The following is a 228,681-nucleotide window of genomic DNA, read 5'->3' as shown; positions in this document are numbered from 1 at the left end:
TGGGTATTCCGGGTAAAATGAGCACGGATTCCGCATTTAAACTGACACCCCATTCCGCACCATATTGACCCCCTCATTCCGGGGCAAAGTGACCATTTTGATAGCCAGAACCACGTTTTTACCATCATCTTTCTCGAAAATCAGTTTGCGATTTCAGGCATTTTTAAGCCCTTAGGCTCGCCGATACAACCTAAGCTGAGCTCTGTATCAGGAGGCAGATTTGGGATAGCTTAAATCGTCTTATTTGAGGTCATCAGGTTAGAGTCCAGCAAAAAGCGTTTAAAGCGCCTGGTCCTGGTTCTAAAACTGGCCCTGGATAAAGCTGAAGGAAATTTGAAGGATTAAGAGAAGGTAGTTCGGCAGGTTGAAGGGAATTGGTTATATTAGTTAAAGAGGAAGTAACTTTTCATACCACCCCCGGCAACCGATTTATCGGTCACTTTGCCCCGGAATGAGGGGGTCAATATCATCGGAATACGCATATTAAGGAACAAGTTGATCTGGCTAGATCCGGACAGTTGAAAGCAGAAGCAGAGCAGGAAGTAAAACAGGAAAGTAAAATCAAGAAAGAGCAGGCAAAGCTTTGGGTTTATATTGGGATTACGGTTATTATAGTTGGATTTTATCTGGTGCGTTTATTTACGATAAAGTAAATCTTATAAGGAATGCAAAATAAATAAAGACACAAAAACACGCCAGAAAATCTTAACCTTATAATCATAGCTAATAATTTCCTTTAATGCTTTATTTTTCAACAGCTATCTTCTCATTTAATTAGGTTAAATATTAATCAGTTTTTATCAACTGCTTCGATGCAGCATATTCAGAAGGTGTCATGCCAAACTGTTTAAGAAAGGATCTTCCAAATTGCGCCTGAGAACTAAAGCCCGTCATGGAAGCGATCTTCAGAATTTTATGGTTGCCTTCGGCCAGCAGTTCGGCAGCCCGCTTAAGCCGGGTAATGTTGATGAGCTCGTGCGGTGAAAGATTGGAAATGGCCTTGATTTTCCGGTACAGTGTTGGCCTGCTCATGTGCATGACATCTGCCAGCTGGTCTACATCCAGCGATTTGTTGTCCAGGTTTTTATGTATGGCTTCATAAAGCGTTTCCAGAAAAGCCTCATCTGCTTTATTATAGGCCATACTCTTGATGTGTACCAGCGGAGAACTTGCAAAGTAGTTTTTAATTTTATCCCGGCCTTCCAGTAAATTTGAAACCTGGGTTAACAAATGATCCGGAGAGAATGGTTTTTCCAGGTAGGCATCGGCACCAACCTCCAGGCCTTCTATTTTAGACTGTAAAGTATTTTTTGCGGTGAGCAGGATGATCGGTATATGTGCATATTCCAGGTTCTCCTTCACTGCCCTGCACAATGCTATTCCATCTAAAACCGGCATCATGATATCGCTGATGATCAGATGGGCACTTTTTCCTTTTAAAATGTCCAGGGCTTCCTGTCCGTTTCGGGCTTGTAATACTACAAAATTTTTAGCCAGTTTATCTGCAATGAAGGTACGGATCTCTGTATTGTCTTCTACTACTAAAATGGTAGGGCAATTTACGGCATCTTTTTTTTGTGTGATGCTTTTTGCAATGGGGTTTGTTTCTGTTAAACTGACTTTGAATTCTTGTTCATGGCGTATGGGCAGGGTCAATACAAAGGTATTGTGTTTTTTGTCCTCATTTTTAAGTTGCAAGCTGCCCTCATGCAGTTCGGTAAGGGAGCGGGCCAGGGGAAGGCCAATTCCTGTTCCTCTTTCCGATCCTGCACTGGTCATCCTGAAGAAGGGTTCGAAGATCTTTTCCTGGAAATTTTCTGGAATAACTTTGCCGTCACTGGTTACGGTGATCACAAAGTTATGCTTAAAAGTGACCAGCTGTACCGAAATTTCGTTTCTGGAGTATTTTACCGCATTGTCGATCAGGTTGCTGAATATCTTATTTAGTGCTTCGGGGTCGGCATAGGCGTAGAGGGGTACCTCTGGTAAATCTACAGTTAATTCCAGTTTTTTATGTTCAATGGCTGTTTTGAACCTGGAACAGTTCTCTTTCAGGATGTCGTTGATGTTTACATTTACAAAACTGAGGTTAAAGCCTTTGATCTCCGTTTTTCTGAAGCCCAGGAGTTGATCGGTCAGTTCTATCAGGCGATTGGTATTTTTTTCCATGGTCGTCAGGTTCTCTTTGAGCTGGGGCATAGCTTCCGCATGGCGGATCACTTCCTCCAAAGGACCTTTGATCAGGGTTAGGGGTGTTTTGATTTCGTGGGTAACATAAGTGAAAAATTCGATTTTAGCCTGGTAAAGCTCCGTCTCCTTTTTAGATTCCCAGCGCTCGATCTTTCTTTTATTTCTATCGCTGATCCGCTGATGGTAATATTTTATCCCGTAATATATGGCACTTACCATAATGAGGAAGTAGAGCAGGTAGGCTATTGAACTTGCCCAGCAAGGAGGATTGATGACGATTTTAAGGCTGGCCACATAAGGATTCCAGATACCACTACTGTTGGTCGCTTTAACTTTAAATGTATACGTACCCGGAGCTAGATTGGTAAAATATACTTTTCTGTTGGTCTTAAGATAGGTCCAGCTTTTGTCCAGGCCTTCCATGGTGTACATGTATTCTGTCATATCCGGGGCTGTAAACCCTAAGGCAGCAAAATCAATGCTAAATGTGGATTGATGGTGTGCAAGGTTCAGCTGCCTGGTAAAATTGATGGATTGGGTTAAGGCTGAATTCTTTTGACCGATTTGCAGTTCTTTGTTGTACACCTGGAAGCCGGTAATGTAAATTGGCGGAACAAACTGGTTTTTCCTGAACTGATCTGGCAGAAAGCTGATCATCCCTTTTACACTTCCAAAATACATCCGCCCATTCTTATCCATAAACGCCGAACTGTAATTGAACTGATCGCTAAGCAAGCCATTAGACCTGGTATACAATGTTAGTTTTTCATCCGGACTAAAGTTGACAAGCCCACGTGAGGTACTGATCCATAAGTGCTGCTTTTGGTCTTCCAGGATCCTGTAGAAAACATTGGTTTGGAAGCCATTTTTGGTAGTATACCTGGCAAAACTTTTGTCTTTTTCATTAAAGCGGTTGAGACCATTTTCTGTTGCAACCCAGATGTTACCTTTGCTGTCCTGGAAAATGCTATTGATGGCATTGCTGCTCAGGCTTTTGGTATTATTTTCTTCGAACTTATAGGAAGTGGATCTTTTGTCGCCATCATTATAAACATACAGGCCATCCCTTAATGAGCCTGCCCAGATATTGCCGGAATTGTCTTCCATTAAATATTGGTAATGGACATTTCCCGGCACTTCATTTAGCAGGCTAAAGTCATCGCTATGTTTATTATATCTGTACAGTCCATAAGAACTGCCAAGCAGTATGTCTCCTGAACGGGTTTTTAATATGGATTCAATAAAATTGCTTTTTAACTGGTTGGGCTTACTTCCTATCTGGTAATGCCTGATCACTTTTAAGGTATTGATGTCTATAACGTCCAGTCCACGTTCAAAAGTTCCCACCCAAAGTTCATCATCTGTAGCCAGCAATCCGTGAATATTGGTATGGCTAATGCTGGTTTTGCCTCCACCTGGTTTAAAATGTTCAAATACCCCGGTTTTAGCATTTAGCCTATTTAAGCCGGCGTCTTCTGTGCCAATCCAGAGGTTCCCATATTTGTCACTGCATATTTCTTTAACCGCATAGCCGCTTAGACTATTGCCGGAAGCTTGTGGGAAAAATTTATCAAAGGAGGTAAATTCCTTTGCATAATAGTTTACGCCCCCGAAATATGTTCCTACAAAAATCCCGCCTTCTTTGTCTTTACACAAGGTATAGACTGCATTATCTGAAATAGAATACGGATCGTTGAATTTATTGCGCAGGTTTTTATATTTACCTGTCTTCATATCATAAATGAACAATCCTGATTCTGTCGCTATCCAGTAGCTATCATTTCCTATATCCATAAAATCCCTTACATAGATGGCAGTGTTGTCAGGATTAGAGGTTAACAGGTCCCGGTAGGACAACGTATGGATATCAAATACTTTTATTCCCTGATTTGAAGTCCCGACCAGTAGATATCCTTTATTGGTATGATATACTTTTTCTATCCACTGGGAGATGGCCGGTTTGGATTTGTCAAATACCTTATAACTAATAAATGAGTCGGTTGCCGGCTGGTATCTTTGGATGAAACCATCAGCTGATGACACCCAGATATCGTCTTTTTCACTGATGCTGATGGAGGTTGTACCGGTATGTGCTTTGTTCCTGTATGTGATGTTCTGCTTTGTTTTTTCATTATAGCGGGAAAGGAACAAGCCTGTTATATACCATATATTTCCGCGGCTGTCTGCACTTACATCTCTGATGTCATATCCTTTTGAAGCGGGAATCAGGCTAAAACTTTCTTTAAGTGGATCGTACTTATAGAGCCCGGTAAGTGTGCCAATCCAGATGGTCTGGTTTTTATCTTCATACAGGCTGTGGATAAAATTGTTGCCTATGCTTTTCGGATTATCGGGATCATTTCTAAATATTTTGAAAGTATAGCCGTCAAATCTGTTTAAGCCATCTTTTGTTCCAAACCACAAAAATCCTTTCTTGTCTTGTAAACTGCAGATCACGGAGTTGTAAGATAGCCCGTTTTCTACCTGGTAGTGCCTGAAGGAGTACGACTGGCTGTAACCAATGCTTACCACGCGGAACAGCAAAAAAAATACAAGGAATAGTTTGGCTGGTTTGGTGTACATATCCGGTTTGTTGTGGTTATCCTAAAGATAGTTCTAAAACTTTGATAAACGAATATAAAATGTATCAGTTGCTTGATTAGACCGATAATAGATGCATTTTTGATACAAATTGTACAACATTTGATCAGCAGGAGCAAATATTAATTCTTCTATTAGCACCATTAACAAATAGACAATCCTGTGCATCCGGACATCCGGAAGGTGGGGAGTATTAAAAGTGGCCAGGTAGACGTGCTGGTCCGCATTGGCTTTAATTGCATCTGGTATAAAGGTTGTCAGCATGGCCAATCCTGATGCATTAAAACTGGCGGATCATCCGTTTGCCTGTTTGCTATTACTGGAAAATTGGATTGATGGCCCCAATGTTAAAGCAAGCTTATTCCGTGGATACGAAAGGTCTGGATGATCAAAGGACGTGTAGTAGCGGATATTGAACTGTTATAATTAGAAAATAATAACCGAGAATAAATAACAATCACAAACAATGAAAGACTTAAAAACCTATCTATCGCTGCTGGTACTTGCCCTGATGTTTCAGTCCTGTACACAAAAGCAAACCGGACAAACCAACCAGAAACCCAGAGAAATATGGACAGTAGAAAAAGCTAATAAATGGTATGAGCAATGGGGCTGGCTGCGAGGTGCTGACTTTATTCCCAGCACTGCTATCAACCAGCTGGAAATGTGGCAAAAAGAAACTTTTGATGCGGCTACAATAGATCGGGAACTGGGATTTGCAGAAGGGATAGGAATGAATTCTATGCGGGTATATCTGCATCATGCTGCCTGGCAGCAAGACCGGAAAGGTTTTAAAGAAAGAGTAAAAGCCTATCTGGATATTGCCGATAAACACCACATTTCTACTCTGTTTGTACTTTTTGACGATTGCTGGAACCCAACCTATAAAACAGGGACACAGCCTGCGCCTAAGCCTGGTATCCACAATTCGGGATGGGTAAGGGATCCGGGAGATCTTTATCATCAGGATCCCAAACTGGTGGATACACTGGAAACCTATGTAAAAGACATGCTGACAACTTTTAAGGATGACAAGCGTATTGTGCTGTGGGACCTGTACAATGAACCTGGCAATTCAGGCTATGGCAATAAAAGCATGGACCTGCTTAAAAAGGTATTTGAATGGGGACGTACCGTTGATCCTAGCCAGCCACTATCTGTGGGGGTATGGAAGCGTGACCTGAAAGAGCTTTCTGATTACCAGATCCAGAATTCTGATGTCACTACCTATCACAATTATGGCGACACGAAAGACCACCAGTTTTGGATTGATACCCTCAGAAGTGTATCTAAACGACCACTGATCTGTACAGAATATATGGCCAGAACGAGGGGAAGTTTTTTCAGTAACATTATGCCATTGCTTAAAAAGGAAAATATTGGTGCATATAACTGGGGCCTGGTGGCGGGTAAAACCAATACCAAATATGCCTGGGACACCCCTATGCCTGATGGCAAGGAACCAATGGTCTGGTTCCATGATATCTTTAATCCCGATGGAACACCTTATAAGAAGGATGAGGTCGATCTGATCAAATCACTAACGGGAAAGTAAAATAGACCGCATCAGAAAAACTTAAACAATATGATGATGAGATGTAAACTGCTTCTGTTGCTGTTGTTGTGTTCCCCTTTACTTGTCTGGAGCTGTAGTAACAATAAAAAGGCTGGGAAAGAGAAAAAGGACAAGGGTATTGTTAACCCAATGCTGAATATGAATTTCCCTGATCCAACGGTGATCAAGGTGGGCGATAATTATTATGCCTATGCCACTAATACTTATTACAAAAACAAGAGCTATAACATTCCTGTAGCAGTATCTACAGATTTAAAGACCTGGAGGGTAGCGGGAGATGCATTACCGGGGAAGCCAGATTGGGCCACGAAGGATTTTTGGGCGCCACATGTACTTTTTGATGGCAAACTGAATAAATATGTCATGTTTTACTCTGGTGAATTCGGTCTCAATACGGGTAAATGTATTGGTGTTGCTTTTTCGAGCAAGCCGGAAGGCCCCTTTGTAGATTCTGGTGCGCCGATCATCAGTGGGCCAGGTTTTGCTATCATTGACCCATTTGTATTTGTTGATCCGAAAACAAATAAGAAATTAATGTACTGGGGTTCTGCAGAAAAGCCAATTAAAGTTCAGGAACTGAGTGACGATTGGAAATCTTTGCTGCCGGGCAGTGTGCCAAAGGATGTGATCCCAACTAGCAAGGAAGCAAAATATGACCGTTTGGTAGAAGGGGCATGGGTAGATTATCAGGATGGTAAGTATTATATGTATTACTCTGGTGACAATTGCTGTGGGGTAGGTGCCAGTTATGCGGTACTGGTTGCCCGTTCTGACGATGCTTTTGGACCCTTTGAACGATATGGGGAAGCCAATGGTACAGGTAGCAGTGTAATCCTTGAAAAAGATTCGAAATGGATGGCAACAGGGCACAATTCCATTTTCCGTGATGGGAATGGAACTGCATACATCGCTTATCATGCTTTGCCTGTTAACCAGACTACCGGAAAAGCAATTGGCGCAGACAGACTGATGCTGATCAATAAAATTGAATACGTTAATGGCTGGCCAAAAGTGATCAGGTAATTTATACTTTTTGTAAGCTTTATAAGCGTTCAGAGACTCCTGGGTTTCTGAACGCTTTTTTTATTATTTTTACCAGCCTATGGTATTGATACAACTGCGCATTACTGAAATGACATTTTGCCCTGGTGAAACACTGATTATTAGTTTTGAGCCTGTAGACGGGCCGAAACCAATATATCTTGCTGGCCAGTTTTTAACCCTGGTTTTTAAAGTAAATGGAAAGGAGCTGAGAAGGTCTTACTCGCTGTGCAGTTCTCCGGATGTGGACGAACCGCTTTCCATCGCTATAAAACGCGTGGAAAATGGGGAGATATCCAGGCTCTTGCACCATAAAACGGCGGTAGGAGATGTGCTAACTGCTGTTGAACCCAATGGGCGGTTTAGTTATATGCCTGAAAACCAGCTAAAAAGAACGGTATTCCTTTTTGCTGCGGGTGTGGGCATCACTCCTTTGTATGCCATCGTTAAAACTGCACTCATCCGGGAGCAATACAGCAAGGTTATCCTCATTTATAGCAACCGCTCAGCTGATCAGGCCTTGTTTTATAAGGAATTAAACAGCTGGCAGGAAAAATACCCGGAGCGTTTTAAAATCGTGTATGTGTTTAGCCAGTCGCAAAACCTGCTCATGGCCCGCTTAAACGGCCCCCTAATTGAACGCCTGGTTAAAGAAAATCTGGAGTTTGATCAAAAAGATACCTTGCTGTATACTTGCGGGCCGGTCGATTACATGGATGTTTGCCGCATTACCCTGCTCAATTTAGGGTTTGACCAAAGCCAGATCAAAAGGGAGACCTTTGTGTTGCCTGAAGATGAACTGGATGAAGATGATGCAACCGAAAAGAAAGTGAAACATACCCATACTTATTCGGTGATATTGAATTTTAAGAACAATATTTACCGCTTAAATGTTCCTTATAACCAAACCATTTTAGATGCTGCTTTGGCAGCGCACATTAAGCTGCCTTATAGCTGTCATGCGGGGATCTGTAGCACCTGCACAGCAAACTGTATTAAAGGAGGCGTGGAAATGGACTATAATGAGGTGCTGATGGATGATGAAATTGCGGCTGGAAGGGTACTGGTTTGTACCGGTCACCCTACAGAAGACGGGACTACGCTGGTTTGGTAGGCTTGATAACATGGTTAATGTAATTTTTAGTTTTGCGCCATTATTTTGATAAAATTTTTAGCAATTTTGTGCCGTAAAAAAATATGATCTTAAACGTATAGAATCCATATCATTTTTAAATAAATATGAGCAAAAATACTGTTGACCTTGGCGAGCAAAAAGATGTTGAAGTGTATGGGGCCAGGGTGCATAACCTTAAAAATATAGATGTTTCTTTTCCCCGGAATAAACTGGTAGTAATTACTGGTTTAAGCGGCAGCGGTAAATCTTCGCTGGCTTTCGATACCATTTATGCCGAGGGGCAGCGCAGGTATATGGAAACTTTTAGCGCTTATTCCAGGCAGTTTATGGGTGGGATGGAAAGACCCGATGTAGACAAAGTATCTGGTTTAAGCCCGGTTATTGCCATAGAACAAAAAACAACCAGTAAAAATCCCCGCTCTACGGTGGGTACCATTACCGAGATCTATGATTTCATGCGTTTGCTGTATGCACGTACGGCCGATGCTTTCTCGTATAACACCGGCGAGAAGATGGAGCGCATGAGCGAAAACCAGATTCTTGAAAATATATTCAATAAGTATGGCAACATGCCGGTAAATATCCTTGCTCCTGTGGTAAAAGGGCGTAAAGGACATTACAGGGAGTTGTTTGAGCAGATCCGTAAACAAGGTTATGTCAAAGTGCGTATTGACGGGGATATCCAGGACATTACGCCAAAAATGCAGGTAGACCGGTATAAGATCCATGACATTGAGATTGTGGTAGACCGTCTGATCATCGACCTGAAAGACGTAAAGCGTTTACAGGATTCCTTGCAAACAGCGATGCGACTGGGTAAAGGGATCATCAAGATCAGCGACAAGGATAATAATGTATCACATTTCAGCCGTTTCCTGATGTGCCCTACAACAGGTATTTCTTATGATGAGCCCCAGCCGAATAGTTTCTCTTTCAACTCTCCTTATGGGGCATGCGAAAACTGTGACGGCCTGGGTTATATCTTTGTGGTAGACAAGGAATCGGTAATGCCCAACCCTAAGCTGAGTATTATGAACGGCGGATTGGCCCCATTGGGTGAATACCGCGACATCTGGATGTTCCAGGTATTGAAAGCATTGGCCAAGAAATACAATTTTTCTTTGTCTACCCCGATTGAGAAATTGGGTGATGACATCATCAACATCATTTTAAATGGCTCTCATGAGCTGATTTCTGTAGCTGTTGAATACAACAAATGGAATGTGCAAAATTACCAGATCACTTTTGATGGCATTGTTAAGCTGTTAGAAGAACAGCAGGAGCGTAAAGGTGAAGGAGCGGTAGATGATATGGAGGCTTTCAGGAAACTTAAAACCTGTCCCGTATGTAACGGAGCACGCTTAAAGAAGGAAAGTCTGCATTTTAAAATTGACGGTAAGAACATCTTTGAACTGGCCGAGATGGACATCAGCAGCATCAAAGAATGGTATGTAGATCTGGAAAACAGGTTGACGGAAAGACAAAATACGATAGCTAAGGAAATCTTAAAAGAGATCAGGTCCAGGCTGGGCTTTCTGAGTGATGTTGGACTTAACTATTTGTCCTTAGATCGTACAGCACGCACCCTTTCGGGAGGTGAGGCACAGCGGATCAGGCTGGCAACACAGATCGGCTCGCAGCTGATGAACGTGATGTATATCCTCGATGAGCCGAGTATCGGTTTGCACCAGCGTGACAACGAGCGTTTAATAGGCGCGCTAAAAAACCTGCGGGATCTGGGTAATACAGTACTGGTGGTGGAGCATGATAAGGATATGATCCTGGAAGCCGACCATGTGATAGATGTTGGCCCGGCGGCGGGTGTGCATGGCGGACAGATTGTTGCACAAGGTACACCAGCCGAGATTTTAAAATCTGATACGCTTACAGCTGCCTATCTGAATGGTAAAAAAGGTATAGAAGTTCCAAAAAAACGCAGAAAGGGTACCGGACATAAGCTTTCCATCATCAAAGCAAGCGGACACAATCTGAAAGATGTTTCTGTTGATTTTCCTTTGGGTAAGTTCATAACGGTAACTGGTGTATCGGGTAGCGGTAAGTCGAGTTTAATTACGGAAACCTTATACCCCATTTTAAACCATCATTTTTTCAGGGCCAAGAAACATCCTTTGCCTTATGAAAAGATCAATGGTTTAAAAGAAATAGATAAAGTAATTGAGATAGACCAGGCACCTATTGGCCGTACACCAAGGTCAAACCCTTCTACGTATACCGGGGTGTTCTCAGACATCAGGAATTTATATGTTCAATTGCCCGAAGCTAAGATACGGGGTTATAAACCGGGCCGGTTTTCTTTTAATGTGAAGGGCGGACGCTGTGAAACCTGTCAGGGTGGCGGCATGAAGGTTATTGAAATGAATTTCCTGCCCGATGTTCAGGTGCCGTGTGAAGAATGTCAGGGTAAGCGGTACAACCGGGAAACACTGGAGGTACGCTACAGGGGTAAATCGATCAGTGATGTGCTGGACATGAGCATAGAAGAGGCTTGTGGATTTTTTGAAAACATGCCGGCTATTTACCGCAAGATCAAAACACTTCAGGATGTGGGGCTTGGGTACATTACCCTGGGGCAATCTTCTACTACTTTATCCGGAGGGGAAGCCCAAAGGGTTAAACTGGCAACCGAACTTTCCAAGAAAGATACGGGACGGACTTTTTATATTTTGGATGAGCCTACAACTGGCCTGCATTTTGAGGATATAAATGTATTGCTGGGTGTGCTGAATCAACTGGTAGAACGGGGAAACACCGTACTGGTTATTGAGCATAACCTGGATGTGGTAAAAGTGGCCGATTGGGTGATAGATCTGGGTGAAGAAGGTGGTGCCGGAGGTGGCAGGATCATCTTTGAAGGAACTCCTGAAGGCCTGATCCAGAATCCGATCAGCTTAACCGGCAAATTCCTGAAAAAGGAAATGGGCCTGTAAATAAAATATTATGGCAGTCTTTCTAAGTACTTTTCTGCCCGATTCTGATGCTTCAAGCAAATTGCAGGTTGTAGATGAAGGACTGGACAAGCTGGGGACGGAAGCCGAAAGTTCGCCTTATAAATTAATTGGCGATGCGGATATTAAAGCGATTCTGAAGCCAAGAAAAGCTTTTTCTCATAAGGGCACTTACGGACATGCATTGATTATTGCCGGAGAGACTAAAACGATGGGGGCTGCACTGCTCTGTGCAAGTGGTTGTTTGTATGCCGGTGCAGGCTTAACTACAGCGGCTGTCCCCGAAACCGGACTAACTGCATTGAATACTGTGCTCCCTGAAGTCATATACCTGGACAGGAAGCACCTGGTCAACATCAAATCCTTAAAAAAATACAATGCCATTGCGATTGGACCAGGTTTAGGTAAACTGCTTGAAGCGGTATGTCTTGTAGAAGAGCTGATGGTTTTAAAGCTGCCCGTCATTGCTGATGCAGATGCTTTAAATATCCTTTCGAAAAGAGAAGACCTGCTTTTTCACCTGGCTAAGGATTCCATCTTTACCCCTCATTTAAAGGAGTTTGACAACCTGTTTGGGAAGCATAAAAGTTGGTGGGAGCGACTGCAGACTGGCCGGATAATGGCAAAAAAGCTGGGTGCTGTTATTGTGCTAAAAAACCAATATACTTTTATCATTGATCAGCAAGGCGATGTGCTGATCAATCCTACCGGAAACCCGGCTATGGCACAGGGTGGAATGGGTGATGTGCTGACCGGCATGATTGCTGCTTACGTGGCCCAGGGCTATAGTGCAAAAGCAGCAGCCATATTGGGCTGTTATTTTCATGGTAAGGCCGGCGATGAACTTGCTGAAAATCATTGCAACATTACAGCTTCGCAATTGGCTGTGGAGATTCCGGTAACGGTTAAGCGTTTTTTAAATCCTGTTAAATAGGAACCCCGCCCATTACGATCATTTGATCCATAGTAGGTACTGCATTTCCACCACGTTTTTCGAGTGTTACCGCGAAAGCCTGGGCACCGGTGATTTCTTTCATTTTAAGCAGGATATGTGTACTGTCTGCTTTTACATCAAATACACCCAGGTCAACTGGTTTGCCATTTACTAAGGCCCAAAGCTGGTATTGGTGGGCCTGGTCATTTGCCGGAAGCGCCAGTTTAGAGTTGTCTACCATCACATGCTGACCACTTTTGTGCCAATAAACTATCATTTTGGCTTTAGGATCCATGGCTGTACCTGCAAGTTTTACTATTTTCCAGTCCGGATCGTTCGGCATGTCGGCAATTTTTTGAAGATCTGTATTGTGTTCTTCAAGGTGACTTACAGTAGCCGCAAATTTTTCTTTATCGAGGTTAAGTGCCAGGATTTCACTTTTGGCGGCACCCAGCTCTGTACGGGCAGAGAACAAAGCGACTACGCTGATTACCAACAGGGCAATACAGGCAACAAGGGCGATGCGTAAAGTCCGTATTTTTGATTCGTATGTGCTGGTGTGCAGGGGTACTACCATACTTTCTTTAGCAGGCTGCTGCGGTTGTATCTGATCCAGGATTTTCTCCTTCAGACCTGTACTTGGTTCAACCGCATGATTTAAGGCATATTGTTCCATAGCCATTTCGATAGCTTCAATTTCCTGTTTCACCTCAGGATATTTAGCTGCCATTGCTTCAACTTCCTGTTGTTCCTGAACAGTTAACTGTCCAAGAACATAAAGCTCAAGTATGCCGGATTCTATATATGCTTTTCCTTCTTCCACCTAATTAAAATTCTTTCTTAATTCCATAATAGCCATCCGGATCCGTGTTTTTACGGTGCCTAATGGCAAATTTAATTCTTCTGCCGCCTCTATATGCGTATATCCCTTAAAATACACCATGTTCAAAACCGCATTAAACTCTGGTTTTAATGCATTGACCATGTCTTTTACGCCCAAAGTATCTGCATTAAAAGTAACTTCTTTTTGTGCATCAATGAAATCTACGTTATTTTCTATATCCTGGTTTTTCCCTGCATTTTTAAAATCTTTTGATCTTAATTTATCGATGGATAAGTTCCGGGCAATGTTTAACATCCAGGTAAACAGACGCCCTTTCGCCGGGTCGTAACCGTCTGCAGAATTCCAGATCTTTATGAACGCTTCTTGTAACAGGTCTTCCGCTACTTCAGTTTGTATGACAATCCTGGAGATTACACCCAGCAATGCGCCTGAGTACATGTCGTACAGGGCTTGGATAGCGATCGTGTCGCGACTTTTCAGTGCGCTGACCAGCTCTTCTTCGGAGAGGGATATTTTCTTTGCTGTTGCCAATAGTTTACTAATATACAGAAAAACAACAAAGAAAAAGTTAAAGTGTTTTGGTTAAAAATCAAACAGATGTTTTTCTGCATGGTAAGAGGAACGGACAAGCGGGCCACTCTCTACATACCTTAATCCTTTAGCCAGTCCGATTTCTTTGTATTTGACAAATTGATCGGGATGGATCCAGTCTACTACAGGATGATGGTTGCGTGTAGGTTGCAGGTATTGTCCCAGGGTTAAAATGTGTACCCCATTGGCAACCAGGTCGTCCATTGCTTCCAGTACATCATCTTCCGTTTCGCCAAGCCCCAGCATGATACCAGTTTTGGTTCTGAGCCCAAATTCAGATATGCGTTTCAGCGCTTCTAAACTCCTATCGTATTTGGCCTGGATACGCACTTGTTTCGTTAAGCGCCTTACCGTCTCTACGTTGTGAGACATCACTTCCGGGCGTTCTTCTAAAACGCGGTACAGGTTGTCCCATTGGCCTTTAAAGTCAGGGATTAGCGTCTCTAATGTAGTTTCCGGGCTTTCTCTCCTGATGGCCTGCAAGGTTTCTGCCCAGATGATGGAGCCTCCGTCTTTCAGGTCGTCTCTGTCAACAGAGGTTATTACACAGTGTTTTACCTGCATCAGTTTCACGGAGTTGGCTACGCGATTGGGCTCGTCTGTGTCAACAGCCAATGGCCTGCCTGTAGCTACTGCGCAAAAAGAACAAGATCTGGTACAGATGTTACCAAGGATCATGAAGGTCGCTGTTCCCGCGCCCCAGCATTCGCCCATGTTGGGGCAATTGCCACTTTCACAGATGGTATGTAGCTTATGGGTATCCACAAGACTCCGCACCTGTGCATATTCTTTGCCAACGGGAAGCTTTACTCTAAGCCAGTCTGGTTTGCGTTGTACTTGATTTTCTGAAACAACCGGTAATGCGATCATGCCACAAAGTTACACAATAGGGTTTGAATTTTATAAATATGAAATGTTTACCGGATGTAAACTTGATAAACTACTTTTTTGTAAAGCGCATCAATGGAAGATCTCCCTCCAGCATGGTCAGGGTATTTTCTTTCACTTCATAAGCATTTACTTTTTTCAGCATATCTAAAAACACCTTTTCTCCTCCGCCTTCACAATACCTCATGGTCATTGGGCCAGGCTCAGAAATGGCCATTTTATTCCCTTCAATGGTTAGTTTGCAGCTAAAACCATTACAACTGGTATTGCCACTAACTTCTGTAGGGTTCTCTTTAAAGTTGATGGTTGGTTTTGCGTTAGGAAATAGGCCGTTAAAGGCGATTCTTGGACCTGTAATATAATTCAGTTCCCATGTTCCTGTTAATTTCTGGGCAGATTGGTTTTGTTTCATCGTATTACATGCCGTTAGTGCAGCCATGCTGATGAGCATAACAAAGATGATTTTTTTCATGGTATTTGCTTTAATTTATACTTAAAGTTAGCGATTTTGCTTAAAGTTTGTAAAATAATAATACTTAATTTTACCTCATGAGTACTTCAAAAATAACTTACAATGGTGGTTTAAGAACCACTTCCATACACCAGCGTTCTGGTAATGAAATTATCACCGATGCCCCTGTTGACAATAAGGGACAGGGAGCAGCCTTTTCGCCAACAGATCTGCTGGCTACGTCGTTAGGTAATTGTATGCTAACGATAGTTGGGATTGCAGCCAATGAGCATGGCTTTAATATTGATGGTACAACTTGCGAGATCACAAAGGTCATGGCGGAAAATCCGAGACGTGTGACCGAGATTGTGGTGGATTTCCAGTTTCCTGCAAATGGCTATTCAGATAAGGACAAAAAGATCATAGAAAGATCGGCCAATACCTGCCCGGTAATGTACAGCTTACATCCTGACATTAAAAAAACGGTTTCTTTTAACTACTAGCTTACATCAGCGATGATAATTGCCTCTCCGCTTTTTAAGGTAATTTTTTTGTTAATAACAGGCAAAAATGCCGGTTATTAACAAATTATCCCGGATAAAATTTGGAAAGTAAGAATAAATACTTTTATTTGTAATGTAAACGATTACAATTTTGTTTTTCGTTAGCTTAACCAAATATATGAGAACAGTCAGCAATAATGGGTGGTCCGTCCTATGGACAATAATCAGCATAACATTGATCAATAGATTGAATTCATTTGAACCTGTAACCATACCGATTAGAAAAGTAAGATTTCGAAAGTAGCTATATATACAATTTTTTTGCACATAAATGTAATCGATTACATTTTATGTTGGCCTTGAGAAATCATGGTAAATGATAATTTATTAAGGTAAACAGATCAGCTAAAGCAACCAAAAACCAAATATAAATCAGATGATGAGTAAGAAATTCCCACCTTAAGCGCATTACATCAATTTATACAGATTGATGGATAGTCAAGTGTCTCTTAACGCAAATGTTTTAAATGATTAAACGAAATAATATGCAACTTTTTATAAAAGCTATACGAAAACTCACTTTGATGATGGGTTTATTGATGACTGCAGCACAGTTGTTCGCTGCTGTACCTATTGAACGGGGTGTTATTAATGCAGCTGTTTTTTTTGCAGACATCAAAGTAAACGGCCGCGTTTCTGATGATAAGGGTCTGGGAATTCCTGGGGTAAGTGTAAAGCTTAAAGGTACGAATACCGGAACAATGACAGATGCAAATGGGAATTACAGTTTAACTGTGCCGGATAATGGTATTTTGGTGTTCAGTTTTACTGGTGCGGTAACTCAGGAGCTTCCGGTAAATAACCAGAAAACCATTAACGTTAAACTCAGCGAAGATGTAAAAACATTAAATGAAACTGTGGTCATAGGGTACGGAACCCAATCTAAAAAAGCAGTTACCGGTTCGGTAGCCTCCATTGGGTACGATAAATTTAAGGACCGCTCTTATACCAATGTCACCCAATCTCTCGCCGGACAAGTGGCGGGTGTAAACATCAGCCAGGGCCAGGGCGCGCCGGGTGTAGCGCCTATCATCCGGATCAGGGGCGTAAGTTCCATTACTGCTGGTACCAATCCACTTTTTGTGGTAGATGGCGTGCCGCTGGAAAATTTTAACCTCAACCTGATCAATTCCCAGGACATCGCTTCTGTAGAGGTACTAAAGGATGCTTCCTCTGCTGCTATTTATGGATCAAGGGGTGCCAGCGGGGTTATCCTTGTGACCACCAAAATGGGAAAATCGGGCAAGACAGATATCAACGTCAACCTGGAATACGGTAGCCAGAAGGTAGCGCGGATGATTGATATGATGGATGCCCAGCAATGGATCCAGTATTACATCCTGGCCAAAAACAACTCCTGGACAGATCTGGGGGGTGGCAGAAAGGCCTCTGATCCAAACAGCGTAAGGGGAAATGCTTCTACCTATAAAATCCCCGAAGAATTCATCAGTAACCCGGGGCAGTTCGGAGCGGGTACAGATTGGCAGGATGTGATGTTTAGGGTAGCTCCCATGAAAAGCGGGCAGTTATCCGTTTCGGGGGGGACAGATAAAACACAGTTCCTCTTCTCGGCTTCTTATTTAGACCAGGATGCGGTGCTCGACCAAAACTATTATAAGCGTTTATCCTTACGTTCAAATGTGAAACACAACGTGTCTGACAAATTTACCCTTGGTATGAACCTGAGCTTTACCGGGATTTACGACCGTACCGACGGCACCCAGGGAAAAAGTGATGTCATTGGCTTAGCCCTGCAAAGCGACCCGTTTTTCCCATTGTACAATGAAAATGGAAATCTTGGAATGGCTGATCCAAACTCCATCTGGAACCGCTATCTGCAGTTTAACCCTGTCAACTTATGGCATCCTTATGCCACCACCCGGTTTACGGACAAACAAAATAAAGCCTTCAATACGCTGGCGATCGGTTATGCGGAATATAAGATCCTCGACAACCTGAAATTCCGGACCAGTTTAAACGGAAACCTTGGCAACAATCGCTACAATTATTACCTGATCAAAAACCAGGGATATGGTTTCAATCAATCCTTGACGCCTTCTACAGGAACGGCATCCAGTGGCTACCTGCTAAACTGGTTAAATGAAAATACACTGAACTACGATCTGAAAGTTAAAGACCATACCTTCAACGTGCTGGCGGGATATACTGTTCAGAAACAACATGATGAATTCCAGTCGGCAACGGCAACTAATTTTCCCAACGACCTGGTTCATACCTTAAACGCGGGCACCGTAACTTCCGGAACTTCCACCATTTCTGAATGGTCAATGATCAGTTATCTGGCCCGTTTGAATTACAATTATAAGAACAGGTACTTTTTAACTTCTACGATTCGCCGTGATGGCAGTTCCCGCTTTGGTATCAATAATAAATGGGGTTACTTCCCTTCGGTATCTGGCGCATGGGTCGCATCTGATGAAAGTTTCTTTGCCAGCATAAAAGCGATTTCCTTATTAAAACTGAGGGCGAGTTATGGTGTGGCGGGGAACAACCAGATCCCGAATTATGGCTCGAGCAGTCTGCTTGGTCAGGGCAATTATGCGCAGGGGGATGCACTTTCCAGTGGGTTGATCACGCTCAATATCAACAATAAGGATTTGAAATGGGAAAAAACCAACCAGCTGAACCTTGGGCTTGACCTGGGTGTTTTCAACAACCGGCTAAACTTTTCGGCAGAATACTACAGCTCCATCACCAAAGACATGCTCCTGAACGTGCCTGTGCCTGATATTTCCGGATTCGGAACGCAGCTCACCAATATCGGTAAAATGAAAAACGCAGGGGTAGAACTGAATATCAATTCTAAAAACTTTACCGGAGACTTTAAATGGACTACCGACTTTAACTTCTCGCACAACAAAAACGAAGTACTTCAATTGGGGCCTAACAATGCACCGATCTATTTTACAGATAACGAAACGACCGTAAAAACAGAAGTCGGACAGCCCATATCTAATTTTTACGGCTACCAGTTTGATGGGGTGTATATCAACCAGGCGCAAATCAACAACAGCATCCATGAAGCCAGTACCGTTCCGGGCGATCCGATCATAAGGGATGTGAACGGCGATGGCAAAATAACAATCGACGACAGAACGGTCATCGGTAATTACCAGCCTAAGTTCACTGCCGGCATTGTCAATACCTTTTCTTATAAGGGAATAGAGTTGTCCTTCATGTTTCAGGGTTCTTATGGCGGAGAGATTGTGAACCAGAATTACAGGTTCCTGGGCTATTGGAACAGCGGCAGAAATCTTTACGCTAACGTAAATAATTATTATAAATCGGAGGCTGAACCCGGAGATGGCATCAATCCAAGGCCGACTATGGTTCGCAAAGCCTTTCAATCGGCATTCTCTACGTTATGGGTAGAAGATGCTTCTTACCTGAGGTTAAAGAACGTTAACGTTTCTTATGCCCTGCCTGAAAGACTGTTAAAAGGAACGTCTATCAAAACATTGCGGATTTATGCGAATGCAGACAATGTCTATTTATTCAGTAAATACACGGGGTATGATCCTGAGAATACTACCTTCAGTGCCACCTCTTATGCTTCAAATGGTACAGCTGCCAATTCGGGTACAGTTTCCTCGGCAACACCCCCGGGCGCGCTGATCGGACTGGATTACGGTTCCTATCCGGTTCCGCGTGTGATTACAGTTGGTTTAAGGGCCAGTTTCTAAATAAATGATTTTATCAATTGAAAATAAAATGAATGTCATGAATATCAAACATAAAATCCTGCTGCTGGCGCTGCTGGTATTATCCGCATCCGGCTGTAAAAAATCTTTCCTGGAATTGGCACCTGAATCCAATGCAAATGCCGAAACGTTTTACAAAACGAAGGCAGATATGGACCTTGCTGTAAATGCCGCTTATTCCACACTGTATAATGTGTATGATCCTGAAGGCCCGGTGTCCTATACCGCTGAAATGATGGGCGACAACACCACACTGTACATTATTGCCGGAAACCAAACTGATAAATTTGCATTTAAAGATTACAACCTGCAGACCAACAATACGCTGGTATACAGCTTCTGGAGAACCTATTATTCCTCCCTGTACAGCATTAACATCATTTTGAGTAAACTCGATGATGCTGAACTGACGGCGGCAGAAAAGGAAAGTGTAAAAGCACAAATGTCTTTCCTGAGGGGATTGTATTACTTCAATATGGTGCGCCTTTGGGGAGATGTTCCCATTGTAACGAAACCGCTTTCGGTGGAAGAAACCTATAAGGTGGCGCGTTCACCCAAAGCTGATGTATATCAATTGATCCTGGACGACCTGACTTTTGCTGCAGAGAAATTACCGCCTGCTGCAATTGGAAGAGCTACGCAAGGGGCAGCCTTAACTGCCAAAGGAGAAGTTTACCTGACTTTAAACGATAAAGGCAATGCTAAAGCGGCTTTAATGTCGGTATACAACAATCCTAACTATAAATTGCAGCCTACTTATGCAGCGGTCTTTGGTCCGACAGTAAAAAACACCAAAGAATCCATCTTCGAAATTCAATACCTTGGTGGCGCAAGCAGCATATCCACCGGTACCTATAGCAAATTTTACCGTACTTATTCTCCAAATGTAAATGTGTTTGGGTTTAGTGGGATTGGCATGAACCAGGTGACCGACGATCTGTACAATGAATATGAAACGGGTGATCCAAGACGCGATGTTAGTATAACACCGGGTTTTCAGAATGGGGCAGTGTTTCAGGAGCAGAAGTACCCGATCAAATGGATAGATCCAACTGCGGTTAAAACAGATAATAATGTGCTGGCCAACAACAATTTCATGGTTTACCGCTTTGCAGATGTCTTACTGATGCTTGCCGAAGCAACTGACGATCCGAAATACCTCAATGAAGTCAGGACAAGGGTAAACTTACCATTGTTTGGAACGCCAGGTTATCCTTCTGCAAAATATCCTACACTGGCCCTTGCCATTGAACACGAAAGAAGGGTAGAGCTCGCCATCGAGTTTCACCGATGGTTTGACTTGAAAAGAACTGGCCGTGCGGTAACTGTTTTGAGCGCAAAAGGGAAACCTGTTACCGAGAAAAAGCTTTTATTGCCCGTTCCGGAGACGGTTAGGCTGCAAAATAACATCATTACACAGAACGACGGGTACAATTAAACATCAATAAATCATGAAGTCACCTTCCCTTAAATTTATAATTGCCGCTTTTTTAATGCCCTGCAGTTTTGTACATGCACAGGATACGCTTAGATATACCGGTAAAACGATCGTCAATGTTGACTATCATCATGGACAGCTTCCCCCGGCAGTTGGGGTGCATAACATCCAGGTGTTCCGGGCAGACCGCTCCAATCCGGATAAAATTAATGGATTAGACTGGACTTACAGCCATCAGCCCATGCTGGCTTACTGGAACAACAGGTTTTATCTGCAGTACCTAAGTAATCCTGTTGGGGAACATGTTCCTCCCGGGCAAACCCTCCTGACCACTTCTGCTGAAGGGGAGATATGGGATTCGCCCAAAGTAATTTTTCCTCCCTATAAAATAGCTGATGGCACCAGGAAAGAAGGTATTGACGAGGTGGCAAAAAACCTGACTGCAGTGATGCACCAGCGGATGAGCTTCTTTGTTTCCGGAAAAAACCGTTTGCTGGCCCTGGGCTATTACGGGATTTCTTTTAACCCAAAGGATGGTCCGAATGATGGAAACGGAATCGGGAGAGTAGTGCGGGAAATTTTACCGGATGGAAAATTTGGTCCGATCTACTTCATCAACTATAACCATTTGTATAGTGAAAAAAACACAAATTATCCCAATTATAAGCGCAGCAAAGACAAAGGATTTATTGCGGCCTGTACTGAATTGCTGAACAATACTTTAATGGTTCAGCAATGGGCGGAAGAATCAGATAACAATGATCCACTGATTAAATTGAAAGGTGATTATAAGGCTTTTAGTTATTATCACCTGCCGGATAACAGGGTTGTCGGGCTTTGGAAAAATGGTTTGACCAGTATCAGTAAGGATGAAGGCAAAACCTGGGAATATAAACCTGTAAGGGCACCTAAAGTGGTGAACAGTAATGCCAAAATCTGGGGGCAACGCACATCGGATGGAAAATTTGTTACCGTATATAATCCTTCAGAATTCAGGTGGCCACTGGCTGTTTCTGTAAGTAACGACGGGTTGAATTATGAGGATTTGTTGCTGGTGCACGGAGAGATCACTGCTATGCGTTACGGTGGCTCGTATAAATCTTACGGCCCCCAATATGTAAGAGGAATTGAGGAAGGCAATGGCGTGCCGCCGGATAAAAAATTATGGGTTACTTATAGTGTCAATAAAGAAGATATCTGGGTATCCTCCATTCCTCTGCCTGTTAAGGCAAAGGCAGACCGGCAGGCTGATGAAGTATTCAATGCCATGCCGGATGGTAAGGAACTTGCAGATTGGAATACTTACAGCCCTTTGAGGGCACCTGTAAAAATGGGAAAAATGCCGGATGGAAATAAAGCACTTTCTTTAAATGACTTTGACCCTTTTGATTATGCAAAAGCGGAAAGAGTTATTCCGGCGGTCAAAAAACTGATTGCCGCTTTTTCGGTTGTCCCTCAGCAAAATGACAATGGATTGCTGAATGTTGAATTTCAGGATGCCAGGGGGTCTGCCGGTATCAGGCTTTCTTTTGATGATAAAAAGACGATAAAGCTTAAGGCGGGTTATAGAAATAAGAACCTGATGGAGTACGTTGCCGGACAGCGTTACGATATCGAAGTGAAGCTAGATGTTGACACCAGGCTGTATACCGTCAGCATAAACGGGCAACAGATGGGCAATAGCATTTTGTTCGCACCATTGGAAAGTGTTTCCCGTATTGTTTTCAAAACCGGAGATGTGGTCCGTTTTCCAAATGCAGATACACCTACCGATCAGGACTATGATCTTCCGGATGCTGACGGTAAAGTTAAACCTGCAGGTTTTTACCTTTCATCAGTTAAAACAAAAATATTCTAACCGTTTATGTCAGATACCTTTAACATTAAAATGCGTACACGTACAGGTTCTCTTGTCGAAATATTTTTTTTTAAAACAAAGCTCTGATTTTAGAAAAGTAAACGATTACATTTAGCATGTCTATAAAAAATATATTATGTCAAGTCTAAAAAATGTAGCTGATCTGGCAGGTGTTTCTGTTGCGACTGTATCCAGGGTTTTAAATGCTGATGAGGTGGTTAAATATGAGACTAAGGTGAAGGTGATGAATGCGATAAAGGCACTTAAGTACTCTCCCAATCGTGTTGCCCAGCGTTTGCGTACCACCAGGAAAAGCAGCAGGTTAATTGGTTTGCTGATCCCTGATATACAGAATCCTTTTTACGTGGACGTGATCAGAGGGATAGAGGTTTTTGCTTATGCAAATAATGCTGCTGTAGTGATTGGTAATTTTTCTCAGGATGAGAAGAAAGAAAAGCTGTATCTGGATATTTTAAAATCAGAATCGGTAGATGGTTTTATTGTGGCACCATCAAATGAAAAGGACATTTACATTAAAGAACTGGTAAAAGAGGGCTTCCCGGTCGTTTGCATTGACAGGGGGCTAAGCGATGTTGAGGTAGACCTGGTGAAGGTTGACAACCAGAAAGGAGCTTTCAATGCCATCGAGCATTTAATCAAATTACAACATAAGCGTATCGGGCACATTACAGGAAACCAACTGATCCCTACAACTATGGAACGTTTGGCAGGGTATGAACAGGCATTGAAGCAATACAACATTGCAATAGATCCGGAAATCATAGTGAGCAGGGAATCAGATTATGAAAGTGGTGCTGAGCTGGCTGCCCATTTGCTGGACCTGAAAAACCCACCAACCGCAATCTTTACGGGGAATAACCTGCTTACGCTGGGGGCTTTAGAAACCATTAACAAAAGAGGTTTGAAGATTCCCGAAGATATAGCCATTATCGGTTTTGATGATGTTTATTGGGCAAATTCATTAAACCCACCCCTTACAGCGGTAAGGCAACCCGGGTTTGAAATTGGCAAACGGGCTATGGAATTGTTGATCCAAAGGATCCTTTCTCCAGAGCGTGAGGTGGCCAGCATCATTTATAAAACAGAGCTCATGATCAGGAGATCTTGCGGCAGTAAAGAGAAATAGCCATAATATGAACAAGCAAAAATATAGGATATGCACAATACATCAGTAGTAACATTGTTAAATCCCAAAAGACTGGTTTTTGGAAATGATTGCTTTGATCAGTTTATCCAGGACTATCTGGAACTGGGTTTGAAGAGGCTATTTGTTTTGAGTTTCGCAGGTCTGGAAGGGCAGCTGGCAGAAAAAATGGAAAAATTGGGTTCAGCTGGGATAGTGATCAAACAAAATACTTCCATTGCCAAAGAACCCTCTTTTCAGGATTTTGAAGAAATCCTGGAAGAAGCAAGGGCTTTTAAAGCAGACAGTGTAGTGGGAATAGGGGGAGGAAGCATATTGGATGTAGCTAAATTGGTTGCTGCACAATTGTTAAATACACAAAGTACTACCGCAGTTATTGGAAAAGGGAATCTGGCAGAAAGGGCAACCTATTTAGCCTGTATCCCTACCACATCCGGTACAGGAAGTGAGGTTTCTCCGAATGGCATCTTTGTAGATGCAGATGGGAATAAAATTGGGGTGATCAGTCCGTATTTAGTACCGGATGCAGCTTATATTGATCCGGTACTAACTGTTTCTGTTCCGAAAGCGATTACGGCCTCAACCGGAATTGATGCCCTGACACATTGCCTGGAAGCCTATGCGAATAAGTTTTCGCATCCGGTAACCGATTTGATTGCGCTGGAAGGGATAAGCCTGGTGGCTAAATACCTGAAAAGGGCATGTGACGATGGGGCAGATCTTGAAGCCAGGTCGCAGGTTGCCCTGGGTAGTATGTATGGTGGAATGTGCCTGGGACCGGTCAATACTGCTGCCGTTCATGCGCTGGCTTATCCGCTTGGGGTAAAGTTTCATATTAACCACGGCTTATCTATAGCACTTTTACTGCCCGCAGTTATGGAGTTCACCTTGCCGGCTGCTCCGGAGCGCTATTCAGCCATTGCAGTTGCCCTTGGTGCAACGCAGCGCAGTACCGCATTGGATACGGCAAAAGAGGGGGTAGCACTACTTAAAAAACTGATCAGGGATTGTGGCTTGCCAAATTCACTGGCAGCGGTAAATGTACCGCTCAGCGCAATTGAGGCTATGGCAGTTGATGCCGTTAAAATAGAACGGCTGCTGAAAAATAACTTGAGGGAGGTTGCATTGGAAGATGCTAAAAAAATCTATGAATCGGCATTTTAAGGGATGATGAAGAAAAAATTTAATGGAGTGGTGGTGCCTATGGTCACCCCCTTTACACAGGAGTTTAAGGTGGATGTGGAAGCTGCCGCCAGAATAACGGAACATTTAACCAGTTATGGAACACATCCGTTCTTGTTGGGTACCACCGGTGAATCGGTTTCCATAGCCAAAGAAGAAAGGGCAAGGCTGGTTTCTGCAGTAGTAAAGGCAACTGCAGGAGAAAAAATGGTTTATGCAGGCATTTCGGGCAATTGTCTTTCAGAGGTCATTGCCGAGGCAAAGCTGTATGCAGACCTGGGTATTGACGCCCTGGTATCTACCATGCCTTCTTATTATCCGGTAGAAAGTGACCAGATGTTAAGGTATTTTGAAAATCTGGCCGATGCAGTGCCCCTGCCGCTAATTGTCTATAATATCCCTGCAACTACGCATTTGAGTATTCCGCTTGATGTGGCAGATCAATTGAGCCATCACCACAACATCTTAGGATTTAAAGATTCAGAGAAAGGTGAGGAACGGATGATTGATGCGATTTCAAGGTGGAAAGGCAGAGCTGATTTTTCTTATCTGCTGGGCTGGGCATTAAAATCGCAGCAAGCCTTGTTTTTGGGTGCAGATGGCATTGTCCCAAGTACCGGCAATTTGGCGCCAGGGCTCTACCAGTCCATCGTTGATGCGGCAGGATCAGGAAATGCCGCAATGGCAGCTGCAGCACAGGCCAAAGCAGATTACTTATCGGAAATTTATCAGAAAGACCGTGTGTTAAGCAAAGCACTGCCGGTACTGAAGATTATGATGTCAGCTTATTCGCTTTGCGGAACAGCCATGCTGCCCCCTTTATACCAGCTGTCTGCTGAAGACGAAAGATCGGTTGTTGCCAGGATGACAGCGGAATTTGAACACTTAATTAATGTAAACAATAACAATGGAGATGAATATTAAAAAACCTGTTTTAGGTATAACTATGGGAGATCCCGCAAGTATTGGTCCTGAAGTGGCTGTAAAAGCGCTGGCCAATGCTTGCATATATGAAATTTGTAATCCCCTGTTGGTCGGTGATGCAGAGATCTGCAGGGCTGCCATCGGGTTTTGCGGGCTGGATCTGACGGTAAACCCCATAAAGGATGTAAAGGATGCAAAATTTGAGTTTGGAAGTATTGATGTGTATGACCTCGGATATGCAAGTGCCGAAATCGTAACCGGACAAAATTCTGTTGCCGCCGGGGCTGCTGCTTTTGATACGGTAGTTAAAGTGATTGATCTGGCCATGAAGGGTTTGGTGGATGCTACAGTAACCGGACCGATCAATAAAGAATCCATTCATCTGGCCGGTCATAAATTTTCAGGGCATACAGAGATCTATGCGCATTATACAGACACGAAGAAATACGGCATGTTGCTGGTTGAAGATGACCTGAGGGTGATCCATGTATCTACACATGTTTCCTTAAGACAGGCATGCGATCTGGTCAAAAAACAGAGAATACTGGATACCATAGAGCTGATCGTTTCTGCCTGTCAGCAATTGGGGATCAGCCATCCAAAAATTGGGGTTGCAGGATTAAACCCGCACGCGAGTGATGGCGGCCTGTTTGGAGATGAAGAGCAGCTGGAAATTATCCCTGCGATTGAAGAAGCAAGGCGCAGAGGGTATACAGTGGAAGGGCCGGTGCCTGCCGATACTTTATTTCCCAAAGCCATTGGTGGGGTATATGACGGAATTGTAGCGATGTACCACGATCAGGGCCATATCCCTTTTAAAGTGGTAGGATTTAACTGGGATAAATCGGCTAAGCAAATGAAAAGTGTAAGAGGGGTAAACATTACTTTAGGACTGCCCATCATCAGAACTTCAGTAGATCATGGTACCGCAATGGAAATTGCAGGAAGAGGAATAGCCAGCGCCGACGCAATGAATTTAGCGATTGAGTATGCAGTTAATATGGTACGTACCAAATAAATAATAATTATGATAGCAGTTATTGCGGATGATTTCACGGGAGCGGCAGAAATTGGGGGGATTGCCTTAAGACAGGGTTGGAATGCTATTATAGATACACGCGTGCTGAAGGGTACCGAAACGGATATCCTGATTATTGCAACAAATACCAGGTCAAAACCCCCGCAGGAAGCAAGAAAAATTATCCGTGAGCTTACCTTGCAACTCCTCAGCCTTCAGCCGGAAATCATTTATAAAAAAATAGATTCTGTATTGCGGGGGAATGTTGGGGAAGAACTTTTAGAACAGATGGCCGTTACTCAAAAAAGCAGGGCCTTACTGATTCCGGCCAATCCTTCCTTAAAACGTGTCATTAAGGATGGGGTATATTATTACGAAGGACTTCCTTTAAAAGAATCGACTTTTGCCCGCAATGTGAAGCACCAGATCAGCTCTTCAAGGGTAATAGATCTGATGGGGGAACATTCCCGCAAAAATACGTTCGTTATTTCAAAAGGTGAACTTATGCCAGATAACGGGCTCATCATTGGCAATACTGCTGATGAGACTGATCTGGACCATTGGGCAGGCAGGGTGGATGAGGAAACGGTAATGGCCGGCGGATCCAGTTTTTTCAATGCCCTTTTGAGAAAAATTAAAGTACATGATACACCAGCGGAACATGTTGGCTTTGCATTTGGAAAGAAAGTAATTTATGTATGCGGAAGCGCTTTTCCAATGAGCAGAAGCGTTGTAGAAGATGCCCGTATGGATGGGCAATATGTGTCATATATGCCTTCAAAGATGTTCTGTACACCTGCAGACCAGACTTTGTATATGGCGCAGTGGGAAGAAGATATCCTTAAAGGCATTCAGGGATCCGGGACAGTAATTATTGCAGTAAACACTATTGAAGAGCCCAGGGTAGAAAATCTTTCGTCTGAGCTCGGCAAAACAATTGCGACGGTGGTAGACAATGTCATGCAGCGTGTTCAGCTGGAAGAACTCGTAATAGAAGGCGGTGCTACAGCCTCTGCAATTATCGATAAACTGGAATACAGAAAATTTCATCCTACACAAGAACTGGCCCCGGGCGTAATCCGGATGAAAGTTGAAGAAAATAAAAATTTACACTTAACTATGAAACCTGGCAGTTACACCTGGCCATCTTCCATATGGAAGTACCTATAAATGCGAATCAGTAAAACCTAATAACCATAACCAAGTATGAACTCATCACTGCATGTATTAGATTACATCATTATAATTGTATTTCTGATAGGAACACTCGTGTTCGGGCTGGTATTTGCCAGAGGACAGAAAACTACAAAAAATTACTTCCTTGCAAAAGGAAAAATCCCTTCCTGGGCAATAGGAATTTCGCTGCTTGCTACGCTGATCAGCAGTGTGACATTCCTGGCTTATCCGGGCACCGGCTACTCCTCTAACTGGATTTTACTGGTTCAGGGATTAATGGTGCCGGTAGTGCTGCTTGGTGTGATCTGGTTCATTGTTCCGCTTTACCGGAAAGTGATCAATTTGAGTACTTACGAATATTTTGAGCAGAGATTTGGTTCTTTTGCCCGTTATTACAGCTCGCTGGCCTTCGTATTGAGACAGTTTTCTGGTATGGGAACAGTTTTCTTTTTACTGGCAGTGGCATTAAATAGCATGATCCATGTCAATACTGCGGCGATTATTCTCATTGTGGGGGCAATTATTATCATTGTGAATTTACTGGGCGGAATTGAGGCGGTAATCTGGCTGGATGTATTTCAGGGTTTTATGCTTTTTGCCAGCGGGATCATTTGCATCAGTATATTGCTTTTTTCGATAGATGGCGGACCAGCAGAAGTTTGGAAAGTGGCAACGGCTAACGGACGAACCGGTTTTGGCCCCTATGAATGGGACCTGACCAAACTGACCTTTGTTGTAATGGTGATCAACGGGGCTTTTTATGCGGTGCAAAAATATGCAACAGACCAAACGGTGGTTCAGCGTTACCTGACAGCCAAAACAGATAAATCAGCTATTGGTGCATCACTGTTGGGGATTTTGCTTACCGTACCTGTATGGATCTTGTTTATGTTTATCGGAACGGCCTTGTTTGTATTTTATAAACAAAACCCAATTCCCGCTGACATAAGAGCCGATGCTGTTTTTCCCTATTTTATCATGACCAAATTGCCAACAGGTGTTATTGGTTTGATTCTTTCGGCTATGATCTCTGCTGCAATTTGTAGCCTGAGTGCTGATTTGAATTCCCTGGCAGCTGTCGGTGTAGAAGATTATTACAAGAAATTAAAACCAGGCAAAACAGACCGCTCTTATTTAAAAGCCTCTAAATATATTGTTGCCTTATCAGGTTTGATCTCTATAGGCATAGCCATGTTGTATTTAAATGCAGGAGAGGAAGGGATATTGGGTATCGTATTTACCTTATACGCTATATTTTCAGGGGGTATTGTAGGCATGTTCTTACTTGGCTTGTTTAGTGCCAGGGCAAATAATCAGGGAATTACCATCGCCATTATTGTCTGCATCATTTTCACAGCTTATGCATTTTTAACCTCTACAGAAATTGGGATAGGAACGAATAAATCACTGTTGCTGGATTTTGGTAAATATAACTTTACGCACCACAAGCTGATGCTGGGTGTATATAGTCACCTGATCGTGATTGTTGTAGGCTATGTGGCCAGTTTATTCTTTCCAAAACCAGTTCTGGATACCAACTTACTTTACAGCGGCTGGCTGGCAGTGAAAAGGGCAGAAAAAGCAAGGGCAGGAAAATCAGCAGAAATCAGCTGATTTATTTTTTTATAAATTAATTACCATTGATTACTTCCGCAACTTCTTCCGCAGAAATGTCGCTGTGGGAAGCATCTAATATGCAGTCGCCGTTTTTCACCACCAGGATTTGCGGCGACTCATGCTGCACCTGGAAGGTATCGGCGATTTGTGCGGAAATGTCCCGGTAACTGATCAGATCCAGAAAATAAAGTGCAGTATTTTCCGGAATGGCAGACCAATCCATTTCAAATCGTCTTTTAGCCATTAAACTTACGGAACAGCGGGTGCTGTGCTTAAAAATTAAACTGTATCCTTGCTGTTCTTTGATTTCACTGACCTGGTCAGCACTCGTAATATTTTTCCACTGCATCTGTATCCTTATTTAATAATTACCGGAGTTTACCCTCTTCTTCTTTTGCCTTCCGGATAGGAACTGTAAGCCGGACAGATCTTGTTAGAGCAAGCTTCCAGAACTGTTATTGCAAAAAACACGCCAAGCAATAGTATTGCAACTTTTTTCATCTGTTTATAATTTGTAATATCTCTACTAAGCTACAGTTTTTAACAAAAGAATCAAAGTTTGTTATACAGTAGCAGCAAGTTCCGCCATTTTTAATGCAGTAATGGCAGCTTCGTCACCTTTATTGCCGTGTTTCCCTCCGGCCCTGTCTATCGCCTGCTGTTGGTCATTCGTGGTCAATACTCCAAATATTACTGCCTTGCCATGCTTAATGCCAATATTGGTAATTCCATTTGCTACAGCGTCACATATAAAGTCAAAATGTTTAGTCTCACCCTGGATCACGCAGCCTAGGCAAATTACCGCATCCAGGTCTTTGTGTTTTTGTAAAAGAATTTCAGCTGTGGCTGTTAGCTCAAAGCTGCCTGGCACAGGTACAGAAATGATATTTTCTGCGGGTACGCCATGTTTAAGCAAGGTTGCCAGTGCCCCATTGTACAGGCTGCCGGTAATTTCTGCATTCCATTCTGCAACGGCAATAGCAAATTTGAAAGCGGCGCCATCGGGCACGGTCGTATGAGAAAAATCAGATAAGTTTTTTAGTTGTGTTGCCATAGCGCAAACTTAGGGAAAATTCATTTAAACTGGTGTCTCTTTGTAGATTTTGATGCCAGGCAATTGCTGTCTCGTGTGTATTAGAGCCGCTTTTTGTCGATTGTTGAATATAAATAGTTGATTATCCGATAATTGTATTTACATTTGAGCATAATTTATATACAATGCAACAAGGAACAGTAAAATTTTTCAATGAAACAAAAGGTTTTGGATTTATCGTACCAGCTAATGGTGATAGCGAAATCTTTGTACACTCTTCAGGTTTAATCGATAGCATTCGCGAGAATGATTCAGTAAGCTACGATGTAGAGCAAGGTAAAAAAGGCTTAAATGCCATCAATGTTAAGATCAGCTAATCAACTTATTTTATAATTGAAAAAAGCATCCATTTTATGGATGCTTTTTTGTTTTACTTTAAATTCATCAGTTCTGCTACCATTTGCGGTACGCCAATAGTAGCCGTCTGTGCTATTTTTTTAAAATTACCCCTCATCCGGGGGAGATTTGGGTCTACAGCATATTTCATTGCAGCCGGTGGAACATAATCAGTCAGGCCAGCGGCCGGATAAACAGCCAGGGAAGTTCCGATAACCGCGAAAATATCAGCCTTGCTACATATTTTTGCTGCCAGTTGCAGGTTGGGTACGTTTTCTCCGAACCATACGACATGCGGGCGTAAAGGCAGGCCGTATTCACATACATCAGTAGGTTTGATCTCCCATCCTTCAATAGGGTAGGTGACAGCAGCATCCACATCAGACTGAGAACGTGTAATGATCCCATGCAAATGGAGAACGTTTTTAACACCCCCTCTTTCATGTAAATCGTCAATGTTCTGGGTAATGATTTGAAGGTCATACTTTTCCTGTAGCCTTGCCAGGGCTTTGTGTGCAGCGTTAGGTTGCGCTGCAATGACTGACCTGCGCCTTTCATTGTAAAACTGCTGTACCAGCTCAGGGTTGCGCTTCCAGGCTTCCGGAGTGGCAACATCTGCTATATCATAGCCTTCCCATAGTCCATCGACATCTCTAAATGTTTGTAATCCGCTTTCAGCACTGATACCTGCGCCGGTAAGTATGACAATTTTTTTCATTATATAATAAAATAACCCTGCATATATGAAATATACAGGGTTATTTTATTTTTAACAATATTTTTTATTTTGCCTGGGCAGCAGCACGTGCGATGTATTCATCTATCATCGCTGCTTCCTGACTCTCGGGATATTGTGTTTTGATTTTGTTATAAGCTTCTTCAGCTGCTTTAAAATCTTTAGTGTTCTCGTAAACCAGTCCTAATTTTTTAAGGAACATAGGTGAGGTGAATTTATTGCTGGCTTTATCCGCTGCCTTTTTATAATAAGTTGCAGCTTGTTTGAAGTCTTTTAATTCACTGTAAGCATCCCCTAAAAGCCCCAGGGCCAATGGATCGGCAACTGTACTTCCGGTTTCCGAATATTTACCTAAAACTTCAGTGGCTTTTTTGTATTCGCCTTTACGCAGATAGATGCCGCCAAGATATAAGTTGGCGAGATTTGCAGATTTGGTATTGTCATACTCTTCCGCAATTTTCTCCAGGCCGGGATAACCACCTTCACCGTTTATGGCTTTGCTGGCTAAGGAATCAGGACCGCCAATGTATTGCTCTGCCTTATACATTTTTGCTGAAGCTTCTTCAGCCCTGTTTTTAAGGTATACATTTTGATACCAGAAGTAAATGGCTACTAATACTACAATTGCACCTGCAATGAATAAAAGGCTTTTCGAATTTTCTTCTAAAAAAGAGCCTTTTCTTACCGGCTGATTTATTTCTTTTTCTGCTACAGACATTTTATTTAAAAAAATTAAGGATTGCAAAAATACGTTTTTACATTAAAGTATCAACCCCTTTTTAAAGTATTTAACTAAAATTAATGAACTGAGTGTGAATTCAATAAAAACAATTCATCGGATTCACAAAGCTAAACGGTAACTTTGACTATTGATACTATGTGGTTAAAAAATATTACCCTTCTTAATTTTAAGAACTACACAGACGCAAATGTTAGTTTTTCAAAAACGGTAAATGCTTTTGTAGGAGATAATGGAGCCGGTAAAACCAATTTACTGGACGCCATTCATTACCTGTGCCTTTGCAAAGGATACTTTAATCCAATCGATACACAGCAGATCAAATCAGGTCATGATCTGTTTTTAATCCAGGGAGATTTTGACCGTCAGGAGAAGAATGAAAAAATTACCTGCGGGGTTAAAAGAAACCAGAAGAAGCAATTTAAAAGAAATAAAAAAGAATACGATAAGCTGGCTAACCACATTGGCCTTTTTCCCCTGGTGATGATCTCTCCTTATGATACCAATATTATTATGGAGGGGAGTGAGGAAAGACGCCGTTTTATGGACAATGTGATCTCACAGACGGATACGAATTACCTGGATGAACTGATCCTGTATAATCGTCACCTGCTTAACCGGAATGCATTGTTAAAGCAAATCGCCCTGACCAGAAGTTATGACCCTATGTTATTAGAGATTTATAATGATCAGCTGGTGGTTTCCGGGATAAAGATTTATGCCAAGCGCCAGCAGTTTATGACTGAATTTATTCCGCTGTTTGATAAATATTACGAGTATTTAACAGCGGATAAGGAACAGGTGAGCCTCCAGTACCAAAGCCAGTTGAATGATGCTGCTTTTGACTATTTGTTGCAGCAGTCGATAGAAAAGGATAAAATTTTGGAAAGGACCACTATGGGCATTCATAAAGACGAACTGGTATTTACCATTGCCGACATGGCTTTAAAGAAGTTTGGCTCGCAGGGACAGCAGAAATCCTTTTTAATTGCCTTAAAACTGGCCCAATATGCTTACCTTCAGAAATATAAAGGTTTTAAGCCATTATTGCTCCTGGATGATATTTTTGACAAACTGGATGATAAGCGGATGCATAAATTAATGGAGATGGTCTCACACCATGATTTTGGTCAGATCTTTATTACGGATACTGGAAAGGAAAGGGTACTTGCTGTATTTGATAAAATTAAAGTACCGGTAACTTTATTTGAAGTAAATGACGGGGCAGTAAATCATGCGTAAACCTAATGACATTACACTAAAAGAAGGCATTGGCAAATTGCTGAATGTATATAAGCTTAAAGGTAAATTTGATGAAACATCAGTAGTGGCCTTATGGCCGGAGCTTATGGGAATGGCCATTGCAAACCGTACCACACAGATTTATGTTTCGCATAAAAAGCTATTTGTCAGGATTGAATCTTCGGTCATCAAAAACGAGCTGTTAATGGTGAGATCCGGCATCATTCAGAAAATCAATGAACGTGCCGGATCGGAAGTGATTATAGATATTGTGTTTCTTTAACCTGGTTATCCGCCAAATATCCTGCTGATCAACCAGATAATCAATGCCAGCACCAGGACAACTACAATAACACCTGTCCATACACCTGCTTTAAAGATACCTTCTATCAGTTCGCAGCTCATCAGCGTTGTAGACAGAAAGGCAATAATTGCCAAGGGAAAATATTTTTTTGTCGTCATAGGTTTTGTTTTTTAATGATTAACAAAAAATGCCGGCAATGGTTTTATTCTCCTGGTTTTCCGTTTACTTTAAGCAATTCGATTTCAAAAATCAGGGTGCTGTAAGGAGGAATATCTTCTCCTGCACCACGTTCACCATAAGCCAGGTTATAAGGAACAAAAAACTTATATTTTGAACCTGTCTGCATCAATTGAACACCTTCTGTCCAGCCGGCAATCACACCGTTCAGCGGTAATGAAAGTGGTTCTTTTCTGTCATAAGAACTGTCAAATTGTTTTCCGTTCAGCAGCGTACCCCTATAATTCACCAATACCGTATCGGTAGCCTTGGGCCTGATGCCAGTACCCTTGTTGATGACCTGGTATTGAAGGCCACTTGCGGTAGCCTGAATGCCCGGTTGTTTCTTGTTGTTCTCCAGAAAAGCTTTGCCTTCAGCGATAGTTGGCGCATGCTTTTGCCTGCTTACACTAACAAACAGATTGTTTATGGCTGTCTGCGATTTTTCTTTAGGGATTAAAGGAGCGGCACCGCCAAAAGCATCTTTCAGTCCTCTGATCAGCAGATCGTAGTTCAGGCTGTTTAAGCCGTCATTTTTCATACTGCTGGCCATTGTATTGCCGAAAGCGTAGCTGGCAGAATCTAAGGTGGATTTAAATACAGTACCTGCAGCTGTATTTTTTACCGGGGCTTTGCCTGCTGTGGTTGTTTTTTTTGCAGTAGTTGTTTTTGCTTTTGTTTGTGCATTTATCGTAAGCGCACAAAGGGGAAGCATAAGTGTAATGATAATCTTCTTCATTCTGTTTATTTGTCTGGATGGAAAGGTACAAACTTTATAAAAAAATAAGCACCTTTTTGGGGGTGCTTATTTTAAAGGCGCTGTGCCTGTATTTGTTTGACGATTAAAAACGCTCTGCAGCTGTAAAGAAGAAATCGCCTTCAATTTGTGCATTTTCATCTGAGTCTGATCCATGTACTGCATTTGCATCAATTGATTTTGCATATTTCTGACGGATGGTGCCTTCTGCAGCTTCTGCAGGGTTGGTGGCCCCAATCAGTTTCCTGAAATCTTCGATGGCGTTGTCTTTTTCAAGTATTGCGGCAACAATAGGGCCTGATGACATAAAGCTTACCAGGTCAGCATAAAAAGGACGTTCTTTGTGAACTGCATAAAACTGGCCAGCAGTTTCAGGCGTTAATTTAGTGTACTTTAATGCAATGATTTTAAAACCAGCAGTAGTAATGTCATTGATTATAGCACCAATATGGCCATTAGCAACTGCATCAGGCTTAATCATGGTAAATGTTCTGTTTGTACTCATCTTTTATATTAATTTTTGCAAAATTACGTTTTATACTGCTAATATTAAAGCTGTAAGCTTAGATAATTGAATAGCGTTAAATATCAATTTTTGCTGATTAAATATTATAGGCTTCAATTATCATTAAATTACTAGCTTTGCACCGAAACTTATGCTATCTATTTCAGAATTAAAATCTTTGCTGGCCAGGCCCCAGAAAATTGTAATTACTACACATCACAAACCTGATGGTGATGCAATGGGCTCATCTTTGGGTTTATATGCTTACCTGATTCAAAAGGGACACCATGTTAAGTTGATTACGCCAACAGATTATCCGTACTTTTTGCATTGGTTGCCAAATAATTCCGATGTGATCATATATACAGAAGATCAGGAGCAATCTACAAAACTGGTAGCAGAGGCCTCACTTATTTTTTGTCTTGATTTTAATACACTTGCAAGGATCAATGAACTGGGTGAACTGGTGCGTGCATCCAGTGCTTATAAAATCATGATAGACCATCACCTGGAGCCTGAAGATTTTGATGATTACCGTCACTGGAGCATTAATGCCTGTGCTGCTGCCCAGCTGGTTTACGATTTTATTGTAAATGAACTGGAGGACGGGGTGATGATGAACAAGGATATTGCCACCTGTTTATATACCGGGATCATGACAGATTCCGGCTCTTTCAGGTTTGAATCGGCAAATGCAGCTGTATACCGCATTGCAGCCGATCTGATTGACCTTGGTGCGGAGCATTGGAGGATTCACCAGCTGGTATACGATAATGCAACAGAAAGCCGTTTACGCTTTTTAGGTTATTGTTTAAGCGAGAAACTGGAAGTGCTGCGCGAATTTAATACGGCTATTATTACTGTTACAAAAGAGGAATTAAACCAATATCAGATCGTAACAGGTGATACAGAAGGCATTGTAAATTATGCATTGTCAGTTAATGGTATTAAATTGGCTGCATTTATTATTGAAAGAACTGATAAAGTTAAATTATCTTTGCGCTCCACAGGGGATTTTCCTGCGAATGAGATTTGTAAGAAATACTTTAACGGTGGTGGTCACAGGAATGCCGCCGGGGGTTTTTCAGACAAAAATCTGGCGGATACGGTGCAGGAATTTAAAGCGCTTTTATCAGATTATAAAAACCAATTATTACAGTAAATAATCACAATTAAAAAGAAACATAAAAAATAATTTAAAAACCACATGAAGAAAGGTATAGTAATTCTTTTCGCAGCTGCACTTGGTTTAGCTGCTTGCAACAACTACAAAAAAGGTCCGGGTGGCCTTTCGTACATCATCCACAAAAATGGCGGTAACGCAAAAATTAAAGAGGGTGATATTGTGAAGTTAAACTTTATCCAGAAAAGTGAAAAAGATTCTGTGATGTTCAATACATGGGATATGGATCAGCCACAAGTATTCCCTGTAGCTAAAAAAGTTTATGCAGGTGATATGAACGATGTGTTAACTTTGTTTGGAGAAGGCGACAGCGCTACATTTAAACTTGATCTGGATACTATGGCTAAACATTCTGGCCAGCCAAAACCTCCGGGCACAAAAGATAAATTTATTGTGTTCACCATTAAAGTAGAAAAAGTATTAGCTAAAGCTGCTAACGAAGCTGATTCTACCTTCCAGCAAAAAGCAAGAGATTTCTTTGAAAAAGATTACAAGGCCAGCATAGAGAAAAAGAAAGGTGCAGAAGCTGGAAAGATCAAGAAATATATTGCTGACAACAACCTTAAAACTACAACTACAGCTTCAGGATTACAATATGTGATCAGCAAACCTGGTGATGCTGTAAAACCAGTTTTAGGAGATACCATGATGGTGAATTACACTGGTAAATTAACTACTAAAAAATCTGATGGTAAAGACAATGTCTTCGATACCAGCGATGAAAAAGTAGCAAAAGAATCCGGTAAACATAATGCAATGGCCCAGTATGGTCCCCGCCCTATTACTTTGGGCAGAGCAATCCCTGGATTTGACGAAGGTTTACAGTTGATTGGTAAAGGTGGAAAGATCACCTTAATCATCCCTTCAAACCTTGCTTATGGCGAGGGTGGTATGCCTCAGGGTGGTATCAGTCCTTTTTCTCCGCTTGTATTTGAAGTGGAATTATCCGACATTAAAAAACCTGTAGCAGCTCCGGCTGGAACTCCTGGAGCAACAATTTCTCCGGTTACCCCAGCTCCGGCTACAAAAAAATAATCCAGCTTTTCTGCCATTGGCAGACGATGGGAAAATGAAAACCCTGCCGAATTTACCGGCAGGGTTTTTTATTTGTTAAGCTCGGCTGGTTTTTATTAACTTCGCTGATGCTTTTAACTGACACCCACACACATCTGTATTACGAAACAGATGAGGAAAAACTGAACCAGCTGATGCAGCGCTGTTTTGACAACCAGGTCAAGCGCCTGTTTCTGCCAAATGTTGACATTGCTTCTATCGCCAAAATTGATAGCCTGGTGCAGCAATATCCTGAAAACTGTTTTGCAATGGCCGGTTTGCATCCCTGTGAGGTAAAAGAGGATTATGAAGAAGTGTTAGATGAGATCTGCCAGAGTATGGTCGACCGTAATATTTATGCCATAGGCGAGATAGGGATAGACTTGCATTGGGATAAAACTACGCTGGCGTTTCAGCAGGCAGCTTTCCGCGAACAGATCAAATGGGCCAAAGACCTGGAACTGCCCATTGTAATCCATTGCAGGGAAGCGTTTGATGAGATCTTCGAAATACTGGAGGAAGAAAAAGGAGCATTGCTGCGGGGGATTTTCCATTGTTTTACGGGAAACCTGGAGCAAGCCAACCAGGCCATAAATCTTGGTTTTTACCTGGGCATTGGCGGGGTGGTTACTTATAAAAAAGCAGGATTGGATGAGGTCTTAAAGCAGGTTCCATTGGCAAAACTGGTGTTGGAAACTGACTCCCCTTACCTGGCACCCGTACCCTACAGAGGTAAGCCAAATGAAAGCAGTTACCTGGTGCCTATTGCACAAAAGCTTGCAGAAATATACGAAACCAGCCTGGAAGAAATTGCGGCAGTAACTACAGCCAACTCCATCAGCATCTTTAACATTTAGCAATGACCAAAATACTCATCATATATACTGGCGGAACCATTGGTATGGTAAATGATACGGATACAGGCACCCTGATCCCTTTCAATTTTAAACAGATCCAGCAAAATGTGCCTGAGCTGGCCAGGTTAAACTATGACCTGGAGGTACATTCTTTTGATCCGATAATGGATTCTTCCAATATGCATCCGGATATCTGGGCAGAGATGGCGCAACTGATCTTTACCAGGTACAATGAATTTGATGGTTTTGTGATTCTGCATGGTTCTGATACCATGGCATTTACAGCCTCTGCCTTGAGTTTTATGCTGCAAAATTTAAGTAAACCTGTAATCCTTACCGGTTCACAGCTGCCCATCGGTGAGATCAGAACAGATGCCAAAGAAAACCTGATCACTGCCCTTGAGATTGCAGCAACCAAAGAAAATGGCAAGGCTAAAGTTCCTGAGGTCTGCATTTACTTTGATTCTCAACTGTTCCGTGGTAACCGGTCCATTAAATACAATTCTGAAAAATTTGAGGCCTTTCGCTCCCCAAATTATCCAATCCTGGCCGAAGCCGGCGTTCATCTTACATTTTTTAACAATTACATCTTGCCTCAGCCAGAAAAGGAATTGCAGGTATTGCTGGATTTTAATTCCAATATCGGTGTTTTGAAAATGTATCCTGGCATTTCACAGCAGGCAGTAATGGCCATTACCCATTCGGCTGTTGATGCCATAGTATTAGAAACCTTTGGTTCCGGAAATACCACTACTGCCGAATGGTTTATCAATTGCCTGCAGGAGGCCGTCAATAATGGTAAAATAATAGTAGATATTTCTCAATGCCAGCGTGGCTCGGTAGAACTGGGTAAATATGAAACCAGTAAGAAGCTGCAGGAAATGGGTGTGGTAAGTGGTTATGACATGACCTTTGAGGCTACAATTACCAAGCTGATGTACCTGATGGCGCAGGGCCATGGTAATGATGAGGTGATTAAACTCATGGAACAATCACTGCGCGGAGAACTGACCATAAGTTGAGGCGCTGTGCGTTTTCCATCGAAAAGCCATAATTGGCCGATGTGATTAGTTATACAGCAATTAAACTTAAATTTGTATATAACCAGGAAATGTTATGAATATAGAGCAAATTTATACAGGCTGTTTGGCAGAAGCTGCATATTATATTGAAAGTAACGGAGAAGCTGCAATCATAGACCCGCTACGTGAAGTAGCCCCTTATTTAAAAAAAGCGGCCAAGGATAATGCAAAGATCAGGTATATTTTTGAAACGCATTTTCATGCTGATTTCGTTTCAGGGCACATAGACCTGGCAGAGAAATCCGGGGCAACGATTGTATATGGCCCTACTGCTAAAACTTCCTTCAAATCACATGTTGCCAAAGACGGGGAACAATTTAAAATAGGTGAGCTGACCATTGTCGCTTTGCACACGCCCGGGCACACGCCAGAATCAACCACTTATTTACTGATCGATAAACATGGTAAGCCTTATTGTATTTTTACCGGGGATACTTTATTCATAGGCGATGTTGGCCGGCCGGATCTTGCCCAGCAGGGCGACCTGACCATGGAGGATATGGCGGCAACTTTATATGACTCTTTGCACCAAAAAATATTGACGCTGCCAGATGATATCCTGGTTTATCCGGCTCATGGAGCTGGTTCGGCATGTGGTAAGAGCATGAGTAAGGAAACCTTTGATACGCTGGGCCACCAGAAAGCGGTGAACTATGCGCTTAAGGCAGCGAGCAAGGCACAGTTTATAAAAGAAGTTACTGATGGCATTTTACCGCCGCCGCAATATTTCGCAAAAAATGCGGCGATGAATAAGCATGGTTACGAGTCTGTAGATGATGTTTATGAAAAAGGGCTGAAGCCTTTAACACCAGGGGAATTTGAGGCCATGGCCAACCTGACGGGTGCTTTGATCCTGGATACCAGAGATCCCCAGGTGTTCTCGAAGGCGTTTGTGCCATCTGCTATAAATATCGGGTTAAACGGGCAGTTTGCGCCTTGGGTTGGCGCTTTGATAACTGACCTTAAGCAGCCCTTGTTGCTGGTTTGCGAGCCTGAAAAAGAGGCTGAAACCATTACCCGGCTAGCCAGGGTAGGTTATGACAATACGATTGGTTATTTAGCGGGTGGAATTGCGGCCTGGCAAAAAGCAGGTAAGGAGACCGATGCTGTTCAATCGATATCCGCTATGGAATTCGAAGGTATAGCAAACGAAGATGCCACTGTTCAGGTACTTGATGTTAGAAAAGCCGGAGAATACGAGTCAGAGCACCTGGAAATGACGATGACACGGCCACTGGATGATATTAATGACTGGACCAATGGGCTTGACCATAAAGAAACCTATTACGTGCATTGTGCAGGTGGTTACCGGTCAATGATTGCGGCTTCGATACTGAAGGCAAGAGGTATTGATCATGTAGTAGACATTGCCGGAGGTTATGCTGCAATTAAAAATACAGCGCTGAAGCGCACAGATTTTGCTTGTCCTCCAAAAGCGATGAAAGGTTAGGATATTTTATTATGTTTGCACACCTAATTTTCGTAACCTGAATGCCAGGAATAAATCAGATAAAACTACCCATAGCTGCAGATATAGCTGCCTTTGAAGAGAAATTCAAGGCCTCCATGCATAGTGATGCACCTTTGCTTGACAGGATTACCCATTATATTGTAAAGCGGAAAGGGAAGCAGATCAGGCCGATGTTTGTTTTTTTTGCTGCAAAGCTATGTGGGGGAATCATCGAATCAACACATAGAGGGGCAGCACTGGTGGAGTTGTTGCATACAGCCACCCTTGTTCATGACGATGTAGTAGATAACGCTTATGAACGGAGGAGCTTCTTTTCTATCAATGCCCTATGGAAAAATAAGATTGCTGTTTTAGTAGGCGATTACCTGCTGGCCAAGGGCTTATTGCTTTCGGTGAACAATTCTGAGTTTCGTTTGCTGCAGATCGTTTCTGAAGCGGTAAAGCAGATGAGTGAGGGCGAATTGCTGCAGATAGAAAAAGTAAGAAGAATGGACATCAGTGAAGAATTGTATTTTGATGTCATCCGTCAAAAAACAGCCTCCTTAATTGCCTCCTGCTGTGCCTGTGGCGCAGCCTCTGCCGGTGCTGATGAGGAAACCATAGAGAAGATGCGTCTTTTTGGGGAGAAGGTGGGAATTGCATTTCAGATCAAAGACGATACCTTTGATTTCGGTACAGATGATGTGGGTAAGCCATTGGGTATTGACATCAAAGAGAAGAAGGTTACCTTACCATTGATCTATGCTTTAAACCGCGCTGAAAAGAAGGAGAAGAAAAGGGTCATTAACCTGGTAAAAAACCATCAGGATGATCCTGCAAAAATACAGGAGATCATAGATTTCGTAAATGCGCAGCAAGGTGTTCATTATGCCCGTGAAAAAATGATCCAGTACCAGCAGGAAGCCTTTGCTATCCTGCACAGTTTTGAGCCTGGTGATGCCAGGACAGGACTGGAGCAGCTGGTGCGTTATACTACCGAACGTAAGAAGTAGGAATCCTTAAATAATAGAAGCTATACTACATATTCTTCCGAAACCTCGTTTCCCGAACTTGTAGAGCCGGCAAAAGAATAGGGGGCCCTTTCTCAGTAGCCCCCTAGCTTAACAATTTTGGTATTAACATGCCAATTAGCCGTTGATACTTAAAAAGCAGTTAGTTACCGAACGATCTCGATCCGTAATTCCTCCTGCATTACTTTTTTAACATTACCAATTGTATACTCATACGATAATAAGAAGACATTGAATTTACGGCCAAAGGATTCTTCTATCCTGAATACATTTGGATACCTTGCATCACCGTTAATTTGCGTCACTTTCACATCTTTATATGGTTTAATGGTAACGCTTTTGTCAGCCGCTACTTCCAGTATGATGGAAGTTTTATTGATCATGGGTTCCGTACTTTCAAATGATTCCGTTCCGGCAATTACACGAACACTATTTGCCGACAGGGGGAACAGCTTCTTATTTCCTGCAGTTACCATTCCGTTTACCAGGCCAGTCATGCTGTAGAATGTATTTTGTGCCTGAGAAGCATAATCATTCTTTATGAGCACCTGGTAAAGAATCGTGGTTTTCTTTGAGTTGATTTCAACTCCAGGGCCAGCTGTCGCTTTTAATCCGATAAAATAAGTCGAATCCGGTGATAGGCCGTCTGGGCGCAGCTTAACCATGGTGCGTCCCGTACGTTCTCCGGCTTTGATCTGGATTTTAGTATCCATGATTTCATATTTGTTCCGGGGCAACAGTTTTGCATATAATTTAGTATCAAAATCAAAAAGAGACCGGTTGTAAAAATCCAACTGCGTAAGGTCGTCTTCTAATTGGATTACCAGGTCCTTTGTCGATGCATGTGTCCCACCTGCAGAAGCTGCGATGTAGCCTGTTACTTCATTACCTGTCAATGGAACGATTTCCTGAAAAGTATTGTAATAGCTGCTGCTGATCAAAGCAACATCATTTTTGTACATTTCCTTTTCGAACAATTCATTGTCTTTGCACGACGAAAGCACGGTAGCGAGTGCGAGCATCGTTATATACTTTTGTTTCATCTTTTTATATTTATAATTTAACCTAATAGCCCGGATTCTGATCTAAAGAAGGTAATCTTCTCATTTCCGAACGTGGTATGGGTACAAAAACTGCTTTTTTGTCTACTACACGTGTCATAAATGACGATGTTCCCGGTATAACGCGTTGATAATAGGCATCTTTGGTAGCGCCATCCGGATTCATACCGCGTATAGGTTCGCGTTCTGTTTCTTCATAAATGCCCCAACGACGTACATCATAATAGCGCCTGTTCTCCCACAACAGCTCTACCATGCGTTCACGTTCAATCTGTTTTTGAACCAGGGCGGCCGTACTGATTTGGGTGGCGCTTAATCCAGGCAGCCCGGCACGATAGCGAACGAGATTAAAAGCACCTTTTATCTCTTCCTGGTTTCTGGATAGGGTATATTCTTTATCCCCAAGCTTTACCGTGTGACTACCTGTCAAATTATTAAGCGCCTCGGCATAGGATAAGAGTATCTCCGCATAGCGGATGATGGAATAAGCTTTTTTGATGTGACGCGCACCTGTACCCGAAAAAGCATCCATGGGGTGATTGAATTTTTTGATCACGTAGCCCGTGATGGGATAATTGGGTGAAGTCGCGGTTACCCCACCACGACCATCAGGCGCCTGGTAGTAGTACTTGGCGGTATAGTTGTTGATGGTCGTACTGGACTGTGCCTGCCACACAGCCTCGTTAAATCCAATAGAGGCATAAAAACGCATTTCGCGGTTAGCATACATATTGTAAACTCCGGAATTGAGTGGATATCCTGAAAAATTTTTGGCCTGTGTGGTATAGCCTGTTTCTGAATAATACCCATTGCTAGTGGCTTCTTCTTTAGTACGACCGTCGGCCATCAGATAGGCATCAACCACTTTCTGTGTGACGCAGAAACGCCCCCATCCACCCAGAGAAGGCGGCATAGATCCCTGACTGATGGTTGTTACCATATAGCCTGTATTTCTGCCCCAGATGATCTCTTTATTAATTTCAGCAACAGCCTCACCATTAAAAATATCCGAATAGGATCTTAACGGATCTATTCCAGCTGCTCCACTTGGATAATCCTTGTAGAAATTTGGATCGGAATTAACTCCTGCAGGAAGCGCCGGGGTTTTGTCATCTTTCACTGCAGTATATAGCCGGTACTGACCAAGATCCATCACGCGTTTGGCTGCGGCTGCAGCTACTGCCCATCTTGCTTCATTGTACTGTTGTGACACGTAATTGACATTATCGGTTTTGCGTTTCCAGTTGCCAAAATAAGAACTGGCTACCGGCCCGCCATTAAACAGCGGACTTGCGTGGATCAGTCGGAGGCGGGCTATCAAAGCAAGTGCAGCTCCTTTACTAGGGCGGCCAAAGTCCAGTAGCGAAACTTCTGCAGGCATAATCATCGCTGCTTTTTCAAACTCATCACAGGTATAGTCCATCGTTTCATCGTAAGTCGCCCTGGGACGGTCATAATATTCAAGGGATTCGTTAGTGTTGATCACTTCATCACCCAGCAGGATCGCAGGGCCATAATCTATTAAAATATTGTAGTAAGCATAGGCACGGATAAAACGCGTGTATCCTTCAATCCGGAGCCGATCTAAATTGGTCATGCCCGCAGGGCGATCAAGGTTTTGCAGGATACTGTTACATTTACGGATAACCTTGTAGTATTTTGCCCATTGATTTAAGTTAGGGCTGCTGTCTCCAAAAAAGTCTGAAGTAATGCGTCCGGTGGCAAAGTCCATCCCATAATACACATTGCTTGAACCACCTCCGGTAAGCCCGTTCAAGGCTTCATCGGTAGCCATAGGACCCGGTGTATAACCCAGGCGAATGGTGTTAGATTCATCTGGAAACATGGCCGCTGCACCCCACATATAGGCCTCCATATTCCTGGGATTGGTAAAAGCTGAATCGATGTTAAATTCATCGTCAAAATATTCATCAATATTCAGGTACTTCTTGCAGGATGTTGTCATCGCAATCAACTGGATGATGAGGGTGGCGAATGCTAATCTTTTTATGATTGACGTTTTCATATAATTTCTTGTTTGTATTAAAAATTGACGTACACCTGAAAGGAATAGGTGGTTGGTATAGGGTATTTTCGTCCATTCCATGCGGCTTGTTCCGGATCATAGATCTTTACGTTATCCCATATATATAGATTATTACCCACAAATTGCAGGTCCATAGACTTAATCCCCAGGCGTTTCAGGATCGATGGATTAATGTTATAGCTCAATGTAATTTCCTCCAGACGTATATAGCGTGCATCTCCTTGCCAAAAGGATGACAGCTGGCTGTTGTTGCTGTTATTGCCGTATTGCAGGCGTGGATAGCGGGCATTTGGGTTCTCGGCCAATGCTGGGTCTATACCATTCGCAATGGCATAATCCCTCGGAATCCACCTGTTCCTAGGATCGGCTGCCAGGCTGAGGACATTGCCCAGGTCGCCTTCATAGAATGGCATATAGCCCATCCCGTTAGCTTTTGTTACATTGTTTACCGTTGTCAGCTGTCCAACATTGAAAAAGGATGTTTTTCCTGTTCCTTTAAACAATACACCTAGTGTCAGCTTTTTATAGCGAAACTCTCCGCCCATGCCAAACATCATCAAAGGATAGTTGCTGTGCGTTAAAGGAACCATGTCGAGTTTATCAATTGTGCCATCCCCGTTCACATCTTTATATTTGATGTCACCAGGCAGCACATCTCCAAACGTTTGTTTAGGGCTATATTTGATGTCGTCCTCGTCCTTAAAAAGTCCCATGGACTGATAGCCCCTTATAGCGTCATAAGGGAAACCATTGAACTCGAGGTAAGGATATTCCAAATAAGCTTGTTCCCAGTTTTGTACCATATTTTTGGAATAGGTAAAGTTACCTCTTAAGGTAAAGCCTATATCTTTGGAAAGGGTGCCGGTATAGCTAATGTTTCCATCTATTCCAGAACTTTTCATGCGGCCCACATTGGCGAAGGGATTGGAAATAACGCCCACGTAATCAGGAACCTGTACACGTTGTTGAAAAATACCGTTACGCTGATCTTTGAAAAAGTCTACCACAAAATCTACTTTGCTGTCAAAGAGCTTACCTTCAATACCTAAATTGGATTTAATCGCTTTTTCCCAGGCCAGGTTATCGGCCCCAATCCTGGTTTCATTAATTGTCTCGATATCGGGCACGCCCCATACCGTACCGTTGCCCTGGTTAGCCTTGGTCAGGTAAGGGAAACGGATGCTTGAAATACGGTCATTACCCACCGTGCCATAGGAAGCCCTGATCTTAAAATAATTAAGCCATGGTGCGGCTTCTTTTACAAATTTGTAGCCAGTAGGTACCCATCCCAAGGCAATTGACGGGAAAAAACCATATTGCCTGCCGGGCTGGAAGTTCTCGGAACCGGTATAGCCAAAATTGACATCTAAAAGGTAAGTGTCCCGGAATCCATAGGTCAGCCTGCTGGATACACCCTGATAACGTAAGGGGATAGCGTTCAGGTTACTGGTCGCATCGTCGGTATCTTTCGCATCACTCATGTAATAATAGATCAATGCAGATGTCCTGTGGTCACTATTGAATACTTTATCATAATTGATAACAGATTCAAAGTGATATTTACGGTACTGCCGAGTACCCCTGTAATAGCTCGCTTTTTGTTCTTGTACGGTTTGCAAAGTAATGAGTGAGCCATCGTAGGCTCGCCCTAAGGCATTATAAAGCGCTGGTTGTACACGCCTGCGCTCGCTAAAGTAACTGTATAAATCGTAAGCTCCCTGAACCCGGAATTTAAGTCCTTCCAATACAGTGGAAAGGTCTTGATTTAGGGCTAATGTGGTTTTGCCTTTATACACTTCATCTGATGCCTTACCTGTGCGGTTGATCATGACATAAGGCGATGACTGCTCTCCGCCCCCCAATCCTGGAAGCAGGCCATTGGAATATCGTGTAGGAATTGTAACGGGGGTAAGTGTAGATTGTGCACCCCATATGTAATCTGTATTTGCTAATCCCGGCTGATTCAGTTTAGATAGAAAGCCATCAGAACCCAGGAAAATTTTAGTGGTTTTAGTCAGGTTAACATCCAGGTTGATCCGGTAATTATAGGTGTTAAAACCCACATTAGAACTGTATTGGCTATTCTTGTCCACTTTATAGGCAGCACTTTCACTTTTGCCGCCAAGACTTAGAAAATAGCGTGCAACCTCAGATCCACCCCTGCCACTCATGTAATAGCTTTGGCGCCAGGACATCTTATTGAGAATTTCATCCTGCCAATCTACATCGGGATACATATCCGGATCCAGACCATCGCGGATAATACCTAACTCCGTTTGGTTGTATAAAGGGCTCTGTCCACGAACCACACTTGCCTCATTGGCCAATTGCGCATAATCATAAGCACGTAAATATTCCGGTAAGCGGTTGAGTTTGGATAAGGTGGTATTGGCACGTGCGGTGAGCTGCATGCGGTCCACCTGACCGCGCTTAGTCGTAACCAATACGACTCCATTGGCACCTCTTACTCCGTATACTGCAGTAGCTGATGCATCCTTAAGGATCGAAAAACTTTCCACATCCGCCGGATCAATGGTATTCAGGTCACCCTCTAAACCATCAATGAGCACCAAAGCACTGCTGTTTGCGCCAAATGTGCCGATACCACGTACCCAGAACTCAGAAATATTCTTTCCTGGTTCACCACTACCCAGCCTGGAGATTACGCCAGCGGCCCTTCCACCAAGTAGGTTTGCAATTGATGGGGCAGGAGATTGCAGGTCCTTGACATCTACCGTAGTGATGGCACCGACTGAACTTATCTTCCGTTGTACATTTCCCAGTCCAACTACCATTACTTCCTCCAGGGCCTCATTATTGTCTTTAAGGACTATGGTTAAATTCTTTTTTGTTTCGACAGCAACATGTTCTGCATTTTTAAAGCCGATATAGCTAAAGGCAACCTTGTCACCATACGCGACCTGAATGCTGAATTTTCCTTCATTATTGGTAGCGGTACCGGCTGAGGGCCGATCTTTAATGTAAACAGATACAGCTGGGATAGCTTCCCCCTTCTCATCGGTAACAATACCGGCAATGGTGAGTAACTGCTTGGTTTCCTGTGCTTGTAAAGTCGTCAGGGACAGACACAGCGACAGCAAACACAAAATTTTAAAAGTCTTTGTCATCTTATATGTTTATTATACTTTATATTTTCTAATGGGATAATTTAAGGCGCATTATTTCTTGCCTTTAAGCAAAGCTGATTTATATGATAAATGCTTATATTGATTATTCAATAACTAACTTGCGTATCCGGGCGTTGCTCCAGTCGGCAATGTAAATGTCACCTTGCTCATTGACGGCCACTCCCCAGGGTTGGTTAAACAACGATTCTACCGGTCCGCCATCTTTATAGCCTGATTTGCCTGGTTGGCCTGCAACCGTAGTTACGATATTATCAGCCGATATCATGCGGATACAATGGTTGCCATAGTCTGCAACAAACATGTTTCCATTGTTGTCAAACTTAATCTCTTTAGGATCGTTGAACAGCGCATCTGCCAATGGCCCATCGCGAAAGGCACTTCCTCCAGGAGCATTGAGTCGTTTAAAACCACCTGATCCATTAGGGTCACGAAGATCGAGTACCATAATACCTTGTCTGAAATTGGTAGGGTTGGCATTGGTGGTGAGGGTCATGTACAGCAGCCAGGGTTTCGTTGGATTAATGGCCTGACCATATTGCGACCCATAAGGTCCCTGGTGAACAATTTTTGCCTCAAATGTCTGAGGGTTTATTTTGGCAACCTTTCCATCTCTATATCTCGTGTAAAGATACCCATCATAAGGACAGAACGTTACAAAGTTTTTGTAGCGATCCGCTTCTACGATCGAGTTGTAATCTGCCGTGGAGTATTTAACGTTACGCTGGCGGGGATACCAGGCTTCCCGTGGATCAAAAGTGAAGATGACTTCCTTGGTAGACTCATGGGCTGCTGTCAACATACCTGTAACACGATCCACAGTGAGGCCATTGGCAAATAAGATCCGGCCGGTTGCGATGGATTCGATCAGTGGGGTTACTATATTTTGCTTTTCATTTATTCTGGCTACCCCAAACGTAGCCGGATCACCACCATCCCGCCAGGACATAAATATATTACCCTCGGCATCCAATTCCAGGTATTTACCATAAATTTCAGCTTCAGAGAGCGTTCCGGGTTTAAAGTTTTTTTGCCCGTTACCAGTAACAGTGCTTACCTGAGCCTGAATATGGTAAGTGAAATTGTCTTTATAAGCAACCGAGTCAGTACCCACGACAACAGAAATCCGAGGGTTATTGCCTGGAAGACGGGGTACGATGGCATAGATCCGGTTACCACTTGACGAGATAACTGAAGCTTTTGCATTGTTAAAATAGACTTTAATTTTACTGACATCAGTTCCAAAGTTTTCCCCGTCTAACAGTATTTTATCCCGGGCCCCACCCTCATTCGGAGAAAAAGAGGAGAGTACAACGGGCTTTGAAGAATCATGAGTTTTACTCGGGCCTTCCTTTTCATTTTTACAGGAAACAAAACAACAGGAACTGAAGCATAGCCATAGCAAGGTGACAAAACACCTATCCATACACTTTCGGTAGTTTTTCATTAAAAAAGGTTTGATTTGGTTAGTATTTAGTTAGTATTTGGTTTATTGAAATCGAATATATTAAATAAAAAACAATAAAACGAAATAAAAGAAAAGAAAAGAAAATTTTAGATGTCATAATTGGTAATTTGATGAGAAAAAGAATAATACAAAGTAAAGGCTTTGTAATTATCTTAATATTAACATAAAATCAACTTACAAATTGAAAATTGTGGTAGTGGTGCATAATGAAATTGTTGGCCAATATGGCAACTAGGTTATAATCAATACCATTGCAGACATTTTGCAGGTATTGTATAATGGACATGCTATGGCTATGCCAGTAAGTGACTGATACTTCGAATTTTTATAAGACAGGGGGCCAGGGCAGGCTATAATTACATTAAGCCATTTATATAATGGAAACTTTAATGCCCATGCTTTGCAGGCTCTTTCTGGTTTGTTCAGGAATGCCGCTGTCGGTAATGATGTGATCTACTTCTTCAATGCCGCATATTCTTCCGAAACCACGCTTTCCGAATTTGGTAGAATCGGCGAGTACGATTATTTTCTGAGAGGAATCTATCATCTGCCTGTTCAGGTGGGCTTCGTAGGCATTTGTCGTTGTTAATCCGAATTCCAGATCTATGCCGTCTACGCCTAAGTATAATTTACTGCAAAAGACATTCCCCAATACATTGTCCGAGTAAGGGCCTGCTACCGAAGACGAACTCTTTCTCAATAGGCCGCCAAGCTGAATAATTTCTATTTCACTATGATTAAGCAGCTCCATTGACACATTTAATGCTGATGTGATCACGGTTAAGCTTCCTCTTGGCTTAATGCAGCGTGCCATAGCCAGAACTGTTGTTCCGGAGGCAATGATGATGGAGTCGTTGTCCTCGATGAGATCGGCAGCGAGCGCACCAATCTTCATCTTTTCTGCTGATTGTAAATGCTCTTTCTCATTTACTGGCCTGTCAACAGTATAAGGGTTGTTTAGTGTAGCCCCTCCGTGTGTCCTGAACAGCAGATTTTTGTCTTCGAGTAGTTTCAGGTCCTTCCGGATTGTGACCGACGAAACTTTTAATTTTTTACAAAGTGACTGGACATCAATAGTACCGTCTGTTTGAATTTTGCTTAATATATATTGGTGTCGTTCAGCTATGTTAATCATTTATCGATATATATGACAGGGTTAAGATAAACATAATTTTTAAATTACGTATTCAACAAACTTAATGCTAAAAAATAAATTTCCCAATTTGTTTTTTATAATAAAATACTTTTTTTAGTTTCGTTTAGGTATATTTGAATTATAAACGAAAGTTTACGAAATATTGGTATTTTAAATTGAAAACAAACGAAATGGTGTTTAATCGCGAATCATTCATAAAACAGGTAGAAGAACAGTTTAATTGGGATGTCATTGTTATTGGTGGCGGAGCAACAGGACTGGGTACCGCTGTGGATGCCGCAAGCAGGGGTTACCGTACCTTGTTGTTAGAGCAATCAGATTTTGCAAAGGGAACATCCAGCAGAAGTACAAAATTGGTGCATGGTGGGGTAAGGTATCTGGCGCAAGGCGATGTGGCATTGGTTTATGAGGCATTGCATGAGCGTGGGCTGCTGCTGAAAAATGCACCGCACCTGGTTAAAGATCAGGAGTTTATTATTCCTGTATATTCCTGGTTGTCTAAGTATAAATACCTGATCGGCTTAAAACTTTACGATTTGCTGGCTGGGAAAAGTGGATTTAAAAAATCTTCTTTTTTGTCTGCTGATAAAGTATTGAAAGCCATCCCCGGATTAAAACCTGATGGGCTGACCGGTGGCGTGAGTTACAGTGACGGGCAGTTTGATGATGCACGCCTGGCGCTGAATTTGGCCCAGACTGCGGCGGAATATGGTGGGGTTTTGTTGAATTATGCAAAAGTTACGGGATTAACGAAAGAAAATGAAAACATAAGCGGGTTGAGCTTTGTGGATACGGAAACCAATAAAAGCTATACCCTCAAAGCGAAAGTGGTTGTCAATGCTACCGGAGTATTTGTAGATGAGATCCTGAAAATGGATGTGCCATCTGGCAGGGCTATTGTTCGCCCCAGCCAGGGTGCACATGTGGTGCTGGACCCTTCTTTTTTAAAGGGTGACAGCGCGTTGATGATTCCGAAAACTCCGGATGGCAGGGTATTGTTCGCTGTGCCATGGCATGGAAAAGTACTGGTTGGAACAACCGATACCCCCTTAAATGAACATAGTCTGGAGCCGAAGCCTTTGGATGAAGAGATTGAGTTTATATTGACTACGGCGGGCAAGTACCTGACCAAAGAACCTAAAAGAGATGATGTGCTTGCTGCGTTTGCAGGCCTGAGGCCTTTAGCGGCGCCTGGCAAAGATACCGATAGCACAAAAGAAATCTCCAGAAGCCATAAACTGATCATCAGCAATTCAGGATTGATCACCATCACCGGTGGTAAATGGACAACTTATCGTAAAATGGCAATGGATGTGGTGGACAAGGCTATTGAACTTGGAAAACTGACCGCAAAAAAATGTATTACACAGGATGTTAAAATACATGGTTATCTCGCTGAAATGCAAACTGGTGATTTGGGTTTATATGGTGCTGATGCCGAAGGCATCAGAGACTTAATCAAAACACAGCCGGAATTAAGCGCTCTTTTGCATCCGGATTATCAATACATGAAAGCTGAAGTGATCTGGATGGTTAGGAATGAAATGACACGTACGATAGAGGACGTGCTTTCGCGAAGGATGCGTCTTTTATTTTTGGATGCCAGGGGAGCTTTAATGCTTGCTCCGGCAGTTGCGGGTGTTATGGCCGATGAATTGGGCAAAGATGAGGCTTGGATTAACGGACAGGTTGAGGCATTTACAAAATTGGTAAAACAGTATTTATTGTATACACCAGGAAAGGAGAGCGAAAAAATTCAGCAGGTGAAAGTTACAGCCTAACTTAATGAATACTTAACATAGACTTAAAATTACAACCTTGATATTTGCAGCAAATTAAGGATTGATAATGAAACGAAATGCTGCGAAACAAAAAGAACCAGATATTAAAACCTAATGAAGGAGTATTCCTGCATATCATTTAATTCGATTCCGGGTAATCCATCCGGATGGCTGGTCCTTTCTGTGCATCAAACTATAAAAACAAATATTGCAAATTAAAGTAGGAAACCCAAAACTAAGATTATGAACGAAAAATCTACGCACTACATGCAATTCAAAAAACCATTTAAATACCTTGCTTATGCAATGGTGTTGGTTTTTATGCAATTGCCACAAATGCTTACCGCAGGGACAGGCCCTGTTGTAGGTGCTAACCTCTTTCTGCAGGAAACTGTTACTGTAAAGGGAACGGTTAAAGATGGAAAAGATGGAGAAGCGCTACCGGGTGTGACCATTTCCGACAATCAACGGAAAGTACTGGGGGTAACCGATGTAAATGGTGGTTTTACCGTAAGGGTGGTTAAAGGTACGGAGATCACTTTTAGCATGTTGGGTTACACACAAGCTAAAAGGATGATCAGCGCTGCTACCAATGCCTTGGCGGTGAACTTAGCCAGCTCCAGTTCTGAATTGAATGAGGTGGTAGTTACCGCATTGGGTATCAAACGGGAAGAGAAATCTTTAGGTTATGCTACTACAACGGTGACTAATGAGCAGCTTACCGATGCAGCTTCCAGTAACTGGACAGATGCCTTATCCGGAAAGGTAGCCGGTTTGAACCTGGTGAGATCTGGTTCAGGGCCGACAGCCTCCAATAAGATTATTCTGCGCGGTGAAAACAACCTCACAGGAGAGAACGAAGCCCTGATCGTATTGGACGGGGTGGTGATGAACAATAGTAGCGGTCGTCGCAGTTCAAATGCCGGGGAGTCTGTTTATGGAACCAGCAGTGACAATATGCCGGCAGATTATGGCGGTAGTATCAATGACATCAATCCAGAGGATATTGAGAGTGTGACGGTACTTAAAGGGCCTGGTGCCGCAGCCTTATATGGACAGCGCGGGGCAAACGGTGCGGTCATCATCACTACCAAATCTGGAAGTTCCAAGAAAAAAGGCTTAGGGGTTACCATCAATTCCAGAGCAGAAATGGAAAGCGTTAACCGCTGGCCAGAGTTGCAGTATGAATATGGACAAGGTCTGGATGGTACAGCCTATTATTCTTACGGCGCAAGTTTAGATGGGGCGAGCACCAGTGGCACGAGCTCTGCTTATGGGCCTAAATTTGACGGGCAATATTTTTTCCAGTATGATCCGAATCTGCAAGCTGTTGGCAAAGTGCGCACACCGTGGGTACCATATGAAAAAAGTGGTGCCAATCAGTACTTCGAAACCGGTCATACCTTTACCAATTCCGTGAGTATTGACGGTGGATCAGAAAAAAATACAGCCCGTTTCGCAGTTACCAACACCAAGAACAAATGGATCACACCGAACACTGGTTATGGAAGAAATAATATTTCCTTGTCGTTAAACTCTAAGGTAAGTGATAAGTTGTCGATCAATGCAAAAATTAATTACCAGAATAAATATAGCGACAACCTGCCTGCAGCGGGATACGGTAACCAGAGTATCATGTACTGGTACATTTTCTGGCAACCCAATGCCGATCTGGACTGGTTAAAAAACTATTGGGTAAACGGGGCAGAAGGTAAAACCATTAAATATCCTTTCAGTTCTTTTCCTGAAAATCCATATGCCGTAGCCTATCAGTTTATCAGCAGACAATCCCGTCATGCAGTTACTGGAATGATCCAGGCTAACTATAACATTACCAAAGATTTAAACCTCATGGTAAGGACCTCTATGGATATGGGCTATGACAGACGTGCCCAGGAACGTCCTTTTGATGCGGGTACCAAATTGCCAAAAGGTTCTTACCGGGAACAAGCTGAATATGCTCAGGAAATGAACGGTGACTTTTTGCTGAGGTACACCAAGAAGATCAATAAGGATTTTAACTTCTCGATAAGCGGGGGTGGTAGTATGCTGAAGAACTTCTTTAAAAAGGATGAGAACAGGGCGGATTCACTGAATGCTCCGGGCATCTATACTTTTGCAAATGCTGCAGGACCGATCATAGCTAGCCCTTATAAAAGTCAATATGCTTTGAATAGTTTTTATGGCTTGTTCTCTGCAGCTTATAAAGAGTACTTATATTTAGACCTGACCGGAAGGAATGACTGGAACAGTGTATTGGCTACGCCGCTGCGTACAGAGAATGCTGCTTTCTTTTACCCTTCAGCCAGTGTGAGTTTCCTGCTTTCGGAAGCTTTCAAACTGCCGAGCCAGATCAGCTTTGCTAAACTGAGGTTTTCTGCTTCACAAGTGGGTAGTGGCGGAACCTCACCCTACCTGACTTCTTACAACTTCTCTCCGGCAGGAAACGGACAATTTGGTGGCGGTTTGCAAAATCCGGGTTTACTGTCCAATCCAAATTTACTGCCATTAAAAACCACTACTTATGAAGTAGGCACGGATCTTCGTTTCTTCAAAAGCAGGCTGGGTCTTGATGTAGCTTATTATTTTGGGAAAACCAACAACCAGCACTTGCGACGTATTGTTGATCGTGCTACTGGTTTTAACCAGATCCTGATCAACGCCGGGGAAGTTCAGAATAAAGGTATAGAGATCGCATTAAACGGAAGTATATTAAAGAGTAAAAATGGTTTGAACTGGAATATGTTCGGTACGTTTGCTGCCAATAGCAATAAAATAACTGCACTGTTGGACAGTAACGTTGTTTTAAGAACAGGGCCGATAGCTGGTGGACAAATTGTAGCCCGGGTTGGTGGAAGCATGGGCGATATGTACGGCCGCGGTTACGTACGTGCCCCTGATGGGCAGATCGTATATGACGAAAGAACAGGATTTGCCAAGATTACGGATAATGTGGTATATATTGGTAATACCATTCCTAAGTTCAAAACCAGTTTGGGAACAGATTTCAGATACAAAGGATTTAAATTGAATGTTTTGTTTGATGCCCAGGTTGGCGGGGTAGCTCACTCTTTGCTGAACTATAAAATGGTAGAGCAAGGAAAGTTAAAAAGCACCCTTCCAGGCCGATACAATGGGATCATTGGAAAAGGGGTAATCCAGAATACAGACGGCACTTATCGTCCTAATGATGTGATCACATTTGACATCGATAATTATTACCGCTCACAAATGGGCGCTGATAACGCGGAAGGTAGCACTTTCAGTACAGATTTCATCAAATTCAGGGAAGCCAGGTTTGAGTATGGCATACCAGCTAAAGTAACAGCCAGATTGGGTTTACAAAAAGCTACTTTAGCCGTATATGGCAGGAATCTGTTCATCTGGTCGCCATGGCCGATGTTCGATCCTGAGTTTGGAACGCTTGCCGGGTCAGACATTGTTCAGGGTTTTGAAACAGGTCAGCTTCCTTCAACCCGTTCTTATGGTGTACAATTAGTTGTAGGTTTTTAATTCTATTAAAATGAAAAATATAACATATAAAATTATTGGTATCCTAATGGCATTCGTTATGGTACTCCCATCTTGTAAAGATAATTTTCAAGAGATCAATACCAATCCAAACGGGGCTCCGGATGCCTTGCCAAGCCAGTTGCTGGCACCAGCATTGGTGAGTCTGGTAGGTACAAATATGCTCCGCAACCGTAATTTTAACAATGAGCTGATGCAGGTTACGGTGAATCAGAGTGATGATGAGCAGGCAGTATTCCGATACGATTTCAGAAGAAACAACTCAGACAATACCTGGAACAACTGGTACATTCAATTGACCAATCTGAAAGACATCTATAAGAATGCGGATAAGATGTCTGCAAATGAAGCAAAAACTTATAAAGCCGTTTCTTTAATCCTGCAGAGCTGGACTTATTCCTTATTGACGGATACTTATGGAGATGTGCCTTATTTTGAATCCAATATGGCAAAGGATAGCTCCATTTACGAGCCTAAATTTGATACTCAGAAAGCCATTTACACAGACATTTTTTTGAAATTGGAAGAAGCCAATGAATTGTTAAAAACAGGTGCAGCGATAACTGCTGCCAGCGATCCCATTTATGGAGGAGTAGCAGCGGCCTGGCGCAGGTTTTCAAATTGCCTGTATTTGAGGTTATTGTTAAGGGTTTCGGGTAAAGCGGAAGTTTCTGCTGATGTAATTGCCAAAATAAAGGAAATGGTAGATACGAATTCCGGAAATTATCCCCGGATCACTAACAACTCCCAATCCGCTATACTGAAATGGAACGGGATGGGCCCTTATACCTCTCCCTTTATGCTCAGCGTAAGGGCACAGGATTTCAGGTCTCCTGCCATTGCCTCTTTCTTTATCGATCCTTTAAGAAACTGGTTCTCTCCATTGCTCAACCTGGGTACTTATGGCATCAACAGTACACCGAGGCTAGGCATCAACCCAAGTGCTAAAACTTTTACAGGTGTGCCAAGCGGCTTTATACCTGGTCAGGGCATTCCGACAAATGCTTATTTTTATTCTTATGACCAACTGAATGGTACGCTTCCGGTTACCTCTTTACAGAATGATGCGATGACCGGCATGATCATGAATTTTTCGGAAGTGCAATTTATCCTTGCAGAATGTGCCGCTAAAGGCTTCATTGCAGGTAGTGCAGAAAACTTCTGGAAAACTGGTATCTTAAATTACATCACGCTTTGGTTGCCAAACTGGCCTAATGCTACGGCCTTAAATTCACCTCCAAATCCGGCAATGACCATTACCTCCCAACCTTTTCTGGATTACCTGACTGGAGGAGATATCTTGTTTGGCAGTACCTTACCGGTACAGATGCAGTCTATCCACCAACAGAAATATTATTCCTTGTTTATGGTCGATTTTCAGCAATGGTTTGAATACCGCCGTACCGGCTATCCGGTACTACCTAAAGGCCCTGGTTTAAGAAACAACGGGATGATGCCTGCAAGGATGACCTACCCGGTATATGTAGAATCTGCGAATCCGACCAATTATAAAGCGGCGATTGCTGCCCAGGGTCCTGATCAGATCAATACCCAGGTATGGTGGCAGAAACCATAAGAAAAAGTTTAAAGAGTTTTATATTAAATGATATTAAAATGAAAAAGATATTTATTTACTCATTCTTTTTACTTGGTTTGGCCTTTGCCATTGCCGGATGTAAAAAGAGCAATTATCCAGGGGGTACCATCAGTGCTTTCATCCCGATGTACGATTTACGTAATTTATACAAGGGTGCTGACCTTACCCTGACACAAGACAATATGTTTGGCTCAGATCAGATATCAGGAGTGGTGATATCAGATCACACTGAGGGCAATTTACCTACAGGATACCTGATTCTGCAGGATAAGCGTCGCTTAAACGAACTGAGAGGAATTACCATACCCCTTGGGGATGCTGCTAAAAACTATGTGTCAGGAGATTCTATCCATGTGCATGTGGTAGGTGCAGTACTAAAGCGTGAAGATGGTATGCTGCAACTTACTGGGATTACTCCAGATAAGATCACCAAAATTACCAGCGGCATTGTAATCCCACCTAACAGGGTTCCTGCCAGTTTCATTTTGGCAAATCCAGATAAATATGAGAGTACGCTAGTGGCAATGGCCAAAGGCACATTTGATCCTCTTCCTTCAGCTGGAGATACCTTTTCGGGTCCAAAGATTGTCAATGACGGATTTGCGGATTTTATTTTAAATACACAACCTACCGCATCATTTGCCAACAATACCAATTTGCCAGTTGTAGGGAACTATTATGGAATAGTAATCAACAGGCCACTTTCAGACGGCAGACTGTATCCTCAAATCCGTATGCGTAAAGCCAGCGATGCGGTTGTGCTCAGCTCTACAATCGAGGTTGCTCCGGCGGTAATCTCCGGATGGATCAACGATCCTCAGGGAACAGATGCCAATAATGAGTACATACAGTTTCTTGCCACGCAGGATATCAACTTTGCCACTACCCCAATGTCTGTAGTGACCAGTAATAATGCAGGTACTGCTGAACCTACCGGCGCGCCTTTAAGTGGCTGGGCTGTTGGTGGTGTACGTACCTATAAATTTAACATTACTACCGGAACCGCAAAAAAAGGAACCTATTTCTATGTAGGTGGCACCGGACGTTTAATCAACAGCACAGGTTCTACCAGTATTGCTTCCGCAAATTTTGTGAAGACCAGAAATTATGGTACTACAGCTGGTGAAGGTTTTGGAAATACCACTACCAACCTGTTGGCGAACAGCGGAAATGCTTATGGTATCGCTTTATTTAAGGGCACTACAGTTACTGCAGCATCTGTACCAATTGATGTGGTTTGGGTGAATAATGGAGGAGCTTTGTACCAGGCATCACCAGCAGCAGGTTACCGGGTTGCTAACAATGACTTTTATGATACTGTGAATCCGCTTACCCTTGTTCCACAACCGTACTTTACCCAGGGTCTCAATACTTTGTGTTTCATTTATGCACCAACTTCAGATGCAGGATGGTTTTATAAGGCGAGTGGGGTATACAATCCTGCGCAAGGAAAATGGGTGAAAGCACGTGAACATTTTGTTTTCCAACTGGAAAAAACATCTACTATAGAAACGATTGAAGGGCCAACAGAACGGATCTGGTATGACAGGGCTACCAATGTGGAAGTCAGAAGAGATACCATTTACGCTACCAGTCTTAGACAACCAAAGCCTTAATACCGCTTTTATAGTAATCAGTAAAGAAATTAAGGAAGCCTGGAATTCAGGCTTCCTTAATTTTATCCCTCAAAATTGCGAACCAAAACCAAACCACTCCATGAAAAAAATGTTAGTATTCCTGCTGCTCGGCATGTCACAACTCGCCTTTGCCCAAAAAGGAAAACCCTATCCTGGTTTCCCTGAGAAATTTGAAACACCTTTGGCCGAAACGAAAAGTAAGTACGGTAAAGGAGAAGTAGTGTTTAAATCTGGAAACTGGACTTTAGAACAGGCATTGATTGGTGATGCCGCGGATAAAGATCGTTTTAAGGGCAAACAGGCGATAAGAATGCAACAGAACCTGGATGCCCCTTCGCTGTTACAAATGAATTTTGATCTGCCGAATGGGGCTTCTAAAGTGTCCTTTCAGTACGGTGCTTATGGCAAAGACCGCTCCTGTACATTTATCCTGGAGTACTCTTCAGATGAGGGCAAAACCTGGAGCCGGGCCGACCAGGTGATCACAGATGCCTCGGACGGGCTTTCTACCGCAACATTTAAGTTTGACATTAAAGGTAATGTGCGTTTCCGGATCAATAAGATTGGCTTAGGTTCTTCTGAAAAAGAAGCGTCTATTAAAAACGGTCGGTTGAACATTGACGATTTTACAGTTTATCAGAATTAGTACGTTGAAATATTTTAGTTAATGAATTAAAAAACTCAAATTTTAAACCCTAATAAATAAAATCATGAACCTGTTAAATTCAAAAACAAAAAAGTTAATCCCTTGCTTAATGTTGGGGATTGTAGTTTTCTTCTCTTCATTTACATCAGCTGAAGTGATTAAGATCACCGGGCAGCCGATAAAAATTTTGAAGAGTGCCAGATGGATGAATTATCCTTACGCAATCAATGGCCAGATTCCTATGTCTTTTTGCGGTGATGTAGTAAACGAATCTACGGTTGTGCCAGAAAGTTCACTGAGTGATCAGGATGAAGTCTGTGTTGGCTACAGTTATCATTTTTCATTGCCATTTACCTGTGCTGCTGTTACCTGGCATGTGTACAATGGATCGGTTACGTATTCATATTCAGATTATCATAAAATTATTCAATTTAACAACAACATTCATGTTGATGGTTATGCAAATGTTTGGGTAGACGTTATTGATCCGGTTTCAGGTGATCCTTACAGCTATGAATTTGCATTTTTCCCATCCAGTAGCTGTGACCAATAGGCTGGGCTTAAAGGAAGCTAATCTTAATCATCATGGCTGGATACCATCCAGCCCTAATCTTTAATTAAAAATCATACAATCGTGAACAGAAGATCCTTTTTACAAAGTGTCGGTTTTGTAACCGGCAGTGCATTCATCAGCCTCCAAACCAATGCTTTTGATCAGCTAAGTAGAGATAAAACCATAAAAGGAACGGTAAAAGATGGGCAGAGAGGAGTCGCCAATGTGGCCATTTCGGATGGTTATTCCGTTGTTTTAACAGATGCCGATGGAAGCTATAGCATTACCCCCGACCCAAAGGCAACAAATATATTCATGAGTACACCTGCCGGTTATGAATTTAAAACCGACTACCATGTGGCCAGACAATACGAAACATTGGGCAGCCGCAATGAATACGATTTTACACTTAAGGCACTGAAAAGAAACGACAGCAAACATAACTTCATCATCTGGGCAGACCCGCAGGTAAAAACCAGGAAGGATGTCAAAAAAATGATGGATACTTCGGTGCCTGATGTGCAGCAGCTGGTGAAATCAATGGGGCCGGATGCATTGATCCACGGTGTTGGCGTAGGCGACCTGGTATGGGACAACCATGAGCTGTTCCCGGATTATAACCGCGCCATTGCCTTGATGGGGATCCCTTTTTTCCAGGCCCTGGGTAACCACGATCAGGATTACAGAATGGGTGGGGATGATACCTCCGACAAGACTTTTAAAGAAATATATGGTCCTACGTACTATTCCTTCAATAGGGGGAAAGCACATTACGTAGTGCTTGACGATGTCCGTTACCTCGGCGTAGAACGAACCTACGATGGTTACATTCTGGAAAACCAATTGAGTTGGTTGGCCCAGGATCTGAAACATGTAGCCAAAGATCAGCTGCTGATCATCTGCCTGCATATTCCTGTCCACAATTCTGTTAAAAATAATGCCGCGCTTTACAGCCTATTGGAAGGCTATAAAAACGTGCACATCATGTCGGGCCATACGCACTATAACGTTAACAACATCAAAGACGGCATCTACGAGCATAACCATGGAACCGTTTGCGGCGCCTGGTGGACAGGACCGATCTGTGCGGATGGAACACCCAGGGGATACGGTGTATATGAGGTTGATGGGAACCAATTGAAATGGCATTACAAATCAACCGGGCAAAGCAGCGACCACCAGTTACGTGTTTCAGTAGAAACGCTGACCAATCAAAAAAGGGTGATTGCCAATGTTTGGAACTGGGATCCGGAATGGAAGGTAACGTATAGTCTGGATGGCAAAGAAATGGGCGATCTTGCACAGGAAAAAGGAGTAGACCCACTGGCTGTAAAACTGTTCAACACGCCGGCAGAACCTGGGGAAAGGAAGTTTAAAGAACCAAAAAAGAACAATCACTTATTTATGGCCCATTTTAAACCAGCTATTAAAGTCGTAGCTGTTACAGCAACAGACCGTTTTGGGAAAAAATATACGGTGATCGCCGAATCATAAAAAGACAAAGCAGTATGCTGCTGATCAGCAAAATCAAATCTAAACCAATGAACAAAATTTTAACCTTACTTTGTGTATTGTCCCTTTGGACAATATCCTGCTCTTCAAAGAAAGTAACACCAGCTCCGGACGAGCAAAAGCCAGCTGTTGATTATAAAAAAACTTACCTGATCATTACGGACCAGTCGCAAAACAGGATCGCACGGGTAGATCTCAAAACACAGTCGATTGTTTGGGAATGGAAGTCGGCTACAGGTATCCCGGCAAAAGATGTGGGCTGGTTTAGTAACATCAGTGAAGGAAAACTCGTATATAATGGAAAGTACATGCTCATTACAGCCTCTGGTGGCGGAGTGGCCTTAGTCAGGATCTCCGATAAAGCCACTGTATTTTATTGTTTTGTTGGGGGGAATACCCATTCAGCCGAAATCCTGCCGGATGGAAATATCGTTGCCGCATCCAGTACCGGAAAACTGCTTACCCTGATCAAAGTTAACCTGAATAGCTTTCCGGACAATGTGTATAAAAAAACAATGGTATTGGATGATGCCCATAACGTAGTCTGGGATAAACAGCGCCAGGTACTTTGGTCGGCAAACAAAGATAAACTCGTAGCCTATACCTATAACTTTAGCTGCAACGCGCCAGACCTGAGTGTAAAAGAAACCATTAATTTGCCGGCAAGTGGTTGCCATGATTTGTTCCCGGTATATGGTGAAGACGCCTTGTGGTTGTCTACCAGTGCCAAAGCCTGGAAAGTTGACCTGAAAACCCGGGTCATAAAAGAATCATCGGCCCTGCCACGCATTAAAAGTGTAGATTCCGGTCCGGAGGGCTATCCCGTGATCACGCTCCAGGGAATAGATACCGACCAGCAATGGTATAACGATAAAGTTCAGGACCTGAACGGTAAAACCATTTTCCAAATGGCCGGTTTAAAAATGTATAAAGCAAGATGGGAGCTTAACAATGACTTCAGCTACCCTGCAAACGATGACCTAAAAACCTGTAATTAAAAAGACCATGAATAAATCATCACAAATCTGTCTGATCTCCTTGGCCCTGTTCGGTCTGTCTGGATGTAAAACGATGCAAAACAAGCAATCAAACGCTAAGGTGGAATTTCCGGCTTTTAGTACAGAAGCCCATAGGGGTGGCAGGGGGCTGATGCCCGAGAATACCATTGTTGCCATGCGTCATGCCATTGACCTTGGTGTGACTACCCTGGAAATGGACACCCACATTACCAAAGACGGACAGGTGGTGGTTACACATGATGATTACCTGAGCCCTTCATTTATGCTTACTCCGGAGGGCAGGGAGATTCCTAAAACTGAGGCCAAAAAATATCCGGTTTATCAAATGGATTACAGCCTCCTGAAACAATTTGACCTGGGCACTAAATTTCTTCCCGCTTTCCCGGAACAGAAAAAAATAAAAACATACATTCCTTTACTTGCCGATCTGATCACAGATGTTCAGCTTTACAGTAAAGACAAGAAACAGCCATTTTACAACATCGAAACCAAGTGCAGTGCAAAAGGCGACGGCATTGTAAACCCCGGTCCGGAAACGTTTGTAAAGCTATTGATGGACGTGATACAGAAAAAAGGCATTACGCCTTATGTGGTGATCCAGTCCTTTGACAAGAGAACCTTGCAGATTTTACATAAAAAGTACCCGCAGGTCAGAACATCTTTCCTGGTAGACAATAAAAAAACAGTAAAGGAAAACCTCGAAGACCTGGGGTTTAACCCCTTTATTTTAAGCCCTGCTTTTAAAATGGTAAACCAGGACCTGGTTAAACAATGCCACGCCCTGAACATCAAAGTAATCCCATGGACACCCAATACCAAAGCGGATATTGACAATTTGAAGCAGCTGAAAGTAGATGGCATCATTTCCGACTATCCAAATCTGCTGGTCAATTAATGAACAGCTAATCCTTAACTACTAACCAAAATATAAGATACATGGGCTTTAACCTTTTCCCAGCACCCGCTGCACATAAACCTTTGCTGCCAGCAGACCGGATTGATCCGGAATACAAAGCACAGCGAATAAAAGTCTTTCTGGGCATCTTTCTAGGCTACGCCGGATACTACCTCGTAAGAAAAAATTTTTCGCTGGTCATGCCCGAACTCATCTCGCAGGGCTACAGCAAGGGAGAACTCGGAATCGCCCTGTCCAGTGTTTCCATCGCTTATGGCCTAAGTAAGTTTATTATGGGCAACTTCTCAGACAGGAGTAATGCGCGCATTTTTCTGGCCATTGGATTGGTACTGTCTGCCTTTACCATGATCTTTATGGGGCTGGTGCCTTTCGCAACATCATCCATCACTGTCATGTTTATTCTGCTGTTCCTGAACGGATGGTTTCAGGGCATGGGCTGGCCGCCATGTGGCCGGGTAGTAGTACACTGGTATTCGATTAAAGAACGGGGTACCATGATGTCTATCTGGAATGTAGCACATAATGTGGGTGGGGGCCTGGTAGGCCCGGTATCCATTCTGGCCATAGAGTTATTTGCCGATTGGCATGCCCAGCTTTACTTTCCGGGTTTACTGGCGTTGGTATTTGCATTAATCGCCTATGTATTTGTTCGCGATACGCCGCAATCCTGCGGCTTGCCCCCTATAGAGCAATATAAAAACGACTATCCAAAAAACTATTCATCAGACCAGGAAAAGGAATTCAGTGCCAAAGAGATTTTCTTCAAATATGTGTTCAACAACAGGATGCTTTGGTACATTGCTTTTGCAAACGCATTCGTATACCTGGTCAGATACGGGATCTTAGACTGGTCGCCCACCTTTTTAAAAGAAGCCAAAGGCTTTTCCTTAAATGAATCAAGCTGGTCTTACTTTGCCTACGAATGGGCTGGTATCCCCGGAACTTTGCTTTGCGGTTTAATCAGCGATAAAGTATTTAAAGGACGGAGGGCACCAGCAACTATCATTTATATGGTGCTGGTATTGGTAGCGGTATTGGTATACTGGAAAAACCCGCCAGGAAATGTATGGATAGACATTACGGCACTGATTGCCATCGGATTCTTAATCTACGGGCCGGTAATGCTGATTGGGGTGCAGGCCCTGGATCTTGTTCCTAAAAAAGCAGCAGGTACTGCTGCAGGCTTAACGGGCTTGTTCGGTTATATGGGAGGTGCCTTGTTCGCCAACATTGCGATCGGATTTGTGGTAGACGCCTGGGGCTGGGACGGAGGATTTGAAGTGATCCTGCTGGCCTGTCTGCTCTCCATCTTCTTTACCGCGTTAACCTGGAACAGGGAAAAAAGAAATTTAGCCGGAAGATAAAATGTGTATTTTAGTATCCTTATAAAAACCTACAAAATCAATGAACCATTCCATGCGTAAAATCATTGCAGGATTATGTTTAATCTTTGCATTTGCTTCAACAAACACAAGCGCCCAGCAGGTAACCTGGGACAGCACTGCCCGGCCGGGCTCATTTCTTAAAAAAATAGAAGAATTTAAAACCGAAGGCATCCAAAAAAAGGATTTTGTCTTTTTAGGCAACAGCATTACTGCCGGAACAAACTGGGCCAAATTACTCGATTTACCTAACGCCAAAAACAGGGGTATCTCCGGAGATATCACCTTTGGTGTGCTGGAGCGCCTGGAACAGGTGATCTCTGGTAAACCTGCTAAAGTGTTCGTATTAATTGGCATCAACGACATCTCAAAGAATATTCCTGATAGCCTTATCCTTAGAAATTACAAACGCATCATTAGCCGTATTAAAGCCGGTTCCAGGAAAACTAAGATCTATTTTTATACCCTGCTTCCGGTAAATGCATCCTTCAATAAGTTCAAAAACCATTATGGTAAAGATGAGCACATCCTATGGCTCAACTCGGAGATCAAAAAACTGGCGGATAAAAAGGTGACCATTATTGATCTGTATGCTCATTTCTTAGATGCTGAAAATCATTTAAAAGCAGAGCTGACGCATGATGGACTGCACCTGAAGCCAGAAGGCTACCAGGTTTGGGCCGAAATGCTCAAAAAAGGCGGGTATTTGAAATAACCACGATCATTTTTTTACAAAAGCAATTGCAGGCCTGTTCAGATATTGTTCAGGCCTGTTTATATATGGGGTTTCCAGGTAGGTTTCCCGGCCCAGTCTTTTAAGGGTTTTGTAATGGGATACCAGTGCGCTGCCGAAAGAAGAACTTTCTATATAATCCAGGTTAAATTCGGCTGCAGTCTGTTTAACTATGGCCCCAATTGCAGGATAATGGATGTGGCATATCTTGGGAAAAAGATGGTGTTCAACCTGCCTGTTTAAACCTCCACATAAAAAACCGGTCAGCTTACAGTTTACCCCAAAGTTTGCGGTAGTCTGCATCTGGTGTACTGCCCAGGCTTCTTCAATATTGCCTTCATCATTCGGAAAAGGAAAGCTGGTTCCTTCCACCACATGGGCCAGCTGAAATACCAGCCCCAATACCAGTCCCTGCGAAAACTGCATCACCAGAAACCCGATCACAAACTGCCACCAGGTAATGTTCATTACAATAAGCGGGAGCACGATGAATAAAAAATAATAAATCCCTTTATAAAAGAACAACCTGAAATACTCAATTTTTGGATGGATGGATACATGCTCACCGATTTTTTTCTGAAAGAATTTCTTATAATCTTTCCGGAATACCCAGGAAAGCATGGCAAAGCTATACAACAGGAAGGCATAATAGTGCTGATAAGACTGTACCTTATTCACGGTTTCAGCTTCTGAAAAACGGATCAGTCCGGGCGCAACATCGATGTCTTCATCATGCCCGGCAATATTGGTATAAGTATGATGAACAATATTGTGGCAAATGTTCCAGACGTATGGGCTCGCCCCAATTAAATTGAATACAAAACTAAATATTTTGTTTACCAGGGGGCTTGAGGAGTAAGCCTTATGGATCGCATCATGGCAAACATTAAAGCCTACAAAAGCGCCGAACATTCCTAAAAGCACACAAAGCAGCAGGGTAACCAAAGCATTAAAGCCACCCAGTAATATCATTAAATAAATGCTTAGCAAGCCAACCAGAAAGAATCCGGTTTTAAACCACATGGCCGGATTGGCATGTATGGAAATATTATTTTCAGTAAAATACGCATCTACCCTTTTCCTCACGGTCACATAAAATGTCGAATTATCGACATTTGTGAACTTAACCTTTTTTCTCATAAATTCTTTATCCCCATTGGATTGATGGTCTCATCCTTCTTTGTATTTGGCTAATGTAGCACAATAATATATATATCATGGTAATGTCATGTTATATTTAACGTTATCTCTATTATTATATCAATTACGAAAAGATGAAGCCTCTGGTTTTTAAAATAAAATGTCTATTTTTACAGCCCGATTATGGAACAGATAAAAACATCATTTGATTTTGAAAAGCCTATTGCTGAACTGGAACAGCAAATTGAGAAGGTTAAACAAGTTGCCGATAAAACCAAAGTAGATATGTCTGCTACCTTAACTGAACTGGAAGAAAAGCTGGATATAACTCAGCAAACACTATATAGCAACCTTACAGGTTGGCAGAAAGTTCAAATGTCGCGTCATCCTGAAAGACCGCAGACCCTGGATTACATCAGTATGATCTGTGATGATTTTATTGAGATGCACGGCGACAGGACTGTTAAAGATGATAAGGCTATCATTGGTGGTTTTGCAACTATAGAAGGCCAGACTGTAATGATCATCGGTCATCAGAAAGGTAAAAATACTAAAGAGCGCCAGTACCGTAATTTTGGTATGGCCAATCCGGAAGGTTATAGAAAGGCATTGCGCCTGATGCGTCTGGCTGAAAAATTCAATAAGCCTGTGATTTCTTTTATTGACACCATGGGTGCTTACCCTGGCCTGGAAGCGGAAGAGCGCGGGCAAGGGGAGGCCATTGCCCGCAACTTGCTGGAGATGTCGGTGCTAAAAGTACCGATATTGTGCTTTGTAGTTGGGGAAGGAGCTTCTGGTGGCGCCTTGGGTATTGGTATCGGTGATAAAGTATATATGCTGGAACATACCTGGTATTCGGTGATCTCGCCTGAATCCTGTTCGTCCATCCTCTGGAGAAGCTGGGATTATAAGGAAAGGGCTGCAGAGTGCTTAAAACTAACTTCTGATGATATGTTTAAGAATAAACTTATCGATGGGATTATTAAAGAGCCATTGGGCGGAGCACATCAGAATCCCGAGCTGATGGCCCAGACAGTAAAGCAACAGATCCTGGATGATCTTAAAGTATTGAAGAAAGAAAAAACAGAGAAGATGATCACTGCCAGGATTGATAAATTCTGTGCAATGGGGGTTGTCAATGAAGGTTAAACTCGCATTCTGTTCTCCGGCTGCAGGCTAAACTCCTATACTGTTCTCCGGCTGCATAATTTCAGTTTTTCCTTAACGGAAAAACTAAAAAGACGCGATGCCGGTTCACAGTATACTCGTTTAAATTTATCAAATAGCATGGGGGTTATAGCAAGGTTTACCAAATACCGTATAATTACCGAAAACCAGTCGCTACCTGATAATGGCGCGTAAAAATTAAGACAAATAAGGACAATAAAATAGCCCTGTAACATATGCTAATGTTACAGGGCCATTTCGTTTATATATGCGATGCCTTTTCTAAAACTGTCATGGAAAACCACTGCACTATGTTTTGAGCAGAAACGAGCTTGCTGTGAACCGGCATAGCGTCTTTCCCGATTCTTCATCGGGAATTATGCAGCCGGAGAACAGTCAAGCGAGTTTCCTTGCAGCCGGAGAACACCATGCGAGCTTTCCCCTTTATTGCCCAGGTGAAAAATACGGTGAGAACCTTGCTTCCAAACCTTGAAACTGGCTATTCAACTTCTCGCTTAATTTGGTCTGTTTATATTGGGTTGTAGTTCTGGCCATCTGGTTCAGGAAGGAAAGTCCCAGCTGGACATTCTGATTGCCTATAAACCTGCGTTTACTTTCTGAAACATCTGCCAGGTAGGTCAGTTCCTTCTGGATGTATGCTGCCGATTTTTCAATTAAAGCATTTGCCCTTGGTGCCTCGTTAAGCAGGTATAGGTTTTCGGCCATAAAATAGGTGCCCATCATAGAACGCATTCCGTAGAATCTTTCCGGCATTACTTCAAAGTAACGGTTTACCGCTTTTTTTGCATCTTCCGTTCTGCCCTCTTTAATCAGCCCCGAAATCGTATTGTTAAACACATTGGTAAAAATAGAAATGTCATCAGAAGATTGAGGATCAAGATATTTGGCATTTTTAATGTTACCCCATACAAATTTGTCCATTACATTTTTATACAAAACAGGGGTGTTGAGCAATTCCGATCTGTTTGCTGAAGTATCAGGTTTCAAAGGAAGCAGGCGTAGAGCCAGGCCTTCATTATACAAATAATTGTCCAGGCCGTTGTATTGATCCGAAGGCACTGTACTTGCAAAGTAAACAGGTCTCTTCCAGTCGTTGTGCACCAATATATCGATCAATGCGAGTGTGCCCTTGGTTACATAGTTTTTATTAAAGGTCCATTCCAGCGCAGGGGCAATTTTACTGGAATCAGCTGCACTTACCACTCCGTTTTTAAGTACATCAGCACGATTTACCGTAAGCTTAAAGTTTTTAGTAGGGATAAAGTTTTCTCTGCTGCCATCCTGCAGGGGTAATTTGTCTTCTGCATCATCTGATAAAAGAATGGCAAGAATATTACTTAATTCTACAGCACCTGCAACTTTATAATCCTGGTAATACATGACATCTCTTACTCCCTGCACATATTGTTCAGGCTTCATAGATAGGGGTAAAGGCTCAGATTCATTTCGTTTTTGCCTCATGCCGTTGATGTACCAGTCGGTATCAAACAGACTTAAGTTCACCAGGCGGATATCCGGGCGTATATTTTCTACTTCCTGGGCGTACCACAACGGGTAGGTATCGTTGTCTCCATAGGTGAAAAGAATGGCGTTCGGTGCACAGGATTGCAGGTAATCAACCGCAATATCATGAGCAACCATTTTGGTAGAACGGTCGTGGTCGTCCCAGCCCTGGGCAGCCATGAGCACAGGGGCGGCAAATAAACCCGCTACGGTAGCTGCAATAGCAGCGCTTGCAGGTGTCAGCTTTTTAAATAGCCATTCTTTGATGGCCAATACACCTAAACCTACCCAGATGGCGAAGGCATAGAAAGATCCTGCATAAGCATAATCCCTTTCCCTTGGCTCCATGGGCTTTTGATTCAGGTAAAGCACAATGGCCAGACCAGTAAAGAAAAACAGTAAGGCTACAATGCCTGCATCTTTCTGATTGCGTTTAAAATGCCAGATTGCACCCAGTAAGCCTAAGATCAATGGTAAAAAGAAGAAACGGTTATAGGCATTGCTATCTGTTATAGATGGAGGAAGGTTTTTCTGATCGCCCAGCATTAAAGCATCAATAGGTTTGATGCCGCTTAGCCATTGACCTTCATACAGACTTCCCTGTCCCTGGTCATCATTTTGTCTTCCAACAAAATTCCACATAAAGTAGCGCATGTACATTTGTCCTACCTGGTATTTGAAAAGGAAACCAATGTTGTCGAACAGGTTAGGGAAATGGTCATCACTAAAGCCCATGATGTCCTTATAATAGCCGATGTGTCGCTGGTCATCACTGTACATCCTTGGAAAAGGAGTAGTCCTGTCGTATTCATAATCGGTTTTTTTACCGGCATCTTCGTATTTTTCGGCACCTTTTCTATAGAGTGTTTTGCCTTGGGTAAGGTTAACTTTTTGAGAGTTGTAGTTTGGGCCAAACAGCAAAGGCCTGTCGCCATATTGCTCCCGGTTTAAGTAGCTTAGAAAGGAGAAAGCATTCTCTGGATCACTATTGTTCAGGTTTGGATCAGCTTTGGCCCTAATGATGATCATTGCGAAGGAACAGTAACCAAATATGATCAGCACAGTGGAGAGTAATGCAATATTCAATACCCTTTTCTGGTGCTTAATGGAGTAACGGATGCCCCATGTAAGGCCTCCGATCAGTAAAATGGCAAAGAAGATTACCCCGCTGCCAAAGCCCATGCCTAAAGTGTTTACAAAGAACAAATCGAAATAGGCACCAAACGAAACGATATACTGTATAATCCCATATTGGATAACAGCGAGAATAAGTACCCCTATAACGCCGGTTTTAATGATGCCGCTGGTACTTGTTTTTGCAGTCTTTTTAAAATAGTATACAAATGCAATTGCAGGGATGGTCAATAAGTTTAACAAGTGGATGCCGATGGACAAACCCATGATATAGGCAATGAACAACAACCATTTGTCAGCACCCGGCTCATTGGCATGTGATTCCCATTTTAAAATGGCCCAGAAAACTATTGCGGTAAATAAGGAGGATAAAGCGTATACTTCTGATTCCACTGCAGAGAACCAGAAACTGTCAGAAAAGGTATAAGCCAATGCACCTACAACACCTGCGCCCATGATAGAGATCATGGTGGATTTGCTGATCTCTTCATTTTCTTTAACCAGCAGTTTTTTCGCCAGGGCAGTGATGGTCCAGCATAAAAACAAGATGGTAGCTGCACTCGCTATAGCAGAACCTACATTCATGAAATAGGCTATCTTTTCAACATCACCCAATGCGAATAAGGAAAAGAACCGCTGGATCATTAAGAACAAAGGTGCGCCGGGTTGATGAACAACCTGCATTTTAAAGGCCGAAGCAATGAACTCACCACAATCCCAAAAACTAACGGAGGGTTCTAATGTTAAGATATAAGTTACAGCGGCTATAAGAAAGCAAAACCAGCCGGTAAGATTATTGATTTTTGAGTAATTCATTTCTTTTATTGAATAGTTAATGTCTTGTTGAGGCGATTTAAATGCAGCCGAAAATAAAGAATAAGATTGAGAATTGCACAATTAAAGCTCAGTTTAACATTTTGTCTATTTGATGATGAGGATACAGCGCATAGGGTTGCCTTTTTGCTTCAATCAAATTGCTCATTTTTAAGACTTTATTTTAGACAGGAATCGAAAGCTCAAAAATATTTTAATTTTTTTCTACTGGTACTTGCAAAAACGAAAAATCTGCGTAGATTTGCATTCCATTTCAAAGCAAGCCTTTTAAGTGGAAGATTGCCCGATAGTATAAAGGTAGTACAACGGTTTTTGGTACCGTTTGTCTAGGTTCGAATCCTGGTCGGGCAACTAGCAATATTCGGATTGTGGGTTTTATTCACAATCCGATTTTTTTTAACCAGCATTGATATACCTTTAATCATGCCATTGCAATTTAATCCAGTTAAGCTTTTTGCCGGAACCGGTACTAAAGATTTAGCCATAAAAATTGCCGAACATTACGGCAAACCACTTGGCGTTGTAACCTTGAATAAGTTTAGCGATGGTGAGTTTCAGCCTTCTTATGATGAAACTGTACGTGGATGCGATGTGTTTTTAATCAATTCTACTTATCAGCCTAACGACAATCTGATGGAGCTTTTGTTAATGATTGATGCCGCAAAACGTGCATCGGCGCATTACATTACCGCAGTTGTACCTTATTACGGCCTGGCAAGACAAGACAGAAAGGACAAACCAAGGGTTGCAATTGGAGCTAAGCTGGTGGCCAATCTATTGAAATCGGCGGGGATACACCGCATTATGACAATGGATCTTCATGCTGCCCAGATACAGGGATTTTTTGACATTCCTGTTGATCACCTGGATGGTTCCATCATATTTGTACCCTACATCAAAAGTTTAGGCCTGGAGAATTTAACGATTGCTTCGCCTGATATGGGCGGATCTTACCGGGCACGTACTTTTGCAAAGTTTTTCAATGCAGAGGTGGTCATTTGCGATAAAAGGCGTAAACGTGCCAATGAGATAGAATCCATGTCAATTATAGGTGATGTTGCCGGATTGGATGTGGTGCTGATTGATGACATTTGTGATACAGCTGGTACGCTGGCTAAGGCTGCAGCTTTAATTATGGAAAAAGGAGCTAATAGTGTACGCGCAGTTTGCACACATCCGGTATTGTCTGGTAAAGCATATGAAACAGTAGAAAATTCGATGCTGACCGAGCTGATTGTAACAGATACCATTCCTTTGAAACAGCAAAGCAGCAAAATAAGGGTTTTAAGTACAGCACCTTTGTTTGCAAAGGCGATTGCCAATGTAAATGAACACGGTTCTATCAGTGACCTTTTCAACGTTTAATATTAATTAATATATATAAATGAAGCAATAAAGCTTCGGACAAAAACAAATAAGATGAAAACAATCGCAATTAGCGGTTCTCCAAGAGAGAACGTAGGGAAACGCGATGCTAAAGAGCTTCGCTATGAAGGTAAAGTTCCCGCAGTATTGTATGGTGGTAAGGAGCAAGTTCACTTTGCTGTAGTTATCGCAGATTTAAGGGACGCTATTTACACTCCGGAAGCGAACTTTGTAGAAATTGAAGTAAATGGCAGCAAAATTAAAGCGATCATTAAAGAATTGCAATTTCACCCATTAACAGACGTATTGTTACACGTAGATTTTCTGCAGTTGTTTGACGACAAAGAGATCTTAATGGAAATCCCTGTTAAATTGACCGGTACTTCTCCAGGTGTGAAAATGGGTGGTAAACTGGTTCAGAAATTACGTAAACTTCGTGTTAAGGCATTCCCTAAAGATATGCCTCAGGCTGTTGAAGTAAGTATTGCTAAATTAGAAGTAGGTAACCTGTTCCGTGTACGTGATCTTGAAAAAGCTAAGTATACAGTAACCAACATAAGCGAAGATACTATTGTTTCTGTAGGTATGTCAAGGGCATTGAAACAAGCAGAACAAGAAGCGAACAAAAAATAATTCGTTTTAGCTAAAAAAAAGGCAGCATCTAACCGGTGCTGCTTTTTTTATGGATAATTTGCTGATGAGCCCTATTGTGCAAACTGTTATCTTTGCAGATAATGAACAGGGCTGATGATAACATAATTTAAAGATGAAGTACTTAATTGTAGGTTTAGGAAATATTGGCCCCGAGTATGCATATACCCGTCATAATATTGGTTTTATGATTGCCGATGAGCTGGTGAAGCAACAGGAAGGCACATTTAGCAATACACGGCTGGCTTATCATGCTGAAATAGGTTTCAAAGGTAGAAAACTGCATGTGATTAAGCCTACTACGTATATGAACCTGAGTGGTAAAGCTGTTAATTACTGGATGCAGGAACTGCACATACCGCTGGAAAATGTGCTGGTCATTGTGGATGACCTTGCTTTGCCATTGGGTAAGCTGCGTTTGAAATTACAAGGCAGCAGTGCCGGGCACAATGGCTTAAAAAGCATAGAAGGGCTATGTGGAGGGCAGGGATATCCACGTTTACGTTTTGGCATCAGCGACAATTTTCCTAAAGGCAGACAGGTAGATTATGTACTGGCGCCGTTTGATAAGGACGAACTGCCGGAATTACCCGCGCTGATCGATAAAAGTACAGAACTGATCAAAAGCTTTGTTACCATAGGGCCTGCCAAAACAATGACCGCCTTTAACCAATAGTATATTTCTGTATCTTTTTGTACAGTACTGCGGGTTCGAATGGTTTGCTGATTACATCGTTGGCGCCCGCAGCAATTGCGGTTTCTTTATCGGTGTCCAGTACCGCGGCTGAAAAAGTAATGATAGGAATGTTTTCTTTGCCTGTCGCATAGCCTTCCCTGATCAGTTTAATGGCTTCAAGCCCGTTCATCACCGGCATAAAGGTATCCATTAAAATGAGGTCATATTCTTTTTCCCTGAGCTTGTCTATGGCTTCCTGCCCGTTCTCTACCACATCCAGTTTTACCTCCCAGTTCTGCAGGATTTTAATGATCAGGAATCTATTAATGGGGTTATCTTCTGCAACCAGAATGTTCAGGTTTTTAAAGGGCATAAGCTGCTCGTCTGTTTGTTTTTCAGGTACATCGGCTTCTTTCAGCACTTCATACCAGTTGGTGAAACAAAAAGTACTGCCAACATGTTCTTCACTAAGTACTTCAAGTATACCTCCTTTTAATGCGGCCAGATTTTTAACTATGGACAAGCCCAGGCCTGTGCCGCCAAATTTAATGGTGGTCTGTTCATCGGCCTGTTCAAAGGTCTCGAAAATCTTATCGATATGCGCTTTCGCTATCCCTATGCCTGTGTCTGCTACAGAGAATTTAAGCTGCAGGTTATTCCCTTTTCTGTTCAGGATGTCAACCTGTAGGGTTACGCTGCCTTTGTGCGTAAATTTAATGGCATTTCCAATGAGGTTCATCAGGATCTGGTTCAGCCGGAGTGAATCCGCAAGGATCATCTTCGGCAGTTCCGGATCAAGTGCTAACTTCAGGTCAAGCTTTTTCTCGATGGCTGGGATCCGAAGCAGATCTACCACTGATTCGCATATTTTTATAATGTCTGTTGCGCTCCGGTTGATCTTGAATTTTCCGGATTCAATTTTTGACAGATCGAGGACATCATTGATCACGCCCAGTAAGGAGTTGGAAGAAATTTCCAGGAGGTTGACCATTTCCCTTTGTTCGTCTGTGAGTGCTGTTTTCTTTAACAGTTGTGCTATCCCAATAATACCATTGATCGGCGTACGGATCTCATGACTCATATTGGCCAGGAAATTATCCTTGATCCTTTTACCCTGTTCTGCAAGTTCTTTGGCTTTGATCAGGTCCTTCTGATAAGCTTCAAGTTCTTTGTTCTTCTTTTTTATGTCTCTTTGATTTCTGACAAACTGTATAAATGAATCTACTTTTGCAGAGGTCACAAATGGGTCAAGTGGCTTATACAGGTAGTCAACTGCACCAGTGTTTAATCCCTTAACAGCGTACTTGGTTTCTTTAGATATAGCGGTAACAAATATAATCAGAATGTCTTTCGTCCTGGGATTGCTTTTTAATATTTCTACCAGTTCAAAGCCATCCATTTCGGGCATCTGCACATCGATCATCGCAATGGCAATATCCATTTCCCAGGATAACCTTAGAGCCTCATTGGGATTGGTCGTGCTGATGATATTGATGTCATTTCTTTGCAGCAGTGCTTCGAGGGCAATAATATTTTCGGGTCGGTCATCAACAATTAATATGTTAATTTTTTCCATGTTTTTGTTCTTATATGAGTTTAGCCGCTAAGCTATTTTTTGATAAATGTTATTCTTTTTGTCTATTATTTTAAAGCGACCCAGTTCTGTACTTCGCAATGTTTCTTTTGAACCTAAACATAAAAAACCAAAATTAGCTAAACTATTGTAAAATAATTCTATCACTCTTTTTTGTAGCTCTACATTAAAATAAATCATCACATTGCGGCAGGAAATGAGCTGAAATTCATTAAAAACACCATCAGAAGCTAAATTGTGTACGGAGAAGAGGACATTGTTTTTTAGGGAATGGTTGATAGAGGCTGCATCGTATCTGGCCGTATAATAATTGGACAAGGTGTTTATTGCCCCAGCTTTCTGAAAGTTTTCGGAGTATTGCTTCATTTTCTGCAAATCATAAATTCCTGTTTTCGCATGTTCCAGTACATCCGCATTTATATCAGTGCCGTAAAGGAAGCAGCGTTCGTACAGGTTTTCTTCGGCAAGGAGTATGGCAAAGGAATAGAGCTCTTCACCAGTAGAACACCCTGCATTCCATATTTTAATGCGCTGATAGGATTTGAGATAGGGGAGAATATGATGACTTACCGACTTATAAAATGAAGGGTCCCGGAACATCTCGGTTACATTGACGGTAACTTCAATCAAAAAAGATTCGAAATAATCAGGATCATTGGTTAACAGGGTGCGGAGGTCAAAAAGTGTAAGACGCTGCAATTGCATGATCCTGCTGACCCTTCTTTTTAAGGATGCTGCAGAATAATCACCAAAATCAAAACCATGAATGTTTTTGATGAGGCTAACCAGGCTGCTGAGTTCCTCATAGGAGATGATGTCAGTTTCTTTATGCATATTAACTTAGCCATACCCTTAACATAGATAGCAATTTATCCATGTCTACGGGCTTTGAAATATAATCATTTGCGCCCGCTTCGATACATTTTTCCCGGTCGTTTTTCATTGCTTTCGCTGTTAAGGCAATAATTGGCAGTTTAGTAAACTCTTTTTTACTGCGAATGGCAATCATGGCTTCATAGCCATCCATTTCAGGCATCATGATGTCCATCAATACGAGGTCTATCTGGTTATTTTCTTCCAGCTTGCGGATGGCTTCCCTGCCATTGTTTGCAATCACAATTTTAAGATCGTAGGCCTGCAAGGCACTGGATAAAGCAAAAATATTGCGCATATCATCGTCTGTGATCAAAATGGTTTTGTCTTTCAGTACTTTTTCCATGGTAGAGGAAGCCTTGCTTTTATTCCGGTTACTGATGGAAGCGGCCTTTACCGGATGCTCTTGCTTCAGCTTGTTCATAAACAGGCTCACCTCATCGATCAGCCTGTCGTTCGATTTGTTGGATTTCAAGACCATTGCCTCTGTATATTGCATAATATGGGCTATCTTTTCCTGATCAAGCTCCATTGCAGTATTGATGATGACCGGCACATGTGCCAGTTTTTCCTGTGATTTGATCCTGTCCAATAAGTCGAATCCGGATAGGTCAGGTAGTTTGAGATCGAGAATGATGCAATCAAAGGTATGCTCATCCAACATGGCCAGAGCTTCTTTTCCGGTGAAGGCCTGTTGTACCTCAACCCCTTTAGCTGTCAGCTGTTCGGTAAGCAATTTGCTATGGAGTTCCTGATCTTCAATGAGCAAAACTTTGTTTAAGTCGTATTTTAAATGGGCGGCACTGAGCAGTTCAAAGGCTTCATCAAGTTGATCTTTTTCGATCGGCTTTTTTAAAAAACCGATCGCTCCTTCTTTTTTTGCTTTGGCTTCTTTTTCGTTTCCTGCCGACATCATGTGCACAGGTATGTGTTTGGTTCGGGGGTCAGCCTTCAATTTCTTAAGAATGGTCCAGCCATCCATAACAGGCAGCATAATATCCAGCACGATAGCATCCGGGAGCTCTGAGAAAGCCATTTCGAGGGCAATGTCTCCACTATGTGCAAGCATGGGTTTAAAGCCCTTTTCTATGGCGTAGTCATTGAGCACATCAGCAAAGACCAGATCATCTTCCACTATCAGTAGTTTTTGGGTTTCCCGATAGCGCTTTGCCGGCATTTCAATGGGATCTGAAATTAAAGGTACGTTGGCAGTTTCTTCCGTAACGGCTGCCGTATCCTGGCTTTCGGTGCTGGATATGGTCTTGTTTTTTGGAAGGAATAAGGTGAAAATGCTGCCTTCACCTTGTTTACTTTCTACCTGTATTTCTCCGCCCAGGATATGGGCCAGCTCTTTACTGATGGACAGACCCAGGCCCGTACCACCATATTTTCTGCTGGTAGAACCATCTGCCTGCTGAAAAGCTTCAAATATGAGTTTTTGCTTGTCGGCCGGAATGCCAATCCCGGAATCTTTTACACTGATGGCAATGATGTCTTCAGTTGATGTTTTTAGTTGACCGGAGAAAAACCGTGTTCCTGGTTTTGCTTTGCTGATGCTCAGGGTGATCTCTCCGTGCTCCGGCGTAAACTTAAAAGCATTGGACAGGAGGTTCTTCACAATCTGTTCCAGCCTGGATTGATCGGTAAGGAGTGTAGCGGGTAACTCTTTATCTAAAAGCGTCTGGAAGCTGATTTTTTTGCTTTTCGCGAGCTCACTGAACAGGGCTTCCATGTCTTGTTTGATGACCGCTGGTTTTAATGGCAGGATGCTGAGGTCTAACTTTCCGGATTCAATTTTGGAAAGGTCAAGAATATCATTGATCAGTGTCAGCAGATCAGTGCCCGCATTGTGGATTACGCCAGCATATTTAACCTGGTCTTCATTCAGGTTTTCGGGCTTATTTTCTTTTAAAATCCTGGCCAGGATAAGTATGCTGTTTAGCGGCGTTCGGAGTTCATGACTCATATTGGCCAGAAATTCTGACTTATACCTGCTGGAAATTTCCAGTTCTTCGGCTTTTAAGCTCATGGCTTCTTTAGCCTGGTTTACGGCAATATTACGTTCTTCCAGTTGCCGTGCCTTTTCCTCCAGTTCGGCATTGGTTTGGCGTAACTCTTCCTGTTGTACCCGGAGCTCTTCTTCTGAGGCCTGAAGCTGCTCAGATTTATAGACCAGTTCTTCATTGGTAGTGCGCAATTCTTCCTGCTGGCTCTCCAGTTCTTCTGCCTGTTGCTGCGTTTGCTCAAATAAAGCCCTTAGTTTTACACGTGCTACAGCACTGTTTACACTTACGCCAATACTTTCCGCAACGCCATTGAGCAATAAGATGACAGTATCATCAGGTTTCTGATTTAATCCCAACTCAATAACCGCAATAGTTTGCGCTTCAAATATCACCGGAACCAGGTAGATGCATTTTGGGGGAGCCTCTCCTAGTCCAGAATTGACCTTAATGTAATCTGCGGGTATGTGTTCAAGCAATTTGCTTTGTTTTTCTTCCGCAGCCTGGCCTACAAAGCTTTCCCCGAAATGATACTCATGGCTACGGCGTTGTGTGTTTTGCCAGGCATATCCGCCTCTGAATTTTAGTGTTTTATTTGAACGGTTGGCCAGATAGAAAGCACCAATAGGTGCATTGACATAATTGCAGATCCGGGTAATGATGTTGGTGGCAAGTTCGTCCATTTCCTGTTCGCCACGTATAGCTTCGTTGATCATGGCAGAACCCAATAACAACCAGTTTTTTTGTTTATTTTCTGCGGATAGCTGCTCCAGCTGAATATTGGAATTCAGGATCTGGTTTTCAGTCGCTTTTTGCTGATCAAATGTTTTTTTAATATAGGAAAACAGGAACAGGATGAGGCAAAAGATAACGATGGCGCTAATGGATACAACCAGCTCGCTTTGCTTGCTGCTTTTTACAATCTCGGACGTTCGCTTGGCCAGTAGTTCTTTTTCAGCTTCAATGATCTTTCCGCTGATCTCTGCAATCTTGTTCTTGTAAAATTGTCCGCGCCCGGCCATTACCCGTTTTGCGGCTGCCTGCTGGCCATTGTCGTCATAAATCTTGAGCACCGCTTTCATTTCATCCACTTTCTGGTGCGCGTAGTAATCTAGAGAATCCATCAGTGGCTTTTGAGCAGAGTTGTCACTAACTGCTTTTTTCAGGTCCTGGACTGTCGGCAGAATTTTAGCGGCGTTTTTTTTATAAGGTGCAAGATATTCCGGTTTGCCAGCCAGCACAAAACCCCTGATCCCGGTTTCGGCGTTCAATACCTGGGTTTCTACGTCTTTAGCCAGGCTAATGACATCATAGGTATGGCTTTGTCGCCTGGTATCACTGTTTAGCTTATCAATGCTGAGGTAGGAGGTGATGGCAGATACAAGCACAAACAATAAGGAAACAGTAAAGCCTGTTAATACCTGTTGTTTGAAAGTCAGTTTAAACATATCATGGGATGGTTAAGATCAATTTCTTTTATAGCCAACAATATTAATGATAATATTTAATTAGGATGCTGTCACCGTGTGATTTGTATCTGGATTAACAGAAATCCTGCAAACATTGCGCGTAAGTGGCACCAATGGGGATGATCTGATCATTTATCCATACCTGGGATCGGTCAAATTTGCTGATTTTATCACGTGAGATAATAAAGGCACGGTGTGTTCTGATGAACTTTTTTGCAGGCAGCAGCAGGAGCATTTCATTTAAGGGAACCCTGGTGCTGAGGAGTTTTTGTTCGCTTAGGTGTATCTGGGTATAGTTTCCGGAGGCTTCTATGTATTGAATGTCATTGATCAGGACTTTGATCTGTTCATAACCATCTTTGATGAAAATATATGCAGGTTCGGTAATTTCTCCGTTGTTTCTAAGTGTATGGAGCTCCTGGGCTTTATTGCAGGCTTTTAAGAACCGGGAAAGGGAAAATGGCTTTAATAAATAATCTATGGCATCGAGTTCAAAACTTTTGACAGCATGTTCTGAATAAGCCGTGGTGAAAATTACCATTGGCGGATGGTTAAGGCTGTTCAGAAAGTCGATCCCATTGATGTCCGGCATTTTGATATCCAGAAAGATCAGGTCCGTTTTGTTTTGCTGTAAAAAGGTGATGGCCTCAAAGGCATTGGTGAAACTTGCCTTCAATTCAATAAAAGGGACTTTGGACGCATGGGATTCCACTACATCCAAAGCTATGGGTTCATCGTCTATCGCTATTGCAACCATTTTTAAAATTAGCTATTTCTTTGTAATTGCAGGGTAAGGTGGATAAAAAACTCTCTGGCGCTTTCTCTGATGAGGAGTTCATGGTGATTGGGATAAAGCAGGCTGAGCCGGCGTTTTACATTTTGCAGACCAATGCCGCTTTGCATTTTTTCGGGATCATTTTCATTTTTTAAATGAATGGTGTTGTGTACATCAAAATAGAGTGTGTTATCTTTGGTTTGTAAGGTTATTTTAATGTGTGAGGGTTCCTGAAGGCTGATGCCATGTTTAAATGCGTTTTCTACGAAGGGTATTAAAAGCATCGGGGCAATCAGAAAATCACTGGGCTGCTCATCAATGCGGGTCTCGATCACAATGGAAGAAGAACGGGAGGTCCTTAGCTTTTGGAGGGCGATATAATTATTGAGGTAATCGATATCCCGGGTTAAAGAAATCTTATCCTGCAGGTTTTCCTGTAGCATAAAACGCATCATGTCGCCCAGTTTTTGAATCCCTTCTCCGGTTCGTTCTGCTTTTTCTTGCAGTGCGGTGCCATAAAGGGTGTTTAATGCATTGAATAAAAAATGAGGGTTAATTTGCGAACGGAGGAAGCTCAGGCTCGCGTCTGACCGGCCGAGCTCTGTTTTTAAACTGGTCAGCTCTGCATTGGTAGCACTTCTTTTTTTGTAGATATACCAGGACAAGGTGGTACTGATGATCAGTTGGGTAGGGACATGAAAGGCGATAACCGCTACTGCCATTTCCGCACGGTTATTATACAGGAGTGCGAGGAGTACCAGCGGCACACAGGATACGATGGCAATTAAGCATATTTTCCAAAAATAGTGGCGAAAGGTCTTGCCTTCACGTTTTACCTGCGGAATGAGGTAATAAATGGAAAAGATGATGATGCAAACAGTGGAACAGGTTACCAGTGTCCAGCATAACATTACACCAAAGGGCGAGGAAGTCGCAATCAGCAGGAGCAGGCCCACAAACCAGAATGCACCTCCAAATACCGCCTCCAGCTTCATGCGGTTATTGGGATCATACTGACGGTTATCTTTATCGTTAAAATAAATGATCAGTTTTTTAAGGGCTGCGTAAATGCCGATGATCAGAATCAGCCATGCGGCGTAGCTAAATCCTTTGAGAAAAAAATAATTATATGCCTCGTTTAAGGTACTAAAGTCAGGAAACATATATTCCTTACTGTAGGTATAAACAACGCTGGTAACCAGGCCGGTTACCAGGAACAGGCAAATTAAAATGACAACTGCCAAGGTCCTGTCTTTCGGCTTAAACAAGGCGGGCAGGATACAAAAGTTTAAGAGCAAAAAGCTGAAGTACAGAATAGAAAAACGGAACAATTCGGGGAACAGGTAATTGGAGATATAGGAGTAGTGCAGATCTGCACCTCTCATCAGGGACTCCGTATGGTTGGGTGTTCTTTCTCCGGAGTTGGAGATCAGTAATAAAATGGCGAAGCCATAAAGGCCTGTAGCAATCCAGAATTCGATTTTTGAAAGATCTTTTAATTTCATTTCTATTGGTATATGATCTTTTTCAAGATATTGGTTTTTAGTTTATTGTATTGCAATAGTACAAAGACTGCTGGTTTCAATTTTTAAAATGTGATGAAACCGGGGAAAAAAGTGATGAACCCGACAGCAAAGGCTCCATCTGGCAAATGAAACCGCGAAGGCAGCTTGAAGGCAAATAGCCAATAAAAACTACTGAAAAAAACAGCAAAATAAATTCTAATTTTGTAAACATGATCGTATACGGAATACCAAATTGCAATACTGTAAAAAAAGCCAGGACATGGCTGGAAGAAAATGGCTTTAACCCGGAATTTCATGATTTTAAGAAGAAAGGCATTACCGCCGGAAAGCTGAACGAATGGTGTGCGGTTTTTGGCTGGGAGCAGGTCCTGAATAAAAAAGGAACCACATGGAAAGGCCTGAGTCCTGAAATTCAGAAAAACGTGACTGATCAAAAAACAGCAGTAGAAGTTTTACTCCAAAATACCAGTGCAATTAAGCGGCCTGTGATTGAGCTGGAAGGCAGGCCTGTGCTGATCAGTTTTAATGAAGATCAGTATGCAGCAGTTTTGAAACAGGGTTAAAACCTTTCTTGTTAATTTTTGTTAAATTATAGTTTTGCCGCCTTAACAGCGCTACATTTGAGCATGCTTAGAAAACTGTTCCTGCTATTGATATTGGTTGCCCCGCTGTGGTTAATGGCACAAAATTCTGTTTCGGGAACGGTGTTCGATTTTGACAACAGTACTTTTCCATTACAGTATGTGAAGGTTAGAAATTTAAGCAACAACCAGTTGACCTTAACTAAAGCAGCAGGGCAGTTCAGCATTGCAGCTAAATTGGGCGATTTGCTGGAGTTTTCGTTCATGGGATACCATACGGATACTTTATATTTAGTTAATTTATCACCAAAAACGATATACCTGCCCGGGAATTCAACTGCATTAAAAGAAGTGCAGATTGTAGGTTCAAAGATAAATCCTTCTATTTTATCTCCCGATCCATTGGCAAGACCTTATAAACGCCTTGCTCCTGATGGACTTCAGGGGAAAGGAAATAATGACAGGGCCGGTGGATTGCTGTTTAATCTGGGTTATGGCAAATATAAACGGCAACAGGAGAAAATCAGGTTGCTGGAAGAACGGGACCGTTTTCAGACAGAGATCAATGAAATTTTTACTGAGGCTTATGTAAGTGATCTGGTAAAGCTTAAAGGCCAGGACCTTAAAGATTTCATGGCGATGTACAGGCCTCCGGAGGAACTGGTTAAAAGTGAAAGGCCCTTTAATTATGATTTGTATACGGTCAAGGCTTATCATACCTGGTTAAAATTGCCTCCCGAACAAAGAAGGATCGTTCCGATGCCCATGCTGAAGGCTAATTAATAAAACCGTTACCATAGGATTGGCTCCCGTTTCATTTTATACCTTTATTAAAAAACCAACATTTTATATGATTTATAAATCAGCTTTATTATGGGGCTTGTTAGGTGTATGGAGTTTGGGTGTTTTGGCACAGCAAGGAAATCCTCCCGTAAGTAATTATGATCCTCATGCCGCATTCAGCCCCTTATTTTATACACAGAATGGAAATGAATACCGTTCTGCAAGCGGTGCCCCGGGTCCGAAATACTGGCAGAACCGTGCAGATTATAGTATCGTTGCTGAGCTTGATGAGCTGAAGCATACCGTTTCAGGAAGCATTACGATCAACTACAAAAACAATAGTCCGGATAAGCTTCCTTTTTTGTGGCTGCAACTGGATCAGAATCTTTTTTCGCCGGATTCACGTGGCAATGCTTTAATTGCTTCCGGGAGCCGTTATGGTTCGCGGGGAGAACTGCTGAACGGGGGCTACAAAATTGAAGGCATTACGGTTACAAAAAAAATGAAACCGGTAAAGTTCACTACGCTTACTGAAGACACGCGTATGCAGATCCGCTTAGCTTCAGCTATGGCGCCAGGTGGAGATGTGATCAGCATCAAAATGAATTTTTCCTTTGTGATCCCGGTTAACGGCTCGGACCGGATGGGACGTCTGACTACCAGGAATGGTGAAATATTTACCATTGCCCAATGGTTTCCAAGAATGAGTGTTTATGATGATATATTGGGCTGGAATACTGTACCGTATTGGGGCGCCGGCGAATTTTACTGTGAGTATGGTGATGTGGATTTTACGGTAACCGCTCCCGGCAGTCATATTGTAATGGGCTCTGGCGAGCTGCTGAACCCGCAGGATGTTTTTACTACAGTGCAGTTGCAGCGATGGAACGCCGCAAAATTAAGTGATAAAACCCTGGCGATACGCTCGGAAGCTGAAGTGACAGATCCTAAGTCGCGTCCGGCAAAGGACAAGCTTACCTGGAAGTTCAGGATGAAGAATACCCGCGATGTTGCCTGGGCTTCATCGAAGGCATTTGTGCTGGATGCGGCACGTATCAATTTACCAGGCGGGAAAAAAGCGATGGCAGTTTCGGCCCAGCCTGTGGAGAGTAATGGACAGGATGGCTATGGAAGAGCGGTTGAATATGTAAAGGCTGCTATTGAGCATTATTCTGATAAATGGTTTGAATATCCTTACCCAATGGCTGTAAATATTGCCAGTAATGTAAGTGGTATGGAATATCCCGGGATTGTATTTTGTGGCTGGAATGCAAAGGGGGCTGTTGCCTGGGGGGTAATAGACCATGAGGTTGGCCATACCTGGTTTCCAATGATTGTGGGGAGTAATGAACGTAAATTTGGCTGGATGGATGAAGGTTTTAATACTTTTATCAATGGTTTGTCTGCTGCTGCTTTTAATAAAGGGGAGTATAATGCTGAACCTGCCGATATGCACAGGGCCGCCCAGCGCATTGCGAATCCGGCAGCGGAATATATTATGCTAAGTCCGGATGCGATGAAAGAAGCAAATATCGGTTTGAACTTATATTACAAACCGGGCTGGGGGATGGAGATCTTAAGAAATGAGATCCTTGGGCCAGACCGTTTTGATTATGCTTTTAGAAATTACATCGATCAATGGGCATATAAACACCCCTCGCCATTTGATTTTTTCCGTTCTATGGAGAACGGGGCTGGTGAAGATCTTTCCTGGTTTTGGAGGGGCTGGTTTTTAGAGAACCGGAAAATGGACCAGGCAATTGTGGAGGTGAGGGAGGCTAAAGGATCCATTGCCGGATATGATATTGTGGTAGCCAACCTGGAGCAGATGCCTATGCCGATTATACTGGAGGTCACCACAAAAAGTGGTAAAAAGGAGGTTGTCAGGGTAAGGGTTGATGTATGGATGAGGAATAAGATCTGGACGGTTTTTTATCCAACAACTGAAGAGCTTGTGTCGGTTGTTTTAGATCCGGGTAAGGTATTGCCGGATGTGAATGAGGAAAATAATTCCTGGAAGGGAAAATAAGGCCGTTCTGTTCTGCGGCTGCATAATTTTCGTTTTTCCTTAACAGAAAAACGAAAAAGACGCTATGCCGCTTCACAGAAGACATATTTTCCTTTCAGCAGGGTGGTTATATCTCTTTCAATAGGCTAGCTCCCTTTCGGCCGGGTAGCCTTGTTCCTTTCGTCATTACACAATTGTTCTATGCTTCTTCCTTACAGGTCTGTAGCTGTCTTCCTGATGGTTTGTCGCACCTCTATTGACCCGGTATCGGGCCGTATTTTGGTCGGGTTTTCCTCGGCTTTGCTTCGGTTATAACCGAACGGAACATGACTGTGATGCGATCAAAATAGGTAGTTGATGAAGGGCCAGAGCAGATGGTAAGGATAAGGACAGGCCTGTTGGTATAGCGCAGCCTGCTTAGAACAAGATTACCTGCTCTATATCCTGCTTAAAATAAAAATTATCTGCTCTGCATCATGCTTGACAAAAAAATTACCTTCTCTGAAAAGGCCTAGCACCTTTGCGCTTCTTCAGCGCAATTGTGCAGCCTTAGAAGAGAATGGTTATTTTTGACCTTGAAACCTTTCTTTCAGTTTTTCCAGATCAACTGTTGTTTGCGGTGCATCAAGACGGATCAGCCAGCCCTTCTGGTTGAGCAGTGGAATTTCTTCTTTGGCTACAGAAAGATCTTTTCCTTTAATACTTTTGTGGAAAATGATAGCAGGCTTAGGTTCAACATTTGCATTGGTATGCGTTAATAGCTCTAATCTGAATGCTGGCCAGATCTGGATATCACCCAATTGGGCGGAATAGATTTTTTTTGCAGTGTTTGCCGGAACAATGCCTGCAAACTCACCTTTGAAATGATCTTGTTTTTCCGTGGTCAGACTGCTTAGGAGTTGATAGGAAGTTTCATTGACCAGGTGGAAATGTGCAACAGAATTGCTGTGCTGATCTGTAACAAGGGCCAGATAAATGCCTTCTTTTTTAAACTCTGCTTCAGGAATTGCCACATTGGCTTTGTTGACTACCACATCATTATCATGGACATCTCCATGTACTAAGGTCACTTTTGATGCCAGCACAGGTATTTCAAAATCATTGGAGTCTGTTACGCCAATGGTATCTTTATCGATAATCCGGGTAATATATCCTTCGATATTCTCGTCTACGAAACGAACAAAATCGCCTAGTTTTAAATCCATATGGGTTGATTTATTTTTATAATTTTAATTGTTGCTCAATGGCCGGTATTGATGTGTTGACAGGAATTGACCAGGCTTGTACGCAAATCTAGTTATTCTTATTATTTTTGCGCTATGGCAGTAAAAGAACAGGCAAATAATCCGCTACATGGCAAAACACTGGAATTTATATTGAAACAGTTAGTTTGGCACTATGGTTGGGAGGAATTAGGACAATTGGTGCGTATTGCCTGTTTTAACAATAATCCCACCATGAACTCGAGCCTGAAGTTTTTGCGCAAAACTGACTGGGCCCGTAAAAAGGTAGAGAAATTATACCTGAATACATTTCATTAAAATCAATGATTGAGCCAACCAAATTTAAAATGAGCATCCCAAAACCAGTTAAATCCAAGTCCTTTCTATTCTTTTTATGTTACTTTATTTTTTCGTTTGATCTGCATGCGCAGGAAGAACAGGGAGTCAGGAACAGTATAGAGTTTTCTCCGCAGGTATCCCTTGGGGTATTTACTGCACAAAACAAACTCACAGGTACGGCCTATGGTGGCGAATTAATTTACCATATGAACACGGTTGCCAATCCGAGGCCCTGGATGAAAATGTTAAATTTAAAGAGCCTTGACCTGGTGTTTAATTATAAAAACATGAGCGACATTGTGATGGTGTCGGATCCGCGCCCGGACAGGTTTGGGGATTCGTATGCCTTGATCGCAGCCTTCAATTTTTCATTGCTGAAGACCAAAAACACAGAATTGTTTGTTACACCTGGACTGGGCTTAGGTTATTTAGGCGAAACCTGGTTTACCAATGAGAATGTACTGGTAGGCAGTCACCTCAATTTTTCTTCGAGGATTGCGCTGAAGCTGGCAACACGGATCGGGCCAGCTACAAAATTATCAGCCGGATTGGATATCCTTCATTTTTCAAACGGAGGTACCCGCGTGCCAAATAATGGGATGAATGTAAGTAGTGTGAGCCTGGGAGTGGTCCAGTCACTAAAAACTGCTTCGGCTAAAGATACAGCGTTCTGGAGCAGGCCGGCTGAATATAAGAAACACAGTGTGGACATCGGGCTTGCTTTTGGACGGCGTGGTGTTTACAGGAGCAAGGGAGGGTTATATAAAACCGGTTTATATGCAGGCTATAATTATCGCCTGAATGCTGTTTTGGGTTTAAGTACGGGTGTTGATGCGGTATATTACCATACCATATATGATCCTTTAAGAAACGTTGAGACTTATCAGTCAAAAGCCGGTTCTTACGACAGGTGGAGGGTAGGGCTGGCTGCCGGCCCGGATTTGTGGATGGGTAAACTCGGCTTGATGGCGAAATATGGCTATTACCTGCATTACAACAGTGTTCAGGATATCAAAACCTATTGGACAGCCGGATTAAAATATAATGTGCTGAACTGGGCGGCGGTTCAGGCAAAAATATATATCCATCAGACAGAAGCCGATTTTGTGGGTTTCGGATTGATTTTTACGCCCTAAGCCTGAAGGCCTTTCCTTGAAAATAAACAGGGTGTCAGGATGCATTTGTTATTTAGCACATTAAATTTCCGTTAACCCCTTGATTTATAAAATGTATTGTCTTACCTTTGCAGTCCCTTATTGAGGGGTATAGTTTTTAAACATAAATAAAAAAGTAAAAAGGAACAATGCCAACCATTCAACAATTAGTTAGAAAAGGTAGAGTAGCACTGGAGTTCAAGAGTAAGTCTCCGGCGTTGGACAGCTGTCCACAGCGAAGAGGTGTATGTACACGTGTATATACCACTACCCCTAAAAAACCAAACTCAGCAATGCGTAAAGTTGCACGTGTACGTTTAACCAATGGTAAAGAGGTTAATGCTTACATCCCTGGAGAAGGTCACAACTTACAGGAGCACTCGATCGTATTGATCCGTGGTGGTCGTGTTAAAGATTTACCAGGTGTACGTTATCACATCATCCGTGGAGCACTGGATACTTCAGGTGTTGCCGGTCGTAACCAACGTCGTTCAAAATATGGTACTAAACGCCCTAAACCAGGACAAGCAGCTGCGGCTCCTGCAAAAGGTAAAAAGAAATAATTAGGAGGAAAGAAAAATGAGAAAGTCAAAACCAAAAAAGAGAATTATCCTTCCTGATCCAAAATTTAACGACGTTCAGGTAACAAGGTTTGTAAACAATATGATGTTTGATGGAAAAAAATCTATCGCTTATTCTATTTTTTACGATGCTGTTGAACTTGCTGAGAAAAAAGCAGGTGAAAATGGTTTAGAAGTATGGAAACGTGCTTTATCTAACGTAATGCCAGCTGTAGAGGTGAAATCACGCCGTGTGGGTGGTGCAAACTTCCAGGTTCCTACCGAGGTAAGACCTGACCGTAAGATTGCATTGGGTATGAAATGGTTAATTTCATATGCACGCAAACGTGGTGAAAAAACAATGAAAGAGAAATTAGCAGGTGAAATTGTTTCAGCAGCTAAAGGTGAAGGTGCAGCGGTTAAGAAAAAAGAAGATACGCACAAAATGGCTGAGGCCAATAAAGCGTTCTCTCACTTCCGTTTCTAATTATATAGAATCATAAAATGTCAAGAGATTTAAAATACACAAGAAATATTGGAATCGCTGCTCACATTGATGCGGGTAAAACCACAACAACTGAACGTATCCTTTATTATGCAGGTGTTAGTCACAAAATTGGTGAGGTGCACGAAGGTGCAGCTACGATGGACTGGATGGCACAGGAGCAGGAACGTGGGATTACCATTACTTCTGCTGCTACTACAGTTAACTGGAAATACAGAGGTCAAAATTATCATGTGAATGTTATCGATACCCCTGGTCACGTGGATTTTACCGTTGAGGTAAACCGTTCGTTACGTGTATTGGATGGGTTGGTGTTCTTATTTTCGGCAGTTGATGGTGTTGAGCCTCAGTCTGAAACCAACTGGCGTTTAGCTAATAACTACAGTGTTCCCCGTATCGGTTTTGTTAACAAAATGGACCGTTCAGGTGCTGACTTCTTAAAAGTAGTTAAGCAGGTGAAAGATATGCTGGGAAGTAACGCAGTACCATTGCAATTGCCAATTGGTAGTGAAGATTCTTTCAAAGGTGTAGTTGATTTGATCAATAACCGTGGTATTGTTTGGAATGAGCATGATAAAGGTATGACCTTTACTGAAGTGCCTATTCCTGAAGATATGCTTGATGAGGTTGCTGAGTGGAGAGAGAAATTATTGGAATCAGTGGCTGAGTATGATGAGTCATTGATGGAAAAATTCTTTGACGCTCCTGAGACAATTACTGAGCGTGAGGTTTTAGACGCATTACGTAAAGCTGTATTGGACGCTAAAATTGTCCCAATGGTTTGTGGTTCATCTTTCAAAAACAAAGGTGTACAGACTATGCTTGATTATGTAATGGAATTATTGCCTTCACCGATGGATGTAGAAGGTATTACCGGTACTAATCCAGACACTGGAGAAGAGATAACCCGTCAACCAGACGAAAAAGAACCTTTTGCAGCTCTAGCATTTAAAATTGCAACGGATCCTTTCGTAGGTCGTTTGTGTTTTATCCGTGTTTATTCAGGTAACTTAGAAGCAGGTTCGTACGTTTATAACGCACGTTCTGAAAACAAAGAACGTATTTCACGTATCTTCCAGATGCACGCCAACAAACAAAATCCAATTCCTAATGTAGGTGCAGGTGATATTGCTGCGGTTGTAGGCTTTAAAGATATCAAAACAGGTGATACCCTTTGTGATGAGAAACATCCGATTGTTCTGGAATCTATGGATTTCCCTGAGCCTGTTATCGGTTTAGCTATTGAGCCTAAAACTCAGGCTGATATTGATAAATTGGGTATTGGTTTATCTAAACTGGCCGAAGAGGATCCTACCTTTAGGGTACAGACAGATCAGGAAACTGGTCAGACTGTAATCTCTGGTATGGGTGAGCTTCACTTAGATATCCTTATCGATCGTTTAAAACGTGAGTTTAAAGTAGAGGTTAATCAGGGTGCGCCACAAGTTGCTTACAAAGAGGCCATCAATGGTACTATTCAACATCGTGAGGTGTATAAAAAACAATCTGGTGGTCGTGGTAAATTTGCGGACATTCAGGTTGTGATTTCTCCTATTGATGCAGATTACGAAAAAGGCGGTTTGCAGTTTGTAAACGAGATCTCTGGTGGTTCAATCCCTCGTGAGTTTATCCCTTCTGTAGAGAAAGGATTTGCAGCATCGATGGCGAATGGGGTATTGGCTGGTTATCCACTGCCAGACATGAAGGTTCGTTTGATTGATGGTTCATTCCACGCAGTCGATTCAGATGCTTTATCTTTCGAACTTGCTGCTAAAATGGCCTATCGTGAGGCATTGCCTAAGTGTAGCCCTGTATTGATGGAGCCTATCATGAAGATCGAAATCCTTACTCCTGAAGAGAACATGGGTGATGTAATGGGTGACATGAACCGTCGTCGTGGTCAACTGCAAGGTATGGACACGAGGGCAGGGGCCCAGGTAATCAAAGCATTAGTTCCACTTTCAGAGATGTTTGGTTATGTAACACAGTTGCGTACGATTACCTCAGGCCGTGCAACGTCAACCATGGAGTTTGATCATTATGAGCCAGCTCCTAGAAACGTAATGGAAGAGGTGATTGCAAAATCAAAAGGAAAAGTTAAATCAATAGATTAATTTTTAAAATAAATTGGCTGCCGGTTATTAATAGCTCTAACCGGCGGCTTTAATTCATAAATATCATGAGCCAAAGAATCAGAATCAAATTAAAATCTTACGATTATAATCTGGTAGATAAGTCTGCCGAAAAAATCGTAAAAACTGTTAAGCCTACAGGCGCAGTAGTGAGTGGACCAATTCCCTTGCCTACAGAAAAGAAAATTTTCACTGTTTTACGTTCACCGCACGTGAACAAAAAAGCACGTGAGCAGTTTCAATTGTGTGCTTATAAGCGTTTGTTAGATATTTATAGCTCTAACTCAAAAACGGTTGATGCTTTAATGAAACTTGAATTGCCTAGCGGTGTTGAAGTAGAGATCAAAGTATAACTACTATTGACCGATAAAAAAAAGCCTTCCCGAAATAATCGGGAAGGCTTTTTTTGTTTTTTTAGGCCCTATTTGCCGCGGCTTCTTAGTTCATCGAGTTTATTGCGCTCGTCCTGAAGTTCTCGGGCAAGTTTCTTCTCTTTGTCATTTGCCTTGGTTTTATAGCTCTGGTATTCCTGGGAGATTTCTTCGTATAAGCTGCTCCTGTACCTGGCTTCATGGATATGCTTTGCAGATCTTAATATAACGATAGTTAAGGCGGTAGCGAGGCCAATAATCAGACTCCAGACCATCGTATTATAGGTTCCTTTGGTAAAAGAAATGCCCAGAAAACTAATCTCGTTTACCTTGGCATTGGCGTTTGCCAGGGTATTCTCTTTTCCGCTGATCTGCACTTTTAAGTCAGCAATGCTTTTTTCCTGCTGGTTTATTTTCTGCCTGGTGCTGCTCAGTTGTCTTTGCTGGGTGGCAAGGGTATCTCTTACGTTTTGCCAGAACGATGACATCCGGTTTGGATTTACCAGTTTGTAGCCATCCAGGGTTCTTGATTTGGAAAGCAGGAGCTGGTATTGTCCTTTCAGGCTTGGATCTACCTTAGCGGAATCGGGAACAGTCTGGCCCTGAGCGCTTATGCTAAGTATTAAAGCCGAAACAATTGGGAATAGAATTTTTTTCATCTTCAAATATGGATAAAGGTTCATGTCTAATTTAACAATCATATCTTAATTTTATTGTGTTCGGGCCGCAGATAGTATATTTGCAGCAATGTCGGTATTACTATTCACAATTATCGTTTTGATAGGGGCTTTTTTAGCTGGATTAGTTGGTTCGCTAACAGGATTGGGAGGGGGGGTGATCATTATTCCCCTGTTAACTTTGGTTCTGGGTGTCGACATCCACTATGCGATTGGCGCATCTATTATATCCGTAATTGCGACTTCATCCGGCTCTGCGGCTGCTTATGTGAAAGAGGGAATCACGAACATCCGGATAGGGATGTTCCTGGAAATAGCGACTACGGTCAGTGCGATTATCGGGGCGGTGATTACGGTATTTATTAATCCTGGTTATATCGCTGTGATTTTTGGATCGATCCTTTTGTTCTCTGCAGCGATGATGGTAAGGAAAAAAGTAGACCGTTCGGATAACGATACTTCTGGCAAACTGGCGGTTTTTTTTAAGCTGAACGGGACTTACCCGCTGAACGGAACTGTTAAAAAATATGCTGTGCACAACGTTGCGGGTGGATTTTTAATGATGTTTGTTGCGGGTATTATTTCTGGCTTGCTGGGGATTGGCTCCGGAGCGCTGAAGGTGATTGCCATGGATAACATCATGCGTATTCCCTTTAAGGTTTCGACTACGACCAGCAATTTTATGATGGGGGTTACCGCTGCGGCGAGCGCAATTGTTTACCTGCACCGCGGACAGATCGATCCTGGTATTGCGATGCCGGTAACTGTGGGGGTATTGCTGGGTGCTACAATCGGGTCGAAGATCCTGGTGAAGGCAAATACGGATAAACTGAAAGTAGTTTTTGCAGTTGTGGTTACTTTTTTAGCACTTCAAATGATTTATAACGGATTATCAGGTAGATTATGAATAAAGAAGATCAGAATTTTTTCGCCGACAAAGATATACAGATCATTCTAGGGAGCTTGTTGCGGGTCGGCGTGATCGCTTCGGTGAGTGTTGTACTTATTGGTGGTTTTGTCTACTTGTTTTTTAACCATAATCATGCTGTGGATTACAGGGAATTTAACCCCGGGAAATCAGGATACGCTTCGATAGCTGCTATTTTAGCAGGTGTAAAGCTGATGGATGGTGCTGCAATTGTACAATTTGGAACCGTTTTGCTGATTTTTACACCTATCGCCAGGGTTGTTTTTTCTGTTTTTAGCTTCCTTATTGAACGGGATTATTTATATGTTCTGATCGGATTGTTCGTTTTATGCGTCATCCTGTTTAGTTTGAGTGATCAATTGGTTGGATAAAACTGGCGCTGAATCATGTGCTGCCCGGTTAAAACAAAATTTTAGCATTTATTTGAAAAAATAATTAGCTAACTATTTGAAAATTAAGATTTCTTTCCTATTTTTGCCGTCCCTTAACGGGGATGTGTATCCACCTTGAACGAAGCCCTACTGCTTCGATGGGTGTTAAATTAAAAAAAGAAAATGTCAGGTATTATTGGAAAAAAAGTAGGAATGACCAGCATTTTCGACGCCGATGGTAAGAATATACCATGTACGGTGATCGAAGCTGGGCCTTGTGTTGTAACACAGGTTAAGACCGAAGAGAAAGACGGTTACGTTTCAGTTCAGTTAGGTTTCGATGAAGCTAAAGAAAAGAACACTACCATGCCTCTTAAAGGCCACTTTGCGAAAGCAAAAACTACCCCAAAACGCAAACTGGTTGAATTTGAGCCATTTGAAGAATCGTTAAATTTAGGTGATACTGTAACGGTTAACATCTTTAATGAAGGTGATTTTGTGGATGTAGTTGGTACGTCAAAAGGTAAAGGTTTCCAGGGTGTTGTAAAACGTCATGGTTTCGGTGGTGTTGGTGGACAAACTCACGGACAGCACAACAGGATGCGTGCCCCGGGTTCATTGGGTGCTGCTTCGTATCCTTCTCGTGTATTTAAAGGTATGCGTATGGCAGGTAGAATGGGTGGTGACAGGGTAAAGGTTCAGAACTTACAGGTTTTGAAAGTTTATGCTGATCAAAACCTGGTTGTAGTTAGTGGTTCCGTACCAGGAGCTAAGGGTTCTTACGTAATCTTAGATAAGTAAGCAGATGGAAGTTAAAGTATTAAACATTTCAGGAAAAGAGACAGGTGCCAAGGTGCAGCTTCCTGAGTCGGTATTTGGCATAACGCCTGTTGACCACGCAATTTATTTAGATGTTAAACAGTATCTGGCCAATCAGCGTCAGGGTACGCACAAGTCTAAACAACGTAATGAGATTGCTGGCTCAACCCGTAAATTATATAAACAAAAAGGTACTGGTGGTGCTCGTGCCGGAAGTATTAAATCTCCATTGTTTAATGGTGGTGGTCGTGTATTTGGCCCTCAGCCACGTGACTACAGCTTTAAGTTGAACAAAAAATTAAAATCACTGGCACGTAAGTCTGCTTTATCTTACAAGGCAAAAGACAATAACGTAGTGGTTTTGGAAGATTTTACTTTTGATACGATCAAAACAAAAAACTACATTAATCTGGTTAGCGCATTAAACCTGACTAACGAAAAGACTTTGTTGGTTTTACCTTCACAAAATAACAATATCTATTTATCAAGCAGAAACCTTCAGAAAGTGAAAGTGATTACTGCAGATCAGTTGAATACTTATGATGTATTAAACTGTGGCAAGCTTTTGTTAACTGCGGATTCTGTTAAAACACTGGAGGAGGCATTTGCCAAGTAATATGGAATTTTTAAAGAAACCAATATTAACAGAGAAAGCTTCTGCATTAACAGAAAAGTCTAACCGCTTTACTTTTAAAGTAGAACCTAAAGCAAATAAATTGCAGATTAAGTCAGCTATAGAAAAAATGTACGGTGTTAACATTTTAGCCATTAATACAATGGTTGTAAATGGTAAAGTGAAGTCCAGAAATACTAAAGGTGGATTAGTTACGGGACGTAGCCCGAAATACAAGAAAGCAATTGTAACCCTGGCAGCAGGAGAAACGATTGATTATTACTCGAATATTTAATAAGAATTGAATTATTTATAAACTATGGGCTTAAGAAAATTTAAACCAGTCACTCCGGGAACCCGCTTTAGAGTAGGTGCCAGTTTTACGGAGATTACAGCAACCAAGCCCGAAAAATCATTGGTTGTATCTTCTAAGAAGTCGGGAGGACGTAACAATACAGGAAAGATGACTATGCGCTACATGGGTGGTGGTCACAAAAAATCTTACCGTTTAATTGATTTTAAACGGGAGAAATTTGATATTCCTGCAACAGTAGCTACTGTTGAATACGATCCGAACCGTACCGCTCGTATTGCATTGTTACATTATGCAGACGGTGAGAAGCGTTATATTATTGCACCGGAAGGATTGCAAGTTGGGCAAAAGGTAGTGTCAGGGGATACTGCAACTCCAGAAGTGGGAAATACATTGAAACTGAGCAATATCCCTTTGGGTTCTATTGTACACAACGTGGAGATTCATCCAGGTCGTGGTGCTCAGTTGGCACGTAGCGCTGGTGCTTATGCACAATTGGCTGCACGTGACGGTAAATATGCTACATTGAAAATGCCTTCAGGTGAAGTAAGGTCAATCTTAGTTACTTGTCTGGCAACGATAGGAGCTGTTTCCAATTCAGATCATGCAAATGAAGTATTAGGTAAAGCTGGTCGTAACCGTTGGTTAGGCCGTCGTCCAAGGACACGTCCGGTAGCGATGAACCCGGTAGATCACCCTATGGGTGGTGGTGAGGGTCGCTCATCAGGAGGTCAGCCCCGGTCAAGGAACGGTGTATATTCTAAAGGATATAAAACCCGTCAACTTAAAAAATACTCAAATCGTTTCATCATAGAGAAAAGGAAGAAATAATGGCTCGTTCGATTAAAAAAGGACCTTATATTGACCATAACGTAGAGAAGAAAGTAGTCTCTATGAATGATTCAGGCAAGAAGTCTGTAATTAAAACTTGGTCACGCAGATCAATGATCTCACCAGATTTTGTGGGTCATACATTTGCAGTACATAACGGTAATAAGTTTATACCGGTATACGTAACAGAAAACATGGTTGGTCATAAACTGGGAGAGTTTGCTCCAACCAGAACATTTAGGGGTCACTCTGAAAAGAAAAAATAATTAAGAGATGGAAGCAGTAGCGAAATTAAACAATTGTCCAACCTCACCACGTAAAATGCGTTTGGTTGTAGATCTTATCAGAGGTGAGCGTGTGGAGAAAGCTTTACATATTTTGAAGTTTACCAATAAAGATGCAGCAATAAGAGTGGAAAAACTATTATTGTCAGCTATCAAAAACTGGGAAACTAAAAACGAAGGTTCTCGCCCTGAAGAAAACCAGTTATACGTGAAAACGATAATGGTAGGCGGTGGTCGTCAGTTAAAAAGATTAAGACCAGCTCCTCAAGGACGTGGTTACAGAATACGTAAGCGTTCAAACCATGTAACTTTGGTAGTAGATAGTAAAAACGTTGAAACTCAAACTAATTAACAGAAATGGGACAAAAAGCACATCCAATAGGTAACAGGCTAGGAATCATCAAAGGTTGGGATTCTAACTGGTTCGGAGGCAACAACTATGCTGATAAATTAGTTGAGGACGAAAAAATAAGAAAATACCTTTCTGCACGTATCGCAAAAGGCGGGGTAGCTAAAGTAGTAATCGAACGTACGTTAAAACGTATCACGGTTACGATCCACACAGCTCGTCCGGGTATTGTGATCGGTAAAGCAGGACAGGAAGTTGACAAGATCAAAGAAGAGTTGAAAAAATTGACTAAAAAGGAAATTCAGATCAACATTTTTGAAATTAAACGTCCTGAACTTGATGCACAATTAGTAGCAGAAGGTGTTGCAAAACAATTAGAAGCAAGGATCTCATTCCGTAGAGCAATGAAATCTACTATCGCATCAACTATGCGTATGGGTGCTGAAGGTATCAAAATTATGACCTCTGGTCGTTTAGGTGGTGCTGAGATGGCTCGTAGCGAACAGTATAAAGAAGGAAGAATTCCTTTGCATACTTTCCGTGCAGATATAGACTATGCGTTGGCAGAAGCTTTAACTACTTATGGTAAAATAGGTGTTAAAGTATGGATCTGTAAAGGTGAAGTTTACGGTAAACGTGACCTTTCTCCAAACATCGGTGCAACGAGCAATGCTCCAGGCAAAGGTGGCAGACCAGAAGGTGCTTTCGGTGGTGGAAGAGACAGAGATAACCGTGGCGGTGGCGACAGAAGAAACGATAACCGCGGTGGTGGTAATCGTGGCGGAAGAGGTCCTGGTCAAGGCGGTCCTGGTGCGGGAAGAGATAATAGAGGTGGGAATACTCAGAACAGAGGTCCTCGTAAATAATTAGTTAACAGATCGTTTAACGATAATATTAGAATAAAATGTTACAGCCAAAAAGAACGAAGTTCAGAAAGATGCAAAAGGGCAGAATGAAAGGTTTAGCAACTCGTGGTGCTGAATTGTCATTCGGATCTTTCGGGATCAAATCTCTAGAGTCGACCTGGATCACCAGTCGCCAGATAGAGGCAGCCCGTATCGCAGTAACTCGTTTCATGAAACGTGAAGGTCAGGTATGGATTAGAATATTCCCGGATAAACCGGTAACTAAGAAGCCTGCTGAGGTACGTATGGGTAAAGGTAAAGGTGCACCTGAGTATTGGGTAGCCGTTGTTAGACCCGGACGTATTATTTTTGAAGCGGAAGGCGTGCCTTTGGAAATTGCGAAAGAGGCGATGCGTTTAGCCGCTCAGAAATTACCGATCCAAACAAAATTTGTAGTACGTAGAGATTACGTAGAAGCATAATCAGTGTAGGGTTGAATGTTGTAAGTAACTTGTTATTATAACCGCTGGACCCGCAAAATAAAAATTAATAAAATGAAGAACTCAGAAATTACAGGGCTTTCAAAAGAAGAGCTAGTAGCCAGGATTGCAGAAGAGACAGAAAACTTAGTAAAGTTAAAGTTTGCGCATACAATTTCGGCTATAGAGAACCCAAGCCGCATTAGCAAGGTTAGGAGAAATATTGCCCGATTAAATACTGAAGTGACTAAGCGTAAAGCTGAGTCTGCTACTGAAACTAAATAACTTTAGAGTCGAAATGGAAAGACAATTAAGAAAAACAAGAACCGGGTTGGTGGTAAGCAACAAGATGGAAAAATCTATAGTTGTAGCGGTAGAACGTAAGGTGAAACACCCGATCTATGGTAAGTTTGTTAAGAAAACTACCAAATTTATGGCTCATGACGAGAAAAACGATTGCGGTATTGGTGATACAGTACTGATCATGGAGACTCGTCCGCTGAGTAAAAACAAGAACTGGAGATTAGTGCAAATTTTAGAAAGGGCTAAATAACATGGTACAACAGGAATCAAGATTAAACGTAGCCGACAATAGCGGCGCAAAAGAAGTATTGGTTATCCGTGTACTTGGTGGTACTGGAAAGCGTTATGCTTCTATTGGTGACAAAATCGTTGTTACCGTTAAAAGTGCATTGCCTTCCGGAAACATTAAGAAAGGGACAGTTTCTAAAGCAGTTGTGGTAAGAACTAAGAAAGAGATCAGACGTAAAGATGGTTCTTATATCCGTTTCGACGACAATGCAGCAGTATTGTTAAATGCACAAGATGAGCCACGTGGTACACGTATTTTTGGCCCGGTAGCAAGAGAACTGCGTGAAAAACAATTCATGAAAATTGTATCATTAGCACCGGAGGTATTATAAAATGAAAAATAAAGTAACTACACCAAAAATAAAAATCCGTAAGGGTGACTTAGTAAAGGTTATCGCCGGAGATTCAAAAGGTCAGCAAGGCACCGTGCTTTCAGTATTAATTTCTAAAAGCAGAGTACTTGTAGAAGGTGTTAACCTTGTATCAAAACATACAAAACCAAATGCTGCTACCCCTAATGGTGGCATCATAAAAAAAGAAGCTGCTCTTCATATTTCTAACGTGGCGCTGATTGACCCTAAAACAGGAGCAACTACACGCGTTGGCAGAAAGCTTAATGCTGATGGGAAATTAGTTAGGGTATCTAAAAAATCAGGAGAGGAGATCAAATAATGGCTTACGTACCAAGATTAAAAAGTAAATATAAAGAGGAAATTGTAACTGCACTTAAAGATAAGTTCAATTACAAAAGCGTTATGCAGGTTCCTAAGTTAGAGAAGATTGCCATCAACCAGGGTGTTGGTCGTTTCTCTGTAACTGACAAAAAGATTATGGACAGCTCTATTTTAGAGATGAGCACGATCGCAGGTCAGCAGGCAGTTGGCGCAAAATCTAAAAAAGATATCTCAAACTTTAAATTGCGTAAAGGTATGCCGGTAGGTGTACGTGTAACTTTACGTGACAACAACATGTATGAGTTTTTGGATCGGTTAATTTCCGTAGCTTTGCCGCGTATCCGTGACTTCAAAGGTATCAATGATAAAGGTTTTGATGGAAAAGGAAATTACACTTTGGGTGTAACTGAGCAGATCATCTTCCCTGAGATCAACATCGATAAAATCAGTAAGATTTTGGGTATGGATATTACTTTTGTGACAAGTGCTACTACAGATGTTGAAGCATTGGAACTTTTAAAACAATTTGGCTTACCATTTAAAAATCAAAAAACAGAGCAATAATGGCAAAAGAAGGTGTAAAAGCTCGCGAAATTAAGCGCCAGAAACTGGTTGCTAAGTATGCAGAGAAACGTGCAGAACTTAAAGCTGCCGGAGATTACGAAGGATTAGATAAGTTACCAAAAAACTCATCGGCTGTACGTTTGCACAACCGTTGTAAATTGACTGGTCGTCCACGTGGTTATATGCGTACTTTCGGTATATCAAGGGTATTGTTCCGTGATATGGCTTTAGCAGGTAAAATACCTGGAGTAAGAAAAGCAAGCTGGTAAAACAGTTGATGTGTTTAAGGTTCAATTCCTTAAACCGTAAACAAAAGAATTAACCGATGGCAGGTCGTTCCGAATAGGTCGGAAAGGAAACCACTATCACAACTATATAAAAATGAATACAGATCCAATAGCAGATTATCTTACAAGAGTAAGAAATGCCATTAAGGCAAATCACAGAATTGTAGAGATTCCTGCATCAAACCTTAAAAAGGAAATTACTAAAGTACTTTTTGACAAAGGTTACATTGCTAACTACAAATTTGAGGATACTACAACTCAAGGCACTATTAAAATAGCATTAAAATACAATGCTATCACTAAAATCCCTGCGATCCGCACGTTAACCCGTATCAGCAAACCAGGTTTAAGGCAATATGCCGGCGTAGATAATATGCCAAGAGTATTAAATGGTTTAGGTATTGCAATTTTATCTACATCTAAGGGTGTTATGACTGATAAAGAAGCTGCTAAACTAAACATTGGTGGCGAAGTTTTGTGTCACGTTTATTAATTAAAGGAGGATAGCAAAATGTCAAGAGTAGGAAAAGCCCCGATTAATGTACCTGCAGGTGTAACAATTACCGTTTCTAAAGATAACGTAGTAACTGTTAAAGGCCCTAAGGGAGAATTAACTCAAGCAGTAGATTCAGATATCACTGTAAGTCAGGAAGATGGCGTGTTAAGTGTACAACGTCCGTCAGAGCAAAAAAGACACAAAGCATTACATGGTTTATACCGTGCTTTGATCAATAATATGGTTGTTGGTGTAACAGAAGGTTATAAAATTCAACAGGAATTAGTAGGTGTGGGTTACCGCGCTACAAACCAGGGAAATACACTGGATCTTGTTTTAGGTTATTCTCACCATTATGTTTTCCAGTTACCGGAAGAGATTAAGGTGACTACAACCTCAGAAAAAGGTCAGACTCCTAAAATCATTTTAGAAAGTATTGACAAACAATTGATAGGACAGGTAGCAGCGAAGATTCGTTCGTTACGTGCACCAGAACCGTATAAAGGTAAAGGTATCAAGTTTGTAGGCGAAGTGTTAAGAAGAAAAGCAGGTAAATCAGCTTCTAAAAAATAATCATCATGGCAGGGAAAAAATTATCTCGTAGAGATCGTATAAAAAAAGGTATCAGAAAAAGATTAACAGGTTCTGAAGGCCGTCCACGTTTATCGGTTTATAGAAGCAATAAAGGGATTTATGCTCAAATTATTAACGACGTAACCGGTAGCACAATTGTATCAGCTTCATCTTTATCTAAAGATTTTTCAGGTACAGGCAATAAATCTGAGCAATCAGTTGCCGTAGGTAAATTAGTAGCTGAAAAAGCTATCGCAGCAGGTATCAAACAAGTTGTTTTCGATAGAAATGGCTATTTATACCATGGTCGCGTTAAATCGCTGGCAGATGGTGCCCGCGAAGCTGGTTTAGAATTTTAATCTGAAAATTAGATAAGAATGTCAACTATCAATATAAAAAGAGTTAAGACTAGCGAGATCGAATTAAAAGATCGTTTAGTTAGCATACAACGCGTAGCCAAAGTAACCAAAGGTGGTCGTACTTTCAGCTTCTCAGCAATCGTAGTTGTTGGAGATGAGAACGGTATCGTTGGATACGGATTGGGTAAAGCAAAAGAGGTAACAGAAGCAATTGCAAAAGGCATTGATGATGCTAAAAAGAACCTGGTAAAGGTTCCTTTGTTGAATGGTACTGTTCCTCACGAGCAAATCGGTAAATTTTCTGGAGGTTTTGTATTGATCAAACCTGCAGCTGTAGGTACCGGAGTTATTGCTGGTGGTGCGATGCGTGCTGTATTAGAGAGTGCTGGTGTGCATAACGTACTGGCAAAATCAAAAGGTTCATCAAATCCTCACAACGTAGTAAAAGCAACTGTAGATGCTTTAACTAAAATGCGTGATGCTTACACTGTTGCACAGCAACGTGGTGTTGATTTAAATAAAGTTTTTAACGGATAATATTATGGCTAAGATCAAAATAACCCAGGTAAAAAGCATTATCGACAGAAGCGAGCGCCAGAAAAGAACCATGCAGGCTTTAGGTTTAACTAAAATGAACCAAAGTGTAGAAGTTGAGGCAACTGATGCCATCATCGGAATGGTGAGAAAAGTGAATCACTTAATTGCGATAGAGCGCATATAAATTATTTAAAGGTTGTAAATGTGGTTAATATAATTACATTTGCAACCTTTGTATATTGTTTAACCGTTGACCCTGATTAGTGAAAGCGAAGGGCAACACAATAAGTTTCAAAAAATGAACTTAAGTAATTTAAAACCTGCAGCAGGTTCTACTAAAAATAGTAAGAGAATTGGTCGTGGTACCGGTTCTGGTCGTGGCGGTACTTCCACCCGTGGGCATAAAGGTGCCGGATCACGTTCCGGACATTCAACCAAAGTTGGATTTGAAGGTGGTCAAATGCCATTGCAACGCCGCGTACCTAAGGTAGGTTTCAAACCTATTAACCGTGTTGAATACGTAGGTGTAAATTTAGATGTGTTACAAGGTTTGGCTGAGAAGTTTAACTTGACAAGTATAGATTTTGCTGCCTTACAACAACATGGTTTAGCATCTAAAAATGACCTGGTTAAGATTTTAGGTCGTGGTGAAGTTAAATCTAAGATAGAAGTTAAAGCACATGCTTTTTCTGCAACTGCACAAAAAGCTATTGAGGCTGTTGGAGGCTCAATCGAAAAATTGTAATTAATGAAGAAGCTGTTTACTACTTTAAGTAATATTTGGAAAATTCAGGAATTGAAAGAGCGTATCATTTTTACGCTCATGATTCTTTTAGTTTATAGGTTTGTATCTCATGTGGTGTTACCAGGTGTGGATGCAACACTTTTAGGCGATAATACGAAGTCTGGCATTTTGGGCTTGTTGGATATGTTTGCCGGAGGATCATTTTCCCGGGTATCTATCCTGGCCCTGGGTGTTATGCCTTATATTTCTGCCTCTATTGTAGTTCAGCTATTAGGTATTGCGGTTCCTTCTTTTCAGAAGATGCAAAAGGAAGGTGAGAGTGGAAGGAAGAAACTCAATCAGATTACCCGTTATTTAACAGTAGCAATTACAGCTGTTCAGGCTGTTGGCTATGTTAAAACACAGGTTCCAGCTGAGGCTATCATTATAGATCATACCTTATTTTTTGTGCTTGCTACTTTTGTTTTATCAGCAGGTACATTATTTGTAATGTGGTTAGGGGAGAAAATTACGGATAAGGGCATTGGTAATGGGATTTCACTGATCATTATGGTGGGTATCATTGCCCGTCTGCCTATTGCGCTGCAACAGGAAATCAGTTCAAGATTTGTTGGTGACGGAGGCTTAATAGCTTTGGTTATTGAGATTGTTGCACTGTTTGCCGTGGTGATGTTTACGATCATGATTGTTCAGGGAGTCCGTAAGGTACCTGTTCAATATGCAAAAAGGATTGTTGGTAACAGACAATTTGGTGGCGTCAGACAATATATACCTTTGAAGGTAAATGCTGCTGGTGTTATGCCGATTATTTTTGCCCAGGCATTGATGTTTATTCCCGCTACTTTGACCGGATTTTTTCCTTCATTGCAGAATACCTGGTTAATTCAGTTTAGTGATTATACCTCATTGGCCTATAGTTTAACCTTTGCATTTTTAATTATTGCATTTACGTTTTTCTATACAGCGATTACAGTTAATCCGACCCAAATGTCGGATGATATGAAGAAGAATGGTGGGTTTATACCGGGTATTAAACCAGGTCTGTCCACCTCGTCATTTATTGATGACGTGATTTCCAAGATCACTTTTCCAGGTGCAATTTTCCTGGCGATCATTGCAATCCTTCCTTCTATTGCAGTTAAATTTGGGATCAAATCGGAGTTTGCACATTTTTATGGAGGAACATCCTTGCTGATTTTGGTAGGGGTTGTTTTAGATACTTTGCAACAGATTGAAAGCTATTTGCTGATGCGTCATTATGACGGATTAATGAAAACAGGTAGGGTTACCGGTCGTACTGGAATTCCGGCAGCGAGTGGTAGTAATGCTGTGATTTAGTAAAAGCAATGTCCAAAATCTATTATAAATCTCAGGAAGAGGTAGAGTTAATCAGAGAAAGTTCTTTACTGGTGTCCAAAACCTTAGCTGAAGTAGCTAAGGTTATTGGCCCGGGGATCACAACGAAGAAACTTAATGATCTTGCGGAGACTTTTATCAAAGATCATGGAGCGGTACCTGCTTTCTTAAATTATAACGGATTTCCTTATTCCTTGTGCATTTCACCAAATGAACAGGTTGTTCATGGGTTTCCCGGAGATTATGTGATTCAGGAAGGGGATTTGATCTCGGTAGATTGTGGGGTAATCAAAAATGATTTTTTCGGAGATTCAGCTTACACTTTTTCTATTGGAGAGATTGATGCGGAACGTCAGAAACTGGTAACAGTTACACAGGAATGCTTAAAGCTGGCGATAGAAAAAGCCGTTGTTGGTTCGAGGATCGGTGATGTCGGTTTTGCAGTGCAGGCACATGCAGAGGCGAATGGATTTGGAGTGGTAAGGGAGCTGGTTGGCCATGGGGTTGGCGTTAAATTACACGAAAAACCTGAAGTACCAAATTATGGTAAAAGAGGGAGTGGAATTAAGCTTGAGGAAGGAATGGTCATTGCTATAGAACCAATGATCAATGCAGGTACAGCAGGGGTTAAATTTTGGTCTGATGGATGGACGGTAACCAGTAAGGACAATAAGCCATCAGCTCATTTTGAACACACTGTTGCAGTTAAAAAGGGTAATGCAGATGTTTTATCAACCTTTTCATTCATTGAAGAAGTTTTAAAAGAAAAAAAGTAAATAATTAAATTTTTTTATTTAATTTTGCATCCCTGTTGAATAGCAGCTAATTAAGTAAAAATCAATATTATATGGCTAAACAAGCCTCAATTGAACAAGACGGTGTAATAAGAGAAGCATTATCGAATGCCATGTTTCGTGTAGAACTGGAAAATGGTCATGAGATTATTGCTCATATCTCTGGAAAAATGAGGATGCATTATATCAAGATTTTACCAGGGGACAAAGTCAAATTAGAGATGTCGCCTTACGATTTATCAAAAGGCAGGATTACTTATAGATACAAATAAAATGAAAGTTAGGTCATCAATTAAAAAACGTAGTGCGGATTGCAAGGTTATTCGTCGTAAAGGTAAACTTTACGTTATCAACAAGAAGAACCCTAAATTTAAGCAACGTCAAGGTTAATTAAATTTTAGATTTTAGGTTTACGAATCTAGATTATGGTAGAATAGGGCATTGCCTTTGAGCCGTAAATCGTAAATCAAAAGATCGTAAATCAAAATCGCTAAATACAAATATGGCAAGGATATCAGGTATAGATTTACCAAGAAACAAAAGAGGTGAGATCGGGTTAACCTACATCTTCGGAGTAGGAAGAGCAACTGCGCAACGTATATTAACGGAAGCAGGTATCGATTTTAACAAAAAAGTACAGGATTGGTCTGATGATGAGTTATCAGCAATTCGTACCATTATCAACGACGGTGTAAAAGTAGAAGGTGCTTTACGTTCAGAAGTTCAGTTAAATATCAAACGTTTAATGGATATCGGTTGCTACCGTGGTTTACGTCACAGAAAAGGTTTGCCGGTACGTGGTCAGCGCACCAAGAACAACTCTCGTACACGTAAAGGCAAGAGAAAAACAGTTGCAAACAAGAAAAAAGCTACTAAATAAAATTAGTACTGAATAATAATTATGGCTAAGAGTAAAAAAGTTACCAAAAAGCGTATTGTTGTTATTGAGCCTGTTGGTCAGGCGCACATCAATGCTACTTTTAACAATATCATTGTTACCCTAACAAATAACAACGGTCAAACTATTTCATGGTCTTCTGCAGGTAAAATGGGCTTCAAGGGTTCTAAAAAGAACACTCCATATGCAGCAGGTCAGGCTGCATCTGATTGCGGTAAAGTAGCGTTTGATTTAGGTCTGCGTAAAGTAGAAGTTTTTGTTAAAGGTCCGGGTTCTGGTCGTGAGTCTGCAATTAGAACATTGCAGGTTTCAGGTATAGAAGTAACCTCTATCAAAGATATTACCCCGCTTCCACACAATGGATGTCGTCCTCCTAAAAAGAGAAGAGTTTAATTTATTAATTTTTAAAGCTAAGAGTCTGCAGCGTAAGGTTGTATGATACTTTAAAACAAAAAGCAATGGCAAGATATACAGGACCAAAGTCCAAAATCGCCCGTAAATTCAGAGAGCCAATTTTCGGCCCTGATAAAGTACTAGACAGAAAAAACTATCCTCCTGGGCAACACGGTGCTTCAAAAAGAAGAGGAAAACAGTCTGAGTACGCTGTACAGTTAATGGAAAAACAGAAAGTTAAATATACTTATGGTGTATTAGAGCGTCAGTTCCGTAACTTATTTACCAAAGCGTCTTCTCGTGGTGGTATTACAGGTGATAACTTATTACAATTATTAGAAGCTCGTTTAGATAATACAGTTTACAGATTAGGTATTGCTACAACACGTTCAGCTGCCCGTCAGTTAGTTAGCCATAAACACGTAACAGTTAACGGTGAAGTAGTAAATATCCCATCTTATCAATTGAAAGCCGGAGACGTTATCGCAGTACGCGAAAAGTCTAAAACTTTAGAAGCTATTACCAATTCAGTAGCAGGTAGAGTAATCAATAAATTCAATTGGTTGGACTGGAATGCAAGTGAATTGTCAGGTAAGTTTTTAACTTATCCTAATCGCGACGAGATACCAGAAAATATCAAAGAAAACCTTATAGTAGAGTTATACTCTAAGTAATATATTCAGTTAACTGCCTCTGGGCAGTTAACTTTTTTACGTTACATAATTTTAATAACGATCTAAAAACATTATAAATGGCAATTTTAGCATTTCAGAAACCCGATAAAGTAATCATGCAGAAATCAACGGATTTCGATGGTACATTTGAGTTCCGTCCTTTAGAGCCCGGTTTCGGTGTAACAATTGGTAATGCCTTGAGAAGAATATTGCTTTCTTCTTTGGAAGGTTATGCCATTACAAGTATTCGTTTTTCAGGCGTATCTCATGAGTTTTCTACCATAAAAGGTGTTGTAGAAGATTTAACAGAAATTATTCTTAATTTAAAACAGGTACGTTTTAAAAAATCAGGAGATGCCGGTGACTCAGAGAAAGTTTTTATTTTAGTGAATGGACAGGAGCAATTTGTTGCTGGTGACATTACTAAATTCTCTAATAACTTTGAGGTACTTAATCCTGATTTCGTTATTTGTAACATGGAGAAATCTGTTACTTTAGAAGTGGAATTGACCATTAATAAAGGACGTGGTTATGTGCCTGCAGAAGAGAATAAGATCAATGATGCTGTAGTTGGTGTGATTGCAATAGATTCGATCTTTACACCAATGAAAAATGTTAAATACACCATAGAGAACTATCGTGTTGAGCAAAAAACAGATTACGAAAAATTAATATTAGACATCTCTACAGATGGTTCAATCCATCCTGAAGAAGCATTGAAAGAGGCTGCGAAAATTTTGATCCAGCACTTTATGTTATTCTCTGATGAGAATCTGGTATTGGAATCTCAGGCTAAAGAAGAAACTAAAGAGGTGGATGAGGAAATCTTACACATGCGTAAGATCTTAAAAACTGAATTGGTTGATCTTGATCTTTCTGTACGTGCTTTGAACTGCTTAAAGGCAGCTGATATCCGTACACTTGCTGATCTGGTTTCTTATGACGTTGCTGATATGTTAAAGTTCAGAAATTTTGGTAAGAAATCTTTAACAGAGATACAGGAACTTGTTAAATCTAAAAGTTTATCATTTGGTATGAACTTGTCTAAATTTAAATTGGACGAAGAATAATAAGTTTAAAAAATAAATAACATATTGTTAATAGTGTATAATTCCCTCAGATTAATTTCAAAGAGACGGTATACGCTGAATAAATTAGAAAATGAGACACGGTAAAAAAGTAAATCACTTAGGAAGAACAGATTCACATCGTAAGGCGATGTTGGCTAACATGGCTTCATCGTTAATTAAACACAAAAGAATCTCTACTACATTGGCAAAAGCTAAAGCTTTGCGTATGTATGTTGAGCCGATCATTACAAAATCTAAAAATGATACTACACATTCACGTCGTATCGTATTTAGCTATTTGCAAGATAAAGAAACTGTTACTGAATTGTTCCGTGATATTGCTGCAAAAGTTGCCAATCGTCCGGGTGGTTATACCAGAATCATTAAGTTAAACAATCGTTTGGGTGATAATGCGGAGATGGCATTGATCGAACTGGTTGATTACAACGAGGTTTACGGCAAAGAAGCTGAATCTGCAGATAAAAAGACAACTCGTCGTGGCAGAAGCAAAGCAAAGAAATCTGACGCTCCTGCTGCTAAAGCAGAGAAAGCTGAAGTTGTTGCAGAAGAGATTCCTGCTAAAGAAGAGGCAGCTCCTGAAGCTAAAGAAGAGGCAACTCCTGCAGCTGAAGAAGAAGCAACTCCTGCAGCTAAAGAAAAAGCAGACGATAAAGGGGAATAATTATCCCCGGTTTATCATAAGGAAAGCCCTGTCCAAATCGGACAGGGCTTTTTGTTTTATAGTTCCATTTTATATTGTTCTTCCTGTGGTCTGGATTCAAATTCTTTGAAAAGGTTCCACTTCTTCCCGTCATGCTTTAATAAAGCAAATTTACTGACCTTAAAGTGCGCCCGGAAATGGCGTTTGCCGTAGGCTTCCATGATCTGTTCGTAAACCTTTGGTTCAACATCTCTATAGGCAATGGTGATGTGCGGATTGATGGATCCAGGGATTTTTTCCAGATAGATTTTTATACGTTCCCTGAGTATTTTATGTAAGGCTATAACGCCGGGATTTTTTAGAGCCTTAATAAAGACAACTCTGGGTGGGAATCCGTCATAGTCCTTAAGTTCCTGTTCGAATGGCTGGAAATTTCTGCATTGTTCAAGGCTTGAAATTAATTTCTGTTCGAGCACCGGCGCTAAGTAGAACGGAGGGATTAGTGTGATATGGACCGGCGGTTTAAGGGCGCTGTAAACCTTATGGTCCAGTGCGCATTGTTTCCTGATCTCATCGATATCGTTGCTGATTGACGTAGGGGGAAGAATGGCAATGAAAAATAAGGATTGCATAGTGCTAATTTACTATTCCTTTTCTAAAAGGTTATCTTTGCGGATTAATGAATTTTCATGTCCAATCAAGTCCATTTACAGCAATTTAAGGATCAGCTGTCGCAAAGCATCACAACCGGCGTATTTGTCAAAATTTCAATGGGTAATTACCAGGGGAATGAAAAAGAATTGAAGAATATTTATGTGCGGCTGGTTAAGATTAAAAGAGCCGCTATGCTTTCGTTTACTTACCGGTATAAAACCCGGGATATCATCAAGAATTTTCCGGTAACGGAAGGGATCACGTTAACGGGGAATTTTATAAGCAATGACTTTAGGATAGCAACTTTATTTACCACTGAAAAGGAAGTGATCCTGGAACATGGCAAGCATCAACTGATCTCTGTAAGGGAAAAAGAAGTGAAAACTAAAGTACAACCTACATTAGCCCATAATAAAGAAAAGAAACGCATCATTCAGCCCGGTGGAAAGAGCTATTTACAGGAGTTGAAGATTAGTGATGCGGATGGAAATGTATTCAAAAATGCCCAGGATAAATATCGTCAGATCAATCAGTATATAGAGATCCTGACTGCGCTCATTAGAGAGTTACCTGCAGGAAAAATCAATAATGTAGTGGACATGGGTTCCGGTAAAGGGTACCTGACTTTTGCCTTATACGACTATCTGCATCATGTGTTAAAGCTAGATGCTAAAGTAACAGGGGTAGAGTACAGGGAAGATCTGGTTGCTTTGTGTAATGGAATCGCCGGAAGGTCGGGGTTTGATAAACTTGATTTTGTCCGGGGAACGATAGCGGATTATACAGTAGGATCCATCGATCTGCTCATCGCGCTTCATGCCTGTGATACGGCAACAGATGATGCGATCTATAAAGGGATCATGGCAAATGCAGGGCTGATTGTTGTGGCGCCCTGCTGCCATAAGCAGATCAGAAGAGAAATGGAAAAGAACAAAGCCAAAAATGAACTTTCTTTTTTAACAAAGTATGGCATCTTCATGGAACGTCAGGCAGAGATGGTAACAGATGGGATCAGGGCTTTGATTCTGGAATACTTTGGTTATAAAACCAAAATATTTGAATTCATCTCTGACGCACATACGCCTAAGAACGTGTTGGTGGTAGGGATCAGGACCGCTGGTCCGGTTACTTCTGTTAAGGACCGGGAAGTGAGGAAAACTGAGATCAAACAAAAGGTGGAAGAATCCAAGGCTTATTTTGGAATCGGTTATCATCATTTGGAGAGATTGTTTGGACTTGATAAATAGAATTAAAGGCTGATTTCTGTCATACTGTCACATTTTTGTAACAGCTTTCGGCCATAAATTTCTTTAATTATTCCTTGCAGGGAGTATTTTCTGCCAAAACTCAATTGGCACATTGCTTGTTAAACAGATACTAAATAATAAGATTTCATAACATAAACAGAGATAAATAACATGTCAAAAATTATTGGTATAGACTTAGGAACAACAAACTCTTGCGTAGCCGTAATGGAAGGTAACGAACCTGTAGTTATAGCCAACAGTGAGGGTAAACGTACTACGCCATCCATTGTTGCATTTGCAGAGAATGGTGAACGTAAAGTAGGTGAGCCGGCTAAACGCCAGGCTATTACTAACCCAACAAAAACAATTTATTCAATTAAGCGCTTTATGGGTAGCAGTTTTGCGGAGGTTTCAAAAGAAGCCGGACGTGTGCCATATAAAGTGGTAAAGGGCGACAACAATACACCTCGTGTAGAGATTGACGACCGTAAATATACTCCTCAGGAACTGTCTGCAATGATTTTGCAGAAGATGAAGAAAACTGCAGAAGATTTCTTAGGTCATGAAGTGACTGAAGCTGTCATTACAGTTCCTGCTTACTTTAATGATGCTCAGCGTCAGGCGACAAAAGAAGCTGGTGAAATTGCAGGTTTAAATGTAAAACGTATCATTAATGAGCCTACTGCTGCTGCTTTAGCTTATGGTTTGGATAAAGCGCATAAAGATATGAAGATCGTTGTGTTTGACTGCGGTGGTGGTACGCATGACGTTTCAGTGCTTGAACTGGGTGATGGTGTATTTGAAGTAAAATCTACAGATGGTGATACGCACTTGGGTGGCGATGACTTTGACCATATCATTATTGAATGGCTGGCTGAAGAGTTTAAAACAGAGAACGGCATGGACCTTCATCAGGATCCAATGGCTTTGCAACGTTTAAAAGAAGCAGCAGAAAAAGCAAAAATTGAGCTTTCCAGTACTACTTCTACGGAAATCAACCTTCCTTATATCACTGCTGATGCAACAGGACCTAAACACCTGGTAAGAACGCTAAGCCGGGCTAAATTTGAACAATTGGCCGGAGATTTAATCAAACGTACAATTGATCCTTGTAAATCAGCATTGAAAAACGCAGGTTTAAAAACAAGTGACATTGATGAGATCATCTTAGTTGGTGGTTCTACGCGTATGCCTGCTATCCAGGAAGCAGTTAAAGCTTTCTTTGGTAAAGAGCCTTCTAAAGGTGTGAATCCTGATGAGGTGGTGGCTATCGGTGCTGCAATTCAAGGTGGTGTATTAACAGGGGAAGTTAAAGATGTATTGTTATTAGATGTTACCCCACTTTCTTTAGGTATTGAAACTATGGGAGGTGTAATGACTAAATTGATTGATGCCAATACTACTATTCCTTCTAAGAAAGCAGAAACTTTCTCTACTGCTGCTGATAACCAGCCTTCGGTAGAAATCCATATCTTACAGGGTGAGCGTCCTATGGCTGCTCAAAACCGTACGATTGGCCGTTTCATCTTAGATGGCATCCCACCAGCTCCACGTGGCGTTCCTCAGGTAGAAGTTGCATTTGATATTGATGCCAATGGTATTTTACACGTAAGTGCTAAAGATAAAGCTACTGGTAAAGAGCAAAAAATCCGTATTGAAGCTTCTTCAGGCTTAACTGATGAAGAGATCAAAAGGATGAAAGAAGAAGCAGAGCAAAATGCTGATGCTGATAAGGCAGCTAAAGAAGAAGCTGAAAAAATCAACAGTGCTGATGCTTTGATCTTCTCGACAGAGAAGCAACTGAAAGAATTTGGAGACAAGCTTTCTGCTGATAAAAAAGCACCTATTGAAGAAGGCTTGAAAAAACTTAAAGACGCACATGCCGCAAGGAACTTTGCAGATATTGATGCTGCTCAGGAAGCCTTACAGAATGCATGGAATGCTGCTTCTGAAGAGATGTATAAAGCCGGACAAGATGGTGCAGCACAGCCAGAACCAGGTGCCGAAGCACATGCTGACGGACAAGCAGCTGACGGTGGCGATAACGTTACAGATGTGGACTTTGAAGAAGTGAAAGACGATAAGAAGTAATTGTTAATCCTATTAAAAGAAAAGGCCCTGATCAGTATGATCAGGGCCTTTTCTTTTAGAATTTTAAATTAGTTCCAAAGGTTTTCCGGATATGTTCCGTCTTTTACCAACTGGTCTATGCTGTTTTGAACAAAAGGTTTATCTTCTTTATAAGTTACTCCAAACCATTGATTGTCTGTCGGGATCACTTTAAAACTGGCCGTATTGTTTTTAACCAGATTTTCTCCAATTAAAGGGATAAAGAATTCAGCCTTTGGTTTGTCTTTATTTTCTAGAGCAAATACTTTAAACAGATCCTCAGTCAGTTTAAAAACAGCAGGTGTAAATCCCCAGAAGTTCATGGAAACAGGCGTGTTGAATTCCAGGGGATATTCTGCCCCGTTTTCTTCATAGACGATTCCATCTCCTTTTTTATAAACCTGGGTGCGTTCTGTGATTTCTTCCAGGTAACCTGCAGCATTGGTTTTACAAACACCGCGGGAAACTGAACCAAAGTCTGACAGGGTTTTTCCGATCTGGTAACCAACAATAGAATAGTTGCTGTCTGTAGCCTCTTCATTTAAAAAGTCGACCATTTTTTTGAAGGCATCAAAACCATAATAATCATCAGCATTGATCACGCAAAATGGTTCTTTGATCACTTTTCTGGCAGAAAGAATGGCATGCGCAGTACCCCATGGCTTTTCGCGGTAAATTTCCTCCTCAATGCCAAATTGCTTTAGATCAAAGTTCTGGAATACATAATCAGTTTCAATTTTTCCTTTAAGTTTCGGTTCAAAAATCGCCTTAAAGTTGTCTACAAACTCTTCTTTAATAATGAATACCACCTTGCCAAAGCCTGCTTTTATCGCATCATATATAGAATAGTCAATAATGGTTTCGCCATTTGGGCCAAAGCCATCAATTTGTTTCATACTGCCGTAGCGGCTTGCCATACCGGCTGCTAATATTAATAAAGTTGGTTTCATTCAATAAAAATAGTAATTGGGTTAATATTCAGTGTAATAAGATAAAATTTATGGGGCTAAAATACATTTTTTGATTTAGTAAAAGTAGATTTTTATTTAAAAACCGAATATACCTTTCCCGCCACTGCTTCTGGGCCTCTTCCCGGTCAGCATGCCAAATAAGCCCCTGACAATTTCTTTTCCGATCTGTCGGGTTATCGTGGCTCCCATTACTTTCTCCATGATACTTTTTTCTCCTTTAGGAGTTGTTTGGGGTGCTTCCGCCTGGCTTTGGCTTTCCTGCTCTGCCTGCCTGTCATTTACCCGTTTGGTCAGTATTTCATAGGCACTTTCCGGGTCTATGGCTTCCTGATATTTTGCCGTCATGTCACTGCCTTGCATAAGGGCATTGTATTCTGCCGTAGTTAATGGTCCCATGATCGCCCTTGGCGGGGTAAGCATGGTAGCTGCTACTTCTGTTGGAATTCCCTTTTCGTTTAATACAGTGATCAGCGCCTGACCCGTTCCTAAAGATGTCAATATCTCATCAATTTTGTAAAAATCTGATCTCGGATAGGTATTCACTGTTTTTTTTAAGGCATCTGCATCATTGGGCGTAAATACCCTTAGTGCATGTTGTATGCGGTTTCCCAATTGTGACAATACACTTTCAGGTACGTCAGTAGGAGACTGGGTGCAAAAGAAGACTCCGATGCCCTTAGAACGGATTAACCTGATGATGGTTTCAATCTGTTCTAAAAAGGCTTTAGATGAATCCTTAAACAACAGATGGGCCTCATCAAAAAAGAAAACCAGTTTGGGCTTGTCCAGGTCGCCGGCTTCAGGCATGCTGTAGAAGATTTCTGCCAGCAAACTCAATAGAAAAGTTGAATACAGGACCGGTTGATTCTGAACATCGGAAATGTTGAGCAGACTGATGGTCCCTTTTCCATCAATTTTGCTAAAAAGGTCTTCGATGTCAAAAGAACGTTCTCCAAACATCGCGCCCAGACCTTGCTGTTCTATAGCAACAATCTTTCTTAAGATCGTACCCGAAGTAGCGGAGGATATTTTTCCATATTCACTTTTGATTTCCTCCGCACCTTCTTCTTCTGACAGATAAGAAACCAGTTTTTTAAGGTCGTTGAGGTCAATGATGGGCATTTTATGGTCATCAGCATACTTAAAAATCACTGCCAGTACACCAGTCTGTGTATCATTCAGATCCAGTATTTTTGCCAGTAAAGTTGGTCCGAATTCCAAAACAGTAGCCCGCATCTGCGCTCCCATTTTACCTGATAAAGAATACAACTCCAGTGGAAAACCGGCAGGCGCAAAGGGTTTATTAAGTTGCTGTGCCCTTTCTTCAATTTTGGGGTTGATAGGGCCAGGCTGGTTCAATCCCGAAAGATCACCTTTTACATCTAACATAAAAACCGGAACGCCTGCATCAGATAATTGTTCAGCCAGGAGCTGCAGTGTGCGGGTTTTTCCTGTACCGGTTGCCCCGGCCACCAGACCGTGTCTGTTCATCATGTGCAGCGACAGGTTTACTTCCGCCTCAGCCAGTACCGCTCCGTTTAATATGCCGGCGCCCAAATAAATATAAGAACCGGTTGGTTTATAAGAAGCTTTGATCTTTTCTGTAAATTTTGCGGATTGATCGCTCATGTTAGTGTTGTTTTAATTATAAATTAACAAACCCCGGAGGCCTGATTATTTTCCATACCTGAAATCATGGTCTTTTTTGATGTTCAGCAAGGAGTGATAAATTAAGCGGATCACATTGTCCACATCCTCTTTATGAATCATCTCTACGGTGGTATGCATATAGCGAAGCGGGAGCGAGATCAATGCAGAAGGCACACCTCCGTTGGAATAGGCAAATGCATCAGTATCGGTTCCGGTTGAACGTGACGATGCCTGGCGCTGAAAAGGAATGTTATTCTTTTCGGCTGTTGCGATCAATAATTTGTTCAGATTGGTCTGAACTGCGGGCGCATAGGAAACAACCGGACCTTTGCCACAGGCCAGGTCACCTTGTGTGATCTTATTGATCATCGGGGTTGTGGTATCGTGAGTTACATCCGTAATAATTGCCACATGTGGTTTAATGCTGCTGGCAATCATTTCTGCTCCCCTTAAACCAATCTCTTCCTGTACGGAGTTTACAATGTACAGGCCAAAAGGTAGTTTTTGCTTGTTCTCTTTAAGTAAGCGCGCTACTTCAGCAATCATAAACCCACCGGCACGGTTATCCAATGCCCGGCCCACATAATAGCGGTCATTCAACACCATAAATTCATCCTCATAAGTTATTACGCAGCCTACGTGGACGCCCAGTTTTTCCACTTCTTCTTTAGTGGTACATCCACAGTCAAGAAATATGTTCTTCAGGGCAGGAGCTTCTTCTTTTTCACCTGCGCCACGGGTATGTATGGCTGGCCAGCCAAACACCGCTTTAACCATTCCCTTATCCGTATGGATATTAACGCGTTTAGAAGGCGCAATCTGATGATCGGACCCACCATTCCGGATCACGTAGATCAGGCCATCAGCAGTGATATAATTTACAAACCAGGATATTTCATCGGCATGGGCTTCAATAACCACCTTAAAATCTGCTTTCGGATTAATCACACCTACTGCAGTGCCATAATTGTCAATAAAACTTTCGTCTATATAAGGCTTTAAGTAATCCAGCCATAATTTCTGGCCAGGATATTCAAAGCCGGTAGGAGATGGATTGTTGATATATTCTTCAAAAAATTGGAGTGATTTTTTATTAACCACAGCAACATGATTCTGCTTGTCGTCTTTCTTTTTAGCCATTATTTTATTTTTAATATAAACAAATATATAAATCCGGGTTTAAGCGTCAAGTTAATTGTTAAGTTCTAACTGCATAATGACAAAATCGATGCCCTTACTCAGAGATCGCTGATCTGTTTGTACAAATCCAAATCTGCCATAGAAATCTGCTGCAGAAACCCTGGCATTGCACCATAATTTCTCTGCCCCCATGGTTTTGACATAATTGATAATGTGGTTTAACATCAATGACCCGTATCCCTTACCCTGGGCGGCAACAATGGTTGCAAATTTTCTGAACCTGTATATTTTACCCTCATTAAATAAGGAAACTACGGTAACCAGCTGATCATTTGCAAAAAGCCCAAAATGTATTCCTTTTGGATCGTCTTCCAGTTTAATCACCTCATATGCCGAATCGGGATACATGACTTCGTGTCTGATGCGCCAGGTTAAATCAAACCTGATCTGTTCAATCTGTACCTTTTCCATGATTAACCTTAATCTTATAACTGTAAAAAATGTAAATGAATAGATTCAGGAGCACAACCAATGTCGTGCCAAGACAAAATAAAGCCCAAGCCCCTTTTTCCCATAGCCATAATCCAAAGGCAGACCCAAATGATGCGCCAATAAAACTGACGGACATAAAAATGGTATTTAAACGGTTACGCGCTTCAGGTACCAGTGTGTAGATCCTGGTCTGGTTGGTTACATGAATGGCCTGTTGGCCTATGTCAATCAAAATTATCCCCATTACAAACAGGTATAAATGGCTGCCTGTAAAATAAAAAGCAGCAATACTCAGCAACTGCAACAGCAAACCTGTAAGTAGATTTTTACGCGGGTTCTTTCCACCGCTCCATCTGCCAACCAATGGGGCTGCCAGGGCACCGGCAGCTCCGGCAATTCCAAATAAGCCAATTTGCAGCGTTTGAAAACTAAAAGGAGGATTGGCCAGAAAAAGTACCATTGTCGTCCAGAAACCGCTAAGAATAGCAAAGGCCAGAAAGTTGATGATGGAAGCTTCACGGAGAACCGGCTGGGTTTTGATATAATGCCACATGGACAGCAGGAGTGTTTTATATGTTCCTTTAAATGCCGGCTGGCTTTGCGGAAAACGCCTGGCCATTAACAGCAGCAGCAGGGAGCAGATCCCGGCAGCAATAAAATACATGGTACGCCAGCCCCATAAAAACCCTATACTTCCACTTAGCGCCCTTGAGGCCAGTATGCCAATCAGCAATCCACTCATGATGATGCCGATTGTCGGGCCTCTTTCTTCGTCTGAAGTCAGGTTGGCAGCCATTGGCAAGATTAACTGCGGAATAATGGAACTTGCCCCAATTAACACGCAGGCCATCTGCAGCAACAGAAAAGTAGGAGAAAGGGCTGCAAGTAACAAGGCCGCTATCGCTATGGCTGTGATCATCAGAATTTGTTTGCGGCGTTCAAACATATCTCCCAGCGGCACAATCAAAAATAAGCCAAGCGCATATCCTGCCTGGGTCAAATAAGTAATCTGCCCTGCCTGGCTTTCCGTAAGGTTAAACTCCGCGGCCACCAGGATCACCAATGGCTGGCAATAGTAGATATTGGCAACAATAAGGCCTGTACAAAAGGCCATTAATAAAACGTCGGACCGGTTTAACTGCATTATAAAGGAATATTTCCATGCTTTTTACGTGGATTGTTCACCACTTTGTTTTCCAGCATTTTAAAAGCTTTGATCAGTTTGCTGCGGGTTTGGGCAGGCTCAATCACTTCATCGATAAAGCCACGTTCGGCAGCCCTGTAAGGATTTGCAAAAATAGCTGAATACAGTTTTTCTTTTTCCAGCCATTTTTCTTCCGGATTTTCTGCAGTGCTGATCTCTTTTTTGAAAATAATTTCAGCGGCACCCTTTGCACCCATTACCGCAATTTCAGCAGTTGGCCAGGCATAATTTAAATCTGCGCCGATGTGTTTGGAGTTCATCACGTCGTAGGCCCCGCCATAAGCCTTCCTGGTAATGACCGTAATACGGGGTACAGTGGCCTCACTAAAAGCATAAAGTAGTTTAGCGCCGTTGGTAATGATGCCATTCCACTCCTGGTCTGTTCCCGGTAAAAATCCCGGAACATCTTCAAAAACAAGTAAAGGGATGTTGAAGCAATCGCAAAAGCGGACAAACCTTGCAGCTTTGGCAGAAGCATGGTTGTCCAGCACTCCTGCAAGATAAGCAGGCTGATTGGCTACAATACCAATGCTTCTTCCCGCCAAACGGGCAAAGCCAACAACAATATTTTCCGCATAAGCCGCATGAACTTCCAAAAAGCTTTCGCCGTCTACCGTTTCAGCGATTACGCTGCGTACATCGTATGGCTGATTTGCATTTTGGGGCATGATGTCATTTAGCAAAGGCCTGCTTTCTTCAGCGCCTTCATAAGCCAGTGACGCAGGTATTTCCTCACAGTTTTGCGGCATGTAGCTCAATAATCTTTTTACATGATTAATGGCATCCAGCTCATTCGCACATGCAAAATGGGTTACACCCGATTTTGTGGCATGGGTAGCTGCCCCGCCAAGTTCTTCTGAGCTAACCTCTTCATGCGTTACTGTTTTTACCACATTTGGCCCGGTAACAAACATATAAGAAGTGTGTTCAACCATTAATATAAAATCAGTAATGGCTGGCGAATATACTGCCCCGCCAGCACATGGGCCCATTATGGCCGATAGCTGCGGCACTACGCCGGAAGCCTGTACATTCTTGTAAAATATATCCGCATAACCACCCAAAGAAACAACGCCTTCCTGTATACGGGCACCACCACTATCATTCAAGCCAATAACAGGTGCGCCATTTTTCATGGCCATATCCATGATCTTACAGATCTTTTCGGCATGGGTTTCAGATAAAGATCCACCAAATACGGTAAAATCCTGCGAGAATACATATACCAGGCGACCATTAATATTGCCATATCCGGTTACTACTCCATCGCCCAGGTATTTTTCGCGTTCCATTCCAAAGTCAGTACTTCGATGGGTAACCATCATGCCAATTTCTTCAAAGGAATTTTCGTCCATTAAAAAATGGATCCGTTCTCTGGCCGTTAGTTTCCCCTTTTTATGCTGACTTTCAATTCTCAGGGCCCCTCCACCAGCCTGGGCCTGTTTAATCTTATCCTGTAATACCTCTATTTTATCCTTCATTTAAAATGATTTTATCAAATATCATAAATATACTATCACCAGCGGTATTGCAGTCTTACGGTAAACACATCATCTTTCAGATCCTCCAGATAGCCCGTCAATTGGGTGGGGTCATTCACTACATGTTCGTTATAAACCGTCAGCTTCATTCTTGAATTGATCAGGCAGGCCATGCCATAGCCCAGGGTATTAAATTTGATGTCAGCTGCTGTGGTATTGTTGTTGTTTGCACCAATTTCCGTTTCTGTTACATCTCTGTTTGGATCATAAGAATCGTAAGCCAGCAAAGCTGAAAACCTGCTTTTAGCGATTTGCTGCGTAAGCCAGAGGTAATACCCTGAAAATGGGCGTAAATAGAGGTCTGTATCTGGCTGGCTCGAAAAACTCATGCTGGCGGTGGGTCCTTTAATACTGGCTGAGCTGGCTATGCCAGGTTGTGTCCCGCCAATATATTCCGCTTTAAATGAAGTTGTTCCAAAAGTGTTGTCGTACTGGAGCTGCAGGTTTGCGCCGTAATAATCACGTTTTGCATTCCAGTCAATGTTATCCGGACTGGTGTTTTTAACAAATCCATTGCCATCGCTCGTAAAATAGCTTTCAGTGTCGCTGCGCACGGAGCCTTTGTAAAATGAGCCCCCAAAACCCAGGTGCAGTTTTTTATAGGCCAGGCTGTCAAATTTAAAACCCAGGTTGCCCACAATATCTTTTTTGGAATCATAATCCCTTGACGAATGACCGCTTCCATTGATCACCGCTACTTCAGCAGTAAGAAAATCAAACTTGCCCTCAGGTCTGAACGTCAGCATTGCACCCAGATCTCTTTCACGGGGCATCAGGGTCTGAAATACCCTTGCCCGTTCCGGAAAATCCCGGTATCCCGACGAATAAACAATAGAATGTCCAAACGGGCGGTTAAATAACCCGGCTGTAAACAGCAAGGCTTTCGAGTCCGGTTGATGGAGCTGTATGAACGCATCCATGAGCTGCACCCCGTTTTGAGTGGCATCGATCTGAAATACAATGCTTGAATATTTATCTGCCCTGTCAATTTTTAACCTGCCCCTGCGGATCATAAAGCGATCTTTCGAATTTTCTGCAAAATCACCTCCTGAAAAAGAAGAAATCCCGGCGGATTGTGCCCTTTGATATTGCGTTTGCAAATAACCGGTGATGGCTATTTCATGTGTATCGTAAGTTGAAGGGGAGTTATTGCTTTGCGCAAACATAAAAACCGGGCAAAGCAACAAAACGTATAGAACTTGTTTCATAAATGATCAAAAGTATTTGAACCGCCTAAAATACGCTTAATGCTTCATTTTCCTATAATGAGCGCCTTGTTTTAAAAGTTTAACTGCCGCATTTCCTATTTTATAACAACTAAATTACATTTTTATTACACGACAATTTGTTGGATAGCTCATTTTGGCGTTATTTTTGGAGAATTGCAATAAAAAATACAGAAATAAATGTTCCTAAGGAAATATCGCTTATTGATCATCATCACCTTTTTAGGCATCTTCTCAGCCAAGATGATGATCTCTGGTGCGCCTGTATTTTTCAATCACATAGATAAAGAGATCATGAACGCTGTGATCATGCAAATAGAAGTAGAGCATAGTGCAGACGGCGATAGTGGCAAAGCAAAAGTGAAACTTTGTGATTTTAAGATCGATATGCATTATGACTATAGCTTTTTAGCTGTATTGAGTCATTTTGGCGTAAACAACAGTTTTCTTGACCACTTCAAACGGTATGTCGATCCGTTCCATCCCTCTGTGCCTACGCCGCCTCCTAACCGGTGCTGATTTTTACGCATAAGGGTTCCTTTCATGGAATTGCTGTGCGCTGATTTAAAAATTAGTTAAACATTAAAACTTAGTTTTATGCAAAGCGGAAACTCGATCTTTTCAAGATTGGAAGTGAAGAAGTATATATTAAAAAAGAATTTAAAACGGGATCTGCCATCGAGTATTGTCGTTTTTTTAGTGGCCTTACCATTGTGTCTGGGTATTGCTTTGGCCTCTGGGGCGCCACTGTTTGCAGGTATTGTTACCGGCATAGTAGGCGGTATAGTGGTTGCCAGTTTTAGCGGCTCTCAATTAAGTGTAAGTGGGCCGGCTGCCGGGCTTACGGCTATTGTACTTGGGGCTATAGGCCAGTTAGGCAGTTACCAGATATTTATATTAGCCGTGGTATTGGCAGGGGTAATGCAGCTGATCCTGGGTTTATTAAAGGGGGGGACCATTGGAAATTATTTTCCCTCAAGTGTAATTGAAGGAATGCTGGCAGCGATCGGGCTGACATTGATCCTGAAACAATTGCCACATGCATTGGGTGTAGATTCTGATTTTTTCGGAGATGAGAGTTTTTTTCAAAACGACAATCAAAATACGTTTTCTGCTATTACCAATGCTTTGAGCCATTTTGGTATTGCAGCAATCGTGATCAGCTCACTTAGTATCGCCATACTTATTTTCTGGCCGAAGTTTAAGAAACTGAGCGTGATACCTGCCCCATTACTGGTGGTAGTGGTTGGCGTTGCATTGGCGGTGGTTTTTCAGAATACCCCTTATGCGTTAGGTGCAAAACAAATGGTTGAAATTCCGGTTGTGAATGGCTGGTCGGAGTTTGTGGGTCTTTTTACAACCCCTGATTTCTCGGCGATTACCAACGGTAAAGTATGGCTGGTCGCCGCAACAATAGCCGTTGTAGCTAGTTTGGAAACTTTATTAAGTATCGAGGCCATTGATAAAATAGACCCGATCAAAAGAGTGTCACCTACCAACAGAGAGTTAATGGCACAGGGCACAGGAAATATTATCAGCGGATTGGTAGGCGGACTTCCGATGACATCTGTTATCGTACGCAGCTCGGCCAATGTGAATGCGGGAGGAAGAACCAAGATGTCGGCCATATTTCATGGCATATGGTTACTTTTATCCCTGCTTTTTATTCCAGGTCTGATAAATATGATACCTTTGGCATGTTTGGCAGCTATACTATTGGTAACAGGTTATAAACTTGCGCGAGTGGATTTATTTAAGCATATGTATCATAAGGGCTGGGACCAGTTTGTCCCATTTGTGGTGACCATTGTTGCTGTGCTGCTTACCGATCTTTTAAAAGGAGTGGGCGTAGGCATGTTGTTCTCGGTATTTTACCTGTTGCGTACCAATATGAGAAATCCCTATTTCTATAAGATCCAGGAAGAAGGCAATAAGAAAAACATCAGGATCAAATTGGCAGAAGAAGTATCTTTCCTAAATAAAGCCGCCATACAGGTGGTACTCAATAAAATTCCAAAAGAAACAAATGTCATTATTGATGGAACCAATTCCCGGTATATAGATCCGGATGTGCTGGAAACCATTTTTAATTATAAGCATAATGCTTATACAAAGGGCATTATTGTGATCCTGGAAAATATTAAGGAACAGTATACCGTGCCAAAATTGAACAATAAAATCATTGAAGAAATTAACAATTAATTATTATGTGCGCGAAATTAGAAAAACAACAAACAGATCATATCACATACGATAGCTTATTAAAGGGGAATAAAGACTGGGTAGCAGAGACGCTTAAGGAAGACCCTACTTTTTTTGACAGGTTATCAGCCGGCCAGGCCCCTCCTGTTTTATGGATAGGCTGCTCAGACAGCCGTGTGCCTGCCAACCAGATCACCAATACGATGCCTGGCGATATTTTTGTACACAGGAACATTGCTAACGTAGTGAGCCATACAGATATGAACTTACTTAGCGTACTGGATTATTCAGTCAATGTATTAAAAGTAAAACACATTATTGTATGTGGTCATTACGGTTGCGGTGGTGTAAATGCGGCCCTGGGTGATAAACAGGTTGGATTGATCGACAACTGGTTAAGGAACATTAAAGATGTGATCCGTTTGCATGAAAGGGAGATGTCAACCATCAAAGATCCGCAAAAACGATCTGATCGTCTTGTTGAACTGAATGCCATCGAGGGTGCAGCCAATGTGATGAGTACTTCAATTGTACAGAATGCATGGGCATCAGGACAGGAGCTTTCCGTGCATGCATGGGTTTATAGCCTGCAAACAGGGCTGATTACTGATTTGAAAGTTAGCGCTTCAAGTGCTGATGACATTTCTCCGGTGTTTAAAATGCAGGTTGGAAAATAAGAAAATAACCGTTCTCTTCAAAAGCTGGCATATTCCCGATTTTTCTTTATGAAAAATCAGAAAAACGCCTATGCTTTTTCAGAGAAGGTAATTTTCCTGTCAGGCATGGTGTATATTGCAGGATGCATACTTATTTTGAATACTAAAACAAAGAACTCCCGGCGATGAGCCGGGAGTTCTTTGTTTTAACTAATTAAAAACGGATACCTGTAGTCCTTTGGCATGTCAAAAGTCTCTTTGATCGCACGCGGGGAAACCCAGCGTAAAAGATTGATCATAGATCCGGCCTTATCATTGGTTCCGGAGCCTCTGGCTCCGCCAAAAGGCTGCTGACCAACAACTGCACCTGTACATTTATCATTGATGTAAAAGTTGCCGGCAGCATTTCTTAGGGCATGCGTTGCTTTAGCGATGGCATAACGGTCCCGGGCAATTACAGCGCCAGTTAAGGCATATATCGAAGTGGTATCAATGATGTCCAATACTTTGTCGAAATCCTTGTCTTCATAAACGTAAACCGTCAAAACAGGGCCAAACAGTTCTTCACACATCGTGGTGTATTTCGGGTCATCAACCAGCAGAACAGTCGGTTCGATAAAATAGCCCTTGGTCTTGTCATAAGCACCACCGGCAATAAGTGTTACGCCTTTGTCTTTTTTCGCCTTATCAATGTATTTAGCCAGCTTATCGAAAGAATTTTCATCAATAACCGCATTGATAAAATTACTGAAGTCTTCCGTACCACCCATTTTAAAAGTAGCCAGATCACGCAGCATGTATTCTTTTACCTCAGGCCAGATACTTTTAGCGATATACACCCGTGAAGCAGCAGAGCATTTCTGTCCCTGGTATTCAAAAGCACCGCGGATAATTGCGGTACTGGAAGCTTCCGCTTCCGCCGATCCATGTACCAGAATAAAATCCTTACCACCAGTTTCTCCAACGATACGCGGATAAGTTTTAAATTTATGGATGTTATTGCCAATGGTTTTCCAGATGTTCTGGAAAACTCCTGTAGAACCAGTAAAGTGGATGCCTGCAAAATCAGGATGGTTAAAAATGACCTCACCCGCATCAGGACCGGAAACATAAACCAGGTTGATCACCCCATCAGGTAGCCCGGCCTCTTTAAAGATCTGCATCAATACATTTGCGGCAAAAATCTGTGTATTGGCAGGCTTCCATACCACCACATTGCCCATCATGGCCGCCGAGGTTGGCAAATTACCGGCAATTGCGGTAAAATTGAAAGGAGTTAAAGCAAAAACAAAACCCTCAAGCGGGCGTTGTTCAACCCTGTTCCAGGATCCCGTTGGTGATACAGGTGGCTGCTGTTTATAGATGTCAGCCATGTAACTGACATTAAAACGTAAAAAGTCGATCAGTTCACATGCAGAATCAATCTCGGCCTGGTAAGCATTTTTACTCTGGCCCAGCATGGTGGCCGCATTCAGTTGATAGCGGTAAGGTCCTGCAATTAAATCTGCCGCCTTCAAAAATATAGCAGCCCGGTGTTCCCAGGCCAGGTTTTCCCAATTGGCCTTAGCTGCCAGCGCCGCATCGATAGCCTGTGTTACATGTGTCTGATCACCCTGGCTGTATTGTCCCAGAATATGTTGATGATCGTGTGGTGGTGTAACTTTTCCTTTATGGTCCGTATGTACCTCCTTACCCGCAATGTGCATTGGTATTTCTATTTGTCTGGAACGGGCATCGGCGATAGCAGCCATTAAAAGTTCACGTTCTTTACTCCCGGGTGCATAACCCATAATGGGTTCATTAACAGGGGTTGGTACGTTAAAAAATCCTTTAAGCATGATATAATAAGTTGTTTCTGCAAAGGTAAGGTTATTTTTTATTACGGGGCTAAGGGTTTATTCCGTCAAACGCATGTAAGGCGCCTAATAATTCCTATTTTTGAAAACAAATATGATCAACAAACTGAGGCTGATATTGTTCCCCTTTGCTGTACTTTACGGCATCGTGGTGATATGCAGGAACAAGCTGTATAATCTTGGCCTGCTTAAATCCACCCGTTTTGACCTGCCCGTAATCTGCGTAGGTAACCTGGTTGTAGGCGGTTCAGGTAAAAGCCCGGTAACCGAATATCTGGTGAAGTTGCTGGGGGGCTATAAAATTGCCATCCTGAGCAGGGGATATGGTCGTAAAACAAGCGGTTTTATCCTTGCCGACGAACATGCCACCGCAGAAACCATAGGTGATGAGCCCATGCAGTTCTATCGCAAGTTCCCTAAGGTTACCGTAGCGGTTTGTGAAGACCGGGTAAAAGGGATCAACCTGCTAAAAGACCAGCATGATCTGATCCTGCTGGATGATGCCTTCCAGCACCGGGCCGTAAAGGCCGGCCTGAATGTTTTGCTTTTTGAGTATGAAAAGCTGTTAAAGCCGCAGTTGCTGCTGCCTGCGGGAAATTTAAGAGAGCCTTTTAGCGCCTATAAAAGGGCACAGCTGCTGCTCGTTACCAAAGCTCCTGTAACAATGGACGCGGCAGAAAGGTCAAAATGTACTCAAAAATTTAAAGAAGGAAGTTCAGGTCAGCTGGCTTTTTCTTTCCTGAGCTATGGCAAACTGAAACCTTTATTTTCCGGAGTGGAAATGGCCTGCGCAGAAATTCCGGCACATGCCAGCATTTTTCTGCTGACCGGGATAGCCAATCCCGCGCCGCTGCATTCGCACTTAAAAAAATATTCCGCGCAGATCCGGCATTACGACTATCCCGATCATCACCAGTTCAGCAGGCAGAACATCCGGCAGTTGGTCAATGCATTTAACGACCATCCTGAAAAAGAAAAGATCATTGTAACAACAGAAAAGGATGCACAACGTTTATTAGCTATCAGCTTAAAAGAATTACTGTTAAATTTACCGGTCTTTTATTTGCCAATTAAAATAGACTTACAACACGAAGATAAAGCTACCTTTGATCAAAAGATTTTAAATTATGTTTCAAGCACTACACGAAACCGTTGAATATATAAAACGCAAGACCAGTAATTTTCAGCCTGAAATTGGAATTGTTTTAGGGACTGGCTTAGGTGGTTTGGTTACGGAAATTGAAGTGGAGTACAATCTGATGTATTCCAATATACCCAATTTCCCCATTTCTACACTGGAATTCCATTCGGGCAAACTCATCTTTGGAACATTAAAAGGCAAGAAAGTAATTGCGATGCAGGGTCGCCTGCATTTTTATGAGGGGTATAGCATGCAGCAGATTACCTTCCCTATCCGGGCAATGAAAGCGCTCGGTATACATTGTCTGTTTGTATCCAATGCTGCGGGTTCATTAAACCCGGATTTTAAAAAGGGTGATCTGATGATCATAAATGACCACATCAATTTACAGCCTGAAAGCCCGCTAAGAGGGCACAATGATACAGATATGGGCCCAAGGTTTCCGGATATGAGCCAGCCATACAGCCGTAAACTGATTGATGCAGCTATGAAAATTGCAAAAAAAGAAGGCATTAATTGTCATCAGGGCGTATACGTTTCTGTAACCGGGCCTAATTTGGAAACAAAAGCAGAATATAAGTATCTTAGGATCATTGGTGGTGATGCAGTCGGGATGAGTACGGTTCCGGAAGTTATTGTAGCCAAGCATATGGGGATTCCTGTATTTGCGATCTCAGTACTAACCGATGAAGGTTTTACAGAAGTGCTGGTGCCGGTTAGCCTGGAAGAAATCCTGGAAACCGCAAGCGCTGCCGAACCTGATATGACTAAAATATTGAGCCAGTTAATTTCAACGCTGTAATGTATAAACGCATTGTTTTATTTGTTTTGCTGCTGATCAGCTTTGGTGTTGGGCAATTGACTGCGCAGGATTTAAAAACTACAGTTAAAGACAATAAGGAGCTGGACTCTTTAAGGAAAAAGGAAGAAGAAGGACAGGATTCTGTGGTATTTAATTCTAAATACGTACGCTACACCACCCTTAAGCTAACCAAAGACAGCATCCAGACCCTGGCCCTTGATACCACCTTAAATGGCTTTCAGAATTTTAGTGTACTGGTTCAGCCACGCAGGCCGACAGTAAGTACCGGAAATCTGGGGCTCGCAGCCATGCCAATGTTGTTTGAACCACTTAAAACCATAGGCTTTGATGCAGGCTTCCATACGCTGGATGATTACGCGATGACCCAGGACGATGTAAAATATTACCAGGCCCGCACACCCTTTACCAGTTTATACTATGTTGCGGCGAGCGATGTAGAACAGGTTTTTAGGGTAATCCATTCTCAAAATGTAAAAAAGAACTTTAATATAGGCGCCAACTTTAACCGGATCGGAGCCAATGGTGTTTATGCCCGGCAAAGAGGAGATCACTTAAACGGCGCACTTTTTACCTGGTACCAATCGCCGGGCAAGCGCTACAATTTATGGAGCAATGTGGTATTTAACACCTTAAAGGCTGCAGAAAATGGTTCCATCACCAATGACAGTATTTACACCAGCGTTTCCCAACTGGGGCTTAACCGTATAGCTGAGCGGATAAGGTTAAACAACGCAAGGCAAATATGGCGACAAGGTACCTTTATGCTCAAACAAACCTATTTTGTAGGCCGTATAGATAGTCTTGCCCAGGAAATCTCAGACAAGATCCTGCCCACCAACAAAATTGCCTATACCTTTAAATACAATAAAAATTCTTACGCTTTTCAAAAGGATGAGGCCGACGATCATTCGGTGTTTCCCATTGGATATGCTGATAGTACCTTTACCAATGACAGCACCAGTTACAAGCACATTCAGAACGAATTTATCTATAGCTTCTTTCTCAGGGCAAAGGGAAGCACCATCATTAAAAATGAACTAAAACTGGATGCAGGGATACGGCATGATTATTACAACTATACTCAACTGGGCCGCTACAGGGATAAAACCAATTTTTACCAGTATAATTCTGTTTTCCAGAACATTACTTTGCTGGGGGCAGCGGGTTACCGGTTCAGCAACAGGATAGATCTGAACGTTGATGTAGAACAGATTTTTCAGGGCCTCAATACCGGCGATTTTCTGTATGAGGCCAGGAGCAATGTGCTGCTGAGCAATTCGGTAGGCCGAGTAGTTTTAGGTGCTTATTTCCAGAATAAATCTCCTGAAGAACTTTTCAACCGCTATGTCGGGAACCATTACAGCTGGTTAAATAACTTTGACCGCACCAAGACCATCAACCTCTCTTTTAAATACCTCAATGAAAAATTGAAGTTTGATGCCACCGCAGAATATTACCTGATCAGCAATTACCTGTATTTTGAGCAGGATACCATGAGTTCAGCAAGCAAGAACGGCATCAGGCCGGTTCAGCTTGGCGGGAGCATAAACCTGCTTAAGATTGCCCTTGGCAAGAAATTCAAATGGGGCAAATTTCACCTGGACAGCTATCTTGTTTACCAAAAAACAGACAATCCTGGTATCCTGCGCGTCCCGGAAGTATATACTTTTAACAGTTTTTACCTCGACCAGACCTTTTTCAAGGTACTCAAAACCAATGTGGGTTTTGATGTGCGGTACAATACCCCCTATAAAAATTATTCTTATTCGCCGGCATCAGGACAGTTTTATGTAGGGCGTGACAACAGGACATTTGACACCACCCCAATTGTTGATGTATGGGTAAAGGCAAGTTTAAGAAAGGCCAACCTGTTTGTGAAATGCGACTACGTAAACCAGGGTTTCCCGGTAAAAGGCTATTACACCATCAACCAATATCCAATGCAGGACAGGTTATTGTTCAAATTTGGCGTACAGTGGAATTTTTATGATTAAGTTTTTTGCGGCCTTTTTTTAGCTGCCGGAAACAATACATTATTTAAGATCAGCCGGTAACCCGGAGAATTTGGATGTAAATTAAGGTCTGTAGGCGGGTCGCCTACGGCATGCTGGTAATCTTCAGGATCATGACCCCCATAAAAAGTGAACTGACCCTTGCCGATTTCCCCGTTCAGGTAGCGTACCTCCTCGGCACCTTTATTTTCGCCCAGTACGGTAACGCCTGGTTTCACCAGCCGCTTTCTAAAAGCAGTAGTCTGGCCCATAAAACCTTTGATCACTTTATCGTGGTTTTGGGTCAGCATCGTGGGTACCAGGTCCCATTTGGCCGAGAAATCGAATAAGGTAAAATAGTCATTGCTTTGGTTTAAGCTCCGGGTCTGGGTTACATCAATGTCCGAAAACTCGTAATTGGCAGGGTTCAGGTCCAGCTGAAAATCTTTAAAGGCAAAGGTCTGGTTGAAGTTCAGTTTTGCCTGTGCCTGCGGATCGGCAGCATCCCCATCAAACATACTTTCACAGATGTCAAGCCCTTCAGCACTTAAGGCAATGTCGAAGCTGTCTGTACCAGAGCACATGGCAAATAAGAACCCGCCACCGGCACAAAACTCTTTTATCCTTTTCGCTACCGCCAGTTTCATTTCCGAAACCTTTTTAAAGCCATTCCTTTTCGCTGCTGCCTCCTGGTTTTTCACATCTTCCCGATACCAGGTAGCATTCCTGAAAGCGCTCCAGAAACGTCCGTATTGTCCTGTAAAATCCTCATGGTGCATGTGCAGCCAGTCGTAACCGGTTAATTTATCTTTCAGCACTTCATCATCGTAAACCACATCATAAGGGATTTCGGCATAGGTAAGCACCAGTGTTACCGCATCATCCCAGGGGAGTTTGCTTTTGGGCGAATACACCGCAATTTTAGGCGCTTTTTCCAGTTTGACCATTTCCATATTTACCTGCGGGTCACTGATCTCATTTAAAATTGCAGTCACTTTTCCATCAGGCAATACCTGGTAAGAAACACCCCGTACTTTACATTCGTCTTCTACTGCTTTATTGTATTTAATCAGGAAACTGCCGCCCCTGTAATTTAACAGCCAGCTTACATCGGCCTGTTGCTTAATGCTCCAGTAGGTGATGCCATAAGCCTTTAAATGATTTTTCTGATCCTCGTCCATATAGATCAGAATAGCCGATGCCCTGACCATGAGGCTACAGCACAATACAAAGAATAAAACAAGGATCCGTTTAGGAGTCATAAAACAGGGCATGGATACGAATGTAATGATATAACGCTTTAAAAAAAAGTAAATTATCCCGGCGCCCGGCGCAATCAGATGTTGTTTTTTGCCAGGTTGCTGAATTGTACGAGCAGGTCCTGTTGTTTTTCATTGATCATCTTACTGGCCTCTTCAAAATTATACCATTCTGCATGATCGACTTCTCTGAAGGTCTGTTTTTTTGCCGAATGCGGAGGCCATTCCAGTTCAAACGTATTGCTGCGGATGGAGCCTGCATCCAGATCGCCTTCAACCGCCCAGCAATGCACCTGTTTACCCCCTTTTTGAACGATAGGCGCCAGTGGAATGAAATGCCCTGACGGGCGATAGCCCGTTTCTTCTTCAAATTCCCTGATGGCGGTATGAAGCGGAGCTTCACCTGCGTTGGCTTCTCCTTTTGGGATGGTCCATGTCCCGGCATGTTTATTTACGAAGAATGGCCCGCCCGGATGCACCAGGAAAAATTCAGGTTGTCCTGCTTTCCATCTGTATAACAATATGCCATAACTCTGTTTCATCTCTGGTAAACATTTGCAATTTTAATGCCAGTAGCATCCGTTGTCTGCACTGGCAAACCTCCTGGTAGTAACGCTATTTTTACCAGGGAATTTTAAACCTTTTTATATTTTTTATGTTTTTATATTAAAATGTTGGTTATGAAACGAATAACGATGTATGTCATGCTGCTGGTTAGTGGAATGATATGGTCTTGCAGCCCGATTACCAGGGTTACAGGATCCTGGGTTGATGGTGCTGCAAAGGGAAAAATGTTGGGTGGACAAACGATCTTTATTACTTCTCTGACCAGGAACATAAAGGTAAGAACAGAACTCGAAAACGGGTTTACTACACTGCTGGCCCAAAAGAACGTAAAAACGGTTAAAGGAAACGAATATTTTAATCCTGAGTTTTATCAGAAAATCCCTCCTGAAAAACAGCTGATGTCAAAGATCAGGAGTGCTGGTGCAAATTTCATCATGACCATATCCATGATTGACAAAAACAGCGAAACCAGGTATGTTCCGGGCAGCAGAGGCTATGCACCATTTCCGTATTACAGGTGGTATGGCGGCTTTTACAGCTATTACAACTATTGGGGGCCTATGTTTTATGAACCAGGGTATTACGTAACAGATAAAACCTATTTCATGGAAACAAATCTGTACGACATCAGTAGCAACAAACTCATCTGGTCTGCACAATCGCAAACCGTTAACCCGGGTTCCATTGATAATTTTGTCAGTACCTACCCTAAAGTATTGGTAGACCAGCTGGTGAAAGATGGCCTGTTGCCCATATAGAAAGCAATAAATGATTTAAAAACCTGAAGCGGCGGCATGAATTCATACCGCCGCTTTTATATTTTAACGCTTTTTAACATCATTCGCTTCTGTAATCATTTGATTTTACTATTTTTGCCATTTACAAAGATGATCATGAGCAAAGCAATAATTAAAACAGATAAAGGTGACATGACGGTTCAGTTTTATGACCAGGATGCACCAAATACAGTTGCTAACTTTTTAAAATTAGCAAAAGATGGTTTTTATAATGGCGTAACCTTTCACAGGGTGATCCCTAATTTTGTTGTTCAGGGCGGCGATCCTACCGGAACCGGCGCTGGTGGCCCTGGTTACAAAATTGATTGTGAACTGACAGGTGAAAACCAATACCATGACCGTGGTGTATTGTCAATGGCACATGCCGGAAGAAATACCGGCGGCTCTCAGTTTTTTATCTGCCATAGCAGAGACAATACTGCACACCTGGACAGAAACCATACCGTTTTTGGTAAGGTGATCGAAAACGTTGATGTTGTTGATGACATTAAACAAGGTGACAAAATTTTAGGCATCGAAGTAATAGAAGATTAATATGAATTTAAGAGGAATTGTAGCAGTATCTGGAAGACCTGGTTTATTTAAACTGGTTGGTCAGAACAAAGCAGGATATGTTCTGGAAAGCCTGGATGCACAGAAAGTTAAAATTGTAGCCAACATCAGTACAACCAAACTTGCTTCGTTAGAAGACATTACGGTATACGGTGAAGACGAGGACTTAAAATTAACGGATGTTCTGGCAAACATAGTAGCTGCTAAAGGAAATGTTCCTGACGCAAAAGCAGACCCTAAAGTGCTGAAAGAATTTTTTACAGCAGTAGCGCCAAACCACGACCAGGAGAAAGTTTATGCTTCTGATATGAAGAAAATCGTGAGCTGGTATCATTTATTGAAAGACCTGCCATTGTTTAGCGAAGAGGCACCTGCTGCACCTGCAGAAGGTGAAGCGGTTAAAGGAGAAGAAAAAATAGAGAAAAAGCCTAAAGCTACGCCAAAACCGGCCAATGCAAAGGCCCCAAGTAAAACAGCCCAGCCCGCTAAAAAGGCCAATATGACGAGTAAAAAAGGAGTGTAAATATTCCTTTGGCAATAAAAAAGGGCAGCCCTAAGCTGCCCTTTTTTATGCCGCTTTATTTTACATTAAAACAGGTACCAGATCAGCAAAAATGCAATCACTGATAGCACAATAGCGATAAGGTAACTGAGCCTGTCTTTTTTTGGATTGCTTTTGAACCTGTAATCTCTTTTATAATCTGATGGTAAACGCATAATAACCTCCTTTTATATGATGATGTGTTATGGGCTAAATTTCCACAAATCCTTTTTTATTATTCGTGGTGATAAGGTTCCCCTTTCAATATACTAAATGCCCGGTACAATTGTTCGACAAAAAATAAACGGACCATTTGATGGGAGAATGTCATGTCCGACAAGGACATGCTGCCATTGGCGCGCTTATACATACTTTCGTCAAAACCATAAGGCCCACCGATGATAAAAACCAAATGCTGAACACTTCCGATCAGCTGTTTGTTTAAATAATTCGAAAAAGACAGGGAAGTATACTTTTTTCCCTTCTCATCCAGCAGAATAACAGCATCCAGGTTGCTCAGCTGCTTTAAGATCAGTTCTGCCTCTTTTGATTTTTGCTGTGTTTCTGTGAGGTTTTTGGTGTTCTTTAGTTCAGGGATGACCAACAGGTTAAAACCAATATAATGCTTCAGCCGGTTCAGGTATTTCTCCATGCCCGTTATCAGGTACTTATCTTCCGTCTTCCCTACAACCAGTAATGTAATCTTCATTTAATTGATCTATTGTTTATATTAGCACCCAAACGCTCCGTAACATCTTGCCCTGATTCAGGTCAAAGTTTAAAGCAATAAACTATCCGGGAGTTCAAATATAATGGTAAAAACAAAACATAGTATCCTTAGTGATTATCAAAATAAAGCTGCAGCACAGCAAAAGCATATTGACCTGCTCAAACGCAGGCTAAATCACATTTCTTTTTCCCGTTTGGGGCTCTTTATTGCCGAAATCCTGATCATTGCCCTGATCATTAACTTTGGCTTTGAATGGTTTTACGGCATATTGCTTTTTGTACCCCTGGTGCTGTTCCTCTTTTTAGTAAAAAAACAAACTGCAGTACAATATGAACTGAGCTATGCAGAAGCCTTGTTCTGGGTTTACCAGAACGAAGCAACGCAGTTAAGCGGCGGTAAAAACGGGTACGATGATGGTGCGGTTTATGCCGACGAATCCCATCCCTATTCTTCCGATCTCGATATATTTGGGCAGGGTTCTTTATACGCTTTCCTTAACCGCTGCAATACCAATGACGGACTCGACCTTTTGGCAGCTAACCTGAAGCGTCCAAATGATAAAACAACGATCCTGCAAAGACAGGAGGCCATTGCAGAACTCGAATCGCATATTGAACAAACTTTTCATTTCAGGGCCGAGTTGCAGGACCATAAGCCCGAGCAACTGCGGGTCATTAAGACCAAGCTGCAGCATGAGCTGCCCGGACAGCTTAAGTTTGCCCGTAACCAGACCCTCCAGTTCTATGTCAAACTTGTTCCTTTTGTAACCATTGGGATGTTTGCCCTGGCCAGCTGGTATGGGGGATTGTTATGGCAGTTTTTTGCCCTGGTCCTGGTTTTCAATTCCGGGCTTACCTTTTTTAACCTTAGCGCCATTAACAGGGTTTATAATGGTTTCAGTAAAGGGTCGGCGCTGCTCAATGCCTTTGCCGGCACCATCAAATGGACAGAAGAGGTGAGCTGGAACAGTGTCTACATTAAAAGTTTTTTTGACAACAGCAGGTCAGACCAGCCGGTAAGTGCGCAGATCAGGAAGCTGTCGGCTATTATCCAGGCCTTTGATGCCCGGCTGAACATTATTGTAAGTGCGGTATTGAACCTCTTTTTGCTGTGGGACCTTAAATGTTCCATCAGCCTGAGCAACTGGCATGACCAATCTTCCGTACAGCTGATCAAAGGCATGCAACGGATCAGTCAGTTTGAAGAGCTCATCTCGTTTGCTACCTTAAGCTATAACCAGCCGGATTGGAATTTTCCTGTAATCGAAGATGGGTTTCATTTAAAAGCCAGCAAGCTGGGCCATCCGCTGATTCCTGAAAAAGAGCGGGTGGAAAATGATTTTGATGTAGCGGCTAAACCTACAGTTGACATTGTTACCGGTTCAAATATGGCCGGGAAAAGTACTTTTTTGCGCACCACAGGGATCAATATGGCCCTCGCTTTCGCCGGATCGCCGGTCTGTGCAGCGACCATGTCGGTATCTATTTTCAGGATACTTTCTTACATGCGGATCAAAGATTCGCTGAACGACCATACTTCAACCTTTAAAGCAGAACTCAACCGGTTAAAAATGATCCTGGATGCCATACAGGCCAACCGGAATTCCTTTGTGCTGATAGATGAAATGCTGAGGGGAACCAACAGTAAAGACAAATACCTGGGGTCTAAAGTGTTTATAGAAAAAATGATTGAACAAAGAACCCCGGCATTATTTGCCACGCATGATCTGCAATTGTCAGAGATGGAAGCAGATTATCCAGCTCAGATCAGGAACTATCATTTTGATATCCAGATCTCGGAAGGGGAGATGAACTTTGATTATAAGCTGAAACACGGGCCATGTAAAACTTTTAACGCGGCCTTATTGCTCAAACAGATCGGTTTAACACTGAGCTGATTTTCAACTTAGCTCATATGCCATTTATCCAGGCAGAGATTTTCTGCAGCGCAGCGGGATTGAATGTCTCTTTAATATGGCCATATTCACTTGCTGCTCCTGTAGCCGCCTTTTGAAACAAATGGTTTAACCCTTCCATAGGCACAATTTCAAATTTTTTGTTCCCGGCTTTTTCCATTGCAGTTTTAATGCCGGCTAAATTTTCGGTAGGGGCAACCTGAAAATCCAGGCTCCCATTAATGGCCAGTACCGGGCATTTTACTTTGGTCAGGTAAATGGCAGGATCAAACCCAATGAAATACCGGAACCAGGGTGTCCTGTAATTGCTTAACGTATGTTGAATGACAGTTGCTTTAGTCTCACTGTCGAGCGCTTCTACCGGCAAAAGGTCAAATTCTTTGCGTAAGGCCAGCTCAACAGTGAGGGCCGCCTGTTCCATCGGGAGCTCCGCCGCATCTTTCATCGCAGTAAAGATCCTTAAATTGGTAGCCATTTTCTTTGCTGCCTCGTCTGCAGGAGTTCCTGCAAGCTTCATTGCATTGTCGATCTGCTGTGCATAGAGTTGATAGACCGGAATTCCGGGGGCAGCCATTAACACCACAAATTTTACTTTCGGGTTCCGGCTGGCAACAATTGGTGCGATCATACCCCCTTCACTATGGCCGGCCAATCCTATAGCCATGTTTTTAAGGTCAGCCCGGGAAAAGATATAATTTACTGCAGCCTCCGCATCATCTGCAAAATCAGCGGTAGTCGCTTTGGCAAAAACACCGGTAGATTTGCCTACGCCCCTGTCATCATACCTGAGTACAGCAATTCCCTGTCGTGTCAGATAGTCACTCAGCACTAAGAAAGGACGGTGGTTATAAGGGGCCAGTTCCGCATTTCTGTTCTGTGGCCCGGATCCCGTAATTAAAATGACAATTTTGCTGGCTTTACCATTGGCCGGTAAGCTGAGTGTTCCTGAAAGGCTATGTCCGCCAGTGGGGTTGGTAAAAGTTACCTCTTCCTGTTTATAAGGAAAATCTTTGGGGTCCTGTGGCCTTGCCAAGGTGTCAGTTGGTTGCTGGGCAAATGAAAGCGTGCCCAACATGACCAAAGCTGCTATCGTATATAAATGTTGTCTCATCAGCTATAAATTAAAATAATTGGGATATTTGAATACAAAAGTAACAAACAGTGGACAAGCTTAACAATAACTTCATAAATGATTAGCATATTGTTCCTTATACTTGGTAAATATGATCAAAGCCTCAGATTTTGGAAGTGATTTTTTATGGGGTATAGCCACAGCTGCAGCACAGATTGAGGGCGCTGCAGAAGGTTATGGGAAAGGGTTGTCAATATGGGATACCTTTTCCAGGCGGTCTGGTAAAATCAAAAAGGGGCATTTATTAACGCATACCTGCGATTTTTACCACCGTTATCAAATAGACATTGCCCTGGTAAAATCCCTTGGCTTTGCTATTTTTCGTTTCTCCATTTCCTGGCCGCGCATCCTGCCCCAGGGCAAAGGGCGTATCAACGCCGAAGGGCTCCTTTTTTATCACCAGGTTATTGACGAATGCCTGCGGCAGGGCCTGATACCTTATGTCACGCTATACCACTGGGACCTGCCCGATGCACTGGAAGATGAAGGGGGCTGGACGGCTTTTTCTGTCAATAACAGCTTCAATAATTTTGTGACCATTTGTGCCAAAGCGTACGGAGATAAAGTAAAAAACTGGATTGTACTGAATGAGCCCTTTGGCTTTACCTCATTAGGCTATATGCTGGGCATTCATGCACCCGGCAAAACAGGCTTAACCAATTTTTTCTCTGCGGTTCACCATACCGCAATCGCACAGGCAGACGGGGGCAGGATACTGAGGGCCGAAGTTCAGCATGCAAATATCGGTACCAGCTTTTCCTGCTCAGAAATTATTCCTTATACACAGCGTGAATCAGACCTGCTGGCTGCAAAGCGGGTAGATTGCCTGATGAACCGTTTATTTATTGAACCCGCATTGGGTCTGGGCTATCCAACAGCAGATTGGGAACTGATGGAAAGGTTTGCCGTCCAGCATTCTACCTGGCGTCATACCAAACGCCTGGCTTTCGATTTTGATTTTATAGGCATTCAGAACTATTTTCCCTTAACCATCAGGTACAATGCTTTTATTCCGGTGGTCCAGGCCTGGGAAGTAAAAGCCAAAAGCCGTAAAAAGCCACATACAGCTATGGGATGGGAAATTAATGCAGCTAGTTTTTACAACATCATCAAACAGTTTGCGGCCTATCCCAGTATCAAAAGTTTAATGATCACGGAAAACGGGGCTGCCTATCCCGATAAGCTGATCAACAACCAGGTTCATGATCAGGAACGGATTGCTTATTTTCAACAATACCTGGCGGCCCTGCTAAAAGCAAAACAGGAAGGACTCAACATTACCGGATATATGGCATGGACACTGATGGACAATTTTGAATGGGCCGAAGGTTTTAATGCCCGCTTTGGCCTGGTGTATACGGATTTTAAAACCCAGCAGCGTACGGTTAAGGATTCCGGGCTATGGTTCAGAGACTTTTTGAACCACTAAAAAAGCTTTTCGTATCTTTATGTTTAAACTTAATTTATGGATAAGATCATCGTATTTGAAACTTTTTACGACCCTATAGCGGCACATATGGTAAAGTCAAGGCTGCTGGATGCGGGCATACAGTGTTTTCTTGCTGATGAAAATATGGGCAGTCAGATTGGTTACAACCAGGCAATAGGAGGAGTAAAGTTAAACCTTTTTGAAAGGGATGTTGAAGCTGCAAAGGCTATTCTTGCAGCAGATTTATAGCAGACAAAAAAAGCTCCCGTTTTAAGGCGGGAGCTTCAGTACTTAATATCAAAACCCTTGCTATGCGTTTTTAGCTGCGGCTTCTCTGCGGATAATGTTTAACGCACCACCTGCTTTAAACCACTCGATCTGCTGTGCATTATAGCTATGATTTACAATGATTTCTTCCTTAGACCCATCAGCATGGTTTAATACCAGTGTTAAAGGCACATTAGGTGCAAAAGTGGTTAAACCAACAATGTCAATGGTATCGTCTTCACGGATTTTATCGTAATCATCTTTATCGGCAAATGTTAAGCCGAGCATCCCTTGTTTTTTAAGGTTAGTTTCGTGGATACGGGCAAAAGATTTTACCAATACTGCACGTACACCCAAATGACGTGGTTCCATCGCTGCATGTTCGCGGCTCGAGCCTTCACCGTAGTTTTCATCACCCACTACAATAGAGCCGATTCCGGCAGCTTTGTAAGCGCGTTGTGTCGCTGGAACAGGGCCATATTCGCCGGTCAGCTCATTTTTAACGTTATCTGTTTTGTCGTTAAAGAAGTTGACCGCACCGATCAGCATGTTGTTGGAAATGTTGTCCAGGTGACCACGGAATTTCAACCATGGGCCAGCCATAGAGATGTGATCCGTTGTACATTTTCCTTTTGCTTTGATCAGCAGTTTCAGTCCTTTAAGGTCTGTGCCTTCCCATGGAGTAAAAGGATCCAGCAATTGTAGCCTGTGCGAAGTTGGAGAAACCAGCACCTGTACACCACTGCCATCTGCAGCCGGTTCCTGATAACCTGCATCTTCCACAGCATAACCATTTACCGGCAGTTCATCTCCTTTTGGCGGGTCCAGTTTAACCTGCTCGCCTTTATTATTGGTCAGGGTATCCGTTAACGGGTTAAAGCTGAGATCGCCTGCAATGGCAATCGCCGCTACAATTTCCGGAGAGGTAACAAAAGCGAAAGTATTCGGGTTGCCATCGGCACGTTTGGCAAAATTTCTGTTAAAGGAGTGTACAATGGTATTTTTCTCTTGTTTTTCAGCACCAACGCGGTCCCACATACCGATGCATGGTCCGCAGGCATTGGTAAAGATGGTGGCATTCAGGTCTTCAAAAGTGCCTAGCAAACCATCGCGGTTGGCGGTATAACGTACCTGCTCAGACCCGGGATTGATCCCAAATTCAGCTTTGGTTGTCAACCCTTTGTCAATAGCCTGTTTGGCAATAGATGCAGCCCTCGACAAATCTTCGTAAGAAGAGTTGGTACAAGAACCGATCAGTCCCCATTCTACTTTTAACGGCCAGCCATTTGCAGCAGCCACCTCTTTCATTTTAGAAATAGGCGTAGCCAGATCCGGGGTAAAAGGTCCGTTCAGATAAGGTTCCAGCTCAGAAAGATTGATCTCGATCAGCTGGTCAAAATATTTTTCCGGCTCTGCATAAACTTCTGCATCACCTGTTAAATGTTCTTTTATTGCATTTGCGGCATCGGCGATATCTGCCCTGTTGGTTGCCCTTAAATAACGCTCCATGCTCTCGTCATAGCCGAAAGTCGAAGTCGTTGCACCAATTTCGGCACCCATGTTACAGATGGTTCCTTTGCCGGTACAGCTCAGGTTTTCTGCGCCTTCGCCAAAATATTCCACAATCGCTCCGGTACCACCTTTTACCGTCAGGATGCCGGCAACTTTAAGGATCACATCTTTTGCAGAAGTCCATCCGTTTAATTTTCCTGTTAGTTTAACACCGATCAGTTTCGGGAATTTTAGCTCCCATGGCAAACCAGCCATCACATCGCAGGCATCAGCACCCCCAACACCAATAGCAACCATCCCCAAACCACCGGCATTAACCGTATGTGAGTCGGTCCCAATCATCATTCCACCCGGGAATGCATAGTTTTCCAGTACCACCTGGTGGATGATACCTGCACCCGGTTTCCAGAAACCGATACCATATTTATTTGAAACGGAAGCTAAAAAGTCAAAAACCTCTTTACTTTCCGTATTTGCCGCAGGTAAATCGATCTCCGCACCAAACTTAGCTGTAATCAGGTGGTCACAGTGAACGGTTGAAGGAACAGCCACCTGTGGTCTGCCAGCCTGCATAAACTGCAATAAGGCCATTTGTGCAGTAGCATCTTGCATGGCCACACGGTCAGGAGCAAAATCCACATAATCCACACCCCTGTTGTAAGAAGTATTCGTATTTCCCTCCCAGAGGTGGGTATAAAGTATTTTTTCTGAAAGTGTTAAAGGTCTGCCTACTAATTTACGGGCCACCTCTACACGGGGGCCAAAGTTTGCATACACCTTTTTGATCATTTCTATATCAAAAGCCATTGATAATATGTATTAAAAGGGTAAGTTATTACAATAATTGGTAGCGAATTTACAAAAAAAAACAGCCCTTGATGATCATCTGCAGATCATTATATTATTTATACCTATTCTAAATAACTAAAAGTGTAAAAAAGACACCTTGACCCGGGCCAGCTATTGACAAAAAGCTCAAAGTATTCCAAAACTATAGCCCTTTTCCTTAAAATACTGAAGGCTGCGGGGCAAAGCATAGTTCAGCCTGTCAAAAGCCTTCAGGCTGTCATGAAATACAATGATAGAGCCATTCCGTGTATGGTTTATGACGTTTTCAAAGCACTTTTGAGGGGAAAGCCCGGCATCAAAATCACCACTCAGCACATCCCACATAATGAGTTGCATTTCCGGTATTAAGGCCCTGATGCCCCTGGCCTGAGATTTTTTGATGCGGCCATAAGGGGGGCGGAACAAGTTTGTGCCCGTAAGCTCCTGGCATTGCCGGAAATTATCAAGATAGCGCCCATCGTCTGTTACCCAACCTTTCAGGTGGTTAAAAGTATGGTTGCCAATCTGGTGTCCCTGTTTTTTAATCTCTTCAAAAATATCAGGATGCTTTACTATATTGTCACCTATACAAAAAAATGTTGCCTTAGCGTCAAAACTTTTTAAAGTTTTTAAAACAAATGATGTAACATCGGGTATGGGTCCATCGTCAAAGGTTAAATAAATTACTTTTTGATCGCGGTTTTTATTCCAGGTTAACTTTGGGTAATACCATTTTAACAATAGAGGTGATTTGACCAGGTACATATCCAAATGTAAGTTGTTTGTATTAATATTGTGAAAAAAAAATCTATGAAGACAATCATCTCCTATAATACTTTACCCAAGCTTGGTCTGGCTTTGTCCATTATCTTCCTTCTGGGCCAGTCGCAAGAGTTGGCTGCTCAGGAGGTTGTAACTGTACAGCGGGCTATAGAAGTGACCTTGCAGAACAACCTCCAGGTGAAACAGGCCAAGCTGAATGAAAGTCTGGCCGATGAGAATCTGAGTCAATCCAAAAATGCGCTTTTGCCAACGCTAAATGGTAACGGAAATTTCAACACCAATTTTGGACGGAGCCTGGATCCTTCCACGCAATCATTTAACAGTCAGAAATTCTCTTCTTTTAATGGCGGGGTTTCTACCAGCGTAACTGTATTTCAGGGTTTTCAGAAGCTCAACCAGATTAAGCAGAACAAGCTGTTGCTGGATGCGGACAAAACAAATGTAGAAAAAATTAAAAATGACCTGGTCCTTCAGGTGGTTACAGCCTATATGCAGATCCTGTACAACAAAGATTTTTTGCAGGCAGCGAAACAGCAGCTGACTGTAGCTCAAAAACAATTGAAACAACAACAGGAGTTACTTGATGTAGGTAATAAAACATTGGCTGACCTGGCAGAATCTAAATCCTTGGTAGCTACGGCAGAACTGGATGTGACTACAGCTGAAAATGCCCTGACCATCTCTTATTTAACCCTTGCCCAGTTAATGGACGTCCCATCTTCCACAAAATATGAGGTTAAGGCCCCCGACGTAGCTAACTTTGAAAATTCTGCATTCATTTACGACCCTGAACAGGTGTATACAGATGCGCTGTCGTTTTTTCCGGATGTTAAACTTGCGGGTTTAAGGACTGAGGCCGCCAGGAAGGGGATAATGGTAGCTAAAGGGAATTATTACCCGAGTCTGTCTGCCGGTGCAGGTCTGAACTCCAATTATTCAAGTGGCAGGCAGCGGATCACTTCCATACAGGCAAATGGTTTTAAAGAAATTGGCAGAACACAGACAACAAATGAAGCTGTGGTAACCCCCGATTTTACAACCTTTGCAGAAAACTATAAATTTAAAGATCAGCTGACCGATAATTTTGGCCAGTATATTGGTGTAAGTTTACAGATCCCGATTTTAAATGGTTTTAGTGCAAGGTCAAGTGTAAGAAGGGCAAAAATCAATTACCAGCAGAACCAAACGGATGAGCAGCTTACAAAAAACAACCTGAACAAAGTCATCTACCAGGCCGTTGCAGATTTAAAAGCTGCGCAAAGTACTTTCGAATCATCCACCAAAACGTTTAATGCCAGAAAAGAAGCGTTCTCTGTAATCGAACAGCGGTATAATGTAGGTTTGGTAAATTCATTGGATTACAGTACTTCCCAGACCAATAAAAATAAAGCAGAAATAGATATGATCAGGGCCAGGTACGACCTGCTTTTCAAGGCAAAAGTGATCGATTACTACCTGGGAAAACAAATTGTTTTTTAACCATTTACAGCATATAATATATAATAACATAGAGAATGAAACTAAAAACCATATTAATCATCGTAGGCATTGTCATCATCCTGCTGGGAATCGGCGTATATAGCGGAGTTATTGGCGGCGACAAAAGCGAGAAGATAACCACTGAAAAGGCAGCTGAACGGAAAGTTGTGGAAACCGTTACTGCAAGTGGAAAAATACAGCCCGAAACAGAGGTGAAACTGAGTGCAGAGGTTTCCGGAGAAGTAACTGAGCTGCTGGTTAAGGAAGGGGACCTGGTAAAAAAGGGACAGTTACTGGTTAAAGTGCGTCCGGATGTGTTGAAATCCGGCTATGACAGGGCTATTGCCTCCAACAGTTCGCAAAAAGCGAGTGTGGCTGCTGCCCAGCAAATGCTGCAGCAAAACCAGGCTAATTTTATCAATGCAGAAGCCACTTACAAAAGGAATGTAGAATTGTTCAATAAGAAAGTGATCTCTGCATCTGAATTTGATGCCGCTAAAGCCGCTTACCTTACCGCAAAAACAAACTTAGGCCGGTCAAGAGAAGATTATACTGCTGCTAAATTTCAACTGGCGCAAACCGGGGCAAATGTACAGGAAGCCAGTGCAAACCTGGCAAAAGCGACCATATTTGCACCGGTTGATGGCGTGATCTCCAAATTGTCTGTAGAGCTGGGCGACCGGATCCTGGGTACCATTCAGAATGCAGGTACCGAGATCATGCGGATCTCTAATCTTTCTTCGATGGAAGTTAACGTAGATGTGAACGAAAATGACATCAACAGGGTTAAAGTGGGAGACAGTGCATCCATTGAGGTAGATGCCTTTGCGGACAAAAAATTCAAAGGCGTGGTTACTGAGATTGCCAGTTCATCCAAAGATGTAGGCTCTACCACCAGCACTGTAGATCAGGTCACTAATTTTAATGTGAAGGTCCGCATCCTTGCCGAATCGTACAGTAACATTACCGGCGGTGCCAAAGACCTGCCTTCGCCATTCAGACCAGGCTTATCTGCCACTGTGGATATCGAAAGCGAAACCGTGAACGGACTTTCTATTCCTATCCAGGCCGTTTTTACTACGGATAAAAGTAAGAATGGAGATAAGGACAAAAAAACACAGGATAACCAGGAGACCGCCGACAAGCAGAAGTCAAAGCTGACAGATAAAAAAGTGAAACAGTACGTTTACCTGTACAATGCAGATCAGACCGTTAAGCAGGCAGAAGTGACTACCGGTATTCAGAACGATCAGTTCATCATTGTTAAAACGGGGCTTAAAGCAGGTCAGGAAGTAGTGACCGGTCCTTATTCTGCCATACAAAATAAATTAAAGGATGGAATGAAAGTAAAGAAAGTGGCTAAGGATCAATTGTTTGCTGAGCCAGGCAAGAAGTAAACTTTTTCAATCCTTTTTTAATAAGTAAATTGTCCCGGTTTAAAACATTAAACCGGGATTTTTTATTTATAATGTATGATACCTAAAGTCGCAATGATTGGTGGGGGTAGTTGGGCTACTGCTATTATAAAAATGCTCTCAGATAATTTTTCAACAAAAGAGATCTATTGGTGGATGCGCAATGCCGATGCCATTAACCATTTGCAAAAATATAAACACAACCCGAACTACCTGAGCTCGGTCGAGATCAGGATCCCGGAGGATAATATTTCTGATGACATCGCTGCCATTATCAAACAGGCAGATTACATCATACTAAATGTTCCTGCTGCATTTTTGAAAGCCACACTTAGGGAGATCAGCCCGGCAGCACTGAAAGGCAAAAAGATCATTTCGGCCATTAAGGGGATTGTTCCTGATGAAAATCAGATCATTGCCGAGTTTCTGAACCAGAAATACGAGGTGGCCCTGGAGGATATCCTGGTGATCAGCGGACCTTGTCATGCAGAAGAGGTGGCACTGGAAAAGTTATCTTATTTAACCATTGCTTCAGTAAATGTAGGATTGGCCGGTTTTTTTGCCAACCTGTTGAATACCAGGTATATCAAAACGAATGTTTCAGATGATATTTTTGGCACCGAATACGCAGCGGTATTGAAGAACATTTATGCCGTAGCCAGTGGCATTTGTCATGGCATAGGCTATGGCGATAATTTTCAGGCCGTTTTAATTTCAAACGCCATAAGAGAGATCAAACGCTTTGTGGATGTAGTGCATCCCATTTCAAGGGACATTAAAGAATCAGCCTATTTGGGTGATCTGCTGGTTACCGCCTATTCGCAGTTTAGCCGTAACCGTACATTTGGCAATATGATAGGGAAGGGTTATACGGTAAAATCTGCACAGCTGGAAATGAATATGATTGCAGAGGGTTATTATGCGGCCAGTTGTATGCATGTGATCAATGAAAAGTATAAAGTGCACATGCCAATCAGCCGGGCAGTATATGCTATACTGTACGAAAATCATGCTCCCCATATGGAGATGCGTTTGCTCACCGAGCAGCTGAACTAAAAAAACAAAAAACCATATGGGTTGTTTTCTAAGAAAAATACAAACTATGAAAGCAAAATTTATCGTGGGGTTGCTCAGCCTGGCATTGTGCTCCACAGCAGTAATAACTTCCAGCGCACAGGAAAAGAAAAAAGAAACGGTAGGTGAAACCGTTGATAAAACCGGAAAGGCTATTGGTAAAACTGCTACTAAGGTAGGCAATAAAACCGCAGAAGTTGCCGTAAAAGGCGGAGCGAAAGTAGTTGACCAGACCTATAAAGGAAAAATGGCACCCGATGGCTCTAACGTGTACATCGACGGTAAAAACAACAAGTACTATATCAATAAAAAGGGGGCTAAAGTATATCTGAAAGCCGCACAGATCAGAAATAAACCAGAAACTAATCCATAATTGCAGGATTTTATTCAAACAAAAAGCCCTCCGGAATTTCCGAAGGGCTTTTCTTATTATTTATGGCTATGTTAAGACCTGCGTCTTCTGTCGCCGCCGCCACCGCCTTCGCGTCTGCCGGCACCACTTCCGCCTCTGTCTTCACGGCTTCTTCCAGAGAAGTCCCTGAAACCACCGCCACTGTTGCTGCGTTCTCCACCTTCGCGTCTTCCACTGCCACCATAGCTTTTACGCTCGCCGCCGCCGCTTCTTCCGCCACTGTAGCCACCGCCTTCGCGTCTGCCACCGCCACCAAAGCCACCACGGCTGCGGCCACCGCCACCGCCATCAGTATCGGCAGTTTTCTCGATCCTTACACCGCGGTTGTTAAATTCAACACCTTTAAAGTTATTGAACAACGATTCTACGGTTGCATTCTCCACCTCAAAGAATGAATAAACACCTTTCAGGTCAATTTTGCCGATTGCTTTTCCACTGATCTTACCATTGTTGCAAACAAAAGAAAGCAAATCACCACGGGTAAAGTCATCTACAGAACCCAGATTAATGAACAGACGCGTATAACCTTCGCTTGTTCTGGATCCTCTTTCGCCACGTTCTCCGCGCTCGCCACGTTCTCCCCTGTCATCTGCAGAAGAGTTCAGGTCAGGTGCGTTTTTGTAGTACTCTAAAAAGCGGTTAAACTCTAAAGATGCAAAACGTTTGATCACGTCATCTTTGCTCAATTCTTCAAATTCAGCCATAATGCGCGGCATATACTGCTCAATCTGACTTTCGTTCACTTCCACATTGTGAACTTTGTGCACTAAAGAGAAGAGTTGTTTTTCGCAAACATCAAAACCTGTAGGCAATTCAGCTTTAGTAAACTGTTTACCGATAATTCTTTCAATCTGACGGATCTTACCGGTCTCTTTAGTGTTTATGATACAGATAGAAATACCGGTTTTACCTGCACGACCGGTACGGCCGCTGCGGTGGGTATAACTTTCTATTTCGTCTGGTAAGGAGTAATTGATTACGTGCGTCACGTTATTTACATCAATACCGCGTGCGGCCACATCAGTTGCAATAAGCAATTGCATGTTACGCTCACGGAAACGTTGCATTACTTTGTCACGTTGTTGCTGAGAAAGATCTCCGTGCAATGCATCTGCATTGTAACCATCTTTGATCAGGTGTTCAGCCACATCCTGGGTATCCAGCTTGGTTTTACAGAAAACTACTGCAAAAATCTCCGGATTAAAATCCACAATGCGTTTTAAAGCTGCGTATTTATCTCTCGCACGTACAATGTAGTACTCATGCTCAATATTTACGTTACCTGTGTTTTTGGTACCCATGGTTAACTCAACCGGTGAGTCCATGTAGTTTTTAGCTATTCTTCTTACCTCTGGAGGCATAGTAGCCGAGAATAACCATGTTTTTTTATCGTCAGGTGTAGTAGACAAAATGTCGTTAATGTCTTCCTGGAAACCCATGTTCAACATTTCGTCGGCTTCGTCCAATACTACATATTTCACGTTGGTGAAATCTATAGCCTTACGGCCGATAATGTCTAACATGCGGCCCGGTGTAGCCACTACAATTTGTACACCGATTCTAATTTCACGCAGCTGTTGCATAATGTTTGCGCCACCGTAAACGGCAACAACATTAGCACCACTGATGTTCTTTGAGAAATTCTTGATGTCGCTAGTAATCTGCAAGCAGAGCTCTCTTGTTGGGCATAAAATCAATGCCTGAGGCTTATTGCTCTTGAAGTCTATCAATTCTAACAGCGGCAAACCAAATGCGGCTGTTTTTCCTGTTCCTGTTTGGGCCAAACCAACAAAATCGTTATTGCCCTCTAACAGCACAGGAATACTTTGTTCCTGAATAGGTGTTGGATTTTCGAAACCTAAATCCTTTACAGCATTAACAACGTCATCACTTATCCCCAATTTACTAAATGGGTTTATCATGTATTATAATTTATTAAGCCGCAAAGGTAAGTTTAATTTTTGGCATTTCACTGATTCGTAACTAAATAAAAATCAGCGAATTAATTATCTGAGCCGATCAGCCGACTTCAGCAATAGCTCATCTTTTCTGATTCCCCCTATGGCAAGCAGAGAAAATAAGATCGCAAGCAGGGGCAAAAATGAACCCCCAGCAGCTGATATGCCTTCGGTTCCTCCAGGAAATTGCTGGCTCTGGATACCACACAGCACAGCAATGGCAATGACCATTAAAATGGCTACCATAATCACACGCTTTTGCAGGCCGCGGTTTTTAAAGAAAAATATGCTGGCAAAACAAAAAACTGCTGCCGCTATATTCAGGGCAAGCGGGATAATGGTCAGCTCGATCTTTACGCCACTGCCCGAAACCCCTTTTAGCTGTTGCTGAAGCCCATTGGTATAAATGCTGTATTCCGTATCGTTTACATTTTTGGTTAATAAAGGCAAAAATAACATGCAAATTAGCGTTAAGGCCGCTAATAAAAGCCATATAGATTGCACGCGTTGTATCATATCAGTTCAATAATTTCAACAAATATATCAAAAGGCAGATACTAAGCAATCCGATATCCGATTAAAAAGATAATTTTGTAGCCTTGAACACGCAACGGTATTTTATCGAATTGTCTTACGACGGCACTCCTTACCATGGCTGGCAGATCCAGCCAAATGCGAGCACTGTGCAGGAATATTTAGACAAAGCCCTTACTATTTATTTTCGTCAGCCGGTAAGTACATTAGGCTGCGGGCGTACAGATAGTGGTGTACATGCCAGCCAGTTTTATGCCCATTTTGACCTGTATGCTGAAGCAGATGGTTCCGCTGAGGGACAACCGGCCTCAAAACGGCCTGACCCATTACATTCAGTTAATGGCATTAATGCCTTGCTCCCGTACCAGATTGCAGTAAAACGGGTTTTTGAAGTTGAAAATACCGCGCATGCCCGGTTTGATGCTACTGCGCGTGCTTATCATTACCATATTCATTTCCATAAAGACCCATTTAGACTGAACCGGTCCTGGTTACACAAAGGAGAACTGGATATCCATGCGATGAACCAGGCTGCAGAAATGCTCCTGGCTTATACCGATTTCTCCTGCTTCAGCAAATCACACACCCAAACCTTTACCAACAACTGCAAAATAATGGCTGCTTTTTTTGAAGAAACTGCAGATGGTGCGTTGCGGTTTACGATAAGGGCAGACCGGTTTTTAAGAAACATGGTTCGGGCAATTGTAGGCACACTGATCAGAATTGGCAAAAATGAGCTTAACTTAGCACAGTTTAAACAGATTATTGAAAGCAAAAACCGCAGTAATGCCGGGCAATCTGTTCCAGCCTGTGGCTTGTATTTAGTAAATGTAATTTATCCTTTTGTAAAGTAGTATGTCTAAAATCACAGGTGATGCGTTTAATGTAAGCTTATTGAAAAGGATTTTTCAATACGTGAAACCTTACCGCAGTATTTTTATATGGTCTGTTGTGCTTACGATACTTTTGGCTGCTATTGCCCCCCTCAGGCCTATCCTTATTGGTTATACGCTTGATCACCATATCCTAACCGGAGATTATGCAGGTTTATTGAACATGACCATGCTGATGCTGATACTCCTGGTACTTCAAACTGTTTTTCAGTACAGCCATACACTGCTTACCAATACCCTTGGCCAGTCTGCCATCCGCGACCTGCGCATCAATGTATTCAACCACATCAGCAAACTGCGTTTAAAGTATTTCGACAATACGCCCATAGGCCAGCTGATCACCCGTACGGTATCAGATCTGGAAACCATTGCCGAGATTTTCTCTGAAGGTCTGATTGTCATTATCGGGGATGTTTTAATGGTAATTGTGATCATTGGTGTAATGGTGTATAAAGACTGGGCCCTTACCCTGGTGGTATTGCTGCCTATGCCCCTGCTGATCATGGCCACCTCAGTTTTTCAAAAAGCCATTAAGTCGGCCTTCCAGGAAATCCGTACAGAAGTCTCTAATTTAAATACCTATCTGCAGGAACACATCACCGGAGTATCCATCATCCAGTATTTCGCCAGGGAAGAGCAGGAATATAAAAAATTTGTAAAGATCAACGGCCGTTACCGCGATGCCAATATCCGCTCCAACTGGTACTATTCCATATTTTTCCCTGTGGTGGAGATCATCTCTGCCATGTCATTGGGTTTACTGGTCTGGTATGGTGCAAAAACCATACTGAACGATTCCACAGTTAAGCCGGGTATCATTACAGAATTTATCCTGTACATCAGTATGCTGTTCAGGCCTATCCGCGAACTTGCCGATAAGTTCAATACCCTGCAAATGGGAATGGTTGGGGCAGAGCGTGTTTTTAAAGTGCTGGATACCGATGAGGTAACCAGAAATGAAGGCACATTTGTTCCTGATCAAATGAAAGGGGCCATTTCATTCGACAAGGTATGGTTTGCCTACAACGATGATAATTATGTATTAAAGGACATTTCTTTCCAGGTGCCTGCAGGAAAAACCATCGCTCTTGTTGGGGCTACAGGTGCGGGGAAATCCTCTACCATCAATATATTGAACAGGTTTTATGAGATCCAGAAGGGAGAGATCAAAGTTGACGGGATAAAGATCCAGGATTACGAGCTCAGTTTTCTGCGCAGTCATATCGCAACCGTACTGCAGGATGTTTTCCTTTTCTCTGATACCATTTTTAACAACATCACCCTCAACAATGCCGGTATCAGTATGGAGCAGGTGGTGGATGCGGCTAAAAAAGTTGGGGCACATGATTTTATTGAGCGTCTGCCGGGCGGTTATCAATACAATGTGATGGAGCGGGGGGCTACACTTTCTGCAGGACAGGCACAGCTCATCTCCTTCATCAGGGCCCTGGTGTATAACCCTTCCATTCTGGTGTTGGATGAAGCCACTTCTTCGGTAGATACTGAAACCGAAATGCTCATCCAGCGGGCCATAGAAAACCTGATGCAGGGCCGTACTTCCATCGTGATTGCACACCGCTTGTCTACCATTCAAAAGGCAGATCAGATCCTGGTGCTGGATAAAGGAGAGATCAAGGAAATGGGTACCCACCAGCAATTGCTGAAGCTGAACGGGTATTATAAAAAATTATACGACCTGCAGTTTAACTCAACCGGTATTTCAGCCTAGCTTTTCTTTAGCCAGCTCAACAGCGGCCAAAAAGTTGACCAGTTTACCTTTGTTGCTTTCGTAAATGAAATCCCTGATGCTTTTGCCCGGGTATTTATCGAAATCGCCGATGATGAACAATTGCATCCTGTAATTGGAAAACTTCTGTAAAATTTCTCCGGCAATGCCGGTTTTAAGGTCAAAAAAATCAGGAATGATATTTTTTTCTCCAATAATGATGGCATCAGTTTCCTGGTAATAAAGATCTGCCATCAGTTGTAACGCATCTTCAACATTGCTGATCAAGATGGCTTCTGATATGATTTCGGCTATTTTTTTTGTACCAATATGATGTGTTTCTATTTGCATGTCTATGTAGGATCTGTCTGAGCTCACAAAGATATCATAAAACCAAACAATCTGATGCGGGGTTTGTTAAACCAGAAAGGTGGGTTGCGTGATGAAAACACTGCTCAATAGCTGCATTTTACTGCTGGGGATATCGGTTCTTTTATCCTGTAAGGTGAAACGGCCTGTTGTAAACCCTGTTGTGGTTCAGCAACCTTCAATTCCTGTTCCGGATAAAGTAACGATTAAACAAAATATACCTGATTTTGAACTGGAATTTAAAAAGATACTGGATTATAAATCACCCGGTCTGAGTTATCCTGCTGTTACCGCTGCTTTTTATCAATCCCATAATTTTCAGCCCGTATTGGTCAGGAGATTTACGCCTGCCGGGCAGCTAGATACCTTAATCGCTTACCTGGAAGCTTCAGGCCAGCATGGATTGGATCCCGAACGGTTTTATGCATCCGACCTTAAAAAAATGAGCGATCGCTTGCACCATAAAAAATCGGGGAATGTGCTGAACAGGTATAAAGATACTGTAGCGCTGGAATTAACTGTGGCCAGTTCACTGTTAAAATACAGTAACGTACTGCAGTTTGGCCTGGTCAACCCCTTAAAGATTTATCCTGAATATTTCGCTGAAACCATGGGGCCAGACAGCATTTTGATGATGCGGGTGCTGGAGCTGAAAAATCTTAAAAGCTACCTGGATAGCATACAGCCAGTTACAGGTCAATACCTGGCACTGCAGGCTGCCTTAAAAGCACAGGTTCTGGTACCTGAAAAATCCCTGACGGAAACGGAGCAGCTTTTAAAACTAAACCTGGAACGGCTGCGCTGGAAAAACAGACCTCCGGGGCAAAAATATGTAAGGGTCAACATTGCTGATTTTAGCCTGGATGTGATCGATAAGGGAAAGTTGATCTTGCGTATGAAAGTATGTGTGGGGGAGGTTGACAAGCAGACCCCGCAACTCAGCAGCCTTATCTATAGTGTACAGGTAAATCCGGTATGGAACATTCCGGAAAGTATTGCGCAGAATGAGATTTTGAAGTATGCTTCCCGTGATAAGTATTACCTGGCCAATAATAACATCAATGCATTTAAAAACGGCAGGCAGGTCTGGGACCTGGAGGCCATAGACTGGAAGAAGGCCGATATAGGCAGTTATTCCTTTAAGCAGAAGCCGGGTATGAAAAACTCTTTAGGCAAGATCAAGTTCCTGTTTAAGAATGAGAGCAGTGTGTATTTGCATGATACCCCTGTTAAATCTGCTTTTAATCAAAAGAACAGAGCCGTAAGCCATGGTTGTGTACGGGTAGAAAAGCCGATGGAACTGGCACTTGCCCTTTTCGGCGAAGGGGCGAAATATGACCTGATTAAAAGGGCCATGCAACGTGGTTACCCCCGCGAAAAATACATTGGCCTACCTACAGCAATTCCCATTTCTCTTGCTTATTTTACCGCACTTGCTGATCAGAAAGGGAAAGTGATATTTAATGAGGACATTTATGGGCTGGATGGGGTATTGGCTAATGAAATGAAAAAATGACCGTCATTTTTTCTGTAAAGCAGGGTGTTGATTACTGTTCTCCTCCTTTGGTTTTTTGGAGAAGGTCATTTCTGTAAAATGGGTGATGTGTACCGCTTCTAAAATGTAGGTGGCGTTGGTTTGAGGTCAGAATCCAGGAAATCATTGATCATCGGGATCAGCCAGTCTGTTCTCTGCATCATGCCGATATGGGTTGTGCCAGGTATAATGGCCAGCCGGGATTTAGGCAGACCGTGTATATCTCCCATTTTTCCACCGCCTTTAGCGCGAAAGAGCTCCAGTGCATGCTCATATCGTACCCCGTCTGCATCGCCAATGGCCATGAAAAGCGGTGCTTTGCTATTTTTTACTTCCTTAGACCAATCGTAAGGCTTGAGGTCTATACTGATTACCTTCTTTACATATTCCGGAAAATGTTTTGGATCGTTTCCAAGACTGTCATATTGTTTTTCGAGAGGAGAGCCCTTGAACATATCTGCGGTCATCGTACCAAAACTGGCTTCTACATCAGGCCACCAGCCGTCATGTTTATAAGTGCCTGAAAGTACCACTAATCTTCGTACTTGTTCTGGATGGCGCACTGCGACCTGAAAGGCTATTCCGCCGCCCATGCTGTATCCTAAAATATCTGCGCTATCTATTTTAAGCTGTTTAAGCAAGCCTGACACATCGTCGGCCATGCTTTCGTAGCTAAATTCACGAGGTATATCCTTTGTGCGGCCATGTCCCTGCATTTCTGCTACAATTACTTTCCGGTTTTTAGCCAAAACGGGTATGATATGCGACCAGTTTAAGGGAATATTCATAAAGGAACCATGCAGCAGTACAATGGGTTTACCTTTGCCGTAAACTTCATAATACATCTTTAGTCCGTTTATAGCTGCATAGCCACTTTCAGCCGGCTTTATGGGTGGTATCGAAGCGGTATCTTTTTGTGTTGCTGAAGCACCTTTATCGGGACCTGGCTGACACGAGGTCACTACTGCTACAATCAGCATAAGATAGAGACTGATGATCATATTTGTTTTCATATCGTATGGTTTTGTTACCATACAAATCTCGAAAACAAATAATATACCGCTGCGGTATGTATGCGACAATTATAGGGCAAAATACGACAGGGCTTTGCGAAAGGTCATGAGGCACAAATTCCGGGCTGATCGGGGATTTCGCGAGGATTTCCTGGGGTTTTCCGGGCAAAAGGTACCTTTTATCCTGTAAGTACCCGGAGAAGGCCCCAGGTAATCCTTCCGGAGGAATCTATGGAACGGAAGGCCAGGTTTGAATTTGATCAAGCGTTAACCACCTCAAAACTTCGATACTGAGCCATTTCGGCAGAATGATGTACAACAAGTTTCAATTTCATGCGCTCAATTAATGCCCTGGCAAGTTCAATACTCCGGTGTACATCGTTTATGCCTCTGATCTCGATGCCTCTTGCAAGCATTTTGAACTTATTTGGCTCAAATTTGTCAATGAATTTCTTCAAGTCTGTACTGATTTTAATTTCTGTTTTTTCCATGGTATTCATTTATTATATAGATTTTGAGTATTGCTGCTATTCTTTAGCAAAGATATAATTTCAGATTAAAAAAACTAAAAATATTAGTATTTTTGCTGTGGAATTATGCAGGTTTATTTTTTATCTGGATAAGATAGATGTTAATATTGCGCAACTTACCTGGAAGCGCATAGATTTATACCATGTATGATCTTTGATCTACCAAGGCTGATTGCTATGTTTTTTGCATCGTTTGCATAGCTTCCCGTTCAAAGCTCAAATTAACGTGATCGTTTACCAGGCTTAAAGGAATGTTAGCATAGGCGCCGGTTATGCTTTCGCTGAATTGATGCAGATCGATTTTTGCGAGTGCTTCCATGGATGATGAACAGTTTTTAATTTGATATGTTTTTCTACAACTTGTAGAATTGCCATTATTATTTGGAAAAATATTATACTTTTCGCCCATCCTTATTCTTTGTATATAGATTTTAAATACGGAAAAGGCAGGCCTAGCCGGTTAACTAAGTAATTTTCATTAAACTTGGTTTACAATATTTGTTATTCTTCTGGGCGATTGAATGTTAGAAAAACATTTCAATTAAATTGTTTTCTTGCGATAAATTTTTAAATTTTGAAATAACTAAACCACTAAACGCTGTCCGTAGATGACCAGCTAATATTAAAACGAAATAGCTACACTCAAATAGTAGTGCCAATAAAACATATAATAAGCCGTATAAATGCCAGATATATCGAAAAGACTAGAATTGTTCAATACGCTAAAGGCCCAGGCTTTAACCGATCTGCAAAATGAAAACTATAAAACCAATCATCCTCATACTTATGTGTCGATCAAAGCTGATGGAAGGGTAAAAGTTGGAACGATTTCCTTGGTTTCGGATTCCACTTCAGTGTATGCGATTGCTTTTGCAAAACTAGGGTATAAAGAAAATGGATTCTCAAAGACTACTTATGTGAAGTATCTCATTATTAAACAGGATAATGAGATCGTGGAAAAGATTGATCTTGGAAAATGGTCGTTAGACATTGTATTCAATGTTTTTGGTAGCCATGGACACAATATTCCCAATGGAATCATCACTTTAAATGATGACCCTCGCCAACAGATAGAATATTACGTGGATTCATTGGCTGATTTTAAGGAAATCTGGGATTTCTTTGTACAGGTGAATGATCATTGCTCCAGTGCAGAATCCGCGGCTATTTATAAAGAATTTTATAAGGAGCAGATTGAAAAAAGGAACCGTTTGAGGGATTACAAATATTTAGAAGAAAAACTTCTCAAACAGGAAGATCTAATTGTTCAATACAAGGGTTTGATTGATAAAATCGAAGCGCTGGTTAAAAAAGCCTAATAAAACTCTTGTACTTTGCCGGGCGTTGATGTGGATATGTAAATGCTGGAAATATTAACACCGTCAAAAGGGACGGAATAGGCATATTAATTATGCATATTGATTTATTTCTCCAACTATTGAATTATTAGATAAAATATTTTCAATAAACTTGGTATACTGGAATAAATTCTTAAACTTTGAATTAACCAGATAACCAAGACGCTCCTCATTCATGAAAAATATTTCTCTATTAGTACTGCTTTGTAGTATTCTTTCTTTTACCAATGTTTCTGCATTTAAGGATATGCCGAAGGCTGAAGCGCATTTGGCAACCTGCACGGGCAGTAAGAATTGTTATGCCTGTAGTAGCTGCAAATATTGTAAACATTGTAATGCTGGGGGAACTTGTAGTGTATGTACTTCAGGGCCAAGCTCAGCATCTAAAAATACACTAATCCCGAGTACAACAACAAAAACCAATAGCACATCAAGTTCGCAATGCCAGGGCAGCACCAAAAAAAGGAGCTCAGTGTAAACGCATGGTTAAGGGTGGGGGATATTGTTATCAGCATAAATAGCTACAAATTAAATACAAGTATATGCATTTTTCAAATCACTTTAATATAAGCACAACCGGTTCTGAAACATGGTTTGATCCGATACTGGATGACGATACATTGCTTTTTGTTGATCCTTTTCTGATCTATTTGGATAATTCAGGGCACTTCACTGGAGGCTATCAGAAAATGATGACATATTTCGAGAATATATTTTTGGAAGCAGCTAAAGTACCCTACTCTTATAATTCGCCAAGATCGAAAGTGTTAACAAGTAAAGTTGTATTTAAAGAACCGAAGGAAGCCTGTTTAGGTTATTCTGTTGGAAGTGTAGACGGTGCTGGATCTGGATCCGGTTTTGCCAAAAACATAATCCAGGCCGTTTATAATAGTATCAATGCCGGTATTACCAACTTAGATCATTTTGAAGAACTTGGTATCTTCAATTCTAATATTAAAGAAGACCGCATAAGTGATATAACCTTAAATATTCTGAAAGAGGAATTCATTTCTTATACTCAAAGCATATGTCAAAATTTAAATATTAGATTGGATAATCTACAGTGTAGGGTATTCGATCCTCAGTCTAGTAGGTGGGTTTTTAAACCATATCTTTTACCAAAAAATCCATTTAATAATGGCCCGATAATATTAATTCCAAAGAAGTTTCTTGCTACCATAAACGCCCTGAATTCTCAAGATTTCTTTGATTTCTGCTGGCAACAATATGATGATAATGTTAAGGACATTTTGAATGTGACAATAAAATCTCATGTTGACAAAGCCAAGATTGTAAGTTTAGCTAAACAAAACCCAGAATGGGTGGAAAGCTACCTTCGATATAAAGAAGCAGAGCGAGACAACGAAGCCTACGACCTTGATCTTGATCCAGCAGGCGTATATAAATGGCAATATGCAACTGAAAATTATACTGCTGCAAATCCATTATCATTAAACATTACTGATTTTAACTCATTCCAACAATTTATCGATGCTATTTCAAATTCATTTCAGTCTTTCATTGAAGATCATGAAGGTTTCCAATTATTAGTCAATGAAGGTAATAAACCTAAAAGCGAGAAAGCTTGTCAATTGCTTCTTTACGGTTTAATTAAACATTATTGTAAAGCTATAAACTGTCGAATTGAAGTTAAGAATGCGGGGAGAGGCATCATAACTTTTAGGTTCAGTCAACGAATTGAGTTTAGTGCATTTATGGAAATCAAATACGCCCGGAACTCTGAAATTCAGAAAACGTTTGATACATTCCTTAAAAGTCAAAAAAATGGTGATCAAACAGTTATCGGGTATTATTTTGTAGTAGGGTTTAAGTTAGCAGAAATGGAAAAGGCAAACGATTTGGAAGAACCTCTCTTAGAACTAGGGGAGGAATATAATTTTCGGCTCAAATTTAAAACTATAAATGCTTTAATAGACAAATGATATGAAGGTTTTTATTTCTCATAGTAGTGATGACAAGCGGTTTGTTAGAACTTTAAAGACAGATCTCAACGAAAACGGGATACATACATGGTTCGATGAAGATGAGCTAAGTTTCGGTGATACCCTTGTTGAAAAGTTAGAGCAGTCTATAGATCAGACATCACATTTTATTATTATTTTATCTGAAAGTAGTATAAATTCGCCATGGGTTCAAAAGGAATTAAAACATGTTCTGGCAAATCTCAATAGGAAAATTATCCCAATAAAATATAAGGAGTGCGAACTGCCTGCCGAGCTAGATTTGATGCTTTTTGGGGATGTTTCTGCAATCGCTAGAATTTCAGAGGGTGATAAATTAGTTTTCTCTTCCAGCGAATATCTGGGATTTATAAAAAAATTAATTAAATCATTACGTAGCGTTGAGACGCGTCTTGAAAATGCAGATAGAAAGCTTTTAGCCAAAATGGATGAAGTTAAAGACAGTGAAAAGGAAACTGATAAAAAATATTTTTCCTTCAAAATCAAAGGCTACACAAACACTGCGAGCAGAGAAGCCCATTCAAAACACATTAAAATGGAATTAGCGAGAAAAAATCTCCGCGCTGCCTCAACTGAGATTAATAAACCAATAATATTACCGAAGGCATTGTTGGCTGTTTTTGGAAAGATCAATCTAGGTGACAGAGTTATGATAAAAAATATTGATGGTGAAGAAAGGATCGGATTATTTGGTGGGTACAGGACAAGTGACGATACGCTGATTCTTCCTGCATCAATTCGAAATTATCTAAGTATTGATCGAGACAAACCTATTCATGATGTAATGATATCAAGTTTTCCCTATGAAATTATGATTTTATAGAATAATGTTGATCGTGAACAGCGATTGTTATCATTTATTCTACTTAGAAAAGAATCCCTCTGGGAAATACAAGGGTTTAATTCGAAGAGACTATTTGTATTTCAAAAACAGACCTTGGAATTTTATGGATGATATAGCTCTTTTTGATAGGAACAATATATGAAACTCTGTTGTCGGAATACAATTCCCTGAAAATTCGTTAATGTTGACTCCGCCAAACCCCAAGAATGCAATAATATAACTCATTCGTCACGTAACCAAGAAACGATGATATCTACCAATGCTTTATGCCCGTTAGACGTCGACAAAACCATCAAATTAATTGGTAACGCTGTTAGCACAACATCTATTGCCCCTAAAGCAGAGGAAATATTCCAAACTGTACGATCCCGAATTTTCGATGAAGGATAAGTCAGCGAGGCCTTTTGACAGCCCAGAATATGGGCTGCGGTGAATACTTGATAAATATCAGATGCTTTTGGACGGGATCCCAAAAGCTTGTATTTTGCATCAGCCACGGCTATAGGATTGCCAGTTTCATTACGAAATACTACATCTGGAGTTGTCTTTAGCTTGCTTCCTTCTCCACTTATTATCTGCCCAAAAATCAGTTCACTTTTAGAAGCTTTAAGACCATGGTGATTAGCAGCTTGTTGACATAGCCAAAAAATGTAGTTTTCATATATAGTATCTGAGTTCCACAAAAAACCTGACAGAGCATGTCTACCGTTAGCATGATTTACACCTGCTCCTTCTAAAAGCAATAAACCAACCATTCTCGCGCCTTCAAGCCCCTGGTGCTGGGCACTAAGTTGGGTCCTCCGTGCTTCTGAAAGATGTGGCTGACGCCCGCCTATATGAGCAAGGTTTGCTGCAATCTCACGCAGCGCCTTCGCTCGACTTGGTAACTTGACTGTTGCTGCAAGACAATTTGCAGACCAATAAAGTAATCTTTTTAAGGTTGTATCATCTGTAAAATAGTCACCTATGTAGGGCACAATCCAAGGTCGAGCAACCCATTCACCAATACGAGATATATCGAAAGCACCTTTTAGAATCGTACCCTCGTTTTGCTCAGATAAATAACCTTTTGGCAGACCACGTGCTGCACCCTGGGAATATGATGCCAAAAACATTTCTGCGAGAAGATCGGGGATTGCTAAAGCTGCACTGTGGTGAGCAGATGTTAAACTCTCATCAACATAGCCACCTTCAACCACCATTAGTATTCGCCATAGTATGGTTGGCCAGCTATCATCGGTAGAATTTAAGAATTTTGGAGCTACCTCAATATCGGTATTTCCTATCCGTACTACACCTGTAATTGCTTCTGCACGCAATCGAATTTGTCCATTTCCGATGTCTTCTATCTTAAACGGTTCTCCAGACAGGCCTAAAATTTTCCTCCATCTATTACTTGCTCTGATTAGAGTGGAAATATCTAAATCATTAGATTGAAGAACAACTGGTTCTCCATACTCTTGCAGTCGAATTCGGGTATGTGTCATTAACGAGTCAGCCACCTAAACGATCTCTGTATTTCCTCAAGATGAAGTTCACTAATACGAACTGGAGAGAGTGTCCTAGCCTGAATGCTACTGCCCAGTGTAGTTCGAAGTGTCCATGCGTAATTGCCAGATAATGGAGGATTATCAACACGAAGTAATTCAATTAACTGTTCTGGCCTGCCTGAATATCTATCTTCAAGTTGAGGATAAATGACTTCATCCCATGCCTTGGCTAAATCTTGCCATATAATATTTTCGGGTGAATCAGCTGTTGTTAATTTAGTAAGTAGGCCATGGCCAAGCTCAAACTCAGGACCAAGATCAGCTGCAATGGCCAAGTTCAAACGGTCAAAAAGAAAATATGCAGTTTCAAAAGGGCTTAAGCTTTGCCAGTTATCATCAGTAGGAGCTGGAATTGAACTCTCATCCAACCCCCATACTTGCGCAAGAACAGATGGATTTGGCCGAATTTCAATTCGATCGAACCGGCGAGCAAGAGCGCTGTCAATTGGTACAGCTGCTCTATCGACACTATTCATGGTTGCCACAATATAGATATGCTTTGGGAATGTAAATCCAATAGGAATCTTAGCTTCTTGTCCTTCGGCTCGATAAATTTCCTCACTTTCTCCGTCTGTGTACTTAAGCTGCCTCAGGGGAAGAGGAATTGGGACTCTGCCATCTTCACGGTAATCGAAATCTAGGAATGTCATAAACTCACCAAAGATGCGAGCAGCATTACCTCGGTTAATTTCATCGATAAAGATTACAACCGATTTATACTCTGATGAAGGGTCGGACAATTCTAGCGCGGCATCAAGAAAAATTCCAGCAAATGGTTTAAGCTTAGTACCGGATTCTGTAATTTCAGGGCGTAAACCTAATACAAAATCTTCGTATCCATAGGATTGATGGAAGGTAGTCCATACAACCTTTACAGGCTGAGGTATAGTTAGTTTTTCCTCCGGCCTGCTAAATGGTGTGTCTGCATCATCGGGATCGAGAATAATACCTTCATTACTCTCAGTTCGTGTTTTCAAAATTTGAAACAGCTCACTTACAAGCCGTGTTTTGCCTGTTGCTGGAGGACCATACAAAAGTACATTCCGCCCTTTCTCCCATGAGCTGAGAATATCCCTAAGTCTATTTGTCATGTTTTTCATTGATTACTCCACCAACTTTATTGCTATAAAGTTCAAACATTGGATCATTATCTCTAATTTTGGAAGGTCGATGCCCTTTTGTAAAACCTGCATAGTATTTCCCATCGTACGTCTTTGCGATATATATACGTAACCCTCCGTCAGGAAAATATTTGAGCGCTTCTTCTTTATTAGCTACATTGTCTGGTGCCCTAGGGAAATCCCGCATAGATGTCCATGCCGGATGGCGTTGTGAGCTGGGCTGCTGTCTATTTTGATTTGCTATACGCATACGGCCTCCTGCTTTGCTCCGAAATTCTATCGGTCCAGATAACTGGGAATTTCCAATTACAAAAGCTTGTATCCGGAAAGAGGTTGTAGAGTTAAAGTCTGTCTCTGTAATATCTAAAAAATCAAAAGTCTGAGGAACTATAGAACTAGGAATTTCGATATATAAAGAGCCACCGCCTCCCTCAATTCTATGGTGACGTTCTATATTATAAAATTCCCCAGGCTGTACGCTGCGCCACCAAATACGCTTAATCTTTAATTTATTCGTCATAATTAATACCTTTCAATGTGATAAAGGCGTTCCATTAAAATTCCTTCTTTGGCCTTGTTGTTACTACGATATCGATTGTATGGTTGCTCTTGTATTGTAACTTTTCCAAATTCATTTAAAATTACCAAAAGTTCATCTTCATGAACTTGACCATCTTGGCTGTAAGATATAAATATATGAGGAACATTTAGTTGTTCCAAAATTTTACGAAAAGCTTTACCAGCAAAACGGCGATAACAGAAATCTGACGCTTGCTCCTGCCATGGTCGGAGACCACCATCGCCTTCAGCAATTGGTTCATCCTCTTGCGCTAAAGTTTCAAGAATGTGGTAGTTTCCAGCATATTGTCGTTTTGTATAAGGAGGATCGAGGTATACAGCCTCAACACTGAGGTTTGAAGCATGTTTTTCAAGAGGCCCTAAAAATACAGAATGATCACCGGGAGTTTGTTCAAAGTGGAGTGATTCGAATGTAATAGGCCGTTGAGCATTTCTTGATAGTTCTTTTAAGAAATAGCCATATGTACCACTTATATTTGCAATCTTATTGGTTGACAAAATTAGGCTGTGAAGCAATAGGCTGTGTTCAAGCTGATTAATAGTGCCGGACCTAGCAAGATCTCGTATGCCCTCTCTAACGCCATCAATGCGTGCGGCATTGGAAGCAGAGAAATATAACCTGGGCCGACGGCCATTAGTTGGGCAACCGGCATCACCAAATTCTCTAAAGAAATATCCTTCTACGGGAGGAATCGACCGTAGCCAATCTACTGCTTTATCATATCCACCAAAAGCTTTAAAACTTGGAGCCTGCTTTGCTAATAAGCGAGCGCGAGCATGGATAACAGGAAAAGCGAGAGCATCAGCAGCCGTAACCGAGTAGCCAGCTTGCGCTAAGGCTAATGATACAGAAGCTGTGCCACACATTGGATCTGCAATTGATGAACCAGCAGGAATTATCTTAAGTATCTCTCCAACTATCCATTCTGTAAGCTTTGTTTTGTTACCAAGATAACGGAATGACATAATATTTTTTCTTTTTAAATTACTGTTTCTTTTTTCTGATAATAATACGCTCATACATGCGGCGATATGTGCCGTTACCGTTGGGCAAATAAAAGCGTGGCCCTCCTTGTGAGTAAGTGCCTTTTTCAGCTATTTCAGACATTGGTCTGCTTAAAGTTCTACTAGACCCAAGTATCTCAAATTGATCAGGATTGTACTGGTCTAAGAAAGAAATGGGTACTCCCATCAGTCCGTCGAAATCATACGGTATATCCTTGGTTTTACTAACCTCTATCGCATCAAAGTTAGCATATTTTGGATTTGTATCAGAGGAATAGCTTTTATCAAGAAGAAGATCTATATGTCTGCTTGGAAAATCAAGGTTAGTAAACCAACGTACTCCTTTAACCCGAACATATTTATTACCATGCTCATCTTTTCTCGTTCCAGATGCTGCAAGAGGATAATAAGTTGGTATACGAAATTCCCTGTCTCCACTGCGTATGCTCGGCCCATACCACAGCTCGTTATTTTGAATTAGTGGGAAGATGTTTTTATAAGTGATTGCGTTCATATTTCCTATTATTATGAACTTCTTTTTGTATTCAATTAACTGCGCACAATACTCCTTAAAAAGAGAAAATGGAGGGTTTGTCACTACCACATCTGCTTGCTGTAATAATTCGATGCTTTCAGCGCTACGGAAATCCCCGTCTCCTTTAAATTGCTTTATGTTTATCAGTTCATCTCCTGAGCTTCTTTCACCATTTTTCCTACCACTATACTCCAGGTATACAGCTTTATTTGATATTTCTCTTTCAAACGAATCAGCATTTAAGCTTCGATAGCAAGCCGTAATTAACTTCTTTAAACCAAGCTTATCAAAGTTATTGTAGAAATATCGAAAGAAATTACTCTCCCTTGGATCATCGCAGTTGCAATAAATAACTTTCCCTTCAAAATGCTTGGTGTAATGAAGCATCTCAAGATTTATATCCTCAAGGGATGTATAGAATTCGTCATTTTTCCCCTGTTTAGCTTGTTGAAAATCTTGATTTCGAGTTGATGTAGTCCTATTTTTCGTCATGTTCAACTCCTGGGAATCAGAGTTGTCAAGTATAGGTTCTTCTTGATCGTATTTGTCATAGCTCATTATCATTTTTTCTTTGTACATTAATCACAACGATAAAGGTTTGCTGTTTTGCGGATTTGGCAATATGTCACACTCAACAGCTTGCTAAGGTAACTAAAATATCGGCCACTTTCCATTACCAACTGCCTCACCCAAAATCTAGATTGTTCTAAAATAGGGAACTTCTCTCAAAATCTTTACTAACAAAATTCTTCAAATTACCTTGAATTCGTTAGTCAGCAAGATTCGCAAAAGTCGTTTAGAAGAATTCGAGGACATTTTTGGTAACGCATTTTCAGTTATCCTTTGATCGTATGGAAGCATTTTAATGGCAGGTTCAATTCGCGACATTTATTTGCTAAATACTTTCTTCGATATCGCCAATCGGATAAGCTTTCTCCTCATAAGATGCAGCACCTTCACTGAAAACACCGCCTCATTGTCCAACCACTTTTGAATACTTCTTTGTACTGTTTCCGATTTGTATTCGTTTATTGGGCAGAAAGGCTTGGGTTTTTAGTAATAAACATGTTCCACTTCCAAAGTTAGATGCTGGTTGAATAGCCGAGCTGTGGATGTTTGTGCTACTGATTTACCCAGCAGCCCTGGATTACCGGCCGAGGTTATTTATTGATTTTTTTATGTTGGAAGGCCTGGGTGCAGGCCGGGGCTTTTTTTGAAGGCGGGGTAGTAGGATCGCCAATACGACTTATATCAAAACGCCTTTCCGTACTCAGCTGATAATAAACAGTTGCTTAAATACAATGTAAAACGACTTATACACAATCATAGTTTTTAGCAAGTTAAAGTTGACATAGACACTCAATTTATATTTGGAGTTTTATACCTACAAGAAGGATAATTACTGCAGCCCAGAAAGTTTGCCCCTTTCCCTTTTCGTTCCATGAGGATGCCACTGCATTCGGGGCATAATTGATTACTTCTGCCGGAATGAGCTACTACTCCGTCGGCAATGAGCTCATCTATAAACTTGCTTGGGGAGGCCTGGTTGTATAATAAAAATACTTTATGTCGGGCTCTGGTCAAAGCAACGTAGAACAATCTTCGCTCTTCTGCATTTTCAAAACCATCGCCTTCGTGAAGTAGATAACTTAAAATCGGATCATCGGCCATCTCTGCAGGAAAACCGAAGACACCAGAATCCAAGTCCATAAGGATTGTATAGTCACAGGTTAATCCCTTAGAACTATGCGCCGTGAAATAGGAGATTGTATGGCTGGTGTATTTTTTCTGAAGTTCATTTAGGTCAGGTGGCCTATTATGCTTGTACCTGCCAATAATGAATATTTTTGCTGATTGTTTTTGGAGGCTGATTCGTGAAATTATTTCATTCAGCATGTCCCATTTAAATAATGCCTGACTGGCCACTGATCCGTAGACGGAAATCGGGCAGAGCTCGAATGAAGGGTGCAAGGCCTCCATTTCTGAAGAAAGAGATTTCGCAAGTTGGGCTGGGTTTTTCTGAATAAACCCGCTGCTTAACTCTAGTATCTCGCGATTGAACCGGTATGTTTTGAGTACCTCGGAATTTGCGCTCACCCCGAAGTGCGATGAGAAGTCAGTAATTATGGAAATATCACTTCCAGTAAAACGAAATATGGATTGCCAGTCATCTCCAACCGCATATAGTTTGGCCGAAGGGTTAGCCTTTTTTAATGCTTTGAGCAATCCGTATCTCCCTAGTGACATATCCTGAAACTCATCTACAAGTATATATTTGTATTTTTTATCATATTCACCCGAACTAATGTGATGGGTGGCAGAATTGATCATATCACTGAAATCAATGCTGTGATTGGCGATGAGCTTCTGCTCATACCTTCGATATAGGGGCGTAAATACATCCAAAAATATTCGAAGCCTCTGATCGCCACTAAACTGTTTAAAGTTCTCCGGACTGGCATTATTTGACTTCATCAACTGTAGAAAGGTATAAACCAATCCTATAAAGTTCTCATAGTGCTCAGTTTCCTTAATGGCGGGGAGTATATCCTCCGCTTTCATCGACTTAAACTCAACTCCAAGATTTTCAAGCTGATGCTTCAAATATAACAAGTGCCTCCCTCTTTTTGCCTGAAAAGAGTAAGTCTTGATGAGTCTGGTCTTGTACTTTGCATGAATACTCTCTTTCCACTGTATGCCATTATGATATTGATCCCTCGCGTTCTGGAAAGGTGGTTTGTATCCAAACCAATCTGGTACATCGCCATTCTCATCGATTCCGTAATGCTCATGGTATATTTCATAATCGGGTAGGTAAAAGTCCGGTGCGTAGCTCTGGTATTGTGGATTAAGATCCTCTGTCATCAAGGGGAAATTCTGCTCATAGATAAAGGAAATTCCATTAAGTAATAGGAAGTTCGCAATCTGAAGTTCCTGATGGCTTTTAACTTTTATGCCATTGAGCGAGACATATTTATGTGTTCGCTGATGTTTGAGATACTCATTTCTGGTTTTGAACTCACTTTCATCTACAGGTGGTCTATCAAATAAGGTGATAAAGTTTGTGGCTTTTTTTGAGAAGTCTTTATCATGGAGGAAGAGATCATCAAAGCTATCTTGAAGGAATGCCTTGCAAGCATACTCATCGTCGAAGGCTAATTTAATAGGATAATCCGTGCAGGATCTGCAGACCATATTGCCAAATCCATTAAAGGTACGAACCGTGATTTTTTCTACATCCGGATGCCATCCGCAGAATTCAATTGTTCTATTGTACATCTCCTTTACTGCATTTTGGGTAAAGGAAATGATCAGCATCTCTTCTGGACCAGCCAGTCCTTTTTCTAAAATGTAGGCAACCTTTGCACTGATGGTAGTCGTTTTTCCTGTTCCTGCACCGGCGATGACTAAGTTATTGTCCTCGTCGGTAACTACTGCTCGCATCTGATCCAAAGAGAGTGGGTACTCTTCAAGACAAGAGAAAAACTCATTGTACTTTTTAATCTCATGGGGAACAAAGCGCTCGTTATATTCCGCGCGGTGGGCGGGGAGATTGTCAATTATATTGACGAATGTTGATACTTTCTCTGATTCCTGGGGTTCGAGTCCGATGGATTTAAATCCTGACGGTATTGTTTTGCGAAGAGTCGAAAATTTCATATGAAAGGCCTGCATCGAAAAATTCGAGAAATAATGATCTAAATTTGTGAGCTCAGAGAATTCCTTAATTCCTAATTCTATTTCGCCTAGCTGCTGTCTGATTTCTGCCCTTTTTCTCTTATTGTAAATCTTATAGAGATAAACCAGGCCAATTGTAGTTACTATACCTAGTATTATGGTTCCCAAGGAAATCGTATTTGCATCCGTTTTCATATTGACGAACTGAAATAATGATTAGGTTCCATAGGTGAATTGAAGTTTGAGCGTATTTAGTTATTACTAGGCATTGCAGACTTTTCAATTTTAAATGCCACCGGACTTTTAACAAATTCCCGCCGATCTAGTGAACCAGCAATATTCTCGATAACCTCAAACTCAACATTTCTAGACGTCACCTTATTCACCAAATAAATCTGATACGCTGAGCCATACCGCTCAGCTGCAGTCAATTCGTTAATGGTAATAACAAAACTGGGAAAGGTGGGAGCGCTGGTGGCCTTAACCTCTATGTAAACCGGATCACCATTTAAATCCATATAAGAAATATCATAGCCATCTTTCTCATTATTCGCTGCATCATGGCTTAAAGTCTTGACCTCTGCCTCAGTTAAAGTCTCCTCAAGGTGTTTCATAACCAGTCGTTCACCTTGGTTACCGTGTAGAGTCGACTTTTTTGAATTGTAATGGTTGGGAGAGGAGCCATTAGTCTTTCCTTTGCCTCGTGGCACCACTGGTTTCATCAATGAAGCAGTAGCTGGAGTAATATTAACGTCAGTAATAGGAGGCAACTCTGTAACAGCAATCGGCTGTTCCTCATTTCCGGTCCTGACCAAATTTAGCTCTGCTAATTCCAGTATTTTATAGAATCTTTCTTCACTAATGGGCCTAACAGAATTCTGTCTAAAATGATTGGAGGTTTGAATTTCCTCAAGATATTCCCCGTCGATCTTAAAATTGACAGGCTGATTAAACTGGATGTAATTGGTAATATCAGCGTAGTAATCATTTAAGCTATCTGAAACAGGGTAGATTTTGGTGATCTCGCCGTAGCCGAAATATTGAGGTTGTTGGTTTCCTACCCGGCCTTTGTAGTAAATGATTTTCATGCCGGGCCGAAGTCTATTCAAATATCTGTTTCTTGGGAAATGATATCGTTCACCAGTTTTATCGTCCCATGCTGAGACTTCATTTTCTACTAAAATTCTATAATTATCAAGAGCCATAACCAAAAATATGGTTATTAATCCAAAATTTTGAAATATTAACTATGAATTGTTTGATAAGCACCTAGTGGCGTTCGAAGCAGAATTATGGTTCAATTGCGGAAGGGTGAATAAGTGGTTTGGAAGTAGGATTAAATAATTCATTTACAGTTGATTAAATTTGTTGTAAATAAATATTTTGCTATATTCATAAAATATTTAAACTAGTGTTAACCTCTTATCTTTTCTAATATGAGAAAATGCGCTGTTATTATAGGCGTTAATAAGGTTGGTACTTTGACGCCTTTAACTGCTGCCGTCAAAGGTGCTAAAGAATTTCAGCGCTGGGTCTTATCTCAAAATTACGATGTAAAGTTACATGTAGATGAGGGTGGCCCTGTTGAAGTTCATCACATTAAAGACACTATCAGTGTTTTTGTTGATTCCAGAGTTTATTCTTTGATGGTTATCTTCTTTGCAGGACATGGTATATTGAAGAGTCCGAATGAAGAACAATGGCTTTTATCCAAGGCTGACAGGGATGTAGGGGCAGCAATAAATGTACAACAATCGAGACTGATGGCTCGTATTACTGGAATTCCGCATGTTGTATTTATTTCTGATGCCTGTCGTTCAAAACCTGAAAATCCATTGATAATGGCAGTTTCTGGTACCATTATTTTCCCGAATGGACTTTTGCCGTTTAATAGCAGGACTAAAGTAGACATGTTTTATGCTACTACGCCAGGCGATCCTTCGTATGAACTTCCAATGGGAGATGCCACCAGTGGCTATGATGGGATATATACAAAATTTCTTTTGAAAGGACTCAAAGGTGAGGTGCCGGAGATAATCCAGCAGCTTCATAGTCCAAGAACAGGAGGTTGGGGAGTAATGTCTGGGGAACTCGATTTATATCTACAGGAAGTTGTTCCGCTTGCTTTAGAGGAAAGCTCGGCATCGCTTAGCCAAATGCCGGATGGAGAGATCACTTCCAGAAATCCGATGTCGTTGGCTGACTTTGATCAACCTCAATTACCAGTTGTAAATAACGATATGAATCCCGCTGAGGCTGTCCTAGATAATATGTTGCCAAGTAAGTCTGATCGGAAACCAGATAAATCTACTTTTTCAAGAGCTGAATTGGAGGGCAATATCCAGAATTTGATAGAAGCAGATAGTCACTTGAAAAAAGAAAATATGTATTCAGTTCCCGGCACCTCATTGGTTACCATTGTCGGTGCTGGAGATATATCGTTCATGTCCGAAGAGCGGATATATCAACAGTCATCCGGCGAACATGTGCTGGATTTACTAATAGGAACAGGTACTAGAGGGAGCTCTTTGCTGGTCATATTTAATGACGGATCAATAGCGCCTGTTGCTATTTTATCAAATTTCGATGTACTGTTATTAATTGAAAAGGAGCAGATTGTTAATATTAGTTATTCGCCAGCCATTTGGTCAAGGCATTTTGAGCGTTCTGAATTATTTGACGATAATATTAGCATGGCTAGAGCAAGAATAGCTGCAAAGGCCAGGCAGGGTAAGTTTAGGATAGAAGGATATACCGAAGAGCTGATGTGGGAAGCAAGCTTTTTGAGAAATTTTAAGGCATTTGACCCTACGTTGGGTTTATATGCTTGTTATGCATATGCTCAGGCAGGAAATTTTGATCAGGTAAGGTCTGTATACCGATATATGATAAGAGATGCAGAACAGATTTTGTTTGATGTCAGCATGCTGAATAGCCTATTCAGTCCTGATTTTAATACTGAAACCATTCCCAGTACAATTTTTCCTTCACTAACACAAGGCTGGTCTTATTTACCGATTAAGCCAGAGCTTTTTCATCCAATGTTACGGGAATTGTCGTCTCATTTAAAACCAGCACTTTGGACTAAGTTTACCCCTGAAGGCGGACGGATATTTCAAGAATACTTAAATCTTTATCCTATCGAAATATGAAACTTGTTTTAATTCATGGTCGTGCTCAGCAAAATCTAGACAGGGAAATCCTAAAATCAAAGTGGATTTCAGCGCTAAAATCTGGGCTCGAAAAAAATGATCTGTTGCTTCCTGACGGACTTGATATTGGTTTTCCTTATTATGGGGATTTGTTGGACAATCTTGTACAGAATCTACCATCGGATAGTAAGGCGATATCAAGGGGAGATCTGGTTAGCATTAATGATAAGGAGCGTGATTTTTTCTATGATTTACTGTCTGAAGTGGCTGAAAAATCGTCAATAAGTGATTTGAAAATTGACCAGAACTTTGAAGGGTTTGAAAAAGAGAAAGGACCATTAAATTGGGAATGGATACAGGCTATATTGCGCACGTTGGATCAAAATACTCCTTTTGGAGATTCTTCATTAAAGCAATTTACTAAGGATGTATTTTATTATTTGACCATTTCAAATATTCGCAAACAGATTAATGACTGTGTAAGGGCTGAAATAAACAGTTCGCCATGTGTGGTGGTTGGCCACTCCCTTGGTAGCGTTGTAGGTTATAATGTGCTAAGGAATCTTCAGGGGCTGGATGTAAGGAAATATATTACGGTAGGTTCTCCCTTGGGTTTAAAAGCTATCCGTTCAAAACTTGAAGTACCAATTATGATGCCTCTTTGTATAGCAAATGGATGGTATAATGCTTATGATGAACGTGATGTGGTTGCGCTACAGCCACTAAACGAACGGCATTTTAATATTGACCCATCAATTTCAAATAGCAATGGGGTTAAAAATTTTACCAACAATAGGCACGGTATAGAAGGATATTTGTCTGATAAGGATGTTGCTATGGAAATATATAAAAGTCTTTTTTAACGATACAATTTTACTTAATCTAAATATTATGCTTTCACATCTCTCTCTAAAACTCTGGCTAAGTCTGGGCGCTTCGGCTGGTTTTAAATTTATGTTGATTTTTTCGCTGGTTTTATCTGTGTTATCAGCACAGGCCCAAAAGGATTTACCGGTCGCTGGCAACGCGGCAACGTTAATTGATCTGTTAAAGAAGGATTATAATGCCATAGACCTGGAAACAAGGGATGAAGAGATTGCAAAAGATCGCAATTTAGTTATCGGCACTTTTAAAGCTTATTTTACAGGAAAGCAATTATCTGATTTTGAGACAAATAAGTTCGGTAAGCAGACCGTTGCTTTGACTAAGGCCATTGAAGCTTATAATTATGAAAAAAAAGCAGCTGCAGCACTAAGCGGTCTGACTATTACTAACAACACGGAAGAAAGCTCGACTGAAATCATAAGTGCTTCAAAAGGTAGATCAGATTCGTTGAACAAACAACGAGCAGCATATTTTACAAATAAAAGTAATTTGGACCTTGCTGTATTAAAAATGATAGATTCGGTTTATCGTAATGATACAAAGAACAAAAACATGCTTTTGGCGGGGGTAGCCGCGTTGTTACATACCAAATACGAAATCCTGGCAAAAAATGGAGTAGATGGCTCAGCCGTGGCGAATTACAACGCATCCCTACAAAAGGCATTGCCTTTTATTGGTGGTGATCTGGGCTTTTCAATGCTTGCAGATGGTTTGAGTAAGTTTCTGGCTAAGCGGATTAAACAGGAGCTAACCACCTTTGCCATGGAACGGGTGAAGAGATGGCTGGACAATCCATCTGAAAATGATCCCCTGGCTGAGTTTAAGGTATTGCTGCCAATGACCAGCCAATATTTACGGTCATTTAGTGCGGATAAGATCACCAGTTTTCCGAACGAAATAAAACAATACATTGAAGCAGATTTAGATAAGGTATTAGCCAATGCCGCGAATCTGAGAAGTACACCCAGAATAGCGAAGCTGATTAGTCAGAAACCTGAGTTGGATTTTGCTTTCGAAGCTCTGGAGATTGTTCCTAATTTATCGAAAGTGAAGCAACCGGTAGACTATTTTTCTATGATCAGCTCCAGTCGCAACATCAAAAGATGGAAGAGCGACAATAAGAACGTGGTAACTTTTAACCTGGCAAATGCCATGAGTCTGTCTGCTATGCTGGCGTATAGTATGTCGTTGGTGGAGAATGGTGAGATGAGATTTGCGGGAAGTAATTTCTGGGCCGGATATGCCTCGGAATCAAATTTTTATGCTTTATATGTGGGTTTCTTGTACCAGCAAAACAGCAGGTATTACCAGGTTGAATTTGAAACACAGCGGGGAGGTGCAGAATCACTTACTATGGAAACCATTCTTGGACAGTTTGCCAAAACAGACCTGAAGGCTGTGGATCAGGATAAGCTGTTCTTTGAGTTCATGCTTACGCAACTTGGCAAGAACGGTGAGCAGGTTTACAATTCGGCATTGGAGATTAGAAAAGCGAATAAAACAGGTCTGAAAGTAGGGGCTGATACCATTCATACTTTTATCAAAAGTATTATTGACCTGTCGAAAGAGATCGCTTTTGCAGGGGACACATTGGTTTCTTATTATCGGGAGAAATATATCCATCCTAATGGTGATAAGAATAAATATCAGCTTCGTTTGATTGCGCAACCTTATCTTAGCCTAGCTGAGACGGCGAACAACGTGATCTATGATATTAAAAAGAAAAAGTATGCAACAGGGATTATTTCAATCCTGAATGTAACTGCGCAGCTGACTTCTGCGGATAGGAATTCTTCTATTGCAGTTGCGATAAATACCATAAATCAAATACAGGAAAACCCGGAACTGAAGAACTGGACGGCAATTACTAAACTGCTGATGGGTGCTGCAGGTGATATTAGCTTTAATGACAGCCAGCTTGGGCAGTTAAAGGTTTTGATAAGAAGCCTAGATGCCATACAGATATTTGTACTAAGCAATAATTTACCTGTGGATAAAGCTTGTACTGATGGTATAAAAGATGTTAAAGCGTTGGCCACAGATGCGTTTGTTACCCACAAACTGGCTGTTTCCGATCCGCGCTTAACTACGGCGGCTAACCTATTGAAAAGAGAGGATTTTGCTAAGTTGGTATTGGCCCATTTTAGCGGTAATGGGGTGGATGCGCTTGGTAAGATGATTGAAGACCGCATCAATAATATAGTGGTGAATAATGGAAGGAAGGATGTTAAAGTGTTTGAGCCAGCTGATGCTGCAAATTTTAAAAAGATATTTATTGAGTTTGCACTGCAGAAGTACTTTACTCGTGTTTATGGTACGCCACAGAGTGGAAAAAGTGAAGTTGAGCTATACCAATTGCTACTGATCAATATTGAACGATACATCCGATCGGTATCTGTGCAAACTGGCGCTGAATTAAATACGCGGGCATTAAACCTGATCCATTTCGCAAATGACATGGCTTTGGCTAAGGATGCCGATGATGTTGAAAAAGCGATTGAGGCTTTTGCCCTTCCTGCGGGTAGCTATGCGATAAAGCGAACGGCTTATTCGAATTTCGCGATCAACAGTTATCCAGGCTTGTTGGGCTCGTATGAAATTAGCCGCAATGGTGCAGCTACGAAGAGAGGATGGGCGATAGGCTTTACTGCGCCAGTCGGTTTAAGTTATACCTGGGGTTCTGAAAACGGGTTTTCTTACGGGTTTTTTCTGCCGATTATTGACGTGGGAGCGATTACTCGGTTAAGGCTTGGCAACAACACGACTGAAAATGCCGATGGCACGGAGACCAAATCAAAAGCTTTACCTGAGCTTAAATTTGAGAATATATTTTCTCCCGGTCTGTATTTTACCCTGGGAATCCCCCGAACTCCCTTTTCTATCAATGTTGGTGCACAGTATGGCCCGGAATTAAAGGAAATAACAAATGAGGGCACAGCAAATGAATTCAGCAAATATTATGAGTCTTTTCGTTATGGTTTAGGGCTAGTATTTGACATTCCGCTATTGAATCTGCATACCAACCCTAGGATCAGATGACATGAAAAAGGTTTTATTGGTTGCATTGATGGTTATATTAGGGCACAATGTGTTTGCCCAAATTACTGATACCCTAAAAAAGCCTTTGCTTAATGACCAGCACGCAAAGCAGAAGGCTAACGACAGTACCAACCGGGTCTTAAAAAATGCGATTTTCAGGCAGGATACTCGCGGTGCTGATGCAATTCTGGATTCGGGGATGTACATCATGAAGAATTCTAATTTTAATCAAACGCAGCGACGCATGCCTTCCGATTTTATGGATTTGAGAGAAATGGTTTTAAAGCTTAGGTATGCTGACCCTCGGAGGGAGGGTGACTTGGCCCCTCCAAAAAAGCGGTTGATTGATGGCCCCTCTCAATTTGACAGCAGGATCGAGACAAGGCAGCTTAATCCGAAAATCAAGTGGCAAAATAATATTCTTGGTAATGTTGTATCGGTAGGGATAGTTGTAGAAAGGAGTAAGCTTCATGCAGTAACGGATAGTATTTTCCAACTTGATATCGGCAATACTTTGGGGTCCAGATATAATTTGTGTCCGGGAGAAGCATTCAGAGATCAGCCGGTAGTAGGGGTGGGAACGGCATTTATTATTGGTGACAGTGCGATGGTGACTGCTGGTCATGTGTTGACAGGCCCCATTGAAAATTATGTAATTGTATTTGATTTTGAGCTGAGCAATAAAGTTGGTGGATATAATCCACTGGTGAGCATTGACCGGATTTATTATCCCGCTAAGATATTGAATGATCTTGAAGAACTGGATCTTAAGGTTTTTTCAGTTAGCAGAAAATTGCAACGGCCAGCATTGAAAATTTCTTCATCTTTAAATTTAAAAGTTGAAGAGGATGTGTATATGGTCGGATATCCATACGGTTTACCCCAAAAAATCGCCCTCAATGCCGGGATCATTAAAAATGATCATCCAAATTATTTTTATACCAGTTTAGATGCGTTTCAGGGAAACTCAGGATCTCCAGTGTTCTCTTTAATTACGAATGAGGTAATCGGGGTATTGGTTTCTGGCGAGATAGATTATAAGTCGAATGGTACTTGCAGTGTTGCAAACCAATGTAGTGCGCCAAATTGTGATGGGGAAAAAGCTATGAAAATCACTTCCCTGATGAACCTTATTGCCTTATAATTAACTTGCGTCCATGAAAATCCAGATTAAATCAATTGTGGTATGTACTTGCTGCCTGTTGCTGATCACTGCTTCTTGTAAAAAAGCAAAAACTGGAATTGATGGTTTACCAGCCGCTACCCAGGAAGGTAAAAATACAATTGGCTGTATGGTTAACGGTGTTCTTTTTAAACCAAAAGGATCTGCTACGGGTGGACCAATTGTACAAAGTTATTATCAACTTGATAACGGCAATTATCTTTTCCTTGTGGCAGCCAGGCGACGTGGTAATAATAGAACTTTAGGCGTGCAGATCGAGACATTAGGCATTGAGCTACAAACAGGGATGACCATTCCTTTGGTTGAACGTAGCATGGGCAAAGCCAGAGGTTGGTATATTGATTATGGTGGGGGAGAGTTTAAAGATTATCAAACCAATCCCCAGATTAAAGGTGAACTTAAAATTACCCGTTTTGATCTGACAAATCAAATAGTTTCAGGAACGTTTTGGTTTGATGCTGTAGATGATAAGGGGCTGAAAGTGGAAGTAAGGGAGGGAAGATTTGATATGAATTTCGCCAGATAATTAATTATCTTCTATTCTTCGGTATTATCGTATTCATTCCAATAAAACAAAGCGCCCTCAGCGTCAACTGTTTTGTAATATTCCAGTAAACGAACGAAAACGTCGTCAGCAAAGCCATGAATCGTAAGCGAAAGCAAGGTGTCCAAACAATTACCAATAGCACTGATATTTGTGCTTTTAATTGTAATCAATCTATTTACTTCAATTTCCAATAGAGGTAGTTGTCGCTCGATCGATTCGCTGAACTGTTGAATGATTTGTTTTATGTATATATTCATCCTATTTTTCTGTTGATATTTCCCAATGTCCCGTTTTGTCAGACCCAATTCTCAAAATACGCCCTTGTTCTTTAAGCTTATTTAAATCACGAATAGCTGTAATTCTACTGATATCAAGTTCTTTAGCTAAGGCTACAGTGGATATCCGGCTATTTGATTTAAGAATCTCTATAACTTTACTCAACCGTTTAATATTTACAGTATCATTTACAGTGTCATTTACAGTATCATTGGGCACTAGTGTGCTTACTTTTTGCTCAGTATAAGCCAATTCAGTGATAAATCCTCCTCCTTGTTCACGATACTGAAAAGTCATGGTTGGATATTCTTTTAGCGCTTTCCGAACCCTATAAAAGCCGGTTCCATATTTTTCAATATCTTTGGTTAAGTAAAATGCCTCTGCAATAAGTTTGTTTCGTAGCTCAGAAGTATAATTGTCTTTCGCCAGATCATCTATAGTAACCTTCCCATACAATCGGCCTGGATTATAAAACATAATGGATTGATCAAATATTTTAATTTGTATATCTGACGGGCTCAAATATTCACGGTGGATGACCGCATTTAGTACTAGCTCACGGATGGCAGCAGTAGGATACTCAAATATTTCAGTCCGTTGTGTAGTTATACCAGTGATTTCAAATGCTACTTTTAGATGGGAATTTATAAATCGAACAGTTTCTTCCACCACATCGAAAAGGTTTCCTCGTATCATTCGCTCATCGATGATGAAGGATTGGGTTTTGAATCTTCCGACATGAACATTATAAAAAAGGTTTTCCTTTGAGAAAAGAATCATGGCAGCATTTGTAACGCCCTCTTCCTTAATTAATTTGAGTACCAATAGTGCTTCATGAGCATCAGCCGGTAAAGAAAAGCGGCCTCCGTCATTAACCTTTTTTATAAATAGGTCAATTTTATCTTCATTTAAGTCTTCAGACGTCGTTTTAGGGTATGAATAGGAATCCCAGGACAACTGCAATGACTGCATGTACAGATCATTGATTTCTGAAGTATTTAATTGATGATTTGAATTTTTTACCCGTTTATAATATCTACCTCTAAATGATACTGGTTTGATTGGAAATTCTTTAACCGATAATTCGACAACACTTGAACGGTTCAGAATTCTGATTTCTGCACTAGGGATTATACTAGGCTGAGTTTTGTTTTTAATTTCGTTGAGCCAGGTTTGAATGCTTTCTTTCCCAATAGAGAATCCCTTAAGTGGATAACCCTTATCGTCAACGCCAATTAATACGCTTCCGCCTTTGGTATTGGCAAATGCGACCAGGCTTTCAATTACGGCATCCCCAAAGCTGCTTTTAAATTCGGTCGATTCATTTTCTTTTAATTGCATTTTATTTGGCTAAGGTTAATCTGCAATCACTGTTGCAGTTTTGCTCAATTATAGCTTTGTAAGCAAATCTATATAAACCTTGATTAATAACCAAAAAGAAAATTAATGTAATTTTTTAGGTTTTAATTTTATTATTGTGAAAATACTGTAAATTATTATAGAAAATTGTAGGTCTTTCCAATTTCTGAGTAAACAGAATTTTAGTCATCTTCCAGAATCGCATAGTGGAAATTTGTTATCTCCCTTAATCATATGTTTTCAATGTAATTGGTGTTTTTGATTGTCGGAAATTATATAATTTGCCGCTGTGAATAAACATCCTTATGGAATCCGCATTCAACAGGAGCGTATCTTTGTGCTGTTTGTAAGTGCCATTAATAAATGACCAGGACGATCCTGGATGGAGGCTGTAAGACATGTTGAACTCATTATATTTGTTTGACTTACTAATTCTGTAAGTCGTGTCCTGCAGATCAAATATCCAGATATCATAGGCGGCTTTCGCTTGTAGCGTCATTTCTGAAGTAAAGAGCCAGAAGGCTATAAGGGACGAAGAAATGCAATTGATGAAGAACATGACACTGTATGGTCTTTTTAAGAAAAACAGTACTCCACCGATTATTAGATTGATCATGAATACAAAAGGCACAACTATATAGATATACATTGCTGCCCCGTCAAGGTCTTCGTTTTTAACCCAAAACCAGATAATAGCAAGATCTAACAGGGCCAGGATTATGGTGCCTTTAAGTGTTACAGAAGGAGAGAATCTCATAAGGCGTTAATTTGGTTTGATACGAATATAAAAATATCTATCAGTTAATTAAAGTAACCTTGTAATGGTTTAAACCCGAATACAACTCACCTCAGGGCTACTATAAATGATATTATGAGGACTTCTTTAAAGAGCCAAACAATACCTGGTCATATTGCAGAATTTTTAACTCACACCAATATAACGGATTTTATCCTAACAGCTGCTGGTTTTACCGCACTATCACATCCGCTTAAACTTCAATCCACAGCCTTCAATACATGGGGGATTAAGTTCTAAAGTGTTGCGTGTTAACTTATAATGGTAAACTGTCAAAGCATATTCCGGACTTAATATTTGTATTCTTTCTGTATCCAGGATTTTGTAGCCCACAATCCCCGGCATTGCGTCACCTTCCAGTTTGCCTGCAGTATCGATTACAATGTACCTGGCCTTACCTTTTACTTTTGTGTATTTGCCACTGCCATCTCCGGGGTCGTTCCAGGTTTCTGTCAGTTTCCAGGTGCCATAGATTTCCGTAGGGCCGTTATCTCCTTTTTTACAGGATACAAGGATTGTAGTAAAAGTAATCAAGCACAGTAACCATAATTTATTCATGTCAGATTGGTTTTCTTTTATAAACGAAAAATATTGAATAAACGCTACATCAGTAACCATCATAGTTTGTCAAACAAAAAATATCTGGTAACTTGAATCAATGATTACTGTATGAATCTTAAAAAAAACCAAATCCTTTTTCTTATTTACTTTAATTCTCGTGGTTTTTTACCCATTTGTAAAAGAATGTAATCAAATGGTATTCTGCTTACGATAGGTTTGTACAGCACCAAAAATTCCAGCTATAAAGACTACTGAAAATACCAATTGATAAATTTCTGGGGCAAGAAGAAAAACAGGGAACATTACTATTACAGTGACAACGGCAACATACCACCATTTGAAGACGTGTGGGAAATAACCTTTGTTAACGAGGTACAGACAAGCAGACATAAACAAGGAAGCGGGTATGCTTTCTACAAAAATTAAAGATAGTTCACGCATTTGAAAGAGGTTTAGATAACAACAATATAGTTATTTAATTCAATTTTTTCTCTTTCATACTGAAGTGTAACTTCAATAAAGCTACACAATATGGATTCATAGTTTTCCTCTACATGATTGTTTTTTGTAACTCCCTGAAGTTTTTACTCCAGGGTTTAATGTTTGCCAGATCCCCTTCTCTAATACATCTTTTCATATCCATTAATCTATATTGGAGCTGCAAAAACCTAAGTACATTGACTTCTATATACTATTTACCCCATTTTTCCTGAAGCAAATCGATAGTTCCGCTGATGAGTTCCTTAAGCACCTCTGTATTGATGTCGGAAAGTTTTTTTACATAAATACAGCCTTTTCCCATGGTAAATTTCCCCAAATGCCTGAGCAGCTCTTCCTGACCAGGTGCACCACTATAAACATATAAGGATATAGCAGCCTTACGTGGTGAGAAACCAACCAAAGGCCAGTCTCCTTCCTGCCTGCTTCTTTCTGATTTATAATGATAGCAGCCAAAACCGATGATCGATGGTCCCCACATTTTAGGCTCATAGCCCGTATGCGCCTTCATCAATTCCAGTAGCGCAAAGCCGTCTTGCTTTTTTTGGGGTGTAGTTGCAAAGGTATTGATGAAATCTTCTACACTTGCCTGGGTTTGAGTAGTTTTAATGGTCATGGTTAAACTAGGTTAAATCCATAACAAAATAGCAATTTGCTGCTGAATCTGGGCATTAATGCCCAACAAATGCCGCTTTGTTGTTCCGAATAAAAGCAATCTGTAACTCTCCTAGAGGTTCTTTGAGCTTATAAAACTGATCATCAAACTCATCCAAAGGCTTGTTGTAGTATGATTTACTAAAGCCTTCGGAAGTACCATCCTGATGCCTGGTGATATGGTGTTTCTCTTTTTCGTACATTTTATTTGCGGCTTGAGTTAAAACAGCAAACTGAGTTGCACCTACTAGTTTCAGTGCATCAGGCGCTAATTTAGCAAACTGGCCACTTGAATTGTAATAGTATTGATTGAAACCTCCATTATTCACTTCGCCTTCTAATAGCCAAGTGATATAAATGGCCTGTTGCGGTTTTGAAAGTGAAAGAATGTATGCCAATTCCTGATCTGGATCAGATGGTAAACCATTTGAAATATGTTCAAATATCAGCCAGACCAGTGCCGAATCTGGGGTCTGATCTATTTTTTCAATCGTAAGGGGTTCCAGTTCTTTTGGAGCCTCAATAACAGTTGAGCTGCTTACCTCTGTGTTTGAAGTACAGGCGGTAAATACTGTGGTAGTTACAAGGGCCAGCAACAGTATGAAAGATCTATATACGCTCATTTTGTAATGCAAATAAAGGCTTTAATGCTATTCTGATCAATCTGACTATTATTATATGATTTTTGAGTGCCATAATTTTTAGATCAAATATATATATTCTATAATTGTCTGATTAATATTCTTAGGAAGTCCTATGTATCCCAAAATCCAAGTCACCAAAGTACAAAACAGAAACTTCAGAAAAAGGATTATCTATGCGCTACTGGTGGTTATGATAATAGTATTGGGTATTTTATCCAGAAAAATAACCTCTATACCATTAATTATTGGTGATACCCTATATGCAGTGATGATGTTTCTTTTGATAAGATTTTTCTTAATCAAGCTTGACTATCGGAAGGTTGCGCTAATCAGCCTGTCGGTATGTTGCCTTATTGAATTCAGTCAATTGTACCATGCGTCCTGGATCAATAACACTCGAAATACTACTTTGGGTGCATTGGTTCTTGGAAGTGGTTTTCTTTGGAGTGATATGATTGCGTATACCGTCGGAACTGCTATTTGTATAATTGTGTTAAAGTTGTATGGTTTGATAAAAGCCATTGATTTGTAGTATATTTTACTGGTTAAGGATGAACTATGATACCAGTTCATAAATCTATGTTTGATAATATTGAAATCTCCACTATCTTTAGTTCTATGAAAACATTCCTGCTAATCTGTTCATTTATAATTTCTTCTTACTCGCTTAAAGCTCAGGATGGCATCGCTGTTGATCATGTCGTTGGCCATTGGAATTTAAAGGATATCCCTAAGGCTGTAGGAAAAGAAGTTGTAATTGTCGATTCCGTTTATGATGGCAGGGCATTTGAAAATCACACTTTGCTTAACATAGGAGGTAAGTATCCTGATCAGATTGTTTCTGTATTTATTGCTAAAAAAGACTATAAAAACTTTATTGATGATATTTTGAAATTATACCTGCACAAAAAGATTAGTGTGAATGGGAAACTATCGATATTCAATGACAAGGCGCAAATTGTTGTAACGGATCCAAAGCAGTTCAATTCACATCTGAATTACAAGCAAAAAGTGTTGAATGTGATTTTTTAACTTTATTGCTTTAAAATTGAGAGGAATATGCCTCGCTTAATGCAGCACATTACTCTTTCCATTGTTCATGAAATTGAAACCTCGAAACAAAAATATCATATTCTAGGCGCTCACAGGTTTCTTCTTCGTCAACAGCGCAATGCCGCCGCCAATGAGCCCCATTATACTGGCAATTATTACCATTGAAAAAACCATCATTACAAAAAAGTTAACTGAATAGGGCTGAATGTTAATGTCGCCGGTATTCGCTTCCAAAAGAATGGATACCAGCCAGCCAATTGTCGAATCAAAAAGCCCCATGAGCACGTTATACCATACGCCTTTTTTTAAACTTATTTTTCTTGTGGCAAGGAAGCTAATTGTGCAATATATGAGAAACGATAGGGGAGTAAGGTATTGATAGTTAAAGCCAATCCATCGCGAAGAAAGTGAGCCTATAATGTCAAATATCAATATCGACAGTATGCCGATTTGTAAGAGGTTGAGTTTTATCATCGAGCGTTGGTTTTGAGTGGATTAACAAATTGAGCTAAATATAAGATAATTCTGAAATTATGGTTATTCATTCAAATTGATTTTTTCACCACCAACAGGCCCATAAAAAAACACCCATGTTGCGAAGTCATCATTAATATTCTCAAACCACTGTGCCTTTTCAGCAGGAAAATTAGCTTTCAATTGACAATATTTATGGGCTGGCCAAGAAATCTTGATACAGTACCTATGTTATCGTAGATATGATCGTGGTTGTTCTCGTAAAAATCTCTGTCAAAGATCTGCAGCCCGTTTTCATGTACTAAAAGAATCAGATGCTTTTTGATTCCTGCAAATTCGGTTAGCTTGGTTGGAATGGCGATAGATTTTTGGTTTACACTTAATGCTATAGCAGTATTGCTAAACATGCGGATAAATTTCCGATTGATGGGGTCAAAGTGATCTAGTTGCATCAGGTTTGACGTGATTTTTTTCCATGTTGCAGCGTTATAAAGGCAAAGCGATTTTTCAAACCCCATGTTTAGTACTGGCTGTTCCCCAATAAGATCAATTACTGCTTCGGGGAGAACAACAACCGTTTCATTGATAGTGGTGTTATGGGTTACAAAATGTTGCATGGATTATTATTTAAGGGGCCATTATCCTAATGGCGTTATTTTGTATTATGCAAGTGAATTAATATCTATTGTTGATAGGCCAGAAATGTCAAAAATAATCCCCGGGTTGTTATATCGGGATTTGAGTTCCTGCTGATCTGCTTCTGAAATGTTATTTCCGTAGAAGTTGACCATTCTTAGGGTGTCTTTAGAAGCTAAAAATGTAAGCAAACCTGCTTTAGTTAGCTTTGTTTTAAAAACAGATAATTCCTCAAGCTTAGAAGCTGTCGAAAAAACTCCGACGTACTGATCTTCAATTTCATTATCCCCGAGCCATAATTCTTTTAATGTGCCGGTGTTGTTTGAAAAATTATAAAGTCCTTTTCCAGTAAGCTTATTTGAATTTAGTAAGAGAGCTTCCAGCTTATTTGTTTCATGAAATGCAGCTAAATATTCATCCTGTATCTGGTTTTCGATAAGCATAATTTTAGTAAGAGATTTAGCCGAGTTAGAAAAGTGGTGAAGCCCTGAACCTATAATGTCATTTGTAGACAAAGTAACCTGAGCAAGGTTATTACAATCAGAAAATACAGCAAGATATTCGTCGGTTATATTGCAGGTATGAATGCAGATGGATTCCAGACTTTTGGTTGAAGCTGTGATGTATTCCATTGTCCTGATCGTCAGATTAACTTTGAGTATAGATATCGAAGAAATGTTTGAAGCATACTTAATGCAAGATAGATCTTCGTCATTCATACTGATCTCATATAGTAAAACGTCTTCTATGTAGTCTGATAAATAAAGCAGCGCTTTTTCTACTCCTTTTTTAGGAGAACCAGTTTCACTATCCCAGAAATTGAAGTTTGTAATTGCGAACCTAAATAACCCATTTACCTGTCGTTGCCAGTTAGGGTCTACAATTTCCAATGTTTTTGTCAAAAATCGGTCTTTACTCATCCGCTCCTGAACTTTAGGGCTCTGAAACAACTGATCAAAATACTCAGACCATTTAAGCAGGTCTTCATAGGTAAGTAATGGATGATTACTTCTGTCTATAAATGAATAAAAGAGAATTCTTGTTACTCTAGGGTCTTGAGGAGTTATTGAATCGGGCAGATTAGCTCCAATAATTTCAGGAAAGCCCTTTTTCTTTAGCTCGGGCCAACGCTGGGCAACCAGAAGCTGTAATGCGATATCGAACTCCTCCAGAGGTACTTCAAGCTCTTTTTCTGGCCTGGCATTGATAGCTAATACCAGGAAAAATTCAAGAATGGTATCATTTATGAAGCCAAATCTCAATCCTTCTCCAACGGTATCTTTAATTAACAAGGAGCGGTCTCCCCAGCCTGAGAAATCTTGCAATACGCCCACTGATGATTCAAATTCTATTAGCGCCTTAGCAGAAATAAGCTTGGATAGCCCGGGTTTGCTTTGCCTGGCTATTTCAAATGCAAGCCGGGTACAAAAATTTCTTAGTTGTTCTTTAGCCAGGCCTTTACTTTCTTCTCTGGTGAGCCAGCTTTCCACAATGATATTCAGGATATTATAAGAGGTAAAAAAGTATTCCTGATTGTTAGGTGTATAAACTTTAAAAATTTCCTCCAGATAATTCAATACTAAAGGAATTTCTACCATTGACAATTTGCGTTCCCGCATTTTGAATGCTATCCATTTCAGATCTTGTAATAATGCTGATTGGTCTGCTTTACTGTATTTAAGATCGAGATACTTGTCTTGTTGTTGATCGTTAAATGGAAGCAGGTAGATGTATTTAGGAGGGTACGTGTCCATTCCAACCTGTACCGATTGGTTGAATAACTCGTTGGTTTGCAGAAACTGTTCACGTACGGTAAAAACGACTTTTTTAAAGTACTTAGCTTTTTCGTTTATAAACTTATGATAGTCTTTAAGGAATTGAGACCAGTATGCTTGTGGAGATTCGGCAGCCGGGATGGTCAGTTCATCCAGGGCATCCATAAGGAGCACTGTATCTTTAGCGATGTTATTGTCTATCAGGTTCTGGATCATTTTTAAAGAATCTGAATGGTACATACGGCCAAAAGCTACCTTCACCTGCCTGCCGAGTTGTTCCCGTTTTAAGTAAAGGTTGGCCAGGAATGTTGTTTTCCCGACTCCGGTAGGGGCAATGATAATATTTAAAGGAGAACCTTCTGTAATAAACAGGTTTTCATAAAAATATTTGATGCCGTCGTCGTGAACGCTATCATGGACCCCGATCCGGTTGGGAACGAAGTTTTGGCTGTAACGCGCATTGATATGTGCTTCAATTTCTTTGGAAATGTATTTGTGTTTATTGAATTTGTACCGAATCTTCTTACTATATATCACAAACAGACCTATAATGATTGCCGTTATAAGACCGGTTAGAATATCCGGAATATTAATAAGTAATTCAGTTTTTTCCGGCATAGATTGGCAAATTGAGGATAAAACGTTAGCAGATTTCCGAATATAAGTAAAATATACATTTCCGCAGTTGGATTTCAATCCAATTATAAGACCCTCGCTATCCGAACCCCGTTTTTTTTATGGCTTTTTCCAAGCCTTAAAAATAATAGGGGTAAAATCATAAAGATCTGGATCGGCGCCTGAGTTTATCGTGGGTTCCGCTTTTGATACGGTTAAGTGTTTCCCGTGTCATCCCCAGATAAGAGGCGATCAATTGCTGCGGTAGCCGACTCTCCAGAGAACCGTACATACTGGTAAACATCGCGTACTTTTCGGCAGCGGTCTTGTGCATTAACAAAACATGAACCTGCCATATCGCAAATGTACTTTGAAGGACTTTATGAAAGTAGCTTTCAATCGCAGGGATATCCATGAATAACTGGTCAAGTTTCTCTTTACTGATGGCCAGCACCTGTGTATCTTCAATAGCCTGCAAATTATAAAGCGAAGGCTTACCTGTTAAAAAGCTGTATTTGTCAGTAATCCACCAATCTTCGAAACCAAAATAAAATACCTTCTCGTTGCCTGATCTTTCTAGTTCGTAAAGTCTTAAACCTCCTTTTATAACGAAATATTCATATTTGCAAACTTCGTTCTCCCTTAAAAGAAATTGATTTTTTTCTATTGTGTGTATTACAAGCTGATCAAAAAACAGGCTTTTTTGCGTATTGCTTAAGCTGATATGTCTGTCTATATGCGCTGAAAGTAAATCTGTCATATGAGCTCTACCGGTCTGTATAATTGTGATAAATATCACATATTCGGTTGACAGAATGTACTGACATTTGTCAAAAAACAAAATATATGGATAGTAAAATATGGTATCAGATTTTTCATACAGAGGAAGTATGGAGTTCGCTTATTCTAAGGATTACGCTAGGTGGCGTCGTTTTACCGCACGTACTGCAAAAGCTTTTTGGCTGGTTCAATGGACCAGGCCTGGCCGGTGAAATGATATTTATGAAAAGTCAGGTAGGCCTGCCAACATTTGTAGCCGTCATAGCCATTATAACAGAATGTTTAGGTGTATTCATGATCCTGAGTGGATTCGGGACCCGAATAGCCGCCCTGGCGTTTTTCTTTTTGTTTGTTGGGATGATACTTCATGTGCATTTGGCAAATGGATTTTTTATGAACTGGTTTGGAAAATTACCCTCCGGACAGGAAGGCTTTGAATATCATTTATTGGTATTAGGAATTTGCCTGGTCTTATTTTTTGAAGGCGGTGGGAAATGGGCTTTAGATAGTCTTATACGCTAAGCTTAAATATGGTCTAAAATAAACTTGGGGTCTATTTTAAGTTTATCGTAGATTGCCTTCAGAAAAGTAATGTCCGGTTTGCGTTTACCTGTTAGTATTTGAGATAGTTTGGGTTTACCCATACCTAATTCGTCAGCAAGTTTCGCTTGTGAGATTTTATTCTCAAACATGAACAGCTCAAGCACCTCAGGTATAGACTCGGGTTGTTTAACAGGTTTTAGGCCAAGAACTTCATCTTCGAATTTTTCGGTCGCTAATGTTAATGTACGCAGTTTTTCGATTTCTGAATCGGTTAGATTTGCTTCTCCTTTATCCATCAGATCATAGATAAGTATCATTAATTCGTGATAGTGTTTTTCTGAAGTTATTTGATATTCCATAGCCTGTTATTTTTTAAATGCTACCCGTTCTGCATTAATTTTATCATATGCTGTGTGCGTTCCAATAAAAAGGACAAATACTGTTCTTACTTTGAAAATGATAAGGGCAATCAAGCGGTAAGAATTGCCCTTAATATTAAAAACATACCGATCATTCCCAACAGCATCCACACTGTTAAATGTTTGTCTCATTTCATTGAAATTTTTCCAGTCTGCATTTTTTGTTGCCTCGTACCAATCTTGCAAGGGAGCTTCTGCATTTACATTTGCCTTAGCGAATGAATTAATTATTGCTTTTGAAATGATAACCATACAAATGTAGTATTTTGTTTTTTAAAATAAAATTTCACTATTTAAAATTATGTTCCAGATCGTCTGATTTTGAAGCGATACAAATATAATTATATATTATTTAAATGTAACTATTAAGATAATAAGTATAATATAAATCAATTTTTTGATGATTGGTTCAATAAATTGAATTTTATCCGGAGGTTATTCCCTCGCCCCTTTGGGGAGAGGTGGCCGTAGGCCGGGGTGGTATTGTAGTATTAAACTCGTTATCTTTGATTTAGGAATAGCCTTAAAAAAACTAATATGAATATCAGCGCATTTAAATTAATTGCATTGACTTTGCCTTTGTTATTCGGGCTGCAAACCGCATTTGCGCAATCTATATCAGTACGTTTTGTAACCAATAAAGGTGACATTACCATAATGCTCTACGATGAGACTCCCCAACACAGGGATATGTTTCTAAACGTTGTAAAACAAGGCCTGTATAAGAATGCGGAGTTTAATCGGGTGATCAAGGACTTCGTCAGCCAGGGCGGAGAACTGGACGATACTATACTGAACCGGGAAAAGCGCCATCCCAAAAAATTTGTGATCCGGTTACCTGCAGAGATTAAACCGAATCTGTTTCATAAAAGAGGGGCATTGGGTGCTGGACGGGATGATAATCCTGAAAAGGGATCTTATATCTCGCAGATTTATCTGGTAGCAGGGAAGAAGTTCAGTGATGCCCAACTCGATGCCATTGAGCAAAAGAAGGGACGGAAAATTCCATCAGCACAGCGTGAGGTTTATAAAACAATAGGAGGTGTGCCACACCTGGACGGGGATTATACCATATTTGGTGAAATCACACAAGGCCTGGAAATAGCAGATGCCATTAATTCGGTAGCGACAGATCAAAATGATGTTCCGCTGAGCCCAGTTGTCTTTAATATAATTATCTTGTCTAAAGTAGATTATTAACCAAATTTCAAAACAGTTTTTGGACAGAACAAATTATTATAAACCCCCTCGCTATCCAAACCCCGTTTTTTTTATGGCTTTTTCCAAGCCTTAAAAATAATAGGGGTAAAACAATTCGTTTCATCTCGCAAATTATGATTTACCACCCCGGCTTCGCCACCCCTCCTTGCCAAGGAGGGGATCTGCAGGATGCCTAACCTTCGGATAAGGTTGTAATTATCTTTTATCACCCGCAGGCTAAAGCGCTATACACTCCCCAGCCTTAGCAAGGAGGGGGATGCCTGAAAGGCAGGGGGTGGTAAAACACAGTGGTGCTCAACGGGCGGGGTGGTAATAAAATACAAATAAATTTCTTTTTAAAAACAGGCTTTGGGCGCAGCTCAAAGCCTGTTTTTCATTGCTAAACGCCTGAGTGTTAACTATACACTATGAAAATAAATGTCTCAAATTCTCACCGTGTATTGTGAATTATATATACAATTGCAGAAAATATTAGGTAAATTTAACTAAGGGATAACAAATATTATCATGGCTGCTTACAGCGCATATACTGACCAGGAATTGCTTGCTTTGATACAGGCAGGCGATTATACGGCCTTTAACGAAATATATGGCCGGCACGCGGATGCGTTGTATGGCTCGGCTTATAATATATTACGTGACCGGGATGGTTGCCGGGATATTATACAGGATATTTTTATTTGGTTTTGGCAAAACAGGTTACAGCTGAACATTACCAACTGCAGAGCCTATCTCTTAACAGCTGTAAAATTTAAAATAGCCAATTACATCAGGGACAATAAAATCGGGAAGGGATTTTTTACAGAGCTTTCCACTATAGATGTGAGCGGGGATGATGAAGCAAATGCTATAGAAGTCCGGGAACTATCGGATTTTATTAAAAGCTTAGCTGATCAGCTTCCGGGCAGGTATGGTGAGATCTTCAGGTTGAGCCGCTATCAGCAATTGAGTAATAAGGAAATTGCGTTACAAATGGGCATTAGCGAAAAGACCGTAGAGAACCAGATGACCATTGCTTTAAAAAAGCTAAAAGAGAAACTTGGCCCCAGCAGCGCATTTTTATTTTTCTTTTTGTAGAGTTTGGCGGTACGGTTTGGCTTTAACTTTGATATTATGTATTTTTGATTATTAATTTAGCAACTATGGCAGCTACAACTCTTAGAGATAGATTATATGACTATATACGTTATGCCGACGACAAGAAGGTTAAAGCGATATATACAATGGTTGAAGATGAAATTAACCAAAAGTACGATCCATGGGAAGATCCTGAATATGTAAAGATGCTTGATAAACGTGTTGATGACATAAAAACAGGTAAGGTTAAAGGCGTAAGCTGGGAAGAAGTAAAAGGAAAATTCCTTTTATCAAAAAAGAAATGAGTTACAAAATTATCTTTCACCCCGACATCCAGGATCAACTAATCGATGCGGGAAATTGGTATGAGGATCATTCAGAAGGATTGGGAGATCGTTTTATTGCAACTATTGAAAGGCATATCAAACGTATTTCTAATCATCCTGAGCATTATCAGATTAGAAAGCGAAATTACAGAGAAAGCAAAGTAGATTCATTCCCTTATGTAATTGTTTTTGAGTTTCTTCCAAAAGAAAGTTGTATCATTATATCCGATATATTCCATACAAGCAGGAAACCCGGCAAGAAATATCGTAAATAGCTTGTACCGCCAAACTCAGGCCCGTCAAACTATATAAAGTGACAAAACTTCACATTATTTTAAAATTATTTTAACAAAGCTTGGGGGGTACCTCTATTTTTTGTGCCTTACAGGTATAAAGGCAAAATTTAATTGATGATGGATAAAGATAAATATATTGAGCTTGCAGGAAAAGTAGCAGATGGTACAGCTTCCGATCAGGAAATAGCGCTGTATAATAGCTATTACAATGCCTATCAGCATAAGTATCCATCATGGACACAGTTAGATGAGCAGCAACGAAAAGAGATGCTGGCTGAAACCCAGGAAGAGATTCATAACCAGTTGCATGAGCATGCAGAAGATAGGCAGACGAAACTCTGGCCACGTATTATCGGCGTAGCTGCTGCGGTAGCAGCAATTACTTTAGGCGTATGGTTATACTATGCATCAAACCTGAACGGTCGTCATCTCGAGGGAAGCGCAGCGACGAGAGATCTCTTGAACTATGCAAATGACATTGCGCCAGGTAAAAATACTGCAACCATAAAAATTGGTGATGGCGCAGCCATTACCTTAAGTGATAAACAAACAGGGGTGATTGTAGGGGATGAATTAAGATACACCGACAACTCGGTCGTCTCAAATAGCACAAACAAGAGGTCTCTCCCATACGGTCGAGATGACGGCAGGATGCTAACCGTAACAACGCCGAGAGGCGGAACCTACCAGGTAACCTTACCAGACGGAACAAAGGTATGGCTTAACGCCGCTTCAGTTTTAACCTATACAATGCCGTTAAAAGAGCGTGGCGGTATACGTAAAGTTGAACTAAGCGGCGAAGCCTATTTTGAAGTATTTAGGAATAAATTACAGCCTTTTGTAGTAACTGCCAAAAATTTGACAACAACGGTGCTGGGCACACATTTTAACATTAGTGCGTATAAGGATGAGCGGAGTACGAAGGCGACGTTGTTGGAGGGGAGTGTGAGGGTTTCTATTGGCGGTAGCATAAACGGTCGTCATCCCGAGGGAAGCGAAGCGACGAGGGATCTCTTGAATAGCACAAACAAGAGGTCTCTCCCTGCGGTTCGAGATGACGGGGGGGCTAATCGAGATGACGGGCAGGGTGCAGAAGGCGGGATGGTGCTCAAACCCAACCAGCAAGCCCTTGTCACGGGTAGTTCAGCTATAGCTGTAAAACAGATAGACCCTGAAGAAGCGGTAGCCTGGAAAGAAGGGTACTTTAAGTTCAATAACGAACCTTTGACTGGCATTATGCTTAAAATAAGCCGCTGGTACAATGTAGAAGTTGTTTACCAGGATGAATCTGTTAAAACTGCTGGCTTTGGTGGCACGGTGTCCCGATTTAGCAACGTTTCACAAATATTGAATAAGCTGCAGCTTACGGGCAAGGCACATTTTAAAATAGAAGGACAAAGAATTATAGTAACAAAGTAGAATCATCAAAAATGGGATTAACCACCCCTGTAATTCACTATATATCAACTTAACCAATAAACAACCAGATGAATAGCAACCTACGACAGCAGAATTAAAAAAGGAGAGAGGGACCAGAAAATAAAAAGCGCAGAAGTGCGCGAACACTTCTACGCAAAGCCTGGGTAACCCTATAAACAAATTTGCGATCAGTTATAACGTATTAACCCAAACTACACGAAAGTATGAAAATTTATGCTTTTAACCTAGGCGTGCCGCATCAACGGCTGCCGCATAAAATGCTATTAATTATGAAAATGATCATAATTATCATGACCGCTCTCCTGGTGCAAGCTAGCGCTGCTAGCCTTGCGCAAAAAATAACTTATGTACAAAAAAACGCTGCGCTGTCACAAATTTTTTCTGAAATCAGGAAACAAACAGGTTATGATGTATTATGGCCATCGCCTGAATTAGATGTTACCCAAAAAATAAATGCAGATTTTAAAAATGCAGGCTTTCCAGAAGTGTTGAGCCAATGCCTGGTAGACGGTAAATTTAGTTTTACCATTGAAGATAAAACCATAGTGATTAAGGAGAAGGAGCCTTCCTTTCTGGATCGATTTCTTGGGAGCGATGATGGGGCTTTTGCTGATGTACGTGGTGTGGTGCGTAATGAAAGGGGTGAGCCGCTGGAAGGGATTACGGTAATGGTAAAGGGGGCTAAAACCGGCACCAGAACCAATGCCAAAGGTGAGTTTGTTTTAAAAGGAGTAAAGAAAGGCGATGTGCTGGTATTTACCGGAGTTTCCATTGAGCCTTTTGAATATGCGGTTAAGGATGATAAAAATATTGATTTGAATTTGAAGGCGAGGCTGGTGCAGCTGGAAGAGGTGACTATTAACACCGGATATCAAACTATCAGTAAAGAAAGGTTTGTGGGATCTTACGCACAGCTAGACAGTACAAACTACCATAGAAGAGCTGGAATGGGGATATTAGAGAGGTTGGATGGAATGATTCCGGGAGTGTTGTTTAACAAGAAAAACGGAATGAATGGCGGTGGATATCAAAACCCAATACAGATAAGGGGAACTAGTACTATAAATAGCGATCCCAATCCCTTAATTGTAGTTGATAATTTCCCTATAGATGGACGATTTGATTTGAACAGCATCAATCCAAACGACATTGAAAATATAACTGTATTGAAGGATGCAGCAGCCGCATCGATATGGGGTTCAAGGGCGGGTAATGGTGTAATTGTAATCACTACAAAAAAAGGAAAGTACAATAAATCAATATCCGTGTCAGCGTCATCCAATGTTACCATTGAGAATAAACCAGATTTATATTATATCCCTAGAATTAGTACCAGCGATTTTATCGATATAGAAAAAGATTTGTTTGCTAAGGGCTTTTATGATGCATCGTTAGAAGATGTCTATACGTGGCCTGTGCTATCTCCAGTTGTAGAGATTTTGAATAAGCAGAAAAACAATGAGATTTCAGCACAAGCAGCAGATGATCAAATCAATGCTTTAAGGAGCATAGATACACGTGAGCAGTTGAATAAATACATTTACAAACAAGCAGTGCGGCAACAACACTATCTAAGCCTGGATGGGGGAACAAATAACCTAAGCTATAATTTTTCTTTTGGTTATAACGCAAATACTCCAAATATCCAAGGGAGCAAAGGCATTCAGCAATATACACTGAACACAGCAACCAGTTTAAAGCCTTTAAAGAATTTGGAAATCCAAACCCGAATTAATTATGTACAGACGAAAAATGAGGCAGCCTCATTTGATGCTGGCTGGGCACAATATCCATATCTCAAATTAGCTGATGAAAAAGGGTTACCTCTCTATGTTCCTTACCGTAAACGCACAGCCTATTTAGATACGGTAAATCATCCTGGGTTATTGGACTGGCGATATAGACCATTAGATGAAATCAGGCTGGTGAGAAATAATGCTGCCACTCGGTTTATGAATATCAATGTAGGAACCTCTTATCAAATAACTGGTTCGTTGAGTACTGCAGTAAACTATCAGTATTTAAGCCAGATTTCAATCGTCCAAAATCAAAATGTATTACAATCTTTCGATACCCGAGAAAATATAAACCTTTTTTTTAATCCAGATCCTTCCATTGACCCTAATTTGAAATACCCTATTCCTATGGGAGATATTTTAAATTCTTCAACTGCGGAGTCCATTACCAGAAATGGGCGTGCATCACTGAATTATAATGAATCTTTTGGCTTGCATAGAATTACCGCTATGCTAAGTGCGGAAATATCGGAAACCAAAGGCTATTCAGAAACTAATCTTTTGTATGGCTATGACGACCGCAACGGAAGTTATAGAACCAATATGGATTATTTTAACTATTATCCTCAAACCTATGGAGTTGGTGAAGGAAGCTTCTCGCAAATACAAAATGGTGATAGTTATCGCACTCAACCACTCAACAGACTAATCTCCATACTTGGGACCGGGTCTTACAGCTTTAAAGACCGTTATTTTTTATATGGAAATGTGAGAAGGGATGCAGCAAATATATTTGGTGTAAAGACTAATAACAAATGGAAGCCCCTCTGGTCAGTAGGTGGCAAATGGCTGATTTCTGATGAAAAATTCTTTGATGTTGATTGGATTCAGTCTCTTGCTTTAAGATCATCTTATGGCTACGCTGGAAATGTGAACAATACTATGTCGGGTAGATTGACAATGTTATATGCTCCCTTTACTGTCTCCTCAACTGGCTTTGCGTATGGCCAACCGACATCGGTTAATAATCCTAACTTAAGATGGGAGAAGGTCGGGACTTTTAATACGGGAATTGACTTTGCATTGTTGAAAGGAAGGTTAGGAGGAAGTGTGGATTTGTACTGGAAAAAATCTACTGATTTAATTGCAAGTTATCCATTTGATCCAACGGTAGGCATTTACAATGACTATGTCAACTCTGCAGATCTTAAAGGAAATGGATTTGAGCTCAATTTAAACTCAAAGAATTTAACTGGGAAGCTGAACTGGACAAGCAATTTGGGTATAGCTTATGCTAAAACAATAGTTACTAAAATTTACAATGGTGGTTATAAAGCAAGTGATTTTATATTATCTAATCTTAACCCTTCAGAAGGCAAACTGGCTTATGCTATGTCCAGCTACAAATGGGCTGGGCTTGATCCCACAACCGGCGATCCGCGCGGCTATTTAAATGGGGAAATAAGTAAAGATTATAATGCGATAGCAAGCGACTCCATTCAAAATCAAATCTATCATGGCTCTTCTGTTCCGCTGTACAGTGCCAACTTGGGAAATACCATTAATTTCAAAAACTTTAGTTTGTCATTCATCATAACAGGACGGTTTAATTATTACTTCCGTAAGCCATCTTTGCTGGCAAGGGCAACTGGAACTTTGAGTGGAACAAGTTTCACTAGCGATTTCTATCGCCACTGGCAAAATACAGGAGATGAGCAGAATACGGATGTTCCCTCTATTATTTTAAATAGCGTTTCTGGAAGAGAGGAATTTTACAAATTTGCCGAAGTCAACGTTTTGCGTGCTGATAATATCAAGCTGCAGGATATACGTTTGGCCTACAATTGGACAAATAGGAGACCTAGCAAATTCCCTGTTAAAAGTGCGCAAGTGTTCTTTTATCCCAATAATTTGAACATCATCATCTGGCGGAAAAATAAATCTTTACTTGATCCGGATTTTAGTGGAGGAAGCTCTGACCCAACCGCTGCACCAGCTCCCAAAACCTGGACAATAGGAGCTTCAGTAAACTTATAATTTTGAAAATGGAAAATATGCAATCAATTTTTAAATACAGTTACATGTGCCTATTGGCATTGTGTTTAACATTACTCTCCTGTAAGAAGTTTTTAGAAGAAAAACCATTAAAGGAGCAATTTCTTCCAAGTACAACTGAAGATTTGCAAGCCTTGCTGGATAATCCGGGTAATACCGACAGCGATCCAGCTCTGTTGGAAATCCTATCAGATGAGTATTATATTACTCCTGCCTATTGGCAGGGTTTAAGTGCCGATCTGGCTTTGAATTATACCTGGTCGCTTAATGACGTTCCGTATGATCCAAGTTGGGCTTTGCCGTATCAGAGGCCTATTTATTACTCTAACATTGTTTTAGACCATCTGGCGACCCTGAAATTGCCCGATGATACAAAATCCAGAGAAATAAAAGGTACTGCATTATTTTATAGGGCAAATGCATTTTTCAATCTCGCGCAATTATTTGCAAAACCTTACGATGAATCTACCTTATCAGACTTAGGTATCGTACTTCGTACCACTTCAGATATTAACGAAAAATCAAAGAGAGCGACCATAAAAGAAACGTACGATAAAATCATTTCTGATCTAAATGAAGCTGCTAATTTACTACCGAAAGCTACGGAAGCCCCTACCCGTCCAACTAAAGCGGCTGTTTATGCGGTGCTAAGTCGCGTTTATTTAACTATGCGTGATTATAACAACACATTAAAATATGCTGACTTGGCTTTGCAAAAACACAATATGTTACTTGACTTTAATAACCTTGTACCTGGAATTCCCTTTAATATATTTAATGCAGAAGTTATTTTTCATAGTAGAGCCTCTGTTACCTCGATTCTGTCTACTAGTAATGCTAAAATTGATCCGGCTTTATTGTCGATCTATAATCAATTCGATTTACGAAAAACAATTTTATTTAAACCAAATACAGGAGTAAATACAGGAACTTTTGGTTTTAGAGGGAGTTACTTTGGCACCGAAGGTCCGTGGCTTGTTTTCACGGGCACGGCTACATCTGAAATGTTCCTAATCAGAGCCGAATGTTATGCAAGAAAAGGAGAAAAGGAAAAAGCAGTAAGCGATTTAAATACACTTTTGGCAAAGCGTATGGATAAAAATCATTGGATTCCCATCGATCCATCAGTTGTAAATGAGCCATTGGCATTAGTCCTTGCCGAAAGAAGAAAGGAGCTTGTTTTCAGAGGCTTACGATGGATGGATGTGAGAAGGTTAAACATGGAAGGAGCAAATATTACTTTGAAAAGAGTGATCAATGGAACTGAATATTCTTTGCTTCCAAATAATAACAGATGGGTAGCATTGATCCCTTACGATGTAATCAGTAGATCTGGCATACAACAGAACCCTCGATGACTTAAATAACACACACAATTTAAATCTAAACAAATGAAAAGAGTAATCTTAATGTGCTTGCTATGCGCAAGCCTGACGAATTATGCCCAGAAATGGACTAAAAAAATTAACGATCCCGATTGGCATAACAGAAGAAGTAATGGCCTTCAAATTGGGGATAAAATGCCTGATTTGCCTTTAGGAAGTGTATTAAACAACAAAACTGGGAAAACCAGATTTTCAGAATTCAAGGGCAAACTTGTGATTCTTGATTTTTGGACATCTTGGTGTCAAAGCTGTGTCGCAGGCTTTCCTAAAATGGAAAAATTACAAAAGGAATTTGGAGATCAGATACAGATTATTTTGGTGAATCCTGATCCTAGTGAAACTACTATTGAGGCAATCCATAAGAAGCATCCGGAATTAAAATTGCCAGACCTTCCTTCAATTATAACGGACGATGCTGGTAACTTGAAAAAACTCCTTAAACTTCTACCCATTGCTAATCTAGGCCATCAGGTCTGGATAGATAAGGATGGAACTATTCTATTGAGAGGAAGCAGTTTGAATAATACCTCGAAAAGAATAAGAGATTGTTTAAATGGGAAAGAGATTTTTTTTATGAGAGATAATTCAACTGTCCCTGTATTTGACCCGAATTATCCATATTTCAAATTGCTCGGTGATTTTAAAAATACGTCTGTTAGTTACGGAGCCTTTTTTACTCGATTTAATAATGAATACGAGGCTGAGGGTATGGGGAAAGTGGAAGGAATTCTAGATACGGTTTCAGGTATCTTTAGAAGTACCTACGTTAATTTTAGCCCATTGTATCTATATCAAAATGCATTTAATAAGGAAATTGAATCAGGAGCTAGGGATATTTTGTACTACTACAATCATAAATCCGCCGGAATGGCAAAATATTTCATTATTCCAAAAGATACTATGAGATACTCATTTAGTTTTCACGGGATTGAGAATATAAACGATGCAGAATATATAAAACATAAGTTCTGTTATGAACAAATTGTCCCAATGGGTTTGACAGAAAAGCAGCGAAAAACTTATATGCAGCAAGATTTAAACAGATACTTTGGAAACTTATACGGAACAGAAGCCAAAATGGAAAAGCGGATCGTATCATGCTATGTTTTAGTCAGAACTTCTGATAAGGACAAATTAGAATCAAAAGCAAAGGAAAGAAGCACTTTAAAGGTTAGTAAAAATGGCAAATCACTTGTTAAATATGAACAAACAGGTTTATATGTCTTAAACGATGTTATTCTTAATAGTCCTTTGCTTTCTTCTTTTTTTATTCAAAATGCAAAGAATGGAGAGGCGGCGCTATTGCTTAATGAAACCGGCTTTAAGCAAAATATGCCCATAGATTTGATGCTGCCTGAGAGTAAAGATTTAAAGTCCATCGAAGATTTAAGAAGAGCGTTACAGCCTTATGACATCGACATACAATTGGTCAAACGAGAAATGCAATTCGTGGTAATCACTGACAATAGCGGCTCATAAAAATACAATGTGATGAGAGTATTAATAGCAATTGGTTTTTTACTGTTTGTAAGTGTTGCTAAATCACAGATTTACAGTCCTTTGAAGTGGAGCTGTGCAGTGAAAAAAATTGGTAAAGATGAAGCAATCATTTATGTAAAGGGTGTGATAAGTGATGGATGGCATATATACTCTGTTGACCAACCTAATGGTGGACCATTGAAAACGAATTTTACTTTTAGCCCGTCTGCTGAGTATAGTTTAATAGGAAAAGTAAAAGAGCCGGCACCAATGGTAGAATTTGCGGAAGTATTCAAAATACAGGTATTTTATTTTAAGGATTCCGTAGTGTTTGAGCAGAAGGTAAAGCTCACCTCTATGTTCCGAAGGACGTCTCTCCCCAAGGGGGCGAGAGAGATTGTAGTAAAAGGTAAAATAGACTATATGGCTTGTACAGAAGAACGCTGTACTCCGCCACTCGAAATGAAATTCTCTATACCCATAAAACGATAATGAACTTACGTAAACTGACATTCATCATTTCACTGCAATTGGCAGCATTGCTGCTCTATGCGGCAGGTTTAAAGCTTTGGGGGTATACGATCGCAAAAGCAGGGTTTGAGTTCTACCCTTTTGTGAAAGATTACCATGCGATGCTGTTCTGGACACTGATGGTACTTCAAATAGGAATAGTTTGTTTATTGGTATTTAACCGGACCAGGTTAATGGGGCTTTATAGCACTTTCATCTTGTTGGCATCATTAAGCACGTATTTGTATGTAATGCTGCATTATGCAGAGCAGGTACCGTGTTATTGTACCGGAATAATACCTGGACTTTCATGGGAAGGACACTTGTGGTTTACGGTGAGCTTCACAATACTCGCAGGGATTAATATTGTGCTTTTGCCAAAAGACATTCATGCGCATGGATAGGTTAAACCGGTTGCCTGTATTAAAATACCGGAATCAAATAACAAATTAAATTAATTATGAAGAGAGTTAAATTTTTATTGGTTTTTGCGTTTTTGTTAGTTGGAGCATTAACCGTATTGGCATTTACGAATGATAACTATCGTAAGCAAGCGATGCTTATGCAATGTTTAAAATATAATGGCCCGGTTCCAGCAACCGCTAGTAGTATTGTAAATTCGGCAAACTGGAGTACAGTTATCGGCATTCCAAATCTACTGTGTCGGGGTGGTTGGGAATTATGTGCGATCTGTTTTGACAATGGCACTACAACACCTGCTCAGGCAACTTTTATTCTTTCTGAACACGTTAGAGTGTATGGAGCATTGCCATCACATGTCCAAACCATTTACGATTTTCAGGCTAGGTACGTCACGGTATTCTTAGATGAAAGAGAAGAATAAATCTAAAAGAAACACAGTATAAAAAGCTTTTTGGCAGGCACCGCATAAAGGAATGATGCGGTGCTGTGCTAAAATTATAAAAATCAAAACACACAAAGAACTAATGAAATATTCAAAATTTATCATTTTGTACGGCCTGGCTCTTGCCTTTTTTTCCTGTAGTATTTTAAAAAAGCGACAGGAAAAGACAGTAGCAACAGCGAACGCGATGGCAAAAAATGTAGCTGATACAGCCAAAAAAGCCCCGCCAGCAAAACTTAAACCTTATGACCAGGTGATCACCAAAAAGGCAGTTACAGGAACAGGTTTGTTTAAAGTGCACCAGGTAGAAGGAAAGTGTTTTTTTGAGATCCCCGATTCCCTCATGGAAACAGACCTTCTGATAGTGAACCGCATATCAAAAGGGGCTACAGGCGCCAGCCAGGGTATTAGTGGCTATAGTGGTGATCAGATTAATGAAAATGTGTTGCGTTTTACCAAAGGACCAAAGGATAAGCTGTTTATAAAAAGCATGTCTTATACCGAACGCTCAACAGACAGCACTGACAATGGCATGTACCGCTCGGTACGCAATTCCAGCCTGCAACCTATTGTTGCTGCATTTGATGTAAAAGCGTTGAGTAAAGATTCATCTGCAGTAGTAATAGATGTAACGGATTACCTGAATGCGGATAATGAGGTGCTATTTTTTAATACAAGTGCAAAAGGGAACCTGAAACTTGGGGGCTTACAAGCTGACAAGTCCTACATCTCTTCTGTTAAAACCTTTTCGAAAAGCCTGGAGATCAAGACTGTAAAAACCTATGGTAAAACCCCAAGTGGAACTGCTACATACGAACTCAACAGTTCTATCATCCGCCTGCCTGAAAAGCCTATGAGTTCAAGGGCTTATGACGATAGGGTTGGATATTTTGCTACCGGCTATGTTGATTTTGACCGTAATCCACAAGGTGTTGCTTTTACCGGCATGATAACACGATGGAGGTTGGAACCGAAAAAAGAAGAGGAAGCAAAGTACTTACGCGGCGAACTGGTGGAACCTAAACAGCCCATTGTTTTTTACATAGACCCTGCGACACCGAAAAAATGGGTACCATACCTGATACAAGGTGTAAACGACTGGAACGTCGCTTTTGAAGCAGCCGGTTTTAAAAATGCAATAATCGCCAGGGAAGCACCAACAAATACACAGGACAGCACCTGGAGTATGGAAAGTGCGAGGCATAATGTGATCGTGTATAAGCCCTCAGCAGTGCCAAATGCCAGTGGTCCGCATGTACATGATCCACGGACAGGAGAGATACTGGAAACACATATCAACTGGTACCATAACGTAATGCAACTGCTGCGCAACTGGTATTTTATACAGGCCAGCGCAGTTGATCCGAAAGCACGTAAAATGAAGTTTGATGATGATCTGATGGGACAATTGATCCGTTTTGTATCTAGTCACGAAGTCGGCCATACTTTAGGTTTACTTCACAATTTTGGTTCTTCATCAACTGTACCGGTAGAGAAATTACGGGATAAAGCCTGGGTAGAGGCCAATGGGCATACACCAAGTATTATGGATTATGCCCGGTTTAATTATGTGGCCCAGCCGGAAGACAGAATATCGGAAAAAGGGATTTTCCCAAGAATTGGGGAGTATGATAAATGGGCGATAGAATGGGGCTATAGGTGGTGGCCACAAATGCCTAGAGAAGAAGAGGAAACCAAATTAAACCAATGGATCATTGCAAGAACGTCGGACAACAAAAGCTTGTGGTTTGGACAAGAGCAAGATCCATTTGAACCACGCAGCCAGAGCGAAGATCTGGGCGATGATGCGATGAAAGCCAGTGCATACGGTGTTAAGAACCTGCAAAGAATAGTCCCTCGTTTGATGGAATGGACTAAGGAAAAGAATGAGGGATATGGCAACCTGAGAGATATGTATAATGAGACATTAAACCAGTTTTATCGCTATACCGGACATGTATTGAAAAATATAGGTGGAATAATGACCACAAAAAAAGCTGTTGAAGAAAAGGGCGCGGTTATAGCCTATGTGCCTAAAGCGACTCAGAAAAGAGCTATGGCTTATTTGGACCAGTATTTATTTACTACCCCAACCTGGCTTTTTAACTGGGAAATATTGAACAGAACAGAAATTGATCCGGTAAAGTATGTAAGCGCAATGCAGGGAGGTGTGTTAAACCGTTTGCTATCGCCAGTAACGCTAGGGAATTTAACTAAGGCCCAGGAGAAGGATGGGCTCAAAGCTTACACAGCGGTTGAATTATTGGCTGACGTAAAACAAATTGTATGGACTGAGTTAAAGTCTGGAAAGTCAGTTGATGTTTACCGGCGCAACCTGCAAAAGAATTATGTAAATAGCCTTGTTAAACTGGCTGGCCTGGATAAATCACCTGCTGCGGCTGCTGCAATTGATCCTGTTATGGGTGCTTTAGCAAAGATGATGGGGCTCAATTTTTCTGATGCAACTAGTCTGGCTAAAATGCAGGTAAAGGAATTACAACGGGAAATTAAAACAGCCATTCCTAAAATGAAAGACAAAATGAGCCGGTACCATTTATTGGATTGCCTGGATCAGATAAACAGGGCTTTGGTTATTAAATAGAAACGAGATGAGAAAACTAAAATTGACTTTAATTCTGATTGTGCTGGGTTTTGCTACCCAGGCACAACAGCCAAATCCGGTGCTCTTAAATCAAGGACAGATAGTGCCGGATTTCACGGTACTTACACCTGATGGAGGCAAGATGCGCTTGCTGGAAACGGTGGCACAATCAGAATATACCCTGATAGATTTCTGGGGTTCCTGGTGTGTGCCTTGCAGGGCCGCTTTCCCTAAGTTAAAACAGCTTTATGCGAAATGGTATAACAAAGGTTTTAACATTATTGGTATTGCTGACGATACGGATAAGGCCTGGAAAAAAGCACTGGCAGAAGATAAAACACCATGGATGCAGGGCAGGGATACGGACGGAAGCATACACAAGCTTTTTAATGTGCAGACAGTACCTGCTTATGTGTTGGTAGATAGCAAAGGGAAACTGGTTGCTGCGTCTGGCGTGATGGAACTTGGTATACCGCTTAGAGATGCTGCGGCGTTAGATGCCGGATTGGAAAAATTGTTAAGTGAGATAAAATAAAGAACCTGTGAATTAATGCTCCAAGGTTGGTTATATGAAAAAGAATGTCCGGGGGAGTTTTAGTTCATAGTACTTTTCTCCTCCGGCTTCTTTAAAATGTTAAATGTAATGTAAAACACAGATGAAAGCACCAAAGAACTTAATAAACCCTGAATAACCAGTATGAAACTCGCCGAAACAGCCAGACAGAATTTTGAACTTTTTGACGAAGTTATTGCCAGCATAATGGATGGCAGTTACGAAGAAGCTTTTGATGGCGCAATATTTCGTTCGAAATGCAGGATGATTAGAATGGATGCCGAAATAGACATGGCTCTATATCCGCAAGGGTGTAAACGCTGCCTCAATCTTTATTGTGCAAGGATTAATAAATGCCTGGATAGTATGATTGTAATGGGAAAGATTGCGGATGAAATGCAGCTGAAACAAATTGGGATGCTATACCTGAACCTGAATAGCCTGGCAGGCTTTATTGCAGCATTATTGTGTGATGATTTAGATAAATAATGAAAACAGAAATTGATTGCTTTAGGTATTAGACCAGGAATCAGACAAATTAAAAACAATATGGGAAGCGAAAAATCAAAATATAGAAAAATACCAATTTATGATCCGGAAATTCATATCCCGGCATTGGAAAAAGCCCTGGCGGCCCAGCCCGACAAATTGTTGTTGGAGAAATTCAGGGAAGCTGGAGCAGATGACGCATACCTCCTGTATGAACTTGCAGCTGAGTTTTTACCCTTAACTCATCAGGAAACCCTGGCATTGCTAAAGGGGTTTGTGGTTTGGCAAATAAACGACTGTTATGTGATTGCCGAAGCTATGGAAGAAGAAATAGCAGCGTTTACAGATCTGTTGATGGAACGGTACAAAGAATTGCGCAATGCCGGGCAGTTGGAAGAGGCCGTTGGTGTTTTGGGTGCCATTATTTTAGCTGTAGAACCGCAGTACGGCAATACAGCAGATGAGGGGATTACCTTTCATGGGATTTTGGAGGAAGCTTTTGAGGAACTGGATGACATTGTAGCTGGGTTAGGAAAGGCTGAACCTCTTATACAGCAATTACATGCCGTTACTTTACACCAGCAGATCAGGGACTATTTTGAGCAGTTGAACCCTGATGAACAGTTTTTTGAAGATAGGTGGGAACTGCTGATTGCGAAATTAAGGGCATTAATAAAATACTGAAACGATAAATGAAGCTAACTAAATAAAAAAACTGAACTGTCTATGAAAAGCATAAACCTACCCCCTTATGAGCCTGAAGTGATTGACACAAATTCTTTAATGAAAAAAATGGGCATTACCAGAAAGGAAGCCAATGACATTCTCTGGGACTTATTCGAAAAAGAATACATCGATCTGATCCCTGTGCTGGATGAAGCAATGTTGAATCTATTGAAGACAAAGGAATAATTTAGATTTTGAATTGATGTTTGCTGATCATTCCAAAGACGAGAATTATGTACCAGTGCTGAAACAAGCCTATGTTTCGCCGGAAATGTTGATGACCAGATTGGAAGCTTTGATTGAGCAGCATTACAAGGAAGAAAAGTACCCGGTATTTTATGCGGACAAACTGGCCTGTGGCGTTCAAAAATTAAATGAGATTACAAAGCAGCATACCCAGCAGACGGTATTTATGTTAGTGCAAAATAGAATTTTGCTGGAGAGTAAGCGTTTGCTTGCTTTGGGCGAATTGCCTGTTAAATTTATTGCGTATGAACTGGGCTTTGAATACCCATCGTACTTTTGCCGGTTTTTTAAGAAAATGACAGGGGTGACGCCGAAGGGGTGGAGGAGGGGGATGTCGGACTTTGTAGAAAACTGCAATTACCCAAGCTACCAGATGATATGAAAGAATTAGAAAATAAGGTAATTAAAGCACAAAGCTGTTTTTGAGAAAAGACTGCCGATGTTGCACATAACTTATTTATTTTATATCTCTTATATTTAGACTCATATTAGATTTTATGGAAGAATTACACATAGGTCAAATCGGAGAATGGTTCCACAATGAAGGTGGGTTTGATTTTCACTCTGAGCAAAATATGCATGAGTATGATTTTATTGTGATAGATACAGATACACTGGTTGATTCAGTGAAGGAATGCTTAACATCAAAGGTTGATCGAAGAATTGCCGACTTAAAGGAGTTTATACAATTCAAAAATATTCCAGTGGTATTTATTTGTTTTTCAGGAAGCAGTTTTATGTCAATGTTGGCAGGTAAAAGCAAAACTATACCCGATCTCCTAGGGTTAGATGCCATAGAAATTCCTTCAACAGGAAGAAAAATTGAAGTCAATCCTGATAGCCTTTTGAAAGATTTCATGAAAAAATACATCAATGAATTTGAGTATCAAGTAAGTTTTTCAAATCATCCTGGTACTAGCATTGGCAAGGCAAAATCAAAACCTAATTCCATCGGGTTTTATACACGGGACTATATCTTTATACCTGGCTTATCAGAGGACTGCAATATTGATGAAACTGTCTTTCTGAGGGAGCTTTACGATATTGCCCGACTTATAAGAAAAGGCGATGATGCCTTGCATATTCCTAACTGGGCGAACAACTATCTTCTTCCTGGTGAAAAGGAAGAAAAAGAAAACTTCAGATCATTAGAAAATGAAATTAATAGGTTACAGAAAGCCAAAGCTGAAAGCGAACTACGATTATCGAATTACCTTCCCTTAAAACAACTTTGGTCTGGGTCAGGATTTGCGCTAGAAAATGCAGTCAAGCAGGTTTTTCTTGAACTTGGCTTTGTAATGCTACCAACACACGACAGAAGAGATGATCTGATTATGAAATATAATAATCAAATTGTCATTGTTGAAATCAAAGGTCAGAATAAATCCGCGGCGGAAAAAAATGCCGCACAGCTTGAAAAATTTGTTTCAACATATATTGCTGATAATGATGGAACAACACCAAAAGGATTATTGATTGTCAATACTTTTAAGGATGAACCTCTAAATGCACGTAAAGAGGTTTCTTTTCCACATCAGATGTTAAACTATTCAAGATTAAGGAGCCATTGTTTGATAACAACTCTGCAGCTTTGTTCACTATTGCTTTTTTGTCGTAAAAATCCCAAACAGCACAAGGCTGCAATTGATGGACTTTTAGCAACAGTCGGATGCTTTGAAGGACACGATAATTGGTCAGAATATATCTCGGTTGAAAAACCTGTGACTACTAAAAAAATAGAAAACAAAAAAGTTCAGGTTTTATCTTAATTGCATTTTTCGGGCATAACTGCCGATGAAATGCCGTCCGTCAGCGACAATTATTTGGTTTTTCCTTGGTTTTTACTCATCTTGTATGAAAAAACAAAATCATGACTGACCTCTCATTATCCGTTTTCGGAAAATCATTAACTGATCTAACTTATGCGGACATTGCTCATTTCTTCACCACTGATCATGGCGAAAGCAATACTGTAGAATTTAAGGCATATTCGCCAACCTACGGAAACTTTAACCAAAATATTAAAGGCATAATCAGAGCCATTTGCGGATTGCTAAATTCCGATGGAGGAATAGTTGTTTGGGGTGCCCCTTTAGGCACAGCAGACCCTATTACCAATGAAAAGAAATTTGTCGGTGCTTTGGCACCTGTACCCGATTACAAGGAAAAGGATTGGATGATTAATAAGATTTCAGATAACATCACACCCCTACCAACCGGAGTTAGGATCCAAGTTCTTCAAAATTCCGCCACGGAAAATATCTATATCATAGAAGTACAGCCTAGCCCATATAAGCCGCATCAACACGATAATACTTATTTTGTCAGGCTTGATGGGCAAACCAAACCTGCACCGCACTATTTCATTGAGGCTCTTTTTAAACGGATTTCTTATCCCAACATTGAAGGCTATATTAAAGTGGAAAAGGCAGGTTTAATACAAAACCCGTCCAGATTTTATCTCACATTATCGGTCTTTTTATTTAATTTCTCGCAATTGCAGAATGAGGAAGACGTTACTGTACGTTTGATGACAGTACCTGGAGAATTTCAGCATAAAATTGGTAAAGATGATCCCGCTAATTCAGTTCGAAAAATTGGAAGCCTCCATTTTGGATTGGTACAAAATCATACGGAAATCATCATAATTAATCCGCATGAATTGCAAAATTTTAATAACAAAGTTCACATTATGATGAGTTATGCAGGCAAGTCTTCGCCAGCCAAGTCCTCTGATTACACTTTAGATCTTAGTAAAATAGATTTAAATGTTGCCACTAATACTCTCCAGCTTTTTGAGGAAGTAGAGGAGAATAAATTATTTGCGGATCGGCAGCAACAGCTGGGCGCAACAAGGGAAAGTTCTTTATTTAATGCGTTAGGGCGCAATCCAGATAAATAACCCGGAAGCCATAATTTTATAGAGGAGCGGCCGATCAACCTCACCTGTCCGGGCTGCGGACAAAAATCCGTAATCGTTAATCATAAATTTAGACCCCCAAAGCTTACGGATATAAAACAATGGACCCTGGCGAAATTTTTGGTGGATAATGGTTTCTACTTCGATCATGTATCGGAAAATAATCAGTACGTTCGTTATCCTACAACCATGGAAGAAGCGAAGATATTTGTTGTTAAACATAAAAGCAGTGCATATTTTCCTAAAGACACACTGTCAGATTAGCATTCTAAACAGCACTTTTTTGAGTTAAAATCCAATTTATTGATCTGATAATCAGTAATTTATATTTAAAAATATTTCGAGATTATGGTGTTTTTTAATTTGGAAAACATTACGTTTGCTTATAACCAAATAACCAAATAAAGTTCAACCATTAAATTAACGTATGAATAAATTCGGAGGCAATTGGACGGATCAAAAAATTGATATCGTTACTTCTTATGCAAAGGCATATTTAACAATAATGAATAAATACGATTATTTTAAGCTTATTTATTTTGATGGGTTTGCAGGGTCTGGAGAAATCACAGCAGAAGATGAGGCAACTCTTGAAGGGGCTGCTGTAAGAGTTTTGACTATAAATGATCCGAAATCTTTTGATCTGTACTATTTCGTAGAACTAGATAAAAAGTTTGCGGCTAACCTTGAAACTACAATACGGAAAAAGTTCCCTGAAAAAAAGTCGCATGTAGTTGCTGAAGATTGCAATGTTAAATTAAGCGATCTTGTTGATTATTTGCAAAAACCTGAAAACAAATACTGTAAAGTACTTGCATTTATTGATCCAAAAGGAATGCAGGTGAATTGGAACTCACTCGAAATTCTAAAAGGTTACGGAATTGACTTATGGATATTAGTACCAATAGGAATGGGAGTAAATAGATTATTAAAGAAGGATGGAATAATTAGCGACGAATGGATTACAAGACTAGAAAAATTTCTTGGGATGACAAGACCTGATATTATGAAGTTCTTTTATAATTCTAAACCAGTTTATACATTATTTGGTGAAGAGATCGTTATAGAGAAAGAGCAAAAGGCAATTGATGCTGCGGCTAAATTATATCAGTCTCGTCTCAAAACTATTTTTAAATTTGTCTCGGAACCATTCGTGATGAGGAATTCGATGAATTCGCCAATGTATCATTTTTACATGGCAACAAATAATAAGGCAGCTCTAACAATTGCCAATGACGTAATCAAACCTAAGTACAAATAATTATGGCACAATCAAACATAGAATGGACTGAACTTACATGGAATCCTGTGACCGGATGTAACAAGATAAGCCCTGGATGCAAAAACTGCTATGCGGAGGTAATGACCAGAAGATTAAAATCTATGGGTGTTGAGAAATATAGCGAAGGTTTCAAGATCAGGATACACCCTGACACTTTAACTACACCTTTTTCCTGGAAAAAACCGAAAGTTGTGTTTGTAAACTCTATGAGTGATCTTTTTCATCCGGAAGTACCACTTGATTATATTAAGGCAGTTTTTGCAGTAATGAATCAAACCCCGCAGCATATTTATCAGGTATTAACCAAACGCTCGGAAAGGCTTTTGCAAGTTGCCGCTGAGTTAAATTGGACGGAGAATATTTGGATGGGTGTTTCCGTTGAAAATGAAAAATACAGCTACAGAATTGATGAACTTTCCAGAACACCCGCAAAAACAAAGTTCCTTTCTATTGAGCCTTTGATAGGAGCGGTAAAGACCGTTAACCTGACAAATATCAATTGGGTAATTGTAGGAGGGGAATCCGGCCATAAGGCCAGACCATTGAAAAAGGAATGGGTGGATGATATTAAAGTTAAATGCGAAGCATACAAGGTTCCTTTCTTTTTTAAACAGTGGGGCAAGCCTAAATTTAATGTCAATCCAGATGATCCGACCATAGATGCGAAACATCCGGATCATGCCAAAGGAGGCTGCCAGTTGGATGGTAAGATTTACCGTCAAATGCCGGTGAAAGCGGCTTAATATGCATGCTCCATATGCGCCAGTAGAATGTAGGTTTGATGTTGTGATAATTGTTAAAATTCAGGTAAAATAATCATGAAAAAAATCGACTTTTATGACAGAAAGAGAGAGGGCTATAGCCGATATATATAAGACCGTAAAGGATAAATATCCCAATAACTTATTATATGTTATGCCTGATCGGTTTACCAAGAAACTAAAGTCCTTCATGCTTATTAGAGAAGATTTATTTTTTATCTCACAAATTGCGGAAGAGCTAATTTCTTTAAGGGAATCTCCTGGTTCCAACTACATGACAGAATTTGCACTTTGGCAATCAATTATCATAACGTACGGAAAATGCTTTACCGAAAATATGGCGGGAATGTCAAAACTGGAGAAGTCCGTATTTGAGCCGCATGATAAGAAGTACCAAGAAATACATGATCATTTGATGGATTTACGGCACTCCTATATAGCGCATCGCGGTGACACTGCAAATGAGCAAGCAATGGTTTTCATCAAGGTATCCAAAACTGGTTATATGTTGGATGGAGATACTGAGAACATAATCATAGCAAGAAAATTAGCGAGTCCAAGGGTGCGGGATCTTAAATCGCTCATAGCCTTGCTTAATTTATTAATAAAAGAGGTGGAAGTCAAAATTCAGAAGAATGGAGATAAGGCTCATAATGCATTTTTAAAGAATATCTCACCCGAACAAGCAAAAGCTTATCTAGTCAATGATATGAAGCTTGATGGGTATTAATTAACCTTTGACCTGGTTCTACGTTTAAAAATCTCCAGTATGTTTGTCCACTTGTTAATATTGCCCAGGTTAGGACTGCTGCAAGTGAAGTACATTGGAGGTATTGGAAAATGAGATACGTTTTTTATCTTGGCCCATTATAAATTTGCAATATGAAATTAACCGCTTTTATCCTGTTCAATTTTATTACATTAATTAGTTTTGCCCAGTCACCAGAAAGGGTTTTAAAAAAGCTTGGAAGCAACCCAGTCTTTTTTATGGATAGTGTTAATGTACTGCAAAGTGATTTGCAGCAATATCGCCCGGAAGAGATAGCCTCTGTTACCGTATTTAAAGATAAAGAGGCAATTGATATATTAGGAGAAGAGGGCAAAGACGGAGTTGTATATATTGAAACTATACCGTTTGCCAAAAAAAGATATTGGAAATATTTTAAAACTAAATCAAAATCCTATGGTGAACTGCTTCCTAATTTTGACAGTGACAGCACCATTCTATACATTATAAACAAGCGTGTTTTATCTGAAAAAGGTTATGAAGGCACGCTTGCTGCGATAAATGATAAAGTTTTTAAGGAGATCATGATAGTTGACAAGGCAACTCTTGAAAAACAGTATGGAATTACAAATAAACTATATGGAGTAGTGATCGTTTCTGATGTGCCTGATAATCTCTATAATGGAAAGAAAAAATTCTAGTTTTTTCAGATTAATCTACCTCAGACGCTTAAGCAGTTGTCTTATTTTTTTTCCATTTGACATATGCAGGCAGTTTGGAAAGTTCAATTAACTCGTTTCTCTCGGAAATTGGCGGTCTGTTTTCTATCTCAATATAGCCAATGTCCATGGCACTCGACTTTTCACCTAACAGATTATCAACTATTAAGTAAGTAGCATTTATAAAGCTCTCCTTATCGACGGGATTATAATTGTCGACATATACCCGCAAGCCTATTTTCTGGGAATTATTATTATTCAATGGTATAAACGACATATCTTCTGCATTAAGTCGTATGTTGTCGTACTCAATGGAACTACCTTTTACAGCTGGTTTTAACGCTATTACATTCCAATGTTGCAGGTTTGGTGCCTGCTTTACAAGAGATTCTGCATCGTTAAAAAAATCAGCATCACCTTGAGCTGTAATAATTAGATCTTGCTTTTCATCTGGATAACCACCTACCTCAAAATACAAATTTTCACAATAGAGATGGAGTTGTTGCTCTAGTTCTTCTAAATATTGTTCTCTTTCATCACCATCTTCAATTTGATGGAGAAAGTTGTATCTGGCCTCATTCACTGCAACCCAATTCCAGAATTGTTGTTCATTAGTCATTATATGGGCGTTTGATTAGTTAAATCTAGTGAACAAAAACTGGTAATTAAAGTTAGGTGACTGATTAATTTGCTGTTTACCAGATAATTTTCGGAATGGAGCTCATACTGTTTGCTTCAAGGTATGCCTACAAAGTTTATTGTGTATGAACTGGGCTTTGAATACCCATTGTACTTTTGCCGGTTTTTTAAGAAAATGACAGGGATGAGGCCGAAGGAGTGGAAGAGGGGGGCAGCACCCCGCCCGCTTGATATCCTATTCTAAAACAATCCGACGCTATACCCTCAAAATTTCCCTGAACTTGCATGTATTAAATGCTGTGTAAATCAATAAATTTTATTAGTTCACCTAAAAAATATATCTTTCAATAAATTTATCGTCCTTTAATCATTGCACTAGGTGAAAAAAATTCTATTTACAATAGCAATAAGTATAATTGCCGTCTCTGTCCACTCTCAAAGCCTTTATCCCGAAAAGTTCGAAGATTGTAAACTCTCGTCTTTTTGCCTTGACTGCGGGGAACCAAAGGCACAGCCACCAAAGACCATTATTCAAAACCTCTTAACTGGAATCGGAGAAAAAAGCCTTGGTATTTTAAAAGGCACCATTGAAATGCAGATACTTATCGACGAAGATGGCAAACCTTGCCTGTTAAGCGTAGACAATAAAACCAATATCAGCTCAACCGAGCTCAAGCTCAAAGCCTCAATTAACGGCGGTGAAAACTGGACCCCTGCAATTACCGGTTCCAAAAAAGAGAATAGTTCTGTCTCGATTATACTTCAGTTCGAAAATGGCAAGTATGGAGCAAAAAGGAGGACCTTTGATTTTGCCAATCAATCCAATATCGCGGCTAAAGGTTCACCAGACCGAATGGGAAGTGACAAATCACAGCTCAGTGAAACATGGAAGGTCTTTAATCAAAGTAACTCGGAAATGCCTTGGGACATGACCAGGGCAGTAGCGAGTGACCAAAAAGGCGATATCTGGATTGGAACAGATAATGGGATTATAAAGATAGCAAACGGAAAGTGGGAACATTTCAACTCATCTAACACCATCATATCACCAACCTCCTACAACAAAAAAGAAACACAGTCGGTAAGAGATATGGAGGTGGATAAAAAGGATAATAAATGGTTTATAATCGGATATGATGTTTACCGCTATGATAACCACGTCTGGACCAAATTTGATTCAATAAATTCACCAATTAACTGGGCAAGAAATATCTTCGTTGACCATTCTGGAAACGTCCTTTTTACCTCCTGGAATGGGGTATCTAGGTTTGATGGTCAGAAGTGGAGCGAGATGACGAAAAAGAATTCTAAACTGCCATCAGACAAAACTCTGGGTGTATTTGTTGATAGTAAAGAACGGACCTGGATTGGTACTTTTGAGGGCAACGTGATCATTGAAAAGGGTAATACCACATCCTTAAATGACAAGTCCACACCACTTTCAAAGGCATACATTTCAAAGATGCATGAAGATAAAAAGGGGAATCTTTGGTTCTCACTTTACAATGAAAAGGGAACGGCAGCGGGAATTTACGTTTTATCCCCAAATGGTAATTGGCAGAGAATATTTGCTGAAGACCCTAAAATGTTTGCTGGCAATAGCATTAATGACTTCTTTTTAGATGAACAGACTGGTAATCTTTGGCTCAGCCAGAACAATGTTGGAATCTTGAAATATAATATAGAGAGCAAAAAACTTGAGATTTATACCACTGAAAATTCAAACGTACCGAGCGTAAATATAGAGCGAATCATAAAAGATAAGGACGGGGCGATCTGGGCAGCGACTTATGCAGGAGTGATTAGGACAGAACTAAAATAAAAGCTTATTTAGTATGAAGGAAATATTGTCGTTTAAAATAAAGTTTCGGATCTATCTCCATCATTTTCCCCTTTAATGCGTGGACAGGCCTTTGTTAACCGACCGTATGGGAGAGATCTATTTATAGTAACTACTCCATATTTAATTTGGTAAAATGCAATAAAGACGGTGAATTTTCCTGAAATGCAGCTGACTGTGGTTTTCTTCGCTGTTACTGGTTAGCTTAGCTTTTTTACTAAGCATTATGACGGCAATAACTCAGGAAATAATACAGGATAAGATTTTTAATGTTCGCGGTAAACAGGTAATGCTTGACAGAGACCTGGCGGTGTTGTACGGTGTGGAGACTAAGGTGCTTAACCAGGCAGTAAAGAGGAACCTGGAAAGGTTTCCAGGGGATTTTATGTTTCAACTCTCGAAAGATGAGTTGAAATCTATAAGGTCACAATTTGTGACCTTAGATAGAAAAGGTGCTCATAGTAAGTATCTTCCTGCAGTGTTTACTGAGCAGGGAATAGCCATGTTGGCCTCAGTTTTAAGAAGTGAAACTGCCATTTTAATGAGCATAGAAGTTATGCGTGCTTTTGTGGCTATGCGGAGGTATTGGAAAATGAGATACCTTTTTTATCTTGGTGCATTATAAATTTGCAATATGAAATTAACCGCTTTTATCCTGTTCAATTTTATTACATTAATTAGTTTTGCCCAATCACCAGAAAGGGTTTTAAAAAAGCTTGGAAGCAACCCAGTCTTTTTTATGGATAGTGAATGTACTGCAAAGTGATTTGCAGCAATATCGCCCTGAAGAGATAGCTTCTGTTACCGTATTTAAAGATAAAGAGGCAATTGATATATTAGGAGAAGAGGGCAAAGACGGAGTTGTATAGTGAAACTTTGACAAGGCAACTCTTGAAAAACAGTATGGAATTACAAATAAACTATCTCTATGATGGAAAGAAAAAATTTTAGTTTTTTCAGATTATTCTACCTCAGACACTTAAGCAGTTGTCTTATTTTTTTTCCATTTGACATATGCAGGCAGTTTGGAAAGCTCGATTAACTCGTTTCTCTCGGAAATTGGCGGTCTGTTTTCTATCTCAATATAGCCAATGTTTAGGGCACTCGACTTTTCACCTTCGCTGAAGGGCCTGGAGACGCTATGCCTGAGCATATTTATATCATTTTTGCCGGTACGAAGTCTTTATAAGCATCCGTATTTCCGCTAATCCGATTGCCTTCCAGATCAATGACCACAGGAGGCTCATCATTACCTGGCTCAGTTTGAAAAAGTGGTTCTAGGTCCTCATTAAAGAGTACAAGGTATTCATCGGAAAGTGTGATTTCGCCTGGAAAAATCCGAGATGCGTCTTTCTCATTGTCTGCAGGAACTGTCAGATTGATATTTGCCCGGGAACGAAATACCGAATTGTTAAATAATATGTAGAGCGAGATTTCGGCATTTTTGTTGGTATAATTTACCAAAGCCGGTATCTTAATAGTAGAGAAATATTTTCTCTTATCAGCCGCAGAAATGTTTTTTGTCAGCATCCAGGGCATCTGCTCATGATTGTCAACAATATAAAAAGAACCATGCCGGCCATAAACGGCGTCGAAGAAAAATTTTAAATAGGGAATGATTTGTTCTTTTGAAAAATTATGGTCTGATTTAGCCGCCTTATACAATGGTAAATTGGTAAAATCTATTGGTAAAACCTGATTGCTATTGGCTAAAACATAACGAAAAGTTTTTCGAGTTGTATGGTGGTACTCAAATGCGTACACTTTGTAGGAATGAAAAAATGGTAGATCAAATTCTTTTACGGTAAGTAAATCTTCGTCCAATGGCATAGATTGGTAGGGTCTGCATCGCTCAATCATTTCCGATTTGGTTTCGGCTGCAAGCGTACGCCCGGTAAATTCATCCAGCCTGATTTTTCCGAAGCCATCTGACAACCGCTGGTATTCTTTTAACTGCAGGTCCAGGAAATCCAGGGCATCCTTATTGTTCAGCCTTTCGGTAACGATTTTCGCACACCTGAGGGCCTTGCCTACCATCGGGTGGATGGCTCCATATATGTTGATTAACGATTCCAGTTTATTGGTTACCAGATCTGTTAAATCTGAGGAAACCGCTTCCAGTTCTGCTGTAGAAATTTTTTGCTGATCGGCTAACTCTGCAGCAAGTTGACTCTTAGAGATTAAAGCATCTAATACCCTGAAGTTTAATCCCCCAACCTTATCCTCCATCAAATCCAGGCTTTTTTTGTAAAATTCAGTGGCTTTTTGCAGGTCTTTCTTCGCAGTCCAGTATTGGCCCATAATAGAAAAATGACTCTCCCAGTTGACATCATCTGGTTGTAATTTCTGTTTGAAAATATGCTCACAGCGTAAACTTAGCGCTTTCGCCTCCTCAAGTATTCCCTGCCTGATCAGAATGGATGCCAATGTGTCCAGGCAGATGCCGGTGTATTCATGCTCAGCACCCCGGGTAAGGGTATAAATATCAATTGCAGTGTTGCTGTATTGAACGGCTTCATCGTATCTTCCCTGGTTACGCATCATGATGGATAGCGTATGGGCAGAATAGCCTAAGTTTTCCAGGTCAAAGTCTGGTGCTTTAGCTTCCCCCTTTTTAATCAACAGGATATGCGCTTTATATAGGATAGGTTCAGCTTCTTCAAAGTGCCCGATCGCCGCCAGGAAATCTGCATACCTGCCAAGGTCAAAAGATTGATTTAATTCTGTTGCCAGCTTTTTTTCTTTCAGGTAGTATTCCCGGGCTTTTACGTAATTACCCAGTATGCATAAAACATCAGCATAAACATGATAGGCATATATGAGGTAGTTTTTTACATTTGGCGTGCTTGCCTGGGATAGGTATTCCAGGATATCCAGTAATATTTTTTCTGCAATTACAGCGTCGCCATTTTCCAAATAACGATCACAGAGATACAAGCCCAGCAATGCACTGTCATCAAAGGTAATGTGTACAAAATTGATCACCGATCCGGCAATCCGGGTATAGGATATAGAAGAATCGGAGGGGTTGGCCATGATGCCCGTTAATGTAGTAATCAACACGGAACAGTTGCTTCGCAGCTCATTCTTGTTTTCTTCCCGAACCACTTCCTGTATCACCGGGCTCACTTTAAAGGCATTTTGCTGCGCATCGAATTCTATCCAGCCTTTATCAGACAAACTCTGCAATGTATCGTTAAATTCATCCTGTTCTGCAGGTTTTAGCAGATTATAAAGTATATTATAGGTTATTTTTTCTGCAGGTAAAACGGCCAGGTTGCTGAGCAGATGTTTTTCGGGAGCAGACAATTGTTCAATGTCGTACATGGCCTTGATGATCTCTTCTGGTTTGGCCTTGGTGAGCTTAATGCCATGGTAGTTGATCGGCACTGATTTCCCTTGTACCAGCAGCAGTCCCTTTTTCTGCAGGTCTTTTAACAGATCGGCTAAAGCGTAAACTTGCTGGTACTTATTGATCTCCCTTAAATTTTTGGCCAGTACTTCTACCACCAGGGTGTTCCGGCCTACTGCATTGATGATCTTTTTGAGCAAAGGGAGCTCTTCGTCTTCAATCCGGTCGTAATAATGCAGGAAAAGTTCGCTGAGCAGTGTTTCATTGAGCGGGCTGAGCTGATGTCGCTTTACCCCTGAGAGTTCTCCTACACGGCTGGTAATGAGGATGTGGAAATTTGTAAGCCGCCGCAGGTGCTGATAATGTTTTTCCAGGTCTTTGATGTGATTGGCGTTATCCAGTACCATAAGGGCAGGACTTTTTAATCCTGCGAGGTCACGGATCACATCGTTTAGTTTATCAGCTTGTTCGGTTGTGGTCATTTGCTCTATGTTCTGGTTTGCTTTTTTAATGCCCAGTGCACTGGCCAACGAAAGCAAAGCACTTTCGATACCCTGGTCGCAATAGAGCCAGATCAAATGATGATAATTTTTTTCCTTTTTGAGCCAGAACTTAGAAGCTACTGTTGTTTTACCTACACCGCCCTCTCCGTTTACCAGCAGCAACAGATTTTGATTGGCAGTTAATTTTTCTTCGAAGAGGTCTATCTCTTCATCACGGCCAATAAAAATGTCGGTGTCAAATGGCGGGAGTGTCAATAAACGTGGCAGTCTGTTGTCATGAATGAGGGTATTGATGTTCATGTTCATGGTGTCAATAGAAGCGGCCATTTCCTTTTGGTTAGCTTCAAAAACATCTGCTTTTCGGAGCAAGTTCCTGGTGTTTTGCTTGATGATCCTTACATCTTTCCTGAGGTCTTTTAACCAAAGGTCAATCTTGGGCCCCAGTATATTGACTGTCCTTTCTGTGCTGAGTAAAGTATCCAGTTTGTCTGTTAACTCAGCCAGGGTAACTTCAATATGGGCAGCGTTGATTTTAATGTCTGAAAGCAGCCGGTTTGTAAAGGCCACCTGGGCTTTGGCCTTTTCCGGATCTTTTAGAATGGTTGCAAATTTTAACGTCATGATGTCGAACCAGTCCAGATGGCCGGCTTCGGTTTCCCAACCCGAATAAATCATTTCTTTTAACAGCTCAGGAAAATGCTGAAAGAATAGCTGCTCCCGGAGACTTTGGACCAGGTTGTTTTTCACCTCCATACTTAACTCATCGCGCAGCCTGAGTGTGTCTTCGTGGTTGTGCTCGGCGGCAGCCAACAAAACCTCTACCCGGCTGTAAGCAGGATCGCCATGCAAATCAGGAAAGGGAGCATCGATAATATCTTGTTCTTCGTCCAGGTAGCGTTCTACAGCAGACTTGAGCGCAGCTTTTTCGATATTGGATTCCCATTGGCCGCTGGCGGCAAGCTTATTTTCGAGTTCTGTGATATAAGCCTGAAACAAGAAAGCTGTTGCGTAGATGTTTGCTTCTTTTATGGCCCTTCCAAGATCAGCATTTTTTGGCAATTCATCTTTTGTCCAGTACAGCTTAACTTTTTTGAAAGTATGACCCAGCAATTTACAGGTATAATGATCTGCACGGTTGCCCAATATCCCCTGACCTACACTTTTAAGCGTTTCAGAATGATAGGCATCCACTATTAATTTGCCAGCTACGGCTATTAAGGATAAAGGATCTAGCATGATTTTGGAGATTTCTCCAAGATAATGATTTTATTTAAAAAATAAAATGATTTCAGGACGGGAAATTCTTTGTTAGCGATTGCTTTTTTTGGAGGTGCAATGTTTAAGAAAGAGTTGTGGTTAATTGGTTGAGTATTTGTTATATTTGTAATAAGCATTAATTGCTATGACAGTAAAACAAAGACAAACAAATTTGATTAAAAAAATCTCATCTATAACAGATGAAGATGCATTGATCATGCTGGAACAGGAGGTGTCTTTTTTTACCCATATGAATGGGAAAGACATTGCTGATTCGCTAACGCCTTACCAGGTTGATGAACTAACCAGTATGGTTAATGAACCATCTGATGTGGATACTGTAAATGAAGATGAATATAAAAAGGTTACTGCTAAATGGCGTTTGAAGTAATATTCAAAAAACGCTTCATTAATAATCTCGTTAAAGTTCAGGTGTACCTGGAAAAGGAATGGGGCGAGAAAATCGCCATCAGATTCCTCAAAAAAATTGACAACAGAATCAATATGTTGAAATCTTATCCCAATTCCGGGATATTGTCTGAAAAGATACCTGGTGTGCGGGGCATATTGATAACGCCACACAATCTGATGTTTTATAAAGTTGATGGTAATAAAATTATCATTCTGAATTTGTACGATACCAGATCAGATCCGTCCAAACGTATGTTTTGATCAACCTTTCCGTCTCTTTTAAACAATAATTTTCAAAGGTTTTTTAAACGTTTGCTGGCATTGCTTTGGCATTTGCTGGCTTGAAAAATTACTATTTAGAATGAGTAGGAGTGAAAAAGTTTTCAATCTTCGTTTTGAAATTAGCGTTTTATACGGTGAGTTTGGAGGGTTAAGGGTATATTAATATCTTGCATGCTGTTTGCTATCTGAATAATATGAATTTAAACGCTCTGAGATTAAATAGTTATTTCATTTACATTCTTATCTAAATATATGAAAACACTATTTTTATTCATCGCCGCCGCATTAATAATTGCTAAAGTTGAAAATTCATTTGCTGGCAATTTTTACAGTTTAAAAAAGCTAAATTTTCAGGAACAGCAAGACACCATTAAATTTTTGGAAAAGGTTAATGCACAAAGATCTAAATATCATGGTAAGGATTTGAATACGCTGTTAAAAGACTTAAAATTAGAGGTGAAATCATATACAATAGCACCAGCTAATAAGCCTGCAGGGCCAGTAAAGACGATTACCTTGTATTTCCAAAGCGCTGCGGTAGCCGATGATAAGATCAAACGTCACAGAAGACAAAGCGCTGTTGTGATTACATTTGAAAACGCCATTATTAATGCTTATGGCTTATACCTTCAAAGTGATGGAGAATGGACTGACATAGTAAATGATGCTTATGGGAAACTAATTATTAAGAACATTACAGTGCGGGGATCAAATCAAAACCGGTAAGAGTTCATCGAGTAAATTCAGATCACATTTGAAAGGGGTATTCCAAATCCATTTGGGATATATCACCAAAGTAAGGGAGAGTGGATTAAGCTGGTAGCAGACCAGTACGGGGAATTGAAGATTAAAGACTTTGAAATATTACAAAACCAAAATAAATAATAGGTTTATTTATTTTTCTCTGTTTTTATATTCATTTTGGGTTTTTTAATGTCCTGCACGTCAACAAAATTTTTAACCCCAATTAATAAAAGAATATGAGGTATTATTTCTTATTAACGCTTTTAATATCAATTTTGACTGTCAGCTTGCACGCACAAGAACGGCAGGAACTAGAGTTTATCAGAAGTTATTTCAAAGAAAAAGAACCTATTGTGTATACGGACAAGATTGACGTAGCCGAATATGTATATAATTTATTTGTGGATATATGTAAAAAAGACACCTTGAGGACCTATAAACACGAAGCCAGGTTAGTGCTTGCAAAACACGAGAAGGATTTTATTTTGGCTGAGGCCTCAAAAATAAAAGAGAAATCTTTTGATGGAAATTTGCTGAAAAAATCTACACTTATTCCTCGCAGTAAGTTGAGCGAAATTTTTAAGGGCAAAATTAATGGGTGGCAAAAATTCACTAAAGAATACAATGGTGGATTTTACTCCTTTTCTAAACCCATTTTTATCAGAAATGAGACATTGTGCATTTTTTACGTCGATTATGCTTGTGGAAACTTATGTGGAAATACTGAGATTGCTGTTTATAAAAAAATCAAAGACACCTGGACCGAATGGTTCGTTTTATACCAGGCCGTTAGCTAAATCAACAAAAAAATATGAAACGATTTTTAACCTTACTACTGATGTGTAACATCTTTTTTATAAGTTGCAACAGGCAGGTTTTTTCTGAGGATCTCAATTTCAGAAGGATTTCCCGTGTGACAGAAACACGCAAATTATTGAAGGAATATGCATTATGTGGATGTATTACATACGCAACGGATGTTGATAGGCTTAAGAAGGATATCAGCCACGGCATTTATATAGAAATCAGTAATTATGGAGATCGGGATGTATATAAGAAGATTGATAGTATGTCAAAGGCAGCAGCATTAGGGATAAAGCCATCACAAATTGCAGATTATGGATATCAAAAACCGCTGTTATTAGGTTGTATGAATTTCTATAAGAGCAAAAAGCTTGATTCATTAGTGAGAAGCTTTGACCGTATATATATCAGGAATAGTAAATAAAAACCAGCGATTTGTTGAAGAGAAAAAAGATTAATCTACCTTAAAATTTCCCGTTGTAAATATTACATTATCCCTGGATATGCCCTGCAGGATTATTCTGAAATTACCTGTAATGTCACTCGTCAGACATTCTATTTCTGCCTCTCCCTGTGCATTGGTGGTGATGCCTGGTTTCCAGAGCAATGTAGTGGCATATTCAGGTTCGGGGCTGCCGGCATTTGCGACATAAAATTCTTTGGTTAAATGAATGCCATCTATTTTAAATGAATTTTGTTCTTTCTTTGTGGTACAGCCCATGTAACTGATTGGCCTTACTTCAAATTTTGTACTGCCCAAATCTGTTCTGATCAGGTATTGTTTTCCCTCAATGGGCTGGTAATTAGCGCTATTGCCTGCGCTGCCCGGATAATTTAGATATCCGCGGGCATCAACATAATCTCCACATTCATTTGCTCCTGGTATTTTATTAGTACCGTAAAACGAGCCATCTGAATTTTTTGCGCTGATGTTTACGGTTTTTAACGTTTGGCCGGCTTCCAGTCCCGCCTTTTTTATGTTGGCGTCTGGTTCAGCGTGTTTTCCCAAATCTGGCCTGTATATTGGCAATTGACGGGCAAGTCTTTTGTTGATCTCCGTAAAGGGATCAATCACCGATAGGGTATAACCCTCACTATTTTTTGAATTTATAAATATCCCTATCTTTTTGTCTGCCGGTACAATCAGGTTTTCCCTGTCGAGGTCAAAATATCCTGTATTATTTGTCTTTATTGGAGTGAAAGCAGGGTTATTCTGAATAATTAAATCAAGCGGTGCTTTTAAGGGCTTGCCTTTGTATTTGAACTGTGCATTAAGTACAGCTGGTGCAGGAGCTGGAACAGTATCGTTACCCGTTGAGCTGATCAGTTCTTGCCAGGTATATTTTCGCCAGCCTTTAATTAACATCACATTTTCGAGATAGGGTTTTTCCTGCAATGATCTGCCATATTCATATAAAGGATTCAAGTTTAGAGCCTGGTATAAGTAAGTATGGCTTTCTATATCGGGGAATTCATACTCATTTAAACGGATGGATTGTACTATCGCAGCGGAAAGTATTCCTTGAACTGGCTGGCCAGATTTGTTAGTGAGTTTAAGCTTTATTTTTACGGAATCTCTTTTACGATAGCTGGATTTATTGAGCGATAGATTGGTTGTTATTTTTTGATCATAATGAGCGAAAAATAACCTTTCTGCAAGTGGCTGGTTGTTTTTATCCAATACCGTTATTGTTGCAATTCCCTTAGGCAGCGCGTTTAATGCGATGCTGACCTTTTTTCCGGTAGGTAGTGCTGTAGTACTAAACGATGCGTAAGCATCCTGATAGTTGTGGATTAAGACATGTACCCCGGTTTCCGATTTGCTGAAAAGTTTAAACTGCAGCGTGTCTTTTACAATGGCTTGTGCCAGGCGCAGGTTTATGCCAGATGACAAGGCTGTTGGCAAGGAATAGGAACTGTCCGGTAGGAAACTATTATTGCCTATGATCTTAATCGCGTACTTAGATTTTTCGTCGGGTATGAGCTGAAAAGTACCCATGCCATATTCATTTGTTTCAATGGTGTCAATACTCAATTTATCTTTAAGCAGCGCGGCCTTTAATTTCAGGGGGCTGCCTGTGCTGCTTTTTGTTTCCCAGCCGATTGTTCCTGCAAGACCAGCTATCAGGTTGCCGCCTTCAGGATAAAACTTAATGTCTGTTTGCTTAGTTTTATTTGGCGTACTTATGGCGTTCTGCCCGGCAGTGCTTCCGTCGGAAACAGGAAGTGTCATGTTTTTAACAATTACAGGCTGGCTAAATGTACAGAGCGGATGACTATTTTTTTCCAGAACATTGGTAGATGCCAAAAGTTCATAATTTCCGGATGCAATGGTGTCTGGTAAGTTTAAGCTGCCAAAGCTTAGGCCATTCTCCATTACATACTTACCCATAAGTACAATATCACGGGTATCTGCTTTTATCAGGCTAACATACAGGATGTTGTGATTTTTTAGATTTTGAGCTGTATTGCTGATCAGGTAAGCGCTAAACCAGATGATTTCATTATTGGTATATATCGTTTTATCAATATGCGCGAACAAAGCAATTGATGGATGATTTTTTTTGTACTGGGCTAGTTTTGTAAGCCAGAGTTCATTATCGGGAGCGGCGGTTTGAGCAATTGAGGTATGCAACAGGAACAAGCCAATAATACTTAGAAATATCCTTTTGATCATACTAACAATATAAATACAATTTTACTTTCTCACAAGCTCGTGGTTATGGAAATCAGGGTGGTTTTAAAGAGATGCGTAAGACTTTTGGCGAGCATTTGAGAGTCTGGTTAATGAACCATCTGATGTGGATACTGTAAATGAAGATGAATATAAAAAGGTTACTGATTATAGTAGAAGAATAGCCTCAATTAGAAGATTACAATCCGATTGTTAAGCCCAGGCCAACATCTATATTCCCGGTTTTTTGTTTGGATGATGGGACAGTCAATGTGGTTCCATTACTGTTCACTGTAAATGCTTTAAAATTCGCGTTTGAATTGTTGAAATCTCCGTATAATCTTAAGCCTAAAGTGCTGTTCAGTTGGTATTTAAACCCGACGCCTAACAGGTAGGCGAAAGAGGTAGCCGATTGGGATTCTTGCTTGGCAGATGAAGATCCAACTCCCGGAATATTATAATTTACATCTAATTCCGGAGTTGAGGTAAACTGGACACCGGCGGCTTCTCTAAACTCTATTTTGAAATTTTCACTTTTTGATAAGGCAAATGTTTGGGTTATACCGCCCAGAACGGAAGCCATTTTCCAGGAGCCTGCATTAATAGATAAGCTGCCTCCAGAACCATCAGGTATGGCATACTTTAATGCTTCTTTAGCAATTCCGTGGGTTTTCCATTTAAATATAGCAATTGCACCTACGTTTTTTGAAAACTGAAATTGATAGCCTAAATCAAAATAGAAGCCGGTGGTAGCCAGGCCGTTTTTTTCATCACTGGCATCTTTAGCTCCAAACTCCCCGATAGGAATGCTTGGCCCTAAACCGATAAAGATTGATGATTTTTTGGCGTTAGATTGCGCAAATGTTGTTACTGAACAAAAAAGCAAAAGAGCGGAGAGTAAGCGTTTATTCATTTTGAAAATTTAGCGTTTTAAATTTATTTCTACAAATGTAACAGGTATTTTGTATTCTCAAAATTTTAGTGGATAGTAGTTTAAACGGCAGCAGTTTGGTTCTCTTTGATAATGAGCCGGCAGGTTTGCGGTATCGGTCAGTTTAACGATTCCTAAAAAATCAAATCCTGCTGAGGTGCATTTAAGTAATGGAAGCTCAAGCTATTAAAAACGCAGTTGAGGAGCAGGTAATTCTGAATGGGAAAGTTCTGATAGCAATGCCTGAATGAATCAAATGGATTGTATAACATTTTCATGCAATAGTATCATTTTAAGTTCTTAATCTGCGATACGTTTGTTTATCATCTGGAGCAGATGGAACGTGTTTTAGTTCCGGGTGCTATGACTATGAATGAAAATAGTATTATACAAGTTGAAGGCAAGAGATTAATGAAAGCGAAAAACCCGGTAGATATGAAACTGCTATACCGAAGGCTTTGGGATGTGGTACACTTTGAAGAGCTGTTCCCAGTTCCGGTAAACCAGCATATTGATGAGTTCCTGCTGAGCCTGATCATCGAACTGTCCAGGCTTTGCCTGGAAGAAGACCGGGGTTTGGCCATTGCTAAATACTACCATAACAAGACGCAATTGCTGCAGCTGCAGCGAAGAGCAATGGAATTACTGGCTGATGCCAATAAGAAACAACGAAAACGGATTGGGCTTATTGATGCAGGTTTAACAGAACTGCTGGATGTGCTGGAGCTGGTAAAAACAGAGCGTATTGATACGCTTTTTTTTAAACCCAATTGACTCAGAATTTTGTGAATCGATATGAAAAACAATATTTATTTCCATAAAACAACTGTATTAGAATTTAATTAACATGATCTCTGCTAATCTGTTACTGGCCCATTTCTGGACCAATGCCAATAAAATTACCACGCCTACCGGCGTTGAACTGGACCTGAATGATGATGAAACCATCAGCTTATCTGTTACGCTAAGAAACCAGGAAGATTATCCGGAACGCTATCAGCTGAAAGCCAGGTTTGGTTTGGAACAATTTATAGATACATTGGAACTGGAACAACTGGAAGGTATAGACGAGATCAGCATCGAAACGATGTTTACCCTGATGGTTATCGGCAGTGCCGGTTACAGTTTGTTTCGGGTGTAAGATAAATATAAAATTAAACGCCGGGATGGCCCGGCGTAAAGCGTTCTTTGAATAGATGGATTTAGTACAAAATTTTGGAAGAAACACCAGCATCTTGTGATAATAAAGATATTAAATTAATTATTGGTTTAATTAGATCGTAATTATTTATATTTGCAGCATACTACATTAGTTATGACTGAAGCAATTTATGATCTTTCCAGAGAGGAAACCAAACATGGAATAGTGTATTTTTTTAAAAGTAAAGGGAAAGCAGATTTCATTAAGGCAATTCAGTATGATTATGTTTTGGATTATAATTATAAAAAGGTCTACAATTTTGGATTTGGTGATTATGATTCAATAAACCACGCTATAGATGATAGTGTAGGTACTGAAAATGGAGATGTTTATAAAGTATTTAATACGGTGTTAAGTACGATCCCTATGTTCTTTGAGTCTTTTCCAGATGCTGTAATCTCTGTTCGGGGAAGTGATAGCTCTTCCTCTTTTATTGAAAGTTGTAAACTAAACTGTAAAAGAAATTGTGATGACGATGTTTGCAAAAAATCAAACCGGAGGATAAACATTTATACTGGTTATGTTAATAAAAGATTTGAAGAGCTCATTAAGGACTTTACTTTTTATGGTGGTATTGAACTAGATGATACTGGACCGCTTGTTGAAGATTATATCCCTGGGAAGAAATATAACTCAGTTATGGTTGTAAAAAATAATATGTAATTTTGAAAATATGAAAGCGAAGAAAAAAGGGATGCATGATTCTGTAAATCAATCTGATTCGGAAATACCAGCAGAAATAATAGCAAAACTTAAGAACACGGTTCTGTTTCCTGAGAAAATTGAAGAAACCAAGAAATTCTTCAGTAACCTTAAATCCAGTACGCTTTAAGTCTAAAGTAATAGTTGCTGGACGGAAAGTAAATATGAAAGCTAAGAAAAGAGACAATCCTGTTGTTATTTCTAGACTTGAGTTTACTGAAATAATTGAACGGCTAAAAGACCGCGAGCTTTTTCCACAGAAAAATAAAGAAGCGAAAAAGACGCTAAGCCGGATTAAATCCTGGCCACTTAAGTAATTTTTTTTAACTTGAATACCATTGTAAGCCGCTGAAAGCGGCTTTTTCTATTTCTTATCCGCTACTCTTCTGGCGGCAAACCGGTACTAAATCCATCAAACATTTTCTGGCGATTACGCGGAACACGAAGAATTTTTTTTCTCCTGTACCATTTTTCGCAAAAAATTACTGTACGAAATACCAAAAGAATATAAAAACTGACAACTAACTCTATTATTAACCTTAAAAAAACTGAAAAAACGACCATGACATAATTCTACCTCATCTCCCTATCGAAAAACCGATTATAATTTTAGGCTGCTAAAGCAGTTTAAACACAGCACCAGGAACAGCTAAAAGCCGATGGCATGCCTATGCCTTTTTTACTGGGTTTTACTAACGCAATCGTCTGATAATTAATCTATTAATTTTTAAAATATGCCATAACGCAAGCGGGAAAGGGTAAAACGCGCTATACCTTGGCACCATGATTTTTTAACAAATACTCAATAATGGATATACACGAGAACGAAGATTTTTCTACACATAGCTTTAAAAATTCGGAGAACCCTGAAGGAATGGACATGTACCAGAAGGCGCACTATTTTGGACGCTATAAAAATCATTGGGCCAGCCTGGGGCGGTTCAACTACAGGCAGGTGTGCTTTAGTGGCGCATTGCCTGAAGTGGAGCTGGACCTGCCGGGCAACCCGAATGAAA

At 41.1% G+C, this 228,681-nt stretch carries 222 protein-coding genes and 1 tRNA gene; 150 read left to right on the top strand and 73 right to left on the bottom strand.

The window, feature by feature from the left end; translation table 11 throughout:
- The first annotated feature begins 518 nt into the window (after window positions 1-518).
- Entirely contained in the window at window positions 519-653 is a 135-nt protein-coding gene (locus tag R2Q85_RS17475) for a hypothetical protein (protein WP_316813076.1), read from the top strand.
- Window positions 654-786: 133 nt separating this feature from the next.
- Here the strand turns inward: R2Q85_RS17475 and R2Q85_RS17470 are convergent, their stop codons facing one another.
- Window positions 787-4,773, bottom strand: a complete 3,987-nt coding sequence (locus R2Q85_RS17470) for a two-component regulator propeller domain-containing protein (RefSeq protein ID WP_316813075.1) — start codon at window positions 4,771-4,773, stop codon at window positions 787-789.
- A 484-nt stretch (window positions 4,774-5,257) separates the two neighbouring features.
- Here R2Q85_RS17470 and R2Q85_RS17465 point away from each other — a divergent pair, with 484 nt between their 5' ends.
- The 5 genes from R2Q85_RS17465 to R2Q85_RS17445 all read left to right on the top strand — a co-directional run bounded on the left by R2Q85_RS17465 (window position 5,258) and on the right by R2Q85_RS17445 (window position 12,443).
- A complete protein-coding gene (locus R2Q85_RS17465) occupies window positions 5,258-6,346 on the top strand; it encodes a glycoside hydrolase family 2 TIM barrel-domain containing protein (RefSeq protein ID WP_316813074.1) in 1,089 nt (362 codons plus the stop codon).
- Window positions 6,347-6,376: 30 nt separating this feature from the next.
- Complete coding sequence (locus R2Q85_RS17460) at window positions 6,377-7,390, top strand: glycoside hydrolase family 43 protein (protein WP_316813073.1); 1,014 nt, start codon at window positions 6,377-6,379, stop codon at window positions 7,388-7,390.
- Between the two features lie 79 nt (window positions 7,391-7,469).
- Complete coding sequence (locus R2Q85_RS17455; RefSeq protein WP_316813072.1) at window positions 7,470-8,522, top strand: 2Fe-2S iron-sulfur cluster-binding protein; 1,053 nt, start codon at window positions 7,470-7,472, stop codon at window positions 8,520-8,522.
- A gap of 125 nt (window positions 8,523-8,647) precedes the next feature.
- Window positions 8,648-11,491 (top strand): excinuclease ABC subunit UvrA, encoded by a 2,844-nt coding sequence (gene uvrA / locus R2Q85_RS17450; RefSeq protein ID WP_316813071.1) that lies wholly within the window; start codon window positions 8,648-8,650, stop codon window positions 11,489-11,491.
- Between the two features lie 10 nt (window positions 11,492-11,501).
- Window positions 11,502-12,443, top strand: coding sequence for an NAD(P)H-hydrate dehydratase (locus R2Q85_RS17445; protein ID WP_316813070.1), 942 nt, complete (start codon window positions 11,502-11,504; stop codon window positions 12,441-12,443).
- Here the strand turns inward: R2Q85_RS17445 and R2Q85_RS17440 are convergent.
- The 4 genes from R2Q85_RS17440 to R2Q85_RS17425 all read right to left on the bottom strand — a co-directional run bounded on the left by R2Q85_RS17440 (window position 12,436) and on the right by R2Q85_RS17425 (window position 15,238).
- Window positions 12,436-13,266, bottom strand: a complete 831-nt coding sequence (locus R2Q85_RS17440) for an anti-sigma factor (RefSeq protein WP_316813069.1) — start codon at window positions 13,264-13,266, stop codon at window positions 12,436-12,438. The genes R2Q85_RS17445 and R2Q85_RS17440 overlap by 8 nt on opposite strands.
- The gene (locus R2Q85_RS17435; protein ID WP_316813068.1) at window positions 13,267-13,818 is read right to left on the bottom strand and encodes an RNA polymerase sigma factor; all 552 of its coding nucleotides are present in this window, start codon (window positions 13,816-13,818) and stop codon (window positions 13,267-13,269) included. It lies immediately after the preceding gene.
- A gap of 51 nt (window positions 13,819-13,869) precedes the next feature.
- Window positions 13,870-14,748, bottom strand: a complete 879-nt coding sequence (lipA, locus tag R2Q85_RS17430) for a lipoyl synthase (protein WP_316813067.1) — start codon at window positions 14,746-14,748, stop codon at window positions 13,870-13,872.
- A 70-nt stretch (window positions 14,749-14,818) separates the two neighbouring features.
- On the bottom strand, window positions 14,819-15,238 hold the full coding sequence (locus R2Q85_RS17425; RefSeq protein ID WP_316813066.1) for an META domain-containing protein: 420 nt from the start codon (window positions 15,236-15,238) through the stop codon (window positions 14,819-14,821).
- A gap of 77 nt (window positions 15,239-15,315) precedes the next feature.
- Between R2Q85_RS17425 and R2Q85_RS17420 the strand changes: the two genes are divergently transcribed.
- The 10 genes from R2Q85_RS17420 (at window position 15,316) to R2Q85_RS17375 (ending at window position 29,877) form a co-directional block, all read left to right on the top strand.
- The gene (locus R2Q85_RS17420) at window positions 15,316-15,720 is read left to right on the top strand and encodes an OsmC family protein (RefSeq protein WP_316813065.1); all 405 of its coding nucleotides are present in this window, start codon (window positions 15,316-15,318) and stop codon (window positions 15,718-15,720) included.
- 545 nt (window positions 15,721-16,265) lie between these two features.
- Complete coding sequence (locus tag R2Q85_RS17415; RefSeq protein WP_316813064.1) at window positions 16,266-19,484, top strand: TonB-dependent receptor; 3,219 nt, start codon at window positions 16,266-16,268, stop codon at window positions 19,482-19,484.
- A gap of 37 nt (window positions 19,485-19,521) precedes the next feature.
- Window positions 19,522-20,940, top strand: coding sequence for a RagB/SusD family nutrient uptake outer membrane protein (locus tag R2Q85_RS17410; RefSeq protein ID WP_316813063.1), 1,419 nt, complete (start codon window positions 19,522-19,524; stop codon window positions 20,938-20,940).
- Between the two features lie 13 nt (window positions 20,941-20,953).
- A complete protein-coding gene (locus R2Q85_RS17405) occupies window positions 20,954-22,798 on the top strand; it encodes an exo-alpha-sialidase (RefSeq protein WP_316813062.1) in 1,845 nt (614 codons plus the stop codon).
- A 136-nt stretch (window positions 22,799-22,934) separates the two neighbouring features.
- The gene (locus R2Q85_RS17400; protein WP_316813061.1) at window positions 22,935-23,945 is read left to right on the top strand and encodes a LacI family DNA-binding transcriptional regulator; all 1,011 of its coding nucleotides are present in this window, start codon (window positions 22,935-22,937) and stop codon (window positions 23,943-23,945) included.
- Between the two features lie 30 nt (window positions 23,946-23,975).
- The gene (locus tag R2Q85_RS17395) at window positions 23,976-25,127 is read left to right on the top strand and encodes an iron-containing alcohol dehydrogenase (RefSeq protein ID WP_316813060.1); all 1,152 of its coding nucleotides are present in this window, start codon (window positions 23,976-23,978) and stop codon (window positions 25,125-25,127) included.
- Window positions 25,128-25,130: 3 nt separating this feature from the next.
- Window positions 25,131-26,069, top strand: coding sequence for a dihydrodipicolinate synthase family protein (locus tag R2Q85_RS17390; RefSeq protein WP_316813059.1), 939 nt, complete (start codon window positions 25,131-25,133; stop codon window positions 26,067-26,069).
- Entirely contained in the window at window positions 26,059-27,087 is a 1,029-nt protein-coding gene (gene pdxA / locus R2Q85_RS17385; RefSeq protein ID WP_316813058.1) for a 4-hydroxythreonine-4-phosphate dehydrogenase PdxA, read from the top strand. Before R2Q85_RS17390 ends, pdxA begins: the two co-directional genes overlap by 11 nt.
- 9 nt (window positions 27,088-27,096) lie before the next feature.
- Window positions 27,097-28,257 carry a four-carbon acid sugar kinase family protein gene (locus R2Q85_RS17380; RefSeq protein WP_316813057.1) on the top strand — a complete coding sequence of 387 codons (1,161 nt, stop codon included), beginning with the start codon at window positions 27,097-27,099 and terminating at the stop codon, window positions 28,255-28,257.
- Between the two features lie 36 nt (window positions 28,258-28,293).
- Entirely contained in the window at window positions 28,294-29,877 is a 1,584-nt protein-coding gene (locus R2Q85_RS17375; RefSeq protein ID WP_316813056.1) for a sodium:solute symporter, read from the top strand.
- 16 nt (window positions 29,878-29,893) lie between these two features.
- Here the strand turns inward: R2Q85_RS17375 and ytxJ are convergent, their stop codons facing one another.
- The 3 genes from ytxJ to ribH all read right to left on the bottom strand — a co-directional run bounded on the left by ytxJ (window position 29,894) and on the right by ribH (window position 30,934).
- On the bottom strand, window positions 29,894-30,229 hold the full coding sequence (gene ytxJ / locus R2Q85_RS17370; protein WP_316813055.1) for a bacillithiol system redox-active protein YtxJ: 336 nt from the start codon (window positions 30,227-30,229) through the stop codon (window positions 29,894-29,896).
- Window positions 30,230-30,258: 29 nt separating this feature from the next.
- Window positions 30,259-30,381 carry a hypothetical protein gene (locus tag R2Q85_RS17365; RefSeq protein WP_262710989.1) on the bottom strand — a complete coding sequence of 41 codons (123 nt, stop codon included), beginning with the start codon at window positions 30,379-30,381 and terminating at the stop codon, window positions 30,259-30,261.
- A gap of 61 nt (window positions 30,382-30,442) precedes the next feature.
- Window positions 30,443-30,934 carry a 6,7-dimethyl-8-ribityllumazine synthase gene (gene ribH, locus R2Q85_RS17360; protein WP_316813054.1) on the bottom strand — a complete coding sequence of 164 codons (492 nt, stop codon included), beginning with the start codon at window positions 30,932-30,934 and terminating at the stop codon, window positions 30,443-30,445.
- Window positions 30,935-31,098: 164 nt separating this feature from the next.
- Between ribH and R2Q85_RS17355 the strand changes: the two genes are divergently transcribed.
- Window positions 31,099-31,290, top strand: coding sequence for a cold-shock protein (locus R2Q85_RS17355; protein WP_012780707.1), 192 nt, complete (start codon window positions 31,099-31,101; stop codon window positions 31,288-31,290).
- Between the two features lie 53 nt (window positions 31,291-31,343).
- Here R2Q85_RS17355 and R2Q85_RS17350 read toward each other — a convergent pair whose 3' ends face one another.
- A complete protein-coding gene (locus tag R2Q85_RS17350) occupies window positions 31,344-32,027 on the bottom strand; it encodes an SIR2 family NAD-dependent protein deacylase (RefSeq protein WP_316813053.1) in 684 nt (227 codons plus the stop codon).
- A gap of 64 nt (window positions 32,028-32,091) precedes the next feature.
- Window positions 32,092-32,763 carry a tetratricopeptide repeat protein gene (locus tag R2Q85_RS17345; RefSeq protein WP_316813052.1) on the bottom strand — a complete coding sequence of 224 codons (672 nt, stop codon included), beginning with the start codon at window positions 32,761-32,763 and terminating at the stop codon, window positions 32,092-32,094.
- A 159-nt stretch (window positions 32,764-32,922) separates the two neighbouring features.
- Between R2Q85_RS17345 and recF the strand changes: the two genes are divergently transcribed.
- Together recF and R2Q85_RS17335 are read left to right on the top strand one after the other, a co-directional pair.
- Window positions 32,923-34,026, top strand: a complete 1,104-nt coding sequence (recF, locus tag R2Q85_RS17340) for a DNA replication/repair protein RecF (protein WP_316813080.1) — start codon at window positions 32,923-32,925, stop codon at window positions 34,024-34,026.
- A complete protein-coding gene (locus R2Q85_RS17335) occupies window positions 34,019-34,309 on the top strand; it encodes a DUF721 domain-containing protein (RefSeq protein WP_316813051.1) in 291 nt (96 codons plus the stop codon). Before recF ends, R2Q85_RS17335 begins: the two co-directional genes overlap by 8 nt.
- 5 nt (window positions 34,310-34,314) lie before the next feature.
- Here R2Q85_RS17335 and R2Q85_RS17330 read toward each other — a convergent pair whose 3' ends face one another.
- The 3 genes from R2Q85_RS17330 to R2Q85_RS17320 form a co-directional block, all read right to left on the bottom strand.
- Complete coding sequence (locus R2Q85_RS17330) at window positions 34,315-34,488, bottom strand: hypothetical protein (protein ID WP_316813050.1); 174 nt, start codon at window positions 34,486-34,488, stop codon at window positions 34,315-34,317.
- Window positions 34,489-34,532: 44 nt separating this feature from the next.
- Window positions 34,533-35,285, bottom strand: coding sequence for an FKBP-type peptidyl-prolyl cis-trans isomerase (locus R2Q85_RS17325; RefSeq protein WP_316813049.1), 753 nt, complete (start codon window positions 35,283-35,285; stop codon window positions 34,533-34,535).
- A 103-nt stretch (window positions 35,286-35,388) separates the two neighbouring features.
- Complete coding sequence (locus tag R2Q85_RS17320; RefSeq protein ID WP_316813048.1) at window positions 35,389-35,808, bottom strand: nucleoside-diphosphate kinase; 420 nt, start codon at window positions 35,806-35,808, stop codon at window positions 35,389-35,391.
- A 151-nt stretch (window positions 35,809-35,959) separates the two neighbouring features.
- On the opposite strand from R2Q85_RS17320, the gene R2Q85_RS17315 reads away from it, so the two are divergent.
- From R2Q85_RS17315 to R2Q85_RS17290, 6 genes are all read left to right on the top strand, one after another.
- A complete protein-coding gene (locus R2Q85_RS17315) occupies window positions 35,960-36,970 on the top strand; it encodes a DHH family phosphoesterase (protein ID WP_316813047.1) in 1,011 nt (336 codons plus the stop codon).
- Window positions 36,971-37,015: 45 nt separating this feature from the next.
- Window positions 37,016-38,026: an FKBP-type peptidyl-prolyl cis-trans isomerase gene (locus tag R2Q85_RS17310; RefSeq protein WP_316813046.1), complete on the top strand. Its 1,011-nt coding sequence runs from the start codon at window positions 37,016-37,018 to the stop codon at window positions 38,024-38,026.
- Window positions 38,027-38,133: 107 nt separating this feature from the next.
- On the top strand, window positions 38,134-38,901 hold the full coding sequence (locus tag R2Q85_RS17305; RefSeq protein ID WP_316813045.1) for a TatD family hydrolase: 768 nt from the start codon (window positions 38,134-38,136) through the stop codon (window positions 38,899-38,901).
- A gap of 2 nt (window positions 38,902-38,903) precedes the next feature.
- The gene (locus R2Q85_RS17300; RefSeq protein ID WP_316813044.1) at window positions 38,904-39,923 is read left to right on the top strand and encodes a type I asparaginase; all 1,020 of its coding nucleotides are present in this window, start codon (window positions 38,904-38,906) and stop codon (window positions 39,921-39,923) included.
- 94 nt (window positions 39,924-40,017) lie between these two features.
- Window positions 40,018-41,433, top strand: coding sequence for an MBL fold metallo-hydrolase (locus tag R2Q85_RS17295; RefSeq protein ID WP_316813043.1), 1,416 nt, complete (start codon window positions 40,018-40,020; stop codon window positions 41,431-41,433).
- A 41-nt stretch (window positions 41,434-41,474) separates the two neighbouring features.
- Window positions 41,475-42,446: a polyprenyl synthetase family protein gene (locus tag R2Q85_RS17290; protein WP_316813042.1), complete on the top strand. Its 972-nt coding sequence runs from the start codon at window positions 41,475-41,477 to the stop codon at window positions 42,444-42,446.
- 164 nt (window positions 42,447-42,610) lie between these two features.
- Here the strand turns inward: R2Q85_RS17290 and R2Q85_RS17285 are convergent, their stop codons facing one another.
- The 5 genes from R2Q85_RS17285 to R2Q85_RS17265 all read right to left on the bottom strand — a co-directional run bounded on the left by R2Q85_RS17285 (window position 42,611) and on the right by R2Q85_RS17265 (window position 51,321).
- Window positions 42,611-43,507, bottom strand: coding sequence for a BT_3044 domain-containing protein (locus R2Q85_RS17285; protein ID WP_183873933.1), 897 nt, complete (start codon window positions 43,505-43,507; stop codon window positions 42,611-42,613).
- A gap of 22 nt (window positions 43,508-43,529) precedes the next feature.
- Window positions 43,530-45,551: a RagB/SusD family nutrient uptake outer membrane protein gene (locus tag R2Q85_RS17280; protein ID WP_316813041.1), complete on the bottom strand. Its 2,022-nt coding sequence runs from the start codon at window positions 45,549-45,551 to the stop codon at window positions 43,530-43,532.
- Between the two features lie 17 nt (window positions 45,552-45,568).
- A complete protein-coding gene (locus R2Q85_RS17275) occupies window positions 45,569-48,700 on the bottom strand; it encodes a TonB-dependent receptor (protein ID WP_316813040.1) in 3,132 nt (1,043 codons plus the stop codon).
- A gap of 103 nt (window positions 48,701-48,803) precedes the next feature.
- Window positions 48,804-50,165: an IPT/TIG domain-containing protein gene (locus tag R2Q85_RS17270; RefSeq protein ID WP_316813039.1), complete on the bottom strand. Its 1,362-nt coding sequence runs from the start codon at window positions 50,163-50,165 to the stop codon at window positions 48,804-48,806.
- A 391-nt stretch (window positions 50,166-50,556) separates the two neighbouring features.
- Entirely contained in the window at window positions 50,557-51,321 is a 765-nt protein-coding gene (locus R2Q85_RS17265) for a DeoR/GlpR family DNA-binding transcription regulator (RefSeq protein WP_316813038.1), read from the bottom strand.
- Between the two features lie 191 nt (window positions 51,322-51,512).
- Here R2Q85_RS17265 and R2Q85_RS17260 point away from each other — a divergent pair, with 191 nt between their 5' ends.
- The 11 genes from R2Q85_RS17260 to R2Q85_RS17210 all read left to right on the top strand — a co-directional run bounded on the left by R2Q85_RS17260 (window position 51,513) and on the right by R2Q85_RS17210 (window position 66,631).
- Window positions 51,513-53,123, top strand: a complete 1,611-nt coding sequence (locus tag R2Q85_RS17260) for a glycerol-3-phosphate dehydrogenase/oxidase (RefSeq protein WP_316813079.1) — start codon at window positions 51,513-51,515, stop codon at window positions 53,121-53,123.
- A gap of 243 nt (window positions 53,124-53,366) precedes the next feature.
- A complete protein-coding gene (locus tag R2Q85_RS17255) occupies window positions 53,367-56,636 on the top strand; it encodes a SusC/RagA family TonB-linked outer membrane protein (RefSeq protein ID WP_316813037.1) in 3,270 nt (1,089 codons plus the stop codon).
- Window positions 56,637-56,646: 10 nt separating this feature from the next.
- Window positions 56,647-58,230, top strand: a complete 1,584-nt coding sequence (locus R2Q85_RS17250) for a SusD/RagB family nutrient-binding outer membrane lipoprotein (protein ID WP_316813036.1) — start codon at window positions 56,647-56,649, stop codon at window positions 58,228-58,230.
- A gap of 38 nt (window positions 58,231-58,268) precedes the next feature.
- Window positions 58,269-59,867 carry a DUF5689 domain-containing protein gene (locus R2Q85_RS17245; protein WP_316813035.1) on the top strand — a complete coding sequence of 533 codons (1,599 nt, stop codon included), beginning with the start codon at window positions 58,269-58,271 and terminating at the stop codon, window positions 59,865-59,867.
- 100 nt (window positions 59,868-59,967) lie between these two features.
- Window positions 59,968-60,534 carry a hypothetical protein gene (locus R2Q85_RS17240; protein ID WP_316813034.1) on the top strand — a complete coding sequence of 189 codons (567 nt, stop codon included), beginning with the start codon at window positions 59,968-59,970 and terminating at the stop codon, window positions 60,532-60,534.
- Between the two features lie 109 nt (window positions 60,535-60,643).
- Window positions 60,644-61,087 (top strand): hypothetical protein, encoded by a 444-nt coding sequence (locus R2Q85_RS17235; RefSeq protein ID WP_316813033.1) that lies wholly within the window; start codon window positions 60,644-60,646, stop codon window positions 61,085-61,087.
- A gap of 81 nt (window positions 61,088-61,168) precedes the next feature.
- Entirely contained in the window at window positions 61,169-62,581 is a 1,413-nt protein-coding gene (locus R2Q85_RS17230) for a calcineurin-like phosphoesterase family protein (RefSeq protein ID WP_316813032.1), read from the top strand.
- A gap of 47 nt (window positions 62,582-62,628) precedes the next feature.
- Complete coding sequence (locus R2Q85_RS17225; RefSeq protein ID WP_316813031.1) at window positions 62,629-63,597, top strand: DUF6528 family protein; 969 nt, start codon at window positions 62,629-62,631, stop codon at window positions 63,595-63,597.
- 7 nt (window positions 63,598-63,604) lie between these two features.
- The gene (locus tag R2Q85_RS17220) at window positions 63,605-64,513 is read left to right on the top strand and encodes a glycerophosphodiester phosphodiesterase family protein (protein WP_316813030.1); all 909 of its coding nucleotides are present in this window, start codon (window positions 63,605-63,607) and stop codon (window positions 64,511-64,513) included.
- Between the two features lie 41 nt (window positions 64,514-64,554).
- Window positions 64,555-65,898, top strand: a complete 1,344-nt coding sequence (glpT, locus tag R2Q85_RS17215) for a glycerol-3-phosphate transporter (protein ID WP_316813029.1) — start codon at window positions 64,555-64,557, stop codon at window positions 65,896-65,898.
- Window positions 65,899-65,938: 40 nt separating this feature from the next.
- Entirely contained in the window at window positions 65,939-66,631 is a 693-nt protein-coding gene (locus R2Q85_RS17210; RefSeq protein WP_316813028.1) for a GDSL-type esterase/lipase family protein, read from the top strand.
- Between the two features lie 6 nt (window positions 66,632-66,637).
- Here R2Q85_RS17210 and R2Q85_RS17205 read toward each other — a convergent pair whose 3' ends face one another.
- On the bottom strand, window positions 66,638-67,789 hold the full coding sequence (locus R2Q85_RS17205; RefSeq protein WP_316813027.1) for an acyl-CoA desaturase: 1,152 nt from the start codon (window positions 67,787-67,789) through the stop codon (window positions 66,638-66,640).
- A gap of 183 nt (window positions 67,790-67,972) precedes the next feature.
- Between R2Q85_RS17205 and R2Q85_RS17200 the strand changes: the two genes are divergently transcribed.
- Window positions 67,973-68,938: an acetyl-CoA carboxylase carboxyltransferase subunit alpha gene (locus R2Q85_RS17200; protein WP_316813026.1), complete on the top strand. Its 966-nt coding sequence runs from the start codon at window positions 67,973-67,975 to the stop codon at window positions 68,936-68,938.
- A 462-nt stretch (window positions 68,939-69,400) separates the two neighbouring features.
- On the opposite strand, the gene R2Q85_RS17195 is transcribed toward R2Q85_RS17200, so the two are convergent.
- Window positions 69,401-72,430, bottom strand: a complete 3,030-nt coding sequence (locus tag R2Q85_RS17195; RefSeq protein ID WP_316813025.1) for a DUF2723 domain-containing protein — start codon at window positions 72,428-72,430, stop codon at window positions 69,401-69,403.
- Between the two features lie 298 nt (window positions 72,431-72,728).
- Here R2Q85_RS17195 and R2Q85_RS17190 point away from each other — a divergent pair.
- The 4 genes from R2Q85_RS17190 to pth all read left to right on the top strand — a co-directional run bounded on the left by R2Q85_RS17190 (window position 72,729) and on the right by pth (window position 75,140).
- Window positions 72,729-72,799: transfer RNA gene (locus R2Q85_RS17190), tRNA-Gln, on the top strand.
- Window positions 72,800-72,871: 72 nt separating this feature from the next.
- Complete coding sequence (locus tag R2Q85_RS17185; protein WP_316813024.1) at window positions 72,872-73,813, top strand: ribose-phosphate pyrophosphokinase; 942 nt, start codon at window positions 72,872-72,874, stop codon at window positions 73,811-73,813.
- A 54-nt stretch (window positions 73,814-73,867) separates the two neighbouring features.
- Entirely contained in the window at window positions 73,868-74,446 is a 579-nt protein-coding gene (locus R2Q85_RS17180) for a 50S ribosomal protein L25/general stress protein Ctc (RefSeq protein ID WP_316813023.1), read from the top strand.
- 133 nt (window positions 74,447-74,579) lie between these two features.
- Window positions 74,580-75,140, top strand: a complete 561-nt coding sequence (gene pth / locus R2Q85_RS17175; protein ID WP_316813022.1) for an aminoacyl-tRNA hydrolase — start codon at window positions 74,580-74,582, stop codon at window positions 75,138-75,140.
- Here the strand turns inward: pth and R2Q85_RS17170 are convergent.
- From R2Q85_RS17170 to R2Q85_RS17150, 5 genes are all read right to left on the bottom strand, one after another.
- Entirely contained in the window at window positions 75,130-76,716 is a 1,587-nt protein-coding gene (locus tag R2Q85_RS17170) for a response regulator (RefSeq protein ID WP_316813021.1), read from the bottom strand. The two genes, pth and R2Q85_RS17170, sit on opposite strands and share 11 nt — an antisense overlap.
- 27 nt (window positions 76,717-76,743) lie before the next feature.
- Complete coding sequence (locus tag R2Q85_RS17165) at window positions 76,744-77,568, bottom strand: protein-glutamate O-methyltransferase CheR (protein ID WP_316813020.1); 825 nt, start codon at window positions 77,566-77,568, stop codon at window positions 76,744-76,746.
- A gap of 1 nt (window position 77,569) precedes the next feature.
- A complete protein-coding gene (locus R2Q85_RS17160) occupies window positions 77,570-81,058 on the bottom strand; it encodes a response regulator (RefSeq protein ID WP_316813019.1) in 3,489 nt (1,162 codons plus the stop codon).
- A 94-nt stretch (window positions 81,059-81,152) separates the two neighbouring features.
- Window positions 81,153-81,836 (bottom strand): LytTR family DNA-binding domain-containing protein, encoded by a 684-nt coding sequence (locus R2Q85_RS17155; protein ID WP_316813018.1) that lies wholly within the window; start codon window positions 81,834-81,836, stop codon window positions 81,153-81,155.
- An 8-nt stretch (window positions 81,837-81,844) separates the two neighbouring features.
- Entirely contained in the window at window positions 81,845-83,359 is a 1,515-nt protein-coding gene (locus R2Q85_RS17150; RefSeq protein ID WP_316813017.1) for a sensor histidine kinase, read from the bottom strand.
- Between the two features lie 230 nt (window positions 83,360-83,589).
- Between R2Q85_RS17150 and R2Q85_RS17145 the strand changes: the two genes are divergently transcribed.
- From R2Q85_RS17145 to R2Q85_RS17135, 3 genes are all read left to right on the top strand, one after another.
- On the top strand, window positions 83,590-83,943 hold the full coding sequence (locus R2Q85_RS17145) for an arsenate reductase (RefSeq protein WP_316813016.1): 354 nt from the start codon (window positions 83,590-83,592) through the stop codon (window positions 83,941-83,943).
- A 63-nt stretch (window positions 83,944-84,006) separates the two neighbouring features.
- Window positions 84,007-84,744: a hypothetical protein gene (locus tag R2Q85_RS17140; protein WP_316813015.1), complete on the top strand. Its 738-nt coding sequence runs from the start codon at window positions 84,007-84,009 to the stop codon at window positions 84,742-84,744.
- Window positions 84,745-84,811: 67 nt separating this feature from the next.
- The gene (locus R2Q85_RS17135) at window positions 84,812-86,773 is read left to right on the top strand and encodes a M1 family metallopeptidase (RefSeq protein WP_316813014.1); all 1,962 of its coding nucleotides are present in this window, start codon (window positions 84,812-84,814) and stop codon (window positions 86,771-86,773) included.
- Between the two features lie 542 nt (window positions 86,774-87,315).
- Here the strand turns inward: R2Q85_RS17135 and R2Q85_RS17130 are convergent.
- Complete coding sequence (locus R2Q85_RS17130) at window positions 87,316-87,957, bottom strand: hypothetical protein (protein ID WP_316813013.1); 642 nt, start codon at window positions 87,955-87,957, stop codon at window positions 87,316-87,318.
- A gap of 114 nt (window positions 87,958-88,071) precedes the next feature.
- Between R2Q85_RS17130 and R2Q85_RS17125 the strand changes: the two genes are divergently transcribed.
- The 6 genes from R2Q85_RS17125 to rpsJ all read left to right on the top strand — a co-directional run bounded on the left by R2Q85_RS17125 (window position 88,072) and on the right by rpsJ (window position 93,018).
- Complete coding sequence (locus R2Q85_RS17125) at window positions 88,072-88,293, top strand: VF530 family protein (RefSeq protein ID WP_316813012.1); 222 nt, start codon at window positions 88,072-88,074, stop codon at window positions 88,291-88,293.
- A 5-nt stretch (window positions 88,294-88,298) separates the two neighbouring features.
- The gene (locus tag R2Q85_RS17120) at window positions 88,299-89,450 is read left to right on the top strand and encodes an acyloxyacyl hydrolase (RefSeq protein WP_316813011.1); all 1,152 of its coding nucleotides are present in this window, start codon (window positions 88,299-88,301) and stop codon (window positions 89,448-89,450) included.
- A gap of 167 nt (window positions 89,451-89,617) precedes the next feature.
- A complete protein-coding gene (rpsL, locus tag R2Q85_RS17115; protein WP_010599925.1) occupies window positions 89,618-90,031 on the top strand; it encodes a 30S ribosomal protein S12 in 414 nt (137 codons plus the stop codon).
- A 16-nt stretch (window positions 90,032-90,047) separates the two neighbouring features.
- Window positions 90,048-90,515: a 30S ribosomal protein S7 gene (gene rpsG / locus R2Q85_RS17110; protein ID WP_012780771.1), complete on the top strand. Its 468-nt coding sequence runs from the start codon at window positions 90,048-90,050 to the stop codon at window positions 90,513-90,515.
- Between the two features lie 17 nt (window positions 90,516-90,532).
- The gene (gene fusA, locus R2Q85_RS17105; RefSeq protein ID WP_316813010.1) at window positions 90,533-92,647 is read left to right on the top strand and encodes an elongation factor G; all 2,115 of its coding nucleotides are present in this window, start codon (window positions 90,533-90,535) and stop codon (window positions 92,645-92,647) included.
- Between the two features lie 65 nt (window positions 92,648-92,712).
- Window positions 92,713-93,018, top strand: coding sequence for a 30S ribosomal protein S10 (gene rpsJ / locus R2Q85_RS17100; RefSeq protein ID WP_008244591.1), 306 nt, complete (start codon window positions 92,713-92,715; stop codon window positions 93,016-93,018).
- Between the two features lie 68 nt (window positions 93,019-93,086).
- Here the strand turns inward: rpsJ and R2Q85_RS17095 are convergent, their stop codons facing one another.
- Window positions 93,087-93,695: a hypothetical protein gene (locus R2Q85_RS17095; protein WP_316813009.1), complete on the bottom strand. Its 609-nt coding sequence runs from the start codon at window positions 93,693-93,695 to the stop codon at window positions 93,087-93,089.
- Window positions 93,696-93,783: 88 nt separating this feature from the next.
- On the opposite strand from R2Q85_RS17095, the gene R2Q85_RS17090 reads away from it, so the two are divergent.
- The 31 genes from R2Q85_RS17090 (at window position 93,784) to rplQ (ending at window position 110,238) form a co-directional block, all read left to right on the top strand.
- Window positions 93,784-94,620, top strand: coding sequence for a sulfite exporter TauE/SafE family protein (locus R2Q85_RS17090; RefSeq protein ID WP_316813008.1), 837 nt, complete (start codon window positions 93,784-93,786; stop codon window positions 94,618-94,620).
- Window positions 94,617-95,012, top strand: a complete 396-nt coding sequence (locus R2Q85_RS17085) for a DUF1634 domain-containing protein (protein WP_316813007.1) — start codon at window positions 94,617-94,619, stop codon at window positions 95,010-95,012. Before R2Q85_RS17090 ends, R2Q85_RS17085 begins: the two co-directional genes overlap by 4 nt.
- A gap of 183 nt (window positions 95,013-95,195) precedes the next feature.
- Window positions 95,196-95,813 carry a 50S ribosomal protein L3 gene (gene rplC, locus R2Q85_RS17080; protein ID WP_316813006.1) on the top strand — a complete coding sequence of 206 codons (618 nt, stop codon included), beginning with the start codon at window positions 95,196-95,198 and terminating at the stop codon, window positions 95,811-95,813.
- A 4-nt stretch (window positions 95,814-95,817) separates the two neighbouring features.
- Entirely contained in the window at window positions 95,818-96,447 is a 630-nt protein-coding gene (gene rplD / locus R2Q85_RS17075; protein ID WP_316813005.1) for a 50S ribosomal protein L4, read from the top strand.
- Window position 96,448: 1 nt separating this feature from the next.
- Entirely contained in the window at window positions 96,449-96,739 is a 291-nt protein-coding gene (rplW, locus tag R2Q85_RS17070) for a 50S ribosomal protein L23 (RefSeq protein ID WP_316813004.1), read from the top strand.
- Window positions 96,740-96,763: 24 nt separating this feature from the next.
- Complete coding sequence (gene rplB, locus R2Q85_RS17065) at window positions 96,764-97,588, top strand: 50S ribosomal protein L2 (RefSeq protein WP_316813003.1); 825 nt, start codon at window positions 96,764-96,766, stop codon at window positions 97,586-97,588.
- Window positions 97,588-97,854 carry a 30S ribosomal protein S19 gene (rpsS, locus tag R2Q85_RS17060; protein ID WP_008244581.1) on the top strand — a complete coding sequence of 89 codons (267 nt, stop codon included), beginning with the start codon at window positions 97,588-97,590 and terminating at the stop codon, window positions 97,852-97,854. Before rplB ends, rpsS begins: the two co-directional genes overlap by 1 nt.
- 7 nt (window positions 97,855-97,861) lie before the next feature.
- Window positions 97,862-98,224, top strand: a complete 363-nt coding sequence (gene rplV / locus R2Q85_RS17055; RefSeq protein WP_055130479.1) for a 50S ribosomal protein L22 — start codon at window positions 97,862-97,864, stop codon at window positions 98,222-98,224.
- Between the two features lie 5 nt (window positions 98,225-98,229).
- Complete coding sequence (rpsC, locus tag R2Q85_RS17050) at window positions 98,230-99,087, top strand: 30S ribosomal protein S3 (protein WP_316813002.1); 858 nt, start codon at window positions 98,230-98,232, stop codon at window positions 99,085-99,087.
- A gap of 38 nt (window positions 99,088-99,125) precedes the next feature.
- Window positions 99,126-99,548, top strand: coding sequence for a 50S ribosomal protein L16 (rplP, locus tag R2Q85_RS17045; protein ID WP_008244578.1), 423 nt, complete (start codon window positions 99,126-99,128; stop codon window positions 99,546-99,548).
- Window positions 99,549-99,620: 72 nt separating this feature from the next.
- Window positions 99,621-99,830 carry a 50S ribosomal protein L29 gene (rpmC, locus tag R2Q85_RS17040; protein ID WP_316813001.1) on the top strand — a complete coding sequence of 70 codons (210 nt, stop codon included), beginning with the start codon at window positions 99,621-99,623 and terminating at the stop codon, window positions 99,828-99,830.
- A 13-nt stretch (window positions 99,831-99,843) separates the two neighbouring features.
- Window positions 99,844-100,098 (top strand): 30S ribosomal protein S17, encoded by a 255-nt coding sequence (rpsQ, locus tag R2Q85_RS17035; protein ID WP_012780783.1) that lies wholly within the window; start codon window positions 99,844-99,846, stop codon window positions 100,096-100,098.
- Window position 100,099: 1 nt separating this feature from the next.
- On the top strand, window positions 100,100-100,468 hold the full coding sequence (gene rplN, locus R2Q85_RS17030; RefSeq protein WP_008244575.1) for a 50S ribosomal protein L14: 369 nt from the start codon (window positions 100,100-100,102) through the stop codon (window positions 100,466-100,468).
- A gap of 1 nt (window position 100,469) precedes the next feature.
- Window positions 100,470-100,808, top strand: a complete 339-nt coding sequence (rplX, locus tag R2Q85_RS17025) for a 50S ribosomal protein L24 (protein ID WP_221270943.1) — start codon at window positions 100,470-100,472, stop codon at window positions 100,806-100,808.
- Window positions 100,808-101,374: a 50S ribosomal protein L5 gene (gene rplE / locus R2Q85_RS17020; RefSeq protein ID WP_316813000.1), complete on the top strand. Its 567-nt coding sequence runs from the start codon at window positions 100,808-100,810 to the stop codon at window positions 101,372-101,374. The genes rplX and rplE overlap by 1 nt, the downstream gene beginning before the upstream one ends.
- A complete protein-coding gene (gene rpsN / locus R2Q85_RS17015) occupies window positions 101,374-101,643 on the top strand; it encodes a 30S ribosomal protein S14 (RefSeq protein WP_012780786.1) in 270 nt (89 codons plus the stop codon). The genes rplE and rpsN overlap by 1 nt, the downstream gene beginning before the upstream one ends.
- A gap of 112 nt (window positions 101,644-101,755) precedes the next feature.
- A complete protein-coding gene (rpsH, locus tag R2Q85_RS17010) occupies window positions 101,756-102,154 on the top strand; it encodes a 30S ribosomal protein S8 (protein ID WP_012780787.1) in 399 nt (132 codons plus the stop codon).
- Window positions 102,155-102,172: 18 nt separating this feature from the next.
- Entirely contained in the window at window positions 102,173-102,730 is a 558-nt protein-coding gene (gene rplF / locus R2Q85_RS17005) for a 50S ribosomal protein L6 (protein WP_316812999.1), read from the top strand.
- Between the two features lie 5 nt (window positions 102,731-102,735).
- The gene (gene rplR, locus R2Q85_RS17000) at window positions 102,736-103,089 is read left to right on the top strand and encodes a 50S ribosomal protein L18 (RefSeq protein ID WP_316812998.1); all 354 of its coding nucleotides are present in this window, start codon (window positions 102,736-102,738) and stop codon (window positions 103,087-103,089) included.
- Between the two features lie 18 nt (window positions 103,090-103,107).
- Window positions 103,108-103,626, top strand: a complete 519-nt coding sequence (gene rpsE, locus R2Q85_RS16995) for a 30S ribosomal protein S5 (protein WP_008244566.1) — start codon at window positions 103,108-103,110, stop codon at window positions 103,624-103,626.
- A gap of 4 nt (window positions 103,627-103,630) precedes the next feature.
- Window positions 103,631-103,810 carry a 50S ribosomal protein L30 gene (gene rpmD, locus R2Q85_RS16990; RefSeq protein ID WP_012780790.1) on the top strand — a complete coding sequence of 60 codons (180 nt, stop codon included), beginning with the start codon at window positions 103,631-103,633 and terminating at the stop codon, window positions 103,808-103,810.
- A 114-nt stretch (window positions 103,811-103,924) separates the two neighbouring features.
- Window positions 103,925-104,371: a 50S ribosomal protein L15 gene (rplO, locus tag R2Q85_RS16985; RefSeq protein WP_183874116.1), complete on the top strand. Its 447-nt coding sequence runs from the start codon at window positions 103,925-103,927 to the stop codon at window positions 104,369-104,371.
- A 3-nt stretch (window positions 104,372-104,374) separates the two neighbouring features.
- Entirely contained in the window at window positions 104,375-105,709 is a 1,335-nt protein-coding gene (gene secY / locus R2Q85_RS16980; RefSeq protein ID WP_316812997.1) for a preprotein translocase subunit SecY, read from the top strand.
- An 8-nt stretch (window positions 105,710-105,717) separates the two neighbouring features.
- Window positions 105,718-106,503: a type I methionyl aminopeptidase gene (gene map, locus R2Q85_RS16975; RefSeq protein WP_316812996.1), complete on the top strand. Its 786-nt coding sequence runs from the start codon at window positions 105,718-105,720 to the stop codon at window positions 106,501-106,503.
- Window positions 106,504-106,574: 71 nt separating this feature from the next.
- Entirely contained in the window at window positions 106,575-106,793 is a 219-nt protein-coding gene (gene infA, locus R2Q85_RS16970; protein ID WP_008244555.1) for a translation initiation factor IF-1, read from the top strand.
- A 1-nt stretch (window position 106,794) separates the two neighbouring features.
- Window positions 106,795-106,911 (top strand): type B 50S ribosomal protein L36, encoded by a 117-nt coding sequence (gene ykgO / locus R2Q85_RS16965; protein ID WP_008244551.1) that lies wholly within the window; start codon window positions 106,795-106,797, stop codon window positions 106,909-106,911.
- Between the two features lie 112 nt (window positions 106,912-107,023).
- On the top strand, window positions 107,024-107,401 hold the full coding sequence (gene rpsM, locus R2Q85_RS16960) for a 30S ribosomal protein S13 (RefSeq protein WP_012780794.1): 378 nt from the start codon (window positions 107,024-107,026) through the stop codon (window positions 107,399-107,401).
- 21 nt (window positions 107,402-107,422) lie between these two features.
- Window positions 107,423-107,812: a 30S ribosomal protein S11 gene (gene rpsK / locus R2Q85_RS16955; protein ID WP_048907426.1), complete on the top strand. Its 390-nt coding sequence runs from the start codon at window positions 107,423-107,425 to the stop codon at window positions 107,810-107,812.
- 65 nt (window positions 107,813-107,877) lie between these two features.
- Window positions 107,878-108,486, top strand: coding sequence for a 30S ribosomal protein S4 (rpsD, locus tag R2Q85_RS16950; RefSeq protein WP_316812995.1), 609 nt, complete (start codon window positions 107,878-107,880; stop codon window positions 108,484-108,486).
- 77 nt (window positions 108,487-108,563) lie between these two features.
- Window positions 108,564-109,556, top strand: coding sequence for a DNA-directed RNA polymerase subunit alpha (locus R2Q85_RS16945; protein WP_012780797.1), 993 nt, complete (start codon window positions 108,564-108,566; stop codon window positions 109,554-109,556).
- Window positions 109,557-109,647: 91 nt separating this feature from the next.
- The gene (gene rplQ, locus R2Q85_RS16940) at window positions 109,648-110,238 is read left to right on the top strand and encodes a 50S ribosomal protein L17 (protein ID WP_316812994.1); all 591 of its coding nucleotides are present in this window, start codon (window positions 109,648-109,650) and stop codon (window positions 110,236-110,238) included.
- 56 nt (window positions 110,239-110,294) lie between these two features.
- Here rplQ and R2Q85_RS16935 read toward each other — a convergent pair whose 3' ends face one another.
- Complete coding sequence (locus R2Q85_RS16935; protein WP_316812993.1) at window positions 110,295-110,849, bottom strand: 2'-5' RNA ligase family protein; 555 nt, start codon at window positions 110,847-110,849, stop codon at window positions 110,295-110,297.
- A gap of 57 nt (window positions 110,850-110,906) precedes the next feature.
- On the opposite strand from R2Q85_RS16935, the gene R2Q85_RS16930 reads away from it, so the two are divergent.
- Window positions 110,907-112,118, top strand: a complete 1,212-nt coding sequence (locus tag R2Q85_RS16930; protein WP_316812992.1) for an SAM-dependent methyltransferase — start codon at window positions 110,907-110,909, stop codon at window positions 112,116-112,118.
- Between the two features lie 171 nt (window positions 112,119-112,289).
- Window positions 112,290-114,209 carry a molecular chaperone DnaK gene (gene dnaK, locus R2Q85_RS16925; protein WP_316812991.1) on the top strand — a complete coding sequence of 640 codons (1,920 nt, stop codon included), beginning with the start codon at window positions 112,290-112,292 and terminating at the stop codon, window positions 114,207-114,209.
- 68 nt (window positions 114,210-114,277) lie between these two features.
- Here dnaK and R2Q85_RS16920 read toward each other — a convergent pair whose 3' ends face one another.
- The 7 genes from R2Q85_RS16920 to R2Q85_RS16890 all read right to left on the bottom strand — a co-directional run bounded on the left by R2Q85_RS16920 (window position 114,278) and on the right by R2Q85_RS16890 (window position 122,433).
- Window positions 114,278-115,177 carry an NDP-sugar synthase gene (locus R2Q85_RS16920; RefSeq protein ID WP_316812990.1) on the bottom strand — a complete coding sequence of 300 codons (900 nt, stop codon included), beginning with the start codon at window positions 115,175-115,177 and terminating at the stop codon, window positions 114,278-114,280.
- Between the two features lie 96 nt (window positions 115,178-115,273).
- Complete coding sequence (locus R2Q85_RS16915) at window positions 115,274-116,827, bottom strand: helicase HerA-like domain-containing protein (protein ID WP_316812989.1); 1,554 nt, start codon at window positions 116,825-116,827, stop codon at window positions 115,274-115,276.
- Between the two features lie 45 nt (window positions 116,828-116,872).
- Window positions 116,873-117,988 (bottom strand): M42 family metallopeptidase, encoded by a 1,116-nt coding sequence (locus R2Q85_RS16910; RefSeq protein ID WP_316812988.1) that lies wholly within the window; start codon window positions 117,986-117,988, stop codon window positions 116,873-116,875.
- A 51-nt stretch (window positions 117,989-118,039) separates the two neighbouring features.
- Window positions 118,040-118,459 (bottom strand): GNAT family N-acetyltransferase, encoded by a 420-nt coding sequence (locus R2Q85_RS16905; RefSeq protein ID WP_316812987.1) that lies wholly within the window; start codon window positions 118,457-118,459, stop codon window positions 118,040-118,042.
- Window positions 118,440-119,624 carry an MFS transporter gene (locus tag R2Q85_RS16900; protein ID WP_316812986.1) on the bottom strand — a complete coding sequence of 395 codons (1,185 nt, stop codon included), beginning with the start codon at window positions 119,622-119,624 and terminating at the stop codon, window positions 118,440-118,442. Before R2Q85_RS16900 ends, R2Q85_RS16905 begins: the two co-directional genes overlap by 20 nt.
- Window positions 119,624-121,165, bottom strand: coding sequence for an acyl-CoA carboxylase subunit beta (locus tag R2Q85_RS16895; RefSeq protein ID WP_316812985.1), 1,542 nt, complete (start codon window positions 121,163-121,165; stop codon window positions 119,624-119,626). Before R2Q85_RS16895 ends, R2Q85_RS16900 begins: the two co-directional genes overlap by 1 nt.
- Before the next feature lie 35 nt (window positions 121,166-121,200).
- Window positions 121,201-122,433 carry a porin gene (locus tag R2Q85_RS16890; protein WP_316812984.1) on the bottom strand — a complete coding sequence of 411 codons (1,233 nt, stop codon included), beginning with the start codon at window positions 122,431-122,433 and terminating at the stop codon, window positions 121,201-121,203.
- 198 nt (window positions 122,434-122,631) lie between these two features.
- On the opposite strand from R2Q85_RS16890, the gene R2Q85_RS16885 reads away from it, so the two are divergent.
- The 3 genes from R2Q85_RS16885 to R2Q85_RS16875 all read left to right on the top strand — a co-directional run bounded on the left by R2Q85_RS16885 (window position 122,632) and on the right by R2Q85_RS16875 (window position 125,330).
- Window positions 122,632-122,970, top strand: a complete 339-nt coding sequence (locus R2Q85_RS16885) for a hypothetical protein (protein WP_316812983.1) — start codon at window positions 122,632-122,634, stop codon at window positions 122,968-122,970.
- 78 nt (window positions 122,971-123,048) lie between these two features.
- A complete protein-coding gene (locus R2Q85_RS16880) occupies window positions 123,049-124,653 on the top strand; it encodes a SulP family inorganic anion transporter (protein ID WP_316812982.1) in 1,605 nt (534 codons plus the stop codon).
- 5 nt (window positions 124,654-124,658) lie between these two features.
- Entirely contained in the window at window positions 124,659-125,330 is a 672-nt protein-coding gene (locus R2Q85_RS16875; RefSeq protein ID WP_316812981.1) for a carbonic anhydrase, read from the top strand.
- A gap of 185 nt (window positions 125,331-125,515) precedes the next feature.
- Here R2Q85_RS16875 and pruA read toward each other — a convergent pair whose 3' ends face one another.
- Window positions 125,516-127,147: an L-glutamate gamma-semialdehyde dehydrogenase gene (pruA, locus tag R2Q85_RS16870; RefSeq protein WP_316812980.1), complete on the bottom strand. Its 1,632-nt coding sequence runs from the start codon at window positions 127,145-127,147 to the stop codon at window positions 125,516-125,518.
- A gap of 112 nt (window positions 127,148-127,259) precedes the next feature.
- Here pruA and lpxK point away from each other — a divergent pair, with 112 nt between their 5' ends.
- Genes lpxK through R2Q85_RS16855 form a run of 3 tightly spaced genes read left to right on the top strand, consistent with a single transcriptional unit; the run spans window position 127,260 to window position 131,123 of the window.
- Window positions 127,260-128,321: a tetraacyldisaccharide 4'-kinase gene (gene lpxK, locus R2Q85_RS16865; protein ID WP_316812979.1), complete on the top strand. Its 1,062-nt coding sequence runs from the start codon at window positions 127,260-127,262 to the stop codon at window positions 128,319-128,321.
- A complete protein-coding gene (locus R2Q85_RS16860; protein WP_316812978.1) occupies window positions 128,293-129,108 on the top strand; it encodes a purine-nucleoside phosphorylase in 816 nt (271 codons plus the stop codon). The genes lpxK and R2Q85_RS16860 overlap by 29 nt, the downstream gene beginning before the upstream one ends.
- Window positions 129,108-131,123, top strand: coding sequence for a putative porin (locus R2Q85_RS16855; RefSeq protein ID WP_316812977.1), 2,016 nt, complete (start codon window positions 129,108-129,110; stop codon window positions 131,121-131,123). Before R2Q85_RS16860 ends, R2Q85_RS16855 begins: the two co-directional genes overlap by 1 nt.
- On the opposite strand, the gene R2Q85_RS16850 is transcribed toward R2Q85_RS16855, so the two are convergent.
- Window positions 131,120-132,382 carry an asparagine synthetase B gene (locus R2Q85_RS16850; RefSeq protein WP_410478894.1) on the bottom strand — a complete coding sequence of 421 codons (1,263 nt, stop codon included), beginning with the start codon at window positions 132,380-132,382 and terminating at the stop codon, window positions 131,120-131,122. The two genes, R2Q85_RS16855 and R2Q85_RS16850, sit on opposite strands and share 4 nt — an antisense overlap.
- 74 nt (window positions 132,383-132,456) lie before the next feature.
- Window positions 132,457-132,921, bottom strand: a complete 465-nt coding sequence (locus R2Q85_RS16845) for an NUDIX domain-containing protein (RefSeq protein ID WP_316812976.1) — start codon at window positions 132,919-132,921, stop codon at window positions 132,457-132,459.
- A gap of 138 nt (window positions 132,922-133,059) precedes the next feature.
- On the opposite strand from R2Q85_RS16845, the gene R2Q85_RS16840 reads away from it, so the two are divergent.
- From R2Q85_RS16840 to R2Q85_RS16830, 3 genes are all read left to right on the top strand, one after another.
- Window positions 133,060-133,704, top strand: coding sequence for a hypothetical protein (locus R2Q85_RS16840; RefSeq protein WP_316812975.1), 645 nt, complete (start codon window positions 133,060-133,062; stop codon window positions 133,702-133,704).
- A gap of 135 nt (window positions 133,705-133,839) precedes the next feature.
- Window positions 133,840-134,277: a peptidylprolyl isomerase gene (locus R2Q85_RS16835; protein ID WP_316812974.1), complete on the top strand. Its 438-nt coding sequence runs from the start codon at window positions 133,840-133,842 to the stop codon at window positions 134,275-134,277.
- 1 nt (window position 134,278) lies between these two features.
- Window positions 134,279-134,818: a DUF5606 domain-containing protein gene (locus tag R2Q85_RS16830; RefSeq protein WP_316812973.1), complete on the top strand. Its 540-nt coding sequence runs from the start codon at window positions 134,279-134,281 to the stop codon at window positions 134,816-134,818.
- A 65-nt stretch (window positions 134,819-134,883) separates the two neighbouring features.
- On the opposite strand, the gene R2Q85_RS16825 is transcribed toward R2Q85_RS16830, so the two are convergent.
- Window positions 134,884-135,012 (bottom strand): hypothetical protein, encoded by a 129-nt coding sequence (locus R2Q85_RS16825; RefSeq protein ID WP_316812972.1) that lies wholly within the window; start codon window positions 135,010-135,012, stop codon window positions 134,884-134,886.
- 59 nt (window positions 135,013-135,071) lie between these two features.
- Window positions 135,072-135,545 carry a 23S rRNA (pseudouridine(1915)-N(3))-methyltransferase RlmH gene (rlmH, locus tag R2Q85_RS16820; protein ID WP_316812971.1) on the bottom strand — a complete coding sequence of 158 codons (474 nt, stop codon included), beginning with the start codon at window positions 135,543-135,545 and terminating at the stop codon, window positions 135,072-135,074.
- Window positions 135,546-135,648: 103 nt separating this feature from the next.
- Between rlmH and R2Q85_RS16815 the strand changes: the two genes are divergently transcribed.
- Window positions 135,649-137,463, top strand: coding sequence for a MutS-related protein (locus tag R2Q85_RS16815; protein ID WP_316812970.1), 1,815 nt, complete (start codon window positions 135,649-135,651; stop codon window positions 137,461-137,463).
- 13 nt (window positions 137,464-137,476) lie between these two features.
- Here R2Q85_RS16815 and R2Q85_RS16810 read toward each other — a convergent pair whose 3' ends face one another.
- Window positions 137,477-138,592 (bottom strand): alpha/beta hydrolase family protein, encoded by a 1,116-nt coding sequence (locus R2Q85_RS16810; protein WP_316812969.1) that lies wholly within the window; start codon window positions 138,590-138,592, stop codon window positions 137,477-137,479.
- A gap of 112 nt (window positions 138,593-138,704) precedes the next feature.
- On the opposite strand from R2Q85_RS16810, the gene R2Q85_RS16805 reads away from it, so the two are divergent.
- On the top strand, window positions 138,705-140,042 hold the full coding sequence (locus R2Q85_RS16805) for a GH1 family beta-glucosidase (RefSeq protein WP_316812968.1): 1,338 nt from the start codon (window positions 138,705-138,707) through the stop codon (window positions 140,040-140,042).
- Between the two features lie 36 nt (window positions 140,043-140,078).
- A complete protein-coding gene (locus R2Q85_RS16800; RefSeq protein ID WP_316812967.1) occupies window positions 140,079-140,291 on the top strand; it encodes a DUF2007 domain-containing protein in 213 nt (70 codons plus the stop codon).
- A 60-nt stretch (window positions 140,292-140,351) separates the two neighbouring features.
- Here R2Q85_RS16800 and R2Q85_RS16795 read toward each other — a convergent pair whose 3' ends face one another.
- The gene (locus tag R2Q85_RS16795) at window positions 140,352-142,628 is read right to left on the bottom strand and encodes an aconitate hydratase (protein WP_316812966.1); all 2,277 of its coding nucleotides are present in this window, start codon (window positions 142,626-142,628) and stop codon (window positions 140,352-140,354) included.
- 168 nt (window positions 142,629-142,796) lie between these two features.
- Window positions 142,797-143,414: a polysaccharide deacetylase family protein gene (locus tag R2Q85_RS16790; protein WP_316813077.1), complete on the bottom strand. Its 618-nt coding sequence runs from the start codon at window positions 143,412-143,414 to the stop codon at window positions 142,797-142,799.
- Window positions 143,415-143,459: 45 nt separating this feature from the next.
- Here R2Q85_RS16790 and R2Q85_RS16785 point away from each other — a divergent pair, with 45 nt between their 5' ends.
- The 4 genes from R2Q85_RS16785 to R2Q85_RS16770 all read left to right on the top strand — a co-directional run bounded on the left by R2Q85_RS16785 (window position 143,460) and on the right by R2Q85_RS16770 (window position 147,773).
- Window positions 143,460-144,911 (top strand): TolC family protein, encoded by a 1,452-nt coding sequence (locus R2Q85_RS16785; RefSeq protein WP_316812965.1) that lies wholly within the window; start codon window positions 143,460-143,462, stop codon window positions 144,909-144,911.
- 35 nt (window positions 144,912-144,946) lie between these two features.
- Window positions 144,947-146,308, top strand: a complete 1,362-nt coding sequence (locus R2Q85_RS16780; RefSeq protein WP_316812964.1) for an efflux RND transporter periplasmic adaptor subunit — start codon at window positions 144,947-144,949, stop codon at window positions 146,306-146,308.
- Between the two features lie 75 nt (window positions 146,309-146,383).
- Entirely contained in the window at window positions 146,384-147,382 is a 999-nt protein-coding gene (locus tag R2Q85_RS16775) for an NAD(P)H-dependent glycerol-3-phosphate dehydrogenase (protein WP_316812963.1), read from the top strand.
- Window positions 147,383-147,428: 46 nt separating this feature from the next.
- Complete coding sequence (locus R2Q85_RS16770; protein WP_316812962.1) at window positions 147,429-147,773, top strand: hypothetical protein; 345 nt, start codon at window positions 147,429-147,431, stop codon at window positions 147,771-147,773.
- A gap of 71 nt (window positions 147,774-147,844) precedes the next feature.
- Here R2Q85_RS16770 and R2Q85_RS16765 read toward each other — a convergent pair whose 3' ends face one another.
- Both R2Q85_RS16765 and R2Q85_RS16760 read right to left on the bottom strand, forming a co-directional pair.
- Window positions 147,845-149,734 (bottom strand): DEAD/DEAH box helicase, encoded by a 1,890-nt coding sequence (locus tag R2Q85_RS16765; RefSeq protein ID WP_316812961.1) that lies wholly within the window; start codon window positions 149,732-149,734, stop codon window positions 147,845-147,847.
- Window positions 149,735-149,818: 84 nt separating this feature from the next.
- Complete coding sequence (locus R2Q85_RS16760; RefSeq protein WP_316812960.1) at window positions 149,819-150,229, bottom strand: DUF4293 domain-containing protein; 411 nt, start codon at window positions 150,227-150,229, stop codon at window positions 149,819-149,821.
- A gap of 140 nt (window positions 150,230-150,369) precedes the next feature.
- Between R2Q85_RS16760 and truA the strand changes: the two genes are divergently transcribed.
- Both truA and R2Q85_RS16750 read left to right on the top strand, forming a co-directional pair.
- Window positions 150,370-151,158 (top strand): tRNA pseudouridine(38-40) synthase TruA, encoded by a 789-nt coding sequence (gene truA / locus R2Q85_RS16755; RefSeq protein ID WP_316812959.1) that lies wholly within the window; start codon window positions 150,370-150,372, stop codon window positions 151,156-151,158.
- A gap of 1 nt (window position 151,159) precedes the next feature.
- Window positions 151,160-152,926: an ABC transporter ATP-binding protein gene (locus R2Q85_RS16750; protein ID WP_316812958.1), complete on the top strand. Its 1,767-nt coding sequence runs from the start codon at window positions 151,160-151,162 to the stop codon at window positions 152,924-152,926.
- Here R2Q85_RS16750 and R2Q85_RS16745 read toward each other — a convergent pair.
- Window positions 152,918-153,274 (bottom strand): DUF4180 domain-containing protein, encoded by a 357-nt coding sequence (locus R2Q85_RS16745; RefSeq protein ID WP_316812957.1) that lies wholly within the window; start codon window positions 153,272-153,274, stop codon window positions 152,918-152,920. The genes R2Q85_RS16750 and R2Q85_RS16745 overlap by 9 nt on opposite strands.
- A gap of 91 nt (window positions 153,275-153,365) precedes the next feature.
- Between R2Q85_RS16745 and R2Q85_RS16740 the strand changes: the two genes are divergently transcribed.
- Window positions 153,366-154,808, top strand: a complete 1,443-nt coding sequence (locus tag R2Q85_RS16740; protein ID WP_316812956.1) for a L,D-transpeptidase family protein — start codon at window positions 153,366-153,368, stop codon at window positions 154,806-154,808.
- A gap of 98 nt (window positions 154,809-154,906) precedes the next feature.
- On the opposite strand, the gene R2Q85_RS16735 is transcribed toward R2Q85_RS16740, so the two are convergent.
- The 3 genes from R2Q85_RS16735 to R2Q85_RS16725 form a co-directional block, all read right to left on the bottom strand.
- Complete coding sequence (locus tag R2Q85_RS16735; RefSeq protein ID WP_316812955.1) at window positions 154,907-155,839, bottom strand: alpha/beta hydrolase; 933 nt, start codon at window positions 155,837-155,839, stop codon at window positions 154,907-154,909.
- 260 nt (window positions 155,840-156,099) lie between these two features.
- Window positions 156,100-156,330 (bottom strand): hypothetical protein, encoded by a 231-nt coding sequence (locus R2Q85_RS16730; RefSeq protein ID WP_316812954.1) that lies wholly within the window; start codon window positions 156,328-156,330, stop codon window positions 156,100-156,102.
- Between the two features lie 214 nt (window positions 156,331-156,544).
- The gene (locus R2Q85_RS16725) at window positions 156,545-156,688 is read right to left on the bottom strand and encodes a hypothetical protein (protein WP_316812953.1); all 144 of its coding nucleotides are present in this window, start codon (window positions 156,686-156,688) and stop codon (window positions 156,545-156,547) included.
- A 364-nt stretch (window positions 156,689-157,052) separates the two neighbouring features.
- Here R2Q85_RS16725 and R2Q85_RS16720 point away from each other — a divergent pair, with 364 nt between their 5' ends.
- The 3 genes from R2Q85_RS16720 (at window position 157,053) to R2Q85_RS16710 (ending at window position 160,532) form a co-directional block, all read left to right on the top strand.
- The gene (locus R2Q85_RS16720; protein ID WP_316812952.1) at window positions 157,053-157,688 is read left to right on the top strand and encodes a hypothetical protein; all 636 of its coding nucleotides are present in this window, start codon (window positions 157,053-157,055) and stop codon (window positions 157,686-157,688) included.
- A gap of 581 nt (window positions 157,689-158,269) precedes the next feature.
- A complete protein-coding gene (locus tag R2Q85_RS16715) occupies window positions 158,270-159,670 on the top strand; it encodes a hypothetical protein (RefSeq protein WP_316812951.1) in 1,401 nt (466 codons plus the stop codon).
- 1 nt (window position 159,671) lies between these two features.
- Entirely contained in the window at window positions 159,672-160,532 is an 861-nt protein-coding gene (locus tag R2Q85_RS16710; RefSeq protein WP_316812950.1) for a toll/interleukin-1 receptor domain-containing protein, read from the top strand.
- 242 nt (window positions 160,533-160,774) lie between these two features.
- On the opposite strand, the gene R2Q85_RS16705 is transcribed toward R2Q85_RS16710, so the two are convergent.
- From R2Q85_RS16705 to R2Q85_RS16675, 7 genes are all read right to left on the bottom strand, one after another.
- Window positions 160,775-162,040, bottom strand: coding sequence for a 5-methylcytosine restriction system specificity protein McrC (locus R2Q85_RS16705; RefSeq protein WP_316812949.1), 1,266 nt, complete (start codon window positions 162,038-162,040; stop codon window positions 160,775-160,777).
- A complete protein-coding gene (locus R2Q85_RS16700; protein WP_316812948.1) occupies window positions 162,040-163,203 on the bottom strand; it encodes an AAA family ATPase in 1,164 nt (387 codons plus the stop codon). The genes R2Q85_RS16705 and R2Q85_RS16700 overlap by 1 nt, the downstream gene beginning before the upstream one ends.
- Window positions 163,184-163,744, bottom strand: coding sequence for a hypothetical protein (locus tag R2Q85_RS16695; RefSeq protein WP_316812947.1), 561 nt, complete (start codon window positions 163,742-163,744; stop codon window positions 163,184-163,186). Before R2Q85_RS16695 ends, R2Q85_RS16700 begins: the two co-directional genes overlap by 20 nt.
- Window positions 163,745-163,746: 2 nt before the next feature.
- The gene (locus R2Q85_RS16690; protein WP_316812946.1) at window positions 163,747-164,823 is read right to left on the bottom strand and encodes a DNA adenine methylase; all 1,077 of its coding nucleotides are present in this window, start codon (window positions 164,821-164,823) and stop codon (window positions 163,747-163,749) included.
- Window positions 164,789-165,922, bottom strand: coding sequence for an adenine-specific methyltransferase EcoRI family protein (locus R2Q85_RS16685; protein WP_316812945.1), 1,134 nt, complete (start codon window positions 165,920-165,922; stop codon window positions 164,789-164,791). The genes R2Q85_RS16690 and R2Q85_RS16685 overlap by 35 nt, the downstream gene beginning before the upstream one ends.
- A 780-nt stretch (window positions 165,923-166,702) precedes the next feature.
- Window positions 166,703-169,216: a UvrD-helicase domain-containing protein gene (locus R2Q85_RS16680; RefSeq protein WP_316812944.1), complete on the bottom strand. Its 2,514-nt coding sequence runs from the start codon at window positions 169,214-169,216 to the stop codon at window positions 166,703-166,705.
- Between the two features lie 56 nt (window positions 169,217-169,272).
- A complete protein-coding gene (locus tag R2Q85_RS16675) occupies window positions 169,273-170,226 on the bottom strand; it encodes a protein NO VEIN domain-containing protein (protein ID WP_316812943.1) in 954 nt (317 codons plus the stop codon).
- Window positions 170,227-170,457: 231 nt separating this feature from the next.
- On the opposite strand from R2Q85_RS16675, the gene R2Q85_RS16670 reads away from it, so the two are divergent.
- From R2Q85_RS16670 to R2Q85_RS16650, 5 genes are read left to right on the top strand one after another with little or no spacing between them, the layout of a single operon-like run.
- Window positions 170,458-172,173: a caspase family protein gene (locus R2Q85_RS16670; protein ID WP_316812942.1), complete on the top strand. Its 1,716-nt coding sequence runs from the start codon at window positions 170,458-170,460 to the stop codon at window positions 172,171-172,173.
- Complete coding sequence (locus tag R2Q85_RS16665; RefSeq protein WP_316812941.1) at window positions 172,170-173,036, top strand: hypothetical protein; 867 nt, start codon at window positions 172,170-172,172, stop codon at window positions 173,034-173,036. Before R2Q85_RS16670 ends, R2Q85_RS16665 begins: the two co-directional genes overlap by 4 nt.
- 28 nt (window positions 173,037-173,064) lie before the next feature.
- A complete protein-coding gene (locus R2Q85_RS16660; protein WP_316812940.1) occupies window positions 173,065-176,097 on the top strand; it encodes a hypothetical protein in 3,033 nt (1,010 codons plus the stop codon).
- A gap of 1 nt (window position 176,098) precedes the next feature.
- Window positions 176,099-177,241: a serine protease gene (locus tag R2Q85_RS16655; protein WP_316812939.1), complete on the top strand. Its 1,143-nt coding sequence runs from the start codon at window positions 176,099-176,101 to the stop codon at window positions 177,239-177,241.
- Between the two features lie 13 nt (window positions 177,242-177,254).
- Window positions 177,255-177,806, top strand: a complete 552-nt coding sequence (locus tag R2Q85_RS16650) for a DUF6252 family protein (RefSeq protein ID WP_316812938.1) — start codon at window positions 177,255-177,257, stop codon at window positions 177,804-177,806.
- An 11-nt stretch (window positions 177,807-177,817) separates the two neighbouring features.
- Here the strand turns inward: R2Q85_RS16650 and R2Q85_RS16645 are convergent, their stop codons facing one another.
- The 7 genes from R2Q85_RS16645 to R2Q85_RS16615 all read right to left on the bottom strand — a co-directional run bounded on the left by R2Q85_RS16645 (window position 177,818) and on the right by R2Q85_RS16615 (window position 182,594).
- Entirely contained in the window at window positions 177,818-178,084 is a 267-nt protein-coding gene (locus tag R2Q85_RS16645) for a hypothetical protein (protein WP_316812937.1), read from the bottom strand.
- A 1-nt stretch (window position 178,085) separates the two neighbouring features.
- Window positions 178,086-179,444 carry an RNA-binding domain-containing protein gene (locus R2Q85_RS16640; RefSeq protein ID WP_316812936.1) on the bottom strand — a complete coding sequence of 453 codons (1,359 nt, stop codon included), beginning with the start codon at window positions 179,442-179,444 and terminating at the stop codon, window positions 178,086-178,088.
- A gap of 244 nt (window positions 179,445-179,688) precedes the next feature.
- The gene (locus tag R2Q85_RS16635) at window positions 179,689-180,219 is read right to left on the bottom strand and encodes a hypothetical protein (RefSeq protein ID WP_316812935.1); all 531 of its coding nucleotides are present in this window, start codon (window positions 180,217-180,219) and stop codon (window positions 179,689-179,691) included.
- A gap of 222 nt (window positions 180,220-180,441) precedes the next feature.
- Complete coding sequence (locus R2Q85_RS16630) at window positions 180,442-180,816, bottom strand: hypothetical protein (RefSeq protein WP_316812934.1); 375 nt, start codon at window positions 180,814-180,816, stop codon at window positions 180,442-180,444.
- 192 nt (window positions 180,817-181,008) lie between these two features.
- A complete protein-coding gene (locus R2Q85_RS16625) occupies window positions 181,009-181,260 on the bottom strand; it encodes a hypothetical protein (RefSeq protein ID WP_316812933.1) in 252 nt (83 codons plus the stop codon).
- A gap of 250 nt (window positions 181,261-181,510) precedes the next feature.
- The gene (locus tag R2Q85_RS16620; protein WP_316812932.1) at window positions 181,511-181,933 is read right to left on the bottom strand and encodes a DUF1801 domain-containing protein; all 423 of its coding nucleotides are present in this window, start codon (window positions 181,931-181,933) and stop codon (window positions 181,511-181,513) included.
- Window positions 181,934-181,988: 55 nt separating this feature from the next.
- Entirely contained in the window at window positions 181,989-182,594 is a 606-nt protein-coding gene (locus R2Q85_RS16615; protein ID WP_316812931.1) for a DMP19 family protein, read from the bottom strand.
- Between the two features lie 133 nt (window positions 182,595-182,727).
- Between R2Q85_RS16615 and R2Q85_RS16610 the strand changes: the two genes are divergently transcribed.
- Window positions 182,728-183,147, top strand: coding sequence for a DUF2809 domain-containing protein (locus tag R2Q85_RS16610; RefSeq protein ID WP_316812930.1), 420 nt, complete (start codon window positions 182,728-182,730; stop codon window positions 183,145-183,147).
- 86 nt (window positions 183,148-183,233) lie between these two features.
- Window positions 183,234-183,647 (top strand): hypothetical protein, encoded by a 414-nt coding sequence (locus tag R2Q85_RS16605; RefSeq protein WP_316812929.1) that lies wholly within the window; start codon window positions 183,234-183,236, stop codon window positions 183,645-183,647.
- 102 nt (window positions 183,648-183,749) lie between these two features.
- Here the strand turns inward: R2Q85_RS16605 and R2Q85_RS16600 are convergent, their stop codons facing one another.
- The 4 genes from R2Q85_RS16600 to R2Q85_RS16585 form a co-directional block, all read right to left on the bottom strand.
- Window positions 183,750-184,142: a hypothetical protein gene (locus tag R2Q85_RS16600; RefSeq protein WP_316812928.1), complete on the bottom strand. Its 393-nt coding sequence runs from the start codon at window positions 184,140-184,142 to the stop codon at window positions 183,750-183,752.
- A gap of 179 nt (window positions 184,143-184,321) precedes the next feature.
- Window positions 184,322-184,759, bottom strand: a complete 438-nt coding sequence (locus R2Q85_RS16595) for a hypothetical protein (RefSeq protein WP_316812927.1) — start codon at window positions 184,757-184,759, stop codon at window positions 184,322-184,324.
- Between the two features lie 45 nt (window positions 184,760-184,804).
- Complete coding sequence (locus R2Q85_RS16590; RefSeq protein WP_316812926.1) at window positions 184,805-187,171, bottom strand: hypothetical protein; 2,367 nt, start codon at window positions 187,169-187,171, stop codon at window positions 184,805-184,807.
- 157 nt (window positions 187,172-187,328) lie between these two features.
- On the bottom strand, window positions 187,329-187,928 hold the full coding sequence (locus tag R2Q85_RS16585; protein ID WP_316812925.1) for a Crp/Fnr family transcriptional regulator: 600 nt from the start codon (window positions 187,926-187,928) through the stop codon (window positions 187,329-187,331).
- A gap of 86 nt (window positions 187,929-188,014) precedes the next feature.
- Here R2Q85_RS16585 and R2Q85_RS16580 point away from each other — a divergent pair, with 86 nt between their 5' ends.
- Window positions 188,015-188,470, top strand: a complete 456-nt coding sequence (locus tag R2Q85_RS16580) for a DoxX family protein (protein ID WP_316812924.1) — start codon at window positions 188,015-188,017, stop codon at window positions 188,468-188,470.
- 2 nt (window positions 188,471-188,472) lie between these two features.
- Here R2Q85_RS16580 and R2Q85_RS16575 read toward each other — a convergent pair whose 3' ends face one another.
- The gene (locus tag R2Q85_RS16575; RefSeq protein WP_316812923.1) at window positions 188,473-188,850 is read right to left on the bottom strand and encodes a helix-turn-helix domain-containing protein; all 378 of its coding nucleotides are present in this window, start codon (window positions 188,848-188,850) and stop codon (window positions 188,473-188,475) included.
- Between the two features lie 6 nt (window positions 188,851-188,856).
- Entirely contained in the window at window positions 188,857-189,162 is a 306-nt protein-coding gene (locus tag R2Q85_RS16570) for a type II toxin-antitoxin system HigB family toxin (protein ID WP_316812922.1), read from the bottom strand.
- A gap of 285 nt (window positions 189,163-189,447) precedes the next feature.
- Between R2Q85_RS16570 and R2Q85_RS16565 the strand changes: the two genes are divergently transcribed.
- The 23 genes from R2Q85_RS16565 (at window position 189,448) to R2Q85_RS16455 (ending at window position 212,307) form a co-directional block, all read left to right on the top strand.
- On the top strand, window positions 189,448-190,110 hold the full coding sequence (locus R2Q85_RS16565) for a peptidylprolyl isomerase (RefSeq protein ID WP_316812921.1): 663 nt from the start codon (window positions 189,448-189,450) through the stop codon (window positions 190,108-190,110).
- Window positions 190,111-190,638: 528 nt separating this feature from the next.
- Window positions 190,639-191,208, top strand: coding sequence for an RNA polymerase sigma-70 factor (locus tag R2Q85_RS16560; protein WP_316812920.1), 570 nt, complete (start codon window positions 190,639-190,641; stop codon window positions 191,206-191,208).
- A gap of 65 nt (window positions 191,209-191,273) precedes the next feature.
- Window positions 191,274-191,513 (top strand): addiction module protein, encoded by a 240-nt coding sequence (locus R2Q85_RS16555; protein ID WP_316812919.1) that lies wholly within the window; start codon window positions 191,274-191,276, stop codon window positions 191,511-191,513.
- Window positions 191,510-191,809: a type II toxin-antitoxin system RelE/ParE family toxin gene (locus R2Q85_RS16550; RefSeq protein WP_316812918.1), complete on the top strand. Its 300-nt coding sequence runs from the start codon at window positions 191,510-191,512 to the stop codon at window positions 191,807-191,809. The genes R2Q85_RS16555 and R2Q85_RS16550 overlap by 4 nt, the downstream gene beginning before the upstream one ends.
- Before the next feature lie 135 nt (window positions 191,810-191,944).
- Window positions 191,945-193,249 carry a FecR family protein gene (locus tag R2Q85_RS16545; RefSeq protein ID WP_316812917.1) on the top strand — a complete coding sequence of 435 codons (1,305 nt, stop codon included), beginning with the start codon at window positions 191,945-191,947 and terminating at the stop codon, window positions 193,247-193,249.
- 224 nt (window positions 193,250-193,473) lie between these two features.
- The gene (locus tag R2Q85_RS16540; protein ID WP_316812916.1) at window positions 193,474-197,043 is read left to right on the top strand and encodes a SusC/RagA family TonB-linked outer membrane protein; all 3,570 of its coding nucleotides are present in this window, start codon (window positions 193,474-193,476) and stop codon (window positions 197,041-197,043) included.
- A gap of 8 nt (window positions 197,044-197,051) precedes the next feature.
- Window positions 197,052-198,419, top strand: a complete 1,368-nt coding sequence (locus R2Q85_RS16535; RefSeq protein WP_316812915.1) for a RagB/SusD family nutrient uptake outer membrane protein — start codon at window positions 197,052-197,054, stop codon at window positions 198,417-198,419.
- A gap of 33 nt (window positions 198,420-198,452) precedes the next feature.
- Window positions 198,453-199,925, top strand: a complete 1,473-nt coding sequence (locus R2Q85_RS16530; protein ID WP_316812914.1) for a TlpA family protein disulfide reductase — start codon at window positions 198,453-198,455, stop codon at window positions 199,923-199,925.
- Between the two features lie 12 nt (window positions 199,926-199,937).
- Window positions 199,938-200,417, top strand: coding sequence for a protein-disulfide reductase DsbD domain-containing protein (locus R2Q85_RS16525; protein ID WP_316812913.1), 480 nt, complete (start codon window positions 199,938-199,940; stop codon window positions 200,415-200,417).
- Window positions 200,417-200,839, top strand: a complete 423-nt coding sequence (locus tag R2Q85_RS16520; protein WP_316812912.1) for a MauE/DoxX family redox-associated membrane protein — start codon at window positions 200,417-200,419, stop codon at window positions 200,837-200,839. The genes R2Q85_RS16525 and R2Q85_RS16520 overlap by 1 nt, the downstream gene beginning before the upstream one ends.
- 56 nt (window positions 200,840-200,895) lie before the next feature.
- A complete protein-coding gene (locus R2Q85_RS16515) occupies window positions 200,896-201,279 on the top strand; it encodes a hypothetical protein (protein WP_316812911.1) in 384 nt (127 codons plus the stop codon).
- 103 nt (window positions 201,280-201,382) lie between these two features.
- On the top strand, window positions 201,383-203,902 hold the full coding sequence (locus R2Q85_RS16510; RefSeq protein WP_316812910.1) for a zinc-dependent metalloprotease: 2,520 nt from the start codon (window positions 201,383-201,385) through the stop codon (window positions 203,900-203,902).
- Between the two features lie 7 nt (window positions 203,903-203,909).
- Complete coding sequence (locus tag R2Q85_RS16505; RefSeq protein ID WP_316812909.1) at window positions 203,910-204,437, top strand: TlpA disulfide reductase family protein; 528 nt, start codon at window positions 203,910-203,912, stop codon at window positions 204,435-204,437.
- A gap of 162 nt (window positions 204,438-204,599) precedes the next feature.
- Window positions 204,600-204,944, top strand: coding sequence for a hypothetical protein (locus tag R2Q85_RS16500; RefSeq protein WP_316812908.1), 345 nt, complete (start codon window positions 204,600-204,602; stop codon window positions 204,942-204,944).
- A 60-nt stretch (window positions 204,945-205,004) separates the two neighbouring features.
- Window positions 205,005-205,628 carry a hypothetical protein gene (locus R2Q85_RS16495; protein ID WP_316812907.1) on the top strand — a complete coding sequence of 208 codons (624 nt, stop codon included), beginning with the start codon at window positions 205,005-205,007 and terminating at the stop codon, window positions 205,626-205,628.
- A 42-nt stretch (window positions 205,629-205,670) separates the two neighbouring features.
- Window positions 205,671-205,856 (top strand): hypothetical protein, encoded by a 186-nt coding sequence (locus tag R2Q85_RS16490; RefSeq protein WP_316812906.1) that lies wholly within the window; start codon window positions 205,671-205,673, stop codon window positions 205,854-205,856.
- A gap of 16 nt (window positions 205,857-205,872) precedes the next feature.
- Window positions 205,873-206,298 (top strand): helix-turn-helix domain-containing protein, encoded by a 426-nt coding sequence (locus R2Q85_RS16485; RefSeq protein WP_316812905.1) that lies wholly within the window; start codon window positions 205,873-205,875, stop codon window positions 206,296-206,298.
- Window positions 206,299-206,413: 115 nt separating this feature from the next.
- Entirely contained in the window at window positions 206,414-207,685 is a 1,272-nt protein-coding gene (locus tag R2Q85_RS16480; RefSeq protein WP_316812904.1) for a hypothetical protein, read from the top strand.
- 101 nt (window positions 207,686-207,786) lie between these two features.
- Window positions 207,787-208,818: an ATP-binding protein gene (locus tag R2Q85_RS16475; RefSeq protein ID WP_316812903.1), complete on the top strand. Its 1,032-nt coding sequence runs from the start codon at window positions 207,787-207,789 to the stop codon at window positions 208,816-208,818.
- Between the two features lie 445 nt (window positions 208,819-209,263).
- Window positions 209,264-210,097 carry a three-Cys-motif partner protein TcmP gene (gene tcmP / locus R2Q85_RS16470; protein ID WP_316812902.1) on the top strand — a complete coding sequence of 278 codons (834 nt, stop codon included), beginning with the start codon at window positions 209,264-209,266 and terminating at the stop codon, window positions 210,095-210,097.
- A gap of 2 nt (window positions 210,098-210,099) precedes the next feature.
- Window positions 210,100-210,861, top strand: coding sequence for a phage Gp37/Gp68 family protein (locus tag R2Q85_RS16465; RefSeq protein WP_316812901.1), 762 nt, complete (start codon window positions 210,100-210,102; stop codon window positions 210,859-210,861).
- Window positions 210,862-210,955: 94 nt separating this feature from the next.
- The gene (locus tag R2Q85_RS16460) at window positions 210,956-211,609 is read left to right on the top strand and encodes a hypothetical protein (RefSeq protein ID WP_316812900.1); all 654 of its coding nucleotides are present in this window, start codon (window positions 210,956-210,958) and stop codon (window positions 211,607-211,609) included.
- A gap of 152 nt (window positions 211,610-211,761) precedes the next feature.
- The gene (locus R2Q85_RS16455; protein WP_316812899.1) at window positions 211,762-212,307 is read left to right on the top strand and encodes a hypothetical protein; all 546 of its coding nucleotides are present in this window, start codon (window positions 211,762-211,764) and stop codon (window positions 212,305-212,307) included.
- Window positions 212,308-212,335: 28 nt separating this feature from the next.
- Here R2Q85_RS16455 and R2Q85_RS16450 read toward each other — a convergent pair whose 3' ends face one another.
- The gene (locus tag R2Q85_RS16450; protein WP_316812898.1) at window positions 212,336-212,944 is read right to left on the bottom strand and encodes a hypothetical protein; all 609 of its coding nucleotides are present in this window, start codon (window positions 212,942-212,944) and stop codon (window positions 212,336-212,338) included.
- Between the two features lie 123 nt (window positions 212,945-213,067).
- On the opposite strand from R2Q85_RS16450, the gene R2Q85_RS24600 reads away from it, so the two are divergent.
- From R2Q85_RS24600 to R2Q85_RS16435, 4 genes are all read left to right on the top strand, one after another.
- Complete coding sequence (locus R2Q85_RS24600) at window positions 213,068-213,208, top strand: helix-turn-helix domain-containing protein (RefSeq protein ID WP_410478893.1); 141 nt, start codon at window positions 213,068-213,070, stop codon at window positions 213,206-213,208.
- A gap of 135 nt (window positions 213,209-213,343) precedes the next feature.
- On the top strand, window positions 213,344-214,786 hold the full coding sequence (locus tag R2Q85_RS16445) for a hypothetical protein (protein ID WP_316812897.1): 1,443 nt from the start codon (window positions 213,344-213,346) through the stop codon (window positions 214,784-214,786).
- Between the two features lie 244 nt (window positions 214,787-215,030).
- Window positions 215,031-215,429, top strand: a complete 399-nt coding sequence (locus R2Q85_RS16440) for an ORF6N domain-containing protein (RefSeq protein ID WP_316812896.1) — start codon at window positions 215,031-215,033, stop codon at window positions 215,427-215,429.
- A 91-nt stretch (window positions 215,430-215,520) separates the two neighbouring features.
- The gene (locus R2Q85_RS16435) at window positions 215,521-215,673 is read left to right on the top strand and encodes a hypothetical protein (protein ID WP_316812895.1); all 153 of its coding nucleotides are present in this window, start codon (window positions 215,521-215,523) and stop codon (window positions 215,671-215,673) included.
- Window positions 215,674-215,959: 286 nt separating this feature from the next.
- Here the strand turns inward: R2Q85_RS16435 and R2Q85_RS16430 are convergent, their stop codons facing one another.
- On the bottom strand, window positions 215,960-219,895 hold the full coding sequence (locus R2Q85_RS16430) for a tetratricopeptide repeat protein (RefSeq protein WP_316812894.1): 3,936 nt from the start codon (window positions 219,893-219,895) through the stop codon (window positions 215,960-215,962).
- 166 nt (window positions 219,896-220,061) lie between these two features.
- Here R2Q85_RS16430 and R2Q85_RS16425 point away from each other — a divergent pair, with 166 nt between their 5' ends.
- From R2Q85_RS16425 to R2Q85_RS16405, 5 genes are all read left to right on the top strand, one after another.
- On the top strand, window positions 220,062-220,307 hold the full coding sequence (locus tag R2Q85_RS16425; RefSeq protein ID WP_316812893.1) for a hypothetical protein: 246 nt from the start codon (window positions 220,062-220,064) through the stop codon (window positions 220,305-220,307).
- Entirely contained in the window at window positions 220,292-220,588 is a 297-nt protein-coding gene (locus R2Q85_RS16420) for a type II toxin-antitoxin system RelE/ParE family toxin (RefSeq protein WP_316812892.1), read from the top strand. Before R2Q85_RS16425 ends, R2Q85_RS16420 begins: the two co-directional genes overlap by 16 nt.
- Before the next feature lie 273 nt (window positions 220,589-220,861).
- Window positions 220,862-221,335 (top strand): hypothetical protein, encoded by a 474-nt coding sequence (locus R2Q85_RS16415; RefSeq protein ID WP_316812891.1) that lies wholly within the window; start codon window positions 220,862-220,864, stop codon window positions 221,333-221,335.
- Window positions 221,336-221,640: 305 nt separating this feature from the next.
- Complete coding sequence (locus R2Q85_RS16410; protein ID WP_316812890.1) at window positions 221,641-222,150, top strand: hypothetical protein; 510 nt, start codon at window positions 221,641-221,643, stop codon at window positions 222,148-222,150.
- A gap of 14 nt (window positions 222,151-222,164) precedes the next feature.
- Window positions 222,165-222,581 carry a hypothetical protein gene (locus R2Q85_RS16405; protein ID WP_316812889.1) on the top strand — a complete coding sequence of 139 codons (417 nt, stop codon included), beginning with the start codon at window positions 222,165-222,167 and terminating at the stop codon, window positions 222,579-222,581.
- Window positions 222,582-222,611: 30 nt separating this feature from the next.
- Here R2Q85_RS16405 and R2Q85_RS16400 read toward each other — a convergent pair whose 3' ends face one another.
- Together R2Q85_RS16400 and R2Q85_RS16395 are read right to left on the bottom strand one after the other, a co-directional pair.
- On the bottom strand, window positions 222,612-224,834 hold the full coding sequence (locus R2Q85_RS16400) for a hypothetical protein (protein WP_316812888.1): 2,223 nt from the start codon (window positions 224,832-224,834) through the stop codon (window positions 222,612-222,614).
- A gap of 196 nt (window positions 224,835-225,030) precedes the next feature.
- Window positions 225,031-225,744, bottom strand: a complete 714-nt coding sequence (locus tag R2Q85_RS16395) for a hypothetical protein (protein ID WP_316812887.1) — start codon at window positions 225,742-225,744, stop codon at window positions 225,031-225,033.
- Between the two features lie 354 nt (window positions 225,745-226,098).
- Here R2Q85_RS16395 and R2Q85_RS16390 point away from each other — a divergent pair, with 354 nt between their 5' ends.
- From R2Q85_RS16390 to R2Q85_RS16370, 5 genes are all read left to right on the top strand, one after another.
- A complete protein-coding gene (locus R2Q85_RS16390; RefSeq protein WP_316812886.1) occupies window positions 226,099-226,536 on the top strand; it encodes a hypothetical protein in 438 nt (145 codons plus the stop codon).
- A gap of 73 nt (window positions 226,537-226,609) precedes the next feature.
- The gene (locus R2Q85_RS16385; RefSeq protein ID WP_316812885.1) at window positions 226,610-226,903 is read left to right on the top strand and encodes a hypothetical protein; all 294 of its coding nucleotides are present in this window, start codon (window positions 226,610-226,612) and stop codon (window positions 226,901-226,903) included.
- Between the two features lie 174 nt (window positions 226,904-227,077).
- Complete coding sequence (locus tag R2Q85_RS16380; RefSeq protein WP_316812884.1) at window positions 227,078-227,626, top strand: DUF6934 family protein; 549 nt, start codon at window positions 227,078-227,080, stop codon at window positions 227,624-227,626.
- Between the two features lie 119 nt (window positions 227,627-227,745).
- On the top strand, window positions 227,746-227,982 hold the full coding sequence (locus tag R2Q85_RS16375) for a hypothetical protein (RefSeq protein ID WP_316812883.1): 237 nt from the start codon (window positions 227,746-227,748) through the stop codon (window positions 227,980-227,982).
- 491 nt (window positions 227,983-228,473) lie between these two features.
- On the top strand, window positions 228,474-228,681 hold a 208-nt coding region (locus tag R2Q85_RS16370; protein WP_410478892.1), incomplete at its 3' end, for a hypothetical protein.

Source organism: Pedobacter heparinus (assembly GCF_032678725.1).
GTDB classification, from domain to species: domain Bacteria; phylum Bacteroidota; class Bacteroidia; order Sphingobacteriales; family Sphingobacteriaceae; genus Pedobacter; species Pedobacter heparinus_A.
Note: the sequence above shows the minus strand (reverse complement) of the source record. Positions and strands in the feature narration are given on the sequence as shown.

Bases quoted from the DNA above. Each gene is read 5' to 3' on its own strand.
- R2Q85_RS17470 (WP_316813075.1), bottom strand. From the start codon at position 4,773: ATGTACACCAAACCAGCCAAACTATTCCTTGTATTTTTTTTGCTGTTC.
- R2Q85_RS17465 (WP_316813074.1), top strand. From the start codon at position 5,258: ATGAAAGACTTAAAAACCTATCTATCGCTGCTGGTACTTGCCCTGATG.
- R2Q85_RS17460 (WP_316813073.1), top strand. From the start codon at position 6,377: ATGATGATGAGATGTAAACTGCTTCTGTTGCTGTTGTTGTGTTCCCCT.
- R2Q85_RS17455 (WP_316813072.1), top strand. From the start codon at position 7,470: ATGGTATTGATACAACTGCGCATTACTGAAATGACATTTTGCCCTGGT.
- uvrA (WP_316813071.1), top strand. From the start codon at position 8,648: ATGAGCAAAAATACTGTTGACCTTGGCGAGCAAAAAGATGTTGAAGTG.
- R2Q85_RS17445 (WP_316813070.1), top strand. From the start codon at position 11,502: ATGGCAGTCTTTCTAAGTACTTTTCTGCCCGATTCTGATGCTTCAAGC.
- lipA (WP_316813067.1), bottom strand. From the start codon at position 14,748: ATGATCGCATTACCGGTTGTTTCAGAAAATCAAGTACAACGCAAACCA.
- R2Q85_RS17425 (WP_316813066.1), bottom strand. From the start codon at position 15,238: ATGAAAAAAATCATCTTTGTTATGCTCATCAGCATGGCTGCACTAACG.
- R2Q85_RS17420 (WP_316813065.1), top strand. From the start codon at position 15,316: ATGAGTACTTCAAAAATAACTTACAATGGTGGTTTAAGAACCACTTCC.
- R2Q85_RS17415 (WP_316813064.1), top strand. From the start codon at position 16,266: ATGCAACTTTTTATAAAAGCTATACGAAAACTCACTTTGATGATGGGT.
- R2Q85_RS17410 (WP_316813063.1), top strand. From the start codon at position 19,522: ATGAATATCAAACATAAAATCCTGCTGCTGGCGCTGCTGGTATTATCC.
- R2Q85_RS17405 (WP_316813062.1), top strand. From the start codon at position 20,954: ATGAAGTCACCTTCCCTTAAATTTATAATTGCCGCTTTTTTAATGCCC.
- R2Q85_RS17400 (WP_316813061.1), top strand. From the start codon at position 22,935: ATGTCAAGTCTAAAAAATGTAGCTGATCTGGCAGGTGTTTCTGTTGCG.
- R2Q85_RS17395 (WP_316813060.1), top strand. From the start codon at position 23,976: ATGCACAATACATCAGTAGTAACATTGTTAAATCCCAAAAGACTGGTT.
- R2Q85_RS17390 (WP_316813059.1), top strand. From the start codon at position 25,131: ATGATGAAGAAAAAATTTAATGGAGTGGTGGTGCCTATGGTCACCCCC.
- pdxA (WP_316813058.1), top strand. From the start codon at position 26,059: ATGAATATTAAAAAACCTGTTTTAGGTATAACTATGGGAGATCCCGCA.
- R2Q85_RS17380 (WP_316813057.1), top strand. From the start codon at position 27,097: ATGATAGCAGTTATTGCGGATGATTTCACGGGAGCGGCAGAAATTGGG.
- R2Q85_RS17375 (WP_316813056.1), top strand. From the start codon at position 28,294: ATGAACTCATCACTGCATGTATTAGATTACATCATTATAATTGTATTT.
- ytxJ (WP_316813055.1), bottom strand. From the start codon at position 30,229: ATGCAGTGGAAAAATATTACGAGTGCTGACCAGGTCAGTGAAATCAAA.
- R2Q85_RS17365 (WP_262710989.1), bottom strand. From the start codon at position 30,381: ATGAAAAAAGTTGCAATACTATTGCTTGGCGTGTTTTTTGCAATAACA.
- ribH (WP_316813054.1), bottom strand. From the start codon at position 30,934: ATGGCAACACAACTAAAAAACTTATCTGATTTTTCTCATACGACCGTG.
- R2Q85_RS17355 (WP_012780707.1), top strand. From the start codon at position 31,099: ATGCAACAAGGAACAGTAAAATTTTTCAATGAAACAAAAGGTTTTGGA.
- R2Q85_RS17350 (WP_316813053.1), bottom strand. From the start codon at position 32,027: ATGAAAAAAATTGTCATACTTACCGGCGCAGGTATCAGTGCTGAAAGC.
- R2Q85_RS17345 (WP_316813052.1), bottom strand. From the start codon at position 32,763: ATGTCTGTAGCAGAAAAAGAAATAAATCAGCCGGTAAGAAAAGGCTCT.
- recF (WP_316813080.1), top strand. From the start codon at position 32,923: ATGTGGTTAAAAAATATTACCCTTCTTAATTTTAAGAACTACACAGAC.
- R2Q85_RS17335 (WP_316813051.1), top strand. From the start codon at position 34,019: ATGCGTAAACCTAATGACATTACACTAAAAGAAGGCATTGGCAAATTG.
- R2Q85_RS17330 (WP_316813050.1), bottom strand. From the start codon at position 34,488: ATGACGACAAAAAAATATTTTCCCTTGGCAATTATTGCCTTTCTGTCT.
- R2Q85_RS17325 (WP_316813049.1), bottom strand. From the start codon at position 35,285: ATGAAGAAGATTATCATTACACTTATGCTTCCCCTTTGTGCGCTTACG.
- R2Q85_RS17320 (WP_316813048.1), bottom strand. From the start codon at position 35,808: ATGAGTACAAACAGAACATTTACCATGATTAAGCCTGATGCAGTTGCT.
- R2Q85_RS17315 (WP_316813047.1), top strand. From the start codon at position 35,960: ATGCTATCTATTTCAGAATTAAAATCTTTGCTGGCCAGGCCCCAGAAA.
- R2Q85_RS17310 (WP_316813046.1), top strand. From the start codon at position 37,016: ATGAAGAAAGGTATAGTAATTCTTTTCGCAGCTGCACTTGGTTTAGCT.
- R2Q85_RS17305 (WP_316813045.1), top strand. From the start codon at position 38,134: ATGCTTTTAACTGACACCCACACACATCTGTATTACGAAACAGATGAG.
- R2Q85_RS17300 (WP_316813044.1), top strand. From the start codon at position 38,904: ATGACCAAAATACTCATCATATATACTGGCGGAACCATTGGTATGGTA.
- R2Q85_RS17295 (WP_316813043.1), top strand. From the start codon at position 40,018: ATGAATATAGAGCAAATTTATACAGGCTGTTTGGCAGAAGCTGCATAT.
- R2Q85_RS17290 (WP_316813042.1), top strand. From the start codon at position 41,475: ATGCCAGGAATAAATCAGATAAAACTACCCATAGCTGCAGATATAGCT.
- R2Q85_RS17285 (WP_183873933.1), bottom strand. From the start codon at position 43,507: ATGAAACAAAAGTATATAACGATGCTCGCACTCGCTACCGTGCTTTCG.
- R2Q85_RS17280 (WP_316813041.1), bottom strand. From the start codon at position 45,551: ATGAAAACGTCAATCATAAAAAGATTAGCATTCGCCACCCTCATCATC.
- R2Q85_RS17275 (WP_316813040.1), bottom strand. From the start codon at position 48,700: ATGACAAAGACTTTTAAAATTTTGTGTTTGCTGTCGCTGTGTCTGTCC.
- R2Q85_RS17270 (WP_316813039.1), bottom strand. From the start codon at position 50,165: ATGAAAAACTACCGAAAGTGTATGGATAGGTGTTTTGTCACCTTGCTA.
- R2Q85_RS17265 (WP_316813038.1), bottom strand. From the start codon at position 51,321: ATGATTAACATAGCTGAACGACACCAATATATATTAAGCAAAATTCAA.
- R2Q85_RS17260 (WP_316813079.1), top strand. From the start codon at position 51,513: ATGGTGTTTAATCGCGAATCATTCATAAAACAGGTAGAAGAACAGTTT.
- R2Q85_RS17255 (WP_316813037.1), top strand. From the start codon at position 53,367: ATGAACGAAAAATCTACGCACTACATGCAATTCAAAAAACCATTTAAA.
- R2Q85_RS17250 (WP_316813036.1), top strand. From the start codon at position 56,647: ATGAAAAATATAACATATAAAATTATTGGTATCCTAATGGCATTCGTT.
- R2Q85_RS17245 (WP_316813035.1), top strand. From the start codon at position 58,269: ATGAAAAAGATATTTATTTACTCATTCTTTTTACTTGGTTTGGCCTTT.
- R2Q85_RS17240 (WP_316813034.1), top strand. From the start codon at position 59,968: ATGAAAAAAATGTTAGTATTCCTGCTGCTCGGCATGTCACAACTCGCC.
- R2Q85_RS17235 (WP_316813033.1), top strand. From the start codon at position 60,644: ATGTTGGGGATTGTAGTTTTCTTCTCTTCATTTACATCAGCTGAAGTG.
- R2Q85_RS17225 (WP_316813031.1), top strand. From the start codon at position 62,629: ATGAACAAAATTTTAACCTTACTTTGTGTATTGTCCCTTTGGACAATA.
- R2Q85_RS17220 (WP_316813030.1), top strand. From the start codon at position 63,605: ATGAATAAATCATCACAAATCTGTCTGATCTCCTTGGCCCTGTTCGGT.
- glpT (WP_316813029.1), top strand. From the start codon at position 64,555: ATGGGCTTTAACCTTTTCCCAGCACCCGCTGCACATAAACCTTTGCTG.
- R2Q85_RS17210 (WP_316813028.1), top strand. From the start codon at position 65,939: ATGAACCATTCCATGCGTAAAATCATTGCAGGATTATGTTTAATCTTT.
- R2Q85_RS17205 (WP_316813027.1), bottom strand. From the start codon at position 67,789: ATGAGAAAAAAGGTTAAGTTCACAAATGTCGATAATTCGACATTTTAT.
- R2Q85_RS17200 (WP_316813026.1), top strand. From the start codon at position 67,973: ATGGAACAGATAAAAACATCATTTGATTTTGAAAAGCCTATTGCTGAA.
- R2Q85_RS17195 (WP_316813025.1), bottom strand. From the start codon at position 72,430: ATGAATTACTCAAAAATCAATAATCTTACCGGCTGGTTTTGCTTTCTT.
- R2Q85_RS17185 (WP_316813024.1), top strand. From the start codon at position 72,872: ATGCCATTGCAATTTAATCCAGTTAAGCTTTTTGCCGGAACCGGTACT.
- R2Q85_RS17180 (WP_316813023.1), top strand. From the start codon at position 73,868: ATGAAAACAATCGCAATTAGCGGTTCTCCAAGAGAGAACGTAGGGAAA.
- pth (WP_316813022.1), top strand. From the start codon at position 74,580: ATGAAGTACTTAATTGTAGGTTTAGGAAATATTGGCCCCGAGTATGCA.
- R2Q85_RS17170 (WP_316813021.1), bottom strand. From the start codon at position 76,716: ATGGAAAAAATTAACATATTAATTGTTGATGACCGACCCGAAAATATT.
- R2Q85_RS17165 (WP_316813020.1), bottom strand. From the start codon at position 77,568: ATGCATAAAGAAACTGACATCATCTCCTATGAGGAACTCAGCAGCCTG.
- R2Q85_RS17160 (WP_316813019.1), bottom strand. From the start codon at position 81,058: ATGTTTAAACTGACTTTCAAACAACAGGTATTAACAGGCTTTACTGTT.
- R2Q85_RS17155 (WP_316813018.1), bottom strand. From the start codon at position 81,836: ATGGTTGCAATAGCGATAGACGATGAACCCATAGCTTTGGATGTAGTG.
- R2Q85_RS17150 (WP_316813017.1), bottom strand. From the start codon at position 83,359: ATGAAATTAAAAGATCTTTCAAAAATCGAATTCTGGATTGCTACAGGC.
- R2Q85_RS17145 (WP_316813016.1), top strand. From the start codon at position 83,590: ATGATCGTATACGGAATACCAAATTGCAATACTGTAAAAAAAGCCAGG.
- R2Q85_RS17140 (WP_316813015.1), top strand. From the start codon at position 84,007: ATGCTTAGAAAACTGTTCCTGCTATTGATATTGGTTGCCCCGCTGTGG.
- R2Q85_RS17135 (WP_316813014.1), top strand. From the start codon at position 84,812: ATGATTTATAAATCAGCTTTATTATGGGGCTTGTTAGGTGTATGGAGT.
- R2Q85_RS17130 (WP_316813013.1), bottom strand. From the start codon at position 87,957: ATGGATTTAAAACTAGGCGATTTTGTTCGTTTCGTAGACGAGAATATC.
- R2Q85_RS17125 (WP_316813012.1), top strand. From the start codon at position 88,072: ATGGCAGTAAAAGAACAGGCAAATAATCCGCTACATGGCAAAACACTG.
- R2Q85_RS17120 (WP_316813011.1), top strand. From the start codon at position 88,299: ATGATTGAGCCAACCAAATTTAAAATGAGCATCCCAAAACCAGTTAAA.
- rpsL (WP_010599925.1), top strand. From the start codon at position 89,618: ATGCCAACCATTCAACAATTAGTTAGAAAAGGTAGAGTAGCACTGGAG.
- rpsG (WP_012780771.1), top strand. From the start codon at position 90,048: ATGAGAAAGTCAAAACCAAAAAAGAGAATTATCCTTCCTGATCCAAAA.
- fusA (WP_316813010.1), top strand. From the start codon at position 90,533: ATGTCAAGAGATTTAAAATACACAAGAAATATTGGAATCGCTGCTCAC.
- rpsJ (WP_008244591.1), top strand. From the start codon at position 92,713: ATGAGCCAAAGAATCAGAATCAAATTAAAATCTTACGATTATAATCTG.
- R2Q85_RS17095 (WP_316813009.1), bottom strand. From the start codon at position 93,695: ATGAAAAAAATTCTATTCCCAATTGTTTCGGCTTTAATACTTAGCATA.
- R2Q85_RS17090 (WP_316813008.1), top strand. From the start codon at position 93,784: ATGTCGGTATTACTATTCACAATTATCGTTTTGATAGGGGCTTTTTTA.
- R2Q85_RS17085 (WP_316813007.1), top strand. From the start codon at position 94,617: ATGAATAAAGAAGATCAGAATTTTTTCGCCGACAAAGATATACAGATC.
- rplC (WP_316813006.1), top strand. From the start codon at position 95,196: ATGTCAGGTATTATTGGAAAAAAAGTAGGAATGACCAGCATTTTCGAC.
- rplD (WP_316813005.1), top strand. From the start codon at position 95,818: ATGGAAGTTAAAGTATTAAACATTTCAGGAAAAGAGACAGGTGCCAAG.
- rplW (WP_316813004.1), top strand. From the start codon at position 96,449: ATGGAATTTTTAAAGAAACCAATATTAACAGAGAAAGCTTCTGCATTA.
- rplB (WP_316813003.1), top strand. From the start codon at position 96,764: ATGGGCTTAAGAAAATTTAAACCAGTCACTCCGGGAACCCGCTTTAGA.
- rpsS (WP_008244581.1), top strand. From the start codon at position 97,588: ATGGCTCGTTCGATTAAAAAAGGACCTTATATTGACCATAACGTAGAG.
- rplV (WP_055130479.1), top strand. From the start codon at position 97,862: ATGGAAGCAGTAGCGAAATTAAACAATTGTCCAACCTCACCACGTAAA.
- rpsC (WP_316813002.1), top strand. From the start codon at position 98,230: ATGGGACAAAAAGCACATCCAATAGGTAACAGGCTAGGAATCATCAAA.
- rplP (WP_008244578.1), top strand. From the start codon at position 99,126: ATGTTACAGCCAAAAAGAACGAAGTTCAGAAAGATGCAAAAGGGCAGA.
- rpmC (WP_316813001.1), top strand. From the start codon at position 99,621: ATGAAGAACTCAGAAATTACAGGGCTTTCAAAAGAAGAGCTAGTAGCC.
- rpsQ (WP_012780783.1), top strand. From the start codon at position 99,844: ATGGAAAGACAATTAAGAAAAACAAGAACCGGGTTGGTGGTAAGCAAC.
- rplN (WP_008244575.1), top strand. From the start codon at position 100,100: ATGGTACAACAGGAATCAAGATTAAACGTAGCCGACAATAGCGGCGCA.
- rplX (WP_221270943.1), top strand. From the start codon at position 100,470: ATGAAAAATAAAGTAACTACACCAAAAATAAAAATCCGTAAGGGTGAC.
- rplE (WP_316813000.1), top strand. From the start codon at position 100,808: ATGGCTTACGTACCAAGATTAAAAAGTAAATATAAAGAGGAAATTGTA.
- rpsN (WP_012780786.1), top strand. From the start codon at position 101,374: ATGGCAAAAGAAGGTGTAAAAGCTCGCGAAATTAAGCGCCAGAAACTG.
- rpsH (WP_012780787.1), top strand. From the start codon at position 101,756: ATGAATACAGATCCAATAGCAGATTATCTTACAAGAGTAAGAAATGCC.
- rplF (WP_316812999.1), top strand. From the start codon at position 102,173: ATGTCAAGAGTAGGAAAAGCCCCGATTAATGTACCTGCAGGTGTAACA.
- rplR (WP_316812998.1), top strand. From the start codon at position 102,736: ATGGCAGGGAAAAAATTATCTCGTAGAGATCGTATAAAAAAAGGTATC.
- rpsE (WP_008244566.1), top strand. From the start codon at position 103,108: ATGTCAACTATCAATATAAAAAGAGTTAAGACTAGCGAGATCGAATTA.
- rpmD (WP_012780790.1), top strand. From the start codon at position 103,631: ATGGCTAAGATCAAAATAACCCAGGTAAAAAGCATTATCGACAGAAGC.
- rplO (WP_183874116.1), top strand. From the start codon at position 103,925: ATGAACTTAAGTAATTTAAAACCTGCAGCAGGTTCTACTAAAAATAGT.
- secY (WP_316812997.1), top strand. From the start codon at position 104,375: ATGAAGAAGCTGTTTACTACTTTAAGTAATATTTGGAAAATTCAGGAA.
- map (WP_316812996.1), top strand. From the start codon at position 105,718: ATGTCCAAAATCTATTATAAATCTCAGGAAGAGGTAGAGTTAATCAGA.
- infA (WP_008244555.1), top strand. From the start codon at position 106,575: ATGGCTAAACAAGCCTCAATTGAACAAGACGGTGTAATAAGAGAAGCA.
- ykgO (WP_008244551.1), top strand. From the start codon at position 106,795: ATGAAAGTTAGGTCATCAATTAAAAAACGTAGTGCGGATTGCAAGGTT.
- rpsM (WP_012780794.1), top strand. From the start codon at position 107,024: ATGGCAAGGATATCAGGTATAGATTTACCAAGAAACAAAAGAGGTGAG.
- rpsK (WP_048907426.1), top strand. From the start codon at position 107,423: ATGGCTAAGAGTAAAAAAGTTACCAAAAAGCGTATTGTTGTTATTGAG.
- rpsD (WP_316812995.1), top strand. From the start codon at position 107,878: ATGGCAAGATATACAGGACCAAAGTCCAAAATCGCCCGTAAATTCAGA.
- R2Q85_RS16945 (WP_012780797.1), top strand. From the start codon at position 108,564: ATGGCAATTTTAGCATTTCAGAAACCCGATAAAGTAATCATGCAGAAA.
- rplQ (WP_316812994.1), top strand. From the start codon at position 109,648: ATGAGACACGGTAAAAAAGTAAATCACTTAGGAAGAACAGATTCACAT.
- R2Q85_RS16935 (WP_316812993.1), bottom strand. From the start codon at position 110,849: ATGCAATCCTTATTTTTCATTGCCATTCTTCCCCCTACGTCAATCAGC.
- R2Q85_RS16930 (WP_316812992.1), top strand. From the start codon at position 110,907: ATGTCCAATCAAGTCCATTTACAGCAATTTAAGGATCAGCTGTCGCAA.
- dnaK (WP_316812991.1), top strand. From the start codon at position 112,290: ATGTCAAAAATTATTGGTATAGACTTAGGAACAACAAACTCTTGCGTA.
- R2Q85_RS16920 (WP_316812990.1), bottom strand. From the start codon at position 115,177: ATGAAACCAACTTTATTAATATTAGCAGCCGGTATGGCAAGCCGCTAC.
- R2Q85_RS16915 (WP_316812989.1), bottom strand. From the start codon at position 116,827: ATGAGCGATCAATCCGCAAAATTTACAGAAAAGATCAAAGCTTCTTAT.
- R2Q85_RS16910 (WP_316812988.1), bottom strand. From the start codon at position 117,988: ATGGCTAAAAAGAAAGACGACAAGCAGAATCATGTTGCTGTGGTTAAT.
- R2Q85_RS16905 (WP_316812987.1), bottom strand. From the start codon at position 118,459: ATGGAAAAGGTACAGATTGAACAGATCAGGTTTGATTTAACCTGGCGC.
- R2Q85_RS16900 (WP_316812986.1), bottom strand. From the start codon at position 119,624: ATGCAGTTAAACCGGTCCGACGTTTTATTAATGGCCTTTTGTACAGGC.
- R2Q85_RS16895 (WP_316812985.1), bottom strand. From the start codon at position 121,165: ATGAAGGATAAAATAGAGGTATTACAGGATAAGATTAAACAGGCCCAG.
- R2Q85_RS16890 (WP_316812984.1), bottom strand. From the start codon at position 122,433: ATGAAACAAGTTCTATACGTTTTGTTGCTTTGCCCGGTTTTTATGTTT.
- R2Q85_RS16885 (WP_316812983.1), top strand. From the start codon at position 122,632: ATGTTCCTAAGGAAATATCGCTTATTGATCATCATCACCTTTTTAGGC.
- R2Q85_RS16880 (WP_316812982.1), top strand. From the start codon at position 123,049: ATGCAAAGCGGAAACTCGATCTTTTCAAGATTGGAAGTGAAGAAGTAT.
- R2Q85_RS16875 (WP_316812981.1), top strand. From the start codon at position 124,659: ATGTGCGCGAAATTAGAAAAACAACAAACAGATCATATCACATACGAT.
- pruA (WP_316812980.1), bottom strand. From the start codon at position 127,147: ATGCTTAAAGGATTTTTTAACGTACCAACCCCTGTTAATGAACCCATT.
- lpxK (WP_316812979.1), top strand. From the start codon at position 127,260: ATGATCAACAAACTGAGGCTGATATTGTTCCCCTTTGCTGTACTTTAC.
- R2Q85_RS16860 (WP_316812978.1), top strand. From the start codon at position 128,293: ATGTTTCAAGCACTACACGAAACCGTTGAATATATAAAACGCAAGACC.
- R2Q85_RS16855 (WP_316812977.1), top strand. From the start codon at position 129,108: ATGTATAAACGCATTGTTTTATTTGTTTTGCTGCTGATCAGCTTTGGT.
- R2Q85_RS16850 (WP_410478894.1), bottom strand. From the start codon at position 132,382: ATGACTCCTAAACGGATCCTTGTTTTATTCTTTGTATTGTGCTGTAGC.
- R2Q85_RS16845 (WP_316812976.1), bottom strand. From the start codon at position 132,921: ATGAAACAGAGTTATGGCATATTGTTATACAGATGGAAAGCAGGACAA.
- R2Q85_RS16840 (WP_316812975.1), top strand. From the start codon at position 133,060: ATGAAACGAATAACGATGTATGTCATGCTGCTGGTTAGTGGAATGATA.
- R2Q85_RS16835 (WP_316812974.1), top strand. From the start codon at position 133,840: ATGAGCAAAGCAATAATTAAAACAGATAAAGGTGACATGACGGTTCAG.
- R2Q85_RS16830 (WP_316812973.1), top strand. From the start codon at position 134,279: ATGAATTTAAGAGGAATTGTAGCAGTATCTGGAAGACCTGGTTTATTT.
- R2Q85_RS16825 (WP_316812972.1), bottom strand. From the start codon at position 135,012: ATGCGTTTACCATCAGATTATAAAAGAGATTACAGGTTCAAAAGCAAT.
- rlmH (WP_316812971.1), bottom strand. From the start codon at position 135,545: ATGAAGATTACATTACTGGTTGTAGGGAAGACGGAAGATAAGTACCTG.
- R2Q85_RS16815 (WP_316812970.1), top strand. From the start codon at position 135,649: ATGGTAAAAACAAAACATAGTATCCTTAGTGATTATCAAAATAAAGCT.
- R2Q85_RS16810 (WP_316812969.1), bottom strand. From the start codon at position 138,592: ATGAGACAACATTTATATACGATAGCAGCTTTGGTCATGTTGGGCACG.
- R2Q85_RS16805 (WP_316812968.1), top strand. From the start codon at position 138,705: ATGATCAAAGCCTCAGATTTTGGAAGTGATTTTTTATGGGGTATAGCC.
- R2Q85_RS16800 (WP_316812967.1), top strand. From the start codon at position 140,079: ATGGATAAGATCATCGTATTTGAAACTTTTTACGACCCTATAGCGGCA.
- R2Q85_RS16795 (WP_316812966.1), bottom strand. From the start codon at position 142,628: ATGGCTTTTGATATAGAAATGATCAAAAAGGTGTATGCAAACTTTGGC.
- R2Q85_RS16790 (WP_316813077.1), bottom strand. From the start codon at position 143,414: ATGTACCTGGTCAAATCACCTCTATTGTTAAAATGGTATTACCCAAAG.
- R2Q85_RS16785 (WP_316812965.1), top strand. From the start codon at position 143,460: ATGAAGACAATCATCTCCTATAATACTTTACCCAAGCTTGGTCTGGCT.
- R2Q85_RS16780 (WP_316812964.1), top strand. From the start codon at position 144,947: ATGAAACTAAAAACCATATTAATCATCGTAGGCATTGTCATCATCCTG.
- R2Q85_RS16775 (WP_316812963.1), top strand. From the start codon at position 146,384: ATGATACCTAAAGTCGCAATGATTGGTGGGGGTAGTTGGGCTACTGCT.
- R2Q85_RS16770 (WP_316812962.1), top strand. From the start codon at position 147,429: ATGAAAGCAAAATTTATCGTGGGGTTGCTCAGCCTGGCATTGTGCTCC.
- R2Q85_RS16765 (WP_316812961.1), bottom strand. From the start codon at position 149,734: ATGATAAACCCATTTAGTAAATTGGGGATAAGTGATGACGTTGTTAAT.
- R2Q85_RS16760 (WP_316812960.1), bottom strand. From the start codon at position 150,229: ATGTTATTTTTGCCTTTATTAACCAAAAATGTAAACGATACGGAATAC.
- R2Q85_RS16750 (WP_316812958.1), top strand. From the start codon at position 151,160: ATGTCTAAAATCACAGGTGATGCGTTTAATGTAAGCTTATTGAAAAGG.
- R2Q85_RS16745 (WP_316812957.1), bottom strand. From the start codon at position 153,274: ATGCAAATAGAAACACATCATATTGGTACAAAAAAAATAGCCGAAATC.
- R2Q85_RS16740 (WP_316812956.1), top strand. From the start codon at position 153,366: ATGAAAACACTGCTCAATAGCTGCATTTTACTGCTGGGGATATCGGTT.
- R2Q85_RS16735 (WP_316812955.1), bottom strand. From the start codon at position 155,839: ATGAAAACAAATATGATCATCAGTCTCTATCTTATGCTGATTGTAGCA.
- R2Q85_RS16730 (WP_316812954.1), bottom strand. From the start codon at position 156,330: ATGGAAAAAACAGAAATTAAAATCAGTACAGACTTGAAGAAATTCATT.
- R2Q85_RS16725 (WP_316812953.1), bottom strand. From the start codon at position 156,688: ATGGAAGCACTCGCAAAAATCGATCTGCATCAATTCAGCGAAAGCATA.
- R2Q85_RS16720 (WP_316812952.1), top strand. From the start codon at position 157,053: ATGCCAGATATATCGAAAAGACTAGAATTGTTCAATACGCTAAAGGCC.
- R2Q85_RS16715 (WP_316812951.1), top strand. From the start codon at position 158,270: ATGCATTTTTCAAATCACTTTAATATAAGCACAACCGGTTCTGAAACA.
- R2Q85_RS16710 (WP_316812950.1), top strand. From the start codon at position 159,672: ATGAAGGTTTTTATTTCTCATAGTAGTGATGACAAGCGGTTTGTTAGA.
- R2Q85_RS16705 (WP_316812949.1), bottom strand. From the start codon at position 162,040: ATGACACATACCCGAATTCGACTGCAAGAGTATGGAGAACCAGTTGTT.
- R2Q85_RS16700 (WP_316812948.1), bottom strand. From the start codon at position 163,203: ATGAAAAACATGACAAATAGACTTAGGGATATTCTCAGCTCATGGGAG.
- R2Q85_RS16695 (WP_316812947.1), bottom strand. From the start codon at position 163,744: ATGACGAATAAATTAAAGATTAAGCGTATTTGGTGGCGCAGCGTACAG.
- R2Q85_RS16690 (WP_316812946.1), bottom strand. From the start codon at position 164,823: ATGAGCGTATTATTATCAGAAAAAAGAAACAGTAATTTAAAAAGAAAA.
- R2Q85_RS16685 (WP_316812945.1), bottom strand. From the start codon at position 165,922: ATGTACAAAGAAAAAATGATAATGAGCTATGACAAATACGATCAAGAA.
- R2Q85_RS16680 (WP_316812944.1), bottom strand. From the start codon at position 169,216: ATGAAAACGGATGCAAATACGATTTCCTTGGGAACCATAATACTAGGT.
- R2Q85_RS16675 (WP_316812943.1), bottom strand. From the start codon at position 170,226: ATGGCTCTTGATAATTATAGAATTTTAGTAGAAAATGAAGTCTCAGCA.
- R2Q85_RS16670 (WP_316812942.1), top strand. From the start codon at position 170,458: ATGAGAAAATGCGCTGTTATTATAGGCGTTAATAAGGTTGGTACTTTG.
- R2Q85_RS16665 (WP_316812941.1), top strand. From the start codon at position 172,170: ATGAAACTTGTTTTAATTCATGGTCGTGCTCAGCAAAATCTAGACAGG.
- R2Q85_RS16660 (WP_316812940.1), top strand. From the start codon at position 173,065: ATGCTTTCACATCTCTCTCTAAAACTCTGGCTAAGTCTGGGCGCTTCG.
- R2Q85_RS16655 (WP_316812939.1), top strand. From the start codon at position 176,099: ATGAAAAAGGTTTTATTGGTTGCATTGATGGTTATATTAGGGCACAAT.
- R2Q85_RS16650 (WP_316812938.1), top strand. From the start codon at position 177,255: ATGAAAATCCAGATTAAATCAATTGTGGTATGTACTTGCTGCCTGTTG.
- R2Q85_RS16645 (WP_316812937.1), bottom strand. From the start codon at position 178,084: ATGAATATATACATAAAACAAATCATTCAACAGTTCAGCGAATCGATC.
- R2Q85_RS16640 (WP_316812936.1), bottom strand. From the start codon at position 179,444: ATGCAATTAAAAGAAAATGAATCGACCGAATTTAAAAGCAGCTTTGGG.
- R2Q85_RS16635 (WP_316812935.1), bottom strand. From the start codon at position 180,219: ATGAGATTCTCTCCTTCTGTAACACTTAAAGGCACCATAATCCTGGCC.
- R2Q85_RS16630 (WP_316812934.1), bottom strand. From the start codon at position 180,816: ATGAATAAATTATGGTTACTGTGCTTGATTACTTTTACTACAATCCTT.
- R2Q85_RS16625 (WP_316812933.1), bottom strand. From the start codon at position 181,260: ATGCGTGAACTATCTTTAATTTTTGTAGAAAGCATACCCGCTTCCTTG.
- R2Q85_RS16620 (WP_316812932.1), bottom strand. From the start codon at position 181,933: ATGACCATTAAAACTACTCAAACCCAGGCAAGTGTAGAAGATTTCATC.
- R2Q85_RS16615 (WP_316812931.1), bottom strand. From the start codon at position 182,594: ATGAGCGTATATAGATCTTTCATACTGTTGCTGGCCCTTGTAACTACC.
- R2Q85_RS16610 (WP_316812930.1), top strand. From the start codon at position 182,728: ATGTATCCCAAAATCCAAGTCACCAAAGTACAAAACAGAAACTTCAGA.
- R2Q85_RS16605 (WP_316812929.1), top strand. From the start codon at position 183,234: ATGAAAACATTCCTGCTAATCTGTTCATTTATAATTTCTTCTTACTCG.
- R2Q85_RS16600 (WP_316812928.1), bottom strand. From the start codon at position 184,142: ATGATAAAACTCAACCTCTTACAAATCGGCATACTGTCGATATTGATA.
- R2Q85_RS16595 (WP_316812927.1), bottom strand. From the start codon at position 184,759: ATGCAACATTTTGTAACCCATAACACCACTATCAATGAAACGGTTGTT.
- R2Q85_RS16590 (WP_316812926.1), bottom strand. From the start codon at position 187,171: ATGCCGGAAAAAACTGAATTACTTATTAATATTCCGGATATTCTAACC.
- R2Q85_RS16585 (WP_316812925.1), bottom strand. From the start codon at position 187,928: ATGACAGATTTACTTTCAGCGCATATAGACAGACATATCAGCTTAAGC.
- R2Q85_RS16580 (WP_316812924.1), top strand. From the start codon at position 188,015: ATGGATAGTAAAATATGGTATCAGATTTTTCATACAGAGGAAGTATGG.
- R2Q85_RS16575 (WP_316812923.1), bottom strand. From the start codon at position 188,850: ATGGAATATCAAATAACTTCAGAAAAACACTATCACGAATTAATGATA.
- R2Q85_RS16570 (WP_316812922.1), bottom strand. From the start codon at position 189,162: ATGGTTATCATTTCAAAAGCAATAATTAATTCATTCGCTAAGGCAAAT.
- R2Q85_RS16565 (WP_316812921.1), top strand. From the start codon at position 189,448: ATGAATATCAGCGCATTTAAATTAATTGCATTGACTTTGCCTTTGTTA.
- R2Q85_RS16560 (WP_316812920.1), top strand. From the start codon at position 190,639: ATGGCTGCTTACAGCGCATATACTGACCAGGAATTGCTTGCTTTGATA.
- R2Q85_RS16555 (WP_316812919.1), top strand. From the start codon at position 191,274: ATGGCAGCTACAACTCTTAGAGATAGATTATATGACTATATACGTTAT.
- R2Q85_RS16550 (WP_316812918.1), top strand. From the start codon at position 191,510: ATGAGTTACAAAATTATCTTTCACCCCGACATCCAGGATCAACTAATC.
- R2Q85_RS16545 (WP_316812917.1), top strand. From the start codon at position 191,945: ATGATGGATAAAGATAAATATATTGAGCTTGCAGGAAAAGTAGCAGAT.
- R2Q85_RS16540 (WP_316812916.1), top strand. From the start codon at position 193,474: ATGAAAATTTATGCTTTTAACCTAGGCGTGCCGCATCAACGGCTGCCG.
- R2Q85_RS16535 (WP_316812915.1), top strand. From the start codon at position 197,052: ATGGAAAATATGCAATCAATTTTTAAATACAGTTACATGTGCCTATTG.
- R2Q85_RS16530 (WP_316812914.1), top strand. From the start codon at position 198,453: ATGAAAAGAGTAATCTTAATGTGCTTGCTATGCGCAAGCCTGACGAAT.
- R2Q85_RS16525 (WP_316812913.1), top strand. From the start codon at position 199,938: ATGAGAGTATTAATAGCAATTGGTTTTTTACTGTTTGTAAGTGTTGCT.
- R2Q85_RS16520 (WP_316812912.1), top strand. From the start codon at position 200,417: ATGAACTTACGTAAACTGACATTCATCATTTCACTGCAATTGGCAGCA.
- R2Q85_RS16515 (WP_316812911.1), top strand. From the start codon at position 200,896: ATGAAGAGAGTTAAATTTTTATTGGTTTTTGCGTTTTTGTTAGTTGGA.
- R2Q85_RS16510 (WP_316812910.1), top strand. From the start codon at position 201,383: ATGAAATATTCAAAATTTATCATTTTGTACGGCCTGGCTCTTGCCTTT.
- R2Q85_RS16505 (WP_316812909.1), top strand. From the start codon at position 203,910: ATGAGAAAACTAAAATTGACTTTAATTCTGATTGTGCTGGGTTTTGCT.
- R2Q85_RS16500 (WP_316812908.1), top strand. From the start codon at position 204,600: ATGAAACTCGCCGAAACAGCCAGACAGAATTTTGAACTTTTTGACGAA.
- R2Q85_RS16495 (WP_316812907.1), top strand. From the start codon at position 205,005: ATGGGAAGCGAAAAATCAAAATATAGAAAAATACCAATTTATGATCCG.
- R2Q85_RS16490 (WP_316812906.1), top strand. From the start codon at position 205,671: ATGAAAAGCATAAACCTACCCCCTTATGAGCCTGAAGTGATTGACACA.
- R2Q85_RS16485 (WP_316812905.1), top strand. From the start codon at position 205,873: ATGTTTGCTGATCATTCCAAAGACGAGAATTATGTACCAGTGCTGAAA.
- R2Q85_RS16480 (WP_316812904.1), top strand. From the start codon at position 206,414: ATGGAAGAATTACACATAGGTCAAATCGGAGAATGGTTCCACAATGAA.
- R2Q85_RS16475 (WP_316812903.1), top strand. From the start codon at position 207,787: ATGACTGACCTCTCATTATCCGTTTTCGGAAAATCATTAACTGATCTA.
- tcmP (WP_316812902.1), top strand. From the start codon at position 209,264: ATGAATAAATTCGGAGGCAATTGGACGGATCAAAAAATTGATATCGTT.
- R2Q85_RS16465 (WP_316812901.1), top strand. From the start codon at position 210,100: ATGGCACAATCAAACATAGAATGGACTGAACTTACATGGAATCCTGTG.
- R2Q85_RS16460 (WP_316812900.1), top strand. From the start codon at position 210,956: ATGACAGAAAGAGAGAGGGCTATAGCCGATATATATAAGACCGTAAAG.
- R2Q85_RS16455 (WP_316812899.1), top strand. From the start codon at position 211,762: ATGAAATTAACCGCTTTTATCCTGTTCAATTTTATTACATTAATTAGT.
- R2Q85_RS16450 (WP_316812898.1), bottom strand. From the start codon at position 212,944: ATGACTAATGAACAACAATTCTGGAATTGGGTTGCAGTGAATGAGGCC.
- R2Q85_RS24600 (WP_410478893.1), top strand. From the start codon at position 213,068: ATGCCTACAAAGTTTATTGTGTATGAACTGGGCTTTGAATACCCATTG.
- R2Q85_RS16440 (WP_316812896.1), top strand. From the start codon at position 215,031: ATGACGGCAATAACTCAGGAAATAATACAGGATAAGATTTTTAATGTT.
- R2Q85_RS16430 (WP_316812894.1), bottom strand. From the start codon at position 219,895: ATGCTAGATCCTTTATCCTTAATAGCCGTAGCTGGCAAATTAATAGTG.
- R2Q85_RS16425 (WP_316812893.1), top strand. From the start codon at position 220,062: ATGACAGTAAAACAAAGACAAACAAATTTGATTAAAAAAATCTCATCT.
- R2Q85_RS16420 (WP_316812892.1), top strand. From the start codon at position 220,292: ATGGCGTTTGAAGTAATATTCAAAAAACGCTTCATTAATAATCTCGTT.
- R2Q85_RS16415 (WP_316812891.1), top strand. From the start codon at position 220,862: ATGAAAACACTATTTTTATTCATCGCCGCCGCATTAATAATTGCTAAA.
- R2Q85_RS16405 (WP_316812889.1), top strand. From the start codon at position 222,165: ATGAAACGATTTTTAACCTTACTACTGATGTGTAACATCTTTTTTATA.
- R2Q85_RS16400 (WP_316812888.1), bottom strand. From the start codon at position 224,834: ATGATCAAAAGGATATTTCTAAGTATTATTGGCTTGTTCCTGTTGCAT.
- R2Q85_RS16395 (WP_316812887.1), bottom strand. From the start codon at position 225,744: ATGAATAAACGCTTACTCTCCGCTCTTTTGCTTTTTTGTTCAGTAACA.
- R2Q85_RS16390 (WP_316812886.1), top strand. From the start codon at position 226,099: ATGGAACGTGTTTTAGTTCCGGGTGCTATGACTATGAATGAAAATAGT.
- R2Q85_RS16385 (WP_316812885.1), top strand. From the start codon at position 226,610: ATGATCTCTGCTAATCTGTTACTGGCCCATTTCTGGACCAATGCCAAT.
- R2Q85_RS16380 (WP_316812884.1), top strand. From the start codon at position 227,078: ATGACTGAAGCAATTTATGATCTTTCCAGAGAGGAAACCAAACATGGA.